The 228271-nt window shown below is 60.8% G+C and carries 225 protein-coding genes, 3 tRNA genes and 2 pseudogenes; 102 read left to right on the top strand and 128 right to left on the bottom strand.

What is annotated here, in order from left to right; all coding sequences use genetic code 11:
* Positions 1-149 precede the first annotated feature (149 nt).
* A tRNA-Met gene (locus QD409_RS04265) sits at positions 150-226 on the top strand.
* A 220-nt stretch (positions 227-446) separates the two neighbouring features.
* Here the strand turns inward: QD409_RS04265 and QD409_RS04270 are convergent.
* The 4 genes from QD409_RS04270 to QD409_RS04285 are packed head-to-tail and all read right to left on the bottom strand — an operon-like array spanning position 447 to position 4213.
* Complete coding sequence (locus tag QD409_RS04270) at positions 447-1505, bottom strand: ABC transporter ATP-binding protein (RefSeq protein ID WP_092855826.1); 1059 nt, start codon at positions 1503-1505, stop codon at positions 447-449.
* 6 nt (positions 1506-1511) lie between these two features.
* Positions 1512-2300, bottom strand: coding sequence for an ABC transporter permease (locus tag QD409_RS04275; RefSeq protein WP_430761903.1), 789 nt, complete (start codon positions 2298-2300; stop codon positions 1512-1514).
* A gap of 2 nt (positions 2301-2302) precedes the next feature.
* Positions 2303-3127, bottom strand: coding sequence for an ABC transporter permease (locus QD409_RS04280; RefSeq protein ID WP_092855824.1), 825 nt, complete (start codon positions 3125-3127; stop codon positions 2303-2305).
* A gap of 48 nt (positions 3128-3175) precedes the next feature.
* Positions 3176-4213, bottom strand: coding sequence for an ABC transporter substrate-binding protein (locus tag QD409_RS04285; RefSeq protein WP_092855822.1), 1038 nt, complete (start codon positions 4211-4213; stop codon positions 3176-3178).
* Positions 4214-4480: 267 nt separating this feature from the next.
* On the opposite strand from QD409_RS04285, the gene QD409_RS04290 reads away from it, so the two are divergent.
* The 5 genes from QD409_RS04290 (at position 4481) to QD409_RS04310 (ending at position 9889) form a co-directional block, all read left to right on the top strand.
* Positions 4481-6364 (top strand): adenine deaminase, encoded by a 1884-nt coding sequence (locus QD409_RS04290; protein WP_092855833.1) that lies wholly within the window; start codon positions 4481-4483, stop codon positions 6362-6364.
* A 228-nt stretch (positions 6365-6592) separates the two neighbouring features.
* On the top strand, positions 6593-7438 hold the full coding sequence (locus QD409_RS04295; RefSeq protein ID WP_245298179.1) for a sugar phosphate isomerase/epimerase family protein: 846 nt from the start codon (positions 6593-6595) through the stop codon (positions 7436-7438).
* A 336-nt stretch (positions 7439-7774) separates the two neighbouring features.
* On the top strand, positions 7775-8563 hold the full coding sequence (locus tag QD409_RS04300) for an EAL domain-containing protein (RefSeq protein ID WP_092855819.1): 789 nt from the start codon (positions 7775-7777) through the stop codon (positions 8561-8563).
* Between the two features lie 115 nt (positions 8564-8678).
* A complete protein-coding gene (locus tag QD409_RS04305) occupies positions 8679-9266 on the top strand; it encodes a helix-turn-helix domain-containing protein (protein WP_430761904.1) in 588 nt (195 codons plus the stop codon).
* A 236-nt stretch (positions 9267-9502) separates the two neighbouring features.
* Positions 9503-9889, top strand: a complete 387-nt coding sequence (locus QD409_RS04310; RefSeq protein WP_430761905.1) for a MucR family transcriptional regulator — start codon at positions 9503-9505, stop codon at positions 9887-9889.
* Positions 9890-10065: 176 nt separating this feature from the next.
* Here the strand turns inward: QD409_RS04310 and QD409_RS04315 are convergent, their stop codons facing one another.
* Positions 10066-11673, bottom strand: a complete 1608-nt coding sequence (locus QD409_RS04315; protein WP_430761906.1) for an inorganic phosphate transporter — start codon at positions 11671-11673, stop codon at positions 10066-10068.
* A 261-nt stretch (positions 11674-11934) separates the two neighbouring features.
* On the opposite strand from QD409_RS04315, the gene QD409_RS04320 reads away from it, so the two are divergent.
* Entirely contained in the window at positions 11935-12255 is a 321-nt protein-coding gene (locus tag QD409_RS04320) for a GCG_CRPN prefix-to-repeats domain-containing protein (protein ID WP_092855817.1), read from the top strand.
* Between the two features lie 53 nt (positions 12256-12308).
* Here QD409_RS04320 and QD409_RS04325 read toward each other — a convergent pair whose 3' ends face one another.
* From QD409_RS04325 to QD409_RS04335, 3 genes are read right to left on the bottom strand one after another with little or no spacing between them, the layout of a single operon-like run.
* Positions 12309-12968 (bottom strand): hypothetical protein, encoded by a 660-nt coding sequence (locus tag QD409_RS04325; protein ID WP_167668093.1) that lies wholly within the window; start codon positions 12966-12968, stop codon positions 12309-12311.
* A 1-nt stretch (position 12969) separates the two neighbouring features.
* Complete coding sequence (locus QD409_RS04330) at positions 12970-13713, bottom strand: CbtA family protein (RefSeq protein ID WP_092855816.1); 744 nt, start codon at positions 13711-13713, stop codon at positions 12970-12972.
* 12 nt (positions 13714-13725) lie between these two features.
* Positions 13726-13935, bottom strand: coding sequence for a CbtB domain-containing protein (locus tag QD409_RS04335; protein ID WP_092855815.1), 210 nt, complete (start codon positions 13933-13935; stop codon positions 13726-13728).
* Between the two features lie 322 nt (positions 13936-14257).
* Here QD409_RS04335 and QD409_RS04340 point away from each other — a divergent pair, with 322 nt between their 5' ends.
* Positions 14258-14818 (top strand): sugar O-acetyltransferase, encoded by a 561-nt coding sequence (locus QD409_RS04340; RefSeq protein WP_430761907.1) that lies wholly within the window; start codon positions 14258-14260, stop codon positions 14816-14818.
* A 96-nt stretch (positions 14819-14914) separates the two neighbouring features.
* The gene (locus QD409_RS04345; protein ID WP_430761908.1) at positions 14915-15481 is read left to right on the top strand and encodes a histidine phosphatase family protein; all 567 of its coding nucleotides are present in this window, start codon (positions 14915-14917) and stop codon (positions 15479-15481) included.
* Positions 15482-15536: 55 nt separating this feature from the next.
* On the opposite strand, the gene QD409_RS04350 is transcribed toward QD409_RS04345, so the two are convergent.
* The 5 genes from QD409_RS04350 to cyoA all read right to left on the bottom strand — a co-directional run bounded on the left by QD409_RS04350 (position 15537) and on the right by cyoA (position 20695).
* Positions 15537-16301, bottom strand: coding sequence for an SURF1 family protein (locus tag QD409_RS04350; RefSeq protein WP_430761909.1), 765 nt, complete (start codon positions 16299-16301; stop codon positions 15537-15539).
* A 190-nt stretch (positions 16302-16491) separates the two neighbouring features.
* A complete protein-coding gene (cyoD, locus tag QD409_RS04355; RefSeq protein WP_092855807.1) occupies positions 16492-16896 on the bottom strand; it encodes a cytochrome o ubiquinol oxidase subunit IV in 405 nt (134 codons plus the stop codon).
* The gene (cyoC, locus tag QD409_RS04360; protein WP_092855805.1) at positions 16893-17522 is read right to left on the bottom strand and encodes a cytochrome o ubiquinol oxidase subunit III; all 630 of its coding nucleotides are present in this window, start codon (positions 17520-17522) and stop codon (positions 16893-16895) included. The genes cyoD and cyoC overlap by 4 nt, the downstream gene beginning before the upstream one ends.
* A 4-nt stretch (positions 17523-17526) precedes the next feature.
* Positions 17527-19530 (bottom strand): cytochrome o ubiquinol oxidase subunit I, encoded by a 2004-nt coding sequence (gene cyoB, locus QD409_RS04365; protein WP_092855803.1) that lies wholly within the window; start codon positions 19528-19530, stop codon positions 17527-17529.
* Between the two features lie 46 nt (positions 19531-19576).
* Complete coding sequence (cyoA, locus tag QD409_RS04370) at positions 19577-20695, bottom strand: ubiquinol oxidase subunit II (RefSeq protein WP_430761910.1); 1119 nt, start codon at positions 20693-20695, stop codon at positions 19577-19579.
* A 391-nt stretch (positions 20696-21086) separates the two neighbouring features.
* Here cyoA and QD409_RS04375 point away from each other — a divergent pair, with 391 nt between their 5' ends.
* A complete protein-coding gene (locus tag QD409_RS04375) occupies positions 21087-22424 on the top strand; it encodes an MFS transporter (RefSeq protein WP_092855799.1) in 1338 nt (445 codons plus the stop codon).
* Between the two features lie 56 nt (positions 22425-22480).
* Here the strand turns inward: QD409_RS04375 and QD409_RS04380 are convergent.
* A pseudogene (locus tag QD409_RS04380) lies at positions 22481-22606 on the bottom strand (LrgB family protein); the annotation flags it as partial.
* 66 nt (positions 22607-22672) lie between these two features.
* On the opposite strand from QD409_RS04380, the pseudogene QD409_RS04385 reads away from it, so the two are divergent.
* The 5 genes and pseudogenes from QD409_RS04385 to QD409_RS04405 form a co-directional block, all read left to right on the top strand.
* Positions 22673-22774 (top strand): annotated as a pseudogene (locus QD409_RS04385) (LysR family transcriptional regulator); the annotation flags it as partial.
* 231 nt (positions 22775-23005) lie between these two features.
* Positions 23006-24022, top strand: a complete 1017-nt coding sequence (locus QD409_RS04390; protein WP_430761911.1) for an iron ABC transporter substrate-binding protein — start codon at positions 23006-23008, stop codon at positions 24020-24022.
* Positions 24023-24233: 211 nt separating this feature from the next.
* Positions 24234-25787, top strand: a complete 1554-nt coding sequence (locus QD409_RS04395; protein WP_245298178.1) for an ABC transporter permease — start codon at positions 24234-24236, stop codon at positions 25785-25787.
* Entirely contained in the window at positions 25784-26845 is a 1062-nt protein-coding gene (locus QD409_RS04400; RefSeq protein ID WP_430761912.1) for an ABC transporter ATP-binding protein, read from the top strand. Before QD409_RS04395 ends, QD409_RS04400 begins: the two co-directional genes overlap by 4 nt.
* Positions 26846-26925: 80 nt before the next feature.
* Positions 26926-28101: a M20 aminoacylase family protein gene (locus tag QD409_RS04405; protein WP_430761913.1), complete on the top strand. Its 1176-nt coding sequence runs from the start codon at positions 26926-26928 to the stop codon at positions 28099-28101.
* Positions 28102-28198: 97 nt separating this feature from the next.
* On the opposite strand, the gene QD409_RS04410 is transcribed toward QD409_RS04405, so the two are convergent.
* On the bottom strand, positions 28199-29122 hold the full coding sequence (locus QD409_RS04410; RefSeq protein ID WP_430761914.1) for a nucleoside hydrolase: 924 nt from the start codon (positions 29120-29122) through the stop codon (positions 28199-28201).
* A 122-nt stretch (positions 29123-29244) separates the two neighbouring features.
* Positions 29245-30633, bottom strand: coding sequence for a M20/M25/M40 family metallo-hydrolase (locus tag QD409_RS04415; protein WP_430761915.1), 1389 nt, complete (start codon positions 30631-30633; stop codon positions 29245-29247).
* A gap of 198 nt (positions 30634-30831) precedes the next feature.
* On the opposite strand from QD409_RS04415, the gene QD409_RS04420 reads away from it, so the two are divergent.
* Positions 30832-33168: a bifunctional diguanylate cyclase/phosphodiesterase gene (locus QD409_RS04420; protein WP_430761916.1), complete on the top strand. Its 2337-nt coding sequence runs from the start codon at positions 30832-30834 to the stop codon at positions 33166-33168.
* 96 nt (positions 33169-33264) lie between these two features.
* On the opposite strand, the gene QD409_RS04425 is transcribed toward QD409_RS04420, so the two are convergent.
* Positions 33265-33681, bottom strand: coding sequence for a MarR family winged helix-turn-helix transcriptional regulator (locus QD409_RS04425; RefSeq protein ID WP_092855788.1), 417 nt, complete (start codon positions 33679-33681; stop codon positions 33265-33267).
* Positions 33682-34119: 438 nt separating this feature from the next.
* On the opposite strand from QD409_RS04425, the gene polA reads away from it, so the two are divergent.
* Entirely contained in the window at positions 34120-37122 is a 3003-nt protein-coding gene (gene polA / locus QD409_RS04430) for a DNA polymerase I (RefSeq protein ID WP_430761917.1), read from the top strand.
* 177 nt (positions 37123-37299) lie between these two features.
* Here the strand turns inward: polA and phnN are convergent, their stop codons facing one another.
* The 15 genes from phnN to phnG all read right to left on the bottom strand — a co-directional run bounded on the left by phnN (position 37300) and on the right by phnG (position 50435).
* A complete protein-coding gene (gene phnN / locus QD409_RS04435) occupies positions 37300-37905 on the bottom strand; it encodes a phosphonate metabolism protein/1,5-bisphosphokinase (PRPP-forming) PhnN (protein ID WP_430761918.1) in 606 nt (201 codons plus the stop codon).
* Complete coding sequence (locus tag QD409_RS04440; RefSeq protein ID WP_430761919.1) at positions 37902-39041, bottom strand: alpha-D-ribose 1-methylphosphonate 5-triphosphate diphosphatase; 1140 nt, start codon at positions 39039-39041, stop codon at positions 37902-37904. Before QD409_RS04440 ends, phnN begins: the two co-directional genes overlap by 4 nt.
* A 117-nt stretch (positions 39042-39158) precedes the next feature.
* Positions 39159-39845, bottom strand: coding sequence for a DUF1045 domain-containing protein (locus QD409_RS04445; RefSeq protein ID WP_430761920.1), 687 nt, complete (start codon positions 39843-39845; stop codon positions 39159-39161).
* Positions 39846-40035: 190 nt separating this feature from the next.
* Positions 40036-41382 (bottom strand): phosphonate ABC transporter, permease protein PhnE, encoded by a 1347-nt coding sequence (gene phnE / locus QD409_RS04450; RefSeq protein ID WP_092843624.1) that lies wholly within the window; start codon positions 41380-41382, stop codon positions 40036-40038.
* An 8-nt stretch (positions 41383-41390) separates the two neighbouring features.
* A complete protein-coding gene (phnE, locus tag QD409_RS04455; RefSeq protein ID WP_430761921.1) occupies positions 41391-42371 on the bottom strand; it encodes a phosphonate ABC transporter, permease protein PhnE in 981 nt (326 codons plus the stop codon).
* A 66-nt stretch (positions 42372-42437) separates the two neighbouring features.
* Complete coding sequence (gene phnD, locus QD409_RS04460) at positions 42438-43343, bottom strand: phosphonate ABC transporter substrate-binding protein (protein WP_092843620.1); 906 nt, start codon at positions 43341-43343, stop codon at positions 42438-42440.
* A 93-nt stretch (positions 43344-43436) separates the two neighbouring features.
* On the bottom strand, positions 43437-44291 hold the full coding sequence (phnC, locus tag QD409_RS04465) for a phosphonate ABC transporter ATP-binding protein (RefSeq protein WP_430761922.1): 855 nt from the start codon (positions 44289-44291) through the stop codon (positions 43437-43439).
* Positions 44292-44512: 221 nt separating this feature from the next.
* Positions 44513-45067 carry a pyridoxamine 5'-phosphate oxidase family protein gene (locus QD409_RS04470; protein WP_430761923.1) on the bottom strand — a complete coding sequence of 185 codons (555 nt, stop codon included), beginning with the start codon at positions 45065-45067 and terminating at the stop codon, positions 44513-44515.
* Between the two features lie 155 nt (positions 45068-45222).
* The gene (locus tag QD409_RS04475; protein ID WP_092843614.1) at positions 45223-45840 is read right to left on the bottom strand and encodes a DapH/DapD/GlmU-related protein; all 618 of its coding nucleotides are present in this window, start codon (positions 45838-45840) and stop codon (positions 45223-45225) included.
* Positions 45837-46544: a phosphonate C-P lyase system protein PhnL gene (gene phnL, locus QD409_RS04480; protein WP_092843612.1), complete on the bottom strand. Its 708-nt coding sequence runs from the start codon at positions 46542-46544 to the stop codon at positions 45837-45839. The genes QD409_RS04475 and phnL overlap by 4 nt, the downstream gene beginning before the upstream one ends.
* A 9-nt stretch (positions 46545-46553) precedes the next feature.
* A complete protein-coding gene (gene phnK, locus QD409_RS04485) occupies positions 46554-47330 on the bottom strand; it encodes a phosphonate C-P lyase system protein PhnK (protein ID WP_092843610.1) in 777 nt (258 codons plus the stop codon).
* On the bottom strand, positions 47327-48223 hold the full coding sequence (locus tag QD409_RS04490; protein WP_430761924.1) for an alpha-D-ribose 1-methylphosphonate 5-phosphate C-P-lyase PhnJ: 897 nt from the start codon (positions 48221-48223) through the stop codon (positions 47327-47329). The genes phnK and QD409_RS04490 overlap by 4 nt, the downstream gene beginning before the upstream one ends.
* On the bottom strand, positions 48220-49329 hold the full coding sequence (locus QD409_RS04495) for a carbon-phosphorus lyase complex subunit PhnI (protein ID WP_092843606.1): 1110 nt from the start codon (positions 49327-49329) through the stop codon (positions 48220-48222). The genes QD409_RS04490 and QD409_RS04495 overlap by 4 nt, the downstream gene beginning before the upstream one ends.
* Positions 49330-49332: 3 nt before the next feature.
* Positions 49333-49959 (bottom strand): phosphonate C-P lyase system protein PhnH, encoded by a 627-nt coding sequence (phnH, locus tag QD409_RS04500; protein ID WP_092843604.1) that lies wholly within the window; start codon positions 49957-49959, stop codon positions 49333-49335.
* On the bottom strand, positions 49959-50435 hold the full coding sequence (phnG, locus tag QD409_RS04505) for a phosphonate C-P lyase system protein PhnG (RefSeq protein ID WP_092843602.1): 477 nt from the start codon (positions 50433-50435) through the stop codon (positions 49959-49961). The genes phnH and phnG overlap by 1 nt, the downstream gene beginning before the upstream one ends.
* 101 nt (positions 50436-50536) lie before the next feature.
* Between phnG and phnF the strand changes: the two genes are divergently transcribed.
* Positions 50537-51271 carry a phosphonate metabolism transcriptional regulator PhnF gene (phnF, locus tag QD409_RS04510; RefSeq protein WP_092843600.1) on the top strand — a complete coding sequence of 245 codons (735 nt, stop codon included), beginning with the start codon at positions 50537-50539 and terminating at the stop codon, positions 51269-51271.
* A gap of 82 nt (positions 51272-51353) precedes the next feature.
* On the opposite strand, the gene QD409_RS04515 is transcribed toward phnF, so the two are convergent.
* From QD409_RS04515 to QD409_RS04555, 9 genes are all read right to left on the bottom strand, one after another.
* A complete protein-coding gene (locus tag QD409_RS04515) occupies positions 51354-51590 on the bottom strand; it encodes a type II toxin-antitoxin system RelE/ParE family toxin (RefSeq protein ID WP_245297897.1) in 237 nt (78 codons plus the stop codon).
* Positions 51587-51877 (bottom strand): CopG family ribbon-helix-helix protein, encoded by a 291-nt coding sequence (locus tag QD409_RS04520; RefSeq protein WP_430761925.1) that lies wholly within the window; start codon positions 51875-51877, stop codon positions 51587-51589. Before QD409_RS04520 ends, QD409_RS04515 begins: the two co-directional genes overlap by 4 nt.
* A gap of 104 nt (positions 51878-51981) precedes the next feature.
* Positions 51982-52617, bottom strand: coding sequence for a 2,3-bisphosphoglycerate-dependent phosphoglycerate mutase (locus QD409_RS04525; RefSeq protein ID WP_430761926.1), 636 nt, complete (start codon positions 52615-52617; stop codon positions 51982-51984).
* A gap of 122 nt (positions 52618-52739) precedes the next feature.
* The gene (dapB, locus tag QD409_RS04530) at positions 52740-53564 is read right to left on the bottom strand and encodes a 4-hydroxy-tetrahydrodipicolinate reductase (RefSeq protein WP_430761927.1); all 825 of its coding nucleotides are present in this window, start codon (positions 53562-53564) and stop codon (positions 52740-52742) included.
* A gap of 15 nt (positions 53565-53579) precedes the next feature.
* Positions 53580-55319 (bottom strand): ABC transporter ATP-binding protein, encoded by a 1740-nt coding sequence (locus QD409_RS04535; RefSeq protein WP_430762081.1) that lies wholly within the window; start codon positions 55317-55319, stop codon positions 53580-53582.
* A gap of 331 nt (positions 55320-55650) precedes the next feature.
* Positions 55651-56673, bottom strand: coding sequence for a glucokinase (locus QD409_RS04540; protein ID WP_430761928.1), 1023 nt, complete (start codon positions 56671-56673; stop codon positions 55651-55653).
* 34 nt (positions 56674-56707) lie between these two features.
* Positions 56708-57088, bottom strand: coding sequence for a methylglyoxal synthase (locus tag QD409_RS04545; protein WP_430761929.1), 381 nt, complete (start codon positions 57086-57088; stop codon positions 56708-56710).
* A 100-nt stretch (positions 57089-57188) separates the two neighbouring features.
* Positions 57189-58223, bottom strand: a complete 1035-nt coding sequence (gene mepA, locus QD409_RS04550; protein WP_430761930.1) for a penicillin-insensitive murein endopeptidase — start codon at positions 58221-58223, stop codon at positions 57189-57191.
* A 143-nt stretch (positions 58224-58366) separates the two neighbouring features.
* Entirely contained in the window at positions 58367-58936 is a 570-nt protein-coding gene (locus tag QD409_RS04555; RefSeq protein WP_430761931.1) for an isochorismatase family protein, read from the bottom strand.
* 36 nt (positions 58937-58972) lie between these two features.
* Here QD409_RS04555 and QD409_RS04560 point away from each other — a divergent pair, with 36 nt between their 5' ends.
* From QD409_RS04560 to pncB, 7 genes are all read left to right on the top strand, one after another.
* Positions 58973-59608: a TetR/AcrR family transcriptional regulator gene (locus QD409_RS04560; RefSeq protein WP_430761932.1), complete on the top strand. Its 636-nt coding sequence runs from the start codon at positions 58973-58975 to the stop codon at positions 59606-59608.
* A 109-nt stretch (positions 59609-59717) separates the two neighbouring features.
* Positions 59718-61556 (top strand): extracellular solute-binding protein, encoded by a 1839-nt coding sequence (locus tag QD409_RS04565; RefSeq protein WP_430761933.1) that lies wholly within the window; start codon positions 59718-59720, stop codon positions 61554-61556.
* Between the two features lie 171 nt (positions 61557-61727).
* Positions 61728-62819, top strand: a complete 1092-nt coding sequence (locus QD409_RS04570; protein WP_430761934.1) for a microcin C ABC transporter permease YejB — start codon at positions 61728-61730, stop codon at positions 62817-62819.
* Positions 62819-63973: an ABC transporter permease gene (locus QD409_RS04575; protein WP_430761935.1), complete on the top strand. Its 1155-nt coding sequence runs from the start codon at positions 62819-62821 to the stop codon at positions 63971-63973. The genes QD409_RS04570 and QD409_RS04575 overlap by 1 nt, the downstream gene beginning before the upstream one ends.
* Complete coding sequence (locus tag QD409_RS04580; protein WP_430761936.1) at positions 63970-65607, top strand: ABC transporter ATP-binding protein; 1638 nt, start codon at positions 63970-63972, stop codon at positions 65605-65607. Before QD409_RS04575 ends, QD409_RS04580 begins: the two co-directional genes overlap by 4 nt.
* 11 nt (positions 65608-65618) lie before the next feature.
* Entirely contained in the window at positions 65619-66578 is a 960-nt protein-coding gene (locus QD409_RS04585) for a 2-hydroxyacid dehydrogenase (RefSeq protein ID WP_430761937.1), read from the top strand.
* A gap of 204 nt (positions 66579-66782) precedes the next feature.
* A complete protein-coding gene (pncB, locus tag QD409_RS04590) occupies positions 66783-68087 on the top strand; it encodes a nicotinate phosphoribosyltransferase (RefSeq protein ID WP_430761938.1) in 1305 nt (434 codons plus the stop codon).
* A 27-nt stretch (positions 68088-68114) separates the two neighbouring features.
* Here pncB and QD409_RS04595 read toward each other — a convergent pair whose 3' ends face one another.
* Complete coding sequence (locus QD409_RS04595) at positions 68115-69068, bottom strand: hypothetical protein (protein WP_430761939.1); 954 nt, start codon at positions 69066-69068, stop codon at positions 68115-68117.
* A 177-nt stretch (positions 69069-69245) separates the two neighbouring features.
* Here QD409_RS04595 and QD409_RS04600 point away from each other — a divergent pair, with 177 nt between their 5' ends.
* On the top strand, positions 69246-71411 hold the full coding sequence (locus QD409_RS04600) for a mechanosensitive ion channel family protein (protein ID WP_430761940.1): 2166 nt from the start codon (positions 69246-69248) through the stop codon (positions 71409-71411).
* A gap of 18 nt (positions 71412-71429) precedes the next feature.
* Here the strand turns inward: QD409_RS04600 and QD409_RS04605 are convergent, their stop codons facing one another.
* The gene (locus tag QD409_RS04605; protein ID WP_430761941.1) at positions 71430-72494 is read right to left on the bottom strand and encodes a LacI family DNA-binding transcriptional regulator; all 1065 of its coding nucleotides are present in this window, start codon (positions 72492-72494) and stop codon (positions 71430-71432) included.
* A gap of 150 nt (positions 72495-72644) precedes the next feature.
* Here QD409_RS04605 and QD409_RS04610 point away from each other — a divergent pair, with 150 nt between their 5' ends.
* Positions 72645-72938: a hypothetical protein gene (locus QD409_RS04610; RefSeq protein ID WP_430761942.1), complete on the top strand. Its 294-nt coding sequence runs from the start codon at positions 72645-72647 to the stop codon at positions 72936-72938.
* Between the two features lie 38 nt (positions 72939-72976).
* Here the strand turns inward: QD409_RS04610 and QD409_RS04615 are convergent, their stop codons facing one another.
* The 4 genes from QD409_RS04615 to QD409_RS04630 form a co-directional block, all read right to left on the bottom strand.
* Positions 72977-73705, bottom strand: a complete 729-nt coding sequence (locus QD409_RS04615) for an SDR family NAD(P)-dependent oxidoreductase (protein WP_430761943.1) — start codon at positions 73703-73705, stop codon at positions 72977-72979.
* Positions 73702-74826 (bottom strand): alkene reductase, encoded by a 1125-nt coding sequence (locus QD409_RS04620; RefSeq protein WP_430761944.1) that lies wholly within the window; start codon positions 74824-74826, stop codon positions 73702-73704. Before QD409_RS04620 ends, QD409_RS04615 begins: the two co-directional genes overlap by 4 nt.
* A 136-nt stretch (positions 74827-74962) precedes the next feature.
* Complete coding sequence (locus QD409_RS04625; protein ID WP_430761945.1) at positions 74963-75769, bottom strand: alpha/beta fold hydrolase; 807 nt, start codon at positions 75767-75769, stop codon at positions 74963-74965.
* A gap of 81 nt (positions 75770-75850) precedes the next feature.
* On the bottom strand, positions 75851-76738 hold the full coding sequence (locus tag QD409_RS04630; protein WP_430761946.1) for a LysR family transcriptional regulator: 888 nt from the start codon (positions 76736-76738) through the stop codon (positions 75851-75853).
* A gap of 97 nt (positions 76739-76835) precedes the next feature.
* Here QD409_RS04630 and QD409_RS04635 point away from each other — a divergent pair, with 97 nt between their 5' ends.
* The 4 genes from QD409_RS04635 to QD409_RS04650 all read left to right on the top strand — a co-directional run bounded on the left by QD409_RS04635 (position 76836) and on the right by QD409_RS04650 (position 79642).
* Positions 76836-77585 (top strand): sulfite exporter TauE/SafE family protein, encoded by a 750-nt coding sequence (locus QD409_RS04635; RefSeq protein ID WP_430761947.1) that lies wholly within the window; start codon positions 76836-76838, stop codon positions 77583-77585.
* A 78-nt stretch (positions 77586-77663) separates the two neighbouring features.
* Complete coding sequence (locus tag QD409_RS04640; RefSeq protein WP_430761948.1) at positions 77664-78248, top strand: isochorismatase family protein; 585 nt, start codon at positions 77664-77666, stop codon at positions 78246-78248.
* Between the two features lie 66 nt (positions 78249-78314).
* Entirely contained in the window at positions 78315-78764 is a 450-nt protein-coding gene (locus tag QD409_RS04645; RefSeq protein ID WP_430761949.1) for an RrF2 family transcriptional regulator, read from the top strand.
* Positions 78761-79642, top strand: a complete 882-nt coding sequence (locus tag QD409_RS04650) for an NAD(P)/FAD-dependent oxidoreductase (protein WP_430761950.1) — start codon at positions 78761-78763, stop codon at positions 79640-79642. Before QD409_RS04645 ends, QD409_RS04650 begins: the two co-directional genes overlap by 4 nt.
* 161 nt (positions 79643-79803) lie before the next feature.
* On the opposite strand, the gene QD409_RS04655 is transcribed toward QD409_RS04650, so the two are convergent.
* The 3 genes from QD409_RS04655 to QD409_RS04665 form a co-directional block, all read right to left on the bottom strand.
* Positions 79804-80436 (bottom strand): NmrA family NAD(P)-binding protein, encoded by a 633-nt coding sequence (locus QD409_RS04655; RefSeq protein WP_430761951.1) that lies wholly within the window; start codon positions 80434-80436, stop codon positions 79804-79806.
* 252 nt (positions 80437-80688) lie between these two features.
* A complete protein-coding gene (locus QD409_RS04660; RefSeq protein WP_430761952.1) occupies positions 80689-80856 on the bottom strand; it encodes a hypothetical protein in 168 nt (55 codons plus the stop codon).
* Positions 80857-80863: 7 nt separating this feature from the next.
* The gene (locus QD409_RS04665) at positions 80864-81736 is read right to left on the bottom strand and encodes a helix-turn-helix transcriptional regulator (RefSeq protein WP_430761953.1); all 873 of its coding nucleotides are present in this window, start codon (positions 81734-81736) and stop codon (positions 80864-80866) included.
* A 93-nt stretch (positions 81737-81829) separates the two neighbouring features.
* Here QD409_RS04665 and QD409_RS04670 point away from each other — a divergent pair, with 93 nt between their 5' ends.
* The 4 genes from QD409_RS04670 to QD409_RS04685 all read left to right on the top strand — a co-directional run bounded on the left by QD409_RS04670 (position 81830) and on the right by QD409_RS04685 (position 84486).
* Positions 81830-82726: an SDR family oxidoreductase gene (locus tag QD409_RS04670; protein WP_430761954.1), complete on the top strand. Its 897-nt coding sequence runs from the start codon at positions 81830-81832 to the stop codon at positions 82724-82726.
* A 401-nt stretch (positions 82727-83127) separates the two neighbouring features.
* Positions 83128-83715, top strand: coding sequence for a TetR/AcrR family transcriptional regulator (locus QD409_RS04675; protein WP_430761955.1), 588 nt, complete (start codon positions 83128-83130; stop codon positions 83713-83715).
* Positions 83705-84073, top strand: a complete 369-nt coding sequence (locus tag QD409_RS04680) for a nuclear transport factor 2 family protein (protein WP_430761956.1) — start codon at positions 83705-83707, stop codon at positions 84071-84073. Before QD409_RS04675 ends, QD409_RS04680 begins: the two co-directional genes overlap by 11 nt.
* Positions 84070-84486, top strand: a complete 417-nt coding sequence (locus tag QD409_RS04685; RefSeq protein ID WP_430761957.1) for a TfoX/Sxy family protein — start codon at positions 84070-84072, stop codon at positions 84484-84486. The genes QD409_RS04680 and QD409_RS04685 overlap by 4 nt, the downstream gene beginning before the upstream one ends.
* 279 nt (positions 84487-84765) lie before the next feature.
* Here the strand turns inward: QD409_RS04685 and QD409_RS04690 are convergent.
* Positions 84766-84855: transfer RNA gene (locus tag QD409_RS04690), tRNA-Ser, on the bottom strand.
* A gap of 232 nt (positions 84856-85087) precedes the next feature.
* Here QD409_RS04690 and QD409_RS04695 point away from each other — a divergent pair.
* The 9 genes from QD409_RS04695 (at position 85088) to deoA (ending at position 93739) form a co-directional block, all read left to right on the top strand.
* Entirely contained in the window at positions 85088-85405 is a 318-nt protein-coding gene (locus tag QD409_RS04695) for a hypothetical protein (RefSeq protein ID WP_430761958.1), read from the top strand.
* 372 nt (positions 85406-85777) lie between these two features.
* Positions 85778-86773, top strand: coding sequence for a BMP family lipoprotein (locus tag QD409_RS04700; RefSeq protein ID WP_092843547.1), 996 nt, complete (start codon positions 85778-85780; stop codon positions 86771-86773).
* Positions 86774-86854: 81 nt separating this feature from the next.
* Entirely contained in the window at positions 86855-88366 is a 1512-nt protein-coding gene (locus QD409_RS04705) for an ABC transporter ATP-binding protein (RefSeq protein ID WP_430761959.1), read from the top strand.
* Positions 88367-88373: 7 nt separating this feature from the next.
* The gene (locus QD409_RS04710; protein ID WP_430761960.1) at positions 88374-89477 is read left to right on the top strand and encodes an ABC transporter permease; all 1104 of its coding nucleotides are present in this window, start codon (positions 88374-88376) and stop codon (positions 89475-89477) included.
* Between the two features lie 10 nt (positions 89478-89487).
* Positions 89488-90459: an ABC transporter permease gene (locus QD409_RS04715; RefSeq protein WP_092843541.1), complete on the top strand. Its 972-nt coding sequence runs from the start codon at positions 89488-89490 to the stop codon at positions 90457-90459.
* A 3-nt stretch (positions 90460-90462) separates the two neighbouring features.
* The gene (locus QD409_RS04720; protein WP_092843539.1) at positions 90463-90855 is read left to right on the top strand and encodes a cytidine deaminase; all 393 of its coding nucleotides are present in this window, start codon (positions 90463-90465) and stop codon (positions 90853-90855) included.
* The gene (locus QD409_RS04725) at positions 90852-91658 is read left to right on the top strand and encodes a purine-nucleoside phosphorylase (RefSeq protein ID WP_430761961.1); all 807 of its coding nucleotides are present in this window, start codon (positions 90852-90854) and stop codon (positions 91656-91658) included. Before QD409_RS04720 ends, QD409_RS04725 begins: the two co-directional genes overlap by 4 nt.
* The gene (gene deoC / locus QD409_RS04730) at positions 91655-92428 is read left to right on the top strand and encodes a deoxyribose-phosphate aldolase (RefSeq protein WP_430761962.1); all 774 of its coding nucleotides are present in this window, start codon (positions 91655-91657) and stop codon (positions 92426-92428) included. Before QD409_RS04725 ends, deoC begins: the two co-directional genes overlap by 4 nt.
* Positions 92429-92431: 3 nt before the next feature.
* Positions 92432-93739: a thymidine phosphorylase gene (deoA, locus tag QD409_RS04735; protein ID WP_430761963.1), complete on the top strand. Its 1308-nt coding sequence runs from the start codon at positions 92432-92434 to the stop codon at positions 93737-93739.
* Positions 93740-93746: 7 nt separating this feature from the next.
* Here deoA and QD409_RS04740 read toward each other — a convergent pair whose 3' ends face one another.
* The 7 genes from QD409_RS04740 to QD409_RS04770 all read right to left on the bottom strand — a co-directional run bounded on the left by QD409_RS04740 (position 93747) and on the right by QD409_RS04770 (position 99292).
* On the bottom strand, positions 93747-94271 hold the full coding sequence (locus QD409_RS04740; RefSeq protein WP_430761964.1) for a TIGR02281 family clan AA aspartic protease: 525 nt from the start codon (positions 94269-94271) through the stop codon (positions 93747-93749).
* Positions 94272-94415: 144 nt separating this feature from the next.
* Entirely contained in the window at positions 94416-95045 is a 630-nt protein-coding gene (gene upp / locus QD409_RS04745) for a uracil phosphoribosyltransferase (RefSeq protein ID WP_092843528.1), read from the bottom strand.
* Between the two features lie 121 nt (positions 95046-95166).
* Positions 95167-96135: an adenosine deaminase gene (locus QD409_RS04750; protein ID WP_430761965.1), complete on the bottom strand. Its 969-nt coding sequence runs from the start codon at positions 96133-96135 to the stop codon at positions 95167-95169.
* Positions 96132-97352, bottom strand: a complete 1221-nt coding sequence (locus tag QD409_RS04755) for a phosphopentomutase (RefSeq protein ID WP_430761966.1) — start codon at positions 97350-97352, stop codon at positions 96132-96134. Before QD409_RS04755 ends, QD409_RS04750 begins: the two co-directional genes overlap by 4 nt.
* Before the next feature lie 137 nt (positions 97353-97489).
* Positions 97490-98062, bottom strand: coding sequence for a TadE/TadG family type IV pilus assembly protein (locus QD409_RS04760; protein ID WP_430761967.1), 573 nt, complete (start codon positions 98060-98062; stop codon positions 97490-97492).
* A gap of 14 nt (positions 98063-98076) precedes the next feature.
* On the bottom strand, positions 98077-98715 hold the full coding sequence (locus tag QD409_RS04765) for a TadE/TadG family type IV pilus assembly protein (RefSeq protein WP_430761968.1): 639 nt from the start codon (positions 98713-98715) through the stop codon (positions 98077-98079).
* Between the two features lie 154 nt (positions 98716-98869).
* Positions 98870-99292: a pilus assembly protein N-terminal domain-containing protein gene (locus QD409_RS04770; protein WP_092843516.1), complete on the bottom strand. Its 423-nt coding sequence runs from the start codon at positions 99290-99292 to the stop codon at positions 98870-98872.
* Between the two features lie 407 nt (positions 99293-99699).
* Here QD409_RS04770 and QD409_RS04775 point away from each other — a divergent pair, with 407 nt between their 5' ends.
* The 10 genes from QD409_RS04775 (at position 99700) to QD409_RS04820 (ending at position 109392) form a co-directional block, all read left to right on the top strand.
* Positions 99700-99891, top strand: coding sequence for a Flp family type IVb pilin (locus QD409_RS04775; protein ID WP_092843514.1), 192 nt, complete (start codon positions 99700-99702; stop codon positions 99889-99891).
* 85 nt (positions 99892-99976) lie between these two features.
* The gene (locus QD409_RS04780) at positions 99977-100489 is read left to right on the top strand and encodes an A24 family peptidase (protein WP_430761969.1); all 513 of its coding nucleotides are present in this window, start codon (positions 99977-99979) and stop codon (positions 100487-100489) included.
* A 161-nt stretch (positions 100490-100650) separates the two neighbouring features.
* Positions 100651-101466 carry a Flp pilus assembly protein CpaB gene (gene cpaB, locus QD409_RS04785; RefSeq protein WP_430761970.1) on the top strand — a complete coding sequence of 272 codons (816 nt, stop codon included), beginning with the start codon at positions 100651-100653 and terminating at the stop codon, positions 101464-101466.
* A 14-nt stretch (positions 101467-101480) separates the two neighbouring features.
* Entirely contained in the window at positions 101481-102980 is a 1500-nt protein-coding gene (locus tag QD409_RS04790; RefSeq protein ID WP_430762082.1) for a type II and III secretion system protein family protein, read from the top strand.
* Between the two features lie 56 nt (positions 102981-103036).
* On the top strand, positions 103037-103774 hold the full coding sequence (locus QD409_RS04795; protein WP_430761971.1) for a CpaD family pilus assembly protein: 738 nt from the start codon (positions 103037-103039) through the stop codon (positions 103772-103774).
* A 37-nt stretch (positions 103775-103811) separates the two neighbouring features.
* Entirely contained in the window at positions 103812-105083 is a 1272-nt protein-coding gene (locus QD409_RS04800; protein WP_430761972.1) for an AAA family ATPase, read from the top strand.
* A 27-nt stretch (positions 105084-105110) separates the two neighbouring features.
* Complete coding sequence (locus QD409_RS04805; protein WP_092843504.1) at positions 105111-106589, top strand: CpaF family protein; 1479 nt, start codon at positions 105111-105113, stop codon at positions 106587-106589.
* A gap of 8 nt (positions 106590-106597) precedes the next feature.
* Entirely contained in the window at positions 106598-107605 is a 1008-nt protein-coding gene (locus QD409_RS04810) for a type II secretion system F family protein (protein WP_430761973.1), read from the top strand.
* Positions 107606-107626: 21 nt separating this feature from the next.
* The gene (locus QD409_RS04815; protein ID WP_430761974.1) at positions 107627-108604 is read left to right on the top strand and encodes a type II secretion system F family protein; all 978 of its coding nucleotides are present in this window, start codon (positions 107627-107629) and stop codon (positions 108602-108604) included.
* Positions 108605-108747: 143 nt separating this feature from the next.
* A complete protein-coding gene (locus tag QD409_RS04820) occupies positions 108748-109392 on the top strand; it encodes a LysE family translocator (RefSeq protein ID WP_430761975.1) in 645 nt (214 codons plus the stop codon).
* A 47-nt stretch (positions 109393-109439) separates the two neighbouring features.
* On the opposite strand, the gene QD409_RS04825 is transcribed toward QD409_RS04820, so the two are convergent.
* Positions 109440-110270 carry a tetratricopeptide repeat protein gene (locus tag QD409_RS04825; protein ID WP_430761976.1) on the bottom strand — a complete coding sequence of 277 codons (831 nt, stop codon included), beginning with the start codon at positions 110268-110270 and terminating at the stop codon, positions 109440-109442.
* A 147-nt stretch (positions 110271-110417) separates the two neighbouring features.
* Between QD409_RS04825 and QD409_RS04830 the strand changes: the two genes are divergently transcribed.
* From QD409_RS04830 to QD409_RS04845, 4 genes are all read left to right on the top strand, one after another.
* Positions 110418-111809, top strand: a complete 1392-nt coding sequence (locus tag QD409_RS04830) for a leucyl aminopeptidase family protein (protein ID WP_430761977.1) — start codon at positions 110418-110420, stop codon at positions 111807-111809.
* A gap of 302 nt (positions 111810-112111) precedes the next feature.
* On the top strand, positions 112112-112456 hold the full coding sequence (locus QD409_RS04835) for a MarR family transcriptional regulator (protein ID WP_047634989.1): 345 nt from the start codon (positions 112112-112114) through the stop codon (positions 112454-112456).
* Between the two features lie 15 nt (positions 112457-112471).
* Positions 112472-113326, top strand: a complete 855-nt coding sequence (locus QD409_RS04840) for an NlpC/P60 family protein (RefSeq protein WP_430761978.1) — start codon at positions 112472-112474, stop codon at positions 113324-113326.
* A 76-nt stretch (positions 113327-113402) separates the two neighbouring features.
* The gene (locus QD409_RS04845; protein ID WP_430761979.1) at positions 113403-113642 is read left to right on the top strand and encodes a hypothetical protein; all 240 of its coding nucleotides are present in this window, start codon (positions 113403-113405) and stop codon (positions 113640-113642) included.
* A gap of 41 nt (positions 113643-113683) precedes the next feature.
* On the opposite strand, the gene QD409_RS04850 is transcribed toward QD409_RS04845, so the two are convergent.
* Positions 113684-114646 carry a DMT family transporter gene (locus QD409_RS04850; protein WP_430761980.1) on the bottom strand — a complete coding sequence of 321 codons (963 nt, stop codon included), beginning with the start codon at positions 114644-114646 and terminating at the stop codon, positions 113684-113686.
* Between the two features lie 124 nt (positions 114647-114770).
* Between QD409_RS04850 and QD409_RS04855 the strand changes: the two genes are divergently transcribed.
* Positions 114771-115250 (top strand): Lrp/AsnC family transcriptional regulator, encoded by a 480-nt coding sequence (locus QD409_RS04855; RefSeq protein ID WP_430761981.1) that lies wholly within the window; start codon positions 114771-114773, stop codon positions 115248-115250.
* A 22-nt stretch (positions 115251-115272) separates the two neighbouring features.
* Here the strand turns inward: QD409_RS04855 and QD409_RS04860 are convergent, their stop codons facing one another.
* From QD409_RS04860 to QD409_RS04915, 12 genes are all read right to left on the bottom strand, one after another.
* Positions 115273-116664, bottom strand: a complete 1392-nt coding sequence (locus QD409_RS04860) for an amidase (protein ID WP_430761982.1) — start codon at positions 116662-116664, stop codon at positions 115273-115275.
* A 23-nt stretch (positions 116665-116687) separates the two neighbouring features.
* Positions 116688-117554, bottom strand: coding sequence for an ABC transporter permease (locus QD409_RS04865; RefSeq protein WP_430761983.1), 867 nt, complete (start codon positions 117552-117554; stop codon positions 116688-116690).
* Positions 117551-118504: an ABC transporter permease gene (locus tag QD409_RS04870; protein ID WP_430761984.1), complete on the bottom strand. Its 954-nt coding sequence runs from the start codon at positions 118502-118504 to the stop codon at positions 117551-117553. Before QD409_RS04870 ends, QD409_RS04865 begins: the two co-directional genes overlap by 4 nt.
* A gap of 87 nt (positions 118505-118591) precedes the next feature.
* The gene (locus QD409_RS04875) at positions 118592-120121 is read right to left on the bottom strand and encodes an ABC transporter substrate-binding protein (RefSeq protein WP_430761985.1); all 1530 of its coding nucleotides are present in this window, start codon (positions 120119-120121) and stop codon (positions 118592-118594) included.
* A 113-nt stretch (positions 120122-120234) separates the two neighbouring features.
* Positions 120235-121236, bottom strand: coding sequence for a P1 family peptidase (locus QD409_RS04880; protein ID WP_430761986.1), 1002 nt, complete (start codon positions 121234-121236; stop codon positions 120235-120237).
* 309 nt (positions 121237-121545) lie between these two features.
* Entirely contained in the window at positions 121546-121740 is a 195-nt protein-coding gene (locus QD409_RS04885; RefSeq protein ID WP_037155432.1) for a hypothetical protein, read from the bottom strand.
* Positions 121741-122252: 512 nt separating this feature from the next.
* Positions 122253-125180: an aminotransferase gene (locus tag QD409_RS04890; RefSeq protein WP_430762083.1), complete on the bottom strand. Its 2928-nt coding sequence runs from the start codon at positions 125178-125180 to the stop codon at positions 122253-122255.
* A gap of 237 nt (positions 125181-125417) precedes the next feature.
* A complete protein-coding gene (locus QD409_RS04895; RefSeq protein WP_430761987.1) occupies positions 125418-125969 on the bottom strand; it encodes a hypothetical protein in 552 nt (183 codons plus the stop codon).
* A gap of 85 nt (positions 125970-126054) precedes the next feature.
* Positions 126055-126939, bottom strand: a complete 885-nt coding sequence (gene purU / locus QD409_RS04900; RefSeq protein WP_430761988.1) for a formyltetrahydrofolate deformylase — start codon at positions 126937-126939, stop codon at positions 126055-126057.
* 190 nt (positions 126940-127129) lie between these two features.
* Complete coding sequence (locus QD409_RS04905) at positions 127130-128155, bottom strand: acyltransferase family protein (protein WP_430761989.1); 1026 nt, start codon at positions 128153-128155, stop codon at positions 127130-127132.
* A gap of 38 nt (positions 128156-128193) precedes the next feature.
* The gene (locus QD409_RS04910) at positions 128194-129438 is read right to left on the bottom strand and encodes a hypothetical protein (RefSeq protein WP_430761990.1); all 1245 of its coding nucleotides are present in this window, start codon (positions 129436-129438) and stop codon (positions 128194-128196) included.
* A 117-nt stretch (positions 129439-129555) separates the two neighbouring features.
* Entirely contained in the window at positions 129556-130635 is a 1080-nt protein-coding gene (locus QD409_RS04915; RefSeq protein ID WP_430761991.1) for a glycoside hydrolase family 5 protein, read from the bottom strand.
* A 189-nt stretch (positions 130636-130824) separates the two neighbouring features.
* On the opposite strand from QD409_RS04915, the gene QD409_RS04920 reads away from it, so the two are divergent.
* Complete coding sequence (locus QD409_RS04920; RefSeq protein WP_430761992.1) at positions 130825-132507, top strand: GumC family protein; 1683 nt, start codon at positions 130825-130827, stop codon at positions 132505-132507.
* A 213-nt stretch (positions 132508-132720) separates the two neighbouring features.
* Positions 132721-134703 (top strand): polysaccharide biosynthesis protein, encoded by a 1983-nt coding sequence (locus QD409_RS04925; RefSeq protein ID WP_430761993.1) that lies wholly within the window; start codon positions 132721-132723, stop codon positions 134701-134703.
* A gap of 117 nt (positions 134704-134820) precedes the next feature.
* Here QD409_RS04925 and QD409_RS04930 read toward each other — a convergent pair whose 3' ends face one another.
* Positions 134821-135588, bottom strand: coding sequence for a glycosyltransferase family 25 protein (locus QD409_RS04930; RefSeq protein WP_430761994.1), 768 nt, complete (start codon positions 135586-135588; stop codon positions 134821-134823).
* 346 nt (positions 135589-135934) lie between these two features.
* On the opposite strand from QD409_RS04930, the gene QD409_RS04935 reads away from it, so the two are divergent.
* From QD409_RS04935 to QD409_RS04960, 6 genes are all read left to right on the top strand, one after another.
* Complete coding sequence (locus tag QD409_RS04935) at positions 135935-136267, top strand: hypothetical protein (protein ID WP_092843458.1); 333 nt, start codon at positions 135935-135937, stop codon at positions 136265-136267.
* Between the two features lie 199 nt (positions 136268-136466).
* Complete coding sequence (locus tag QD409_RS04940; protein ID WP_430761995.1) at positions 136467-137627, top strand: Gfo/Idh/MocA family protein; 1161 nt, start codon at positions 136467-136469, stop codon at positions 137625-137627.
* A gap of 13 nt (positions 137628-137640) precedes the next feature.
* Positions 137641-138528, top strand: coding sequence for a carbohydrate ABC transporter permease (locus tag QD409_RS04945; RefSeq protein WP_092843454.1), 888 nt, complete (start codon positions 137641-137643; stop codon positions 138526-138528).
* Positions 138525-139382: a carbohydrate ABC transporter permease gene (locus tag QD409_RS04950; protein WP_092843452.1), complete on the top strand. Its 858-nt coding sequence runs from the start codon at positions 138525-138527 to the stop codon at positions 139380-139382. The genes QD409_RS04945 and QD409_RS04950 overlap by 4 nt, the downstream gene beginning before the upstream one ends.
* Positions 139383-139416: 34 nt before the next feature.
* Positions 139417-140646, top strand: a complete 1230-nt coding sequence (locus QD409_RS04955) for an ABC transporter substrate-binding protein (RefSeq protein WP_430761996.1) — start codon at positions 139417-139419, stop codon at positions 140644-140646.
* An 84-nt stretch (positions 140647-140730) separates the two neighbouring features.
* Positions 140731-141864, top strand: a complete 1134-nt coding sequence (locus QD409_RS04960; protein WP_092843448.1) for an ABC transporter ATP-binding protein — start codon at positions 140731-140733, stop codon at positions 141862-141864.
* Positions 141865-142086: 222 nt separating this feature from the next.
* Here QD409_RS04960 and QD409_RS04965 read toward each other — a convergent pair whose 3' ends face one another.
* From QD409_RS04965 to QD409_RS04975, 3 genes are read right to left on the bottom strand one after another with little or no spacing between them, the layout of a single operon-like run.
* Positions 142087-143190, bottom strand: coding sequence for a D-TA family PLP-dependent enzyme (locus tag QD409_RS04965; protein ID WP_430761997.1), 1104 nt, complete (start codon positions 143188-143190; stop codon positions 142087-142089).
* Between the two features lies 1 nt (position 143191).
* Complete coding sequence (locus QD409_RS04970) at positions 143192-144667, bottom strand: M81 family metallopeptidase (RefSeq protein ID WP_430761998.1); 1476 nt, start codon at positions 144665-144667, stop codon at positions 143192-143194.
* Between the two features lie 11 nt (positions 144668-144678).
* A complete protein-coding gene (locus QD409_RS04975) occupies positions 144679-145164 on the bottom strand; it encodes a hypothetical protein (RefSeq protein ID WP_092843694.1) in 486 nt (161 codons plus the stop codon).
* Between the two features lie 279 nt (positions 145165-145443).
* Here QD409_RS04975 and QD409_RS04980 point away from each other — a divergent pair, with 279 nt between their 5' ends.
* The 4 genes from QD409_RS04980 (at position 145444) to QD409_RS04995 (ending at position 149766) form a co-directional block, all read left to right on the top strand.
* Positions 145444-146307 carry a MurR/RpiR family transcriptional regulator gene (locus tag QD409_RS04980; protein WP_430761999.1) on the top strand — a complete coding sequence of 288 codons (864 nt, stop codon included), beginning with the start codon at positions 145444-145446 and terminating at the stop codon, positions 146305-146307.
* Positions 146308-146417: 110 nt separating this feature from the next.
* Entirely contained in the window at positions 146418-147194 is a 777-nt protein-coding gene (locus QD409_RS04985) for an SDR family oxidoreductase (protein ID WP_430762000.1), read from the top strand.
* A gap of 25 nt (positions 147195-147219) precedes the next feature.
* Entirely contained in the window at positions 147220-149139 is a 1920-nt protein-coding gene (locus tag QD409_RS04990) for a beta-N-acetylhexosaminidase (protein ID WP_430762001.1), read from the top strand.
* A gap of 360 nt (positions 149140-149499) precedes the next feature.
* Positions 149500-149766, top strand: coding sequence for a DUF982 domain-containing protein (locus tag QD409_RS04995; RefSeq protein WP_430762002.1), 267 nt, complete (start codon positions 149500-149502; stop codon positions 149764-149766).
* Positions 149767-149825: 59 nt separating this feature from the next.
* On the opposite strand, the gene QD409_RS05000 is transcribed toward QD409_RS04995, so the two are convergent.
* From QD409_RS05000 to QD409_RS05010, 3 genes are all read right to left on the bottom strand, one after another.
* The gene (locus QD409_RS05000) at positions 149826-149954 is read right to left on the bottom strand and encodes a hypothetical protein (protein WP_280949786.1); all 129 of its coding nucleotides are present in this window, start codon (positions 149952-149954) and stop codon (positions 149826-149828) included.
* Positions 149955-150295: 341 nt separating this feature from the next.
* A tRNA-Leu gene (locus QD409_RS05005) sits at positions 150296-150382 on the bottom strand.
* Positions 150383-150474: 92 nt separating this feature from the next.
* Positions 150475-151905, bottom strand: coding sequence for a phosphomannomutase (locus tag QD409_RS05010; protein WP_430762003.1), 1431 nt, complete (start codon positions 151903-151905; stop codon positions 150475-150477).
* 168 nt (positions 151906-152073) lie between these two features.
* Between QD409_RS05010 and QD409_RS05015 the strand changes: the two genes are divergently transcribed.
* On the top strand, positions 152074-152502 hold the full coding sequence (locus tag QD409_RS05015) for a BA14K family protein (protein ID WP_430762004.1): 429 nt from the start codon (positions 152074-152076) through the stop codon (positions 152500-152502).
* 26 nt (positions 152503-152528) lie between these two features.
* Here QD409_RS05015 and QD409_RS05020 read toward each other — a convergent pair whose 3' ends face one another.
* The gene (locus QD409_RS05020; protein WP_430762005.1) at positions 152529-152822 is read right to left on the bottom strand and encodes a SelT/SelW/SelH family protein; all 294 of its coding nucleotides are present in this window, start codon (positions 152820-152822) and stop codon (positions 152529-152531) included.
* A gap of 186 nt (positions 152823-153008) precedes the next feature.
* Between QD409_RS05020 and QD409_RS05025 the strand changes: the two genes are divergently transcribed.
* Positions 153009-153743 (top strand): type 1 glutamine amidotransferase, encoded by a 735-nt coding sequence (locus QD409_RS05025; protein WP_430762006.1) that lies wholly within the window; start codon positions 153009-153011, stop codon positions 153741-153743.
* A gap of 198 nt (positions 153744-153941) precedes the next feature.
* A complete protein-coding gene (locus QD409_RS05030) occupies positions 153942-154397 on the top strand; it encodes a GFA family protein (RefSeq protein WP_430762007.1) in 456 nt (151 codons plus the stop codon).
* A gap of 2 nt (positions 154398-154399) precedes the next feature.
* On the opposite strand, the gene QD409_RS05035 is transcribed toward QD409_RS05030, so the two are convergent.
* Genes QD409_RS05035 through lepA form a run of 3 tightly spaced genes read right to left on the bottom strand, consistent with a single transcriptional unit; the run spans position 154400 to position 156821 of the window.
* Positions 154400-154699, bottom strand: coding sequence for a CcdB family protein (locus QD409_RS05035; protein ID WP_430762008.1), 300 nt, complete (start codon positions 154697-154699; stop codon positions 154400-154402).
* The gene (locus tag QD409_RS05040) at positions 154699-154929 is read right to left on the bottom strand and encodes a type II toxin-antitoxin system CcdA family antitoxin (RefSeq protein WP_430762009.1); all 231 of its coding nucleotides are present in this window, start codon (positions 154927-154929) and stop codon (positions 154699-154701) included. Before QD409_RS05040 ends, QD409_RS05035 begins: the two co-directional genes overlap by 1 nt.
* Before the next feature lie 59 nt (positions 154930-154988).
* On the bottom strand, positions 154989-156821 hold the full coding sequence (lepA, locus tag QD409_RS05045; protein WP_430762010.1) for a translation elongation factor 4: 1833 nt from the start codon (positions 156819-156821) through the stop codon (positions 154989-154991).
* Between the two features lie 170 nt (positions 156822-156991).
* On the opposite strand from lepA, the gene QD409_RS05050 reads away from it, so the two are divergent.
* Positions 156992-157564 (top strand): helix-turn-helix domain-containing protein, encoded by a 573-nt coding sequence (locus QD409_RS05050; protein ID WP_430762011.1) that lies wholly within the window; start codon positions 156992-156994, stop codon positions 157562-157564.
* Between the two features lie 17 nt (positions 157565-157581).
* Positions 157582-158103 carry a GNAT family N-acetyltransferase gene (locus QD409_RS05055; RefSeq protein WP_430762012.1) on the top strand — a complete coding sequence of 174 codons (522 nt, stop codon included), beginning with the start codon at positions 157582-157584 and terminating at the stop codon, positions 158101-158103.
* 10 nt (positions 158104-158113) lie between these two features.
* On the opposite strand, the gene QD409_RS05060 is transcribed toward QD409_RS05055, so the two are convergent.
* Positions 158114-158719 carry an HAD-IA family hydrolase gene (locus QD409_RS05060; RefSeq protein ID WP_430762013.1) on the bottom strand — a complete coding sequence of 202 codons (606 nt, stop codon included), beginning with the start codon at positions 158717-158719 and terminating at the stop codon, positions 158114-158116.
* Positions 158716-158880: a hypothetical protein gene (locus tag QD409_RS05065; protein ID WP_430762014.1), complete on the bottom strand. Its 165-nt coding sequence runs from the start codon at positions 158878-158880 to the stop codon at positions 158716-158718. The genes QD409_RS05060 and QD409_RS05065 overlap by 4 nt, the downstream gene beginning before the upstream one ends.
* Here QD409_RS05065 and QD409_RS05070 point away from each other — a divergent pair.
* Together QD409_RS05070 and QD409_RS05075 are read left to right on the top strand one after the other, a co-directional pair.
* A complete protein-coding gene (locus QD409_RS05070) occupies positions 158870-159895 on the top strand; it encodes a histone deacetylase family protein (protein ID WP_430762015.1) in 1026 nt (341 codons plus the stop codon). The two genes, QD409_RS05065 and QD409_RS05070, sit on opposite strands and share 11 nt — an antisense overlap.
* Positions 159896-159992: 97 nt before the next feature.
* Complete coding sequence (locus tag QD409_RS05075) at positions 159993-160913, top strand: EamA family transporter (RefSeq protein ID WP_430762016.1); 921 nt, start codon at positions 159993-159995, stop codon at positions 160911-160913.
* Positions 160914-161072: 159 nt separating this feature from the next.
* On the opposite strand, the gene QD409_RS05080 is transcribed toward QD409_RS05075, so the two are convergent.
* On the bottom strand, positions 161073-161483 hold the full coding sequence (locus QD409_RS05080; RefSeq protein ID WP_430762017.1) for a hypothetical protein: 411 nt from the start codon (positions 161481-161483) through the stop codon (positions 161073-161075).
* A 237-nt stretch (positions 161484-161720) separates the two neighbouring features.
* Entirely contained in the window at positions 161721-162188 is a 468-nt protein-coding gene (locus QD409_RS05085; protein ID WP_430762018.1) for a group III truncated hemoglobin, read from the bottom strand.
* 258 nt (positions 162189-162446) lie between these two features.
* Between QD409_RS05085 and mbfA the strand changes: the two genes are divergently transcribed.
* The gene (gene mbfA / locus QD409_RS05090; protein ID WP_092843407.1) at positions 162447-163430 is read left to right on the top strand and encodes an iron exporter MbfA; all 984 of its coding nucleotides are present in this window, start codon (positions 162447-162449) and stop codon (positions 163428-163430) included.
* A gap of 223 nt (positions 163431-163653) precedes the next feature.
* On the opposite strand, the gene QD409_RS05095 is transcribed toward mbfA, so the two are convergent.
* Positions 163654-164253, bottom strand: a complete 600-nt coding sequence (locus QD409_RS05095; RefSeq protein ID WP_430762019.1) for a transglutaminase-like cysteine peptidase — start codon at positions 164251-164253, stop codon at positions 163654-163656.
* Positions 164254-164489: 236 nt separating this feature from the next.
* Complete coding sequence (locus tag QD409_RS05100; RefSeq protein ID WP_430762020.1) at positions 164490-165302, bottom strand: alpha/beta hydrolase; 813 nt, start codon at positions 165300-165302, stop codon at positions 164490-164492.
* Between the two features lie 279 nt (positions 165303-165581).
* On the opposite strand from QD409_RS05100, the gene infC reads away from it, so the two are divergent.
* From infC to pheT, 5 genes are all read left to right on the top strand, one after another.
* Positions 165582-166118 (top strand): translation initiation factor IF-3, encoded by a 537-nt coding sequence (gene infC / locus QD409_RS05105; protein WP_028750883.1) that lies wholly within the window; start codon positions 165582-165584, stop codon positions 166116-166118.
* 318 nt (positions 166119-166436) lie between these two features.
* Positions 166437-166640 (top strand): 50S ribosomal protein L35, encoded by a 204-nt coding sequence (rpmI, locus tag QD409_RS05110; RefSeq protein WP_003570998.1) that lies wholly within the window; start codon positions 166437-166439, stop codon positions 166638-166640.
* Between the two features lie 37 nt (positions 166641-166677).
* A complete protein-coding gene (rplT, locus tag QD409_RS05115) occupies positions 166678-167082 on the top strand; it encodes a 50S ribosomal protein L20 (protein WP_430762021.1) in 405 nt (134 codons plus the stop codon).
* 327 nt (positions 167083-167409) lie between these two features.
* Complete coding sequence (gene pheS, locus QD409_RS05120) at positions 167410-168492, top strand: phenylalanine--tRNA ligase subunit alpha (protein ID WP_430762022.1); 1083 nt, start codon at positions 167410-167412, stop codon at positions 168490-168492.
* Positions 168493-168508: 16 nt separating this feature from the next.
* On the top strand, positions 168509-170932 hold the full coding sequence (gene pheT, locus QD409_RS05125) for a phenylalanine--tRNA ligase subunit beta (RefSeq protein ID WP_430762023.1): 2424 nt from the start codon (positions 168509-168511) through the stop codon (positions 170930-170932).
* 252 nt (positions 170933-171184) lie between these two features.
* Here pheT and QD409_RS05130 read toward each other — a convergent pair whose 3' ends face one another.
* The 4 genes from QD409_RS05130 to QD409_RS05145 form a co-directional block, all read right to left on the bottom strand.
* Positions 171185-171544 carry a nuclear transport factor 2 family protein gene (locus QD409_RS05130; protein ID WP_430762084.1) on the bottom strand — a complete coding sequence of 120 codons (360 nt, stop codon included), beginning with the start codon at positions 171542-171544 and terminating at the stop codon, positions 171185-171187.
* Positions 171545-171844: 300 nt separating this feature from the next.
* Positions 171845-173932, bottom strand: coding sequence for a penicillin-binding protein 1C (gene pbpC, locus QD409_RS05135; RefSeq protein WP_430762024.1), 2088 nt, complete (start codon positions 173930-173932; stop codon positions 171845-171847).
* Between the two features lie 8 nt (positions 173933-173940).
* Entirely contained in the window at positions 173941-179460 is a 5520-nt protein-coding gene (locus QD409_RS05140) for an MG2 domain-containing protein (RefSeq protein ID WP_430762025.1), read from the bottom strand.
* Positions 179461-179713: 253 nt separating this feature from the next.
* Positions 179714-180709, bottom strand: a complete 996-nt coding sequence (locus QD409_RS05145; RefSeq protein ID WP_430762026.1) for an aldo/keto reductase — start codon at positions 180707-180709, stop codon at positions 179714-179716.
* A 130-nt stretch (positions 180710-180839) separates the two neighbouring features.
* Between QD409_RS05145 and QD409_RS05150 the strand changes: the two genes are divergently transcribed.
* Together QD409_RS05150 and QD409_RS05155 are read left to right on the top strand one after the other, a co-directional pair.
* The gene (locus tag QD409_RS05150) at positions 180840-181733 is read left to right on the top strand and encodes a LysR family transcriptional regulator (protein ID WP_113215200.1); all 894 of its coding nucleotides are present in this window, start codon (positions 180840-180842) and stop codon (positions 181731-181733) included.
* Positions 181734-181846: 113 nt separating this feature from the next.
* Positions 181847-182464 carry a hypothetical protein gene (locus QD409_RS05155; RefSeq protein ID WP_430762027.1) on the top strand — a complete coding sequence of 206 codons (618 nt, stop codon included), beginning with the start codon at positions 181847-181849 and terminating at the stop codon, positions 182462-182464.
* Here the strand turns inward: QD409_RS05155 and QD409_RS05160 are convergent.
* From QD409_RS05160 to QD409_RS05175, 4 genes are all read right to left on the bottom strand, one after another.
* A complete protein-coding gene (locus tag QD409_RS05160; RefSeq protein ID WP_430762028.1) occupies positions 182454-182897 on the bottom strand; it encodes a GNAT family N-acetyltransferase in 444 nt (147 codons plus the stop codon). The genes QD409_RS05155 and QD409_RS05160 overlap by 11 nt on opposite strands.
* 14 nt (positions 182898-182911) lie before the next feature.
* Positions 182912-183862, bottom strand: a complete 951-nt coding sequence (locus QD409_RS05165; RefSeq protein ID WP_430762029.1) for an aldo/keto reductase — start codon at positions 183860-183862, stop codon at positions 182912-182914.
* Positions 183863-183968: 106 nt separating this feature from the next.
* Complete coding sequence (locus QD409_RS05170) at positions 183969-184967, bottom strand: GlxA family transcriptional regulator (RefSeq protein ID WP_430762030.1); 999 nt, start codon at positions 184965-184967, stop codon at positions 183969-183971.
* Positions 184964-185533, bottom strand: coding sequence for an isochorismatase family protein (locus QD409_RS05175; protein WP_430762031.1), 570 nt, complete (start codon positions 185531-185533; stop codon positions 184964-184966). The genes QD409_RS05170 and QD409_RS05175 overlap by 4 nt, the downstream gene beginning before the upstream one ends.
* Positions 185534-185850: 317 nt before the next feature.
* Between QD409_RS05175 and QD409_RS05180 the strand changes: the two genes are divergently transcribed.
* Positions 185851-186837: a Gfo/Idh/MocA family protein gene (locus QD409_RS05180; RefSeq protein WP_092843375.1), complete on the top strand. Its 987-nt coding sequence runs from the start codon at positions 185851-185853 to the stop codon at positions 186835-186837.
* A 66-nt stretch (positions 186838-186903) separates the two neighbouring features.
* On the opposite strand, the gene QD409_RS05185 is transcribed toward QD409_RS05180, so the two are convergent.
* Positions 186904-187290 (bottom strand): GtrA family protein, encoded by a 387-nt coding sequence (locus QD409_RS05185; protein ID WP_092843373.1) that lies wholly within the window; start codon positions 187288-187290, stop codon positions 186904-186906.
* The gene (locus QD409_RS05190) at positions 187287-188300 is read right to left on the bottom strand and encodes a glycosyltransferase (protein ID WP_430762032.1); all 1014 of its coding nucleotides are present in this window, start codon (positions 188298-188300) and stop codon (positions 187287-187289) included. The genes QD409_RS05185 and QD409_RS05190 overlap by 4 nt, the downstream gene beginning before the upstream one ends.
* Before the next feature lie 223 nt (positions 188301-188523).
* On the opposite strand from QD409_RS05190, the gene QD409_RS05195 reads away from it, so the two are divergent.
* Positions 188524-190353, top strand: coding sequence for a hypothetical protein (locus tag QD409_RS05195; protein WP_430762033.1), 1830 nt, complete (start codon positions 188524-188526; stop codon positions 190351-190353).
* Positions 190354-190360: 7 nt separating this feature from the next.
* On the opposite strand, the gene QD409_RS05200 is transcribed toward QD409_RS05195, so the two are convergent.
* The gene (locus QD409_RS05200) at positions 190361-190591 is read right to left on the bottom strand and encodes a homogentisate export protein (RefSeq protein WP_092843367.1); all 231 of its coding nucleotides are present in this window, start codon (positions 190589-190591) and stop codon (positions 190361-190363) included.
* 236 nt (positions 190592-190827) lie between these two features.
* Here QD409_RS05200 and xseA point away from each other — a divergent pair, with 236 nt between their 5' ends.
* From xseA to QD409_RS05215, 3 genes are all read left to right on the top strand, one after another.
* Entirely contained in the window at positions 190828-192444 is a 1617-nt protein-coding gene (xseA, locus tag QD409_RS05205; RefSeq protein ID WP_430762034.1) for an exodeoxyribonuclease VII large subunit, read from the top strand.
* Positions 192444-193034 (top strand): NAD(P)H-dependent oxidoreductase, encoded by a 591-nt coding sequence (locus tag QD409_RS05210; RefSeq protein ID WP_430762035.1) that lies wholly within the window; start codon positions 192444-192446, stop codon positions 193032-193034. The genes xseA and QD409_RS05210 overlap by 1 nt, the downstream gene beginning before the upstream one ends.
* Before the next feature lie 219 nt (positions 193035-193253).
* Entirely contained in the window at positions 193254-193676 is a 423-nt protein-coding gene (locus QD409_RS05215) for a VOC family protein (RefSeq protein ID WP_430762036.1), read from the top strand.
* Positions 193677-193736: 60 nt separating this feature from the next.
* On the opposite strand, the gene QD409_RS05220 is transcribed toward QD409_RS05215, so the two are convergent.
* The 3 genes from QD409_RS05220 to QD409_RS05230 all read right to left on the bottom strand — a co-directional run bounded on the left by QD409_RS05220 (position 193737) and on the right by QD409_RS05230 (position 195924).
* On the bottom strand, positions 193737-194990 hold the full coding sequence (locus QD409_RS05220; RefSeq protein WP_430762037.1) for an aminopeptidase: 1254 nt from the start codon (positions 194988-194990) through the stop codon (positions 193737-193739).
* Positions 194991-195084: 94 nt separating this feature from the next.
* Positions 195085-195558 (bottom strand): Cys-tRNA(Pro) deacylase, encoded by a 474-nt coding sequence (gene ybaK / locus QD409_RS05225; protein ID WP_430762038.1) that lies wholly within the window; start codon positions 195556-195558, stop codon positions 195085-195087.
* Between the two features lie 9 nt (positions 195559-195567).
* Positions 195568-195924: an ArsC family reductase gene (locus tag QD409_RS05230; protein WP_430762039.1), complete on the bottom strand. Its 357-nt coding sequence runs from the start codon at positions 195922-195924 to the stop codon at positions 195568-195570.
* A 152-nt stretch (positions 195925-196076) separates the two neighbouring features.
* Here QD409_RS05230 and QD409_RS05235 point away from each other — a divergent pair, with 152 nt between their 5' ends.
* Complete coding sequence (locus tag QD409_RS05235; RefSeq protein WP_430762040.1) at positions 196077-196598, top strand: MarR family winged helix-turn-helix transcriptional regulator; 522 nt, start codon at positions 196077-196079, stop codon at positions 196596-196598.
* Between the two features lie 131 nt (positions 196599-196729).
* The gene (locus QD409_RS05240) at positions 196730-196882 is read left to right on the top strand and encodes a hypothetical protein (protein WP_430762041.1); all 153 of its coding nucleotides are present in this window, start codon (positions 196730-196732) and stop codon (positions 196880-196882) included.
* 109 nt (positions 196883-196991) lie between these two features.
* Here QD409_RS05240 and QD409_RS05245 read toward each other — a convergent pair whose 3' ends face one another.
* Entirely contained in the window at positions 196992-198053 is a 1062-nt protein-coding gene (locus tag QD409_RS05245) for a M14 family zinc carboxypeptidase (protein ID WP_430762042.1), read from the bottom strand.
* Between the two features lie 95 nt (positions 198054-198148).
* Positions 198149-199330: an MFS transporter gene (locus QD409_RS05250; RefSeq protein ID WP_430762043.1), complete on the bottom strand. Its 1182-nt coding sequence runs from the start codon at positions 199328-199330 to the stop codon at positions 198149-198151.
* A 12-nt stretch (positions 199331-199342) separates the two neighbouring features.
* Here QD409_RS05250 and QD409_RS05255 point away from each other — a divergent pair, with 12 nt between their 5' ends.
* Entirely contained in the window at positions 199343-199513 is a 171-nt protein-coding gene (locus QD409_RS05255; RefSeq protein WP_430762044.1) for a hypothetical protein, read from the top strand.
* 81 nt (positions 199514-199594) lie between these two features.
* Here QD409_RS05255 and QD409_RS05260 read toward each other — a convergent pair whose 3' ends face one another.
* Entirely contained in the window at positions 199595-200569 is a 975-nt protein-coding gene (locus QD409_RS05260; RefSeq protein ID WP_430762045.1) for a quinone oxidoreductase family protein, read from the bottom strand.
* 58 nt (positions 200570-200627) lie between these two features.
* Between QD409_RS05260 and QD409_RS05265 the strand changes: the two genes are divergently transcribed.
* Positions 200628-201542, top strand: a complete 915-nt coding sequence (locus QD409_RS05265) for a LysR family transcriptional regulator (RefSeq protein WP_430762046.1) — start codon at positions 200628-200630, stop codon at positions 201540-201542.
* An 89-nt stretch (positions 201543-201631) separates the two neighbouring features.
* Complete coding sequence (locus QD409_RS05270; protein WP_430762047.1) at positions 201632-203272, top strand: SulP family inorganic anion transporter; 1641 nt, start codon at positions 201632-201634, stop codon at positions 203270-203272.
* 9 nt (positions 203273-203281) lie between these two features.
* Here QD409_RS05270 and QD409_RS05275 read toward each other — a convergent pair whose 3' ends face one another.
* Positions 203282-203905 carry a 2'-5' RNA ligase family protein gene (locus QD409_RS05275; protein ID WP_430762048.1) on the bottom strand — a complete coding sequence of 208 codons (624 nt, stop codon included), beginning with the start codon at positions 203903-203905 and terminating at the stop codon, positions 203282-203284.
* The gene (locus QD409_RS05280; protein WP_430762049.1) at positions 203832-204395 is read right to left on the bottom strand and encodes a hypothetical protein; all 564 of its coding nucleotides are present in this window, start codon (positions 204393-204395) and stop codon (positions 203832-203834) included. Before QD409_RS05280 ends, QD409_RS05275 begins: the two co-directional genes overlap by 74 nt.
* 13 nt (positions 204396-204408) lie before the next feature.
* Here QD409_RS05280 and QD409_RS05285 point away from each other — a divergent pair, with 13 nt between their 5' ends.
* Positions 204409-204972: a methylated-DNA--[protein]-cysteine S-methyltransferase gene (locus QD409_RS05285; protein ID WP_430762050.1), complete on the top strand. Its 564-nt coding sequence runs from the start codon at positions 204409-204411 to the stop codon at positions 204970-204972.
* A gap of 36 nt (positions 204973-205008) precedes the next feature.
* On the opposite strand, the gene QD409_RS05290 is transcribed toward QD409_RS05285, so the two are convergent.
* The 3 genes from QD409_RS05290 to QD409_RS05300 form a co-directional block, all read right to left on the bottom strand.
* Positions 205009-205560 (bottom strand): GNAT family N-acetyltransferase, encoded by a 552-nt coding sequence (locus QD409_RS05290; RefSeq protein ID WP_430762051.1) that lies wholly within the window; start codon positions 205558-205560, stop codon positions 205009-205011.
* Positions 205561-205695: 135 nt separating this feature from the next.
* Entirely contained in the window at positions 205696-206199 is a 504-nt protein-coding gene (locus QD409_RS05295; protein WP_430762052.1) for a hypothetical protein, read from the bottom strand.
* A 47-nt stretch (positions 206200-206246) separates the two neighbouring features.
* The gene (locus QD409_RS05300) at positions 206247-206588 is read right to left on the bottom strand and encodes a hypothetical protein (protein WP_430762053.1); all 342 of its coding nucleotides are present in this window, start codon (positions 206586-206588) and stop codon (positions 206247-206249) included.
* A 138-nt stretch (positions 206589-206726) separates the two neighbouring features.
* On the opposite strand from QD409_RS05300, the gene QD409_RS05305 reads away from it, so the two are divergent.
* Complete coding sequence (locus QD409_RS05305) at positions 206727-207665, top strand: LysR substrate-binding domain-containing protein (protein WP_430762054.1); 939 nt, start codon at positions 206727-206729, stop codon at positions 207663-207665.
* A gap of 439 nt (positions 207666-208104) precedes the next feature.
* Here the strand turns inward: QD409_RS05305 and QD409_RS05310 are convergent, their stop codons facing one another.
* On the bottom strand, positions 208105-208752 hold the full coding sequence (locus QD409_RS05310; protein ID WP_430762055.1) for a TetR/AcrR family transcriptional regulator: 648 nt from the start codon (positions 208750-208752) through the stop codon (positions 208105-208107).
* Positions 208753-208833: 81 nt separating this feature from the next.
* On the opposite strand from QD409_RS05310, the gene QD409_RS05315 reads away from it, so the two are divergent.
* Complete coding sequence (locus tag QD409_RS05315; RefSeq protein ID WP_430762056.1) at positions 208834-209199, top strand: VOC family protein; 366 nt, start codon at positions 208834-208836, stop codon at positions 209197-209199.
* 602 nt (positions 209200-209801) lie between these two features.
* Here QD409_RS05315 and QD409_RS05320 read toward each other — a convergent pair.
* A complete protein-coding gene (locus QD409_RS05320) occupies positions 209802-210716 on the bottom strand; it encodes a LysR substrate-binding domain-containing protein (protein ID WP_430762057.1) in 915 nt (304 codons plus the stop codon).
* Between the two features lie 115 nt (positions 210717-210831).
* On the opposite strand from QD409_RS05320, the gene QD409_RS05325 reads away from it, so the two are divergent.
* Positions 210832-211491 (top strand): FMN-dependent NADH-azoreductase, encoded by a 660-nt coding sequence (locus tag QD409_RS05325; protein WP_430762058.1) that lies wholly within the window; start codon positions 210832-210834, stop codon positions 211489-211491.
* 11 nt (positions 211492-211502) lie between these two features.
* On the opposite strand, the gene QD409_RS05330 is transcribed toward QD409_RS05325, so the two are convergent.
* From QD409_RS05330 to QD409_RS05350, 5 genes are all read right to left on the bottom strand, one after another.
* On the bottom strand, positions 211503-211721 hold the full coding sequence (locus QD409_RS05330) for a hypothetical protein (protein ID WP_430762059.1): 219 nt from the start codon (positions 211719-211721) through the stop codon (positions 211503-211505).
* A gap of 143 nt (positions 211722-211864) precedes the next feature.
* On the bottom strand, positions 211865-213427 hold the full coding sequence (gene guaA / locus QD409_RS05335) for a glutamine-hydrolyzing GMP synthase (protein ID WP_092843328.1): 1563 nt from the start codon (positions 213425-213427) through the stop codon (positions 211865-211867).
* Between the two features lie 104 nt (positions 213428-213531).
* The gene (locus tag QD409_RS05340; protein WP_430762060.1) at positions 213532-214173 is read right to left on the bottom strand and encodes a 5'-methylthioadenosine/S-adenosylhomocysteine nucleosidase; all 642 of its coding nucleotides are present in this window, start codon (positions 214171-214173) and stop codon (positions 213532-213534) included.
* Positions 214170-214619 carry a PaaI family thioesterase gene (locus tag QD409_RS05345; protein ID WP_092843324.1) on the bottom strand — a complete coding sequence of 150 codons (450 nt, stop codon included), beginning with the start codon at positions 214617-214619 and terminating at the stop codon, positions 214170-214172. Before QD409_RS05345 ends, QD409_RS05340 begins: the two co-directional genes overlap by 4 nt.
* Before the next feature lie 111 nt (positions 214620-214730).
* Entirely contained in the window at positions 214731-215141 is a 411-nt protein-coding gene (locus tag QD409_RS05350) for a nuclear transport factor 2 family protein (protein ID WP_430762061.1), read from the bottom strand.
* 82 nt (positions 215142-215223) lie between these two features.
* Between QD409_RS05350 and QD409_RS05355 the strand changes: the two genes are divergently transcribed.
* On the top strand, positions 215224-216297 hold the full coding sequence (locus QD409_RS05355; RefSeq protein WP_430762062.1) for a DUF2252 family protein: 1074 nt from the start codon (positions 215224-215226) through the stop codon (positions 216295-216297).
* 100 nt (positions 216298-216397) lie between these two features.
* Here the strand turns inward: QD409_RS05355 and QD409_RS05360 are convergent, their stop codons facing one another.
* From QD409_RS05360 to QD409_RS05400, 9 genes are all read right to left on the bottom strand, one after another.
* Entirely contained in the window at positions 216398-217489 is a 1092-nt protein-coding gene (locus QD409_RS05360) for a DUF1513 domain-containing protein (RefSeq protein ID WP_430762063.1), read from the bottom strand.
* Between the two features lie 5 nt (positions 217490-217494).
* Complete coding sequence (locus tag QD409_RS05365; RefSeq protein ID WP_430762064.1) at positions 217495-218604, bottom strand: imelysin family protein; 1110 nt, start codon at positions 218602-218604, stop codon at positions 217495-217497.
* Complete coding sequence (locus QD409_RS05370) at positions 218604-220163, bottom strand: di-heme oxidoredictase family protein (RefSeq protein ID WP_430762085.1); 1560 nt, start codon at positions 220161-220163, stop codon at positions 218604-218606. The genes QD409_RS05365 and QD409_RS05370 overlap by 1 nt, the downstream gene beginning before the upstream one ends.
* A gap of 44 nt (positions 220164-220207) precedes the next feature.
* Positions 220208-221494: an imelysin family protein gene (locus QD409_RS05375; protein ID WP_430762065.1), complete on the bottom strand. Its 1287-nt coding sequence runs from the start codon at positions 221492-221494 to the stop codon at positions 220208-220210.
* A gap of 323 nt (positions 221495-221817) precedes the next feature.
* Complete coding sequence (locus tag QD409_RS05380) at positions 221818-223107, bottom strand: RsmB/NOP family class I SAM-dependent RNA methyltransferase (protein ID WP_430762066.1); 1290 nt, start codon at positions 223105-223107, stop codon at positions 221818-221820.
* A 207-nt stretch (positions 223108-223314) separates the two neighbouring features.
* Positions 223315-223683 (bottom strand): septal ring lytic transglycosylase RlpA family protein, encoded by a 369-nt coding sequence (locus QD409_RS05385; RefSeq protein WP_092843313.1) that lies wholly within the window; start codon positions 223681-223683, stop codon positions 223315-223317.
* 396 nt (positions 223684-224079) lie between these two features.
* A complete protein-coding gene (locus QD409_RS05390) occupies positions 224080-224952 on the bottom strand; it encodes an SDR family oxidoreductase (RefSeq protein ID WP_092843311.1) in 873 nt (290 codons plus the stop codon).
* A complete protein-coding gene (gene queG / locus QD409_RS05395) occupies positions 224952-226109 on the bottom strand; it encodes a tRNA epoxyqueuosine(34) reductase QueG (RefSeq protein WP_092843309.1) in 1158 nt (385 codons plus the stop codon). Before queG ends, QD409_RS05390 begins: the two co-directional genes overlap by 1 nt.
* Before the next feature lie 12 nt (positions 226110-226121).
* Complete coding sequence (locus QD409_RS05400) at positions 226122-226814, bottom strand: glutathione S-transferase family protein (RefSeq protein WP_092843307.1); 693 nt, start codon at positions 226812-226814, stop codon at positions 226122-226124.
* Positions 226815-226964: 150 nt separating this feature from the next.
* Here QD409_RS05400 and QD409_RS05405 point away from each other — a divergent pair, with 150 nt between their 5' ends.
* On the top strand, positions 226965-227762 hold the full coding sequence (locus QD409_RS05405; RefSeq protein ID WP_004108247.1) for an undecaprenyl-diphosphate phosphatase: 798 nt from the start codon (positions 226965-226967) through the stop codon (positions 227760-227762).
* Positions 227763-227831: 69 nt separating this feature from the next.
* Here the strand turns inward: QD409_RS05405 and QD409_RS05410 are convergent, their stop codons facing one another.
* The gene (locus QD409_RS05410) at positions 227832-227996 is read right to left on the bottom strand and encodes a hypothetical protein (RefSeq protein WP_092843305.1); all 165 of its coding nucleotides are present in this window, start codon (positions 227994-227996) and stop codon (positions 227832-227834) included.
* Between the last annotated feature and the right edge of the window lie 275 nt (positions 227997-228271).

Consider the following 228271-nt stretch of genomic DNA (forward strand, 5'->3'; position numbering starts at 1 on the left):
CTTCTGGAAAGCAACCAATTCTCCCTCGGCGCACGCGAAATAACGTGCCAAGGGAACACACGACAAACCGCAAAGCGGTTTGCGTGGATGACGCAAGCCGAACACGGCTTGCTATTCGCGACAAATCGCTTCGCGATTTGCGCTGGTAACGCGGGGTGGAGCAGCCCGGTAGCTCGTCAGGCTCATAACCTGAAGGCCGCAGGTTCAAATCCTGCCCCCGCAACCAATATCCCATCCCTCATAACAACAATTATCACAGACGCGCGCGCCAAGACCGCAGCCGAAACCAACATCAAAATGCCCGCGTTCTGCGGGCTTTTTTATTTGGTTACGCGTCGAGGATTGAACGACTTCTCAGGCCCAGCAAGGAGGCAAAGCCGACAAAGCACACAATACTGCAAAGCCGGACAACAAAAGCAATCGCCTCTGCCTTGCAATCTTCATGGTCACTTCTCCGGAGCAAGAATGCAGCATTGCTCCGGCAAGGGCACGAGTACGGCCGCACCGCCGGCAGTCATCGGCTCAGACAAAGTGCCGTTGGCGACGATATCGCCGGCGGCCGTTTGGCATTGATATTGATAAGCGCGGCCGAGATAGGTTCGTGTGCCCAAAATAGCCGGCAAGCCGTTGCCATCGTATCGAACCGACAGTCCGTCGGCACGGCAGCCGAGGATGAAACTGTCCGGCAGAGGCCCGAAATCATCCTGCGAAAGCGTGATCTTCGCGCCGCCGGCACCCTCTGCCGTCACCAGGGCGCCCTCGCGCGCGACGGCCCGCAGCGGCAGCAGGTTCTCGAAGCCGACGAAACGCGCGACGAAAGCATTCGCCGGCTTGCGGTAAAGGACTTCGGGCGTATCGAGCTGCATGATCCGGCCGGCATTCATGATGGCGACACGATCCGAGATCGAGAAGGCTTCCTCCTGATCGTGCGTCACGTAGAGCGACGTCGTGCCGTTGGCGCGCTGCAGCTGGCGGATTTCCACGCGCATGTCGACCCTGAGCTTGGCGTCGAGATTGGAAAGCGGCTCGTCGAACATCAGAAGTGGCGGCCCGATGACGAGCGCGCGAGCCAACGCCACGCGTTGTTTCTGGCCGCCCGACAGTGCAGCAGGCAGGCGGTCGCCAAGGCCGGAAAGGCCGACGCGTTCCAACATGGCTGCAGCCTTCCGCTGGCGTTCCTGGGTCGCCATGCGGCGCTGTTTGAGGCCGAAGGCGACGTTTTCAAGCACGGTCAGATGCGGAAACAATGCATAGTTCTGGAACACCAGTCCGATATCCCTAGCATGCGCCGGCAGGGTCGTCAGGTCACGATCGCCCAGCTTGATGGTGCCGCTCGTCGGCTGCAGGAAGCCGGCGACGAGCCTCAGCGTCGTCGTCTTGCCGCAGCCGCTCGAACCGAGCAGCGAGACCAGGTCGCCGGCGCCGACAGAGAGCGAGAGATCCTGCAATACGGTTGTCTTGCCGTAATGAGCGCTGATGGAACTGATGGAGAGCGATACGGTCACGGGTGGCTACTTTGTCAGGAAGGTGAGGCCCAGGGTCGCTTCGACGATCGCCATGACGGCGACGGTCACGAGCATCAGCAGCACGGAGACCGAGGCGATGGTCGGGTCGAAGAACTGCTCCATATGGGCGAGGATCTGGATGGGAAGGGTGGAGATGCCAGGCCCGGTCAGGAAGACCGATACCGAGACATCGTTGATGGAGGTGATGAAGGCGAGAATGAAGGCGGCGATGACGCCGGCGCGGATATTCGGCAGCACCACCGTCAGAAAGGTCTTCAAGGGCGGGCAGCCGAGGCTGATGGCAGCTTCCTCGATCGAGAAGTCGAAGCTCGCGAGGCTGGCGCTGACGACGCGCACCGAATAGGGCAGCACTAGCAGCGCGTGACCGATCAAGAGGCTCGGGAAGATCGGAAGCTGAAGCCCGATGGTGATCAATTTCATCAGCGAAAAGCCGAAGACGATTTCCGGAACGAGGATCGGTAGGACGAAGAGCGTCGAAAGCCAGCGCGGCAGTTCGACCCTGTAGCGGCTGATGGCATAGGCCGCGGGAATGCCGATCAACAGCGAAAGCGCTGTTCCGAGGAAGGCGAGCTCTAAGCTGGTGATTGCCGTCGTGCGGAAGGCCTCGATCTGGAAGATGTTCGAGAACCAGCGCAGAGTCAGGCCCTGTGGCGGAAAGGTCAGATAGGTCGTGTTGCTAAAGGCGGCGCCGATGATGATGGCGAGTGGTGCCAACAGGAAGAGGAAGACGCAGCCCGTGAAAGCGATGAGTGCAGGGTGGATGGATTTTGTCATGATCACACCGCCATCGGGTTCAGCCGCCGCGCGATACGGCTCATGATCGCCACGATCCCGATCGTCACGACCACCATGATGGCGGCAATCGTCGAAGCGCCCACCCAGTCGAAGGTGACCATGGCGCGCTGGTAAAGGAAGGTGCCCATCATCATCTGCTTTTCGCCGCCGAGCAGCTGCGGCGTGGCATAGGAGGTGAAACTGCCGGTGAAGACCAGTACGGCGCCGACGATAAGGCCCGGCGTGGCAAGCGGTAGGATGACCTGCCGGAAGGTCGCGGCCGGTGTCGCGCCGAGGGAGGTCGCAGCCTGAATGAGATCCTGCGGTATGCCCTCGAGCACGCCGACGAGGGTCAGGATCATCAGTGGCACGAAAAGATAGACCATCGCGACGATCACCGAACCCTCGGTATACAGCATCGACAGCGGCTCGCTGATGACACCCATGGAAAGCAGGATGGTGTTGAGAATGCCGTTCTTGCCGAGAATGATCAGCCAGGCGAAGGAGCGCACGACGACGCCAGTCAACAGCGGGAACACGGCGGCGATGATCATTATGCTTTTGGCGCGGCCCGGCATCTGCGCGATCACATAGGCGGCGATGAAGCCGATGATCAGCGAGATTACCGTCGTAATCAGCGCAACCTCGATCGTCCTGAAGAGCACCGTGCGGCGAAAGCCACTGGTAAAGAAGGTGATGTAAGGGGAAAACAGCCCTTTTGGCTCACCGAATGTCGCCGCGATCGTGATGATGACCGGGACGAGTAGGAACAGTGTCACGGCGATGATTGCCGGCGCCGTCAAACCCCATTTTGCAAGATGCTTCATCAGAAGAATTCCGTAAGAGTGCCGCAGGCCGGCTGCGGCACGCCTTTATTACATGCCGAAGATCTCGTTCCAGCGATCGATCCAGTCCGATTGAGCTTCGTTCAGCTTCTGATAATCAATCCGGCTGAGCTTGGCGATCATTTCGGCGCCGTAAGTCCAGAGCTTGGCTTTCTCAGGCGTCAGCACCACCTTGGTCGAGACTGGTGCATCGACGCCCTGCTCGGCTTCGGCTTGCTGCACGTCCTTCGACAGGACGAAGTTGATGAACTGGTGGGCAAGCTCGACGTTTTCGGAGCCCTTGGGGATGTTGACCGTGTTGAGGGTGGCGATATCGCCCTCCTTAAGATCGGCCCAGGCCATTGTGGGAACGGCCGCGCGCATCGATGTCAGAACGAAGTCCTGTGCCAGAGCCACCTTGACCTCGCCCGTCGAGATCAGGTTCACCAGCTCGGAGCCGGTGTTGTAGTTCTTGACGACGTTCGGCTTCAGCGCCTCGATAGCTGCAAAGGCCTTGTCGGCATCTGTGTAAGGATCGACGCCGGCATGTTTGCCGGCTTCAAGCACCGTCAGCGGCCCGGCCGTTGTGGTGATGCCCGGAAGCGAAATGGCACTCTTCAGGTCGGCGCGCCAGAGATCGTTCCAGGAGGTGACCGGCGTGCCGACCTTGGCCGTATCGTAGACGATGCCCACGCGGCCGATCGTGTAAGCCGGGCCGTAATTGCCTTGCGGCGCCTTGGCGATGTCGTAGAGATCGGTGAGGTTCGGGAGCTTGCTGCGGTCGACTTCCTGGAAGAGACCTTGTTGAATGCCGATCTGCGAATAGCTGTCGGTCAGGTAGATGACATCGACACCCTTGCCGCCGCGCAGTTTCAGCTTGTTGAGACGGTCGGCATTGTTGCCGGTTTCGAAAACAACCTCACAGCCGCAGATTTTCTTGAACGGCTCGATGATATTGGCCTGCATCTTCTCGCCGTTATAGCCCCACCATGACACGGTCAGGGTCTTTGCCTGGGCGTAGGCCGGTAGGGCGGCAGTCGCTGCGATAATCGCAAAGCCCGCGACATGGGCAAGAGAGAGGCCCTTCATTATCGATCCTTTAATCCGTGAAATCCTGCAGATGCTTCAAGCTTGGAGGATACTATTTTTCGAGCATAGGCTTTACAAGCCCAACAATTGAGCACGCAGCGGTTTTTCAGGCTCGATATGGACGGATCAGTTATTTTGGCGCGCCGCAGGGCCAGGAATGCAACTCACTGAGATGGTTTGCTTTCCTGAAGGTCGGGTAAGCGGCTTTACACATCGGATCGCCATCTTTACCTTCAGCGGAACGAGTTTCCTGCTGGCATGCCAATCATGACATCTCCCACGACAAACCTTCCCGACGATCTGCTTGTGAATGCGGAAGACGAGGTGTTGATCCGCCAGGATCTGACCCTGACCGCGCTCGGTCGCCGCCCCGCCGCCCGCTCGCTGCGCGTCGGCCGGCTGCTCGACGTGCACAGCCGCACCTGGCTCGAAGATCAGGAGATCGTCATCAAGGGCAGGCGCATCGCCTATGTCGGCCCGGCCGGCAGCTATAAGGGCGAGGTCGGCGAGCGCATTCACGAGCCGCAACTGTCTGCCGTTCCCGGCTTCGGCGAGGCGCACAAGCATATCGAAAGTTCGCATCTGACGCCGGAATGGGAGGCCGCTTTGGTTATGCCGCACGGCGTGACCTGGACCTGCGAAGCGAGCCACGAGTTTTCCAATGTGAACGGCGCCCGCAATCTCGAATTCTGGCTGGAAGCGCGTCGCCGCGGATCGCCGATGAAGATATTCCCACTGCCGGGCTCGGCCGTGCCGCCGACCGCCTATGAATGGGGCGGCGGCCACTTCGGCTATGACGAGCAGAAGGCCTTTCTCAATGAAAGCCTGATGGTCGCCGGCCTCGACGAGGTGATGGATTGGCCTTCGGTCAGTAATCCGGAGAATCCGGCTTACGATCGCCTCTGGGGCATGATTCGCGCTACGTTCGAGCAACGCGGCGTTGTCGAAGGCCATGGCGCCGGCCTACGCGATCTCGCGTCGATCAATGCTTTCGCCGGGGCGGGTCTCGCTTCCGATCACGAAGGCTGGTTCCTCGACGAAATCTGGGAAAAGCTCACGCACGGCCTGTTCATCGAGCTTCGGCCGCATTCCCTGCCAGAGGTCATCCAGGGGCTGATCGACAAGGGCCTATCCGACTGGTCGCAGATTGCATTCGTCACCGACGATCGCAGCGCTTCCGACACATTGAAGATCGGCGCGACCGATCACAATGTCCGGCTTGCGATTGAGAACGGGCTGGCGCCTGAAATCGCTATTCAGTGCGTGACGATCAATCCGGCGCGGCATATGCGGCTCACGCCCTGGGTCGGCTCGATCGCTCCCGGTCGCTTTGCCGATATCGTGCTTTTGGACGATGTGGCGAAGTTGTCGATCGCCAAAGTCTGGGCAGATGGTAAGCCGGCTTCCGAAGGCGGGACCTTCGTCGGTGTCCGCCCCGAAATCGACTGGCCGGATTGGGCGACAAAGACGGTTCGGATCGATAGAATCGTCTCGGCCGAGGATTTTCGCATTGCTGCCCCATTGGAAGCTGCCACCGCAAAGGCGGCGCTATTGCGGCCGTTCCATTGGGCCGACGATTTCATCACGATGGATCTGCCCGTCACCAATGGCGCCGTCCAGCGCGATTCCGACCGCAACGTTACCAAGTTCGCCATCGTCGACCGGTTTTCCGGCGAAGCCAAAGTCGCCCGCATGTTCTGGCTCGGCACCGGGCCGCGCACGCCGGATACCGCGCTTGGCGCCACGCTCGGCCATGACAAGCACAATATCTGGGTCGTCGGTTCTTCCGATGAGGCCATGGCCATGGTCGTCAATGCGCTCAACGAGCAGCAGGGCGGCTGGGTGCTGGTTTCGGGCGGAGAAGTGATCGCTCGCGTCCACTACGAAGTTGGCGGCTTGATGACCGCGAGATCAGCCGAAGAGCTGGATGCCGAAATGCAGAAGCTGTATGAGGCTGGTGCCGGCATCGACTGGATGTATGAGCCGACATTTTCGCCGCGCTGGTGGCCAGGCTTTCCGGAACGCCTCTCCTTTGCGACGCTCACCTGCGCGCCCTGGCGTTGGGTTCTGGTGGCCCCGTCAGAAAGAGCTCCGGAAGGCTTCGTCAATGTCGCGACCGGAGAAACTCATCCCGTCGTCTGGCAGGGATAGCCTTAGGAGCGCCAACGGATATCCGATGGGATGCCGGTTCGGATGGACCAGCTGAGGGCGATTGGCATTCGTTTATCGCGGGCATTCCCGATGGCTCTTGACGATTGAGCCTGGTTCCATAATTATCCATTTGGTTACTTGTGTTGCGCGTCGGTCGCGGAAATTGGGTGGAGCCACTTGCTTCCGAGCTTGCCAGCGGACATTGGAAACCAGGCGGAGGAGGCCGCGGTGACTACCGTTGATAATGATATGCCAAGGATGACGTTGGCATTTTCCACGCTGGGATGTGCGGACCTCGAACTGGACCAAGCCCTTGCCTTGGCAGAGCATCATGGTCTCGACGCTATCGAAATTCGCGCTCTTGGTGGCACGATCGATCTGGCGACTTACTTCACCGAAAGGTTCGGCTCGCCGGCCGCACTTGCCCGTGCGCTAGAAGAGTCCACCGTAAGTGTCTGCGCCTTTAATACCTCGCTGCGCCTTGTCGGCGCGACATCTGAGGCGAAGGAGGAGTTCCTGCGCTATCTGCCTTGGGCGGAGGCGGCCGGTATCCGGTCGCTGCGGGTTTTCGACGGCGGCGGAACGGGCGATGAGAGAGAGTTGGACGAAGCGTTATCAACACTGCGGTGGTGGGACGAAACAGCCACGCGAGAGGGCTTTGCCGCCGAGATGGTCGTCGAGACCCATGATTGTCTGGTAACGTCGGACGCGATCGCTCGCATTCTCAGGGCCGCACCCGATTGCGCGCTGCTCTGGGATACGCATCACACCTGGCGCAAGGGCGGGCAGGATCCTGTCGAAACCTGGAGACAGGTTCGGGGCAATACCCGCCATCTTCATGTGAAGGACAGCATTTCCAAAGCGGGGCCGCGGCTACCATATAGCTATGTACTGCCGGGCAGCGGGGAATTTCCCATGGCGGCGTTGCGTTCCGCTCTTGCTGCCGATGGCTATGCCGGCGTCGTCAGCCTAGAGTGGGAGAAACTGTGGCATGCCGAACTGCCGTCATTGGATCTGGCTCTGCAGGCAGCGCAAGGAAACGGATGGTGGCCTCAAGAATTGGGCGGCGAATGACCGGAAAAGCCTGTTAATACTTTAGTTGAATTGTATATGACAAGAACGCGCAGCGATTGACTTTTGCAATGGGTTACTAGTTACTGTATTAGCAATAAATGAAGTAAGATCGTCGACGGCGTGGCGGCGTCCGGTTGACTATGGTCTTTGCTGCAATATTTCCAGCTCGGTAAAGGGGGGCCCTAATGATTAGGGTTTGAGGTGTCTGGAAGATGGATGAGGCAGATCTAAAGCACCAGAAATTTGACGATTCGGAGCCCATCGCACCGTTTCCAGCCCCCGCTGCTCGCCATCGGCGCTCTGCCCAAGATCTGCTCCCTGACGAGGGGAAGTTTGATGAACGGTAAGGCGAGCCGTAACGACGAAGGCCATAAGGACCTGATCTTAAGGGCGATTGCCGAGGGCGGCCTAGGATTCGCCACCCAATGGGTCCATGACGCCGTGAATATCGAAAGAGTATTTTATGCCGAAAGCCTCGCGCGTGTGACGGAGGCGGATGGAACAGTGCATGCGGCGGGCGCATTTGTCTCGCTCCTCGAGCGGCAGGATCGTTGGTTCGCGCTTGACCTGCACATTCTCGATATGGTGCTGTCAGCTCTTGTCGCGGATGAAACGCTTGTTCTCGGCTGTAATCTATCGGTGTCCGGCCTGTCCCAGCCGGATCGGTTTGCGGATATTTTCAGCCGAATCACCCGTCGGCCGGAGCTCGCTTCCCGGCTGATCGTCGAGGTCACGGAAAGCTACCCGCTTGTCGGCGCCGCCATCGAGCGGGTGAAGATCATCCGCTCGCTCGGCTGTCGCATCGCGATCGATGATTTCGGCTCAGGCTTCGCCACACCGGCATCGCTGCTGCAGGTGACCGCCGATATCGTCAAGATCGATGCAGCGTTCCTGCGGGATAACAGGCGAGGCCGCGATGGACACGATAGCCTCTTCCATCTCGTCGGCTTTGCCTCCTGTTTTGCGCCTTTCGTTGTCGTCGAAGGCATCGAGACTGACGCTCAGCTCGATGCGGCCCGCGCGGCGGGCGCGACCCATGTGCAGGGCTTTCTTTTGTCAAAGCCGGTGTCACTGCCGAAGCTGCGCCGACACAAAGGCAAGATCGGTCTGCAGGGGGGTGCATGAGCCATTCCGCCACTGTTGCGTCGAATAAGGTCGCAACCCCGGTGCCCGATGCAAGAGAGGCAGGCGCGGGCCGTTTGCCGAAACAGCCCGCGTCGCCGGCATGGGTGTCGCGGTGATGCGGCAGCCGCTCTTTGCTTCGGACTATCGGGCGTCCGCCGCGCAGGCGACGCGGGAATTGAAGGTCAAAACGCTGCTGCGCGCCCTGGTGCGCCGGCTGCACGATGCGCTCTCCACCGGCGATAACGCCCTATCAGCCGCATTCTCCGGTGGGGAAGCGCCGCAAATTCTCATTCGTGATGCATCGGCAGAGTTGGTCGGGCGGATTACGATAGATGCCGAAAGCGACCTCTATGTCTTTTGTGAATTGGGGGATGGTGCCACGGACATCGTCATCGCAACGGCCAGCGAGGATAGATTGCTGGAGGAGATCGTCCTTCATCTTCGGGAAGGGCATCCGGTAGGCCAGGCCGTCGACGCGGCAATCGACATGCTCGTCGGCCAGACCATCGAGGATGTCGAGCGCAAGCTCATTTTGCAGACGCTTCGCCACTGCAAGGGAGATCCGACACACACGGCATTCATGCTCGGCATGCCACTTGCCACTCTCTGCAACAAGCTGTCGGCCTATTTTGCAGAATCAGCCAGCGAGCTGCCGCAGGCTGGGGTGGTCGCGGGGTTTGCGATGGGAGCCTACCGACTTTGATCGCGGCCGCACCTGGTGCGGACGCATTCTGCCCCGGCAACTGTGCAGGGGATTACGCGCCTTGAATATGGCGCAATTTGAAACGGTGAGACATCCGGCAGCGGACGCCCCACTTGATGCAATCGAGCGGGGCGGCGCACGAGGAACCTAAGGAGATCTGGGAAACGATCATGGATTCTTTCAGCGAGAGAAAAATGCCCGCTCGACCGCGGATGCAATCATTGTTCGAAGGCTGCGTGAAAATCGTTTCGGCCTATGTCAGCCACAATACAATACCAGTCGCCAGCCTGCCGAAGCTGATCAAGAACACCTACGAGGCGCTGCACGCCTTGGATGGATTTGCTCCCGCCGTCGAACGGAGTGTTTTGGTGCCGGCCGTGGATTTGAAGAAATCGGTGACGAACGACTACATCGTCTGCCTGGAGGACGGCAAACGCTTCAAAACGCTGAAGCGTCATCTGCGCGTGCATTATGGCCTGACGCCTGAGGAGTATCGGCAAAAATGGGGGCTCGCTCCCAGCTATCCGATGGTCGCACAAAACTACGCAAACCGACGCTCGGAGCTGGCGAAACTTTCCGGCCTCGGTGCCAATGGCAGCCGGAAGGAAACCGTTGGTTCGTGAACCTGACCGAGAAATCCCTTGGGTTCTGAAGAAGGAGGCCGTGCATGTTTCGCCATGCGCAGGCAGCGGCAGCATGTGCCTGTCTCACTCGGTAAAAAAACGGCGCCCTGCAAGGGGGCGCCGTAAATCTCATGAAATATTGCCGGGCTCAGCCAAAGGCCGATTGAATCCGCCGATCAGAAGACCTGACGAAGTGCGGTGAACAGCACGAAAGCGAGTGCGATGGAAGCCGGCAGCGTCAAGATCCAGGCCATCAGCATGTTGCGCACGGTAGACCATTGCAGCCCCGAACCATTCGCCGCCATGGTGCCGGCGACACCGGAGGACAGGACGTGCGTGGTCGAGACCGGCAGGCCGAGATGGTCGGCAGCACCGATCGTCAGCATGGCAACCACTTCGGCGGCGGCACCTTGGCCATAGGTCAGGTGCGTCTTGCCGATCTTTTCGCCGACAGTTACGACGATACGCTTCCAGCCGACCATGGTGCCGAGGCCCAGTGCCAGTGCGACGGCGACCTTCACCCAGAGCGGAATGAACTTGGTCGTGTGATCGACGGCGGCGTGATAGCTGGTGACGGCCTTCAGGTCGTCGGCGCTCATCGGCAGCAGCTTCTGCTTGTCGATCAGCTTCAGCGATTCACCGATGAGGTAGATGTCGTTGCGGACGTTACTGACGAGCCCGTTCGGCAGCTTCTCGACGCTCGGATAGGCGGCAATCGAGGCGCTCGTTGCGTGAATATAGGCCTGCAGCGCCGGAGTTGTAACATCCGTCCAGGTCTTGCTCTTCACGGCCGCGCTGACGGCAGCCTTCGGATCGGCAGGAGCGGCGACGCCGGGCTTTACATACTTGCCCAGTACCGTCTCGACCTGCACGGAGGCTGCCTTGTAGGCATCGAGATAGTTGATGTCGGGCGTCCGGTTCAGCGCGAAGGCAGTCGGCACGAGACCGATGAGAATAAGCATGATCAGACCCATGCCCTTCTGGCCGTCGTTCGAGCCGTGAGCAAAGCTGACGCCGGTGCAGGTGAAGATCAGCAGACCGCGGATCCACATCGGCGGCGGTGCATTGCCCTTCGGTGCTTCATAAAGTGCCTTGTTGCGGATCAGCACCTTGGCGACCAAAAGCAGTATCGCGGCCGCGCCGAAGCCGATGATCGGCGACAGCAGCAGTGACATGCCGACGCTGCTTGCCTGCGACCAGTCGACACCGCTTGTGGCGGAACCGGCAGGCGCCAGGAACTGGTTGGCCAGACCGACGCCGATGATGGAGCCGACAAGCGTGTGTGAACTCGATGCCGGCAGACCCAGATACCATGTGCCAAGGTTCCATATGATGGCAGCGGTCAACAGGGCGAAGACCATGGCAAGACCGGAGCCGGAGCCGACCTGAAGGATCAGTTCAACGGGCAAAAGCGCCAGAATGCCGAAGGCGACGGCGCCGGAAGAAGTCAGCACGCCGAGAAAGTTGAAGAAGCCGGACCAGATGACGGCGAACTCAGCCGGCAAGGAGCGGGTATAGATCACGGTTGCGACCGCATTGGCCGTATCGTGGAATCCGTTGACGAACTCGAAGCCGAGCGCGATCAACAGGGCAAGACCTAGCAAAATCCACGGAACCGCCGCAGCTTCGGCGAGATCGCTGCCGAGAGCATAGCCGACATAGGCGAGACCGCCGAGGACGATGATGCCGAAGAGCGGCAGGAACCATTTTGCTGAGCCGGAGGCACCATGAATTGGGTGATTGGCGTTGCCACTCTCTAAACTGCTTGCAGCGAGGTCGACCATCTCAAACTCCTTTATGGCAATTGATATTTCTGGTGTAGGCTTCCTTCGTGAAACTCTCGTGACGCGCGAGCGAAGCCGAATATCCCGTGCGCGCCGGCGGTCATGCTTATCCGATTTCTCCGACGGGCAACCTTCGGCCGGTTGCCGGCTTAGAGCCGGTCACGATTTTGCCGTCAAAACGCCTTTTTCGGTTCAGCCGGCGTTCATACCTTCGAGGTTTAAATCCAGCGTGCAAGGGACTTGGATAGAGGACCATCAAAGATGAAATCGACTGTGTTTGCCATCGCTGCGTTGCTCGGCGGATTGGCTGTATCGTCGGCAGAAGCAATGCCCGTTCCTGCTATCGGGACAGCGGCCGGAGTGACAACACCCGGAGCGCCGATTGTGAATGTTGACTATGCCTGCGGCCGCGGCTGGCACCTCACCCGCTGGGGTGAATGCCGCCCGAATCGCTGGGCCCCGCCGCCGCGCCGCTGGGGGTACTACAGACCGCCACCGCCGCCACCATGGGGTTGGCACCATCGCCATCATCGCGATGACTGGCGTGAGGACGGTTGGCGTGGACGCCCGCGCGACTGGTAAGCCAGTTTGACACGTAAGACGAAAACACCGCCGCGTTCAGCGGCGGTGTTTCTTTAAGAGCGGTAGCCGTTGCGCAATGCGCACGCCGCCAGCCATAGGCCGGCCCCGGCCGCCATCAAGGCCGATAGGACCGTCATGAGGCTTTTGCCGTGCACGACGATGTCTGCCGGCCTCGGCCTGACCAGATCGGCCGTATTGAAGCTCTCCCCGCTGAACTTGCAGAGAACGAGCGACAGATTGTTGCGCACGAGGATGGCGTCGATATCGGAAACGAGATCTTCGACCGAAGCCCTGTCGCCATTCATCATCCGCATCTGCAGCAATACGGCCTTGGCTGCCGCGAGATAGGCATGCGAACATTCGTTGAAGGGGCTTTCCTCGTCGTTGACGCTGCCCGGCATGATGCCCCAGAGACAATAGGCTCGCTGGATCTGAGCGAAATTCAGAAGCCGGCGAAAGGTCTCATCGGTGTTCGGCACATCTTCCGCGACCGCGACGATCCGCCTGTAGTAGGGCGCAATCAGAGCCATTTCGCCATGGGTGAGGCTTGGTATCGGAATGCCGGCATGGCTTCCCGATGCCCTGTCGCCATGGGCTGCAAGCACTGTCGGCCAGATGGATAAAACGAGGCAGATGGCGGCGAGCAGCGCGCCGCTTCCGGATCGGCGTTTCCCGCGCACGACGGAGCGCGCGGGAGGCGATGGCTGTATCATTTCAGGCCTGGCGCAGCGCTGCGTTACCGCGGTAGCGCGTCTGCGGCAGCATGCGTTCGGCCCATGCACCGAAGGCAAGCCCGAGCGTAGCCCACAGGATGGCATGCATCCCGAGTGAGGTGATGCGGAAGTGCCAGAGCACCACGGCCGAGAATTGTTCCGGTACTTCGTTGATCGATGGGAGCAGATACTGGATCAGCGCGACGAAGACGATGTAGCCGACGCCGGCAATGATCGCTCCGTTCCAGGATCCATAGCGTGCCGCCAGGCGGCGGCCGAAGCCTACGGCGACGATCATGCCGACGATGGAGGCGACGATCATGATGAAGAACAGTTCGGTTCTGGCGCCGATCGTGTCGGCATTGCCGACCGCCGGCGGATTTGCCGGATACTTGATGTCCGGAACGAGCGAAATCGTCACGAAGGCCGCGACAGCAAGCAGCGCCGCCGTACCGCGCGCGCCGAGCGGGCTGATGCGGCCGTAGACGAAGGCGAAGACCAGCGCGAACAACCCGCCGATCGCCGTCGAGAAGATCATGCTGCCGATGAAGAGGCCGATGCCTGCCTGCGTGGCGCGGCTGACGATTTCCGGTTCCGGCGCTTCGCCTGCCGCTTGCGCGGCCTTTTCTTCAAAGCCGATGGCCCAGTCGACCAGCGGCTCGCCGAAGGTGTGGGCGAAGGCAAAAACGAGAACACCAGCAAGTGCCCCGACGATCATGCCGCGGAGCAAAAGACGTCCAACCATGCGCTTGTCCCCTTAGTGGCAGGGGAAGCCGAGAAGGTGACGGGCGTCATGCACGAACTCGTGCACATAGCTGCCTGACAAGAGGGAGGCTGCGCCTTCCTCTGCGCCGACGAAATAGATCGCCAGCAGCATCAGCAGGCCGGCGAACACGGCCCACGGCAGGATTTGGCCGAGCGGTATCGGCTGCGGTATCGCGGACGGTGCGAAAGCGGTATCAGACATTGTAATCCCTCTTGAAGAAAAGCGCGTTCCATTAGCGGAAGGGTTTTTACGGGAAGGGTCTGGCTCTCGAGGGCGAAGTTTCCGTCATCGATTACAGTGGCGCGACCGCGCCGGGATTTCACCGGCTTCCACACCCGTAAGTACAAGTTTATATCTGCCTGCGAAGATGGTTGTCAATCAAGCGCGTTCGTGGGGTGTACCTCGGCTGAACTCGGGCCGGGTGGATTCCGGCTCGTTCGCTTTGCCGCTATGCTCATCGAATCTCGACGCGATCCCGGCGCACCGAAAAACACGCTCAACTGCAGCTCAAGGAAAACAACGAATGTCGAATGAGAATGGCACCAAGGTCATTCACGGCAGAACGCCGGAATCGGCGGTTATGTTGGCAAACGTCAAGCGAGCAATGGCGCTTACCGCTGCGCTTAACCGCTTGACCTTTGACGATGCAGGCGAGGTTCGAGCCTTGTTCAGCGAACTCATCGGCAAAGAGGTGGACGAGAGCTTTGTCCTGATCCCGCCGTTCTACACTGCCGGCGGGAATGAAATCCGCGTCGGGCATAATGTCTTCGTCAATCAGAACTGCACTTTCTATGACCTTGGTGGATTGGATATCGGCGACGATGTGATGATCGGACCAAACGTGAGCATCATCACGATAGGCCATCCACTTGAACCTTCGCAGCGCCGAGCCATCACAATTGGAAAGCCCATCGTGATTAAAAGAAACGTCTGGATCGCAACCGGCGCAACAATTGTCGGCGGAGTGACTGTGGGCGAAAACTCCGTTGTGGCTGCCGGTTCAGTCGTCACCAAAAACGTTCCTCCGAATAGCCTTGTCGGAGGAAATCCGGCGCGTGTCATCCGCATGATCGGCGACAATTGAAGGAACACCGACAACGGCTCGCGAGCTGAGATTCGAACCGGGACACGACCGAAGCGCGATGCAAAATCGCGCCGACATATGGAGATATGAAGTGTCATGAAAGCGCGCCTGAGCTGGATTTGCCACGGCCCGACGGAGGCCAATCGGAAGGGCTGCTTCCCGGATGACGAACCGCTGGAGGATAAAGCGACGCTTCGAGCTGGGTTCTCCCTCGATCGGCTCGGGACGATCGATCGCATTTGGACGAGCCCGGCTTTGCGGGCACGTCAGACGGCGGCGCTGCTCCGCCTCGACGCCATCCCGGAACCTGCCATGTGCGAATGCGACTATGGCGATTGGCGCGGACGGTCGCTCGCAGAACTTCATGGCAGCGATCGGGACTCTCTCGCCCTATGGATGACCGATCTAGAGGCCGCGCCGCATGGCGGCGAATCCCTGTCGTCGGTCATGCGACGCATCGACGAATGGATGGGACGTCATTTTCAGGAAGCCGGGCATACCGTCGTCGTCACCCATGCCAGTGTCATCCGCGCCGCGATCCTGCATGTGCTGCAGGCGCCGGCTTCGGCATTCTGGACGATCGACGTCGAGCCGTTCGGCCTCGTCGAAATGACAAGCGACGGCCGGCGCTGGCAGCTTCGCTTCCCACAGATGGTGAAATAGTGCTCGGAGCAATTCGAGGAAAAGCGTGGCGAATGCCACAACGCGCTGTACGGCATTAGCGGCCTGCCTTTGCCCGCTGCCGCTCGAAATAGACGAGGAATATCGCAAGGCCGAGCGTCATGACCGCCAGCCCGTACCAGGTGATGGCATAGACAAGATGGCTGTTATGGAAGGTGATCTGCGTGAGCCCCCCCACAGGTAGGTCGCCAGGATTTTTCGTGTCGTCTGCATCGATGAAGTAGGGCGCCACGTTCTGCAGGCTGCGGGCCTCGGCAATGGCCGATACGTCGCGCGAATACCAGCGTTCTTCCGCCGGCACGTTGGAGCGCAGCAGCGTGCCCGTGGGCTCGTTGATCCGCAGCAGGCCTGCAATGGTGGTTTCCGCGCCGATCTGGCCGGCTGGGCGAGTCACTGGATTGCGCTTGTCGGTCGGCACGAAACCGCGATTGATGATGACGAGCGTGCCATCGGCCTGCTTCAATGGCGTCAGCACCCAATAGCCGGGGCCGAGCACCGTCGAGGCGTAGACCTGCGTTTCCTTGTCGTTGAGGAAGGTGCCGCTCGCCTGCACATGCTTGTATTCGGAGCTTTCCGCGGTGACACCAGCCCATTGCGCCGGGCCGGGCGCCGGAACCGCCGGCGCACGCACACGCGCATCGACCCGGGCGATCAGATCCAGCTTCCAGTGCAGACGCTCCACCTGCCAGGTGCCGAGACCTATGAGAAGGGTCGTCAGAAGCAGAAGCAGAAACACCCATATGGCAAGCTCAAATGTCGAGCGCGGCTTGCCGTCAGATGTGTTCGGGGACGTGTCGGTCATGGCGCTGGTCTCCGGGGACGCGCTGCCGCATGATTTCGGGAGGTGTTTAAGTCTCTTCGCTGAAGATCACGCGTGGTCTTGAAAAATTTGGCCGCGAGTTCAGGCATTCTCAGCAATGCGCCGCGCAGCGTCCGGCGGAAATCTCGCGCCGGGGAGGGCGGGCCTTCGGCTGAAGGCCCGCCGCTCGATCTTATGGCATGTTGCGCATCATCTCGGGCGACATGGGCATCATGTTCGCGTTGAGGTGATGCATGACCCAGAGCGAGCCGGACAGCGCGATGATGACGAGGACGATGGTGAAGATCAGTGCCATCATGTTCCAGCCGCCTTCCGAGCGGGTGTTCATGTGCAGGAAGTAGATCATGTGCACGATGATCTGGATCGCGCCGAGGATCATGACGATCGCGCCGGTGACGGCCGGATCGGAGAAGACCTTACCCATGACCAACCAGAAGGGGATGGCCGTCAGAATGACGGAGAGGATGAACCCCGTCATGTAGCTCTTGAAGGTGCCGTGTGCCGCTTCGTGGCCGCCATGGTGGTCATGGCCGTGAGCGTCGCCGGAATGATGCGAATGGTTTGCGTTCGAGCTCATCCGAGAACTCCCATGAGGTAGACGAGAGAAAACACGCCGATCCAGACGACGTCGAGGAAGTGCCAGAACATCGAAAGGCACATCAGGCGACGCTTGTTTTCTACGATCAGGCCGTGCCGGCCGACCTGTACCATCAGCGTGATCAGCCAGACGATACCGGTGGTGACGTGCAGACCGTGCGTGCCGACCAGCGTGAAGAAGGCCGACAGGAAGGCGCTGCGCTGCGGGCCGGCGCCGTCGAGGATCAGGTGATAGAACTCGTAGAGTTCGAAGAAGATGAAGAGCGCGCCGAAGATGCCGGTGATCGTCAGCCACATCAGCGTGCCCGACTTGTTGTCCTTCTCCATCGCCAGCATGGCGAAGCCATAGGTGATGGAGGAGAAGAGCAGCATCGCCGTGTTGACGGCGACGAGCGGCAGCTCGAACAGGTCGGCCGGAGACGGGCCGGCCGCATAGCTGTGGCCGAGCACGGCGAAGGTGGCGAAGAGGACTGCGAAGATCAGGCAGTCGCTCATGATGTAGATCCAGAAGCCCAGCATGGTGCTGCCTTCCGGGTGATGCTCCTCCGTCATGTAGAAGGCGGGTGTTTCGCCATCCATGGGAGCCTTTGCGGTATGGGTCGTCATGGGTTTACACCTGTTCTGCGAGCTGCTTCGTACGCTCGTTCTCGGTCTTAACGACCTCGTCGGCGGGGATGTGGTAGTCGCGCTTGTAATTGAAGGTATGGCCGATCGTAATGACGATCATCGCGACGAAGGTGATGGCGGCGAGCCACCACATGTACCAGATCATCCCGAATGCGAAGCCGATCGAGAGAGCGCCGAGGATGATGCCCGTGCCCGTGTTCTTCGGCATGTGGATCGGAATGAAGCCTTCGGTCGGCCTGACGTAGCCACGGTTCTTCATGTCCCACCACGCGTCATGATCATAGACGATCGGCGTGAAGGCGAAGTTGTAGGCCGGCGGCGGCGACGAGGTGGACCATTCGAGCGTACGGCCGTTCCAGGGGTCGCCGGTGTGGTCGCGAAGCTCTTCGCGCTTCATGAAGCTGACGGCGAGCTGGATGAGGAAGCAGGCGATGCCGATAGCGATCAGTCCGGCGCCGAGGGCTGCGATCACGAACCAGATCTGCAGCGACGGATCGTCGAACTGGCTCACGCGGCGGGTGACGCCCATCAGGCCGAGGATGTAGAGCGGCATGAAGGCGAACCAGAAACCGATCTGCCAGAACCAGAAGCTCATCTTGCCCCAGAAAGGATCGAGCTTGAAGCCGAAGGCCTTCGGGAACCAGTAGTTGACACCTGCGAACATGCCGAAGAGCACGCCGCCGATAATCACGTTATGGAAGTGGGCGATCAGGAACAGCGAGTTGTGCAGCACGAAGTCGGCCGGCGGAACCGCGAGCATGACGCCGGTCATGCCGCCGATGGTGAAGGTCACCATGAAGCCGACGGTCCAAAGCATCGGCACTTCGTAGCGGATGCGCCCGTGGTACATCGTAAACAGCCAATTGAATAGCTTCGCACCCGTCGGGATCGAGATGATCATCGTCGTGATTCCGAAGAAGGAATTGACGCTGGCGCCCGAGCCCATCGTGAAGAAGTGGTGCAGCCAGACGAGGTACGAAAGGATCATGATCACGCAAGTGGCGTAAACCATAGAAGCGTAACCGAACAGACGCTTGCCGCAGAAGGTGGCCACGACTTCCGAGAACACGCCGAAGGCCGGCAGGACCAGGATGTAGACTTCCGGGTGACCCCAGATCCAGATGAGGTTGATATACATCATCGGATTGCCGCCGAGGTCATTCGTAAAGAAGTTCGTGCCGGCGTAGCGATCGAGCGTGAGCAGCACGAGCGTGGCGGTCAGGATCGGGAAGCTCGCGACGATCAGGATGTTGGTGCAGAGCGACGTCCAGGTGAAAACCGGCATTTTCATGAAGGTCATGCCGGGCGCCCGCATCTTGACGATGGTGGCGATCAGGTTGATGCCCGAAAGCGTCGTTCCGATACCCGCGACCTGCAGGCCCCAGATGTAATAGTCGACGCCGACATCGGGGCTGTAGGCGATGCCGGAAAGCGGCGGATAGGCCAGCCAGCCGGTCTTGGCGAATTCGCCGATGAAGAGCGAGATCATGACGACAATCGCGCCTGCCGTCGTCATCCAGAACGAGAAGTTGTTGAGGAACGGGAAGGAGACGTCGCGTGCGCCGATCTGCAACGGCACGACGAGGTTCATCAGGCCGGTGACGAAGGGCATCGCCACAAAGAAGATCATGATAACGCCGTGGGCGGTGAAGATCTGGTCGTAGTGATGCGGCGGCAGGTAGCCCTCGGAACCGTTGAAGGCGAGCGCCTGCTGCAGACGCATCAGCAACGCGTCGGAAAAGCCGCGCAGCAGCATGATCAGCGCCAGCACCACATACATGATGCCGATCTTCTTGTGGTCGATGCTCGTGAACCATTCCTTCCAGAGATAGCCCCAGAGACGGAAATAGGTCAGCAGGCCGAGAAGGGCGATACCGCCGACGGCGACGCCGAGGAACGTCACGACCAGGATAGGTTCGTGATACGGAATGGAGTCGAGCGTCAGCCGGCCGAAGATGAATTTATAGAGGTCCGGGTTGGAAAACATGGATTGCCTCTGTCCTTATAAATGTCTTGTTATTGAGCGCACCGGATCAATGACCCTGATGCTGAGCCGAACCGGTCGACGAATCGGAAGAAGAGCCCTTGCCCATATCCATGCCCGGCATCGAGTTGTCTCCATGCTGCATGGTGTGGCCGGCACCGCCTTCAGCCTTGACAGGCGTGATTTCGGCCGAGCTGGTGTTCTGATTGTCGTAGATCAGGCGCTCGCGGTTTTCGTGGCTTTCCTTGCCGGCACCGCCCTTGGCGTCGATATGCATCATCTCGCTCATGCACATCTTGCTCGGATCGGCGCACATGTTGAGGATGGCGTTGTAGAGACCATCGTCGACTGCATTGAAGTAGCGCACAGGTTCGCGTTCGCTCGGCTTGGCAAGCGCCAGATATTCCGGACGGCCGAGCTTCGTGCCCTGGCTCTTGGCCTTCTGAACCCACTGGTCGAAATCGGCCTGGTTCACGCCATGGAATTTGAAGCGCATGTGCGAGAAGCCAGCGCCGCTGTAGTTGGCCGACAGGCCCTGGAATTCGCCCGGATGATTGATGACGGCGTGCAGCTTTGTCTCCATGCCAGGCATGGCGTAGATCTGGCCAGCCAGTGCCGGAATGAAGAAGGAGTTCATGACAGCCGAAGCCGTGATCTTGAAGTTGATCGGGCGGTCGACCGGAGCAGCCATCTCATTGACGGTGGCGATGTCGTATTCCGGATAGAAGAAGAGCCATTTCCAGTCGAGTGCGACCACTTCGACTGTCAGTGGCTTCACGTCGGCACTGAGTGGCTTGTCTGCTGCGATGCGGTCGAGCGGACGGTAGGGGTCAAGCTGATGGGTGCTGATCCAGGTCACTGCGCCGAGCGCGATGATGATGGCAAGCGGAGCGGACCAGATGATCAGCTCCAGACGCGTCGAATGATGCCATTCCGGCTCGTAGGTCGCTTCCTTGTTCGACTGGCGATATTTCCAGGCGAAGTACAGCGTCAGGAAGATCACCGGGATGATGATGATCAGCATCAGCGCGACCGAGACGATGATGAGGTCCCGCTGCTGCATGGCGATATCGCCGGAGGGGTCCATCACCACCAAATTGCAGCCTGATAGCAGCAAAAACAATGGGATGACGGATAAACGGCTGAAAATCTTCGATAGTCTTAGCACGTCTTAAAGCTCTTTTTGTTTCGACCCTACCGCGACTAAAGGACGGCGGTCATGAACGATATGAGGTGTTTCGTCGCACCGCAGCAAGCGCGAGTGCAATGCGGTATGGAATGCGGCCCCACCTATCGGGAAAACCCTGCAAAATCCAGAAGGTTTTCCGCCGATCATTCGCTTTTATGTGAGCTAATATATCCGGATCGGAACAAATGACCACGGGTGGTCTTTCCTGATATGCAGGCGGTGCAGCGACAAAGGCCGGAAAGGCCGGCTTTGATGGCTAATTTGCGAATTATTTCATGCCCGACACTTGATATGTTCGCACGTTTGATAAACATCTTGATTATGCACGAATTCGTGGAGGAACTCGTGCTCGGAGAGGGAGGCTCCCTACATGGTCAGCGTGACGCATGAATCACTGAACCCTACATCTTCAACGCTTGAGAGCGATGCCCGCAGCATGCATGCCGGCGGCTCCGTCGCTCCGGGCAATATCGCCATCGGCGTGATCATTGGTCGCACGTCCGAATTTTTCGATTTCTTCGTTTATGCCATCGCATCGGTCCTGGTCTTCCCGAAGCTGATGTTCCCTTTTGCTGACCCCCTGCATGGAACACTCCTTTCCTTCCTGGTGTTCGCCCTTGCCTTCATCGCCCGTCCGATCGGTTCGTTCATCTTCATGGCGATCGACCGCCGCTATGGGCGCGGCGTCAAACTTACCATCGCGCTGTTCCTGCTCGGCGGCTCAACCGCGGCGATGAGCTTCCTGCCCGGCTACTCCGAAGTCGGTGCCTATGCGATCATCCTGCTCGCCCTCTTCCGCATCGGCCAGGGCCTTGCGCTCGGCGGTGCCTGGGACGGTCTGGCTTCGCTCTTGGCGCTCAATGCCCCGACGAACCATCGCGGCTGGTATGCGATGATCCCGCAGCTCGGCGCACCGATCGGCTTCATGCTGGCAAGCGCCCTGTTTGCCTATTTCGTCACGAGCCTCACGACGGTGGACTTCCTGGATTGGGGCTGGCGCTATCCGTTCTTCTGCGCCTTTGCCGTCAACGTCGTCGCACTCTTTGCCCGACTGCGCCTGGTGGCGACCGAGGAATTCGGCACGCTGCTGGAGCGCCACGAGCTCGAGCCGGTGAAGATGACGGAATTGCTGCGCGTCCATGGCCGCGACGTGCTGATCGGCGCATTCGTGCCGCTCGCCAGCTTTGCGACCTTCCATCTGGTCACGGTCTTCCCGCTCGGCTGGGTAACGCTCTATAGCGAACAGACCCCCGGTTCGTTCCTGCTGATGGAATTCCTGGGCGCGATCTGCGGCATTCTCGCCATCATCTGTTCAGGCATGCTCGCTGACCGGATCGGCCGCCGCAATCAGCTCGCGATTGGTGCGGTGCTGATCGCCTGCTTCGCCTTCGTCGCCCCTTGGCTGCTCGACGGCGGTGCGACCGGTCGCCACATCTACGTGGTTGTCGGCTTTACGCTGCTCGGCCTTTCCTTCGGCCAGGCGGCTGGCGCCAGCGCTTCGCGCTTCAGCCTGAACTATCGCTACAGCGGTTCGGCTCTCGTGTCGGACCTTTCCTGGCTGATCGGTGCCGGCTTCGCACCGTTCGTGGCGCTCGCCCTCTCCAGCCAGTTCGGCCTCGTCTATACCAGCCTCTATCTGCTGTCCGGCGTCGTCTGCACGCTCGTCGCCATCTTCTTCAGCAAGACGCTGGAAACGCGCGACAACTGAGACGGAATGTCGAATTGAAGAAGGCCGCGGCGTGAAAGTGCCGCGGCCTTTTTCGTTCAGGCAGCATGCATGAGCCAGGCGATCAGCCGTGCCGCCAGCACATTCGTCAATCCCAGCAGCACCATGACCAGACCGGCGATCGATCCCTCTTCGCGGCCGATCTCATGTGCCTTGGCTACGCCGATGCATGTGTTGCTACCAGCCCGCTTGCCGGGCGTGAGACGGTGCCGTTCGCGGCGCTGCAGGGCAATCCCTTCATTCTGTTCGAAACCGGCTTTGTCCTCAATGGCATCATTCTCGATGCCTGCCGCTCCGCCGGCTTCGCGCCCGATATCGCCGCGCGCTCGTCATCGAGCCGGAAATGGAGTGGCTGATGGCGTGAATATGGCGGCCAGGCGGCTATCTCTCACATGCTGGCAAAGCCTGGCTCGATCTCGCCGCCGAGATAGCGACGAAATCTTGACTCCTTTTTCAAACTTTTTTGATAGCAAACCACCAATGTAAACTTGAAAATAATTGTCAGGAAAAATATAGGGTATCCCATTGCCGCCGAGGCGGCGACTTTTAAGCGAGAGGACTTAATGACTTTTTCCTTTACTCATCTCACCAGTGCGCTGGCGCTTGCCGCAGGCCTTGCGGTTGCTCCGATGATGGCGAACGCCGCCGAATCCGAAGGCATCGTCGTCTACAACGCCCAGCACGAGGCATTGACGCAGGCTTGGGCGGATGGCTTCACCAAGGAAACGGGCATCAAGGTCACGATCCGCAACGGTAGCGACATGCAGTTCGCCAACCAGATCGTCCAGGAAGGTGCTGCTTCCCCGGCTGACGTCTATTTGACGGAAAACTCGCCGGGCATGGCGCTGGTCGATGCCAACAAGCTTTTTGCCCCGGTCAATGCCGATACGCTGGCTCAGGTGCCGGAAACCTTTAAGGCAGCCGATGGCAATTGGGTCGGCGTTGCCGCCCGCTCCACGGTTTTTGCCTATGACAAGACCAAGCTGAAGGAAGCCGATCTGCCGAAGTCGATGCTTGACCTTGCCGATGCCAAGTGGAAGGGCCGCTGGGGCGTTTCGCCGGCCGGCGCCGATTTCCAGGCGATCGTCAGCGCGTTCCTCGAGCTGAAGGGCGAAGATGCGACCCGCGCCTGGCTGAAGGCGATGAAGCAAAATGCCAGCCCCTATAAGGGCAACAGCGTCGCCATGAAGGCCGTCAACGCCGGCGAGGTCGAAGGCGCTGTGATCTATCACTATTACTGGTTCGGCGATCAGGCCAAGACCGGTGAAAACAGCAAGAACGTGGCGTTGCACTACTTCAAGAACCAGGATCCGGGCGCCTTCGTCAGCATCTCCGGCGGCGGCGTTCTCGCATCCAGCCAGCACCAGAAGGAAGCTCAGGCTTTCCTCAAGTGGATCACCGGCAAGGGTGGCCAGGCCGTTCTGCGCGATGGCAGCTCCTATGAATATGCCGTCGGCAATGGCGAGGCTTCCAATCCGAAGCTCGTGCCGCTGGCAGACCTGCAGGCACCCAAGGTCGAACCTTCGAAGCTGAACAGCAAGAAGGTCACCGATCTGATGACGGAAGCCGGCCTCATCTAAGGCCAAAGCCCGCGCCGCGGCGCCTTTAGAGTGCGTTCGGGCGGGCTTGGCTATTGCATCACTGTCCTATGCCCTGCTAGGGGCATAGGGATGGCCTTGGGGCCGATCGATCTGGCAATCGCCGTCAGCGGCGATTGCCTTCCTATTTCAGGGCGTGAAAGGCAGCTCGGATTTGCTGCAGAAGAACACATATGCCGGCGAGCCTGCTGCCATGCGAGTGCCCCAGTTGACGGCTGCGCCTCGCAGCCGCGTTCGGCATGCTTCCGTCGTCGCCCTTGCTTCCGTCGTCGCACTTCTAAGCCTCGTGCCGCTCGGTTTCATCGTCTGGATCACGATCGATACCGGCTGGGCCGAAGTCGCAGCCCTGATCTTCCGCAATCGCGTCGGCGAGCTGCTCGTCAATACCGTCCTGCTCGAAATCTGCACCATCCCGCTGTGCATCCTGCTCGCGGTGACGCTCGCGTGGTTGACGGAGCGCACCGATATTCCCGGCGCCCGCCTCTGGTCCTGGCTCGCCGCAGCGCCGCTCGCCGTGCCCGCTTTCGTGCACAGCTATGCCTGGGTCAGCCTCGTGCCCGGCATGCGCGGGCTCTGGAGCGGCGTGCTGGTATCGGTACTAGCCTATTTTCCTTTTCTCTATCTACCTGTTGCTGCTGCCTTGCGCCGGCTCGATCCGGCGATCGAGGATGCCGCCGCCTCGCTCGGCCTTAGCCCCTGGCGTGTCTTCTTCCGCGCGATCCTGCCGCAGCTTCGCCTCGCCATCTGCGGCGGCTCGCTGCTGATCGGCCTGCATCTCCTGGCGGAATACGGTCTCTACGTGATGATCCGCTTCGACACGTTCTCGACCGCCATCGTCGATCAATTCCAGTCGGCCTATAACAGCCCGGCCGCGAACATGCTCGGCGGCGTCCTCGTCCTCTGCTGCCTGCTGCTGCTCGGCTTCGAGGTGCTGGTGCGCGGCAACGAGCGCTACGCGCGCATCGGCTCCGGTGCTGCTCGCCCGGCGGACCGCCGTCGTCTCGGCTGGTTCGTCGGTCCCGCCATCGCACTGCCGGTCGTGACCGCCGTGCTGACGCTCGGCATTCCCTTCGTCACTCTGGCACGCTGGCTCTATCTCGGCGGCATGGATATCTGGCGGATCGATACCGTCGGTTCAGCCCTGCTGCAGACCATTGCCCTGGCGATAACCGGCGGCCTCCTCGCCACCATTGCAGCGGCTCCCATGGCCTGGCTGTCGGTGCGCGCGCCTGGCCGGCTGCAGCGCGTTCTCGAAGCTTGCCACTATTATGTCGGCTCGCTGCCTGGCGTCGTCGTCGCGCTGGCCCTGGTCTCCATCACCGTCCGGTTGATCCTGCCGCTCTATCAGACCTTTGCGACGCTGCTGCTCGCCTATGTGCTGCTCTTCCTGCCGCGCGCCATGGTCGGCCTGCGCGCCAGCATCGCCCAGGCGCCTGTCGAGCTCGAGCGCGCCGCCATGGCGCTCGGCCGCACGCCGGCGCAGGCGGTGCGGCAGATCACAATGCGGCTTGCCGCTCCTGGCTTTGCCGCCAGCGTGGCGCTCGTCGCGCTCGGCATCACCAATGAGCTGACGGCAACGCTGATGCTCTCTCCCAACGGCACGGAAACACTAGCGACGCAGTTCTGGTCCCTGACCAGCGAGATCGACTATGTTTCCGCGGCACCCTACGCCTTCATGATGGTCGTTCTGTCGCTGCCGCTCACCCTTCTCCTTTACGTGCAATCCAAGCGAACGGCCGGACAATGACCTTTCTGGCAATCAAGAACATTAGCAAGCGCTATGGCCCCGTGCATGCGTTGAGCAACATCGACCTCACGGTCGCTGCCGGCAGCCGTACGGCTATCGTCGGCCCGTCCGGTTCCGGCAAGACGACGCTGCTGCGCATCATCGCAGGCTTCGAGATCCCCGATGCGGGACAGGTCGTGCTGGAAGGCGACATCCTGGCGGATGGCGAGGCCATCGTGCCCGCGCATCGCCGCGGCATCGGCATCGTCTCGCAGGACGGTGCCTTGTTTCCGCATCTGAGCGTGTCAGAGAATATCGGCTTCGGCATGGAGCGCGGCGCGCGCGACCGCGACCAGCGCATCAATGCTCTCATCGACATGGTCGAACTCGACCGCGGCATGCTCGATCGCCGGCCGCATCAGCTTTCCGGCGGACAGCAGCAGCGCGTAGCCCTTGCACGCGCGCTCGGCCGCAAACCGAGATTGATGCTGCTCGACGAGCCCTTTTCCGCACTCGATACAGGCCTTCGCGCGAATATGCGTAAGGCCGTTGCCCGCGTGCTGCAGATTGCCGGCATCACGGCGGTTCTGGTGACGCATGATCAGACGGAAGCCCTGTCCTTTGCGGATCAGGTTGCCGTTTTGCGCGAGGGCGCGCTCATCCAGGCGGGAACGCCGCAAGCCCTCTATCTCAACCCGCGAGACCGCGAGACCGCGCTCTTCCTCGGCGATGCCATCGTGTTGCAGGCCGATCTGAACAACGGATCCGCCAAATGTGTCCTCGGGCATATCGCGGTCGATGCCGAGAGCAGGCAAGGCCGCTTCGACATCATGTTGCGGCCTGAGCAATTGCGTCTGGGCTCCATGGATGAGGCCAGTGCGAATGCAACGTGCATCGGCAAGGTGACGGAAATCGAATTCGGCGGCGCCGTCTGCACGGTGACCGTCGTGCTCTCCGATGCCAACGGCTCGGAGACATTGAACATCAAGAGCTCCGGCGTCGGCTTGCCCGAGGTCGACAGCATGGTTTCAGTGACCGTTATCGGAAAGGCTCATGTTTTCACCAAGCTCGATGTCTGAGCGTCATTTGGGTTGAAGCAGGCCACGCTTTGGGGAAGATAAGACACGCCGTCATCGTGCTCCATATCGAAGGAATGTCCATGTCGTTGCCTGAAGAGATCGCTCAGGATCTCCCTTTCCTCACGTCGCTTCGCCGCAACCTCCATGCTCATCCGGAACTTGGCTTCGAAGAGGAGCGCACCAGCGGTATCGTCGCCACCTTGCTGGAAGAGGCGGGGCTGACGGTGCATCGCGGCCTCGGCAAGACCGGCGTCGTCGGCACGCTGCAGGTTGGCAACGGCACGCGCAGCATCGGCCTTCGCGCCGACATGGATGCGCTGGCCATGCCGGAGAAGGCCAACCGTCCCTATAAATCCACCATTCCCGGCAAGATGCATGCCTGTGGGCACGATGGCCACACGACCATGCTGATCGGCGCCGCCCGCCATCTGGCCGCCAAGCGCGGTTTTTCGGGAACGGTACACTTCATCTTCCAGCCGGCCGAAGAAGGCCGCGGCGGCGCGCAGCGCATGGTGGAAGAAGGTCTTTTCGATCTTTTCCCTTGTGATGCTGTCTATGGTCTGCACAACATGCCGGGTCTCGATATCGACGAGATGGCCGTGGTCGAAGGGCCGCAGCTCGCCTCGTCGGACACCTGGCGCGTCACCTTTCGCGGCATCGGCACGCATGGCGCCAAGCCGCATCTCGGCAAAGACCCGATCACCGCGACGGCGACATTCCTGTCCTCGCTGCAAACCATTGTCGGCCGCGTCGTCGATCCGCTTCAGCCAGCCGTCGTCAGCGCCTGTTCGCTGCAGGCGGGTGACCCCAATGCGCTGAACGTTATTCCCGACACCGTCGAGATCGGCGGCACGGCGCGTGCCTATGCGCCCGAGGTTCGCGATCAGCTTGAACAGGAAATCGGCCGCCTGGCGCAGGGCACGGCGGCCATGTACGGGATTGCGGCCGACTACCGGTTCGAGCGCCGCATTCCGCCTGTCGTCAACGATCCGGATGCCACCGCGCGGGCATTGAAAGCCGCCACTGCCGTTTTCGGCGAGAAAGTGCTGACCCGTTTCCCGCCTTCGACGGCAGGCGACGACTTCGCGTTCTTCGGTCAGAACGCTCCGGGCTGCTACGTCTGGCTCGGCAACGGCCCGGCCGTCGATGGCGCGCTGCATCACAACACGGCTTATGATTTCGCCGATGATGCCATCGGCTCCGGCGTGGCCTTCTGCACGACCTTGGTAGAACAGGAGCTGAGGGAGGAAGGCTGAGGCCACTCTGAATATGCCTCTCAGAGGTAGGGGGTGCACTCTTCGCGGATGCAGCTCCATAGCGCCCGCGTCCATACGCCAACGGGAGCCCCTTTTTTCAGCGACCGGTCTCTCGCAGAAGCGCATCGAATATGATCGCACGCGCCTTCTCCACATCGATCTCGGCGGCGAAATGGGCATTGAACTCACCATGCGAGGCGCGTGTCTCGACGACGGTGCGGCCGCGCGTGTGCCGGCCTTGCAGCTCGGCGTCGATGCGCGCGTGCCGAAGCACGGCAATCTCCGGGGCGACGAAAATGGCCGCTGCCGTCGGGTCGTACAGGGCCATGGCCGGTCGACCGCGGCTGATGGCGATGTTGACGTAGCCTTCCAGAAGATCGGCGAGCAATTGTGCCTTTTCGCCCGCCGCCTGACGGAGACGAGCCACATCCTCGGGCCAGGCCAGTACTTTTCGGCAAATGTCGAGATCGATCATGCGCAGCGGCAGGCCATGTGCCAGCACGATCGCCAGCGCCTCGGGATCGGCAAAGGCGTTGAACTCGGCAGACGCCGTATGATTGCCTGACGTGACGCCGCCGCCCATCCATGTCAGTTCATCGATACGGGCGGCAAGGTCCGGACGCGCCAGCGCCAGGGCGGCAATATTCGTCAACGGGCCGAGCGCGAGGATGCGCTTCGGCCCTTTGCCGTCGCCAAGCCAGTCGCAGAGCGCCGCAAAGGCGTCGCTGAATGGAAGCGGATCGGCCGACGGCAGGCTCCTGCCTGTCGTCGGAATGCCGTTCTGGCCGAGGATGCTCTGCGCCGTTTCCAGCTTGCACAGAACAGGCAGCTCGCGGCCGGTATGGATGGGAAACGTCCAGCCGAAGACGGCGGCGGCGCTCGCCGCATTGTCGCGGACATGGGACAGCGGCGCATTGCCGCTCACCAGCGAGACGCCGTCGATGACGAGATTCGAATGCGCGACCACCAGAATGGCGGCGATATCATCGAATCCCATATCGGTGTCGACCCAGATTCCCATGTTCTATCTCATAGATTTGGTCAGACGGCCTGCGATCGCTCTGGCAGGAGACGGAGCAAAGACCGTCGAGGCGGGGTAGGTGCGGGGGCGCGCAAAGCGATCTGCGCGCCCCGGTCCATCAATTAAACGGCGAGCGCGTCGAGCACGCGGATCCAGGAACGGATGCCCTTGTGGTAGGAGCGCAGCTCGTATTTCTCGTTCGGCGAATGGATGCGGTCATCGGAGAGACCGAAGCCGATGAGGAGCGACTCCATGCCGAGCATCTTCTGGAAGTCGCCGACGATCGGGATCGAGCCGCCCATGCCGATGACGATGGCGGGCTTCGGCCATTCGTTGGAGAGCGCGTTCTTCGCCTTAGTCAGGGCCGGCGAATCGTAGGAAAGCTGGATGGCCGGCGAGCCGCCGTGCTCGTGGAACTCCACCGAGCAATCCGCGGGGATCTTCGAGCGCACATAGGCGCGGAAGCTCTCGCGGACTGCTGCCGGGTTCTGCTGGCCGACGAGACGGAAGGAGACCTTGGCCGACGCCTTGGCCGCAATCACGGTCTTGAAGCCGGCGCCCGTATAGCCGCCCCAGATGCCGTTGACCTCGGCCGTCGGCCGCGCCCAGGTGAGCTCCATCACCGAACGGCCCTTTTCGCCCGATGGGATCGACAGCCCGACTTCACCGAGGAATTTCTCGGCTGTCATGCCGAGTGTTTCCCAGGAAGCCTTGATATTGGAAGGCGTTTCCTCGACGCCCTCATAGAAGCCGGGAAGCGTCACGCGCCCGGTCTCGTCATGCAGGCCGGCGAGGATATCGGTGAGGATGTGGATCGGATTGGCAGCAGCGCCGCCGAAGACGCCTGAGTGCAGATCGCGATCGGCTGCGGTGATGACGATTTCCTCGCCCACCAGCCCGCGCAGGCCCGCCGAGATCGCCGGCGTATCGCCGTCCCACATGCCGGTATCGCAGACGAGGGCAAAATCAGCCTTAAGCTCAGCGGCATTGGCTTCGAGGAAGGGCTTGAGCGAGGGCGAACCAGATTCTTCTTCACCTTCGAACAGGATGGTGACGCGCACCGGAAGCGCGCCCTTGGTTTCCTTATAGGCGCGCACGGCTTCGACGAAGGTCATCAGCTGGCCCTTGTCGTCGGAGGTGCCGCGGCCGGTCAGGACCTTGCGGCCGTTACCCATGTCCTTGACCTCAGGTGCGAAGGGGTCGCTGTCCCAGAGTTCGATGGGGTCGACCGGCTGCACGTCGTAGTGACCGTAGAAAAGCACATGTGGCGCGTTGGCGCTGCCGGCATCGTGATGGGCGACCACCATGGGATGGCCGGGCGTGTCGCGCACGGATGCGGTGAAACCGATGGAATTCAGATAGACGACCAGCCATTCCGCCGCTTTGCGGCATTCCGCCTTGAAGGCTGGATCCGTCGAAATCGATTTGATGCGCAGCAGCTCGAAGAGATTGTCGAGGCTGGACGGGAGGTTCTGATCGGCGCGATCGAGAACGGGCGATAAATCGGTCATATCCGACTCCTTACGTGAGATTTGGAGGGACGATAGACCAAAGCCTGGCGGGTTTCGAGGCGTCAAAACTGAAAATTTATCGTGCCTGTTTCGTGGTAGGGAGGCACTCAATTACGTGCGTAGTTGCTCATGTAATTTACAAGTTTTTTAGAGTATTTGAAATAACATCAATCTAGAAGCGTATTCTGGGGACGCGAAATGTTTTCAGTGATTGCATGTATTCGCGACGAACATGACATCAGGTTAACCCTTGTTGCCGCATTTATTTGCCTGATTGGCAGTCTTGCTACCATGTTGCTTTTTTCGCGTGCACAGGAGTGCCGGTCATATCAGCGCCGCTATTGGATCGCCGCCGCGGCCTTTGCCAGCGGTGTCGGCATATGGGCAACGCATTTCATCGCCGTGCTGGCATATCAGGGCAGCATCCCCATTTCCTACGGTCTTTCGCTGACCGTGCTTTCGGTGGTCTTCTCGATCCTTGGTTCGTGGCTTGCCATCGCCGTGGCCTTTGAGTGGGATAACATAATCTCCTTTGCCTTTGGTGGGGTGTTCATGGGGCTTGGCATAGCCGCCATGCATTTCACCGGCATGCAGGCGATCGAGGCTTCGGTAGCGCTCTCCTACGATATGCAGCGCGTCGCTATTGCCATCTTCATCGGCGCGTGCATTGCCTCGTTGGCCTTCATTGCCTTCCGCGGCCTCCGTCGCATCCGGCGCATCGTTGCCGGCACTCTTCTCCTGGTGCTGGCGATATGCACGCTGCACTTCACCGCGATGAGCGGCGTCAAGCTGACCCCCGTGGCAGACATGCCCGCAGCAGTCCTTTCCATCGACCGCAGTATCCTCGCCAGTATCGTGATGGCTGCCGCCACCGGCCTGATCCTTCTTGCCCTCGGCGCCATCTTCGTCGACCGTCATCTCACCGATCTCCGCGGCTTCGCAAACGCGTCGCTGGAGGGGCTGCTTGTTCTTCGCGACGGCCAGATTATCGATGCGAACGAGCGCTTCTTCTCCATTTCCGGATGGTCGGCACAGCAGGTGATCGGCGCTGAGCCCGAAGCCTTTCTGACGCTCGATTTGGATGCTTGTGCCGAAGCTGCCGTCCCGCTTGAGACCACCTTGTCGGGACGCGACGGCAAGGCGATCCCCGTGGAAACCGTGATTCGCTCCATCACCTATCGCGGGCACGAATGCAGCGTTCTGGTCCTGCGCGACCTGACGGAGCGCCGCCAGGCCCAGCAGATGATCGAGCACCTCGCTCACCACGATATATTGACGGATCTTCCCAATCGTTCGCTGTTTGACCAGCGCATCCACCAGGCATTGCAGATGGCAAATCGCAAGCGTGGCGAAGTCGCCGTCTTCTGCCTGGACCTCGACCGCTTCAAGGCGATCAACGATGTCTTCGGCCACGCCGAAGGTGATCGTCTTCTTTGCAAGGTCGCCGGCATCCTGCGGCGGGTCGCCGAGGAGGGCGATACGGTGGCAAGGCTCGGCGGCGATGAATTCGCCATCATTCAGCCCATGCGGCAGCAGCCCGAAGCGGCTACCCGTCTTGCCGAGCGCATTCTGGCGGAATTTGCCGCGGAAATGGATACGGCACGCGATCCCACCGCGGTTGGCGTCAGCTTCGGCATCGCCATCTACCCACGCGACGGTGCCAGCGCCGAGCAGCTCTATACGAATGCGGATACCGCGCTCTATCGCGCCAAGCGCGAAGGCAGGGGCAACGCCTGCTTCTTCGATGCGGAAATGGACAAGGCCGCGCGCCTGCGCCGCCAGCTTGAGAACGACCTGCGTCAGGCCATTCTCCGCAAACAGCTCTATCTTGACTACCAGCCGATCTATGATGTCGGCAGCGATAGCGTCAGCGGTTACGAAGCCCTGCTGCGCTGGCGGCATCCGGATCGGGGGGTAATCGAACCCGAGACTTTCATTCCGATCGCAGAGGAGAGCGGATCGATTGTGGCCATCGGCGAATGGGTGCTGGAACAGGCGTGCCAGGAGGCGGTTCGCTGGCGCGAGCCCGCGAGCGTTGCCGTAAACCTGTCGCCGCTGGAATTCATGATCCCGACGCTCTATGACCAGATCGAGCGCATCTTGTGGAAAACCGGCCTCAATCCGCGGCGGCTGGAGTTGGAAATCACCGAGGCGGCGCTGATGCGGGAGCGCACGGCCGTCATCGCCACATTGCAGCGGCTGCACCGCCTCGGCGTCCGGGTGGTCATGGACGATTTCGGAACGGGCTTCTCCTCGCTGAGCAATCTGCGCGCCTTTCCCTTCGACAAGATCAAGGTCGACCGCAGCTTCACCGGTGCGCTCGAACATGATCCGGCGGCACGCTCGATCGTCCGCGCGATCATCGGCCTCGGGCATAGCTTGAACATGCCTGTGGTGACTGAAGGCGTGGAAACGGAACTCCAGCGTCGCATCGTCATCGAAGAGGGCTGTGCTCAGCTTCAGGGGATCTTCTTCGGCAAGCCGGATGTCGGACCGAGCCAACTGTTCGCCGACATGGACAGGGCGGCGGGATAATCCCGAGGCGTTTCCGTTTCAAGCGCGCCACGAGAACGCTCCATCCTTCCGCTCTGGGGTGATTCCCTATGGAAAACTGCCCCGTCGCAAATGCATCTAGAGAGGCTTGGCGTTGTTCAGGATGCGCCGGATATATTCCAGCAGCAGCTCGCGTTCGAAATTGCGAAAATCCCTCAGAACATCCGAATCGACCGCCGTTGCGGCCTCGATGGCCTCTGCCTCCATGGCGGCTGCCTTCTCCGTCAGGAAGATCAGCTGCGCCCGCTTGTCAGTTGGATGCGGGCGGCGTTCCACCAGTCCGTCACGCTCCATACGCGACAGCGTGTTGGCCATCGTCGCCTGCTCGATGTCGACCCGCTCCAGCAATTGCTTCTGAGTCAGGCCGTCTTCGGACCACAGTTCCAGGAGGATTGGGAACTGACCCGGCGAAAAGCCGAGCCTGTTCGCGCGTTGCAGCAACGAGCGAGCAAATACCCTCGCCAGCTGACTGGCAAGGTAGGCTGCGGAGTCCATCCGATTAAATCCCATGATTGCAAGTATGCCGATGATTTCAAATCAAGACAATCAGCAAATCTTGGGTAGAGACAGGTAGGAAATCATCAGCTTCATTCGATCATGCGCACGCAATACGTGCGCTATTCTTCATGAAAAAGCCGCCATGGCCTGGAGGGGACGCCATGGCGGCTCAAAAAAGGGGGACAAAGGCCCGGAGAGGGGATAGGCCTTTGTCCGAGTCTGACGTGGCGGGGGACAGGCCGGTTGTCAGACCCTCGGCGTATCAATCGCCGGTGAGTATGATTTGTGATCCCAAATGTGGTTTTTCAAGGGAATCCGCAGATTAGATTGATTAAAAATTAGTAACGTTTCGGTGAGAGATCTGGTGCTCTTGGCGGGCTGCAAAACCAGAACTTTATATGGACGTTGGAGGTGCGTCACGCTATCCATGTCTCCATGAAAAAAGGTGATCATCTCTTCCTCGTCGACGGCTCCGGTTTCATTTTCCGGGCCTTTCACGCCCTGCCGCCGCTGACCCGGAAGTCCGATGGATTGCCTGTGGGCGCCGTTTCCGGTTTCTGCAACATGCTGTGGAAGCTCCTGACCTCGGCGCGCGACACTTCGGTCGGGGTGACGCCTACCCATTTCGCCGTCATTTTCGATTATTCCTCGAAGACCTTCCGCAAGGAGATTTTCCCGGACTACAAGGCAAACCGTTCGGCACCGCCGGAGGAGCTGATCCCGCAATTCGGCCTCATCCGCGAGGCGACGCGCGCCTTCAACCTGCCTTGCATCGAAACTGACGGTTTCGAGGCCGATGACATCATCGCCACCTATGCCCGCCAGGCCGAGGCCGCCGGTTCCGATGTGACGATCATCTCGTCCGACAAGGATCTGATGCAGCTCGTCACCCCAATGGTCCACATGTATGACAGCATGAAGGACAAGCAGATCGGCATTCCCGATGTTATCGAGAAATGGGGCGTGCCGCCGGAGAAGATGATTGATCTGCAGGCCATGACCGGCGATTCGGTCGACAACGTGCCCGGCATCCCCGGCATTGGCCCGAAGACGGCAGCGCAGCTGCTGGAGGAATTCGGCGATCTCGATACGCTCCTTGCCCGCGCCGAGGAAATCAAGCAGCAGAAGCGCCGCGAAAACATCATCGCCAATGCCGAACTCGCCCGCATTTCCCGTCAGCTTGTGACGCTCAGGACAGATGTGCCGGTGAACATGCCGCTCGAGGCGCTGGTTCTGGAACCGCAAAACGGCCCGAAGCTGATCGGCTTCCTGAAGGCGATGGAATTCACGACGCTGACACGACGTGTCGCGGAGGCCTGCGATTGCGATGCGGCGGCGATCGAGCCGGCCGAAATCAAGGTCGAGTTGAGCGATGCCGCGCATGGCCCGGATCTCGATGTAGACGGCAAGGCAGAACTCGTTGCCGGCAGCGCGGTTACGGCCGAGGGGGCCTCCGTTCCGGCGCCGGCAGTAAAATCGCGCCAGGCCGTTGAGGGGCTGACCGAGCCAGCGGCGCTCGCAACCGCGCGTGCGGCAAGCTTCGCTACGGCACCGATCGATCATTCGAAATATGTGACCATCCGCGATATCGCCACGCTCGATCAGTGGATCGCCGATGCGCGTGAAACCGGCATCGTCGCCTTCGACACAGAAACGACGTCGCTCGATGTGATGCAGGCCGAAATCGTCGGCTTCTCGCTGGCGATTGCCGACAACCGCAACGATCCCACAGGCGCCTCCATCCGCGCCGCCTATGTGCCCCTCAGCCACAAGACCGGCGTCGGCGATCTGCTCGGCGGCGGCATGGCGGAAAATCAGATTCCGCTTCGGGATGCCCTGGCGAGATTGAAGGTGCTGCTTGAGGATGCCTCCATCCTCAAGATCGCGCAGAACCTGAAATACGACTACCTGCTGATGAAGCGCTACGGCATCGAGACCAAGTCGTTCGACGATACGATGCTGCTGTCCTATGTGCTCGATGGCGGCTCCAATGCCACGCACGGCATGGACAGTCTGTCTGAGCGCTGGCTCGGCCACAAGCCGATCGCCTACAAGGACGTTGCCGGCAGCGGTAAGTCCAACGTCACTTTCGATCTCGTCGATATCGACCGCGCCACGGCCTATGCTGCGGAAGATGCCGACGTGACGCTGCGTCTCTGGCTGGTGCTGAAGCCGCGGCTTGCGGCAGAAAAACTCTCCGCCGTCTACGAGCGGCTGGAGCGGCCTCTGGTGCCCGTACTTGCCCATATGGAAGAGCGCGGCATCACCATCGACCGTCAGATCCTGTCACGCCTCTCCGGCGAACTGGCACAGGGCGCGGCGCGGTTGGAGGATGAAGTCTATACGCTGGCGGGCGAACGCTTCAATATCGGCTCTCCCAAGCAGCTGGGTGACATCCTCTTCGGCAAGATGGGATTATCAGGCGGCAGCAAGACCAAGACGGGCCAATGGTCGACTTCGGCGCAGGTGCTGGAGGATCTGGCGGCGGCCGGCTTCGAGCTGCCGCGCAAGATCGTCGACTGGCGTCAGCTCACCAAGCTGAAATCGACCTATACCGATGCGCTGCCGACCTATGTGCATCCGCAGACGAAGCGCGTGCATACGTCCTATTCGCTGGCCTCGACCACAACCGGGCGCCTGTCCTCCTCGGAGCCGAACCTCCAGAATATTCCGGTGCGCACGGCGGAGGGCCGCAAGATCCGTACGGCCTTCATCTCGACCCCCGGCCACAAGCTGGTTTCGGCCGACTATAGCCAGATCGAACTGCGCGTGCTGGCGCATGTCGCCAATATCCCGCAGCTGAAGCAGGCCTTCGAAGACGGCATCGACATTCACGCGATGACTGCCTCCGAGATGTTCGGCGTGCCGGTGGAAGGCATGCCCAGTGAGGTGCGTCGCCGCGCCAAGGCGATCAACTTCGGCATCATCTATGGCATCTCCGCCTTCGGCCTCGCCAATCAGCTCTCCATCGAGCGCTCGGAAGCGGGCGATTACATCAAGAAGTATTTCGAGCGCTTCCCCGGCATTCGCGACTATATGGACAGCACCAAGCAGGCCGCGCGCGACAAGGGTTATGTCGAGACGATCTTCGGTCGCCGTATCCACTTCCCCGAGATCCGCTCTTCCAATCCGTCCGTCCGCGCCTTCAACGAGCGCGCCTCGATCAATGCGCCGATCCAGGGTTCGGCCGCAGACGTCATCCGCCGCGCCATGATCAAGATGGAACCGGCGCTGGCTTCGGCCGGGCTTGGCGATCGCGTGCGCATGCTGCTGCAGGTGCACGACGAACTGATCTTCGAAGTCGAGGATGCCGACGTCGAGCGCACAACGCCGATCGTCGTCTCGGTCATGGAAAATGCCGCTATGCCGGCGGTCGACATGGCCGTACCTCTGAAGGTCGATGCGCGCGCCGCCAACAATTGGGATGAGGCGCACTGAGGCGCTATCAGACGCAGCGGGGAGATCAGTCCTCTTGGTGAAGTGCGGAGGCCTGAAAGGCCGGAGCCTCGAACCACGAGGGCCGGTGGAGGTATTGCCACCGGGCCACTTCAGCATGAGGCGGTGAGAGATCCGCGATTTGGCGTGAATAGATGATCCGGGCGGAGTACCGGACGCTCACTTCCGGATTAGCGCTTCGAGTTCGACAATGACGGCGCGTTGGGCTTCTTCGAGCGTACCGCTATTGTCGATATCTACGACATCATAGCCGGCCTGGACGGCAAGCGTGCTGCGCTCCAGGCGCTTCAGCACATCCTCGCGGCTTTCGCGGCCACGCGCCATCAGCCGCTCGGCAAGCACTTCGCGCCGCGCCGTGATGTTGATGACTTTCAGCCGCGGAAATGCAGTCTGGAAGTGCGGCAGCGCCGAGCGCGAGCCGTTGGCGATGACCAGATTGCCGCGCGTCAGTTCGTCAGCGACTTCGGCAGGAATGCCGTATTTCAGACCATGCGCTTCCCAGGAGACGGCGAACGCGCCGGCCTGCTTCATGGCGTCGAAATCCGCTTCGGAAACGCTTCTGTGATCTTCGTTGCCGGCATCTCCGTCACGCGTGATGACCCGGCGGACGAAATGGACATCAGTCCGGCCGGCGAAATGCCGGGCGGCGAGGTTCATCAGCGTATCCTTGCCGGCGCCGCTCGGGCCGACGACGACAGCGAGTGTGCCTGCTGTCGCATCCGAAAGGCGGCCATTAGCCGGCTCGAGATTGGCGTCCGTGCTCATGCGACCCGACGTCCTTCTCGCCAGACGGAGCGGGTGACCGGCACGCCATGATCGCGACGAACGCGCACGAGATCGGCGCGCAGGCCTTCCGCGATGCGTCCACGGTCATTGAGGCTGACGGTCTTTGCCGGCGTTGCGGTGACCATGGCAATCGCCTGCGACAGCGAAATGCCCTCAACTTCATCTGCGAGGATGAAGGGCGCGTGGAGCAGGCTGAGCGGCACGTAGTCGGAGGAAAGCACATCCAGTACACCGAGTTCGGCCAGATCGCGAGCGGCGATATTGCCCGAATGCGACTTGCCACGCACGATGTTCGGCGCGCCCATCAGCACGCTCATGCCGGCACCATGCGAAGCCTTCGCCGCATCGATGCTGGTCGGGAATTCCGCCAGGCGAACACCGTAGTTGATGGCTTCGTCGACATGGGCGAGCGTCGCGTCGTCATGGCTTGCAACGGTGATACCGCGCTCGGCGCAGACCTTCGAGATCGCATCGCGATGCGGCGTTGCATACTTGGCCGACTCTTCCTGGCGCTTGGCGACGAAGCGGGCAAAGGCCTCGTCGCTCAGGCCGCGCTTCTTCTGATAGTAGAAGATATATTGATCCATGGTCTGGAACTGGCGCTGGCCGGGTGCATGATCCATCAGCGAGACGAGGCGGACGTAGGGATCTTTCTCGAAATCCTGGAAGTGATCGAGAACGTTGTCGGAGGAAACCTCGCAGCGCAGGTGGATGAGGTGATCGGCGCGCAGACGATCTTCGCGTTGGGCCGCCTGGATGGCATCGGCCATATCGCGCATCTCGCCCTTTTCGAAGCCGCCGTCCTCGTCCGAACCCATGCGCAGGCAGTCGAATACGGTCGTGATGCCTGACGTGACGATCTGGGCGTCATGCGCCTGGATGGCTGCCGTCTTGTTCCAGCGCACGCCCGGACGCGGGGAATAATGCGCTTCCAGATGGTCGGTATGCAGCTCGACCAGACCAGGGATGAGATAGTCTCCCTCGAAATCTTCGCCGATCGCGGACTTGCCTTCGGAAATGGCGGTGATGCGACCGTCACGGATCAGCACCGAGCCTTCGACGATCTTGTCTTCGAGAACGATGCGGGCGTTGGAAAGGACGGTTTCTTTGGTCATGTCAGGTCTTTCATCATTGGAGCAATTCCAGCAAAAGTGCGAAGCGGTTTTGCGTCCGGAATTGCGTGAAAACAAAAAGATAGAGCATTCCCGCGACTGCGTTTAAAGCGGAAATGCCTAGGCGCCAGCAAGCGGCAGCCAGGAGCGGACGGTAAAGGGCCCCCCACGCTCTTCTTCGACGAAGATGGCGAGGCTGGAAATGGCGAGCGGCTTGCCGGAATGGTCGGCAAAGCGCTCGCGCAGGGTTTCATGCATGTCGGCCTGACGTTCTGCCGGCACAGGTCCGGTCAGCGTCATATGGAAACGAAACTCGTCGTTGACGTAAGGGTAGCCCCAGCGCAGCAGATTGGCACGCTGCGGCTCGGTCAGGCCCTCCGGCTTGCGCCGTGCGATATCATGGTCCGAAAGCGGCGCACGAAACGGCTCGAAACTCCTTACGACGCGCGAGGCGAAATCCTGCAGCGGCTGGCAGAGCGAGCCGGGCACGAGCGCGAAGAAAGGACCGAGCTGGCCAAGCACCAGCTCCGGAACGACGAATGCCTTGGTGCGCGAGGCGAAATCGGACGCGACCTCGAGCAGATCGCGCTCGTTCACTGAGGCTGCAAGCTCGAAAGGCGCCTTCAGCGTGGCATGGAAGCCGTAGCGGCGCGGATCGGCGGTGAGTTCGGCATGGGCTTCCGGCAACGGACCCATGGCCTTGTCGGAAAAAATCTCATTGGAAAAGGCATCGCGACCCAGCCAGCGGGAGGCAAGCGACGTCAACGGATCGTCTTTGGGTGGCGTGAAATAGAGAGCATAGCGCAAGGCTGTATTCCTTGGAAAAATCGGCTGCGCGGGACACTGTTGGGTGATTTGCGACAAACCGCAAGTGCAACAAGGTGGCAGCGAATCGAATCCGGCTAAGCCCGACTCGGCAGATGCAGCCTTGCCGGGCCTGCGCTACCGGATTCCCGTGACAGAATGATGATGCGCTACGATTTTTCTTCAGGACTTCTTATCTGACACGGGTTCCCATCAGGCGCGAACGCAGCGCATTGGATGCGGCGTCGAAGAGGAAGACGACGATCAGGATCAGCAGCACCATGTAGGCCACATTTGCCCAGTTGGCGTTGGTGCGCATCGCTTCCCAAAGCTTCAGGCCGATACCACCCGCGCCGACAGCGCCGATGATGGTGGCGCCGCGCACGTTGGATTCCCACTGGTAGAGCGTCTGGCTGACGATGACCGGAACGATCTGCGGCACGATGCCGTAGCGATGCACGAGGATGGTCGAGGAGCCCGTGGATTTCACCCCTTCGCGCGGCTTGTTGTCGATGTTTTCGAGGCCTTCGGAATAGAGCTTGCCGAGCGTGCCTGTTTCCGTGAGGAAGATCGCGCCGCTGCCGGCGAGCGGGCCGGGGCCGAATGCCCGCGTCAGGAACAGTGCCCAGATCAGCATGTCGACTGAGCGCAGGAAATCGAAGAAGCGCTTCAGCACCTGATTGAGCAACCGGTTCGGCGTGATGTTGCGGGCTGCCATGAAAGCGAGCGGAAAGGCGGCGAGCGAACCCAGCAGCGTGCCGAGGAAAGCCATCACGATGGTCTGGAACAGCTTGGTCCAGACATCGCCATGCTGCCAGGCGCCATTGTTCCAGATATTGTCGAATGCGAGCGAGAGATTGGACTGGGCTGGATCGAGCCGCGGCCCGGAGACGATCAGGCTGACGACCTCGCTCGCCGGCTTGTCGAAGAAGGGCGAGTGCGTGTCGAAGACGAAGTTGGCCCAGCCGAGGAAGCGCTTGCGGATCTTCACGCGATCGGTGGAAATGCTGACATCGCCGGCAAAGCCCAAATTGGCGAGAATATTGTCGTCGTAGACGGTCATCCAGCTGGGAACGGGCTGCGAGCCGGCGATCTTCGGGGTGCTGCCGGTGACATCGATCGGGATGGTCAGGCCGTGCGCCGTCAGGATCGCCTGCGTCTTGGTGATCGTTACCATCTGGCTGGTGCCGCTGACCGAAACGGCGATGCTGCCATCCGGAGCAGTCTTGACCCAGTCCGGGTTGGGATTGTCGCCCAGCGGCGAGAAGCGCGGATATTTGATGCTGATCTTGTCGCCGGAGATGCGGAATTCCGGCTGGACGTCATAGCTGATCCACTGGCTGAGATAGATGCCGACACGCTCCCAGCGCGCGTCCGAAAGGACCTTCGGCAGGTCGAAGAACCACACGGCGTAGAAACCATAGAGGATGACGCCGAGGAAGATCATCAGTGCGCCATAGCGCTGGCGAAAGGACCGATGAAAGACTTCCGGATAACGCGCTTCGATTTCCTGCATACGGCTGGCGTCGATGACGGACATGGGGAACCTCAATGCTGCAGAAGGAAAGCGTGCTCGCCGATGAGACGACGGCGGAGCCATGCGGAAAACTGGTCGACGACGATGATCGTTGCGAAGAGCAGCAGCATCAGCGCCATGGTCTTGGCACCGAAGCCGCGCGAAATCGCAAGCTTCAGTTCCTCGCCGATACCGCCGCCGCCGACGGCGCCGATGATGGTGGAGGCGCGAACGTTGATTTCCAGGCGCAACAACGCATAGGACATGAAGTTCGGCAGCACCTGCGGCAGAGCGGCGAAGCGCACGCGCTCGGTCCAGCTTGCGCCGACGGCGCGCATGCCCTCATCCGGCTTCATGTCGATATTCTCGATGACTTCGTAAAACAGCTTGCCGAGCGCGCCGATCGTGTGAAGGCCGACGGCGATGATCGCAGCGATCGGGCCGATCGACAGGATCGCGGAGAACAGGCCGGCAATGACGATTTCCGGGAAGGCGCGCAGCAGTTCCATGATGCGCTTGGCGATCAGGCGGACAGGGTGGGACGGCGACAGGTTGCGCGCGGCGAAGAAAGCGAGAGGGACGGCGAAGACGAAGCCGACGATGGTCGAGACCAGCGCGATGTTGATCGTGACGATCATCAGCTCGAAATATTCGGGGATATAGAAATCGCCCCAGACATAGACTCGGCCGAGCGGGAAATTGAATTCCTCGCCACCGGCGCCGTTTGCGCCGTTGGGGCTCGGCAGATCGAACAGTGCGCGGTAGACGTCGGCCCAGTCCTTGGGAATGAGCCAGCTGACGAAGTCGAAGAGATGCGGCAGGCGCTCGAAGAAATGGCCGGCATTGCTTTCATCGGCGAAGCGGACGGAACTGACGAAGGCCGCAAGCAGGATGACGAGGCCGATCCCGGTGTAAAGACGGCGGCGGGCCACCATCTTGCTCCAGGCGTCGCCGATCTCCTTGGCGCTTTGAGGTGCGCTCTGCATGTTCGGGTGCGTATCGGCAATCGTCATGAAATCCTGCCTTTGTGAACAGCAAAAGGGCGGCCGTCGCCGGCCGCCCAGTTATCGCAATGCGGATCAGCCGCCGATGGCAGCCTTACGAACTTCGATAACGGCGTTATAGAAGTCCGGGGTAACCTTGACGTAGCCCTTGAAGTCGCCGCCTTCGACGGCGTTGAAGCACTTGGCGTCCGTGGTCGGCAGCTTCATGAAGAAGTCGGCCAGCTTGGCCTGCCATTCGGTGCCGAGCGCGTTACGAACGACGAGCGGGCCGTTCGGGATCAGCGGCGAGCGCCAAACTTCGACGAGCTTGTTCGGGTCAACGGTGCCCTTGTCGACAGCCTTGCGGAAGGTGCCGGAGGTGAAACCGTCCTTGAAATCGCCGATGCCCGAGGAGTCATCGACAGCAACGTCGACCTTGCCGTCGTAGGCAGCGAGCAGGTTGTTCTCATGACCGCCGTTGAACTGGGTCGAGGCGAAGAACTTGTCGTTCGGGGCGCCGGTGGTCTTCGGAATCTGCGTCAGCGGAACGAGGTAACCCGAGGTGGAGTCCGGATCGGCGTAACCGAGCTTCTTGCCCTTGGCGTCGGCAATCGTCTTGATGCCGGAGGACTTGAGAGCGAGGCCGATCGAGTAGTAGCCGGTTGCGCCGTCGGTCTGCTGCGTGGTCAGGATCGGGGTAACGGCCTTCGGGTCCTTGATGGCGACGGCAGCGTAGCCGGAAGCGCCGAGTTCTGCGAAGTCGAGCGTGCCGCCGAGCAGACCCTGGATAACGCCGTTATAGTCGGCAGCCGGGAACAGCGAAACCTTCTCGAAACCGAATTCCTTCTTCAGGTGATCGGAAAGGCAGGCGTAGTTGCGCAGGCGGTCGGCTTCGTTTTCGCCGCCGAGAATACCGACGCGGAATTCTTTGAGATCTGCAGCGTTTGCGCCGCCAGCGAGCGCGAGAAGCGCCGTAGCCGCAAGAAGAGTCTTCTTCAACATTGGGTTCGTCTCCTGATTAACCGGTGTCCCCGGATGCCTTCGGTCTAGAAGAAATGTGCCCTTGACGCGGGCTCTCGATCCCGGCCGTCTCTCTCAGAGACCGGCCAGTGCCAGCGGTTGCGGGCCGGCAGATTCAGTTGCCGCGGTCTGCGCGGCCGGATCGGCGATGTTGATAGAGGTCGACGTCATGGTCTCGTCGATGCCGGCGCCGTCCTTGTCGGTGCCGTAGATTTCCTTGACAGCTGCAGCCGTCAGTTCGGAGGCCTTGCCGTCGAAGACGACGCGGCCGGCCGCCATGCCGATGATGCGTTCGCAATAATTGCGAGCCGTATCCAGCGTATGCAGGTTGGTGATGACGGTGATGCCTTCGCGCTCGTTGATATCTCGCAGCGCGTCCATGACGATCTTGGCGTTCAGCGGGTCGAGCGAGGCGATCGGCTCGTCGGCCAGCATCATCTTCGGCTGCTGCATCAAAGCGCGGCAGATGGCGACGCGCTGCTGCTGGCCGCCGGAAAGCGTGCCGGCCATCTGCAGGGCCGCCTGCTCGATGCCGAGGCGCTCCAGAGCGGCAATGGCTTCGATGCGCTCTTCGCGGGTGAAGACGGAGAGGAGGCTCAGCATGGTAGAACGCTGATTGAGGCGGCCGAGCATGACATTGGTGAGCACGTCGAGTCGCGGAACGAGGTTGAACTGCTGGAAGATCATGGCGCAGTCGCGCTGCCAGCTGCGCAGAGCACGGCCTCTCAGCCCGGAGACCTCGACGCCGGAAAAATGGATGGAGCCGGAGCTCGGATCGGCCAGGCGGTTGATCATGCGCAGCAGCGTCGACTTGCCGGCGCCGGAACGGCCGATAACGCCGACCATCTGTCCCTGCGGTATGTTCAAAGTCACGGAATCGACGGCGAGCTTGTTGCCAAACCGGCGTGAGACATTCCTGAGTTCGAACATGAAGCTTCCCTTTCGCGGCTGCCGGGCTGCAAAAAATCAGCGGTACCGGTGCTAAGAATGGGCGCATGCCCCTGCCTCGAAGGGAGTTTCGAGGGGGGCGGCGCCAACCACAAGGCAATCGATTAGTCCCGCTTCATGAAGCTCCAATGTCAGTTTTATGTAAGTGCTGTTACAATCCGTCCCGATTTGACATGATTAACGACTGAATGCTTTGGTTGTGCTCAATCGTCAAATAAACCGGTAGGTAAGCCATCCATGCTGAGGACGTTCTTCTCGCGCCAATACTCTTCAATACCATTCGCTCCCTTTGCCTCGGCCCAATTGTCGAGACTCGGTCTTTCGCCTTCATAGTTAAAGAGCGGCACGCCGAAGCCGCAGGAGGTCTGTACCAGATCGATGTCCAGCCACACGATCTGCCGTGCACCTAGCGGCTCGTCGCCATCATAGTGCGTGTGCAGCAATTCCCGATATTCCGGCGACGGTCGATGGATAATCCTGCCGCGGCCATAGAGGCGCAGAATCATCGGCGGGCCTTCCATCGCGCAGAACATGATGGTCAGCCGACCGTCGGCCTTCATATGGGCTGAGGTCTCGTTGCCGCTGCCGGTTCGGTCGAGATAGATGGCCGTGTTCGGGGAGATGATGCGCAGGCATAGCGTTTCGCGCGGCGAAACGTTGACCCGCGAAGCGGCGGTAGCCGACGCCGTGAAGAAGATGTGTTGCCGCGCGATGAAATCGCGCAGCCGGTCGTCGATGCTCGAAAACTGCTTTGCCATGAAAAACTCCTCCCGATCCCGAACTACAAGGACCGCCTGAAAGCTGGATCGCTCGTTGGTGCCTCGCAAGCCCGGTTCGAGCGGAAAGCGTCTCGGCTTTCTGTTTTGGCGCAATTTCGGACGGAAAACCGCTACACACTTTTCCTGAAATTGCGCTAGGCGGCGTAGCGATCCAGAAAGTCTTCTGCCGAAAGGGCACGGAAGTCTGCGAGCGCCGTGCGCAGACGGTCGTGATCCCAATCCCACCAGGCAAGCCTGTCCATGCGTGCGCCGACCTCTGCGGTGAAGCGTTCGCGGATGAGCTTGGCCGGCACGCCCCCGACGATCGTGTAGGGGGCGACGTCTTTGGAGACGACGGCGCCGGCACCGATGACCGCACCATTACCGACCGTGACACCAGGCAGGATGGTGGCGCCGTGGCCGATCCAGACGTCATGGCCGATGACGACGCGATGGTCGCGCCGCCAGGTGAAGAAATCCGTCTCCATATCGGCATCCGGCCAATAGTCGGCGGCGCGATAGGTGAAATGGTGCAGCGTGGCGCGCCATGTCGGATGGTTCGTGGCGTTGATGCGCACGGCGGCGGCGATGTTGACGAACTTGCCGATCGTCGCGCACCAGACCGCACCATCCTGCATGATGTAGGAATAGTCACCGATCTCGACCTCGTCGATACGGCAGCGGTCCGAGACTTCCGTGTAGCGGCCGAGCGTCGATTTGTTGACGCTGGCCGAAGGGCTGATGAAGGGCGTTTCGCCCAATTTGCGGCTCATGCAGCTGCCTTTCTCGGCGAGAACTGCGAGACGTCGAGAATGCGGCTGCCGACGGCTTCGCGCACCTCTTCGTCATGGAAGATGCCGAGAAGGGCGACGCCCGCCTGCTTCTTCTGCTCGATCATGTCGACGACGACGGCCCGGTTCCTGGCATCGAGCGAAGCCGTTGGCTCGTCGAGCAGCAGGATGGCGTGGTCGGTGATGAAGCCGCGCGCGATGTTGACGCGCTGCTGCTCGCCACCCGAGAAGGTGGCGGGAGGCAGCTGCCAGAGCTCCCGCGGCAGGTTCAGCTGTGCGAGCAGACCGGCCGCCTTTTCGCGCGCATCGGCCGCCGTCACGCCACGGGCCAGCAGCGGCTCGGCGACGACATCGATGGCAGCGACGCGCGGCACGGTGCGCAGGAACTGGCTGACATAGCCCATCGTCTGCCGGCGTACTTCGAGCACGGTGCGTGGGTCGGCGGTGGCGAGATCGACGATCTTGCCCTTGTGCGTGACGAGGATCTGGCCGTTATCGACGGCGTAATTGCCGTAGATCATTTTCAGGAGCGAGCTCTTGCCGATGCCGGAGGGACCGCCGAGCACGACGCATTCGCCGGCGGCGACCGAGAAGGAGACGTCGGCGACGACAGGTAGGCGCAGGCCGTCGCGCAGATGCATGGTGAAGCTTTTGAAGACTTCGGAAACGACGAGTGGGGTTGCCATGATACTTCCTCAGACCTGCAGGATCGAAGAGACGAGCAGTTGCGTATAGGGTTCGCGCGGATCGTCGAGCACGCGGTCGGTCAGACCGTGTTCGATGACGTATCCGTCCTTCATCACCATCATACGATGTGACAGGAGCCGCGCGACGGCGAGATCGTGTGTGACGATGATGGCCGACAGGCCGAGATCGTTGACGAGGCCGCGTACGAGGTCGAGCAGACGTGCCTGTACCGAAACGTCGAGACCGCCGGTCGGCTCGTCCATGAAGACGAGGCGCGGCCCGGTCACAAGATTGCGGGCGATCTGCAGGCGCTGGCGCATGCCGCCGGAGAAGGCGCGCGGCTGATCGTCGATACGGTCGGCGTCGATTTCCACCCGCTCCAGCCAGTCGATGGCCGTGTTGCGGATGTTGCCATAGTGGCGATTGCCGATGGCCATCAGCCGCTCGCCGACATTGGCGCCGGCCGAAACCGTCATGCGCAACCCGTCGGCCGGGTTCTGATGCACGAATCCCCAGTCGGTGCGCATTAGGAAGCGGCGCTCGGCCTCGTTCATGCGGAACAGGTCGCGATAGGTCTCGTCGCGCATGTGATATTCGACACTGCCTGTCGTCGGCAGCAGCCGGGTCGAGATGCAGTTGAGCAGCGTCGTCTTGCCGGAGCCGGATTCACCGACAATCGCCAGCACTTCGCCCGGCCACAGTTCGAAGGACACATCCCGGCAGCCGATGCGGCTGCCGTAGAATTTCGAGATGTCCTTGACTTTCAGAAGCGGGGTGTCGCTCATTCTGCAGCCTCCTTGCTGTCGGGCAATCCATCGGGCGCAAGCATCGCGCCGGCATGGCCGTGGGCGCGACGGTCTTCGCAGAAGTCGGTGTCGGAGCAGACGAACATGCGCCCGCCCTTGTCGTCGAGGATCACCTCGTCGAGATAGACCTGCTCGGCGCCGCAAAGAGCGCAGGGCTTGTCGAAACGCTGGACCTCGAAAGGATGGTCCTCGAAGTCGAGGCTGACGACTTCGGTGTAAGGCGGCACCGCATAGATGCGCTTTTCACGTCCGGCGCCGAAGAGCTGCAGCGCATCCGACAGATGCATTTTCGGATTGTCGAACTTCGGCGTTGGCGACGGATCCATCACGTAACGGCCGGCAACCTTGACCGGATAGGCATAGGTCGTGGCGATGCGGCCGTTGCGGGCGATGTCCTCGTAGAGCTTCACATGCATGAGGCCGTATTCCTCAAGCGCGTGCATCTTGCGGGTCTCGGTCTCGCGCGGTTCCAGATAACGCAGCGGCTCGGGGATCGGCACCTGGTAGACGAGCACCTGGTTCGGGCCGAGCTTGGCTTCCGGGATACGGTGACGCGTCTGGATGATGGTCGCCTCTTCCGTGCGGGTGGTGACCGCGACATTGGCGACCTTCTGGAAGAAGGCGCGGATGGAGACGGCGTTGGTCGTGTCGTCGGCGCCCTGGTCGATGACCTTCAGCACGTCTTGCGGGCCGATGATCGCCGCCGTCAGCTGCACGCCGCCGGTGCCCCAGCCATAAGGCATCGGCATTTCGCGCGAGGCGAAGGGCACCTGATAGCCGGGAATGGCGATCGCTTTCAGGATGGCGCGGCGGATCATCCGCTTGGTCTGCTCGTCGAGATAGGCGAAGTTGTAGGTGGCGAGTTCGGTCATTCGGCTGCCTCCGTTATGGAATCCATGCCGCGTTCGCGAGCGGCCTCGAAATCGCGGCGCATGCGCCGCACCAGGTCGAGCTCGGCCTGGAAGTCGACATAGTGTGGCAGCTTCAGATGTTCGACGAAGCCGGTCGCCTGCACGTTGTCGGAGTGGGAGATGACGAATTCCTCGTCCTGAGCCGGCGCAACAATGTCTTCTCCCAGCTCTTCGGCGCGCAGCGCGCGGTCGACCAGCGACATCGCCATGGCCTTGCGCTCGCTCTGGCCGAAGACCAGACCGTAGCCGCGGGTGAACTGCGGCGGCGCCTTGGCCGAACCCTTGAACTGGTTGACCATCTGGCATTCTGTCACCTGGATGCGGCCGAGCGAGACGGCAAAGCCGAGTTCCGGCACGTCGAATTCGACCTCCACTTCGCCGATGCGGATTTCGCCGGTAAAGGGATGGTTGCGGCCGTAGCCGCGCTGGGTCGAATAGCCCAGCGCCAGCAGGAAGCCTTCGTCGCCGCGGGCGAGCGCCTGCAGGCGAAGATCGCGGCTCATCGGGAATTCCATCGGCTCGCGCGTGAGGTCGCCGATTTCGTGATCGATCGGTAGGGTGCCGTCGCCTTCGATCAGACCTTCCTGGCTGAGGATTTCGGAAACGCGCATGACGCGACCTTCTTCAGCTGGCCGCTGCATCGGCTCGTCCACTTCCTCGTCGGTCAAAAGGCTCGGGTCGAGCAGGCGGTGTGTATAGTCGAAGGTCGGGCCGAGAAGCTGGCCGCCCGGCAGATCCTTGTAGGTCGCCGAGATGCGGCGCTCAATCTTCATCGCCGCCGTGTCGAGCGGCTGGGAATAGCCGAAGCGCGGCAGCGTTGTGCGATAGGCGCGCAGCAGGAAGATCGCTTCGATCATGTCGCCGCGCGCCTGGCGAACGGCAAGCGCCGCCAGCGTGCGGTCATAAAGCGAGGCTTCGGCCATGACGCGGTCGACGCCGAGCGCGAGCTGCGCGACGATCTGGTCGATGCCGAGCGCCGGCAGCGAACGGTCGCCGCGGCGACGGTCGGCCAGCAGCCGGTGAGCATTGGCGATGGCGGCTTCGCCACCCTTTACGGCAACATACATATGTCACACCTCCGTCGCGGTGATCTTGGTGGTGCGCGGCAGGCAGAGGAATTGCCGGCCCGCTGTCAGGATGAGATCGACGCCGCGCGGAAAGAGCGCGCGATTGTCGTTCCAGATGCGCAGCAGCGCATCCGGCAGCCCGATCGGGGCGATCATGGTGACGTCCTTGATGCCCGGGCCGGAAAGCGCCAGTTCCTTGCCGTCTTCCAGGCCTTGGATTTCCAGCACGATGGTCGTCGAGCGGTCGGGATATTCCTGGGTGCCGATGCCGAACTGGCTGAAGGAGGACAGCGCCATGCCGGCTTCGACGAAGGCGAAGTGCGCTTCCAGCCGTTCCGAGATGACCGGGGCTCCGCTGTGGAAGGCCAGCCATTCCGGCAGGCTCGATCTTGAAAGGCTGTTTGAAAGCCAGACCGGCGTGTCGTGGTCGCACAGGGTCAGGCCGATAGCACCGGCCGCAATGCCGAGCGGGGCCGGCGGAGTAATGTCGGCGGTGACGGTCTGCACAGTGCCTGGGCGCGCCATGCCGTCCATCGTCATCTTGAAGACGTTCTGCCCGTCGAAGACAGGATCGCTGAAGCCGCCGGTCAGGGCTTCGTTGCCGAAAGTTGGTGTGTTGAACAGGCTCATCAATCTTCTCCGCGGACCATGGTGAAGAAATCAACGCGGGTCGCCGCAGTCTCTTCGGCGCGCTTGCGATCATAGTCGGCGATGCGTTCGGTGACCGGCTGCAGGATTGCCTTCTCGACGAAGCCTTTCGTCGCCGATTGCTGCCAAAGGGCATCGAAGATGGCGGAAAGCCGGGCTTTTTCCCGATCCGTGCCAAGCGAATGCGAATGACCGATGGTGCCGGAAGCCAGTCGGACGGTGGCGCGCGTCACCGTCACTTCGCCGAGGTTGAAGGGGGAGCCGCCGCCGCCGATGCGGCCGCGCACCATGACGAGCCCGGTTTCCGGCCCGCGCACCGGCCGAACCGCCGGCTTGCTCGGCAATGCTTCCCAGGCCGCCTCTAGCTCGTCGCGCTCGGCCTGCGCCAGAAGATCGGCAACGCGCTTGCGTTCCCGGCGCTCCTGTGCGGCCGCTTCCTGCCTTTGTGCTGAATTCATCGCGTCTTCCTCTAAATGTCTATTGATATAGACAACCATACAATGTAGATGTATATCTATTAGTGAGTCGTGACAAGCGTGTGACAGGGCGAGTGGGCGAAATGGCAGGGCAGAAGATACAGAGACAGACTGGCGTGGCGCTCTGGCGGCAAATCGCCGACCGGATTCGCACGTCGATCAATCACGGTGATTTCGACGAAACCGGCATGGTGCCGCCGGAGACGACGCTGGCGCTGCAGTTCGGCGTCAACCGGCATACGATCCGGAGCGCGCTGGCGGCGCTGGCGCAAGAAGGCATCGTCCGGGCCGTGCAGGGGCGCGGCACGCTGATTGAGCGCAAGGAGCGGCTGAGCTTCCCGATTTCGAAGCGGACGCGCTTCTCGCAGGGGATCGGCGATCAGGTGCGCGAGACCCGCAGCATGCTGCTTGCCGCAAGCGAGGAGCCGGCAAATGTCGAGCTTGCTCGGCAGCTCAAGATCAACGCCGGCACGCAGCTTGTGCGGCTCGAAACGCTCGGCCAGGCGGACCATCGCCCGGTATCGCGCGCCACCAGCTGGTTCCCGGCAGATCGTTTCGGCGACATCGCGGAGATCTATCGGGCGACCGGATCGATCACCAAGGCATTCAAGGAGCTTGGCGTGCCGGATTACGTGCGCGTCGTCACCGAAATCACCGCGACGCATGCCGACGAAAGCGATCTGTCTGATCTGCAACTATCCCCGGGCGCCATCGTTCTGGTCGCCCAAGCGCTCAATGCGGATCTCGACAATGTCCCGGTGCAATATTCGATTTCACGCTTCGCCGCCGACAGGGTGCGGTTCACGATCGAGAATTGAGATCGAAGCTCTTTGGATCAAAGCAAAGAGACTGGTTATGCATCGCTCGGTGGCCATTGCTGTGCGGCATGAAGAATGCGGATTACTCGCACGTTCCTCCTGCGAGATCGTAAACCGGCAAATAGTTTTTGTGTACGACGAGTTCACACGTCCCAGATACACGGCCCGGTCGGCCCGTCATCGGATGTGTAATAAGCTGTGTTGATCGCTTGGCAACGAGTTCATCAAGCGCGAGTGCCGCAGAGGCATTATCCGCCTCGATGTAGGTATAGATCGCGCGCCGGTCGGCTCTAGCTTCGGGAGTCCAAGCAAGCTTCACGAAGGCTTTCCGCTTAGCCTGCGACGAGTTTCATCTCGCAAGGCAGCGAACTCTGCTTCGACATCGTCGGCGGGAGTAAGATTGCCAGCATTGGCGGACGCAAGACCGGCTTGAATCTGCTGACGAAACCATGCGTCATATTCGGCAGCGTCTTGCTGACGTTTCACATAGTCACGCATGAAACCTCGAAGCAATTGCGCTCCGGTTTGATCATGCGCTTTTGCGGCCTCGCTGAAGGCGGACTTCAAGTCTCCCTCAACCCGAAAAGTAAATGTGGCGTCCGTCATATCTAGTCCATGTGTTGCATGCGTAGTGCAATGTAACACATACTGCCATATTTTCCACCCCTCATCCATTCGGGAAGGCGAGGGGTGGTTTGCCTTTCAGCCGCTCAATGCGCGCCGGACATGTCGCCGAGGACTTCCTTCGAGGCGACGGTGGAATCGGCCTTGAGCTTGTAGACCATGGGCACGCCGGTCGCGAGGTTCAGCTCCAGGATCTGTGCCTTGCTCAGGCGGTCGAGAACCATCACGAGCGAGCGCAGCGAGTTGCCATGGGCAGCGACGAGCACGTTCTGACCGGCGAGAACGCGCGGCAGGATTTCCGTCAGGTAATAGGGCCAGACGCGAGCGCCGGTGTCGCGCAGGCTTTCGCCGCCGGGCGGCGGAACGTCGTACGAGCGGCGCCAGATGTGAACCTGCTCCTCGCCCCACTTGGCGCGGGCGTCGTCTTTGTTGAGGCCCGAGAGATCGCCATAGTCGCGCTCGTTCAGCGCTTGGTCCTTGATCGTCTCGAGGCCGGTCTGGCCGATTTCATCGAGGATGATGTCAAGCGTGTGCTGGGCGCGGGTGAGATCCGAGGTGAAGGCGATATCGTATTTGATGCCGTAGGCGGCCAGAGCCTTGCCGCCCGTCTTGGCTTCTTCGACGCCAAGCGCGGTCAGATCGGGATCCTTCCAGCCGGTAAAGAGATTCTTCAAATTCCAGTCGCTCTGCCCATGGCGAACGAGGACGAGAGTACCGCTCATAATGTCACTCCTTGATAGAGCAATTCCAGGAAAAATGCGTAGCGGTTTTCCGTCCGGAATTGCGAGACAATAAAAGGCTGGAGCGGTTCAGCAGTTCCGTGCCGACCCTCTCCGGGATCGGATCAATGTGTGGCAAGCCCGAGAACGTCGAGCATGGAATAGAGGCCGGGTTTCTTGTCGCGCGCCCAGAGCGCGGCCTGCAGCGCGCCCCGCGCAAAGAGAGAGCGGTCGCCGGCATTGTGCGACAGCGTCAGCCGCTCGCTCTCGCTGGCGAAGATGACCGAGTGATCACCGACCACGCCGCCGCCGCGCAGGGTCGCAAAGCCGATCGCGCCGGCCGGGCGCGGGCCTGTATGGCCGTCGCGTACGCGTACGGAATTGTCGTTGAGATCGATGCCGCGGCCCTTGGCAGCCGCTTGGCCAAGCAGAAGTGCTGTGCCCGAGGGCGCATCGACCTTGTGGCGATGATGCATCTCCAGGACCTCGATATCCCAGTCGTTCGAAGGCAGCGCACGCGCCGCCTGCTCGACAAGCACGCTCAACAGGTTGATGCCGAGGCCCATATTGCCCGATTTGACGATGCGGGCATGGCGCGCGGCCGCCTTGAACTTGGCTTCATCCTCATCCGAGCATCCGGTCGTGCCGATGATATGGATGATACGCGCCTGTGCTGCGAGGCCGGCAAAGGTGACGCTGGTTGCCGGCGTCGTAAAGTCGATGACGCCTTCGGCATGGAGGAAGGCGGAAAGCGGATCGTCGGTCACGGGAACGCCGATCGGCCCCAGCCCGGCAATCTCGCCGGCATCCTTGCCGATGAAGGCGGAGCCGGGACGCGCGACCGCGGCATGCAGGGTTACGCCGCCGGTAGCGTGGATGAGGCTGATGAGAGCCTGTCCCATGCGGCCCGCCGCGCCAACCACCACCAGCTTCATCGCATCGTCGCTCATATCGTCTCTATCGTTTTATTTGCGGGAATTGCCGGAAGCGACCGGCCGCTGAAGGTTGTTGAGGCGAGCGTAAAGGCCATTGTCCGCCTCCGCAAGCGTCTCGTGGTTGCCCTCTTCGACCACGCGTCCGTTCTGCATGACGACAATCTTCTCGGCCCGGACGACCGTCGACAGCCGGTGGGCGATGACAACGACCGTGCGGCCGCTCATTGCTTCGTCCAGCGCCTTCTGCACGGCTGCTTCCGATTCCGTATCGAGCGCCGAGGTCGCTTCGTCGAGCAGGAGGATCGGCGCGTTGCGCACCAGTGCGCGGGCGATCGACAGGCGTTGCCGCTGACCGCCGGAAAGCGTCACGCCGTTTTCGCCGACCGGCGTATCGTAGCCCTGCGGCTGCGCCATGATGAAATCATGAGCGTAGGCATGACGTGCGGCTTCTTCGATTTCGGCGTTCGTCGCGTCCGGACGGCCGTAGCGGATGTTGTCGCGGATCGTGCCTTCGAAGAGATAGGGCTGCTGCGAGACATAAGCGAGATGCTGGCGCAGCGACTGCTTGGTGATCTGGCGGATGTCCTGCCCGTCGATGAAGATGCTGCCTTCTTTCGGGTCGTGGAAGCGCGGAATGAGATTGATGACGGTGGACTTGCCGGCGCCGGAAGGGCCGACGAGCGCCGTCGTCTGTCCGCCTTCGGCAACGAAGCTCACATCGTCCAGAACGGCGTCGTTGCCATAGGCGAAGCCGACGCCGCGGAATTCGATGCGGGCCTGCGTGACGACGAGCGGCTTGGCATCGGGCAGATCGCGCTGGCGCGGCTCCATGTCGAGCAGCTCGTAAATCATCCGCGCATTGACGACGGCGCGCTCCATCTGCACCTGCAGCTTAGCGAGACGGCGTGCCGGATCATAGGCGAGCAGCAGCGAGGTGGCGAAGGAGAAGAACACACCTGGAGATACGTTGTCGTAGATCGATCGATAGGCGGCGTAGGCAAAGAGGCTGGCAATTAACAAACCAGCGACGCTTTCCATAAGCGGACCGTTGCGCTCCGATAGGCGGGCGATACGATTCTGCCGGTTTTCGGCTGACGTGATGAGCTTGTTGACCTTGCCTTCCAGTTCGTTTTCCATCGTGAAAGCCTTGACGATGGAGATGCCCTGCATGGTTTCCTGCATGGCACCTAACACATGGCTGTTCAGGACGATCGCCTCCCGCGTGGCGGAGCGCAGCCGCTTGGAAATATAACGGAGCGTGAGGAACAGGGGTGGCGCGATGACGAAGAAGGCAATGCTCAACACCGGATCCTGGAAGATCATGACCCCAATCAAGGTTAGGAAGGTCAAGAGGTCGCGCATGGTGGAGGTGATGGTCAAGTTCATCACGTCTCGGATGCCGGAGACGTTCTGACTAACTTGGGCAGCAAGTTGCGCCGAACGGGCTTCGTTGAAGAAGCCGACCGATAACGACATCAGATGGGTATAGAGCCGCCGCTGATAGCGAGCGATAGTATTGTTGCCAATCTTGTTGAGAATAACCGACTGAAAATACCCAGCAAAACCGCGGGCCACGAAAACGACGAATATGCTCGCGCAAATCAGCCACGCAGCGATGAGATCGCGATCGACAAACGCCTTGTCGATGACCCATTTCATAATGTAGGCGATGTAACCGGTTGACGCTGACACCATCACCAAACAAAAGATGGCGACAATGTAATCCCAACGATAATCACGACCATTTTCAGCGATGATACGCTTCAGCATGCCGGTGACGGTTTCACTGTCGATGTTGTTTTTTTTGGTATCGGGCGATTTCAAAAATCGGCTTCCTGTCTCAAACCAAGCGAGCCGCACATGGCATATGCTTTCGCGGCTCTATAAAGAGTTAGGGCGGCTTTGGCTAGAGATGGCTTGCCGCGCTGGTTAAGAGCCATGCCTGGAGCCAAGTTCATTATAGGCGAGGGATGTCCGTTCTCAAAGACGCCGGACTTTCCCTTCTTGTCCTGAACGGCCTTGAAAAACCAATCCCAAGACCGCCATTCGGCGAACCGGTCGGCAGCCTTTCCTCGAAGGGCTGCCTGCCATTCCGGTTGGGTCAACGCCGCCAGCGGCGGCCCTCTGTTGCAAGACCAAAGCTTGCCGGTTTGCGGGCATAGCTGGCAAGGCCGGACAAGGCGGCCAGCGGATGCGTCACCACATGCGTCGGAATGGTCTTCATCATTTCGGTATGCGGCGCCTTGTCTTCGAAGGCAGCGCGGAATTCCGGCTTCTGCAATGCCGGCAGGATCTTCTGAGAAATGCCGCCGGAAAGATAGACGCCGCCGCGCGCCATGAAGATCATGGCGATATCGCCGGCGACGCGGCCGAGATAGGTGACGAAAAGCGTCAGCGTCTCTTCGGCCTGCTTATTGGTGCCGGCAAGCGCGTGGGTGGTGATGTCGGCCGGTTCCTTGAGGCTCGGCTCGACACCGTCTGCCTTGCAGATGGCGTGATAGAGGTTCTGCAGACCGCGGCCGCAAATGACTTGTTCGGCCGAGATCCGGCCCTCGATGGCTTCCAGATACGGCCAGATCTGCAGGTCGCGCTCGCTGCGCGGTCCAAGATCGATATGGCCGCCTTCGCCCGGCACCGGTATCCACTGGTGCTGGGTATGGATCAGGCCAGCCACGCCAAGCCCGGTGCCAGGCCCAAGCACGGCGCGCGAGGCGGCGTTGTTTTCCGAAGTTTCGCCGATGCTTTCGCGATGGTCGTCGGCAACTTCGGCGATCGCCAGCGCCTGTGCCTCGAAGTCGTTGATGATAAGCACATCTTCGATGCCGAGATTGGCGATCATCGTCTTCGGGCGGATCACCCAGTCGCAATTGGTCAGCGGAATTTCATCGCCCTGCACCGGACCGGCCATGGCGAGGATCGCCGAGCGCGGCTGCACCTTGCTCTTTTCGAGCGTCAGCTTGATAGCGTCGTCGATCGTCTCGAAATTCGCCGTCTGCACGACGGGAAAATGCTCCTGCTCGGAATTCGCATCGGCAAGGATCGAGAAGCGTGCATTGGTGCCGCCGATATCGCCGATCAGGATGGGAAAAGGCTGTGGGGCATCGCTGTGATTGAGCTCGGGCATGGCCAGGTCCGTGGTCTGCCGCCGGCAAGGCGGATTAATGGTTCAGTGTTTTGATCAGCCGCTCGGCAGTGGATTCGTTGAGCGCCATCGGAATGTCGTAGAGAACGGCAAGCCGCGTCAATGCCTTCACGTCGACATCGTGCGGCATGGGGGTGAGCGGATCGATAAAGAAGACCAGCATGTCGATCTCGGCGGTGGCGATGAGTGCGCCGATCTGCTGGTCGCCGCCGAGCGGCCCGCTTTTCAATCGGGTAACCTTGAGATCGGGGCAGGCATCGAGCACGCGGCCGCCGGTCGTGCCGGTTGCAACGATATGCCAGTCAGCAAGCGCTGTCTGATTGCGCCGGGCAAATTCCGCCATCGCATCCTTTTTCTGATCATGCGCGATCAGCGCGATGCATTTGCTGTCGGCCATGAAATTCTTGCTCCAGCCAGTGCTTTCAATCGATTTATTCGCCTTCTATACCAACGAGGCGCCTTTTGAAAGACTACCCCTGGCAGGGATAGTCCTGGCCTCATTGCTGCGGGATCTGCCCCGGCGGCGTATTGCCGGAGACGGGCATTGCGTTCGTTTCCGCCGTCACATCGGCAGTCTTGGCACCGAAGGTGGCGGCGCGAGCGGAAGCAACCGGCGGTGCCGCCAGCACTGCCTGGCAGGCCTTCGGCAAATCGGAAACCATGACCTCGCGCGGCTTTTGGGGCGGCTTCGTGCTGGGCTTCGGCTTGGCCCAGGGCTCGGGACCGAACCACCAGGCGAGCGTCTTGTCGCAGCCGTCGCCGGCGGTGACTGGCGCCTGCCCCGTGCAGCCGGACGAACCGGCGGGGCAGCGGATGCGGATGTGAAAATGCGAGTCGTGCCCATATTCCGGCCGCAGCTTGCCGAGATTGGCGCGGTCGCCTGTCCATGTCTCGCACATCTTCTTCTTGATCGCCGGGTTGACGAAGATGCGCTCGACCTCCGGATAGCTGGCCGCGCGCATCAGCAGGCGGGCATGCGCCGGCGTCCAGACCTTGTCGTTGATCGTCAGGAACTTGTCCTTGGCCAGCATCGTCGTGAAGGGCAGGGCTTCACGCTCTTCGGCCGTCATCTTGTGCCGGGGCATCGGCGTCAGCCAGACGTCGGCGTCGAGGCCGATCTGATGCGAAGCGTGGCCGTTGATCATCGGGCCGCCACGTGGCTGCGAGATATCGCCGACGAGCAGGCCCGGCCAGCCGTCATTTTTCGCCGCATCGCGCGACAGGCGCTCCAGCAGGCCGATTATCTCCGGCCTTCCCCAGCGGCGATTGCGCGAGAGGCGCATGGCCTGCCATGTCGGGCCGTCGGCGGGCAGCGCAACCGCGCCGGCAAGGCAGCCCTTGGCATAGAAACCCAGCGATTGCGGCGATCCCTGCGACGGCAGCGCCACTGCCCCGAAGACCGCCTTGGCGCTTCCGGGTGAAGGAGTGGCCTGCTGCGCCAGCACGTCGCCGGCGACAAGACCCATCCCGATCACCGTCGCGAGAGAGAATTTGCCGATTGTTCGAAGGGAGCGAACCAGAAGTGAAGCCATGCTTATCCTTGAAAAGCGGTCGGCATCAGCCGAAGTGATTTGCGGCGAGATTATCCTGAAAAAAGATGGAAGTTAATCCGCGGCAATCACTTGCGGCCGACGAGCGACCGCCTTTTCCTGGATCGATCGTGGCTCCGGGCAGGTCAGTTGGCTAAAATTTCCGCCGTCTTGCGGATGCGCGACAGGCGCGGCAGCACTTTCGTGCAGGCGAAATCCTGCATCTCCTGCGAGAGCGTCGTCACGGCATCTTCGGCGACAATGACGGCATAATTTGCCGCATAGGCATCGCGCACCGTCGATTCCACGCCGAAATTGGTGGCGACACCGGTCAGGATCAACGTGTTGATGCCGCGGCGGCGAAGCTGCAGGTCGAGCGCCGTGCCGTAGAATGCGCTCCACTGCTGCTTGACGATAGCGACATCCGGTGTCAGCGCCGCTATCTCGGCCGGAGCTTCGAGCGCGGCCGGCGGCAAACCTCCTGGGGGAAGCGGGAAGCTTTCGTCTGTCGGCTGATTGACAGCGTCGGCATAGTCTGCGGAAAATCCGAACGTGACAAACACGGTCGTTCCGCCATCGGCTTTCAGCTTGTTTGCGATGGCGACCGTATTGGCGATGATCTGTGGGGCAGAGTAAGGCGCGAGCGGCCGGCTGAGAACGAGGCCTTGCAAGTCGATGGAAACAAGAGCGGTAGTCTTGGGATCGTAAAGTGACATTTGGGGCTCCGAGAAAAATATGAGGGTATCCTCACAATGGAAAATATGAGGGAATCCTCACAAAAATCAAGTGAAGAATTGAAGACGCGCACGCCGAAGCGGCAGCGCGGCCATGATCGCGTCGTCATTCTTCTGGAGGCGGCGGCAAAGGTCTTCGCGCGCAAGGGCTACGACGCCGCAACGATGACCGAGATTGCAGCCGAGGCGCATTCATCGATCGGCTCGCTCTATCAATTCTTCCCGACCAAGCCCTTGCTCGCCGAAGCCTTGCATATCGATCGCCTGGACCGGTTGAAGGCGGGGCTTCGTGATCTGGTGGAACGGAGCGCCAGCCTTTCCGCCGCCGATAGTGGCGAGGCGATTTTCGATGCGCTCGCTGCCGTCATCGAGGAATATCCGGAGCTTCCAGTGCTTGCCGGGCGCCGCGATATCCCGAAGGAGCGCAAGGCGCGCTCGCGTGCCGAGCTGAAGGAGCTGATTGCGAACGTCCTTCGACAGGCACGGCCGCCTATATCGGACGATATCGCGCTGATGTCGGGCATCGTGCTCGAACTGCTGCGTATCGCCGTCGTCGTTGCCAGCGAGCCGGATGCCGCCGAGGACCGCCGCGTCGTCGGCGAATTGCGGCTGATGCTGCGCAAGCGACTGGAAGAAGCCGCGACAGCAGGCTGATTTCCGAAATCGTTCTTCGACGTCTTTGCGAAGAGGCGAGCTATTGCGTCCTGCTTTTTGCCCTCATTTGCCTTATGCTGATTCTCCAGAAATCATCGGGAGATCATGAATGGCATTGTCGCGGTTGAAAGCAGGCTTGGTCGCTTCTCTTTTTTGCCTGCTGGCAATGCCGGTAATCTCGAAAGCCGAGGAGCCGCAATTCCGCATCGGCACAGCCATTCTCGGTGATCTCAAATACCAGCCCGGCTTCAAGCATTTCGACTACGTCAATCCGGATGCGCCCAAGGGCGGTGAGGTGAAGCTGTCGAGCAACGGCACCTTCGATACCCTCAATCCGGTGCTCTACAAGGGCAATCCCGCCGAAGGGACAACGCTGATCTACGATACGCTGTTGAAGAAGGCCGATGACGAGGCCAATTCCTCCTATGGTTTGCTTGCCGAGGGCGTTTCCTATCCCGATGACGTTTCGAGCGCCGTTTTCCGGTTGCGCGCCGAGGCGAAGTGGGCCGACGGAACGCCGGTGACGCCCGAGGACGTTATCTTCAGCTTCGAGAAAACCAAAGAGCTCAATCCGCTGGCGACAAGCTACTACGCCCACGTCGTGAAGGCCGAAAAGACCGGCGATCGGGACGTTACCTTCCATTTCGATGAAAAAGGCAATCGCGAGCTGCCCTCGATCCTTGGTCAGCTTACCATCCTGCCGAAACACTGGTGGGAGGCAAACGGGCCCGACGGCAAGCCGCGAGATATCTCGCGCACGACGCTCGAGCCGCTCATGGGGTCTGGTCCTTACAAGATTGCATCCGTCCAGCCGGGTGCTTCGATCCGCTACGAGCTGCGTGGCGATTATTGGGGCAAGAACCTGCCGGTCAATGTCGGCCAGAATAATTTCGGCGCGATGAACTATGTCTATTTTTCCGACAACGACGTCGCGTTCGAGGCGTTTCGCGGCGGCGCCGTCGATTACTGGCAGGATAATTCCACCAGCCACTGGGTGACCGGCTACGATTTTCCGGCTGCCAAGGATGGCCGTATCAAGCGCGAGGAGCTTCCCAACTCGTTGCGCTCGGTCGGCATCATGCAGGCGCTCGTCCCCAATATGCGGCGCGAACGGTTCAAGGATCAGCGCGTCCGCGAGGCGCTGAGCTACGTCTATGATTTCGAGGAGCTGAACCGGACCCTCGCCTTCGGGAAATTGACGCGTGTCGACAGCTTCTTCTTCGGCACGAAATTCGCCTCTTCCGGCCTGCCGCAAGGCCAGGAGCTCGATGTTCTGAACAGCGTCAAGGACAAGGTGCCCGCCGAGGTGTTCACCACCCCCTTTGCCAATCCCGTCGGCGGCGACCCGCAGAAGGCGCGCGACAATTTTCGCAAGGCGATCGCCCTGTTCAAGGACGCGGGCTGGGTCCTCAAGGGCAACAAGATGGTGAACGCGCAGACCGGCCAGCCGTTTACGGTGGAGCTCCTGCTTGGCAGCGCCTCGCAGGAACGGTCGGTGCTGCCCTACATCCAGAACCTGAAGCGCATCGGCATCGATGCCAGCATCAGGACGGTCGATACCTCGCAATACATCAACCGCATTCGCAGCTTCGACTATGACATGATCTGGGTCGTCTGGGGTGAGACGCTCAATCCCGGCAACGAGCAGGCCGACTATTGGGGCTCCGCCTCCGCCGACCGTCAGGGATCTCGCAACTATGCGGGCATAACCGACCCCGGCATCGACTCCCTCATCGAGAAGGTTATCTTCGCGAAGGACGTGGCGGAGAAGGAGGCGACGGTCAAGGCTCTCGACCGCGTGCTGCTCGCTCACCATTATGTCCTGCCGATGTTCTACGGGACGACGACCAGGATAGCCTATTGGGACAAGTTCGAACATCTGGCCGAGTTGCCCTATTACTCCATCGGCTTCCCCGAGGTCTGGTGGTCGAAAAGCGCCGGAAAGTGAGCCTCTCTTGCAATAAGGGCTTCGCTGCCTCCAAATGCTCAAGGCTGATTCGGATAGTTTGAAGCCGAAATAACTGCGCCGGTTTCAATTCGGCGGAAGGGACTGTGAATTGATCGACAGATGGATTGAGGCGAGGCGGGATATATTCCTCTTCGAGGGGGCAGCCGGCTGATGGGCGCCTATATTCTGCGACGCCTGCTGCTGATGATCCCGACCATCGTCGGCATCATGGCCATTTCCTTCACCATCGTGCAGTTTGCGCCGGGCGGCCCGGTCGAGCAGGTCATCGCGCAGCTGACCGGGCAGGGCGACAACGCCAGCGGCCGCCTGTCCGGCGGCACCGATATGCTGGCTCAGCAGGCCGTCGACGACAGCAACTCGAAATATCGCGGCGCGCAGGGGCTCGATCCCGAGCTGATCGCCAAGCTCGACAAGCAGTTCGGTTTCGATAAGCCGCCGCTCGAGCGCTTCGGCCGAATGATGTGGAACTATATCCGCTTCGATTTCGGCGAGAGCTTCTTCCGCAACACGACGGTCATCGACCTTATCGGTCAGAAGCTGCCGGTGTCGATCTCGCTCGGCGTCTGGATCCTGATCTTCTCCTATGCCATTTCCATCCCGCTCGGCATCCGTAAGGCGGTGCAGGACGGATCGACCTTCGACGTCTGGACGTCCGGCATCATCATCATCGGCTATGCCGTCCCGAGCTTCCTGTTCGGCATCATGCTGATCGTGCTGTTTGCCGGCGGTTCCTTCTTCGACTGGTTCCCGCTGCGCGGCCTCGTCTCAGATAATTTCGCTGACCTCAGCTGGTGGCAGAAGGTCCTCGATTATCTCTGGCATCTGGTGCTGCCGCTGATCTCGCTGTCGCTCGCAGCCTTCGCCACGACGACGCTGCTCACCAAGAATTCCTTCATCGAAGAGATCAAGAAACAATATGTCATCACCGCCCGCGCCAAGGGTCTTTCCGAACGGCGCGTGCTCTATGGCCATGTCTTCCGCAACGCCATGCTCATCGTCATCGCCGGCTTCCCCGGTGCCTTCATCTCCGCCTTTTTCACCGGCTCGCTGCTGATCGAGAATATCTTCTCGCTCGATGGCCTTGGCCGCTTGAGCTATCTCTCCGTCGTCCAGCGTGATTATCCGGTGGTGTTTGCGACGCTGTTCATCTTCTCGCTGCTCGGCCTCGTCGTCAGCCTCGTTTCCGACCTGATCTACACCTGGATCGATCCGCGCATCGACTTCGAGCGGAGGGACGTGTGATGGACGCTGCCAGCCATCCGGCTTCCCAACCGGTCGTAAAGCCGCCGCGCAAGGGTTTGTTCTCGCCAACCAATGTGCGCCGCTGGGAGAATTTCAAGGCAAACCGCCGGGGATTTTGGTCTCTCTGGATCTTCCTTGTCCTGTTCGTCCTTAGCCTTGGCGCTGAGTTTATCGTCAACGATCGGCCGATCCTCATCTCCTACAAGGGCGAGATCCTGACGCCGATCTTCGTCGACTACCCGGAAGAGAAGTTCGGCGGCTTCCTGGCGCAGACGGATTATCGCGCCCAGGATATCCAGGACGAGATCAGCGCCAATGGCTGGATGATCTGGCCGCCGATCCACTATTCCTATCAAACCGCCAATTCCAACCTTCCCATCGGAATGTCGGCGCCCACCCCGCCCTTCTGGGCAATGAGCAAGGAAAAGCGCTGCGCGGGCTATGCGACCGGCACTGCCGACCCGAACTGCAACTGGAGCAATTTCAACTGGCTCGGCACCGATGACCAGGCGCGAGACGTGCTCGCCCGCCTGATCTACGGCTTTCGTATCTCGGTGCTGTTCGGCTTGGCGCTCACCATCTGCTCGGCCGTCGTCGGCGTCTGCGCCGGTGCGATACAGGGCTATTTCGGCGGATGGACGGACCTGCTGATGCAGCGCTTCATCGAAATCTGGTCGTCCATGCCGGTCCTCTATATCTTGCTGATCATCGCCTCGGTCCTGCCGCCCGGCTTCTTCATCCTGCTCGGCATATTGCTCTTGTTTTCCTGGGTGGGTCTCGTCGGCGTGGTGCGCGCCGAATTCCTGCGGGCGCGCAATTTCGAATATGTGCGCGCTGCCCGCGCACTCGGCGTCAACAATCGCACCATCATGTATCGCCACCTGCTGCCGAATGCGATGGTCGCGACCTTGACCTTCGTTCCTTTCATCCTGTCGGGCTCGATCTCTACGCTGACCTCGCTCGATTTCCTGGGCTTTGGCATGCCGCCCGGCTCGCCGTCACTGGGGGAAATGATCGCCCAGGGCAAATCCAACCTGCAGGCGCCCTGGCTGGGGCTTTCGGCCTTCTTCACCATGTCGATCATGCTGTCGCTGCTGATTTTCATCGGTGAAGCCGTGCGCGACGCCTTCGATCCGAGGAAGACGTTCCGATGAGCGAAAACTCCACTCCGCTACTGTCTGTCCGCAATCTTTCGGTCGCCTTTCATCAGGGCGGGCAAACCTCGATCGCCGTCGACGGTGTTTCCTTCGATATCCATAGGGGCGAGGTCGTGGCGCTGGTCGGCGAATCCGGCTCCGGCAAGTCGGTCTCGGCCAATTCGATCCTGAAGCTTTTGCCCTATCCGGCCGCGAGCCACCCTTCCGGCGAAATCCTGTTCAAGGGGAAGGATATGTTGAAGGCATCGGATAGCGAGCTGCGCGCCGTGCGCGGCAACGACATTACGATGATCTTCCAGGAGCCGATGACTTCGCTCAATCCGCTCCATTCGATTGAGCGGCAGATCAGCGAAATCCTCGCGCTGCATCAGGGCATGACCGGCGAGGCTGCCCGCAACCGAACGCTGGAGCTTTTGAACCAGGTCGGCATCCGCGAACCGGAGAAGCGTCTCAAGGCCTATCCGCATGAACTGTCAGGCGGCCAGCGCCAGCGCGTGATGATCGCCATGGCGCTCGCCAACCGCCCCGAGCTCCTCATCGCCGACGAACCGACGACGGCACTCGACGTGACCGTGCAGGCGCAGATCCTCGAGCTGCTGCGCGAACTCAAGGGTGTGCACGGCATGTCGATGCTGTTCATCACCCACGATCTCGGCATCGTCCGCAAGTTCGCCGACCGTGTCTGCGTGATGACCAAGGGCCGCATCGTCGAGACCGGCACGGTGGAAGACGTCTTCACCCGGCCGCAGCATGACTATACCCGCCATTTGCTGGCCGCCGAGCCGCGCGGCGAGCCGCCGGTAAGCGATGCCGGCAAGCCTGTCGTCATGGAAGGCAACGACATTCGCGTCTGGTTCCCGATCAAGGCCGGCTTCATGCGCAAGGTCGTCGATCATGTGAAGGCGGTCGACGGCATCGATCTGAAACTCAGGGCCGGCCAGACGCTTGGCGTCGTCGGCGAATCCGGCTCGGGCAAGACGACGCTCGGTTTGGCGCTCGCCCGGCTCATTTCATCCCGTGGACGCATCAGCTTCGTCGGCAAGGATATAGCCGGCTATTCGTTCCGCGAGATGCGGCCGCTCCGTAACCAATTGCAGGTGGTCTTCCAGGATCCTTACGGGTCGCTCAGCCCGCGCATGTCGGTCGGCGAGATCATCGCCGAAGGGCTCAAGGTGCATGAGCGGTCGCTTTCGGCCGATGAGCGCGACAAGCGCGTCTGCTGGGCGCTGGAGGAGGTCGGCCTCGATCCGTCCACCCGTTGGCGTTTTCCGCATGAGTTCTCCGGCGGTCAGCGTCAGCGCATCGCGATCGCACGCGCCATGGTGCTGAAGCCGCGTTTCGTTATGCTGGACGAGCCGACCTCGGCGCTCGACATGAGCGTGCAGGCGCAGGTGGTCGATCTGCTGCGCGATCTGCAGAAGAAGCACGATCTCGCCTACCTGTTCATTAGCCATGACCTGAAGGTGGTGAAGGCACTCGCCAACGAGCTGATCGTCATGCGGTTCGGCAAGGTGGTCGAACAAGGTGCCTCGGCCGATATTTTCCGTGCGCCGCAGGAAGATTACACCAAGGCGCTTCTTGCCGCCGCATTCAACATCGAAGCGGTCCCAACCGCCGCCATCAAACAGTGAAGACTTCCGCCATGCCGGCCAAAAGCCCCATTCTCGTCGACCTGAAATTCGATCCTGCATCCGTTGCCAAGGCGCTCGAGACGGCCTTTGCCGATCGCGACATCATCAATCTCGCCGATCCCGCCAACAAGGGCGCGGATCTCACCCATGTCGACTATGCGCTTCTGTGGAAGCCGGATGCCGATCTTTTTCAGCGCGCACCCAATCTGAAGGTCATCTTCTCCGGCGGAGCCGGTGTCGATTCGATGATGTCCATCGCCGGCCTGCCCGACATTCCGATCGTTCGCTTCGTCGATCGCAGCCTCACGACACGCATGAGCGAATGGGTCGTGATGCAGTGCCTGATGCATCTGCGAGATGTTCAGGGGCATTTCAGGAACCAACGCCAGCATCTATGGGCGCCACAACATGGCCCTGAGGCGGCTGACGTCACCGTCGGCGTCATGGGCCTCGGCGTTCTCGGCTGCGATGCCGCCGCCAAGCTGAAGGTGATGGGCTTCGATGTCATCGGCTGGTCCCGCAACAAGAAGCAGATCGACGGCATGGAAACTTTCGATGCCGCCGGGCTGGATGCATTTCTGGCGCGTACCGATATCCTGGTCGGCTTGTTGCCGCTGACGCCGGAGACGACAGGCATCTACAATGCGTCGCTCTTTTCCAAGCTCCGCCGTAATGGAGCTTTGGGCAAGCCGGCCTTCATCAATGCCGGCCGCGGCAAGAGCCAGGTTCAGGCCGATATCGCCTCGGCGGTCCGAACAGGTGTTCTGGGTGGCGCTTCGCTCGATGTCTTCGCCGTCGAACCCCTGGCGGCGGACGACCCGCTCTGGGATCTGGACAATGTCATCATCACGCCCCATGATTCCGCGGTATCGGAAGAAAAGGCGCTCATGCGCCATGTCGAGGAGCAGATCGCCCGCTTCGAACGGGGCGAACCGCTGCAGCATCTGGTGGATCGCAGCCGGGGTTACTAAGTCTGTATCAGATGGCGGTGATCGGGGCCCTTCGCCTCGGTTGTTGCCGGCGAAGGGCGGCCCATCTACTCTGGTATCAATTTTCTTTCAGCGACTGGACTTTCGCTCAACATTTTTTGATAACAGAGTGCGACATACGCGTGCCGGCATGCCCGCTGGCGAGAAATGGGACGTCGGCAGGGCAGGAGACGGGGCAGGAACGACATGACGAAGACGGATATCGCCACCCGCGTCTATAACCATACCTGGAAGCTCGATCCGATCGTCCGCAGTCTGATCGATACGGATTTCTATAAGCTTCTGATGCTCCAGATGATCTGGAAGCTCTATCCGGACGTCGACGCTACGTTCTCGCTCATCAATCGCACCAAGAGCGTGCGCCTGGCCGACGTGATCGACGAGAAGGAATTGCGCGAGCAGCTCGATCATGCCCGTACGCTCAGCCTCTCCAAAAAGGAGATGATCTGGCTTGCGGGTAACAGCTTTTACGGCCGCGCCCAGATCTTCGAGCCGGAATTCCTCGCATGGCTGTCGAATTTCCAGCTGCCGGAATACGAGCTTTCGAAGCGCGACGGCCAGTATATTCTTGACTTCCACGGCTCGTGGAAGGAAACGACGATGTGGGAGATCCCCGCACTCGCCATCATCAACGAGCTTCGTTCGCGCACGGCGCTGAAGGCGCTCGGCCCCTTCACGCTCGATGTGCTCTATGCCCGCGCCAAGGCGAAGATGTGGGAAAAGGTGGAGCGGCTGAGAGAGCTGCCCGGCCTGCGCATTTCCGATTTCGGCACCCGCCGCCGCCACAGTTTCCTCTGGCAGCGCTGGTGCGTCGAGGCGCTGAAGGAAGGTGTGCCCCACGCTTTCACCGGCACGAGCAACGTGCTGCTCGCCATGGATTCCGATCTCGAAGCCGTCGGCACCAATGCGCACGAGTTGCCGATGGTCGCTGCAGCGCTGGCCCGGAACGACGAAGAGCTCGGCAAGGCACCCTATAAGGTGCTTCGGGACTGGAACCGTCTCTACGGCGGCAATCTTCTCGTGGTCCTGCCCGATGCCTTCGGCACGGCCTCGTTCCTGCGCCATGCGCCGGAATGGGTGGCTGATTGGACCGGTTTCCGTCCAGACAGCGCGCCGCCCATCGAAGGTGGCGAAAAAATCATCGACTGGTGGAAGAAGATGGGCCGCGATCCGCGCCAGAAGCTGCTGATCTTCTCCGACGGCCTCGATGTCGATGCGATCATCGACACCTACAAGCATTTCGACGGCCGCGTGCGCATGAGCTTCGGCTGGGGGACCAACCTGACCAACGATTTTGCCGGCTGCGCGCCGACCGAACTCAAGGGGTTGAGCCCCATCTCCATCGTCTGCAAGGTCATTGAGGCCAACGGCCGCCCGGCCGTCAAGCTCTCGGACAATCCCCAGAAGGCGACGGGGGAACCGGCGGAAGTCGAACGCTATCTGAAGTTCTTCGGCGCGGAAGATCGCGTCGATCAGGAGGTTCTGGTGTAGCACCTTCAAGCGACTGCGCAAAATGCCTTAGTGGCGGCTGATGGTTTCTAACCTCGCCACCCGGTTGAACAGCGTCCACTTGCCATTCTCCCAGCGATATTGATCCGGCGAAATAACGTAGGGCACGTCGCTCAGATCGGCGCTGATCAGCTCCAGAAGCTGCAGGCCCTCAATGTCGTTCTCATGGGTGAAGAACACCTTGTCGCGCGACAGGAACGCCGCGATCGGCGCGGCGCCGCCGGACTGTTCTTGGATCTGTGCCCAGAAATTTGGCAGGAAGGCGACGCTGGATTCGAACTGGCCGTCCACCTCGACATATTGGAACCGGCTGCGCTTGGCGATGTGCAGGCCGGTTTTGGTGAGAAACGTCTGTAGATTGCCTTGCGCCAATTCCGCCAACTCCCGCGTGTCGATACCCCAGTCTTCCAGCGCCGTGGACATGACATAGCTGACGCTGGTCTCGCCATTGACCACGAAGAGCTTGATCAGGCCCTCGGCCTCGTCGAGATAGACGAATTGCGGCGGATCGGGCTCGTCCTTGACGGCCCGGATCATCTGTTGCCGCGCCACGTCGACGAAATCGCGCGCCTTCAGAACCGGCAGGACCTTGGCGAGTTCCTCGCCGCCATTCATGGCTTCCGTCATATTGAGATAGTTGAGCAACGCTTGCGCGCGAGCCGGGCCGCGCTTTTCCCGTAGCGCCAGCAGCGCGTTGCTGAGGAATTTCGTCATGGCATCGCCGTTGCGGCTGTGCAGTGTCAGGCTGCCGGCTCGGGCATCGTAATCGATCCTGATCAGGTCGCCGAAAAACGGCAGCCGTTCCTGCAGATAGGCTGCAAAACGCGCTTCATCCTGCAAGGCTTCGTCGGGGATATTCAGATCGAGCATCTTGATCGGCGGAGCGTCCGTTGGCTCGGGCGTCGGGAGCCTCTGCTCGGCCAGCTTGCCTTTACCGAAGAGCTTCTTCAGGAAATTGAACACGCGCGTCCCCAAGCGTCGAACGGTACCGCTGAAGAACCTAGCGCGGCAGTTGCTCGTCGGCAATGCCGAGGCGAGCATGGAAAGGGAAGGCGGTAAGTGCCTGCTTGCCCGCGGGAAAAAGGCGTATAGTCTGCCGAAGGCGGACTGGTCGGTCCGATTGAGGGAAGGGCGGTACGCATGAAGAATGTCAGGGGTGGCAGGCTGTCGATCGGGGCGCTGCTTTTCTGTCTCTTTGCATTCACCGCTCCTCTCTCGGCTTTCGCCCAGAGTACCGCTGCCGCTCAATCGGCTGCACCGCCGCCAGACAAGGTTCGCGAACTCATTCAGCTGATGAACGAGCCGGATGTCCGGCAATGGCTGGCATCTCAATTGAGCAATCCGCCGACCTCTTCCACCAGTCCCGCACCGGCCGGCGGCGACCAGATGTCCGTGTTATCGGGCCTGCTTGGTCACACGCGGCGCCACTTTGAAATCCTGTCGGGCTCGGCGATGACGTTGCCCTATCAGGTCATGATGGCATCCGAAAAGCTTGAGGATGAAGGCAAGGCGGTCGGTCTGCTGCGCATTATCATCCAGATCGTCATTCTTTTCTTCCTGGGGCAGGTGGCGGAGCTTGTCGTTGCCCGCTTCATCAATTCCAAGCGCATGCGACGCCAAGAAAGGGCTACCGATGCAGAGACCGAGCTGCAGGCCGCGCGATCCCAGTTTTTGGGCGGCGTCGTGCCCGCCATCATCCATGGCCTGGTGACCCTAATTCCGCTTCTCGCCTTCGACTGGCCGCCGGCGATCGAAAGCTTCGCCATTGCCTGTGTCATTGCGCTGGTCTCCATCCGACTGGCGATTTCCATCGGCAAACTGGTGATGGAGCTGATCGCCATGCGCCGGGCGAACGATATTCTGGACGAGGATGGCGGCACTGCGCGCATTGCCGAACGGCGGCGCGTGGCGAGATACTGGTATCGGCGAGGCACCCTCTTCGCCATTTATTTCGCTTGCGGTTGGGCCGTCATACAGGCCGTCATCTCGCTCGGCTTTTCCGCCGGTGCGCGCGATCTCATCGGCTATACCCTCGGTATCGGCCTCTTTCTGATTGCCGTGACCGCCGTCTGGTCGAGACCCGTTGCGCCGGAAAATCGTGGGGCGAAGACGGTTTCCTGGCTGTTGACCATTTTCTTCGCGGCGCTCTGGTGCCTCTGGGTAGCCGGTTTCGATGGCCTTCTGTGGCTTGGCATCTACGCGATCTTGCTGCCGCGTATTCTCTCGGTCGCGACGCAGGCGATCGAGGCGCTGCATGACGCGGCCGACGGTATCTTCGGCGCCGGCAAGTTGGCGGCCGTGCTTCTCGACCGCGGCTTGAGGGCGCTGATCATCACGCTCGCAGCCCTATGGCTGGGGTGGATGCTGGGGGTCGAGGCGCATGCAATGATGAGCGGCAGTGAATCGAATGTCGGTCGCATAGCGCGCGGCATTCTGGGCGGGATCGTCATCCTTCTCGTCGCCGATCTCGTCTGGCACCTGGCGAAAACTTATATCGACGGCAAGCTGATGCAATCCCTGCCTGCCCTCAGCGATTCCGAAGAGATGAGGGCCAATCGCGCTCGGCTGCAGACGCTGCTGCCGATCTTCCGCAACATTCTTGCCGTCGTCATCGGCATCATCGCGATCATGATGGTTCTGTCGGGCCTCGGCGTCCAGATCGGACCGTTGATCGCCGGCGCCGGCGTTGTCGGCGTCGCGGTCGGCTTCGGTGCACAGACCATCGTCAAGGATGTCATCAGCGGTATCTTCTATCTGTGGGACGATGCCTTCCGCATCGGCGAATACATCGAAAGCGGCAGCCACAAGGGGGTGGTGGAGTCCTTCAGCCTGCGCTCGGTAAAACTGCGCCACCAGCGCGGCCCGCTGGCGACGATCCCCTTCGGTTCGCTCGGCGCGGTCAACAACATGAACCGCGACTGGGCCATCGATAAGATCATCGTCAAGGTCACCTATGATACCGATCTGGTGAAGTTGAAGCGGATCATCAAGGATATCGGCCAGCGCCTGCTCGAAGATGCAGATCTGAAGCCGAGCATCATCCAGACGCTGAAGATGAAGGGCGTCGAGCAGTTCGGCGATTTCGCGATCGAGATCAGGCTGGCGATCACTGCCAAACCCAACGAACTCTCCGTCATCCGCCGCAGCGCACTGGCTCTGATCAAGCAGGCCTTCGACGAGAACGGCATCCAGTTCGCGGTCCCGACCGTGCAGGTGGCAAGCGACAAGGATGCAGCCGCCGCCGCGGCCCGGCAGCTTGTCCAGATGCGTGCGGCTGACGTCGATGGCGGACAGCAAGCCGGTTAACAAGCAGGGTCGCGCCGGTCACCTGTCGTCTTTCGGCACTGCAGTGCTCCCGCGTACCACCAGCGTGACGTCGATCATCTCACGCTCCACCTGCACGGCATCGTGGAGAACCGCCTTTACCGCACGTTGCGCGATTTCTGCAAAGGGTTGCGCCATCGTCGTCAGGCCGGGCTCCACCATGCCGCCTTCCGGCACGCCGTCGAAGCCGATGACGGAGACATCTTGCGGAACCGAAAGGCCTCGCGCTCGCAGCCAGTTGATCGCCAGCAATGCGATATTGTCGGACATGGCGAGGATCGCCGTCGGCGGCTCAGGCGCGGAAAACAGGAAGTCGAGCCCGGCCTCGACGCTTGGCTTGTCGTTGATCGTCTCATAGATCGGCACGTCCTCGCGCCGAATGCCGAACGCTTCCAGCGCTTGCCAGTAACCGAGCGCACGATCGCGCGAGGTCGAATAGATCGCCCGCTCGATCTCGGCGATACCGACCGGCCCGACATGGTCGTCCGAGAGTTCGGTCGCAAGCACGCCAAAACGCTTGTGACCCAGCTCCGCCAGATGCCGGGCTGCGACAGCAGCACCTCCCAGATTGTTGACGCTGATAGAAGCGATCGACGGATCGTCGTCGTTCAAGGCCAGAGCGATGAAGGGCAATTGCCGTTCGCGTGTCAGCTGAACCAGCTTTTCGCCGCCTTCGACACAGAGCAGGATGAAACCGTCCACCAGCGCACTCTTGATGTTCCAGTCCAGCTTCTGCCGGTCCTTGGCCGAGACCAGCGCAAGACCAGTGCCACTGGCATCGCAGACTTGGGAAACGGCGGCCAAGAGCGCTCGTGCCCAGGGATCATCGAAGAAATAGGCAAGCGGCTCCACGGCCGCGACGCCGATGGCATTGACCTTTCCGGCCCGCAGAAGCCGTCCCGTCAGGCTCGGCCCGGCATAGCCGAGCCGTTTGGCCGTTTCCAGCACGTGTTCGCGCACTTCCTCGCGCACCACGTCGGGCCGGCTGAAGACATTGGAGGCGGTTCCCTGCGATACGCCCGCCGCCTTGGCGACGTCCGCGAGCCTGATGGTGCCCTTGGCCAATGCAATCTCCCTTGTTTCCGGCGCATCCTAGCAATGAAGTTGTATCGGTTCAATTCCGCTTGACGTCAGATTCTTGAAGTGTAGGATTGAACCGATTCAATAAGGAAGTGCATATCGATTTTGGATCGATTCAAAGCGAAAGAAGAACCGATGCTGACCAACCATCTCTTCAAGGATCTCTACTATGATCGCTGGGGCGATCCCGCCAATCCGAACGCTGTCGATCCACCAGCACCTGAAGACAAGGGCGGCGCCGGCAGGCAAGGCATTCTTGCCCGATTGGCGAGACTTTTCTGCCGCCGTCGAAATCGCCCGTCGGCCTGGTCCTTCACGATTTCGAGCAAGACGCCCGACACGGAGAGCGAAACCAACATGCGGAGCCGCACCGGGCTTGAAGATCCGAAGTTCCTCGCGATCGCCAAGGCCCTGTCGCGGAATTGCTAGGGCAACACCATGATGCGCTCCAATGCCCTGCGCCGGCTTTAGAAGTTTTCCTTGTAGGGCCGCAGATCGAGCTCTTGAGTCCAAGCCGATGGATGCTGGCGATGGATATGCCAGTAGCTCTCGGCAATGGCATCGATGTTCAGAAGCCCATCGGCATCCATATCCGGCCGTCGCGAGCGCAGCCGCTCACCGTCGATGCCGCCATCGATGATGGTGTGGGCGACATGCAGGCCGAGCGGACCGAACTCTCTCGCCATACTCTGGCTGATCATTCGAAGGCCCGCCTTGGCGGCGGCGAATTGGGCAAAGCCCGCCTTGCCGCGCAAGCTGGCGGAGGCGCCGGTGAAGATCACCGTACCGCGGCCGAGCGGTGCCAGGTGACGCGCCGCCTCGCGCCCGACGAGGAAGCCGCCGAAGCAGCAGATGCGCCAGAACTCTTCGAACTGGGCGGCAGTCAGATCGCGAAAGCCGATCGGGCGGTTGATGCCGGCATTGAAGACGACCAAATCAGGCGCGGCGATGCCATTCCGTGGCGTAAAGGCATGCTCGAACAGCCGCACGACGGCGGCTTCGTCCGTAGCGTCCGTTTCGATAGCCTCGGCGCTGCCGCCGGATGCATTGATGGTCGCGGCGACCTTGTCGATCTTCGCCGGTGTCCGCCCGGCAATGACGACATGATAGCCCTTGCCGGCGAGAAGCCGACAGAGCGCAGCGCCCAGCCCTTGTTCCGCTCCCACTCCGACGATGACGGCGTTTGGTGTGCTCATTCTGCTGCCTCCATGGCATCATTTAATGATGGATAGTCGGTATAGCCCTCGGCTCCGCCGCCATAGAAGGTCGGGCGATGATAGGGGTTGAGGGGTGCGCCGCGCCGAATGCGCTCCGGCAGATCGGGATTGGCGATGAACAGGCGGCCAAAGGCGATCGCATCGGCATGGCCGGCGGCGAGCGCGGCCTCGGCAGTGTCCGGCCGAAAGTTTCCAGCCACGATCAGCTTGCCCGACCATGCGGGCCTAAACAGTTCCGCAGCCGAGGGCACGTTCTTGTGGTCGACTTCGGCTTGACCTGCGCCGCTGGCACGCGGCTCGATCAGGTGCAGATAGGCAAGATGCAGCCGGTCTAGTTCGCGAATGACATGGCCGTAAAGGCGCAGCGGATCGTCCTCGCCGCTGTCATTGGCAATGCCGAAAGGCGAGAGGCGGACGCCGACGCGCTGCGAACCCCAGACCTTGGAAACGGCCTCAACCACCTCGAGCAGAAGCCGCGTACGGTTCTCGATCGAGCCGCCATATTGATCGGTCCGCTGGTTTGTCCGTGCCTGCAGAAATTGTTCGATCAGGTAGCCATTGGCGCCGTGGATCTCGACCCCGTCGAAGCCGGCTTGCTTGGCGTTGGCGGCGGCCTGTGCGTAGATGTCGATCAGCAACGGTATCAGATCGATGTCGATCGCCTGCGGCGTCTCGAAAGGCGCGCGTTCGAAGGAAGCCGTAACGGCCTGTCCCTTGGCGGCGATTGCCGAAGGAGCGATGGGGGCTGCACCATCGGGCTGATGCGAGGAATGGGAAATGCGGCCGACATGCCAGAGCTGCAGGAAGATCTTGCCACCCTTGCCATGGACCGCATCCGTGACCGCCTGCCAGCCGGCGATCTGCTCGGGCGTGTGGATGCCGGGTGTTGCCGGCATGCCTTGCCCGACGAGAGAAACCTGCGATCCCTCAGAAATGATCAGGCCGCCCTTGGTCGCGCGCTGCCCATAATATTCGGCATTCAGCGCAGTGGGGACATTGCCCGGCTGGCTTGCCCGCATGCGCGTCAGCGGCGCCATGATGACGCGATGCGCCAGCTCATGGGGGCCGACAGCAAGCGGCGAAAATAAATTGATCGTCATGAAATTCTCCTGCCTGGAGCCAAAATTGCTCCCCGGGGCGGAAGGGCCTGTCAGTGGCGATTCGGTCTCGGGAGTTTGAATAAGATGATGGTCATCATTTATTCCAACAATCGGAAGTGCGCAACTGAATCTGATGTCAGGCCGGAATCCGAGCGAGGAATGCGAGCAGGGCGGCGTTGAATTGAGCCGGTCGCTGCAAGGGTGCGAAGTGACTGACGCCGGGTAGAAGGATCATCTCCGCGCCCGGAATGTGCCGCACGAGATAGTCGGCATGTTCGTGCTTGATGAACTCGTCATGCTCGCTGTGCACGATGACGACGGGCACGTGGATGTCGGCGAGATCGGCGATGGTGTAATTCGGCTCCGTCCGCTGCATCAGGCCGACGGCCTCGATGAAGGCATCGAACTCATCAGGCGCGGCCGATAGGGCGGCATAATCCTTCGTGTGCCGGGAAAAGCAGCGTTCGATGATCGGCGTTGCCACGAATTCTTTCGTGCCGCTGGGGTCCATGTTGCAGGCGAAGAAGAACACCCCGGAAATCCGCTCCGGATGGGTTCGTCCGAGGATCATGCCGACGCAGGCACCGTCGCTCCATCCGGCAACGGCTGCCTTCCCGATCTTCAGCCTGTCCATCACGGCCAATACGTCGGAGGCCAACAGCTCGTAAGTATAGGGCCGCTCGTCGCGCGTGCTGCGGCCGTGACCGCGGCTGTCAATGACGATGACACGATGGCCGGCTTCGATCAGTGCCGGCACCTGATAGCCCCAGTTACCGCTGTTTCCGAGCCCGCCATGAAGGAGGATTACCGGAGTGCCGCTGCCGTAGGATGCATACCATATGCGGGCGCCATCGTGATCGACCTGGCCGCGTGTTTCCGTGTCCGGCAAGGGTGCTGCCCCTTCTGCCTCGAATCGATCGAGATTATCGTCTCGAAGTTCCATGCTGACCTCCCAACAGGCTGCCTCCTCCAGACAGCAATGCGAGCGAACCTATTCGATCCGCGGTGGTTTTTCCAACACAGCTTACGGTTTCGTCGCCGCCAGATGCTCGAAAAGATCGCGGGCTTGCGGCGGCAGATCTTCCAGTGAACGTGTGCAGACCGAAAGCTTGCGCGTCGCCCAGCTGTCGGTAAGGCGCAAGGCGGCTATCCCCATCGAGCGGCTGCAACGCCGCGCGGCCGATACCGGTACGATGCCGAGACCGATGCCGCAGGCGGCCATCGCGCAGATGGCCTCGAAGGTCCGCAACCGTACGCGTATCTTCAGCCTTGTGCCGAGCCTGGCGGCCTGCGCGTCGATGTGGTCCTGCAGTGCCCCGCCTGCAAGTCCGATGAAATGCTCATGCAGAATATCGGCGAAAGCGATCCGTTTCTCTGTCGCAAGTGCATGATCGCGAGGCAGGACCACCACGAGCCGGTCGATGGCGAAGGGGCGTAGCACGAGACCCGATGTGTCGACGGCGTCGGAGAGAATGCCGATCTCCGCCAGTCCTGCAGAAACGGCCCTTGCGATTTCCATGCTTTGGCGCTCCTTGAGCTCGATGTCGATGCGCGGGTGCCGCGCCATCCAATCGCCGAGGCGTTGCGGCAGGAACTCGGTGATGGAGGCAGTATTGGCGACAAGCCGGATCGTCGCCCGTAGACCGCTGGCATGCTCGCCGAGTTCGCCGTGTATCTGCGCCAATTGCCGCTGGATCAGGCGCGCATGATGCGCCAGCGCTTCCCCGGCCGCCGTAGGACTGATGCCGCGCCGCCCGCGCTCCAGAAGCTGCACGCCGCCATTGGCCTCCATGTCGCGCAGCCGCTCGCTGGCGGCCGGCAGCGAAAGTCCGACATCGGCAGCCCCGTGGGTAATGCTGCCGGCATCCACGACGGCAAGGAAGAGACGAAGGTCGGTCAGATCGAAGCGCATGCTCGAAGATTATCGCATATTCAGCCTTCGGCATAGCCGAAGCCTGCCTTCGCATGATCCGCATTGTCGGACCCTCCGGATTTGCTAGGGAAGGGACATGACGGATCATTCGACATGGCTTGTTGCCGCGATCTTCGCGACCTTCTTCGCTGCCGGCATCGTCAAGGGCGTGACCGGCATGGGGCTGCCGACCGTGGCGATGGGCGTGCTCGGCGCATTGATCTCGCCGCTCACTGCGGCAGGCCTGCTGATCGCGCCGTCCTTCGTGACGAATGCCTGGCAGCTGCTGGCGGGTCCGAGTTTCGGCAGGCTTGCGCGCCGGTTCTGGCTGCTGGTCGTCATGGTCGTAGCCGGCACCTTCGCCGGCTCATCTTTGCTCGCGAGCGGCAATTCGTTGTTGACGACAGGTGCCTTGGGCGCGGCACTCGCCCTTTATGCCGCTCATGCGCTGCTCGCCCGCCAGCTTCGTGTGCCTGCGAAACTGGAGCCGTTGATGTCGCCCGCCATTGGCCTGGCGACCGGCCTTCTGACCGGAGCCACGGGTGTCTTCGTCGTGCCCGCAGTTCCCTATCTCCAGGCGCTCGGCCTCGAGAAGGATGATCTGGTTCAGGCCCTCGGCCTTTCCTTCACGGTTTCGACGGTGGCGCTGGCCGGCGCGCTTGCATGGCACGGCGCCTTTCGCATGGACAATCTGGCGATGTCGGCCCTTGCGATCATTCCGGCGCTCGCCGGCATGTGGACGGGCCAGATCGTCCGCAATCGCGTCAGTCCGGCAACCTTACGCCGATGGTTTCTGGTGTGCCTTCTTATGCTTGGCGCCGAAATGATCTCCAGGGCATTTTTGTAGTTGAGATCGACCTTGTCACTTCGTCGGGTGCGCCTCCATATGATGTGAAGTTTTCTTCAAACGCTGGATCGAGCGACCATGAAAAAGGAGCAGTACGAGATCGGCGATCATCAAACCCCCGTGGATGGGCTGCTTGTCGTCGATGTCCAGAGCGCTTTCGTGCAGGGGCCGGAAGCCGTGCCTGGTCATGGTGAGCTGATATCGATGATCGCCGTGCTGCTGGCTCAAGCCCGCAGCGCCGGTGCGCCGGTGATATTCCTGCAGAACGATAGCCAACCTGGCGCCGTGGACGAGCCGTTTCAGCCTGGATGGGAACTGCATTTTCCGCCTCGCCCCGGCGAGAGGGTGGTCAGAAAGGCCGAGGATGACGGGTTCGAAGGCACCGATCTCGATGGCATTCTTGCAGCTTCTGGAGTGCATGATCTCGCAATCTGCGGCGTACTTTCGGAAATGTGCGTTGCCGCGACGGCACGGGCAGCGCTGGAGCGCGGCTATGGCGTGCTGCTGCCGCACGATGCGCACGCCACTTATGACGTCCCTGCCGGACCGGGGTCACAGGGCGTTCCGGCAGTGATGGCGGCCAGAGCCGCGGAATGGTCGCTTGGTCATGAGGTGCGCATTTGTGCCTCGGCGCGCGATGTCCGTTTCAAAGTGCGCATCTAGCTCGGCGGCTTCTCTCGTTCGGGAAGCCCCTTGATCGTCGCTTCGAATCGTAATAATTGAAGTTACATGAAAAGAGACAGCCGCCTTTCCTCCGTTTTGCACGCCTTGCTCCATATGGCCGGGCAGGATGGTCCCGTCACATCCGAGACTTTGGCGCAGTGCATGAACACCAATCCGGTCGTCGTGCGACGCACCATGGGGCTTCTGCGAGAGGTCGGCATCGTCAGTTCCGCCAAGGGGCATACCGGCGGCTGGACGATTGCCGCCGATCTCGGCGCGGTAACCCTGCGCCAGTTGCACGAGGCCCTCGGCGAACCTGCGGTCTTTGCCATCGGTAATCGCAACGAAACGCCCGAATGCCTCGTCGAACAAGCGGTCAATTCCGTGCTCGACGACGCTTTCGCCGAAGCCGAGGCACTGCTGCTCAAGCGTTTTGAAACCGTCACCCTCGCCGATCTCGCCGTCGACTTCGCGCGGCGCCATGCAGAGTGGCGTGAAAGAAGGACTATATCATGAGCCACGACGTCATCGTCATTGGGGGCAGTTACGCCGGAATGGCGGCCGCCCTCCAGCTTCTCCGTGCCCGCCGAAAGGTGCTGGTCATCGACGCCGGCAAGCGCCGCAATCGCTTCGCCGGGGAGTCTCACGGCTTTCTCGGGCAGGATGGTGTCGATCCCGCTGAGATTGCAAGCAAGGCGCGCGAGCAGCTTTTGGCCTATCCGACATTGACCTGGGTCGAGGGCAATGCCGAGCGAGCCGAGGGCGAGAAGGATGCCTTCGTCGTGACGACTACCGACGGTGCGCGCCATGATGGCCGCCGGCTTCTCTTTGCGACTGGCGTGTCCGACACGTTGCCCGCCATCGAAGGCCTCGGCGAACGCTGGGGTAGAAACGTCTTCCACTGCCCCTATTGCCATGGTTACGAGCTTGAGCAGGGCCGCATCGGCTGCATCGCCACAGGGCCGATGTCGCTGCATCAGGCGCAGCTCCTGCCGGAATGGGGCGATGTGACGCTCTTTCTCAATGGCGCATTCGTCCCGGATGAGGCGCAGCGCGCCGATCTCACCGCTCGTGGCGTAACGATCGAGGAAGCGCCGGTCGCGAGATTGGAAGGGAAGGCCGACGTGCGTCTGGCCGATGGTCGCCTGCTGCAATTTGCCGGGCTCTTCACTGCATCGCGCAATGCGCCCTCGAGCCCGATTGCCGAGCGGCTCGGCTGCACGCTAGAGGAAACGCCTTTCGGCACGCAGATCCAGACCGACGCCGTGAAGGAAACCACCGTTCCCGGCGCTTTCGCCTGTGGCGATGTCTCGCGCATACCGCATTCGGTGTCGCTGGCTGTGGGCGACGGCGCCTGGGCCGGCGCGCAGCTGCACCGCTCGCTCGTGTTTTAAGGCCGGCTTAGGAGGGTGTTTGTGTCCTCCTATTTTTCTTCTGGTATTCTCACGATAACCGTTTCATCCGGGCCGATGGGCCGGCCGTCCTGCGCCCGGATGTCAGGCTGCACCGGCTGTCCCGTGGCCCGCGCCAATCCGCGCCGCGAGCTCGCCACCGCCTATGCTTTCCGGCCCGGCGATCCGATGATCGCCGGCATCGATACCGCGCTCCAGCAGAGTGACGGCGGCGCGGGCGCCGTCATCGGTCGAGGTCCACGCGATGCGCTGGGATTCGGCATCGGCGGGGCGAATACCCGCTGCTGAACGATTTCCGTTCGCGCCGAAGGCTTCAGAAGATTGTCAAGATACATGGTGGGCCAGACAGTGGCGAAGGGCAGGCCTGACCGGCGAGCCACGTCCTCGATCATCGCGTTGGCGACGAAGCTCGGTTCTTCGCAAGGTGCCGGACGGCTGGCGCTGGCGAGTGTCAGGACAACGGATTTCAGACCGCAGGCGAGGGACGCCGAGACTGCATTCTCGGCTTGGATACGCATATCCTCTTGCGACCCGATCGGGAGTTGCAGCACGGCATGGGCAATGCCGGTGCTGGCGGCGCGAAGCGATGCCGGATCGCGGAGGTCGCCTTCCGCAAGCTCGATGCCGAGCGCCACCAGTGCCGGAACGCGTTTCCGGTTACGGACAAGCGCCCTGGCCTTGAAGCCGTGTCGAAGCGCGGCGCGGACGACGGCACTGCCCTGCGCGCCGCTGGCGAGATAAGCGAGGATCGGTTGGGATTTATCGATGACGAACATGAAATGGCTCCTTCGAATACGGTCTGCCGAAGGAGCATCGTCGGATGGCCGCCGGGCAGACCCAGAACGCGCTCGAGGCGCCGGGACTGTCGGGGAATCTCACGCTGGGCGTGGAATAGAGTCACTCCGTTTGTGGAGAGGGGCTTGGGCCTGCCGAGAGCAAGCCAGCCATTTTCGATGAGCGGAATTTAGGTCGGACTCATCGCCAGCGTCAATCGAAAGATGAGCAAGATGCGACGCCGGCCTGTCCTCCTATCTCTTGCGGGCCACGATGTAGGGGCGGTTGTCGTCGCCCTTCGTTGCATAATTTTCCGTCGTCACGCTGATCGCATATGAAGAGGTCCGCCACCTGAGCAGCCGCAGGAAAACCCCGTCGACACTCTCCTTGATAACTTCGTCCGACAAGGGTTCGACGATCATCGGTTTCTCATGGCGTGCGGGGCTCGTCGGAAGCGGCGCCATCCGAGGGTAAAGTCGGGAGCAATGATTTGATCCGCTCGGCATCATCGGGCGTTGCCGGATTGTAGACGACCATGCTGAGATCCGTGCGGCCGTCGACTGAAAAGGCCGAATATTCGAATGCGAGCGGGCCGAGAACCGGATGGCGTATATGCTTGATGGCTTCAGTATGGGTGCCGGGAACGTCGTTATCGCGCCACATGGCCCTGAATTCTGGGCTGACGCGGCAAAGTTCCGTCACGAAAGGCTCTACTTCGGTTGCCGCGCCAGCGCGGGCCGCGTCGACACGGAATGCACCCAAAGCGAAACGAGCCACGCTTTCCCAGTCATATTGCATGGCACGGGCGCGCGGATCGAGGAAGATGTAGCGCAGGATATTGCGCTCTTCCGGCGGCAGCGATCCGTAGTCTGTCAGCATCACGGGGGCCGCCCGGTTCCATGCGATGACGTCCCAGGTGGCGGTCCTGATAAGGGCAGGGCAAGGCTCCAGGGCGTCGAGCACGCGCTGCAGCCGCGGCGTCACGCCGTCATTCCTGCGGTAACGGGCTTCGGGCGGGCGGCCGAGGCCGAGCAGGAACAGATGCTCCCGCTCCACTTCCGTCAGCATGAGTGCGCGTGCGATCCGGTCGAGCACGTCGGCGGAGGGCGCACCGCCGCGCCCCTGTTCCAGCCATGTGTACCATGTCGGGCTGATATTGGCGCGCTGCGCCACTTCCTCGCGGCGCAGCCCCGGTGTCCGGCGCCGTTCCGAGGCAAAGCCGAGGACGGATGGGTCGAGTTTGGCGCGCCTGTCCCTCAGATAGGTCCCGAGCAAGTTCTCCCTTTCGAGAAGATCGGTCATCCTGTTAGTTCTTTTACTAGGATAAGGTCACTACTTTACCAGAATAACCGATGGGCACAGATTTGTCTCCGACGAAATAAGGAGACTATGCCTATGCGTATTTTTGTGACTGGCGCGACCGGAAACATCGGCTCGAATGTCGTGAGGGAATTGATCGCGGCCGGCCATCAGGTGCTCGGCCTTTGCCGCTCGAAGGAGAAGGCGGTGGCGCTTGCCGCCGCTGGCGCCGAGGTCCTTCATGGAACGATCGAGGATATCGGAATCCTGAAAAGCGGCGCCTCCCAATCCGACGGGGTCATCCATCTTGCCTTCAACCACGACTTCTCGAGATTCGTTGAAAATTGCGAGGATGATCGCCGCGTCATCGCAACGTTCGCCTCGGCTCTCGCCGGCTCGGCCCGCCCGCTGGTCGTCACATCAGGCACGCCCATCGCCAACACGGTTCCAGGCGAGCCTGCCAGGGAAGACAATGCGATCGTCGGTTCAGACACGCATCCGCGTGCGGCCTCGGAGGAGGCGGCGATCCTGGCCAGCGAGATCGGCGTCAATGTCTCGGTCGTGCGGCTGCCGCAGGTGCATGATCCGGTCAGCCAGGGGCTTATCACCCCCTTGATCGAGATATTCAGGCAAAAGGGCGTTTGCGCCTATATTGGCGACGGGCTCAATCGCTGGCCGGCTGCGCATTTTTCCGATGTCGCACGTCTTTATCGCCTTGTTGTCGAACGCGCCGAGCCGAATGCCAGATATCATGCGGTTGCCGAGGAAGGCGTGCCGATGCGCGATATCGCCGAAGTCATCGGCCGCCGCCTGAACCTGCCGGTAAAATCCGTCGGCAAGGAAGAGGCTCAGGAATACTTCGGTTGGCTCTCGATGTTCGCTACGCGCGACATGCCGGCCTCCAGCGCCAAGACGCGCCAGAAGCTTGGCTGGGAGCCGACCGGCCCGAAGCTGCTCGACGATCTCGCCGAGCTTCGGGTTTCCTCGTCGTGATGCTGGCCGTGAAGATCTGATCCGCCGTCGGATTGGAGTTTATTGAAGCGCTTAGTTCCAGGCCTGGCCGGCTTCGTCGGCCGCGTCTTTGACAGTTTCAGGTCGTGCGCATGTATTCCCTCGCAAATGGCGGACGGGACTGCCAACCGCTATTGGAATTCGAAGAGAGCGGTGATCGGGGCAGGGCATAAATGGCGGGCCGAGAGCGGTGAAGGTGGGCACTATGCCTATGTCATAGCCACCAGAGGTGCGTCGCGGTTCTCCTTTGCCATAAGCGAGTCCGCTCAAAATGGATGGAATTGGATAAATAACTGGGTGCCGACCTCAATCCGGCAGCCGAGAATAGCTTGACATGCTTTTTTGAACGATTATTCTAGAATGGCCGTTCAAAAGGAGCGCCTATGGGCCGAACCCGATCCTACGATGAGGATGCTGTATTGAGCGGCGCGATGCACGCCTTTCGCCGCAAGGGCTATCAGGCCGTGTCCGTTCGCGATCTGGAAGATGCGACCGGACTCAAGGTTGGCAGCATCTACCACAGCTTCGGCGACAAGGCAGGACTCTTCGACGCTGCCTTCGCTCACTACAATCGTGTCGTCCTGCGCGGGCGAATCGAGCGTTTTGCCCCCGTCGAGGCGGGGATGGACGGGCTTTTGGCGCTCTTCGTCTCGCTGCTTCACGAGCCGGATGATGAAAGCTTCGGCTGCCTGATCACCAATTCCGCCATCGAATTCGGCGGCGAAGCGCGTCCGCATCGCTGTACCGTCGAGGGACTTCGCGTGCTGACGGAGACGTTCATGGAGCGGCTTTCGTCAGTACAACAGCGGGGGGGGCTTCGCGCCGATATCAGTCCCGAGTCCGCGGCTCTGAGGCTGCTGGCTCTTTATCAGGGCATCCTCGTCCTGATCCGAGCCGGTCACGACAAGCAGGCACTCGCGGCTCTCATACAAAACGAGTTCAACAACCTGGAGGCCCGACATGACCCCTGACGACCTTTGGAATCGCTATTCCGCAATCTGGTCGATCTCCGACACTGCCGAGCGAGGCAACGAGCTTTCTGTTTGTCTCGCTGACGAAGCCACCTATTGCGATCCGAACGGTCTGCTGGTCGGCCACGACGCCATATCAAGGTATATGACGCAGTTCCAGTCGAGCGTGCCTGGCGGACGGTTTCGTATCAGCTCGGTACTTCATCACCACGACCGCTCTCTCGCCCAATGGTTCCTGACCGGCGCTGACGGGTCCGTTCTCCAGACGGGAACCAGCTTTGGTGCGATCAACGATAACGGAAGGCTGCTCGCGATCAGCGGTTTCTACCATCCAGCGAGAAGCACCGCCACAGCATGAGCAAGATGGGAACTTGCGATTTGGCCCTGGATCTTGCCACACGCATTGAAGGCTTGGGTGCGATCAGTGTCAGGCGCTTCTTCGGCGGGACGGCCTTGGTCGCGGATGGCATTCAGTTTGGATTCGTCATGAAGGGATCATTCTATCTTCGGGTCGATGACGCGAGCCGCATCAGGTTCGAAGCGTTGGGAATGACTCCGTTCACCTACCCCGGCAAGGGAAAGACAGTAACTGTATTCAGCTACTACGCGGCCCCTGACGATATTTTTGACGATGACGAACAGCTTCGGGATTGGGTGGCCGACGCTTACCAGGCGGCTTTGGGCGCCATCCACAAAAGCTCAGGAGCGACTGAAACGAGAAAGCTGGCCTATGAAGCAGGCTCAACTCCACCACCCAGGCGTTCCGGCTGATGTTGTAACTTGCGTTGACGTTCCGGAGCCGGTTGCCACGGCTCTGGATGATGTCCTGGTCGCTATCGATGTCTCTCCGATGAACTCGGCCGATCTTCTGACGTTGCAGGTTACTATCCGCGAAGCGAGCCTGGTGCTGCGAACTGCCTTAAAAAACCCTGAGCCTCCGGCAAACCTGGGACGGTTCAGTTCAAGAGCGACCTGCTCCGAAGCTTGACGGCGATCTCTAGCATTCGCGTAAAATGGGATACCCTGGGAGTACCCAGTTTTGTTCAGAAATGGCGGACAAGGTGGGATTCGAACCCACGGTACGCTTTCACGCACACACGCGTTCCAGGCGTGCGCCTTAAACCACTCGGCCACCTGTCCATCTGCACTTTCGCGTCCGATAAAGGAGCTATTGTGGGAACGGCGCGATATATACCGATGAATTTTCTAGGATCAACCCGAATCTGACAGTTTTTTGACTTCTGGACAAAAAACTCTGTTTCTCATCCCCATTGCGCTTATTTCGCGCCCAACATATCTAAGGGTATGGATGAGGCGGCGTTAGACGGATCGGCCCTTTTGGGCCGGCTGTAATGAGTATGCGGAGGGAGTCATGCGTTTCCTGTTGCGTTTTGCCAGCCTCGTTGCGCTGGTGGTTGCGGTCATTGCCGGAACCATCGATTCCATCCAGTCCGTCGCCGCTTCGGCAGTGGTGCTGACCCCGATGGGCGATGCCTGGAATGATGTCAGCCCGTCATCGCTGGCGACGGTTCGCTCGGCGATCTCCTATTATGTTCATCCGCGCTTTTATGACATGGCAATGCAGTGGCTGCTGTTTCAGCCGGCCTTTGCCGTGTTCCTGATCATCTCGCTGCTGCTGTGGATGGTCGCCTACAAGCGGCCTCAGCTTGCAGGTCGGCTAGGCGCCTGACAGGTCTGTTACCAGCCCTTTTGTCCTGCGTCATTCGGGGAATTCGGCGCCCCATAAAGCTGCATGGCGATGGGTTTGCAGGAGCGATACCAGGGGTCTGATCACCGGTTGCAGACTATCGAATGACCGTCCAATTGGCCGATTAAATTGCAATTTGAGGCCGAAATTGTTTAAAAAATGGGTCATTTGGGCAGGTTTTCACCAGTTCCCACAAATCTTTACCAACTGAAAAATTTCTCGTGAATTTTTCGTGCAGCCATGCAAGGATGCACGCCAGCTTGGCCTCGGGGGAGGTCAGCGGTTCCGCAGACATGCCCGGTCAACGGGCTTGCGGGAGGACCCAACAAGATAGCAACAACAGGGCTGCGACACATGAAAAAATCCCTTCTGACCCTTTTTGCCTTGGCTGCCATGTCGGCGACGGCGCTTGCGGCCGACATCAAGCCGGCAATCGTCTACGGAACCGGTGGCAAGTTCGACAAGTCCTTCAATGAAGCAGCCTATAACGGCGCCGAAAAGTTCAAGAAGGAAACCGGCGTCGCTTACCGCGACTTCGAGCCGACGGGCGACACCCAGGGCGAGCAGGCGCTGCGCAACTTCGCCAGCAAGGGCTTCAATCCGGTCATCGCCGTCTCGTTCGCCTGGACCTCGGCTCTCCAGAAGGTTGCCGCTGAATATCCGAAGACCGAATTCGTGCTGATCGATGACAGCCTCGATCTGCCGAACGTTCGCTCAGTCAAGTTCAAGGAAAATGAAGGCTCCTATCTCGCCGGCGTCATGGCTGCCCTCGCATCGAAGACCGGCAAGGTCGGCTTCGTCGGCGGCATGGACATCCCGCTGATCCGCAAGTTCGAGTGTGGCTACGAGCTGGGTGCACGCGCCGCCAATCCGAAGATCGAAGTCCTCCAGAACATGACCGGCACGACCGGCGCTGCCTGGAACGACCCGGTTCGCGGCGGCGAGCTCACCAAGAACCAGATCGACCAGGGTGCCGACGTCGTTTACGCGGCTGCCGGTGCTACCGGCCTCGGCGTGCTGCAGACGGCTGCCGACAACAAGAAGCTGTCGATCGGCGTCGATAGCAACCAAAACTACCTGCATCCGGGTTCCGTTCTGACCTCGGTCGTCAAGCGCGTCGACCTCGCCGTCTACAATGCCTTCACCGATGCCAAGAACGGCAAGTTCACGCCCGGCACCCAGGAACTCGGCCTGAAGGAAGAGGGCGTCGGCGTCGCCATGGATGACAACAACAAGCCGCTCGTGACACCGGAAATCAAGGCTGCGGTCGACAAGGCAAAGGCTGATATCGTCGCTGGCACCGTCAAGGTCCACGACTATACGGCCGACAACGCCTGCCCGAAGAGCTGATAATGAAACAAGGGCGTATGACGAAGCAAACCGTCATACGCCCTTTTCTTATCCGGAATCCGGTTTCTGGAGCCTCTCATAGTGAGCCAAATCCCTGCCATTGAGCTCGTGGGCATCGACAAGAAGTTCGGTGCTGTCCACGCCAATAAAGATATCAACCTGACCGTCGCCAAGGGCTCGATTCACGGGATCATCGGCGAAAACGGTGCCGGGAAATCGACCCTGATGTCGATCATTTACGGCTTCTATCATGCCGACAGCGGCGAGATCCGCATCAATGGCAACCCCATCGCCATCCGTGACAGCCAGACGGCGATATCAGCCGGCATCGGCATGGTACATCAGCACTTCATGCTGGTCGACAATTTCACCGTCCTTGAAAATGTGATGCTGGGCGCCGAAGGCGGCGCGCTTCTCGCCAAGGGCGTCACTGCCACGCGCGCCGAGCTTACGCGTTTGGAGAAGGATTACGGCTTGGAAGTCGATCCGGATGCGTTGATCGAAGAGCTTCCCGTCGGTCAGCAGCAGCGCGTCGAAATTCTGAAGGCGATGTATCGCGGCGCTGAGATCCTCATCCTCGATGAACCCACAGGTGTTCTGACGCCGGCCGAAGCCGACAATCTCTTCCGCATTCTCCGCGTGCTGCGCGACCAGGGCAAGACGATCATCCTCATCACCCACAAGCTGCGCGAAATCATGGCAATCACTGATACGGTATCCGTCATGCGCCGCGGCGAGATGGTTGCCACCCGCGAGACGGCGGAAACCACTGTCGAGGAACTGGCAGAATTGATGGTCGGCCGCCGCGTGCTGCTGCGCGTGGAAAAGGGCGCTCCCAATCCAGGCGAAGTCCTGCTCTCGGTGCGCAACCTCACCGTCAAGGACGGCCGTGGCGTTACCATGGTCGACAATGTCTCCTTCGATGTCCGCGCCGGCGAGATCGTCGGCATTGCCGGCGTTGCCGGCAACGGCCAGTCCGAGCTGCTTGAGGCCATCGCCGGTATCCGCAAGCCGGCGTCCGGCGAAATCCTTCTGCATGGCAAGCCGATCGGCAATGCCGATCCCGCAGCGCTCCGCGAACTCGGCCTTGCCCACATTCCGGAAGATCGCCACCATATGGGCCTCGTCCTCAAATTCGAGGAGTACGAGAATTCCATGCTCGGCTATCACCGCGACCGCAAATACGGGCGCGGCGGCATGCTCGATCTCGATGCCATGCGCAAGGATGCCATCGAGAAGATCGAGAAATACGATATCCGCCCGCCGAATGCGCGGTTGAAAACCGCCAATTTCTCCGGCGGCAACCAGCAGAAGATCGTGGTCGCCCGCGAAATCGAGCGCGATCCGCAGGCTCTGCTGATCGGTCAGCCGACGCGCGGCGTCGATATCGGTGCCATCGAATTCATCCATCGCCGCATCATCGAGATGCGCGACGCCGGCAAGGCCATCCTGCTGGTGTCAGTGGAGCTGGATGAGATCCGTGCGCTTTCGGACCGTATCCTCGTCATGTTCGCCGGCCATATCGTCGGTGAAAAGTCGGCTGAGGCCGGTGAACAAACACTCGGCCTGATGATGGCCGGCATTGCCGCATGAGGCGTTTATGAGCACGGCTTCCGTACCGCTCCCCAATTGGATCAACTACGGTCTGATCCCCATCCTCAATCTGATCGTTGCCTTCCTGATATCGGGCCTTGTCGTCTGGTTCATCGGCGAAAGCCCGCTCGATGCGCTCGTCCTGCTGCTGCAGGGCGCTCTCGGCAGCGGCGAGGGCATCGGCTTTACCCTCTATTATGCCACGAGCTTCATTTTCACCGGCCTTTCGGTCGCCGTCGCCATCCATGCCGGTCTGTTCAACATCGGCTCGGAAGGCCAGGCCTATGTCGGCGGCCTCGGCTGTGCGCTGGTGGCGCTGGCGCTGGACAGATACGTGCCCTGGTACGTGACCATGCCGTTCGCGGTCATCGGTGCTGCGATTTTCGGTGCGCTCTGGGCCCTCATTCCGGCCTGGCTGCAGGCCAAGCGCGGCAGCCACGTCGTCATCACCACGATCATGTTCAACTTCATCGCATCGGCGATGATGAACTTCCTGCTGGTGCATGTGCTGATCGTGCCGGGCAAGATGGCGCCTGAGACCCGCACCTTCCTGGCGGGTGGTCAGCTGCCCAAGCTCGATTGGCTGATGAGCACTTTCGGCTCGACCATCGGTGCGGCGCCGCTCAACGTGTCCTTCCTGATCGCGCTGGTCATGTGCTTCCTCGTCTGGGTGCTCGTCTGGCGCACCAAGCTCGGCTATGAAATGCGCACCCTCGGCCTCAGCCCGACGGCTGCCGTCTATGCCGGCATTCCCTATGCCCGCACGGTCGTCATCGCCATGCTGATCTCAGGCGGTCTCGCCGGCATGATGTCGCTCAATCCGGTCATGGGCGCCTCCGCGCGCCTGCAGGTCGAATTCGTGCTCGGCGCAGGTTTCGTCGGCATCGCCGTGTCGCTGATGGGCCGCAATCATCCCTTCGGCATCATCCTGGCGGCGATCCTGTTCGGCATCCTTTATCAGGGTGGCGATGCGCTCTCCTTCGATATGCCGAACATCACTCGCGATATGATCGTGGTGATCCAGGGCCTTGTGATCCTGTTTGCCGGGGCGCTGGAATACATGTTCCGACCCGCGCTTGGGCGCATCTACCAGTCATTCGCCAGGACGTGAGGATCGGACGATGGAATATTATGAGCTCCTCATCAGCATACTTGGCTCGACGATCCGCCTGTCGATTCCGCTGATCTTTACCGCGCTGGCGGGCCTGTTTTCCGAGCGTGCCGGTATTTTCGACATCGGTCTCGAAGGCAAGATGCTGGCCTCGGCCTTCGCTGCCGCCTGCGTCGCCTCGATTAGCGGCTCGGCCTGGGCCGGGCTTGGCGCCGGGATCGTCGTCTCCGTCATGCTTGGTCTGCTGCATGGCTTCGCGTCGATTACCAATCGCGGTAACCAGATCGTCTCGGGCGTTGCCATCAACTTCCTGACCGCCGGTTTGACCATCGTTTTGGGTCAGGCCTGGTTCGGGCAGGGCGGCCGCACGCCGACGCTGCCGGGCACCGCGCGTTTTTCCGCCATCACCCTGCCGGGTGCCGATGCGATCCGTAGCGTGCCCATCATCGGGCCGCTCTACGCCAATGTCATCTCCGGCAACAATGTCCTGACGTACCTTGCCTTCATAGCGGTACCGATTTCCTGGTGGATCCTTTATCGCACCCGTTTCGGTCTGCGGCTGCGTGCTGTCGGTGAAAATCCCGGTGCCGTCGATACCGCCGGCATCTCGGTCGAGTGGCTGCGCTATCGGTCGCTGATCGTCGCCGGTATTCTCTGCGGCTTCTCCGGCACCTATCTCTCGATCGCCCAGTCGGCCGCCTTCATCAACAATATGTCGGCGGGCAAGGGTTATATCGCTCTGGCCGCGCTGATCTTCGCCAAGTGGAAGCCGGTGCCGGTCATGTTCACCTGCCTCCTGTTCGGCTTCCTCGATGCCTTCGCCAATTTCATGCAGGGCAAGGCGGTTCCGGGCATCGGCGAGGTGCCGGTACAGATTTTCCAGGCGCTGCCCTATATCCTAACCTGCATCCTGCTTGCAGGCTTTATCGGCGTCGCCAAACCTCCGAAGGCCGGTGGCGTACCCTATACGAAGGAGCGCTAAACCATGTCGCATGATCTGTTCGAAGCCGCTCGCGGAGCGATGGCCTTCGCTCATGCCCCCTATTCGAAATTTCCCGTCGGCGCGGCCATCCGCGCCGAGGACGGCAAGATTTATGCCGGCGCCAACATCGAGAACCTGTCCTTTCCGCAGGGCTGGTGCGCCGAACCCACAGCGATCAGCCATATGATCATGGCCGGCGCCAAGAAGATCGTCGAGATGGCCGTCATCGCCGAAAAGCTGCCGCTCTGCCCGCCTTGCGGCGGCTGCCGGCAGAAGATCGCCGAATTTGCCAGCAAGGAGACACGGATCTATCTTTGCGACGAAACCGGCGTGAAGAAGACCATGACCATGGAAGAGATGCTCCCCTTCAGCTTCGAAACCGAGATACTCGGATGAGCGAAGCCGTCGATATCCTCAAGGAAAAGCTCGGCGACCTGAAGCCGCGCTACGGCATCATCCTCGGCTCCGGCCTCGGCTCGCTGGTCGATCAGGTCGTGGATGCCCTGCGCATCCCCTATGCCGATCTGCCCGGCTTCCCCGTCAGTGCCGTGTCCGGCCATGCCGGCACGCTGGTTGCGGGCAAACTCGGCGACGTCCCGGTCATCATGATGTCGGGCCGTGTGCACTATTACGAAAAGGGCGATGCCAATGCCATGCGCACGCCGATCGAGACGCTGAAGGCCCTCGGCGTCGATACGCTGATCCTGACGAACTCGGCCGGATCGCTGCGCGAGGAGATGCCGCCGGGATCGGTGATGCAGATCACCGACCATATCAACTATTCCGGCATGAACCCGCTGATCGGCGAGGAGAGCGACAAGCGCTTCGTCGGCATGACCAGCGCCTATGATATCGACCTGATCATGCGCATGCGCAAAGCCGCGGAAAAGGCTGAGATCAAGCTGTCACACGGCGTCTATATGTGGTTTTCCGGACCGAGCTTCGAAACGCCGGCGGAGATCCGCATGGCGCGTGTCCTCGGCGCCGATGCCGTCGGCATGTCGACCGTGCCGGAAGTCATTCTGGCACGTCTTTTCGGCCTGAGGGTTGCCGCTGCCTCCGTCATCACTAACTATGGTGCTGGCATGACCGGTGGCGAACTCTCGCATGACGAGACGAAAGACATGGCTCCGGTCGGTGGCGCACGTCTCGCCGCCATTCTGAAAGAGATGATTGCGGACGAAGGAGATCCACAATGACAAGCCATTCCCTGAGAGAAACGGCGGCCGTTGCGCTTTCCCTTCTCGACCTGACCAATCTCAAGGACGACTGCACGCCTGCTCAGATCGAGGCGCTGTGCGCCCGCGCGCAATCGCCCTATGGCAATGCCGCCGCCATCTGCATCTGGCCGCGCTTCGTCGCCCAGGCGCGCAGCATTCTCGGAACCGATCACGCCGTTAAGATCGCGACCGTGGTGAACTTTCCGGCTGGCGACATGGAAGTGGCCGACGTATCAGCCGAAGCCCGTGAAGCCATCGCCGATGGCGCCGACGAGATCGATCTGGTCATTCCCTATCGCGCATTTCTGGCCGGCAATGAGCAAGCCGTCACCGATATGGTCGCCGCCGTCAAGGCCGAGTGCACGGGGCCGGTCCTCCTGAAGACCATTCTCGAAACCGGCGAACTCAAGGACGCAGCGCTGATCCGGCGTGCGTCTGAACTCGCGATCGAGGCGGGCTCGGATTTCATCAAGACCTCCACCGGCAAGGTTGCCGTCAATGCGACGCTCGAGGCTGCCGACATCATGCTGCGGGCAATCCGCGCCAGCGGCCGTAAGGTCGGTTTCAAGCCGGCTGGCGGCATCGGCTCCGTCGCCGACGCGGCTTTGTACCTCAGCCTTGCCGAGACCATCATGGCGCCCGATTGGGCGATGCCGTCGACCTTCCGCTTCGGTGCATCGAGCCTGCTCGACGATATTCTGAACGTGCTGGCCGGCGGCGAATCCAAGGCGGCGGCTTCAGGCTATTGATCCATGATCCCGCAGGAAATCATCCGGCAGAAGCGTAACGGCGCGATCCTTTCGGCCGCCGATATCGATGGCTTCATCGGCGCACTTGCGCGCGGCGAACTGGCCGAAAGCCAGATCGGTGCCTTCGCCATGGCCGTGTGGTTTCGCGGCATGACGCGCGATGAGACCGTGGCCCTGACGCTCGCCATGGCCCGCTCCGGCGACACTCTGTCCTGGCAAGGCATCGGCAGGCCGATCGCCGATAAGCATTCGACCGGCGGCGTCGGCGACAACGTCTCGCTGATGCTCGCTCCCATTGCCGCCGCCTGCGGTCTCGCCGTGCCGATGATCTCGGGCCGCGGCCTCGGTCACACCGGCGGCACGCTCGACAAGCTGGAATCCATTCCCGGCTATGGCATCACGCCGGATGCAGCCCGTTTCCGCAAGGTGGTCGATGAGGTGGGCTGCGCCATCATCGGCCAGACCGGCGCTTTGGCGCCCGCCGACGGCAAGCTCTATGCAGTGCGTGACGTCACCGCGACGGTCGATTCCGTGCCGTTGATCACGGCGTCTATCCTGTCGAAGAAGCTGGCGGCCGGGCTGGAAACGTTGGTACTCGACGTCAAGATCGGCAGCGGCGCCTTCATGACCTCGCTTGAGGAAGCCGAGACGCTGGCGCGCTCGTTGGTGGAGGTGGCAAACGGCGCGGGGGTCAAGACTTCCGCCCTCATCACCGATATGAACCAGCCCCTGGCCGATGCGGCCGGCAATGTTGTCGAGCTTCGCAATTGCCTGGATTTCCTGAAGGGGAACAAGGCAGGCACGAGGCTTGAGACGATCATCCTCGCCTTCGCATCCGAAATGCTGGTTCAGGCTGGCATTGCCGCGAGCACGGCAGAGGCCGAGGGCAGGGCGCGCGAGGCATTGGCGTCCGGCAAGGCGGCGGAGGTCTTCGGCCGCATGGTATATGGTCTCGGTGGCCCGGTGGATCTGCTCGGAAATCCTGATCGCTATCTGGTGAGCGCGCCGGTGCAAACGCCGGTTCTCGCGGCAGCAGATGGCTGGCTCGGCGCCTGTGACGCGCGTGCGATCGGCGTGAGCGTGATCGATCTCGGCGGTGGGCGCCGCCGTCCGCAGGATAAGATCGATCACCGCGTCGGCTTCAGCGACATCCTGCCGCTCGGCACGAAGGTCAGCAAGGGCGATCGTATCGCTGTCGTTCACGCTGCCGACGAGGCGAGCGGGGAACGGGCGGCGGCCGATTTGTCGGCTAACTATCGCATCGTCGAAACAGCGCCCGATCTGCCGCCTGTCATCGTCACGAGGATCTGACGGGCCGCTATTGCGTCAGGCGCATCGTGCCGTTCTGAACAGCATAGGAGTTCAGCTTCTTCAGGAAGCTCATGCCGATCAGCGTGGTCGACAATGCGCTGTCTTTGGCGACGATCGCATCTATGTCGCGGATCCGGATTCCGCCGATCTCAAGGCGATCCAATCTGACAAGTGCGGCCTTGGACGTGCCGTTCGCTGTCTGGATCGGGTAACGATAATCCAGATCGACGCTGCTGAACCCGATGCTGCGCGCCGTGCTTTCATTGATGGCGACATAGGTCGCACCCGTATCGATCATCCCATGCACCGACCGGCCATTGATCGCGAAGTCGCCCTGATAGTGGCCACCGGCGTCGGCGTGCAGCGATACGCTGCCATAGGGGCTGGGCGGTTCAGCTTTCTGCGGCGGGAGCGATACGGCTTCTACGGGCGCAGGCTTCGGCCTGCTCACGATATCGCTGTTCAAGAACATCGGCACCTGCGTGGCTGCCGCTGCAATAATGCCTGCAAAAACAAGAACGCGAACGAGCATTGGCAAGGCCCCTCCTGCGGGCATTGCCATATCTAAGCCAAGTTTGCTGAAATGCCGCTAAAGCAATCAATAAAAAGCCCGGTAGTTGAATACTGCCGGGCTTTAACCTGAGTATAGTCTTTAACCTGAGTATAGTAATGTAATTTACTTCGTGCCGTACATGCGGTCGCCGGCATCGCCGAGGCCCGGCACGATGTAGCCCAGCTCGTTGAGATGGCTGTCGATCGCGGCGGTGAAGACCGGCACATCCGGATGCGCCGCACGGAAATTGGCGAGGCCTTCCGGGGCAGCCAACAGGCACAGGAAGCGAATATTGTGCGCGCCGCGCTCCTTCAGCTTGTCGATGGCGGCGATCGAGGAATTGCCGGTTGCCAGCATCGGATCGACAACGATGATCAGGCGCTCGGAAATATCCTCCGGCGCCTTGAAGTAATATTCGACCGGCTGCAGCGTCTCGTGATCGCGGTAGACGCCGATATGTGAGACGCGCGCCGAAGGCACGAGATCGAGCATGCCTTCGAGCAGGCCGTTGCCGGCACGCAGGATCGAGGCAAAGACCAACTTCTTGCCCTCGAGGATCGGCGCGTCCATGGACTGCAGCGGCGTTTCGATCGTCTCGATCGTCAATTCCAAGTCGCGCGTCACTTCGTAACAGAGCAGCGTCGAAATCTCGCGCAGCAGCCGGCGGAAGCTCCCTGTCGACGTCTCCTTCTTGCGCATGATTGTGAGCTTGTGTTGCACAAGCGGGTGATCGATGACAGTGACGCCGTCCATGGTTTCAGCCTTCCAGTAATTCCGTGATATGAGATATTTCTTTCACTGAAATCGTCTCTGGTGCAAGAAAATAGGCCGCTTTTCGAGATTTCATCCCCAATCTGCGGCCCAAACCTTGTTTTTACAGCCTTGCGAGCAATGCCGCCCGTGTCGTCTCGTCCACAAAGGCCGCTTCGATCGCCGTGCGCGTCATCACATCGATCTCGTCGTCACGGAAGCCGAAGGCTGACGATGCCAACTCGTATTCGCGCTTCAGCGAGGTGTGGAAGAAGGGCGGGTCGTCGGAATTGATCGTTACCCGCACGCCGGCATCGCGCAGCTTGCGCAGCGGATGCGACTGGAAATCCGGGAAGACGTTGAGCGCGATATTGGAGCCGGGGCAGACCTCCAGCACCGTGCCGAAATCGGCAAGGCGCTTGACGAGATCCATATCCTCGATGGCGCGCACGCCATGGCCGATACGCTGCGGGCGCACCAGCTCGACGGCATCGGCGACGGAAAAGGCGCCGCAGACCTCGCCGGCATGGATGGTAATGCCGAGGCCGGCTTCGCGAGCGATGTCGAAAGCCCGGGCATAATCGGCGACGCGGCCCATGCGCTCTTCGCCAGCCATGTTGAAGCCGGTGATTAGCGGATTATCGCTTTTGGCGGCATATTCCGCCGCCTTCACCACCCGCTCGGGGCCGAAGTGGCGTTCGCCTGTTACGATCAGCCGCGCCTCGATGCCGGTCTTTGCCTTGGCGGCGCGGATGCCGGCGGAAACGCCCGCCATATAGGCATCGGCGCCGAGACCGATACGGTCGCCGTGGTCGGGCGAGACGATGAGTTCGCTATAGATCGTGCCGATGCCGGCAAGTTCTTCCAGATAAGTTTCCGTCAGCAGCGCATAGTCTTCCTCGGTGCGGTAGACCTCGGAGACCTTGTCGTAGCAGACGAGGAACTCGGCAAAATCCTTCCAGAGGTAGGTGCCGTCCTTCAGGAAGGCGTTCGTGTCGACGCCGTATTTCTGCGCCTGTGCGAGTGTCAATGCTGGCGGAGCCGCGCCTTCCAGATGGCAATGCAGCTCCACTTTCTTCAAATGCGATGTCAAAGGAAACTCCTCCCGTGCGGCCCGGCCGCAATACCCAGATGTCGTGCGACCGTCTCGCCGATATCGGCATAGGTCTGGCGAATGCCGATGGAGCGCGAGCGGATACCCGGCCCGTAAGCCATGACCGGCACGCGCTCGCGCGTGTGATCCGTGCCGCGCCAGGTGGGGTCGCAACCATGATCGGCCGTCAGTATGACGAGATCGCCAGCTTTCAGCTCTTTATGCACTTCCGGCAGCCGCGTGTCGAAGGCTTCGAGCGCTGCGGCATAGCCCGGCACGTCGCGGCGATGGCCGTAGAGCATGTCGAAATCGACGAAATTGGTGAAAACCAGATCGCCGTCGGCAGCTTCGTCCATGGCCTTCAGCGTCGCATCCATCAACGCCATGTTGCCATTGGCCTTGATGACCTTGGAAACGCCCTGATGGGCAAAGATATCGCCGATCTTCCCCACCGCATGCACCGTGCGCTCAGCCTTGACCAGACGGTCGAGCAGCGTCGGTTCCGGCGGCAGCACGGAGAAATCGCGGCGGTTGCCGGTTCGCTCGAATGTCGCCACGGTCTCGCCGACAAAGGGGCGGGCAATGACGCGGCCGATATTGTAGGGATCGAGCAGGGTACGCACGATCGTGCAGAGGGCGATCAGCCGGTCGAGACCGAAATGCCGCTCATGCGCCGCAATCTGGAAGACGGAGTCGGAAGAGGTGTAGCAGATAGGCTTACCGCTGCGGATATGCTCTTCTCCGAACTTGGCAATGATATCCGTTCCCGAGGCATGGCAATTGCCGAGAATGCCGGGCAGGTCCGCTGCCTCGCAGATGGCGTTCACCAGCTCCGGCGGAAAGGCGTCACCCTCGGCCGGAAAGTAGCCCCAATCGAACATGACGGGTGTTCCGGCAATTTCCCAATGACCTGATGGCGTGTCCTTGCCGCGGGAGACTTCGCTGGCACAGCCATAAAGGCCGTAAAGCCTCTCCGGCTGCGGCATGCCGGCGGGATAGCTGCCCGATGCCGCCTTGGCGATCTCGAGTAGGCCGAGGCCGGACATGTTCGGCAGCGCCAAGGGTCCTTGGCGCAGGCCGTCGCGATCGGCTGCACCCGCGGCACAGAATTCAGCAATATGGCCGAGTGTATCGGCACCTTCGTCGCCATAGCTTGTGGCGTCAGGGGCGCCACCGACGCCAAAAGAGTCCAAAACGAAGAGAAAGGCGCGCGCCATGGATCACCCGATAAAAATCATCGCACGCGTCGGCAGGTTCGGCCGCGTGCTCTGGCTGTCACCCATATAACGGAGGCATCGACTTGGCAATTTTCCGTTTTGGAGGGTCTCACCGAGCCTCGACTTCGCGATGATCGTCAGCAGTCGCTGCAGGTGATCGAGGTGCCGGCGCGCTGACGGTAGAAAAATTGCCGGCTGATCGTAATCTGACTGGTGCCGTTCGGCAGGAAGTTGGTCCCGAAATTCATGAGCTGATAGGGGACGGCAAGTTCGCTGCGCACAAGAAAGGTACTTGCCTGGTTCATATTGCTCGGCACGGTGACAGCGGTGCCTGATGGATAGGGGGTTGTCCCATCCTGCGCCCAGGACCATGCCACGGTGGCTTTGCCGCTGGCATCGACCGCGATGCCCGTAATCTTCAAGGTCAGGCCGGTCGTGACATAGGGTGCGAAAATGGCGCCCGCGACCGAGGGCATGGTGGCAAGCATCGATTTGTTAACGCCTGACTGCTGCGAGACGATATCCGCGATCGACCCGGCCGAGCGGCTGGCGCGCTTGGAGACGTTGAGGCCGATGGTAAGCTGGAACGCACCTAGATAAAGCAGCAGTAGCACGGGGAAAAGAATGGCGAATTCGATTGCGCCGACGCCGCGCTGGTCCCGAGCAAAACGCCGCAAGATGCCGAGGAACGGAGCTTCCTTCCTGATCATGCCCCGTCGCCCGCTCACGGATAGTTCTCATTCTGGAAGGCGGCGGTGGCGACGATGAGATAGGTCGTGGGCATCGATCCGTCGGAGGGGTGGATGTTGGAAAGATACGGGCGCATCAGATCGGTAATGATCTGCCAGCGATAATAGGCGCGCACCATGTTCAAGGTCTTCGCGCCGCCTGGTGCGAAGGCAAAGCCTGTTGTGCTGAGGTCGGAATAAGGGTTTGTCGACGACTGGCGCGGGATCGTCGTCGGCATGGAGGCGAAGCTCGTATAGCTCTCGACGTCGAGATAAAGGCTGGATGGCGTTGCGACTTCGGTCGAAGAACAGGTGATCAGCACGGCAATCTGGTTGCAGAATGCCTGCCGGAACTGTTGCTGCGTCATATATGAAGACTTGGTGGAATCGCCGCTGATCTGCCCGGTCCTGATCTGACGTGACAGGGTATCGACAGCGTTCGAAATGACCTGCTCTGCCGTGAAGGCGACAAAAGTCTCGATGACCGCGAAGATGATCAGGAAATAGGGAATGGCGAGCAAAGCGAATTCGATGGCCGCCGCTCCGTCCCGCGACCTTACGAATTCGCGCAAACTCCCCCGGAGACGCCGTTGCGCCGGGTCTTTGTTCGCGAAAAGATCGTCGTTCGGTATCATTGAACATCCGCAGCGATTTACACGCGGATGAAACTAAAGACGCTTTCTTGATAATCCGTTTCTCTTCCCTCTTCATATTTAAGGGAAGGTGTGATTATCAGCGTCAAGGCAATTCTTGTGTAGTACTTTAGAATATTTGCGATAATAAATAAAACTACGGGCCGGTTGTTGTGGTTGCCGTAGTATTGTTCTGCTGCGCATGCTGCTCGCAATTGGGCGTGCATGACAATACTGCCCGATCCGTCTGGCGAAACACGCGAACCGTGTTGCCTTCATCGATCGAAACAAGAATCTGTTCGTCGACGATGGCGTTGCCGTCAGCGTCGAGCAGGATGATGTTTGTCGTTCCGAAAGCGCGGCCGGTCAGCACGATGGTCTTCGGATCCGCGACGGTCGCATCGGCGACCTGGGCGTTGCCGACGATGACCTTGCTGACGGGGCGATCAAGCTTCAATACGCGCGCGTGATCCATATAAACGCGCAGCAGATTTTCTCCGGCAGCATGGCAAAGCTGCGGTGTCAGGCCGGCCATGGCGAGGATGCCGGCGAGGAATGCGGTTTTGCCGCCGATGGGCATGGCTTGGCCTCTTGGAATGCGTATGGCGAAAAGAATTGTCGGACAGAATGAGAAAGAATGGTGAATGAAGGATTAAGGCCACCTCAGGCGGTGCGGATATGGTGCAAATGTCCCATATGTGGCTTCTGTCTTCATTTTTTGCTGCAGATATGCTTTGGTTTAAGACAAATTACATGCAACGCTAATATTCACACATCTAATAATTTCTATTTCATTGAAGATTTTCTTTAAAAATGCGCGGGAAGACACGCATTCGACATTAACTATTCTTTTTTTGCTTCTGTATTTACAGGTGATTAACCCACTTCCTTAAAGCGATGGAAACGGCGAACAGCTACCGTGCAGCTCATCCGATCAACGGCAACAGTTGGCGGACGTGCTGTCAACAAATTGTGTGGAGTAAATTCATGTCCAAGCTTTTTTCGCGCTTCCTGAAGGATGAATCGGGTGCGACCGCAATCGAATACGGCCTGATCGCAGCTCTGATCTCGGTCGCCATCATCACTGGCGCAACTACCCTGGGTGGTGCATTGAACAACACGTTCACCAACATTGCCACCCAGATGAACCATTCCGGCAACGGCATTGGTACCAAGTAAAATATTTGCCTCAAGGGCATAATATTTTCCGGAAACCGCTCATTGGTGAGCGGTTTCCGATATTTATGTTTGGAAGAGGGAAAGCATGCTCGAAGCAGCAGCGTTGCTCATATTTCCGCTCTGCATGTCGATTGCGGCGATCTCCGATCTGCTGACGATGACGATTCCTAACCGCGTATCCCTGGCGCTCGCGATATCGTTTCTTGTCTTGGCGCCGATTTTCGGGCTGTCCTTTACAGAGATTGGCATGCACTTAGCCGGTGCAAGCGCCGTGTTTTTTGTCTGCTTCGCACTATTCGCGCTGAACGTCATGGGCGGTGGCGACGCAAAACTACTGGCGGCGGCCGCGCTTTGGTTCGGCTTCGATTCATCCCTTGTAGTGTTCCTGATCTATGTCGCGCTTATCGGCGGCGCCGTCACATTTCTGATCGTATTGCTCCGGTCACAGTCCAGCACCATCATGGCCATCGGCCTTCCCCTGCCGAATTCATTGATCACGGCGAAGAAGATCCCTTACGGCATTGCTATCGCCATCGGGGGAATTCTTGCATTCCCAGGCTCGTCTCTGGTTATCGCTGCCACGCAACGGGCGATCTAGGTTGAAATCTGCGAAAGCAACGTATTTTTACGTGAATACTATCTAATATTGCTCAAGTAATCATGGTTAAGTAATAATAAATGTAACGTACCATTAACCATAATTACACCAATTGCCGGTCATTCTGCGGGGCGAAGAATTCTGTTCCCCAAGGAATGTCCATGAAACCCGCTCGCATAATGATACTCGCAGTGGCAGCCGTCGCAGCCGGTATGGCCGGCCTGCTGGCGATGCGTCTTGCCGGCAAGCGCGATATCGTGCCGCAGCAGATTGCAGCGGTGGTGGAAAAGGAAGCGACGATCAATGTGCTCGTTGCGGGCGCCAATCTGCCCGTCGGCTCGCGTTTGGACGAAAAATCGATCCATTGGCTGGCCTGGCCGGAAAGCGGTGTGGTCAAAGGCCTCATCACCCAGAGTGACCGTCCCGATGCCGTGAAGGACCTGAAGGGCGCGGTCGTCCGCTTGCCGATGTTCGAAGGCGAACCGATTCGCGAGGAGAAGGTCGCCGATTCCAGCAGTCGTATCCTTTCCTCGCTTTTGCCGTCCGGTAAGCGCGCCGTCGCCACCGAGATCTCCGTCGCGACCGGCGCCGGCGGCTTCATTCTCCCGAACGACCGTGTTGACGTCATTATGGTCCGCAAAAGCGCGCAGCAGCAGCTCATCACCGAGACGGTGCTCAGCAACGTGCGGGTCTTGGCGGTCGATCAGCAGATCGAAGAAAAGCAGGATGGAAGCAAGGCCGCGGTCGGCGCAACCGCAACGCTGGAGCTGACGCCGGACCAGGCGAAGGTCCTGGCCGTCGCGCATCAGATGGCCGACCGGTTGACGCTGGCATTGCGCTCCGTTGCCGACGCGCAGCAACCCGATACGACGGCAGCCGATTATCTGCTGGCCGGCGATAATGGCGGCGGCCTCGTGCAAGTCATCAAGTCGGGAGCGATCGTGACCGATGGCCCAACGGGGCCGAAACCACAATGAGAAGGGGCGGGATGATGTTCAAGACAAGCAAGAAGGCCAGCCTCTCCCTCGCTGCAACGCTTTCCTTCTCCGTTGCCTTTGCGGGCCTGCCTTTGGCGGATGCTCCGTCTTTTCTGCAAACCCAAAGGGCTCATGCCGGTGGCTCCGACAGCATCGTCACCATCGCGGGTCTCGGCACGAAACGCACTTTGAAGCTTGGTCTCAACAAGGCGCTGGTAGTCGATTTGCCGGCCGATGCCCATGACATCCTCGTTTCCGACCCCAAAATGGCAGATGCGGTGACGCGCACCTCGCGCCGCATCTACCTGTTCGGCAAGACCGTAGGCCAGACCAACATCTTCATTTTCGGTGCCGACGGCAGGGAAATCGTCAGCCTCGACCTGCAGATCGAGCGCGATATTGCGGGTCTGCAGGCCAATCTCAAACGCTTCATTCCGGACTCCGACATCAACGTCGAGATCGTTTCCGACAACATCGTCATGACCGGAACGGTGCGTACGCCGCAGGATGCGACACGGGCCGAGCAGCTTGCACAGGCTTTCCTCAAGGGCGGCGAAGCGACGACACGCTTTGCAACGGCCTCAGGCTCCGGCGACAACAACGCGGTCGCACTCTTCGCCGAAGGACGCCAGACCTCGCAGATCGTCAACATGCTGCAGATCGAAGGTGAGGATCAGGTGACGCTCAAGGTGACCGTCGCTGAAATCAAGCGCAGCGTGCTGAAGCAGATCGGCTTCGACAACCTCGTCCGCGGTTCCTCTGGTCTGACGGTAGCCCAGCTCGGCAATATTTCGCCCGACGCCACTGCGGCTGCCGGCGGCGGCGGCCTTGCCAGCTTGTTCAAGACTGCCATCGGCAAGTACAACATCAATACTTATCTCAACGCTCTCGAGCAGGCAGGCGCCGTCCGTACGCTGGCGGAGCCGACATTGACGGCGATCTCCGGCCAGGCCGCGACCTTCAATTCGGGCGGTCAGACCCTTTATGCTACGACGAACAAGGACGGGAGCGTCACAGTCACGCCCTTCACCTACGGTATCAGCCTGGCCTTCACGCCGGTCGTCCTGTCGGCCGGGCGCATCAGCCTGCATGTCCAGACGCAGGTGTCCAATCCGGTCGGCACGGCAAACACGGCAACGTATAACCAGCGCGCTGCCGATACCTCGGTTGAATTGCCGTCCGGCGGCTCGATCGCTCTGGCCGGTCTCCTGAGCGACACCATTCAGCAGACCACCAACGGCACGCCCGGCGCCTCGAAGATTCCAATCCTTGGCGCACTGTTTCGCCAGAAGAGCTTCCAGCGCGACGAAAGCGAGCTGGTCATCATCGCGACACCCTATCTGGTGCGTCCGGTCGCCCGCAATAAGCTTGCTCGTCCCGACGACAATTTCTCGCCGAGCAACGATATCAGCGGCGTCTTCATGAATCGTGTCAACAAGATCTACGGCCGCAGGGATGGGCCGCCGGTCGCCGATGCCGATTTCCACGGCACCGTCGGCTTCATCTACAAGTGAGGGGACGGGGGACCATGACGCGCGCCTTTTCAACCGGATTAACGAGGGATCAAAAGATGGCCAGCCTCGAACGCACCGCGCCTCGCACCGGCCGGCCACGTTCCTTCACGCTGGCTCTGATTGCGCCGGCCTTGATCTTGACGGCAATCATCAGTGGCTGTGCCGCATCCCAGGATCGCATGACGACCAGCGCCATCAACGATGACTATCGCCAGCGCCATCCGATCGTGTTGACGGAGAAAGAACACCATCTCGACATACCGATTGCCGCCAGCGATCGCCGTCTGACCACGGGAATGCGCGACACCATTCGCGGCTTTGTGCAGGATTACCGCGGGCATGCAAGCGGCACGGTCGAAATTCTGGTGCCGCGGGGATCGATCAATTCGACAGCCGCTTCGACGCTGCGTCAGCAGATCCGAAAGGAACTGGTAGGGAATGGCATTCCATCGGCCCGCATCGTCGACAGCTATTATGCGGCCGGCGACCCCGGCGACGCAGCCCCGGTTCGCTTGCGCTTTACCGCCACGACAGCCCTCACCAATACGTGCGGTCAATGGCCGGACGACCTGAGCGACAACGCCTTCGACAACCAGAATTACTACAATTTCGGCTGTGCGACGCAGCACAATCTGGCGGCGCAGGTCGCCAATCCGACGGATTTGATCTCGCCCCGTGCCGTGTCGCCGATCGATACCGATCAGCGCAGCAAGGTGATCGACAACTATCGCAAGGGCTCCGTGCCGATGAGTACGGCCACCCTGGGTGGCTTCGGCGGCGGGAGCGGCCAATGAGCATGAGAACTACCCGCCGGCGGAACAGGATGAAATCATGAACGCCATCGATTACGAAATCGAATCGACTGCCGAAGACACCGGGGACGCCCCGCACCCCGGCAACCTCGAGAACTTGCGGCCGCTGCCGCGCATTTCGGTGCACGCCTTCTGCGAAAGCGATCAGTTGCAGCGCGTGATGGACCAATGCGCCAACGATCGGCGCATGTCCAAGGTCAGCCTGCGCATCACCAGCGGCAGCACGGCGGCGGCGGCAAACATGTTCGCTTCGACGCCGACACCGAACCTGATCATCCTCGAAACACGCGCCAATCCACGCAATCTGCTGACGGAACTTGCGCCGCTCGCCGCAGTCTGCGATCCGAGCACCAAGGTGATCATCGTCGGCTATCACAACGATATCGGCCTCTACCGCGAGCTCATCCGCAACGGCATCTCCGAATACGTAGTTCAGCCCACGGATATGGCCGACCTTATGACGGCGATAGCGGGGATTTTCATCGATCCCGATGCTGAGCCGCTCGGCCGCAGCATTGCTTTCATCGGTGCGAAGGGCGGGGTGGGCGCGTCCACCATCGCTCACAATTGCGCCTTCGGCATATCGAACCTGTTCTCCACCGAAACCATTCTGGCCGATCTCGATCTGCCCTATGGCACCGCCAATATTGATTTCGATCAGGATCCCGCACAGGGGATTGCCGAAGCCGTCTATGCGCCGGAGCGCCTGGACGAAGTCTTTCTCGATCGATTGCTGACCAAATGCTCGCAGCATCTCTCGCTGCTGGCGGCGCCCTCCATGCTGGATCGCGCCTATGATTTCGATGCGCATGCATTCCTGCCGGTGCTCGATGTTCTTCAGCGCAGCGCGCCGGTGGCGGTGCTCGACGTACCGCATCTCTGGACGGAATGGACGCGCTCGGTGCTTGGGGCTGTCGACGAGGTCGTCATTTGTGCAGCACCCGATCTCGCCAACCTGCGAAATGCCAAGAACCTGATCGACGCGCTGCGCAAGCTGCGGCCTAATGACAAGCCGCCGCATCTCGTCCTCAACCAGGTGGGCATGCCGAAGCGCCCGGAGATCAACCCGTCGGAATTCTGCGCGCCGCTGGAGCTTGAGCCGATCGCCATCATTCCGTTCGACATCAATCTCTTCGGCAATGCTGCCAACAGCGGCCAGATGATCTCGGAAACCGATCCGAAGTCGCCGGTCGCCGAGGTCTTCTCGCAGATATCACACATCGTCACGGGGCGCGTCGCTTTGAAGAAGGCGAGAAAGGGCGGTCTGCTTGGCCTCCTGAAACGGAAGTAACTGCAGCAGTAGAATTGGATTGAAAGCATGTTTGGCAAGCGTGGAAATGATGGTCCTGCAAAAAGCGGCAGCGTGGCGCCTCAGCCGGCGCGTGCGCCTGCCGCAGCCAGCACGCCTGCCGCACCGGCAGTATTGATCGAGCCGTCTCGCGACCAGTCGCAGCCGCGTCAGCAGGTGACGCCGCCGCCGATGCAGACACCCAGCCGCCGCCGGACGGCGCGCACCGAGGAATATTACGACACAAAATCGCAGGTCTTTTCCGCGCTCATCGACACGATCGACCTGTCGCAGCTTTCCAAGCTCGGCAATGAAGCCGCGCGCGAGGAAATCCGCGATATCGTCAACGACATCATCACGATCAAGAATTTTGCGATGTCGATTTCCGAGCAGGAGGAACTGCTCGAGGACATCTGCAACGACGTACTCGGTTACGGTCCGCTGGAGCCGCTGCTCGCCCGCGACGACATCGCCGACATCATGGTCAACGGCGCCGGCCAGACCTTCATCGAAGTCGGCGGCAAGACAGTCGAATCGGAAATCCGCTTCCGGGACAATTCGCAGCTTCTCTCCATCTGCCAGCGCATCGTCAGCCAGGTCGGCCGCCGCGTCGACGAATCGAGCCCGATCTGCGACGCGCGCCTGCCTGACGGCTCGCGTGTCAACGTCATCGCGCCGCCGCTTGCGATCGACGGGCCGGCGCTGACCATTCGTAAGTTCAAGAAGGACAAGCTGACGCTCGATCAGCTCGTGCGCTTCGGGGCCATCACGCCCGAAGGTGCGACGCTCCTGCAGATCATCGGCCGCGTGCGCTGCAATGTCGTCATTTCAGGCGGCACCGGCTCGGGCAAGACGACGCTTCTGAATTGCCTGACCAACTACATCGACCGCGACGAACGCGTTATCACTTGCGAAGACACCGCCGAACTGCAATTGCAGCAGCCGCATGTCGTGCGTCTCGAAACACGTCCGCCGAATATCGAAGGCGAGGGCGAGATCACCATGCGCGATCTCGTCAAGAACTGCCTGCGTATGCGCCCCGAACGCATCATCGTCGGCGAAGTGCGCGGTCCAGAGGTCTTCGACCTGCTGCAGGCGATGAACACGGGTCACGACGGCTCCATGGGTACGATCCACGCCAACACGCCGCGCGAATGCCTGAGCCGTATCGAATCGATGATCGCGATGGGCGGATTCAGCCTGCCGGCCAAGACCGTGCGTGAGATCGTTTCCAGCTCCGTCGATGTGATCATCCAGGCGGCGCGCTTGCGCGACGGTTCGCGCCGCATCACGCAGATTACAGAGGTGATCGGCATGGAAGGCGATGTGATCATCACGCAGGATCTGATGCGCTACGAGATCGAAGGTGAGGACGCAAACGGTCGAATTATCGGCCGGCATCTCTCCGCCGGCATCGGCAAGCCGCATTTCTGGGATCGCGCCCGCTACTACAACGAAGAAAGACGCCTTGCCGCCGCCCTCGACGAGATGGAGCAGAAGGGTCAATAGGATTTCCCATGTTCGGTGTCGATCCAGTCGTACTCCTGATTGTCCTGCTCTCGGCCGTCTCAGCCGCGGCGATCTGCTATGGCGTGCTCTATTCGCGCATCGAGTCGCAGAAGAAGGCAGAGAGCCGCGTCAACCGGGTGAAGCAGGCCGAGACCGATCGTGTGAAGGTCAAGGCCGCGCGCGATCGCGTCCAGGAAATGTCCAAGCGCCGCAAATCGGTTCAGGAAACGCTCAAGGATCTGGAAAAGCGGCAGTCGGAAAGCACGAAGAGGAAGCAGTCGTTGAAGGCGCGCTTGGCGCAGGCCGGCTTGTCGCTGACGCCCTCTCGCTTCTATCTCTTCAGCGTGCTGTTCGGCCTCTTCGTGATGTTGATCTTTTTCATCGTCGGCGCACCGCGTCTCGCCGTTCTCGGGTTACCTTTTGCCGCAATGTTCGGCTTGCCGCGGTGGATCGTCAGTTTCCTCATCAAGCGCCGGCAGAACAAGTTTCTCGAAGAATTCCCCAACGCGCTTGATCTCATCACGCGCTCGCTGCGCTCCGGCCTGCCGTTGAACGATTCCGTGCGGCTTGTGGCAAGCGAGGCGCGCGACCCCGTCAAAACGGAATTCCGCCGGGTGGTTGAGGCGCAGCAGGTGGGCCTCAGCATGTCGGATGCCTGTGCACGCATGCTGAACCATATGCCGCTTCAGGAAGTTAATTTCTTCTCGATCGTCATCGCCGTCCAGGCGCAGGCCGGTGGCAACCTGTCGGAAGCGCTGGGCAATCTGTCGCGGGTGCTGCGTGAGCGCAAGAAGATGAAGGCGAAAGTCCAGGCATTGTCGATGGAGGCAAAGGCCTCCGCCGTCATCATCGGCGCTTTGCCCTTCATCGTCATGACGCTCGTCTCCCTGACGTCGCCACAATATATGACGGTCCTCTTTGTCGATCCGCGCGGCCACCTGATCCTGATGTGCGCAGGCGTTTGGATGTCTATCGGCATTTTCATCATGCGCAACATGATCAATTTCGAGATCTGAGCGGGGGGAGCCGCCAAGCCTATGTCCGATCTGGCTGCCAACCTGACCGATCCCGGCACCATTCTGGCCGTTGTCGTGGCCATCGTGGTTTTTGCTACCTTCTATACGATTGCCTTGCCGATACTGGAGCGTGGCGACCTCAACAAGCGCATGAAGGCGGTGTCGACGGAGCGCGAGCAGATCCGGGCCCGCGAGCGGGCGCGTTTGAATGCCGACGGCGGCAAGACAACGCTGCGCAATCAGAACAATCACAATGTCAGGCAGATCGTTGAGCGTTTCAACCTGCGCAACGCGCTCGTCGACGCCAATACCGTCAATCGTCTGCGTGCCGCTGGCTTACGCTCTGAAAATGCGTTGAACATGTTTCTGGTGGCGCGGTTTCTGCTGCCATTCCTGTTCCTTGCTGTTGCTATCCTACTGGTCTTCGTTCTCGGCTATTTCGCCAGCAGGCCGTTGCCGATCCGTCTGCTCGGCGTCATCGGCATGGCCTATCTCGGTTTCTACGCGCCGAACATCTATATCTCCAATCTGGTCACCAAGCGCCAGAAGTCGATCAAGCGGGCCTGGCCCGATGCACTCGACCTGATGCTGATCTGTGTGGAGTCGGGCATATCGATCGAAGCCGGCATGCGTCGTGTCGCCGAGGAGATGGGGGAGCAATCCCCGGCGCTCGCGGAAGAAATGATCCTGACCACGGCCGAGCTTTCCTTCCTGCAGGATCGCCGCACCGCCTTCGACAATCTCGCGGCCCGCACGCAGATCGAGCTCGTCAAATCGGTAACGCAGGCGCTCATCCAGGCCGAGCGCTACGGAACGCCGCTCTCGCAGGCGCTGCGCGTCATGGCCCAGGAAGGCCGTGACGAACGCATGAACGAGGCGGAAAAGAAGGCCGCAGCGCTGCCGCCGAAGTTGACGGTGCCGATGATCGTCTTCTTCCTGCCGGTGCTGATGGCGGTCATTCTCGGGCCGGCGATCATCCGCGCTCTCGACAAGTTTTGAATGTTCCGGCTTGCTCGCGGCGCGGGAGGGTGATTAAGCTCCCCATCGATGTCGCCGGCAACGCGATCGGATGATTTCCGGAATGCGTGAAGCATCCAGGCTCGGCGACCAAGCGGATATCCAGCCGGATCGGGAGGCCTCGCATGTCATCCATAGCCGTGTTTTTCAGTGTCATTGCCGCAGTCTTCATCGGTGCCGTTAGCCCCGGGCCGAGCTTCGTCCTCGTTTCCAGAATTGCCGTCTCGCGCTCCCGCCAGGCAGGCCTGGCCGCAGCGTTGGGTATGGGGACGGGCAGCGTCATCTTCGCGACATTGGCGCTTTTCGGTTTGAGCGCGTTGCTGATGAAGGTCGAATGGCTGTATCTCGCGCTGAAGGTCGCCGGCGGGCTCTATCTGATCTATGTCGGCATCCGCATTTGGCGCAACGCGGCGCTTGATCTTCCTCTCGACGCCGCTGCCACCCCGGCCGCCGGCGGCATGGGGCGTAATTTCTTATTTGCGCTCGGAACTCAGCTCAGCAATCCGAAGACGGCCATTTTCTATGGCAGTATTTTTGCTGCACTTCTTCCGGCGTCTCCGGCGCCGTGGCTGCTGCTAACGGTTCCGCCGGCTGTCTTCCTGGTCGAGGCGGGCTGGTACACGGTGGTCACCATCGCGTTCTCGTCCAATCGCCCGCGTGCGCTCTATGTCGGTTCGAAATTATGGATCGACAGGGTAGCCGGTGCCGTCATCGGCGCGCTCGGCGTGCGGCTGGTGGCGGACGGCCTGCCGCGGCATATCTGGCGCTGAGCGTTTGGCGCGATACGCAAAGCTAAACGGAAGGCACCGCAAATTTCTTATTGGACGGCTTTCTTGGTGCCGCTGCTGGCGGCAAGCCGCTGCCAGGAGTTCCGCTGCACCAGCATGCCGCGCAGATAGGCGACATTGGCGTTCGCCTGTTGCGGGGTCAGCTCGTGGCGGGCGATCTGCTCTGCTTCGGCAAACCGGCCCTGCAGGCCGACGACGAGCGCCAAATTCTGCCGTACGCGGCTGTCGGTTGCCGGCTGGGCGGCGGCCGAGCGAAGGTAGGTTTCCGCATTCTTGAGATCGCCCGTCAGCACATAGGACATGCCGAGATTGGAAAGGATCGTCGGCTCGTTGGGCGCCAGCACCAGCGCGTCGCGGTATTTGCCGCGTGCATCGGTGGAGCGGCCGAGCTGATCGAGAATGGCGCCCTCTGCGGAAACCAGGCGCCAGTCGGGACGATCGGGGGTCTGGGCGCGGTCGATCGTGGCGAGCGCCTGTTCCAGCTGACCTGCCGCCGCCTGTGCCTTGCCATAGGCCGCCAGCACGCCGCGGTCGCTCGGATTGTTGATCGCGACCTGCTGCATGACGGCGAGCGCCTGATCGTTGCGGCCGCTCATGCGCAGCGCATTGGCATAGTTGACGCCGGCATCGCGATCTTTGGGATTGGCGTCATAGGCCTTGCCGAAGGTAGCGGTGGCTTGCGCCAGGTCGCCGCTGTTCATCGTGTCCATCGGCCTCGAAGACTTCGGGATCGAGCCGGTCGTGATCTGGTCTTTGCCTGCCGTCGTCGAGCAGCTTGCCAGTACCAGTGCCAGAAGTGCGGCCGAAGCGCCTCGAAAAAGGAAGGTTCCGAGCAAAGATGTGGTTGAACCGGCGGACATGACGCTATTCCCTGAATCCTTAAATCTTGCGTCAGGCCTAGAATCGGAACAGGGAAGGTTCGGCGCAATGTTCGCTCCAGCAATAATCTGTTAACCCTAACAGACGGTTAACTCTCGATTCTCCAAAGTCATTGTCAAAGGATGGTCATGGCCCCCTATCAATTCATCGAGCGCGCGACGCCTTTTAATTCGAAGGGTGGTTCGACGCTGCCGATCTTTGCCGTCACGCCGGCGCATATCGAGACCGGCACCATCGATCCCATCGCGCTCGATTGGGCCCGCAAGGCCGGCTACAAGGCGGAAAGCGGCTCCCTGCTCCTGATCCCGACGGCCGAGGGGCATCTCGGCGGCGCGCTGTTCGGCCTTGGCGCCAATCCCTCCGAGCAGCCTTTCCTCACGGGCAAACTCGCACGCAGCCTGCCGGCGGGCGATTGGCACATCGAGACGGCGCCGCTGACAGCCAATCGCCTCGCGCTCGGCTTTGGCCTCGGCAGCTACCGTTTTGACCGTTACAAGTCCGAAAAGGCGCCAGCACCGACGTTGATGATCCCGCGCGATGCCGATGCCGCCGATATCAAGCGTCAGCTTGCCGGCGTCTTCCTCGCCCGCGATCTCATCAACACGCCGACCAACGACATGGGGCCTGAGCAGCTGGAAGCTGCCTTTCGGGCGCTTGCTCAACACTACAAGGCGGAAATGTCCGTCATCATCGGCGACGATCTTCTGAAGGAGAACTTCCCGCTCGTGCACACCGTGGGACGCGCCAGTGCCGATGCGCCGCGTCTCCTCGAAATGCGCTGGGGCAAGAAGGGCCATCGCCGCATCACGCTCGTCGGCAAGGGCGTGTGCTTCGACACCGGCGGTCTCGACATCAAGCCGGCATCCTCGATGCTGCTGATGAAGAAGGACATGGGTGGAGCTGCCAATGTCATGGGCCTGGCGCTGATGATCATGGACGCCAAGCTCAAGGTCGACCTTCGCGTCATCATTCCGGTTGTTGAAAACTCGATTTCGGCCAATGCGTTCCGCCCGGGGGACATCTACAAGAGCCGCAAGGGCCTGACCGTGCAGATCGACAATACCGATGCCGAGGGCCGGCTGATCCTCGCCGATGCGCTGGCCTATGCCGATGAAGATGCGCCGGACCTGATGATCGACATGGCGACGTTGACGGGCGCTGCCCGTGTCGCGCTCGGCCCCGATTTGCCGCCGTTCTTCACTGATGATAGCGAGCTTGCCAGTGATCTGACCGAAGCGAGCCTGGAGACGGACGACCCGCTGTGGCGCATGCCGCTCTATATGGGCTACGACAAGGATATCCGTACCAAATTCGCCGATATTACCAATGCGCCGGCCGGCGGCATGGCCGGCTCTATTACCGCGGCGCTGTTCCTCAAGCGCTTCGTCACGAAGACGCCGAGTTGGGCGCATTTCGATATCTTCGGATGGGCGCCGAGCGAGCGTCCGCATTCGCCCGGCGGCGGCGAGGCGCAGGCGATCCGCGCGCTGTATCACCACATCAGGCAGAGCGTACGGTAAGGGCAAAGTCCCCTCTCCCCGATTGCGGGGAGAGGGTTAGGTGAGGGGCCAGGCACATAAGCGCGACAAAGTCGGGCTGACCTGACCAGCGGCAATAACCGGATCGAGAGGATGGCAATCTTTTTCGCGTCGGCAGTCCAGAGAAAGCCCCTCATCCAGGCCCTCTACCTTTCGCTCCGCTCAATGTCTCGGTCCCACCTTCTCCCCGCATCGCGGGGAGAGGGGGTCGTTGAATTCCCCTTGAATCCGCCACGATCTTGACCGAAACTGGAACGGTAGCGTAACGATTTTCGGGGTTGTCCGTGCCGCTAGATCTCTCCGCCTCGCAGGCTCTTGGCCTCTGGCATGGCGTGACGCTCGCTCAGGTGCGCCGCGAAGATCATGATTTGACTTTGCGGCAGACAGCGATCCTGCTGCAGATCTATCTCGTGCCTCCGCCGCACACCGTGCGCGGCCTTGCCGCGACGCTCGGCGTCACCAAGCCGGTCATCACCAGGGCGCTTGACACCATGGGTGAGATGGGGTTGGTCGACCGCGTGCGCGACGACCGGGATCGCCGCAATGTCATCATCAAGCGCACCGTCACCGGCGCGCTTTATCTGGAAAAACTCGGCGATCTCGTCATCGAGCACGGCCGCAAACTGTAATTCGGGAATTGCTTCATGACGCTCGACCGTCGTCTCAATGCTTTCAGACCTGACCTCGCCGAAGCTTCCCTTAGAGGCAAGGTCGAAGCCGAACGCTTCGTCGAGGGCAGCAAGGCTCAGGTTTCCGTGCCTGTCATAGCACTTCGGTCGAAGCCGGATCTCGCCGCCGGCATCGATACCGAATTGCTGATGGGCGAAGAGGTGGCCGTTTTTGAGCGCAACAACGGCTGGTGCTGGGTCAAGGCGATTGCGGACGGCTATGTCGGCTATCTCCCTGAAGCGGCGATCAGGGAAGGGGTGCCGGCGGCGACCCATATCGTCGTCCCGCAGCGCACTTTCATCTATCCCGAGCCGGAATTGCGCAAGCCGCATGTTACGGTGCTTTCGATGGGTAGCCGCGTGCACGTCACCGGCACCACCGAGGCGCGGGGCAACCACTATGCCGCCCTCGAGGATGGCACTGCCATCTTTGCCAAGCATGTGCAGCCGATCGGCTTTGATGATGGCGGCGATTACGTCGACGTCGCCCTGCGCTTTCTCGAGACGCCCTACCTCTGGGGTGGCCGCTCCGGTCTCGGCATCGATTGCTCTGGGCTGGTGCAACTGGCGCTGTCGATGACCGGACGCGCCGCTCCCCGCGATACCGATATGCAGGCCGCTGGCCTCGGCGAGCCGATTGCTCGCGAGGAGCTGAAGCGCGGCGATTTCGTCTTCTGGAAGGGCCATGTCGCGATCATGGAGGACGCGGAGACCATCGTTCATGCCAATGGCAATACGATGACCGTGGCACGCGAAAATTTCGCTGCCGCCGTGGAGCGTATCGGCTGGCTCTACGAGTACCCGACCGGCTACCGGCGTCTTGCCGGCTGATCCTCGCTCGGAACAGTCTTTCCGCTCGTTCGTTGTTCCCTCTGATCGATATGTTTTATCGAGAGGAGGAAGAGACATGCCCATCACCGCTATGGAAAAGACGGTTCGGGATATTCTGCACGACGGCCAGTTGCGCAAGAGCGGCAAGATCGACCGGCTGCGCGAGCTGCAGAGCGAAGCTCGGGGCATCCAGCGTGCCGGCAGCGAGAGCTCGATGAGCGCCGATGACGGCCTTCAGGACGATCTGCGCGTTATCGAAAAAGCGCTGCTCGACCTGCATGCCGATACCGAACAGAAGGGCGCCGCCACGCTTTGAGGCGACCTGGCGCCGGCTCCTTCTTGGTGCGGGCGCCTCCATTAGCTACGCGGCCGGGAAATCCAGATGCCGGCGATGATGATGACGCCGCCCAGCGCCTGTATCAGCGTGACGTTCTCGCCAAACAGGATCCAGGCAAAAACGGCTGCTGCGATCGTTTCCAGGAAAATGACGAGTGACGAGAAGACCGTTGGCAGCCTCCCCAGCGCCACCGAGACCAGTCCCTGGCCGCCTGCATGGCTGATAAGGCCGAGCGCCAGCAGGACACCCCATCCGGAGGCCGATTGCGGCAATATGCGCGGCTCGAAGAAGATGGCGACGAGGAACAGAAGCACCGATGTAATGACGCTGAGCTCGAAGGTGACGCGGGCGGCATTCGTCCCGCCGCGCGCGGCGCCGACGGCCAGGAAATAGAGGCCGAAGAAGGCGCCGGTGACAACCGCGAGGCCATCGCCGACGGCGCGGCTCGGATTGAACGCAAGGCTCTGCACCACCAGCGCCGTGCCGCCCGCCAGGCAGACGAGAAGCCCGACGAGCGTTGCGCGACTGACCCTTTGCCGCAAGAGCAGCCAGCCGAAGATGACGACCCATAGCGGCGCCATGGTCGCGAAGAAGGTCGCGTTGGCGATGGTGGTCCGCAGGATGGCGATGTGCCAGAAAAACAGGTCTCCGGTGAAGGCGATTCCGGCAAGGATAGTGGCCATAGTGAAACTGGCGCGAGGTGCAGCGGGCTCTGCCGCCTCGGCATAGCGCATCCATACCCAAAGGATCGGCAGGGCAAGGAAGACACGCCAGAATGCGCTGGCATAGGGACCGACATCGGCGAGGCGCACGAGACTGGGCGAGATGCTCATCGCCAGCGCCGCCAACACCATCGCCACCAGCCCGAAAAGAAACCCTTTTGAATCGTCGGAGCCGGCCTTGCCGGCGACAGGACTATTTGCACCCACCCTTTCGCCGAGGTCTGGAGAAAGCGTATCGTAGTCGATATCGGGCCGTGACATTCTTTTGCCTTTGCAAATCAGGTGATGTGTGGCGCAAACCTAGTACACAGGGAACGAGTATTTGGCTCCATTTTGCCAGCTTCCGTGCAATTTTGTTTCCTCTTTGCGGTGAGGATGTTTTGAAATGCGCAAACCTGCCGATCTCGATGAATTCGACCTGGCGATTCTCGAAATCCTCCAAAAGGACAGTACCGTTCCACAGCGCCAGATAGGCGAACTGGTCCATCTGTCGGCGCCGGCCGTGCAGCGGCGCATTAAGCGGATGCAGTCAAGCGGCGTCATTCAGGCGAATATTGCGGTCGTCGATCCCGCGGCGGTGGCCTTGCCGATCACCATCGTCGTCGAAGTGCAGGTCGCCGACGAGCGCTATGAGCTTATCAATGCAATAAAGCGCAGCTTCCTCGAGGCGCCCGAAGTTCAGCAATGCTATCAGGTGACCGGCGAGGCGGATTTCGTTCTCGTCATCGTGGTGGCCAGCATGTCCGAATACCAGGCGCTCACCCGCCGCCTCTTCCACGGCAATCCGAACGTGACGAAGTTCAAATCGCTCGTTGCTATGGACCGCGTGAAGATCGGTCTTTCCTTGCCACTTACGCAGGATTAGCCGGCTTTCCCGGGTGCCTTGCTTATGCCGGACGCTTCGGCCAGTTCGTCACGCCGCCGCTCCAGTCCTCGAAAGCCTTGGAAAGACGCAGCACGAGCATGTCGCCGAAGCGTGGGCCGACGATCTGCAGGCCTATCGGCATGCCCGAGCGGGAGAAGCCGCAATTGATCGACGCGGCCGGCTGCTCCGACATGTTCCACGGAACGGTGAAGCCGATATGCTCGAAAGGCCGGGCAGGATCGTTGGTCGGGGAGGCCCATTCGGCGGGATAGGAGACGATCGGATTGGTCGGTGAAAGCACGGCGTCCACCGCTGCGAAGAGTTTTCCACAGCTCTTGCGCATTTCGATCGTCTGGTTAAAGCCGCGAACCGCATCGACGCCGCTGATGTCGGCGCCGCTCTTCGCCCAGCTATGGATATAGGGCAGGATCGAGTTGCGGCGCTCCTCGCTCAGCCCCATGATGTCGCCCCAGAAGCGCGCACGCCAGAAGACATCGAGGCCATCCAGCATCTGCCTACTTAGCACTGGCGCGACGTCGACGATGACGGCGCCCGCTTCCTCGAAGCGCTTGGCGGCGGCAACGACCGCATCGCACACCTCATCATCTACGGGCAAGCCGCAGCCTGCATCCAGCATCAGACCGATCTTCATACCGCTGACGTCGATACCGAGATCCATCCAGTCGATTTCGTTTGGCGGCAGGCTGGTGCCATCGCGCCAGTCGGGGCGCGAGAGCGTCGCCATCGAGAAGGCGGCGTCCTCGACCGTGCGGGTCATTGGTCCGGCGCATCGCCCGACATAATAGGGATCGACTGGAATGCGGCCGTGGCTCGGCTTGAAGCCGAAAATACCCGTCCAGCCTGCCGGTAGGCGCACCGAGCCGCCGATATCGGTGCCGATATGCAGCGGTCCATAGCCGGCTGCGGCCGCAGCCGATGCACCGGCGCTGGAGCCGCCCGGATTCTGGCTCGGGTCCCAAGGATTGCGGCTGAGCTTGTGAAAGCTGGAGAGGCCGGAGGAGAGCATGCCGTAGTCAGGGCAGGTGGTCTTGGCGAAAATCACCGCCCCATCCTCGCGCAGGCGGGCGGCGATCGGCGCGTCCTCAGCGGCGGGAACAAGCTCGACAGCCGCCGTGCCAAGCGGCACCGGCTGCCCCTTGGTGGCGATCAGTTCCTTTAGCGTCACCGGAATGCCATCCAGAGCCCCGAGCGGCGCGCCCTTTGCCCAGCGCTCCGTGGAGGCGGCCGCCTGCCTGCGGGCGTCCTCAGGATCATAGGCATAAAGCGCCGATATCGTCGGCTCCCATGCCTCTATATGCTGTTCGAGCGCCAGCCAGTATTCGCTGGGAGACAGGCTCTTCTTAGTGAATTTGCGTCTTAATTCACGGATGGAAAGATCGGTCGGTTCGGTCATGGTCTATACTCTTTATGTCCTAGTCAGCGCGTCGCCTCGCGGGGGTCAAGGAGATCGCGCAGCCCGTCGCCGAGCAGGTTGAAGCCGAGCACGGAGAGCGCGATGGCAAGGCCCGGCAGAAGAGCCAGCCACGGCGCGACGTGGAAATAGGTCTGCGCTTCTGCCAGCATGCGGCCCCAGGTCGGTGCCGGCGGTGGCACGCTGAGGCCTAGGAATGCAAGCCCGGCCTCGGTCAGAATCGCGAGACCTAGCTGGATCGTCGCCTGGACGATGATGTTGCCCATGATGTTTGGCAGGACGTGGCGGAGCGTGATGGCAAGCTGCGTATTGCCGATGGCGCGTGCCGCCAGCACATAGTCACGGCTCCAGGCCTGCAGGGCCGAGCCGAGTGCGACACGGGCGAACACCGGCACCATGAAAACCGCAATGGCTATAATGGCCGTCATGCGCCCGGTCCCGAGAAACGCGCCGAGGATCATGGCCGAAAGGATCGGCGGCAGTGCGAAGATGACATCGCAAGCCCGCATGACGAGTGCCTCGAACAGTCCTCGTTGGGCGGCGGCGGAAACGCCGATGATTGTCCCGAGCGTCCCGCCGATCGCGACGGCCGACACGGAGATCGACAGCGAATTCCAGCAGCCGGCCATCAGCATCGACAAAACGTCGCGGCCGAGCTGATCGGTGCCGAGAAGCCCGAAGCCGAAGGGCGGATGCAGCTTATGGATGATCTGCACCTTCGCCGGCGGAACCGGCGTCCAGAATAGCGAGACGATGGCGACGCATACGAGGGCGAGGATGATCAAGGCGCCAGCGACGAGGTTCGCGCGCCGCAATGCGCAAAACCGCGAACGAGAGGGCCGGGCAGCGGGTCTGGTTTCGGCTGCAATCATCGTGCCCCTCCGGCGCGCAGTCGCGGATCTATGGCGAGATAGAAAAGATCCACCAGGAAGTTTACGACGATCACGAGGCCGGCAAAGAACAGCACGACATCCTGAAGCACGATGACGTCACGCTGGCTGAGTGCCTGATAGGCGAGGCGGCCAAGGCCGGGCAGCGTGAAGACGTTTTCGATCAGCACGGCGCCGGCGACCAGAAAGGTGAACTGCAGCCCGAGGATGGTCAGTATCGGCACCAGCGCGTTCGGCACCACATGTCCCCAGAGCACGCGGCCGCGCGACAGGCCCTTGGCGACCGCCGTGCGGGCAAAATCCTCGTGCAGCGTGTCGAGCACGGCCGAGCGGGTGACCCGGGTCAACACCGCCGCTTGTGGCAGCGCCAGCGCGATAGCCGCCAGCACCAGCGATTTCAAGGCCGGCCACACTCCGTTGCTCCAGCCAGGAAAGCCGCCAGCCGGCATCCAGCCGAGCGAAGTGGCAAACACCAGCACCAGCAGCAGGCCAACCCAGAAGCCCGGCACGGCAATACCCATCTGCGAAAACAGTGTGGCGAGGATATCGAAGAAGCCGCCGCGCTTGGCGGCCGCAGCCACGCCGAGCGGCACCGCGATAAGGACGGATAGTAGGATGGCAAGGGCCGCAAGCGGCAGTGTGACGGCGAGCCGCTCGGAGATGAGGCCGGCGACCGGAACGCCGTAGGTGTAGGACGTGCCGAGATCACCCGTCAGCGCGCCGGCAAGCCATTGCCCGTAGCGGACGATCAACGGCTGGTCGAGGCCCATCTCATGCCTGAGCGCTGCAAGCGTCTCCGGTGTCGCCGAGGTGCCGAGCGTGATGGCGGCCGGATCGCCCGGCAGCAGCGCCATGACGGCAAAGATCAGCAGCGAGACGGCGATCAGCGTCAGGACGAGTCCGAAGATGCGGCGGGTAAGCAGTGCGATCATAGCATGTCCGTGGCCGATCGTGCCGGCGTCGTGAACCTCGACGGCGGGCGGCGCGATCCGCCCGTCGGCATCGTCGCGCAGAAGCGATCAATCGTCCCAGGATACCTTGGTCAGCACGTTCGAGGGAATGGGCTCATTCTCCCAAAGGCCCTTCAACTTTTTATCCCAAATGCCAAGCTTCGGCATGACGAAGAGATAGAGGGCCGGAACATCCTCGGCAAGAATGCTTTGTGCCTCTCCATAGAGCTTGTTCTGTTCGGCTACATCGGCGGTGAGCTGGATCTTCTTCATCAGCTGGTTGAAGGCCGGGTTCTTGTAATTGAAGTAATAGGGGTCGCGCGAATAGATATCGATGTCCAGCGGCTCGGCATGGGCGACGATGGTCATGTCATAGTTGCGGCCGCTGAAGACGTCCTGCACCCATTTCGCCGGGAATTCCGTCGGCTCGATATTCATCGTCACGCCGATATCGGCAAGCATCGCCTGCATCACCTGCGCGCTGCGCGGCGCATAGGCCATTTGCGGCGTCTTGATGGTGAAGGTGAAACCATTTGGATAGCCGGCTTCGGAAAGCAGTGCCCTGGCCTTGGCGGGATCATAGGGCAGCGTGCCGGTCAGATCCTTGTAGCCGGGGTCGTTCGGTGTGTAGTGGCTGCCGATTGCCGTGCCGAAGCCGGACCAGGCACCTTCGATGATCGTCTTGCGGTCGAGCGCCATCATCAGGGCCTGGCGCACGCGCTTGTCGTCGAAGGGCTTGCGCGTGTTGTTCATGCCGGCCACGACCTTCAGCTCGGTATTGCCGATCTTGGTCGTGAGCCTGGAGTTGCCCTCGAAGGAATTTACGAGCTCGGGGGCTGCGAATTCCGGAAAGGCATCGACGTCGCCGGCCTTCAGCGCAGCGGCCTCCGCCTGCGGATCGGAAATGAAGCGGAAGGTCACTTTTTCGAGCTTCACGTCGATCGACTTGTTCCAGTAGTCCGGGTTCTTCACGAGGTCGACATGGTCGCCCTTGGCCCAGGCGGAGAATTTGAACGGGCCGGTGCCGACGGGGGCCGTCTTGTCGTTGGCGGAGGATTTTGGGCCAACCATGACCGAGGAGGGCCAGCCGAGCCAATAGAGCAGGCTGCCGGTCGGCGAGGAGAGATGGAGGACCAGCGTTTCCGGATCCGGCGTGTCGATCGAGGCGACGGTCGCAAAGAAGCGCTTCTGCGGATTGACGGAATCGGTGCCGCGGGCGCGATCGAGCGTGAATTTGGCTGCGGCTGAATCGAAGGCCTCGCCGTCATGGAATTTCACGCCGGTCTGGAGCTTGAACGTATAGGTCAGCCCATCCGGCGAAATCTCCCAGCTCTTTGCGAGCTGCGGAACGATTTTGCCGTTTTCGTCGATGGCAACCAGCCCCTCGAAAATATTCTGCCAGGTGACCTGACCGATCGCGACGGGTGCGGCGATCGTCGGATCGAGGCCCGTCGGCTCGACGCTCATGCCGAGATTGAGCGTCGTCTTCGCGGCTTCGGCGGGCGTCAGGCCCATCATTAGCAGGCCGGCGGAAAGCGCCGCGCCACAGGCAAGCCTGCGCGCGATATCGCCAAGGCTCTGGCGTGAAAACTTGGTCATCTCAGCTTCCTTGCTTTTGTCCGCAAAGCCGGCTTCCCTCCGACATGCGGTCTTTTCAAGATAGTGTCATCTCGCAGGTGCGCACACAATTCCAAAAGTTTGTGCATGTGCGGTCAGATGTTCCGCGGTCCGGTGAAGCTGTCCCGCCAGGTCTGTTGTCCGCCCTCGACCGGCAGTGCCGTCGCCTCGTAGACGCCGCGGGCAATTGCGCGCGCCATGACGATGGCGGCGAGGTGGCAGAGTTCCATGAAGCTCGGCATGTCGTCGCGAGCGTGCTTGCCGGTGGATGCGGCAAACACGGTGTCGCCGTCGAGCGGCAGGTGCGTCGGCAGCAGGGCGCGGGCAAAGCCGTCATGCGCTGAGATCGACAGGCGATGCGCTTCGGCTTTGGTCAGCTGGGCATCGGTAACTATGGCACCGATGGTCGTGGCGGTGATGTTGGTGCCCTTCAGCCGCAGACGCGAATCGATGATCTCAGGCACGCCGAGGCTGCCGAATTCGCCATTTTCCTCGAAAGGAGCCGCCCAGAAATGCGGGCCGTCGCCGATGGTGGCCGAGCCTAGCGCATTGACGGCGACGATGGCGGCGATCTTGTATCCCCTGCTGCTGACGGCACTGGCCGAACCTAGCCCGCCCTTGACCGTTGCCGTCGTGGCGCCGGTGCCCGCGCCGACCGTGCCGAGTGCGAACGGCCCTTTGCCTGCCGCCTTGAAGGCGGCATAGCCGAGGTCGCGATAGGGCGATTGCAGCCCCCAATCCTTGTTGCCGCCGTTGATGAGATCGAAAAGGATCGCCTGCGGCACGATCGGCACTCGCACATCGCCGACCTGCAAGCCGCGGCCGATCTCCCTCAAGCCCGCCTGCACTCCGCCTGCGGCATCGAGCCCGAAGGCCGAGCCGCCGGAGAGAACGAAGCCATCCACCACGCCGACCGTCATTGCCGGCTCCAGCAGCGCCGTATCCCGACCGCCCGGCGCGCCGCCAAGAACCGTGCCGGATGCGACGGCCGGCTCATCGAAGATGATGGCAGTGACACCGGAGCCAAGCGCAAGATCGGTAGAATGTCCGACGGCGACGCCCTCGATATCGGTCAGGAGATTGAGATGATCAGGCAACAAAAAATCCTTCGCCGTTCGCAACGCAAGGTCGTCATGGCGATAGGACCGTAAAGAGGGTGAAAAGACAAGATGGGTTTGTGGGCGTTGAGGCCGACCCTCGCGGTTCGAGGCTACAGCCCTTTGGGCTTTCGCACCTCATCACGAGGGCGGAATAGCTCTCGCTCGAATGCAATAAAGTTTGATTTCAAAAGCCGAGGCGGGATTCGATCCGCCAATCGGAGTGAAAAAGACTAGCCCTCACCCTAAGCTTGTCGAAGGGCGAGGGCGGATGATTTTGTGATGCAAGAGTAAAGGCGAGCCGATCCATCAAACATGGATCGGCTGCGCCGGCTGCCGGGAAAGAAGGTCGCGGATCGCAAGCTTCACTTCGTCTGCGTTTCTGAAATGCTGCTCGTCCAGATCATGGACATGGTACTTCACAGCAATGAACTTGAGCCGATCCTGATCAGGAACGACGATGCCGACGGGAACGCCGGCGTATTCGATAACTTGCTTCTTCATACATAGACTCCCTCTGCGCGCTCAAGGCGCAGACATGGCGAATTGACTGTTTGAATCCGATAAGAGGACGAACGTCACATTCGACAGCGCGGGCGGGAGAGCGTGCCCGAGCGGTCATTGCCAAGCACGGACCGCCCAAGGATCGAAGCGATGACTTTAATATTCAGCATGTCACTCCCTCAATTGGCGTTGTACTTGCTAAAGGCTCCGACAACGGAGCGCGGCGATCCGGTGCACTATTATCTACTCTATTAGTAGATAATAGCAATTTCATCTTCAGAACCATATTCCGAAAGATGTCAAAAAATCGGCGATCAGGAAAATAAAATTCCGCACCTGGCGAGTAGTGAGGAAGGTTGTGTTAAATGCCTTCACATTGCTACCCGTGTCGGGACGGCTTGCCGATCACCGACAGACAGATAGGAACTGGCGGGAGATTCGACAATGCCCCAACGGCATTTAAATTCGCTCGCCGCCAAATCACCTCAATGGTTAACGGCGCAAACACGGCATCAAAATCCGTCCTGAAGCACCTTTTCCAAGGCCTTTACGAAGAAATCGGCGCTCTCCGGCGCCAGACACAGCGGCGGCTTGATCTTCAGCACGTTCAGGTGATCGCCGGTCGGCTGCATGATGACCCCGAGATCGAGCAGCCGCTCGCAGATCGCTGCTGTCTCCTCGGTGGCTGGCGTCAGCGCCTCCCGGTCGCGGACGAATTCCACACCGAGATAAAGCCCTGTGCCGTGCACGGCGCCGATCAGCGGGAAGCGATCCATCAGCTCGATCAGCCCCGCCTTCAGACGATCGCCGACGACGCTGGCGTTTTCCTGCAGATTCTCGTCCCTGAGGATGTCGAGAACCGTGAGCCCGACCACGCAGCTGACCGGGCTGCCGCCGGCGGAGGAGAAGAAATAGCCTTCCCGTTCCAGCGATTCGGCGATTTCGCGGCGGGTGATGACTGCACCCAGCGGATGGCCGTTGCCCATGCCCTTGGCAATGGTGATGATGTCGGGCACCACGCCCTGACTTTCGAAGCCCCAGAAGTGTTCGCCGAGGCGGCCATAGCCCACCTGCACCTCATCGGCGATGCAGAGGCCGCCGCGCTGCCGTACGGCATCATATGCGCCGGCAAGATAGCCATGGGGAAGGGCTATACCGCCGGCATTGCCGTAGACGGGCTCGGCGATGAAGCCGGCGACGCCGTCGCCCTTCTCATCGATCGCCTGCAACTTATCGGTGAGGTCAACAAGGTAGTCTGATGCCGAATCGGGGCCTCGGAACGGGCCGCGATAGGTATTGGGCGAAGTGACCGGGTGGACCCAGTCGGGACGCGTCGTCAGTGCCTGCGGGTTGTCCGCAATCGAGGTGGAGACCGCATCGCTCGCGACCGTCCAGCCATGATAGGCCTCCAGCAGGCAGAGCATGTTCTTCTTGCCCGTATGCGCCCAAGCAAGGCGGATGGCGAGATCATTGGCCTCGGAGCCGCTATTGACGAGGAAGACGCTGTCGAGCCCCTCCGGCGCCAGCATCGCCAGCCGTTCCGAAAACTCCGCGACGGCCAAATAGTGGAAGCGGGAGTTGGTATTGAGCAGCGACAATTGCTGCGCAACGGCAGCCGTCAGCCGCGGATGGGCGTGGCCGAGCGTAGTGACGTTGTTGACCATGTCGAGATAGCACCGGCCCTGCATGTCGAACAGGAATTCGCGCCGTCCGCGCTCGATCTGCGGCGGGGTCTCGTAATAGTGTTTCTGCGGCTTGGCGAAGTGCGCGTTGCGCAGGGAAAGCAGCGCGGAAGCATCCGGTCGCGGCGCTTCGCAGGCGGCGTTGAGAAGTGCGACGGGGGAGGGGCAGATTGCTGACCATCCGTCCGCCTGGTCCGCTGCCGCAAAGAGCGGCGGCACGAGGCTTGGCACGCGGCAGAGCTGGATGCGCAGCCCGCCGATCGCCGATCCTTCGCTGCCGATGGTCCCGATCGTCGCGCCCTGTTCTATCGCTGCGCCATCTTCGAGTGCGCTCTCGAGGCCATCGAGATGCAGGCTGACTTCTTCGCCGACAAGGACCAAATGTTGCCCTTGCCGCTGCAGGAGACCTGGGAAAGGTGCGGCAACCGTCGAGCCGGACGGCAGGCACACGTCGTTATGCAGGGCGAAATTCTGCGGCGCTGCCATGCTGAGCGGCGAGGCTAGCGATAGGCGGAATTCGCCGTAACGGGTCGCCGCCGCACCGGAAGAGATGGCCGCCTGCGCGAGCAGCCGCCAATCCATGTCGGGCTTCTGCCAATTGGCATCGATGAAATCGGGTCCGGTCACGGAAAGATCGATGGCGGCGATCTGCTGCTGATCGACATCAGGCAGAAGCGCCGACCAGCCCTCCGTCGCGATCGGGGCGACATCGAAGCCGATCGTCCGCAGAATTGCCGCTTCCATCACATCCGGCTGCGCGCCGGTGGCGACATCGAAGATCTGGCGCTCGAAGTCGAGATTGCCGCGCACATATTCGTTATCGGGGTCGATGGCGAGCTGCTGCTCGCTGCTTGCGGCCAGGATGACGGCACGCGCGACGATCAACGGCCACAATGCCTTGGCTTCGGTCTCTTCCAGCGGATAGACGGCATGATAGGCCTTGATCGCCGGAAGGATATAGAAGGGGTTGCCATCGGCATGATGCAGCAGCGAGGCGCAGGTGACGGCAAGATCGCCCACCAGCCAGCCCTGGATGATATCGCCGAAATCGATCACGCCGTCGGGCACCTGCTGCCCGTGCGCATCGGGATGGCTGACGACATTGTCGTCGGTGACGTCGTGGTGCACCGGCTGAACGCGCAAGGCGCCTGCGAGCGGCTGGATGCGCTTGACGGCGGCCACCATCGCCTTGGCGATGCGGTCGCGCGCCTCATGGTCCGTTATGGTCGATAGCAGCTGCACGGCGACCGGCCCGGCTCTGCGCAGGTCCCACTGCAGGTTCCGATGCAGGCCGGGATGGTCGAAATCGGCAAGGTCGCGGGCAAGTCTGGCGGAAAGCGCGCCAAGGCCGGCGGCCGCAGCCGGCGGCAAATATTTGCGCTGCGTCAGCGTCCGGCCGGGGAGAAAGCCGAGCAGCCGGATCAGATAGTCCTGTTCGCGGATGGTGATGGTGAGAATGTCGCGGCCGTTCAGGGATGGCACCACCTCGGGTATGCGCGGCGCATCCGGCTTTGCATGCAGATGGCGAATGGCGGCGTTCTGCGCCTCAAGCTCGATCAGCTCATACTCCGCCCGGCAGATCTTCAGCACATAGGCGTTGTCGCCGGCATCGATGCGATAGTTGCGGTCCTGTTGGCTGCCGAGCTCGGTCAATGTCCCGCTCAGGCCGTAATGCGTCTGCAAAATCTCGACCGCGTCTTCCGGCGTAATGTCGGGTCTCGGCAATTGCATACGATTTACGAGCGCGGCGTCGGCCATGGCATCCCCCGGATGGTTCACTTGTGTCGACACTAAACCATTCCACTCTAAAGAAAATTACCCAAAACAGATAGAGCGGTCGAGCAATTGGGAGAAGATAGGCCGCAGATCATGCCCGGCTAGATCGGGCTGATTCTACATCCGGCGGACCTGAAATCCGAATCCCGATCTAAACCAGAGGATGAGAACGGGATTTTCGGCGAAAACCGAACTGCCTTTTCACGATCCCGTTCCCAACTATTCGACCTCGATCGAATAGCTGCAACCGGCCAGCGTCTTGCCGGGGTGGCTGTCGTCTGTCGAGACGTTGAGGGAGATGACCGTATGGAGCACGGTATCGGAATTTTCGAGCTGCTCCCGGTTCGACATGATTTCCTTCGCACCGAGGAATTTGTTCGGCTGGTCGACTGCCGCCGTCACGCCGAGTGTCTTGGCAAGCGGGTGCGGATCAGGCTCGTCGAGCACGGCCAAGGGTCCGGAGGAGGCAAAAGCGATCCTGCTCGTCTGCCGCCCGAAGACGCTTACCGGGGCCGCCAGCTGAAATTCTCTCAGAAGAGGATTGTCTGATGGCAGCTCGCTGATGCCGAATAGCTTCATGGCGGCTGCACTCTCCGGTCCGGTCAGCCACATGGCGAAATCGTTGTAGCTCGGCACGTCGTAGGTCGCACATTCGATCAGCTTGGCAAAATCGATCTTCGTGGGATCGTGCTCGGCAGTCGCGGCGTGCACCGCTGGAGCACCCAAAAGAAACGCCGTCAGCAGCAGCGTTCCGTCACGATAGAATGACATGTCTTTTCCTTGCCTTGGCCCGATTCGATATCAGCAATATCAAATCGGGCTTGAAGCGAAAAGAAAAGGGATGGAAGCCCGTGCCTCAGCCCATGCGCTCGGATGCGTAGCTTCCCGGGCTTGCCGGGAAGACGACGGTGCGGTTGCCGTTGAGGAAGGTGCGGAAGTGGATATGTGCATGGATGGCACGCGCCAGCACCTGGCTCTCCACATCGCGGCCGATCGACACATAGTCGTCCGCTGATTGTGCATGTGTGATGCGCGCCGTGTCCTGCTCGATGATCGGACCTTCGTCGAGATCAGCGGTGACGTAATGCGCCGTCGCCCCGATCAGCTTCACCCCGCGCTCATAGGCCTGCTTGTAGGGATTGGCGCCCTTGAACGACGGCAGGAAGGAGTGGTGGATGTTGATGATGCGGCCGGACATCTTGCGGCACAGCGCATCCGACAGCACCTGCATGTAGCGGGCCAGCACGATCAGCTCGGTGCCGGTCTGCTCGACCAGATCCAGAAGCTGCGCTTCCGCCTGCGGCTTGTTCTCCTTCGTCACCTTGATGTGGTGGAAGGGGATGTCGTGATTGACGACGACCTTCTGATATTCGAAGTGGTTGGAGACGACGCCGACGATGTCGATCGGCAGCGCGCCGATCTTCCAGCGGTAGAGCAGGTCGTTGAGGCAATGGCCGAAACGCGAGACCATCAAGAGCACCTTCATGCGCTTCTTGCTGTCATGAATGTCGGCAACCATGGCAAACTTGTCGGCGATCGGCTTGAAGCCCTCGACCAGTGCCGCCTCACCGACACCCTCTTCGGAAATGAAGGAGACGCGCATGAAGAACATGCCGGTATCGAGATCGTCGAACTGGCTGGAGTCGACGATGTTGCAGCCCTGTTCGGCGAGATAGTTCGATATCGCCGCCACAATCCCGCGCGTCGACTTGCACGCCACTGTCAGTACATAGCTCTTCATATCTCTTACCTCGTAAAGCGGCTCACTGTGGCCGCTCGCTTATCGCAATCAACCGGCAGGGAAAAGCTCCCGACCCAAATCTGAGGCAGAGCTTAGGGCAGGCGGGGGAAAATTCCGTTCCCATTGCGTCTTCCAGCCGCGCATCCCCGTCGTCGTGAGAGAAGACGGCAAGAATCTGATGCCAGAGCGGTCAGACAGCGACTGCGGGCTTCCTTTTCCACTTCCGCCACCGGCTGGGTGTCGTCAGCTCATGGACGATAGCGCCGCCGAGCGCCGAGAAGAGGATGCAGCAGCTGACGAAGATCGGAGCATTCGCCAGAATGTCGATATTCAGGTGGACGCAGACCACACGAAGGACGGCGAGCGTGAAGGCGTGGGTGATATAGATGCTGTAGGAGGCGTCGCCGAGATAATTCAGCGAGCCGATCACCGGGAGCTTCGAAAAGTCTATCGATACCGCCGAATAGACGATGACGATAGCGGGAATCCCCCACATGTATGAGCGCATGCTGGCGTCGCACAGCGTCTCGTTGATCAGCAGGAAAGAAAATCCCATCACCAGGGTCGGCCAGGCAACCGTCTGCGGCAACAGGATCTTGTCGAGATAGAGCTTGGCGAGGAGAACGCCGGCCAGGAATTCATAGATGATCGGATCGCCGTAGAATTTGGCGGCCGTCAGCTCACCCGGCAGGATCCGGCAGAAAAGGATGATGGCCGTCATGGTGCCGAAGAGCGCGGCCATGCGCCATTTCTCGCGCACGAGCAGCAGCAGGCCGAATACGAAATAGAAGAACATTTCGTAGTTCAGCGTCCAGCCGGGGACGACCACGGGGACGGTCAGTGTCGGGTCGGCCGGGTTTTTCCAGGGAAGGAAGAACAGCGAGGCAAAGACATGCGGAAACTCGAAGACCGTCGACTTCAGCAGCGTCGGCGCCACGAGCGCGACACAGGCCGCAAACAGGGTCGCCAGCCAGTAGAGCGGCACGATACGCTGGATGCGGCGGCGGTAGAAATCCAGCGGGCGCACTTCCCGCCCCGTCGTGGTCAGCCACATGACGAAGCCGCTGAGCACGAAGAATATGTCGACGCCAGTCTCGCCGAAGAGGTGGAACACGGTCTGGAAGCCGGGATCGACCTTCGGCACCTGCAGCACCGAATGAAAATAGACGACCATCAGCGCAGCGATGGCACGCAGATACTGCAACTGGACAAGCATCCCGATCCTCACGCGGCCGTAGCCGACGCGAATTGCGGTCAGCCCGGCACCCGGCTTCCATTTAAAGTTTCCGACCGCGCTCGCAGGGTACGCGGCTCCTCAGAAGCGCGCATGTAACCGACAAGCAGCCAGAGCAGCCCGGCGATCTTGATGGAAAAGATCGCCGTGCCGCCAATCATCATATTCAGAAAAATGAAAAGAGAGAGTGAATGGGCGCAGCGTCTCTGTGCCGGCGACTTTCCGGCAGGATAAAGGCAGACGAAGAGCCAGAAGACGATCAGGCCGAAGATCGTCGAGCCGTAGATGAGGTAGACGTAGCCGCTGTCGGCGAATTCGCCGATGCGTGAGATCGACAGGCCGAGCATGGACTGGATGTCCAGGTCGAGCATCTTCTTGACCGTGACGCCGATGCGCCCGGTGAAATTGTCGCCGACCTCGTCCGGCTTCATGAAATGCACGAAGAAGCCGATCAGGATGATGAGCGGCATCAGGATGAGGTTGAATACCTTCGGGATCTTCGGAAACAGGAAGTAGCCGACGATGCTGACGCAGGAAAAGATCAGCATGGTGCGGGTGTCGTTGGTGAGCAGGATCAGCAGTATCGTCGATATGAACAGCATCTTCTCGATCTTGCCGAGCTTCGGCCAGAAGGAGAGCAGATAGATGACGCTGACGCCGCAGAAATTGGCAAGCGACACCTGCTCCAGGAAGATCGACGAGGAACGGTGATCGATGAGGCCGAAGGAGAAGCGCCCCTGGAAGCCGAGCGCATTGGCGAAGAGGCCGGTCGTGTTGAAGCTCACTTGCTTGATGCCGCGCGTGCTCTCGAAATATTCGGCGGGATGGAAGATCGTGACGTAAAACGGCGTGCTGACGACTTCGCAGACGAGGAACAAGAGCACCATAAAGCAGGCGATGCGGAAGATGAGCCTCACCGTGCGTTCGCTCGCCCAGCTGCCGATGCCTGCAAAGGCGAAAATGATCAGCACGTTGCGGAACTGATCGATGAAGGTCAGGCGATTGAAAACGGTAATATAGATCGTCACGATTAACGTGAAGACGAGAAAAAGGACAAGCGGCAGATCCTCCTCGTAGATGCCCTTCTTGAATATAAAGGCCACGCTCGAGATCATCATCAGCCCCTCGCAGAGCACGACATGCGAGACCGAAAGCTGCATGATGTTGTGATTGATATAGGCGAGGATGCAGTTGTAGAGCACCGAAAACAGCGTGATTGCCAGGATCGGATAATCGACGCGTTCTTTGTCGGGGAGGCTCTTCATCTGTTGTCCGGGGCTGCGGCGACCTTTCAAGGCCGACATTACGATGCCGGCGCAAAGATAGCAGCCTCGTGATTCGCGACAAAGCGCTATCCGCCCGGCCATCGGCCGCGCTATCGATCAGCCGGCCGGTTTGACGGCGGTGCAGCTTGCAGCAAGCGGCGTCTTCTTGCCGATCGCGGTGGTGATCGTCTTCATCTGCGGCCGGTCTTTGCCGTTTCGTGGTTGGACATTCAGAGGCTCCTGTGGCGGCCACCACTCGCCCGCCGCCCAATAGGTCCAGCCGAGCCACACATCGCTATTGTCGGCCATGATGCCGAAGACCGCCTTCAGGCCGTCAAGGCAGGGCTCGCTTCCGGGCACGCCGAATTCGCCGAGAAAGCCGCGCTTGCCGTTCTGGCGCAGCCAGTTCGTGACATCGCTCAATCCCTTTTGCGCGGCGTCGCTGCCGTCGCAGACCGGATGCGTCCCGGAACTGTCGGCGTCAAGATATTGATGAAACTCGAAGGCGTAGAAATCGAGCGGATCCTTGACGCCGAGCATGACCGTGCCATTGGCACCGCCACCCAGCCGATCGACCTCCCAGCTCGCAGCGCCAGTCCAGTTCGTGCCGGGCACGAGGATGAGATTGCGCGCACCGACCGTACGGATGCTGCGGATGGCCGTATTGGCCGCCTCCAGCCAGTCGGGCGCCTTGATATCGTGCGGCTCGTTCATCAGGCCGAACAGGACACCCTTGCGATTGGCGAATTCGATGGCAAGCCGCGCCCAGAAATCGCCGAATGCGAGATCCGTCGCCGGTGCCTGCGTCACCTGCACCTTGTCGTAATAGCCGAAATTATGCGGATCGAGGACGACGGCCATGCCGTGCTTTTGAATGAGATCGACGGCATCCTTCAGCCTCTGCAGTTCCGCCCCGTCGAAAGGCTGGCCGAGCACCGGTTGCAAGCGCTCCCAGCGGAAGGGCAGACGCACGACATTCGTGCCCTTGCCAGCGAAGTAACGCACGGTCTCTTCCGAGGGATAGGTGTAGTTGACGCCGAGCGCGCCGTCGCGGTCGCCATATTCGGCGCCGGAGAGATTGATGCCGCGATAGCAGAGCTGCGATGCGGCAAACCCGTTGCCGGCCGGCAAGGCGGAAGCAAAAGCCACCGTCGCGGCAAGCAGGCAACGCAACAGTCTCGTTTTCGGTCCGGCCATGGCACGCTCCTGCTTTGAAGGCGTCATTTTCATAGGGACCATCCTGTTGAGCAATGGTGAATGCAAACGGCTCACCGGTTCCCGATTCGTTACTTCCTGTGAGCGTCCTTAATGTTCCGTTAGCCAAACATTTCTAAACTTGCGGCATCTGCCGGGCGCGACTTGCCCGCAGAGCGTTGAAAGCCTGACATGAGCTCAATGGAACGAAGCAAACGATCGGACCGACTTCCGGGTTGGCGTGGCATTGAGCCGTCTGACGAGCAGCGTCAGGGCTTGCGTCCGCGCAGCCCGCTGCTGCGCCCGCGCGACTTCGTTACCGAGGCGGAGCCGGATGTGGCTGCTCGGCCGGCTGAGGAGCCGGCAAGTAGAGCAGCCGCCCGCGCACCGGAGCAAACAAAACGCGAATTCCAGGCGGAAACAATCCAGTCGCCCGCAGCCAAGGCGCCCATAGCCAAGCCGATTGCAGCGCCCATGCCGGAGCCCGTGGCCGTTGCCGTGCCGCCGGCCGATATGCAGCCGGTGCCTGCTGCAAGTGCCGATACGCCCTTGCTCGACCTGCGCAGTGCGGTTCGCGCGATTTGGGGCAAGAAACGTGTGGTTCTCGTACTGGCGCTGGTCGGCGCCGTACTGGGCGCGGGCGCCATTCGGTTGGTACCGCAGAAATTCTCCGCCGCAACCAGTCTTTATTTCGATCCTCGACCTGCCGGCAACGCCGATTCCTCGCAGCAGGCGCCGACGGCACCCGAGTTGATCCTGACGATGATCGACAGCCAGACGCAGATCCTGTCTTCGGGCCGGGTGCTTGGCCATGTCGTCGACGCTTTGAAGCTCGATCGTGATCCGCAGTTCAACGGAGGCACGACGGGCGACACCGCCAAATATGTTGCGACGGCAACGCTGGCGAAGGCCGTGCAGATCGCCCGCGAGGCGAGCACCTATGTCGTGACGTTGAAGGTGACGACGCGCGATCCGCAAAAATCGGCCACGATTGCCAACCAGCTCGTCTCTTCCTTCATGCAGGAAGAGAGCAAGGCGGCTGCCAGCAGCTACAAGACCAGCAACACCGCATTGGACAGCCGGCTCGACGATCTGCGTCAGCAGGTGCTTGCAGCTGAAAAATCAGTCGAAACCTATCGCGCCGACAACGATATCGTCGCCGTCGAGGGCAATCTGATTTCCGACAAGCGCCTGACTGCGCTCAACGACATGCTGGTGACCGCGCAGCAGAAGACGATCGAGGCGAAGGCGCGCGCCGACGCAGCCGGCAAGCTGAGCTTCGAGGATGTCGTCTCCAACAATCCGGCGGCCAGCGCTACATCAACGGCCTTGAGCAGTCTGCGCCAGCAATATGCGGCGCTTGCCGCTAATGTCGGCAGCCTGCAAAGCCTGCTCGGCGCCCGCCATCCCCGCCTGCTCGCCGCCAAGTCCTCACTGGACAGCCTGGGAGCTGAAATCCGCAACGAATTGCAGCGGCAGATGACCTCGGCGCGCTCCGACTACGAGCAGGCGCAGAGGGCCGAACAGGACATCGGCAAGGAATTGACGGTGCAGAAGGCATCCCAGGTCAATACGTCGGGCAAGCTCGTCGGCCTCAACGAGCTGCAGCGCAAGGCCACTGCCGCCCGCGATCTCTACGAATCTCTTCTGAAGCGCTCCGGCCAGACCAGCGATGCGCAGGATCTGTCGCGCAGTAATATTCGCGTCATCTCCGAAGCGGAGCCACCGCTGACGGCGGATGGGCCGAGCCGCAAGGTGATGATGGTGGCGGGGTTCATTGCCGGCGCGATCTTCGGCGCCGGGATCGGCATGGCCTTTGCCATCCTCCTTGGCCTATTTCGGCACCCCATTGTCCGCAGCTATCTCGGCAAGTGACCTTTTCTCAATTTTCTGCACTGGCAGCGTCTTCAACATCGAGGATGCAATTGTGCGCCGGCTGTTCTACATGTAAGTCGGCGCTGGAATGAATTGAGACCCGCTAATGAAAGTGCGATACGATCATTGTACGTCATGCGGCGCATCGTGAGACAATCTATGCGAGAGAAGCAGCGTACCGCTTTGATGACCGGCACCAAGGGGAACTGACCGATGGTGCCCGCGGATAAGCTCGTTCTGCCGTTTCTGGCATTGCCGCGCCCAACCAAGCGCGCGCTCGCCTTGCTTGTTGATGCCAGCCTCTGCGTGCTGACGGTCTGGTTCGCCTACTGCTTGCGCCTCGACGATTGGGTCATCCTGGAAGGCATCGAGTGGCTGCCCGCCATTGTCTCGCTTCTTGTCGCCATCCCCATCTTCATCGTGCTGGGCCTCTATCGTGCCATCTTCCGATACGCCGGTCTGTCGGCCTTTGTGACCGTCGTCAAGGCGGTGGCGATCTACGCGCTCGCCTTCATGACGATTTTCACGGCGATCAGCGTGCCGGGCGTGCCGCGCACGGTCGGCATATTGCAGCCCTTGCTGCTGCTGATCGCAATCGGCCTGTCTCGCATGTGGACGCGCTATTGGCTCGGCAATGCCTATCAGCGGCTCCTGAACCGCAATCAGCTCGCCAAGGTATTGATCTACGGCGCCGGTGCTTCGGGCCGGCAGCTTGCGGGCGCTCTTGCCAACAGCGCCGAACTGAATGTGGTCGGCTATCTCGACGATGATCGAAACATGCACGGCAGCATCATGGGCGGCCTGCCCATCTACAACCCGGCCGACCTTCCGGCGCTTGCCGCTTCGGGTGACATCAAGGACGTGCTTTTGGCCTTGCCGAATGCGACGCGGCAGCGACGCAATGAAATTCTCGAAAACATGCGCAAGGCGCGCGTCACCGTACGCACCATGCCGGATCTGACGGCGCTCGCGCAGGGGCGCGTCGCCGTCTCCGACCTGCGCGAACTCGATATCGAGGATCTGCTCGGCCGCAACGTCATCGCTCCCGACCGGGCTCTGATCGAGAAAAACATCCGCGGCAAGGTGGTCATGGTGACCGGCGCGGGCGGATCGATCGGCAGCGAGCTTTGCCGCCAGATCCTGAAGAATGGGCCATCTTCCCTGCTGCTGGTGGAGCAGAGCGAATTCGGCCTCTATGCCATTCACGGCGAGCTGGAGAAGTCGGCGGCCTCCGCTGGACAAGCCGACATTCGCATCATCCCCTTCCTCGCCTCCGTCCGAGACGGCCAGCGGATCAGGCAGATCATGGAGGCATGGCGGCCGAAGACCGTCTATCACGCCGCCGCCTACAAGCACGTGCCGCTCGTCGAATACAATCCCGTCGAAGGCGTCCGCAACAACGTGCTCGGGACGCTGATTACGGCGGAAGCAGCCCGCAAGCATGGGGTGGAGAACTTCGTCCTCATCAGCACCGACAAGGCGGTGCGGCCGACCAACATCATGGGCGCCAGCAAGCGGCTGGCGGAAATGGTGCTGCAGGCGATGGATGCCGATCGGAAGCCGGGCACGGACGGCACGAATTTCGCCATGGTCCGCTTCGGCAACGTCCTTGGTTCCTCCGGCTCCGTCGTACCGCTCTTCCGCCAGCAGATCCGCGATGGCGGTCCGATCACGCTGACACATCCGGAAATAACCCGCTATTTCATGACCATCCCCGAAGCATCGCAGCTGGTGATCCAGGCAGGCGCGATGTCGGGAGGCGGCGACGTCTTTCTGCTTGATATGGGTGAGCCGGTGCGTATTGCCGATCTCGCCCGTCGCATGGTGGAACTATCCGGCCTGACCGTGCGGGATGCGGATGAGCCCGATGGCGACATCGAGCTGGAAATCACCGGGCTGCGGCCGGGCGAGAAGCTCTACGAGGAATTGCTGATCGGCGACAACCCGCAGCCGACGAGCCATCCGCGCATCATGCAGGCCAAGGAGGATTTCCTGCCCTGGCTGGAGCTTTCAAAGCGGCTTTCCGCACTCGAGGCGGCGTTGAACGAAAACGACATACCCTTGGCGAGAGCCTTGCTGGAGAAGCTCGTCTCCGGCTACGCGCCAAGCAGTGAAGTGGTGGATCTGGTCTATCGCGAACGCGAAACGGACCTGGCGGTCGACCGGCCGGACCTCGACAACGTCGTGCCGCTATAGAGCATGTTCGACCGCATGCTGCGGTTTTCATCCAGATCGATGGCAGATGGCGAAACGGAACGGTCGAACGCTTCTGTGCGGCGCCGATCGTCTGATCTCAGCGTCAGGTGAGTTCGTTTATCGCTTGACGCCGATGGCGTAACGCCAGCGGCGCAGCTGGTCGCAGGTGCGGAACCAGTGCGCCGTCAGCCTTAACAGGAAATGCCGCTTTACGGCGCGATAGTGCACGCGCTTGCCGATTGTTGTATCGGCGCGATGCGGGCTGAATTCCACGAGATTTTCCTGGGTCGTAAACGTCTCGACACCGGTGGACCAGCCGCGCTCGAGGGCGACGTCGTAGGGAAGCAGCAGGGGCTTCAGCGTCACCAGCAGGTTCATCGCGGCTTTGCGGTTGACGATATAGCAGGCGGCCGAGCCTTGAGGACCGTGCATGCAGCGGCCGACGACATCCTTTTCGGTGGTCTCGCCTACCGGTTTGAAGCCCACCAGGCGATGATTGACGAGCTTGACGAGGCGTGCGCCGCTGACACTCTCCATTGCAGCGATAGCCCGCGGGATCAGCCTCTCGTTGAGATCGACGTCGTCTTCCATGATGATGGCCATCTTGTCGCCGGTGGCGACGAATTGCTCAAGAGCGAGCAGATGGCTGCGATAACAGCCATATTCGCCCGGCAGAAGCTGGCGGCCATTATAGTAGATGAACGAGCTGGGCTGAAAATCGACGCGATCCTTCTCCTCAATTGCCCGACCGTCGATTCCCGGAACCCGCGTGACGTCCAGATCGTATTCCGCCGCCTGGCTGCTCAAACGCTCCCACCGATCGCGGGAGCGATCGAGGTTGATGATATAGATGCGCACCTGCTGGGCGCTGTCGTCAGCAAGCATGGGGTTGATCATGTGAGGGGGGCGATCAATCTGTTCGAGAATGACTTTTACTCCTGCAAACAGAAATCGTGTCGACAGTTACTGGAATGACGGTTTTGCTACTATATAACATGCTTACGAATTGTCGCAAATTCCGATTGCTCGCCTGCGTTGCATTTGGGGATAAAAGCATTTCGTTTGGTGTAACGAAGCGTGAATACCGCTGTCCCGCCCCAGGAGCCTGCGCCTGCCGACGTCTTTGAAAGGGTGTCCGGTTGGCGGTTGGCGCGTGGCGCTGGCCTTACTATATTGGAAACATGCGGCGTGCGGTTCTTGCGCTTGCATGGGTAAAGGAGCCTAGCAATTCATGTGGAACAAATCGAAGATTGCCATTGCTGCTCTGTTCCTTGCTGGAGCCATGCCGGTAGCGGCACTGGCAGACAATCCGCTTCTCCCCAAGCCGTATGTCGCTCCCGTCTATCCCTACAGGAATCTGCCAGGGGTGACAGCGCCCAAAATGGCGGCCGATGAGCAATTCGAATGCCGCACGACGACAGTGCATTCGGATGAGTTCTATAGAGGTTTTTACTATCGGGGCCTGCCGCGCCTGGGCTATGTCTGTGAGCAAAACGGCGTCATCTCCACCAGCACCAGGAAGCCGAACTATCAATATTGGCAGTATAACAGCCAGGACCGATAAGACGGCGCGGACGGACCTGCTGAAATAAGCGGCAATGTAGTCGAACCAGGCGCAGCTTCATGCTTGAAGGCTGCGCTTTTTTAGACTGTGATCTGAAAATAAATTTCATGTTTCCGTGTAAATGCGCGAACGTCGTTGACGAATGCGAAAAATTGCCCCAAGATTACGAAAATAAATTACGTAATGGGAACTCAAAAGCATGCGAGTTGGAATCATTGGGCTGGGATTCCGCCTGGGCTATCTGGGCTATGTGTTCAAGGCGATCGATGAGAGCTTCGAGATTGCCGGTTGTGTCGATCCGGAACCCGCGGGCCTGCCTGGTTTGATCGAGCAGGGCATTTCCGCCGGAAAGGCCTATGCCACTCCCCAAGAGCTGATTGCGAATGAAAAGATGGATTTGTTGATGATCGGTTCGCCGAACCATCTGCATCTCGAGCATATCCGCATCGGCCTCGAAGCCGGCCTCAAGATTTTCTGCGAAAAGCCGATTGTTACGACCATCCAGGATAGCATCGAGCTTGCTCGGCTGATGGCCAAGTTCGGCCATGAACGGCTGATGGTCGGTCTCGTCCTGCGCTACTCGCCCATGTATCGCGATCTGCTGGTCGCCCAGGCCGAAGGAAAGCTTGGCCATGTCGTTTCCATCGAAGCGTCCGAACATATCGAGCCCTATCATGGCGCCTTCTTCATGCGCGACTGGCGCCGCTACCAGCATTATTCCGGCAGCTTCATGCTGGAGAAGTGCTGCCACGATCTCGACCTTTACAATGGCGTCGTCGGCGCGCGGCCGGAGCGGGTTGCAAGCTTCGGCGGCCGCAAGAGCTTCATTCCGGAAAACGATCCGGCACGGGAAGGCATCAACGACCTCGAACTTTTCCATCGCAAGCCGAGCGGCTGGATGGGATCGGACAAGGTCTTCGACAGCGATGGCGACATCATCGACTATCAGGTCGCGATCGTCGAATACGCCAACGGCGTCGGCATGAATTTCCACACCAATCTGAACGTGCCCGACCAGTTCCGCCGCTTTGCCATCATGGGCTCGCGTGGTATGGCAGAAGGCGACTTCATTCGCGGTTATTTCAACGTTCACGAGATGCTGACCGGCAAAAAGGTGATCGAAAAGACCTATGCGACGCGCACGACGCTTTCGCAGCACTACGGAGCCGATGAACAGATGGCTGCCGATATCATCGCGCACGTCAAGACGGGCCTGCACCTGCCGGTGTCGACCCAGAATGCGCTTGAGGCGGGCATTCTGGCGCTCTCGATGGACGAGGCGCGCATGAAGAGGACTGTCGTCGATCTCCGACCGATCTGGGACGAGTTCGACGAAGCGCTCTATTCAAAAGTAGCCTAGGGAGGGGCGCAAGATGGGTGTTCAACGCAGCACAGTCATCTTCGCTTGGATCCTTCTCTTTCCAGCCCTTCTTTATGTCATCGTCATCGTCGCCTATCCGCTAGTCGACACTGTTGTCCTGTCCTTCACCGACGCGTCGTTGAAGAAGGTGACGAATTGGGTCGGCTTCGAGAATTATGCGAAGATTTTCAACGACACTTTCGCGGGCGTCATCGTCCGCACCTTCATCTGGACGTTCTTCTCCGTGTCGATCAAGATGATCATCGGCACGTTGGGGGCGGCGCTTTTGAATTCGGCAGTTCCGGGTCGGTCGCTTTTCCGGGTGCTGACCATGCCTCCCTGGGTTGTGCCGATGGCGATCGGCATCTTCATGTGGGGCTGGATGTATAATGGCCAGTTCGGCATGATTTCAGGCCTGCTGCAGCGTTTCGGCATCGTCGGCAGTCCGGTGGCGTTCCTTGCTTACGGTAGCTCGGCCTTCTGGGCGACGATCGTCACCGACGTCTGGATCGGCGTGCCGATGGTCACTCTTTATATGCTGGCGGCTATGCAGGCGATCCCGCATGATCTCTATGAGGCCGCCTGGACGGATGGCGCCGGTCGCTTCTATCGCTTCCGCCGCATCACCCTGCCGCTGCTGGTGCCCTCGCTGGTCACCATGTCGATGCTGTCGCTGATCGCCACCTTCAACTCCTTCGACATCATCTGGATTTTGACCCGCGGCGGCCCGAACGGCGAAACGACGACGATGATCATTGACACCTATCGCACCGCGATCGGCTCCTACAAATATGGTGAGGGTGCCGCCCGCGCAGTGTTGATCTGCATCTTCCTGTCGATCTTCTGCCTTGCCTATTTCCGCCTGACCAGCCGCTTTTCCACGGGAGCCAAGCAGCGATGAGCCAGCCTTCGATGATCAATCGCTACAAGTGGTACGAGCTCATCGGCATTTATGCCGGAATCCTGCTGTTCCTGACTTTCGTGCTGGCACCCTTCGTCGAAGGGTTCTTGGTCTCGCTGAAGCCGCTCAGCCAGCTCTTCTCGTCGCCCTACCGCTTCATTCCCGAGAACGGCTCGTTCGCAGCCTATCGCACGATGTGGACCAGCGTGCCCGGCTTCGGCTGGTATATCTTCAACTCGTTCCTGATTTCCGGCGTGAGCACTATTATCGTGCTGATCCTCGTCGTGCCGGCGGCCTATGCCTTCGCGCGTTTCGAGTTCAGAGGCTCCGGCCTACTGCTCGGTGCCTTCCTGGCGGTCAACATGTTTTCCGGCGCCGTGCTGTTGATCCCGCTGTTCCGGCTCATGCGCTCCTTCGGCGTGCTGAACACCTATTTTGCAATGATCATACCGGGTGTCGCTTTCCTCATTCCCTCCGGGATCTGGTTGCTGCGCACCTATATGATGCGCATTCCGAAGGAGCTCGACGAGGCGGCCTTTGTTGATGGTGCCAGCCATTTCTATACGCTGCGTCGCGTCATCCTGCCGATCGCCATGCCAGGCATCACCGTCGTCGCCATTACCACTTTCATCGGTTCCTACGCACAACAGTTCATCTACGCTCTTACTTTCAATTCGAAGACGGAATACATGCCGCTGCCGGTTGGGCTCTTTGCCTATTTCGGCCGGCAGGAGGTCGTCTGGAACGAACTCATGGCCGCAAGCTTCGTCGGCATCGCGCCGGCGCTGGTCGTGATCTTCTTCCTGCAACGGTATCTCGTCAGCGGTCTGACCGCTGGCGCGGTGAAGCAATAAAATCAATCAACCACCAGAGAACGGGAGCTTAAACGTGACATTCCATTTCAAAACGGGGCTGCTTGCGCTGGCCTTGCTCGGCTCCACAGCGCTTGGCGCCGTGACGGCCCATGCCGCCGACAAGGAGATCAGCTGGATCTATTGCGGCGACAGCATCGACCCGATCCATGTGAAATATATCAAGCAATGGGAAGACAAGAATCCGGGTTGGGCAGTCAAGCCTGAAGTCGTTGGCTGGGAGCAGTGCCAGGACAAGGCAACGACGCTCGCTGCCGCCGGCACGCCGGTCTCCATGGCCTATGTCGGTTCGCGTACGCTCAAGCAGTTCGCCGAGAACGATCTCATCGTTCCGGTCCCGATGACGGATGCGGAAAAGAAGACTTACTATCCGAACATCGTCGATACCGTCACCTATGACGGTCAGCAGTGGGGCGTGCCGATCGCGTTCTCGACCAAGGCGCTCTACTGGAACAAGGACCTCTTCAAGAAGGCGGGCCTCGATCCGGAAAAGCCGCCGACCACCTGGGCTGAGGAAATCGCCGACGCCAAGGCGATCAAGGAAAAGACCGGCGTTCCCGGCTACGGCCTGTCGGCCAAGACCTTCGACAACACCATGCACCAGTTCCTGCACTGGATTTACAGCAACAACGGCAAGGTGATCGACGGCAACAAGGTCGTCCTCAACAGCCCTGAAGTGCTGGCCGCGCTTCAGGCCTACAAGGACATCACGCCTTACTCCGTCGAAGGACCGACGGCTTACGAGCAGAACGAAATGCGCGCCATCTTCCTGGATGGCAAGGTCGGCATGATTCAGGCTGGTTCGGGTGCTGCCTATCGCCTGAAGGAAACGAAGATCAACTGGGGCGTCGCTCCGCTGCCGCTCGGCCCGTCGGCCAAGGGTCAGGGCACGCTGCTCATCACCGATAGCCTTGCCGTCTTCAAGGGCAGCGGCGTCGAGGACAAGGCGATCGAATTCGCGAAGTTCATCACCTCTCCTGGTCCGCAGGGCGAATACGAGCTGCAGGGCGGCGCTGGCCTCACGCCTCTGCGTCCGTCTCCGCAGGTCGACGAGTTCCAGAAGAAGGATCCCTTCTGGAAGCCGTTCATCGACGGTATTAGCTACGGTGGTCCCGAGCCTCTGTTCAAGGACTACAAGGGCTTCCAGAACGTCATGATCGAGATGGTCCAGTCGGTCGTAACGAGCAAGGCCCAGCCTACGGATGCCCTGAAGAAGGCAGCTGCGGATCTCGAGCAGTACAAGTAAGCCTGCAAGTAACCGGGCCGCGCGCATCGCGCGCGGCCTTTGGAGCCCTGCCCGCCTAGTAGCGGCGCCGCGCGGAGACAGAGTTTGGGAAAGCTGCACCTTAATCAGGTCAAGAAATTCTACGGTCATTTCGAGGTCATCAAGGGCGTCGAGCTTGACGTTACGGACGGTGAATTCATCGTCTTTGTCGGTCCGTCCGGCTGCGGCAAGTCGACCCTGCTGCGTATGATCGCCGGCCTCGACGAGGTGACCAGCGGCGACATCATGATCGATGGCAACCGCGTCAACGATTTGCCGCCGGTCAAGCGCGGCATCGCCATGGTCTTCCAGTCCTATGCTCTCTATCCGCATATGTCGGTGTTCGAGAACATTGCCTTCCCGTTGCGGGTCGAGAAGATGCCGGAAGACAAGCTCAAGGCCAAGGTCGAGCATGCTGCCCGCATTCTGCATCTCGAGCAGCGCTTGCAGCAGAAGCCGGGCATGTTGTCGGGTGGCCAGCGCCAGCGCGTCGCCATCGGCCGCGCCATCGTTCGCGAACCGAAGATCTTTCTTTTCGACGAGCCGTTGTCGAACCTCGATGCCGCTCTGCGCGCCGATATGCGCATCGAGCTGGCGAAGCTGCATCATCAGCTGCAGGCGACCATGATCTATGTGACCCATGATCAGGTCGAAGCCATGACCATGGCCGACCGGATCGTCGTTCTCAATGCCGGCGAAATATCGCAGGTCGGCGCGCCGCTGGAGCTTTATCACAAGCCTGCGAATACGTTCGTCGCCCAGTTTATCGGCAATCCGAAGATGAACTTCCTGCCCGTGACGTGCACGAATGTCAGCGATGCCGGCGTCGAGATAGACTACAAGGGCCAGAAGGTGGTGCTGCCCGTGGCACCACGCCAGGGTGCGGTCGGCAAGACGCTGACGCTGGGTATCCGGCCGGAGCATGTCCAGCTCGGTGAGGGCGATCTGACATTGACGATTGTGCCGACCGTAGTCGAGCATCTGGGGGCCCAGACGGTTGCCTATGCATCCGCCGAGGGCATCGATGAGAATTTCTGCGCCACGCTGCCCGGCAGCGCTGCCATCCGCCTGGAGGCGCCGCTGAAGACCGGCATCCGCATTGCCGATTGCCACCTCTTCGATGAGAACGGCCAGGCTTTCGAGCGTCGCGTCGAACTCACCGAGATCGACATGGAGCTCTTGAGCTCTACCGCCTCCTAAAGCAATTCCAGGAAAAGTGCACAGCGGCTTTCCGTCCGGAATTGCATCAAACAGACGGTTAGAGTGGGTTGGCGATTCCATGAAGCGCCGACCCATTCTACCGGAGGCGGTCGTCTGCCGATGCAAAACCGCGCCGACCGCGCAATCTTGGCGGGAACTATAAGACAAAAGAAAACGGCGGCCCGCGGGCCGCCGTTTTCTGTTTAAGGAGAGTGTCTGCGCCTACCAGACCAGGCCGCGAGCCGCCACGTCCTCGACGCGCGTCACCACGCCGCCGCGGTGGAACACCATCTGATCGAACAGATTGGAAACCACGCAGGTGTGATTGGGAATGATGCGGATCTTGTCTCCGATCTGCGGGCGTGCGCCCGTGCAGTTCGACAGATCAATCACGCCATGCTCTTCCGAGAGGCCCTTGATGATGGCTTCCGGGTACTCCACCACCTGGCCGAAATCCGCAAAGCCGAGGAGATCGGAGGTAAGGGCCTTCGAACCGGCATCGATGACGGCGCGGTCTTCGGTCGGTCGCGAGACGACGGTGGCGAGGATGTGCATCGCGCAATCCTCCTCGCGGCAATGGCCGGCGCGCACCATGGATCTGTCATTATAGATATAGGTTCCGGCACGGTGTTCGGTGGCGGCCGTGACGAGATGGGCTTCGAACAGGCTCGGTGTGCCGCCGTTGCTGACGATCGGGCACTCGATGCCCTGGTTTTTCAGCAGCGCGACGGATTCGGCCAGAAAGGCCTGTGTCGCTGCAGCATTGTTCGGCTTCGGATAGCTCATCAAGCCGCCGAAGACGAGGCCTGGCTTACCGGCAATATGCTTGCCGAGCGCGGCTGCCTGTTCCGGCGTCTGCACGCCGCATCGGGCACCGCCGGTGTCGCACTCCACCAGCACGGTGAGCGGCTTGCGTTCGGCAAACCAGGCGGAAAGCCCATCGACGGTGACGGTGCTGTCGGCCACAACCTTCAAGCCGGAAATGCGATCGTTCAAGGCCGAGAGGCGAACAAGCTTTTCAGCACCGAGGATGTTGAAGGTGATCAGGATGTCTTCGAAGCCCGCGTCGGCGAAGGCTTCGGCCTCGGTGATCTTCTGGCAGTTGATCCCCTTGGCGCCGGCGGCGACCTGGGCGCGCGCGAGCGCCGGAATCTTGTGCGTCTTGATGTGCGGCCGAAAGTTCAGGCCGTGTGCATCCATATAGGATTGCACGCGGGCGATGTTCCCAGCCAGCCGGTCTTCGTCAATGATCGGGCGAGGCGTCGAGAGCCCTTCGATGCGGTCGCCGGTCTTGGGGCTGATTTCCGAGGCGATATCATGTGCCATATCAGGCGTCTTTCCGTTCTGCCGCATGCGGATCGGCCACCATCGGCCAGATGTCTTTCCGCGCACGGCGATAGGGGGTACGGGCTGGATTGTTTGGATAGGGCGTTCCGGCCGAGCAGTAAAGGATCTCCGAGGCGATCTTGGAGAAGGATGCGTAGAAGTGATTGGTCGATTTGATGACCAGGATCTTCTTAGTCGTGGGGTCGATGCCCATGACCGAGAAAAGGCTCGGGTCGAAGCTTTGCGCGCGCGTCGAATTCAGGATGATGTCGATACCATCGAGCTGAATATGTGCAGCGTCGCCGAAGGGCGCAAAGCTCTCGCCGAAACGCATCTCGGCATTGGTGACGAGGCGCACGATCTTGACGTGGCCGTCGATGGGGTTGCCGGTGCCCGGCGCCGATTTCGCGCCGAAGCGCAGCGGAATTTCAGCACCTTCGCCGGCTGCCATACAGATCTGCACGGCCATCGGATCCCAGATCGTGCCGATCGCCGTGTCGGTGGCGCCGCGGTCGAGCAGTTCCTGAAGGACGACGGTGGCGTCTCCCGCCGTGCCGCCGCCCGGATTGTCCCAGAGGTCGGCAACGACGACCGGGCCTGATGTCGCGGCCATGGCCTGGCTGACGGCCTGCTTCTCGTCGATCTGCGGCATGATGAACGTGCCGCGCTTGGAGAAGAGTTCCAGCCCGAGATCGCGGGCGATCGCAGATCCCTTATCCGGCTTATTATCGGTGACGACAAGCAGCTTGGTGCCCATCTCCGGCACATCGCCGGCCATGAAGCCGTGAATGACAGATATCGACAGGATATCGGCATCGCTCTTTTCCATCGCCATGATCTTGTCGACGAAGGAGCGCATCGGCTCGCGCGATGTCGGAAAGACGTCGATCATACGGCAATCGAACACCGACGTCACCGGATTGACGCGGCCTTCGAGCGCATCGATGGCGATGCGCCAGAGATCCTCGGCGCGATCGACGAAATCCGTGTGCGGGAATTCCTTGAAATAGACGAAGAAGTTCGCAGCGGCGAGGCGCTTCTCTGTCAGATGGCTGTGCGGATCGAGTTCGGCGCAAACGAGGATATCCGGCCCGACGATCTCGCGGACACGCGACAGGAAATCGCCCTCGGTGTCTTCGTAACCATCGGCGACCATGGCGCCGTGCAACCCGAGCACGACGGCATCGACGGGCATTGCCGCCCGCAACTGGCCGAGGATTTCGTCCCTGAGCTCTTCATAGGTCAGGCGATTCACCAGTCCGGCCGGATCCGCCCAAGTGGCGGTGCCTTCGATCACTTCCCAGCCCTTTTGCACAGCGATCCGCCGTCCCACAGTGATCGGGGCGGAGCAGAGCGTCGGCGTTTCCGGGTGCATGCCCGGCGGCGCATAAAGAGACGCCTCGAACGCGCGTCGGTCGATGCAGATGGGGGAGAAGGTGTTCGTCTCGGTCGCTAGGGCCGCGGTGAAAATGCGCAATGATGTCGCCTCTATTCCATGGGATTCGGCAGATAGCCGGTAAAGCCGCTGATCTTCCAGCGTCCCTCATGCAGGCGGCAATAATAGAGCGTCTGCCATTTCAGCACGTCGATGCTGCCATCCGACTTCTTCAGGCTGCCGTTGAACTTCTTGCGCACCAGCGCCATATCGCCTTCGATCTCGATATCCTCGAGCGTCGTCGTGGTGAAAATGGCCGTGCGTGGATCTTCGGCGAAGGATTGCGTGGCGAAGTCGCGCGCCTGGCGCAGCCACTCGTCGCGATAGGCCGTCAGGGTCGGGAAGGCGAGCCGCCATTTGTCGGGGCTGACTTCACGCCGGCCGTCGATGCCGATGAAGCCCTCTTCGACGAAATCGCCTGCAACGCTCGACCAGTCTGCGGCGAGGAAGGCATCGATATCACGCGTTACGAGCATCTCCCAGATCGCGTGCCTGGCGGCATCGCTGGCAGGGAAGGGATTCTTGAAGGGATCACGCATTGTATCCGCCGTCATTTAAATTCTTTTCATAATTTCCGATTTTCACTGGTCAAATTCTGCTTTCTATGGTCATTTGTCAACGTATCAAGAAAATAATTTGCAGGAATCATATGATGTTTGTCACATGCATGGTTCCCGTCAGATAGGCGCGAAAGGCAAACCGCGCCCCTCGCACACTCGTAAGTAGGCATTGGTGACGAAGTGCGAGATTGAGATGGTTTGCGTCGCCTATTAAATATCGGACGTTTAGAACCCAGCGACAGAATAAAGGGGGAGCTGATGGATATCTTCACGACCATGCAGGATGAAAGAGGCCGGCTTTCGCAATCGGAAATCCGCATCGCCGACATCGTCCTCAACGACTTCGAATTCGCCGTCAACGCCTCCATCATCGAGCTGGCCGGCAAGGCGGACGTCTCTCCGCCGACTGTGACGCGGTTCTGCCGCCGTCTCGGCTGTGAAAGCTTCTCCGATTTCAAGGTGCAGCTGGCCCGCACCGCCTATGTCGGCATGCGCTACCTCAAGCCCGAGCCGAAGAGCATAGCGCCCGCCGACGTCGCGCAGGACATTATTACCAAGGCGCAGAATGCGCTCTTTCTGCTGCATCGCGGGCTGGACGTGGCTGCCATCGAGCAGGCGGCAAACCGGCTTGCCGACGCGGAGATGATCTACGCCTTCGGCTCCGGCGGCAATTCGTCGATGATCGCCAGCGAGATACAGAACCGCCTGTTCCGGCTCGGCCTGCGCATTACCTCGAGTTCCGACCACAGCATGCAGCTGATGATGGCCGCTGCTGCCAAGCCGGCGGATGTGTTGATCGGCTCTTCCTTTTCCGGTCGCAATGCCGAGCTGGTGCGCGCCTTCACGCTGGCGCGCGAGGCCAAGGTGCCGACCATCGCACTGACGCAGAGCGGAAGCCCCGTGGCGCATGTCGCCGATATCACCGTGCCGATCGATCTGCCGGAAGGCGACAATATCTATAGGCCGACATCGACGCGCATCGCCTATTTGGCCGTGCTCGACATCCTCGCCAGCCTCGTCGCCTATCGCCTTCGTCCGCAAGCCACGGTGATATTGCGCCGTATCAAGCAGCAACTCGTCACCCATCGCGACGGCGACGACCGTCAGCTTCTTGGGGACTAGAGCAATTCCAGCAAAAGTGCGCAGCGGTTTTGCGTCCGGAATTGCACAGAGAATAACAATAGACAGCGGCGGACGCCCGCCGCTCGGGAACTTAGTCAGAGGAAAGCCATATGAGTAAATCCGTTGCCATCGTTACCGGGGCCGCAGGCGATATCGGTCGCGCCATCGCTAAACGCCTGGCCGATGATCACGATGTCATCCTGCTTGTCGATATCGACGAAGCTGCCGCGCAGAAGGCGGCGCAGACGCTAGGCCCCGCAGAGCGTTTCGTCGCGTTCAAGGCGGATATAACAAGTGAGATCGACACGGCCGAAATGGCGAAAGCCGCGTCAGGACTGGGCACGCTCAGGACATTGGTCAACAATGCCGGAGCGGCCCGCGCGGTCAGCTTGCACGACACGACGCCGGAGATATGGCGGGCCGACAATGCCCTCAACCTAGAAGCCGCTTTCCTCTGCTTCCGCGCCGTCGAGGACATGCTGAAGGCGTCGAAGGGATCGGTCATCAACATCGCCTCCGTCAACGGCATGGCAGTTTTCGGTCATCCCGCTTACAGCGCCGCCAAGGCCGGGCTGCTGCATTTCACCCGGTTGGTGGCAGTGGAGTACGGCAAGTTCGGCATCCGCTCGAATGCCGTTGCACCGGGCACAGTGCGCACCCAGGCCTGGGAGGTGCGTGCCGCCGCAAATCCGAATGTTTTCGAGGAGGCCAAGCGCTGGTATGCGCTGCGTCGCGTCGTCGATCCCGTCGATGTCGCCAATGCGGTGTCGTTTCTCGCAAGTCCGCTCGCCTCGGCCATTACGGGCGTCTGCCTGCCGGTCGATTGCGGCTTGACGGCAGGGCAGGCGGAACTCGCCCACACCTTCACACAGTCCGATCATTATTGATGCTCGTTGCCAAAGGGGAATTTAGATGCAGCCGGCCTCCTATCATCTCGAAAACACCTGGTCTCCGGAGGGAGGAAAGCATGGTCGCCTGACCCTGACGCTTTTCAATTTCTCGGATGCGCCTCTTTCGAATTTCCGCCTTGCCTACACGACGCTGACGCGCTTCATCGATCCGAAGATCTGTGAGAATGCCGTCTTCGTGCGCCGCAACGCCAATTTTCATGAGTTCGCGCCGCCGGCCGGCCTGTCCATAGCTCCCGGCGAGAGCTGGACATTCACGGTTTCCAGCCTCCACCGCGTCGCGAAGCATTGCACCGATGGCGCCAAGTCCGCTTATGTCACACTGGAAGACGGAAACCATATCACGGTGTTTACGTCGGATCTCCTGCTCGAGGGCCGCACCAGCGAGCCGCCGCCGGTGCTGCTGCCGGAAGGCAGGCTGGAACTTCCCTTCGCCATTCAGCCCTGGCCTGCATCCATCGATGTCAAGCCGGGCGAAGGCTTTCCGGTTGCGCTCTATCCGGCAAAGGGGACCGACGCTGCAAGCGTGAAGGCGCTTGCCACGGCACAGGCACTGTTCCGCCGGCTGTTTCCTTCCAATCATATTCCCTTCAGCCTGATTGCCGCGCCGCAGGGCAGGGTGCTGCGCTTCGTCGAACGGCCGGCCCTTGCCGTCGAGGCCTATGAGCTGACCTTCGGCGCGGATGAAATCACGCTGGCCTTCTCGGCCGCTTCAGGCCGCCTCTATGGCCTGACGACGCTGTCGCAGCTACTCGATGGCGCTCGTCGCGAACCCGGCAAGTTCCGCTTCCCGGTTTCGGGGTCGATCTCCGATCATCCGCGTTACGGCTGGCGCGGCTGCCATCTCGATGTCTCCAGGCAATTCACGCCCAAGGCCGACGTGCTGCGCCTGCTCGACATTCTCGCCTGGCTGAAGCTCAACATCTTCCATTGGCACCTGACGGATGATGAGGCGTGGCGGCTGGAGATCCGTGCCTATCCGCAGCTGACGTCAACCGGCGTTCTGCGCGGGCCGGACGAGCCTTTGCTGCCGCAGCTCGGCAATGGCGCCGAACCCGTCGGCGGCTTCTACTCGCAGGATGACGCCCGCGAGATCGTCGCTCATGCTTCCGCACTCGGCATCGAGGTCGTGCCGGAGATCGATATCCCCGGCCACAGCACTGCGACCCTCGTTGCGCTGCCTGAACTGACGGACGGGCAGGAAGCGCCTGATAGCTATCATTCCGTCCAGGGCTATCCGAACAATGCTCTGAACCCGGCCATCGAGCCGACCTACGAATTTCTCGCCAAGGTCTTCGACGAAATGGTCGAACTCTTCCCCTCGCAATATCTCCACATCGGCGGGGATGAGGTCGCCAACGGTTCCTGGCTCGCTTCGCCGCTGGCGCGCCAGCTCATGGAGAAGGAAGGCATATCGGGCACATTCGCCCTGCAATCCTATTTCCTGAAGCGGATCAAGGCGATGCTCAACGAGCGCGGCCGCAAGCTTGCCGGCTGGAACGAAGTCGCCCATGGCGGCGGCGTCGATCCGGAGAGCACGCTGCTGATGGCCTGGGAAAAGCCGGAGGTCGGCATCGAGCTGGCGCGCGAAGGCTACGAGGTCGTCATGACGCCGGGCCAGGCCTATTATCTCGACATGGTGCAGGCCGATGCCTGGCAGGAGCCGGGCGCGAGCTGGGCCGGCACCGTGCCGCCCGCTCATACCTATGCCTATGAGGCGGAAGGCGATTTCCCGGAAGAGTTGAAGCATCTGATGAAGGGCGTGCAGGCCTGCATCTGGCAGGAGAACTTCACCTCGCGCGATTATTTCAACCGCCTGGTCTTCCCGCGCCTGCCGGCCATTGCCGAGGCTGCCTGGACACCGAGGGCACAGAAGGACTGGCTGCGCTTTGCCGCCATCGTCCTGCTGAGCCCGAAGCTCTAGCTCTGCCCGCAATCACGCGATGCCCGGCAGCGGCATAGCTGATAGGACGCCGCGCTGTCATATTCTGGATTGCCTGCAGGCCGCCGAGAGAAGTCTTGGCGGCCTTTTCATACCTGCGATGAGGAGCCGGAAAGCTATGCGGACGATGCCAAGCGCCCGCCGCCTAGATCGCATCGGAAAAAATCCCGATGGAGCGTCTTCGCCCCAGGAACATCCACCCTTGCGCGACGTTATCGAAGCGTCGTCCGAGGCAAGGAGTGAGACTCAACGGATTATCATGTGACCATGGCCGCGTACGCCGGCACCGGTTCATTTTTGATCGCAGCGCTGATGGCGCTCCATGGGTGAGGGAGGTTCAACATGGACAATAGTGATTGGAGAAGCCCCGTCATAGTCGAGCTTGGTGGGATCGGCCGTTTTGCGATCATTACCAACGCGCTCGATGCGGCAAACTGCATGAGCGAGAAATGGCCCGCTGAAGGTGGACCGGTGGCGGACGAGGCCGTCTTGGTGTGCCTGGATGCCGTCCTCGGCAAAGTCTCTGCCGAAGAGTCGAGAGAGGCTTTTCTTGAAGCGGCGCGCGAGGCCGGGCTCTACGTCAAGCCGGATGCGGAGAGCATCCACTAGACCTACCTGACATCAGGGACTGAATGAACGCCCTGGGCCACGGGAGGCAACGCGATCGGTCAGATCAACCAGAAAATCACGCCGAAGACCACGATGAACGCGAGGATGGAACCCATCATCCTCGCCAGCCCCTGGTTGACGTTGCCGTCGCCAACAATCAGATCGTACCAGTCGCTCTTGTGGTGCATCGAAAATCCCTCAAGGTTTCCCCTATTAGGTCGCGGTTTTCTCCACAGTCAACGATTTAAAGATGATCCAAAATCTGAGTTCTCACCGTGACGTGTGCGCAGATCCGCGACCTCCATGAGGTGGCGCGCTGCCTCATCGGGCGCCGAGAGATGGCCGCCATGGGGAGGATTCCGCGGGCCGCTGCAGGGTATCCGCTCAAGGTATCGGCAAGTGGAAATTCTTGTCGTCTTCGCCCATTTCAAGACAAGTCCCATCGTACACATTCGGTGAACCGAATGTGTTCCAAAGGAACTCGTTAGTCTTGAAATAATTGAGAAATCTACGTTTCTCAAAAATGGAATGGTGCCCAGAAGAGGACTCGAACCTCCACACCCTTTCGGGTACCAGCACCTGAAGCTGGCGCGTCTACCAATTCCGCCATCTGGGCGACGGACACGCATGTAAGGGGGTGGCCGTCCGGTGTCAACAGGGTTTTTGAAGTTTTCGTGTCAATCGTGAAAAAAGCGGTTGAAGCCCGGGTTAGACCTGGGCTGCAGCCCATGCCCTGATCAGGCCAAGTCCCTGTTCCAGCAAGGCCTTTGCCTCGCTTTCGCTTCCTGCTTCCACGTAGCAGCGCATTTCCGGCGCATTGCCGGAGGGACGGAAATGGATGATTCGGTTATCCACAAGCGTGACCCGCAGCCCGTCTATGTCGCTCTTCGATGCCACCCCGGCCACAGGGGCAAGAAAGTCCGCAAGATTGGCATCGGAGGCGCGCAGGTGAGCCATCAGCGCTGTGCTGGTTTCGACCGGGAAGTTCTCCAGGCGGTCGGCGGCGGCAAAGGGCAGGCGGTAGCTGTCGGCAACAGCTGAAAGCGGCGTCTTCGCCCTCGCGGCTGCATAGAGCGTCGCCAGAACCGGCAGGAAGCTGTCGCGCGTCGGCAGCGGATCGAAAGGCTTGCCCGCGACGGTGAAGCGGCTCGTCGTCAGCGTGCCGCCATTGGCTTCGAAGCCCATGACATTGGTCTTGCCCGCGGCCACGGCCTCGTCCATGCCGGCGATCACGTAGGGCGAGCCGACGCGAGTGCGGGTAACGCTATAGGAGCCAACTGCCTCGATGCCGGAATTGGAGGTGACCGGTGTCACCACCACGTCGGCGCCGAGGAAGTTTGCGGCGATGAGGCCGAGCAGATCGCCGCGCAGCGGCTCGCCGGTTTCATCCGCCACCAGCGGCCGGTCGCCATCGCCGTCGGCCGAAACGATCGCGTCCAGCCCGTGCTCCGGTGCCCAGCCTTTCATGAGGCGGATCGTCTCGGGAGAGACTGCTTCGGTATCGACCGGAATGAAGTTCTCGGAGCGGCCAAGCGGTACGACACGGGCGCCGTAATGAGCAAGCACCTGGCCGAAGAGATCGCGCGCCACGGTGCTATGCTGGTAGACGCCGATGGTGAGGCTGGCGAGGCTGCCGGCAGGCAGCAGACCCTTGTTGCGCTCCAGGAACAGCGCCTCGGTCTCGGCCGTCCGATTTTCGGCGTGGTCAGGCGTTTCGTCGAGAAGAGTATCGACCATCGCATTTGCTTCGGCGCTGATCGCCAGTTCGTCCTGCTTGTCGATCTCACCATCCGGCCGGTAGAACTTGATGCCGTTGCGGTCGGCGGGAATATGCGAACCGGTGATCATCAGCGAGGCCGCTTTCTGTTGCAGCCCGTAGAGCGCCAGCGCCGGCGTCGGCAGTGTGCCACAGTCGATCGGCGTCAGGCCCGCCCGCTTCAGCGCGCCGATGCAGGTCGCCGAGATCGCTGGGCTCGATTCGCGGAAATCGCGGCCGACAAGGACGAGATCGCCGGGTTTAGCGTGGCCGCTCTTCAGCAGATGGTGGGCGAACGCCGTCGCATAGAGAGCGGATGCCCGCCCGGTGAGGTCGACCGACAGGCCACGGAGGCCGCTGGTACCGAATTTCAAGCTGCTCACAGGCAATCTCCCCGAAATGATTGCGCTGTTATGGCGCAAGCGCTGGGTGGGATCAACTCGTCGTGGGTCGCCGCTTTCACACTGGTTTTGCCACCATATGACCCCAAATAAGGATGGAGGCGCCACAGCGGCAACATTGGTTCGTGACGTACGGCACAGGAGCTTGTCATGGCTGTTTTTCACAGGATCGGGCTTGGTTGCGCTCTTGGGTTTGCCCTGCTGGGGCAAGCGGGTCTTGCCGTCGCGGCTTCAGATCCTCCGAGGATCGTCATTTCGCCGCCCAGTACCAATTCCGTCATCTGCGATTCTCGCGGCTGTTTCGGTTTCGGCGAGCGGCAATTCTACACCCGGCCCGGCCAACCGCTTCCCATCACGCCGCCCTATAATGGAGGCGTGAACAATTACGACAGCCCGCGCATTGTGATCCAGCCGCGCGAAACCTACACGCCGCCGCGGGAGGTCTATCCTTCGCCAGCCCAGCAGCGCACGCGGCATGAGATGTGGTGTGCCGAGCGCTACCGGACGTACAATGCGGGCACCAACCTCTATTCCACGATCAATCACGGCTTCAAGGAATGCCACTCGCCTTTCGACTGACGACCGTGGCGGGTGGAAGGACCGGCTCAGCTTTCCAGCGATGCGCGATCGGTATGGCCGAGATTACGTTCCGGGTCGATGATGTCTCGCACGCGTTGCTTCAGCTCCTTCGGTCCGGGGAAGCCGCCGTCGCGCTTGCGCTCCCACAGCAGCTCGCCGTCGATGCGGATTTCGAAGACGCCGCCGGTTCCGGGTATCAGCGCCACTTCGCCGAGACTGTCGGTAAAGGTCTGCAGCAGCTCCTGCGCCATCCAGCCGGAGCGCAACAGCCAGTTGCATTGAGTGCAGTAGAGAATGGTGATCCGGGGCTTGTCGCTCATTGCATGATCCTCGTTGTTTGCTGACATTTATGCTCAACTTTATCCGCCTGCAAGCCGGAGCAATTGCCGGAAAAGTGCTGAGCGGTTTTCCGTCCGGAATTGCGTAAAGCGAACCGCTCTGACCCCTTGCCTGTCGTCTCTCCGCATGCTCATCTCCGATTGGACTGTCAGTTGGGGATTATCGGAATGCGCGTCGCCATCATCGAGAATATGAAGAACACACCGCTCGGCGCTCTCGGTATCGCGCTCGAAGAGGCTGGAGCGCAGATCGAATGGTTCCGCCCCTGGAGCGGCGAAGCGCTGCCCAAGGATACGAAGTCCTACGATGCGCTTGTCGTGCTCGGCGGCGAGCAGAGTGCGCGCGATGATGACACCCACCCTTATCTGCCTGAGCTGGTGCGGCTCATGCGCCGTTTCGAGAGCGAGGACAAGGCCGTGCTCGGCATCTGTCTCGGCAGCCAGATCCTGGCGCGCGCCTACGAAGGGGAGAACCTCCTTGGCGCCGCCCACGAATTCGGCTGGAAGTCGATCGGCCTGACTGACGAAGGCAGGGCGGATCCGTTGCTGGCCGATGTCGGCGACGAATTCACCATCTTCCAATGGCATTCCGATACGTTTTCCTTGCCGCCGGGCGCTACCCGCCTCGCGGCCAACGGCGTGACGCGGAACCAGGCCTTTCGCATCGGTCGCGCCACCTATGGCACGCAGTTCCATTTTGAGGCCAATGCCGCCGTGGTCGACCGCTGGCGCGGCGAGTTCAAGGAAACGATCGAGCGCAAGGAGCCGGGCTGGCTGGAGAAATATCCCGAGCTCGTGACCCGGCACGCAGCCGCGGCGGAAACGGCCGGCCTTGCCATCGCACGGGCCTGGGTAAAGACAATAAGGACACAGGCGGAGCTTCCTCAGGCGGCAGAGGCTTGAGAAACGCATAAGCTTCTAAACAGGCAAAAGCTGGCGGAGCTTGATGGCGAGATGCTGCGCGTCGCTGGTCTTAGGGCATTTCCAGGAAAAGTGCGCAGCGGTTTTCCGTCCGGAATGCGTAAAAAAGCAAGAAGATAGAGCGTTTCCGCGATTCAAAGAAAAGCGGAAACGCTTTAGAACATGAGAGGAGATGAGATTATGGGCACGCTGGAATTACCCTGCGAAGGCAGCTGCCGCTGCGGGCAAGTGCGGCTGAAGATCAACGCCAAGCCGTTGCTGACCATGGCTTGCCACTGCACCGGCTGCCAGCGCATGACGAGCGGCCCCTATTCGCTGAGCGTCGCAATTCCCTCGGAGGGTTTCGAGGTGACGGAGGGCGAGCCGGTTATCGGCGGCCTGCATGGGGACGCCATCCATCACTATTTCTGCCCGCATTGCATGAGCTGGCTCTTCACGCGGCTGGAGGGTGTCGACTGGTTTGTCAATGTCCGCGCCACCATGCTCGACGATATCAGCTGGTTCACGCCCTTCATGGAGACCTGGACGAGCGAAAAGCTGCCATGGGTCACGATACCCGCCAAGCACAGCTATACCGCGCTGCCGGCCATGGACGAATATGAGGGCTTGATCAAAGAGTATATGGCCGGGAATTAAGGTCAGAAGCCCTGGAAAAGAAAGTCGGTCGCGGCGGTAATCCGATCGCCGTGCGCACCGAGATCGGTGATCAATTCCCCGATTTCGATGAGTGGGATTGCCGCCATCAATTGGGTTGCCATAATGTATAGCTTGCCGTTGATCGTAAATTGCGGATTGAGTCTTGCCATTGGCTTCGACACATCCTCTGCGAGAAGCAGCGGCGCCATCATTCGTGTGCTGAGTCTCTCCAACAAGTCGGACTGAAGATCCAGTGCGAGAATTTGGCTCTGCTTAAGACCATAGACATGGAACCTTGCCATTAGAACTGCCGATATTTTCCAAACGGCAAGCCATGTTTTTCAACATAGGCATTGGCTTGTTCGATGGCTTCAGTATTTTCCAGAAGCCATAGGCGCTCGCGTTCAGCCTTGATGGCGCGCGCTATGCCATCTTCGGCGGCACGCGAGATGTTAATTTTCAAGTCGCGTGCGTCTGAAACGAGCCTCTCGTCGAGAGACAAATTTGCGGCTTTTCTTGTCGATTGAGTCATGAGGTGTTTCTCAAATTATGCGCAAACTATATGCGCATAATTCGTTATTGAGAAGCGCCTCACTCATCCCCCATCTTCAGCGCGGCGATAAACGCTTCCTGCGGGATTTCGACCTTGCCGAACTGCCGCATGCGCTTCTTGCCCTCCTTCTGCTTGTCGAGCAGCTTGCGCTTGCGGGTGGCGTCGCCGCCGTAGCACTTGGCGGTCACATCCTTGCGCAGCGCCTTCACCGTCTCGCGGGCGATGATGCGCCCGCCGATCGCGGCCTGGATCGGGATCTGGAACATGTGCTGCGGGATCAGGTCCTTCAGCTTCTCGCACATCACGCGGCCGCGCTTTTCGGCGGCCGAGCGGTGCACCAGCATGGAGAGCGCATCCACCGGCTCGGCATTGACGAGGATCGACATCTTGACGAGATCGCTCTCGCGATAGTCGGTCAGGCTGTAGTCGAAGGAGGCATAGCCCTTGGAGATCGACTTCAGGCGGTCGTAGAAGTCGAAGACGACTTCGTTGAGCGGCAGGTCGTAGGTGATCATGGCGCGGTTGCCGACATAGGTCAGCTCGGTCTGGATGCCGCGGCGGTCCTGGCAGAGCTTCAGGATCGAGCCGAGATAATCGTCCGGGGTCAGGATCGTCGCCTTGATCCACGGCTCGCGGAATTCGGAAATCTTCACGACGTCGGGCATGTCGGCCGGGTTGTGCAGCTCGATCTCGGTGCCGTCTGTCATGGTGAGCTGATAGACGACGGAGGGAGCCGTCGCGATCAGGTCGAGATTGAATTCGCGTTCCAGGCGCTCCTGGATGATTTCCAGGTGCAGCAGGCCGAGGAAGCCGCAGCGGAAGCCGAAGCCGAGGGCGGCCGAGGATTCCATTTCGAAGGAGAAGCTGGCGTCGTTGAGGCGCAGCTTGCCCATGGCCGAGCGCAGATCCTCGAATTCGGCGGCATCGACCGGGAAGAGGCCGCAGAACACCACAGGCTGGGCAGGCTTGAAGCCCGGCAGGGCTGAGGCGGTCGGGCGCTTGTCCTCGGTGATGGTATCGCCGACGCGGGTGTCGGCCACTTCCTTGATCGAGGCGGTGATGAAGCCGATCTCACCGGGGCCGAGGCTCTCGACTGTCAGCATCTTCGGCGTGAGCACACCGACGCGCTCGACCTGGTATTTTACGTCAGTGCCCATCATGCGGATGGTCTGACCCTTGGTCATGACGCCGTCGATGATGCGCACGAGAACCATGACGCCGAGATAGGTGTCGTACCAGCTGTCGACCAGCAGCGCCTTCAATGGCGCCTTTTCGCCGCCGGGGCTCTTCGGCGCCGGCAGCTTGTGGACGATAGCCTCGAGAACGTCGGGGATGCCAAGACCGGTTTTGGCGGAGATCAGCACGGCCTCGGAGGCATCGATGCCGATGACTTCCTCGATCTGGGCCTTGATGCGGTCCGGTTCGGCCGCAGGCAGGTCGATCTTGTTGAGGACGGTGACGAGCTCGTGATTGTTGTCGATCGCCTGATAGACGTTGGCGAGCGTCTGCGCTTCCACGCCCTGCGAAGCATCGACCACCAGCAACGATCCCTCGCAGGCCGACAGCGAGCGCGAGACTTCATAGGCGAAGTCGACGTGGCCGGGCGTGTCGATCAGGTTGAGGATGTAGGTCTCGCCATTGTTGGCCTTGTAGTGCAGGCGCACCGTCTGGGCCTTGATGGTGATGCCGCGCTCGCGCTCGATCTCCATATTGTCCAACACCTGCTCCGACATCTCGCGTTCGGCAAGACCGCCCGTCGTCTGGATAAGACGATCGGCCAGTGTCGATTTGCCGTGGTCGATATGGGCCACGATCGAGAAGTTGCGGATATGGGAAAGCGGAGTGGTGGAATTGGTGCTCATGCGCGCCATATAGCAGCGCCGCCTCGCGCCGCAAAGCGGAAAAGCGGGGTTTTGGCGGCTATCTTCACGTTGCGTTAGCCTTTTCCGGCCGGCGGCGATGAACATCGAATGGCTCTTGATTCCGTTATAAGAACATGTATTTCTCTTATAGTAGAATTTTGAGATGCGAGACATAGATAATGGCGGATGATGATCTGGAACTGGCGATCGGCGCGCGTATCAAAGAGCTGCGGATCGCCCGCGGCCTGACGCTGGATGAACTCGCCAATGCCTCGGCCGTCAGCCGCGCCATGATCTCACGCATCGAGCGGGCAGAGGCGAGCCCGACGGCCTCGCTGCTGTCGCGGCTCTGCGCGGCGCTCGGCCTTTCGCTTTCGGCCTTCTTTGCCGAGGAGGATGAGGAGGTGTCGCCGCTTGCCCGCCGCGATCAGCAGGCGATCTGGCGCGACCCGGGAACCGGCTATGTCAGACGCGCCGTCTCGCCGCCGGGAACGGGCTCGAAGGTCGACGTTGTCGAGGTCATCTTCCCCGCCGGCGCGCGCGTGATCTTCCCGCCGAATACGGCAAGTCTCGGCATGACCCAGCATGTCTGGCTGTTCGAGGGCGAGATGGAGGTAACGCACCGCGACGTCGCCCATCGCCTCTTGCCCGGCGACTGTCTCTTCATGGGCGTCGGCGACGGCCACGCCTTTCATAATCCGGGCGAGGGGCCGGCGCGCTACAGCGTCATCCTCGATCGCGGCCGTTCATAAAACCCAAGGATCTTTTCATGCCTGATATTCGTCTTCTTTCCGCTGCCGAGGCTCGCGCCGTCCTGCCGGATCTCTGCGACGTGCTTGCCGATTGCGTCAATGGCGGCGCATCCGTCGGCTTCATGCAGCCTTACGGATTGGCTGATGCGATGCCCTATTGGCAAGGCGTTGCTGATAGCGTCGAAAGCGGCGCGACGTTGCTTTTCGTCGCGTCGATCGAGGGCAGGTTCGTCGGAACGGTGCAGATCGGCGCAGCGCAGATGCCGAACCAGCCCCATCGCGGCGATCTGAAGAAGCTGCTGGTGCACAGGTCCGCACGGGGCAAGGGTCTGGCCCGTCTTTTGATGGAGGCGGCGGAGCGCGAAGCTGCCCGCATCGGCAAGACCTTGCTGGTGCTGGATACGGCGACCGGCAGCGATGCGGAGGCGATCTATCCGCGCCTCGGCTGGCTACGCGCCGGCATCATCCCGGATTATGCCATGTGGCCTGAGGGCGGTCTTTGCGACACGACGTTGTTCTATAAGCGCATCGTGGCCTGAAACGGACGGATCAGGCTGAGAAGGCAGCAATGGCGTCCCGCAATATCGAGCCTGCTGTCCATTGCATCGCCTTCCAGCCGAATTGCCGTGCAGCCGCGATATTCGCCTCAACGTCATCGATGAAGCCGATCTCGCTCGTGGCCAGCCCCACGCGTTCGGTCGCAAGCCGGAAGAATTCGGCTGCGGGCTTCTGATGACCGAGGGCGGCGGAATAGAAAATGCCGTCGAAACGAGAGGAAAGCCCGAGTTCGTTCATGAGATAGGTGGCTCGCATGTGCTCCTGGTTGGTCGCAAGGAACATCTTCGTTCCCTGAGCGCGCAGCGCGGAGAGGTCTTCAAGCAGACCGTGGTCGAGGCGGGAGTCGTTTTCGAACCAGTAGTCGATCAGCGTTTTCGCATGAAGCTGTGGCGCAATCCTGCCAAGAACCTCCGCAAGCCTTGGTTCGAGCGCGTCGCGACCGGTAACGATATCCAGCCAATAGGGCTTGAAGAACGTTTCCTGAAGCACATCCAGTTTCAGCCCGAGATCACGCTCGAGATAGGTGAAAAGCGGGAGCCCGTCGCTCGGCTGGCCATGGATCAGGACGCCGTCGACATCGACCATCAGGATTTTCACGGCAGGTGCTCCCAATTCCTCAAATGCAGGCGGAAGGTGTCGTCGTTCGCAATGGCTTGCAAGACCGCATCCCGCTCTTTTTTCTCCTGCGCGATGCATGTAAGCCTTTGCGTCAGCAAGATAACGAAGTCTGCAAGGGAGGAGGCGACGATGCGGGTCATTTACTCGGAAGATCACAAGCTTAGGGATGCTAAGACCGAGCTGCATGATGGCCAGCTCGTCACGCCCTTCGAAGCGCCATTCCGCGCCGAATGGATCCTCGCCGCTGTCAAGGAGGCCGGCTTTACTGATGTCGTTGCGCCCGAAGCCTATGGATTGGAGACGGCGCGCAAGGTGCATGATCCGGCCTATCTCGATTTTCTGGGCGTGGTCTGGGAGCGCTGGGTCGCCGCAGGCTACAAGGGCGAGGCGATCTCCAATTCATTTCCGGTGCGGCGCACCAGCCAACGCGTGCCGGAGAACATTGTCGGCATGATCGGCCATTATGCCAATGCCGCCGATACCTCGATCACCAAGGGATCTTATGAGGCGGCGCTTGCTTCCATGCGCTGCGCCCTGACCGGCGCCGATTGGCTCCATGCCGGCAATCGCTTCGCCTTCGCGCTCTGCCGCCCGCCCGGCCATCATGCCGGCTTCGATCTCTTCGGCGGCTATTGCTTCATTAACAACGCCGGCGTTGCGGCGCAGCGGCTGCGCGACCATGGCGCGGCCAAGGTTGCCGTGCTCGATGTCGATTTCCATCACGGCAACGGCACGCAGGACATATTCTATAGACGGGGCGATGTCTTCACCGCCTCGCTGCATGGCGATCCGATCCATGCCTTTCCCTATTTCCTCGGCCATGCCGACGAGGAAGGCGAGGGCGATGGCCTGGGTGCCAACCGCAATTACCCCATGCCGCGCGGCACGCCATGGGATGTATGGGCGGCGGCGCTGGACGATGCGCTGGCCCGCATCAAGGCGTTCGGCGCAGAGGCGATCGTGCTCTCGCTCGGCGTCGATACGTTCGAGCGCGATCCGATCTCCTTCTTCACATTGACCTCGCAGGATTTCATCCGCATGGGCGAGCGCATCGCGGCCGCAGGCCTGCCCGTCCTCGTCTGCATGGAGGGCGGCTATGGTGTGCCCGAGATCGGCCTCAACGTCGCCAATGTGCTGAGAGGCCTCGAAGCTTGAGCAGCTCTTGCATCAAAGCACCTTATCGCAGGATGAAAAGTTTGAATTTGTCACTGTAAGGCCAGGCCTCTAAAACCCTCGCCCAATAGGAGAGGTCATGGATCAGAAGCTTATCGAGAGTGGCACGGATGGCGGCGCGGTGCTGATGCCGCATCCGGATGTTGCACCATCGACCAGTGGCATTGCCGCCGGCGTGCTCATGTGCGTCATGTCGATGTCCTGCATCCAGTTCGGCTCGGCCTTGTCGGCTCCGATCATCAACACCTATGGACCGGCTGGCGCGACATGGCTGCGACTCGTCTTCGCCTCAGTCGCCCTTGCGATCATCGTCCGTCCGAAGATCATGAGCTACAGCCGCTCGCAATGGATCGGCGTGCTGGCGCTCGGCTCCATATCGGCGCTGATGACGACCTCCTTCTTTTCGGCGATTGCGCGCATTCCCTTGGGTCTTGCCGTCGCCATCGAATTTCTCGGGCCTCTGCTGGTCGCGACCCTCGGCTTCGGATTGAGTCGCCAACTTCTCTGGCCTGCCTTCGCCGCGATCGGCGTTCTGCTGTTGGCCTATGACGGCGAGGCGTGGGTCGGCAATCTGCCGGGCATCCTCTTTGCCATCGGTGCCGGGGCGGGCTGGGCCTGCTACATCCTGCTGACGAAGAAGGTCGGCAACGCCTTCCGGGGTCTCGAAGGCCTTTCCATGTCGCTGCTGGTCGCAGCGGTGGTTTCGACCCCTTTCGGCTTCGCTTCCGCCGTCCCGCATCTGACGGGTTTCGGCCTTCTCGAAATAGCTGGCCTGGCGCTGCTCGTTCCGCTGCTGCCCTATGTGCTGGAAATGGTGGCGCTGAGGCGCATGCCCACTTCGTCCTTCGGCATTCTCATGAGCCTGGAGCCCGCCATCGGCGCCTTTGCCGGCTTCGTCATCCTGTCGCAGCCGATGACGCCATCGCAGATGTTCGGCACGGCGCTCGTCGTTTCCGCCAGCATCGGGGCCACGATTTTCGCGACGAAAGGCCGAGTCTAGACGCATCGCGTTCTTCCTCGTTCTGACGTGGCAAACGCCGTGGCAGCTGCCACCCGCCCATTGCTGGCATTGGCATAACCGCATCACCCGATGTAGATTGCAGGATCGGCAGAGAGAGGACGATCGAGTGTCAGACACCTTTGATCGGATGATGACTGGCTAGCGAGGCCAAATGGTGTAGGAGCGCGGGTTTGCCAAGGGTGCTTTCGCCCCTGCCAGAAACAAGCCTCGTATGCACCGTATGGCAAGCCAGGCCAACGGCACGTAGCCCGCAAAGGTGATAAAACCCATAGAAGTCCTAAGGCTCGTTACCTCGGCGACATTTCTTGCCGGAGTTAAACGTAGCGCCACTGCGCCGATAATGAACAAAGCAAGTTCTATCGCCAGATAGGCTGCCGCACTTCGATACTGCATTTCATAATGGGACCTTTCCCAGTCGTCGCCGTCGTAACGCCTCTTCTTGGCAAAGAAAATAGCGACTATCTGGATCGGAAAGAAGAATAAGCCGAACAACATGATGGCGTAATTCGACGGGACACCGCCCGTTTTCTTGACCACTGCTTCAGTCATATGCGGGGAGCCTTTTTGGTTTTCAGTCGAGCAATGCAGTTCAGCGACAACTTCGAGAGTAGATATCGATATCCAATTTCGGCGAGTTTGTCCTCGCCAAGAGCCGACTGCTTTGAAGTGGCTCGTTCCATGATGTCCAGCTTTCCACGCGCCCTCCAATGACGCAAAGCTGCGGTGAATGCCCCGCCATTGTTGGTGGCATCTGCTGCCGAACTCAGTATGTCCGCGCGATATGCGTTAGACCGTCTTCCTCGCGGGATCATCCAATGCCGGATTATAGAAAAGCGAGAGCGTCAGGCTTTTGGCGATGCGTTCGGCCGTGGCCATAAACCAGGCCTTCGCCTGCTCGGAAGGTGCGATATCGGAAAGCGTCTGCGAGAAAAGCGCCAGCCATTCCGGAAAGAGGTCGGCCGCCATGCCTTCGACGCCGAGATGCGCCTGTACGGGTTTGCCGCCATAGGCGCCGTTCTTGAAGGCGACCGACGACCAGAAGCGCTTCATCTTTTCCATATGGTCGGGCCAGCGCCCGGTGAGGCGTCCGTCAAACACCGGGCCGAGCCGGGGATGCGCCTGCACGCGCCCATAGAAAGTGTCGACCAGCCGATCGATGAAGGCGGCATCGATGCCTATGCTCGCCATTTCCGCTTCAGCTTTCTCGCGAATGCCGGCGAGATGAGCCGCGCGGGCCTGTAGTTCATGTTCCATAGTGTTCTCCGGGCGCTCGGGCGAGAGATCGCTGCGGCCAGCTTCCGTTTCCCGATATCTAAGCAATTTGCCGGTATAGCCAAGACGTCATGGAGGTGTTGCGGCAATCTGTCAAAAGCCCCTTTCAATTTGCGGACGTCTTTCCCGATGCCCGCGAATTATCCAGCGCGATTTCTCTTTGTGATAGCGCTTCCGCGCTTGACCCGCGCGATGACCCCTTTTAAAATTAGAATAATTCTAAAATATGAGGTTGCCCCGATGTTGCTTGGCCTGTTCCGTCCGTCGAAACGTCCCTTTACCTCCCTCTCCGAGCAGGAGATTCTGGCAATTGCCATCGCGGCGGAGGAGGACGATTCGCGCATCTACCTCGCCTATGCCGATATCCTGCGCTCGAACTATCCCGAGTCCGCCAAGGTTTTCGAGGACATGGCCGAAGTCGAGGACACCCATCGCAAGACGCTGATCGACATGCATCAGCGCCGCTTCGGCGATCGTATCCCGCTGATCCGGCGCGAGCATGTGCGTGGCTTCTACGAGCGCAAGCCCGATTGGCTGCGCAAGAACCTCTCGCTCGACTCGATTCGCGAGGAGGCCGAGGCGATGGAGCAGCAGGCCTATCATTTCTATGTCGAAGCGGCCAAGCAGGTTTCCGATGCATCGACGCGCCAGCTTCTCGGCGATCTGGCGCTGGCCGAACAGGGCCACGAAGACATTGCCCGGCTGCTGGGAGACAAGCACACGCCGGAGACGGTCAAGCACGAGGAGGATGCGCAGGCGCGTCGTCAGTTCGTGCTGACCTATGTGCAGCCTGGCCTCGCCGGCCTGATGGATGGTTCCGTCTCCACTCTGGCGCCGATCTTCGCTGCTGCCTTCGCCACGCAGCAGACCTGGCAGACCTTTCTCGTGGGTCTCTCGGCGTCGGTCGGCGCCGGCATCTCGATGGGCTTCACCGAGGCGGCACATGACGACGGCAAGATTTCCGGTCGCGGCTCGCCGATCAAGCGCGGCCTTGCCTGCGGCATCATGACCGCGCTCGGCGGTCTCGGCCATGCGCTGCCTTATCTCATCCCGCATTTCTGGACGGCGACGATCACGGCAGCCGTCGTCGTCTTCTTCGAGCTTTGGGCGATCGCCTTCATCCAGAACAAATATATGGAGACGCCGTTCCTGCGCGCTGCCTTCCAGGTCGTTCTCGGCGGTTCGCTGGTGCTTGGCGCCGGCATTCTGATCGGCAACGTCTGATGCCCGGCTGCGGCCTCCCGTTCACGAAATGTTAAAATTGGGAACGCCCGTCGGAGCCATCGGTTAGCACGAGGCGGCTCTTGGCTTCGTCAAGAACCATTGACGTTCGTGGTGAAGACCAATTCGTCCTCATCCGCGTGTGAGGGCCGTTGTTACCACATGAGGAAAAGCGAAAGGCCGGTCCGTTGGGCCGGCCTTCTTGCATCAAGCGAATGGTTCTTGCTTACTTGACGGAGCCAACCAGAACGTCGTTGCCGTTTTCGATGGTGACCCAACGCCCCGTGTTGAAGCTCGCCTGGCGCTTCAGGTAGGAGTAGGGGGTCTTCGACCAGAGCTTTATCTCGTCTTCGAGGTTGTCGAGGATATAGTCGCCTTGCTTGGTGCGCAGCGTCAGCACCGCATGTCCCTCGCCATCAGGCTTGCGCACGACCGTCATCAAGAGGTTGGAGGCGGAAATGCCGCTCTGCATCAGCAGCCTGCGCTTCAACAGGGCGAAATCCTCGCAGTCGCCGGCGGTCTTCGGATATTCCCAATATTCTTCCTGGCCGTAAACTTCCATGTCCGTTGCCGGTCTGATGGTCTTGTTGACGCGTAGATTGACCTGGTTGATCAGCGCCCAGGAGGCGGCGTTCATATCGACGGGGCCGACATTGCGGACCGGACCGCATTCGTCGGTATGTCTCTGGCAGAAATCATAGTGCCCGATCGGCTGGGAAGTGACGTTGCCGACCGTCATCGATACGCTCTGTTGAGACGCCGGCATAGCCGCCGAAGACATCGCAATCATAGCAGCGAAGGCAACCAATACGCCCTTAATACGCACGCCCACTATTCCTTGTATCGTCCCTGCATTTGTTAACAAATTGTTAATGTAGCGAGGCCTGACAAGTCAATCGTTACTTAAGTGTTAACGACGGAACCGGCGCGTATGGTTAATTTCGGCACAATCGAGGAGGTCGTTGCCATAATTCTATACCTCCCTGAATTAGGGAGGCGCGCGAAAGCGATACCCGGCGCGGAGGTTTCACGGCGGGCGACTTCAAGTATATCAGATTGTTTTCACTGACTATTATGAAGCGCCAGGGTCTCTGCAGCGGTGAGCATGCGCTCCAGATCCTGCGGTCGCGACAGGCGGTGATCGCCATCGCGCACAAGTGTTAACACCACGTCGTCGGCTGGCAGGTGCTCGACCAGCTTTAACGAATGCGAGAAAGGCACGTCCGCGTCTTCCATGCCCTGCAGGATGTGCACGGGGCAGCCGGTCTCGATGATGCCGGTGAGCACGCGATTGGCGCGGCCGTCCTCGATCAGGGCGCGGGTAAAGATGTTCGGCTCGGGGCTGTATTCCGACGGTTCCTCGAAATAGCCGCGCTCCGCCAGCGAGCGTCGCTCGACATCCGAGAGGTTCGGTTCGATGAGATCGACGGTGAAATCGGGGGCGGGCGCGATCAGGACGAGGCCGGCGATTGCAGGGGCCTTCTTGCGCTTGCGCAGTTCCTGAATGACCCTGAGCGCGATCCAGCCGCCCATCGACGAGCCGACGAGGACGATCCTCTTCGGCTTGGTATGGTCGATGACGGCGAGTGCCTCTTCCAGCCAGCGCGAGATTGTGCCGTTGGTGAACTTGCCGCCGGATTGGCCGTGGCCGGAATAGTCGAAGCGGATGCAGCCGAGACCAAGTCGTTCCGCCAGCGCGTCCAGTTCCACCGCCTTGGTGCCGCTCATGTCGGATCGATAGCCGGATAGCCATACGAAGCTGACATTCTTCGCGCCGTTGCCGGCGGCGCGCTCAAGGATCGCGATCTGGCGTTCGCTGTCGCCCGTGCCAACGAAAAGGAAGGTCGGCTGGGTGGCTGTGGCTGCTTCGGACATCAAGAAACTCCCGGATTTTTTGCTCTATAGAACAGATTCGCGCGGGCGTGACCCGAAAAATCCTCGGCTCTTTGCCGCGAGCTTTGGTGTCATTTGGCAATAATACTGTGTCCTTCGCGCATCTCGCGTCTCTATGACACCCTGTTGACACGCGGGAGGTGCTTTTTTCCTGATGTCATGCTATTGACTTCAACATAGCTTTTACGACATTTCCGTCAGTTGCGCTGACGGGGAGCGAGAGGCTGCAGCTATCCGAAACAATTCGTGGAGAATACGACCATTCGCAGACCCTTTAAAACCGATGCGCCCGTAAAGGACGGGCCACGTTCCAACAGGGAAATTCGCATTCCCAAAGTACAGCTCATCGCTGCTGACGGCGCGAATATGGGCATCGTCCCGACCGACCAGGCATTGAGAATGGCAGAGGAGGCCGGTCTCGATCTGGTAGAGATTTCCCCTAATGCTGAACCGCCTGTGTGCAAGATCCTCGATCTGGGCAAGCTGAAATACGCCAACCAGAAGAAGGCCGCCGAGGCGCGCAAGAAGCAGAAGATCGTCGAAGTCAAAGAAATCAAGATGCGCCCCAACATCGACACCCATGACTATGAGGTGAAGATGAAGGCGATCGGTCGCTTCTTTGAAGAAGGTGACAAGGTGAAGGTGACCTTGAAGTTCCGTGGCCGCGAAATGGCCCACCAGGAACTCGGCATGAAGCTTCTTCAGCAGGTCAAGGAAGACACGCTCGAGATCGCCAAGGTGGAAGCCGAGCCGAAGCTCGAAGGCCGCCAGATGATGATGGTGCTTGCGCCGAAGTGAGGCGCAGGTCGATGTAAGAGAGGCCGGAGCCGTCCCATGGGCGGCTTTTTCCTTTTGTCCGCAATATAGTTCTGTCATCGATCTGCAAAGAATCGCGCATCCGGCCCGTTGCACTTGCGGGCAACTGCGGTTATAAGCGCGCGTCCGAACTGACCGGCAGGGCATGCCGTGGCAGTTTAGAATGCTGGCGGGGCGGTTCGTCACCGGATCCGCCGTTCAACAACAAACGCTCCGGCACCTTTTGCAGCCCGGCCTGTCCGGACCTGTAGGAAGGGCTTTTCAGAAAAGCACGCCAGGAAGCATCGAAGGAGTAGCAAAATGCCCAAGATGAAGACGAAGTCCTCTGCCAAGAAGCGGTTCAAGATCACCGCAACCGGCAAGGTCAAGGCCGCCGCTGCTGGCAAGCGCCACGGCATGATCAAGCGTACCAACAAGTTCATTCGCGATGCCCGCGGCACCATGGTTCTCGCAGAACCGGATGGCCGTAAGGTAATCAAGAACTACTTGCCGAACGGTCTCTAAGACTATTCGTAACGCTATAGACTAAGGAGATCATGAAATGGCACGCGTAAAAAGAGGCGTTACCGCCCACGCCAAGCATAAGAAGGTTCTGAAGGCAGCCAAGGGCTTCTACGGCCGCCGCAAGAACACCATTCGCACAGCCAAGGCCGCTGTCGATCGTTCCAAGCAGTACGCTTATCGCGACCGCAAGGTTAACAAGCGCAACTTCCGCGCTCTCTGGATCCAGCGCATCAACGCTGCCGTCCGCGAACACGGCCTGACCTACGGCCGCTTCATCGACGGCCTGACCAAGGCTGGCATCGAAGTTGACCGTAAGGTTCTTTCCGACATGGCAATCCATGAGCAGGAAGCTTTCGGTGCGCTCGTTGCTGCTTCGAAGAAGGCACTTGAGTACCTCAAGGAAGCCGGCACGAAGAACGAGTTCGAAGCAGCCGTTAACTAACGCTGCCTCGCACGTCTTTCGTAAATTCATTATGAAACCCGCGCTGGCGAAACCGGCGCGGGTTTTGTGTTTTGCAGCATACGCTTTCCATCGTGTCAGGCTGTCTTGTTGGGCGAGGCTCGAAAAATGGGTCGCGCATCGGGCGACAAGTGCCAAGGGCCGCATTCTTGGCGTGTTTTTGTCATTTGCCCGGTTGATTGGCCGCTTGCACATGGATAGTGATCTGCAGCGCCTCATCGTTGCCACAAGCTGTCTGATGCGGGCGTTCATCCATTATTCCGCGGAATGAGCGGCGTTCCAAGCCCGCCGCCCGCAAGGCAGGATCAGATGACGGAACTCGTAACACTTGAAACCCAACTCATGGCCGACGTGGCCGCGGCGACCGACGAGCAGTCGATCGAAGCCGTCAGGGTCGCCGCGCTTGGCAAGAAGGGCTCGGTCTCCGAACTGTTGAAGACGCTGGGCTCGATGTCGCCGGAAGAGCGGCAGACACGCGGCGCGGCCATCAACGCGCTGAAGAATTCCGTCACTGACGCGATCAACGAGCGTAAGGGCGCACTGCGCGATGCCGCGATCGACGCGAAGCTGAAGGCCGAGACCGTCGATGTCAGCCTGCCTGTGCGCTCGTCGCCTGCCGAACGAGGCCGCATCCATCCGATCAGCCAGATCGTCGACGAAATTACCGCCATTTTCGGAGACATGGGCTTCTCGATCGCCGAAGGCCCCGATGTCGAGACCGACTACTATAACTTCACGGCCTTGAATTTCCCGGAAGGGCACCCGGCCCGCGAAATGCACGACACCTTCTTCTTCCAGCCGGATGAAAAGGGTGAGCGCAAGGTGCTGCGCACGCACACCTCGCCGGTGCAGGTGCGCACCATGGAAGCGCAGAAGCCGCCGATCCGCATCATCATCCCCGGCAAGACCTACCGCCAGGATAGCGACGCCACCCATTCGCCGATGTTCCATCAGGTCGAAGGCCTGGTCATCGACAAGACGGCCAATGTCGGCAACATCCGCTGGGTGCTGGAAGAATTCTGCAAGACCTTCTTCGAGGTCGACAACGTGACGATGCGCTTCCGCCCGTCGTTCTTCCCGTTCACGGAGCCGTCCTTCGAGGTCGATATCCAGTGCGATCGTTCCGGCCCGATCGTGAAGTTCGGCGAAGGCACCGACTGGATGGAAATCCTCGGCTGCGGCATGGTGCATCCGAACGTGCTGCGCCATGGCGGCCTCGATCCGGACGAATATCAGGGTTTTGCCTGGGGCATGGGCCTCGACCGCATTGCCATGCTGAAATACGGCATGCCTGACCTGCGCGACTTCTTCAACGCCGATGTCCGCTGGATGAACCACTATGGCTTCCGCCCGCTCGATATGCCGACCCTGTTCGGCGGCCTGAGCGCGTAAGGAAGGGATAAAGCACATGAAATTCACACTCTCCTGGCTGAAAGAACACCTGCAAACCGACGCCACGCTCGATGAGATCTGCGCCCGCCTGACGATGATCGGGCTGGAAGTGGAGGAAGTCGACGACAAGGCGGCGTTCAAGCCCTTCGTCATCGCCAAGGTTCTGTCAGCAGAAAAGCACCCGCAGGCTGATCGTCTGAAGGTGTTGATGGTCGACACCGGCAGCGGCGCGCCTGTTCAGGTCGTCTGCGGTGCACCGAATGCACGCGCTGGTCTTGTCGGCGCCTTTGCGGCTCCTGGCACTTATGTTCCCGGCATCGACGTGACGCTCGCCATCGGCAACATTCGCGGTGTCGAGAGCCGCGGCATGATGTGCTCGGAAAAGGAACTGGAAATCTCCGACAGCCATGACGGCATCATCGATCTTCCGGAAGATGCGCGCGTCGGCACGAGCTTTGCCGCCTATGCCGGCCTCGACGATCCGATGATCGAGATCAATCTGACGCCGAACCGCCCGGACTGCACCGGCGTCTACGGCATCGCCCGCGATCTCGCCGCCTCTGGCCTCGGGACGCTGAAGCCGCGCGCGACACCGTCCTTCGCCGTCGCAGGCGAGACGACGACCGAGCTCAAGATCGATCTGGATGACACGCGCCTTTGCCCCGGCTTCACCCTTCGCCTCGTGCGCGGCGTTAAGAACGGCCCGAGCCCGAAGTGGATGCAGCAGCGTCTGCTCGCTATCGGCCTGCGCCCGATCAGCGCGCTTGTCGATATCACCAACTACATGACCTTCGACCAGGGCCGGCCGATGCACGTCTTCGACGCCGCCAAGGTCAAGGGCAATCTCGTCGTGCGCCGCGCCAGCGACGGCGAGACCGTGCTGGCGCTCGACGAGCGCGAATACAAGCTCACCCCGAGCAACGTCGTCATCGCCGACGACAACGGCGTCGAGTCAATCGGCGGCATCATGGGCGGCGAACATTCCGGCTGCGACGAGAACACCACGGATGTGCTGATCGAGTCGGCGCTCTGGGATCCGATGAACATCGCCAAGAGCGGCCGCAGCCTCGGCATCATCACCGATGCGCGCTATCGTTTCGAGCGCGGCGTCGATCCGGAATATATGGTGCCCGGCCTTGAGCGCACGACCGAGCTGGTGCTTGCCAGCTGCGGCGGCACGGCCGCCAAGGCACGCGTCGAAGGCTATAAGGGCTATGAGGCCAAGGTCGTCGAATTTCCGCTGTCGGAAGTCAAGCGCCTGACCGGCCTTGAAGTCTCCGCCGATGAGAGCAAATCCATCCTGACGAAGCTCGGCTTCTCCGTTTCCGGTTCGGGCGAGCGCATTTCAGTCGCCGTTCCCTCCTGGCGCCCGGATGTCGACGGCAAGGCCGATCTCGTCGAGGAGATCATGCGCATCCACGGCGTCGACAATATCAAGCCGCAGCCGCTTAGCAGCCATGCCGCCGTCAACGGCAAGATCCTGACGACGCTGCAGATCCGCACGCGGACTGCCAAGCGCGCGCTCGCATCGCGCGGCATGCTGGAAGCCGTTACCTGGTCCTTCATCTCCGAAGATCAGGCCAGGCTCTTCGGTGGCGGCTCCAATGCCCTGAAGCTCGCCAATCCGATCGCGTCAGACATGTCCGACATGCGTCCTTCGCTGCTGCCAGGGCTCCTGTCGGCTGCGCAGCGCAATGCCGACAAGGGCTACGGCGACGTCGCGATCTTCGAAGTCTCCGGCACCTATGAGAACGACACGCCCGAGGGCCAGCGTCGCGTGGCCGGCGGCATCCGCCGCGGCACGGCAACGCTTGCCGGCGTCGGCCGCATGTGGTCGAACGCTGCCAAGGGCGGCGGCAAGCCGGTCGACGTCTTTGACGCCAAGGCCGATGCGCTGGCAGTGCTCGAAGCCTGCGGCCTGCCGATGGGCAATATCCAGATCGAGCAGGGCGGTCCGGCCTGGTATCATCCCGGCCGTTCCGGCACCATCAAGATGGGCCCGAAGGTCGTGCTCGGCTATTTCGGCGAATTCCATCCGAAGACGCTGGAAGCGCTCGATGTCTCCGGCGCGCTTGCCGGCTTCGAAGTCTATGTCGATGCCATGCCCGAACCGAAGAAGAAGGCGACCCGCACCAAGCCGGCGCTGGAGCTGTCTCCGTTCCAGGCAGTCAAGCGCGACTTCGCTTTCGTTGTCGACAAGTCGGTGGAAGCTGGCGCCGTCGTCCGCGCTGCTGCCGGTGCCGACCGCAAGCTGGTAACCGGCGTCAACGTTTTTGACATTTTCGAAGGTGCGTCGCTCGGCGAAGACAAGAAGTCCATCGCCATCGAGGTGCAGATCCAGCCGGCCGAGCGGACGCTCACCGACGAGGATTTCGAAGTGCTGACACAGAAGATTGTGTCGAACGTGACGAAGTCGACGGGTGGGGTGCTGAGAGGGTAATCGGCTGCTGCCGAGTTCGCGGAGAGCTCGGCACCCCCCTCTGTCCCTTCGGGACATCTCCCCACAAGGGGGGAGATTGGTAACCTTCGGCACTCTTTCGCCTCAAGCTGACATCGCATCTGTTGAAACCGAGGTTTCTGCTTTAACGAGGATAAGCAGCAAACTCCCACTGATCTCCCCCCTTGTGGGGGAGATGTCGCGACAGCGACAGAGGGGGGTATCAGAGGCTCGGCATATTCGGTGTCGCATCATCTACCGATGCAGATGATAGACCTTGTTCACGATGCTCCACCGCCCGTCGATCTTCAGCAGTGACAGATAATCCGAAAACTTCATGCCGGCGAATTCGTCGACGACCTTGACGCTTGCGGCATCGCCTTCGATGTCGATCAGCTCGATCTCCATGAGGGGTATAGTGCCGGGCGGCGCGCTGCCTTCTTCCACGATCGCGCTGATGAATTCATCTCGCGTCATCCATTCGACCACACCCTGATAATTGCCGATGATATCAGCGCGCGGATGCAGTGCCTTGCGCAGCGCCGGCTCATTCGCGAATGCCATGCCATCGACATAGAGGTGAACAACCGCACGGATTGCCTGCTCTTCCGACATCTCGCCATTCCTCGTTTGAGTCATGTCTGACGCATGTCGCGCAAAAGTGTGCAGCGGTTTTGCGATAACGACATGCGAAACATCAAAACTTAAAGCGCACATAGCGAATCTGAAAGATCGCGACGCGCTTTAAGATACCATAGGCTATGCAGGCTGGCAAAAATACGACAGTGCGGTCACGAGGATTTGCTACTGCATAATTCCCTAAATCGAAATCGATTTAAGGATAAAATTATGCAGCAGATCTAAAGTGCTACAGCGACCTTTGCGCGTCACATGTGACGCGCGGGGCTGTAGGCTCTATTCGACAAAAACCCGCACGCTTGCGGCTCGGCCGGTGGCGTCGATGACCGTCAGCGTCGAATAGCCGGCGCCATCGGGCGTCCATTGGTTGGTGCGGCGGCGCGAAAGTTCGGGCAGTGGCTTGCCGTTGGCGAGCCATCGAAACGGTGCCCGTCCGCCCTGCAGCTTCAGCGCTAGCGGCGCGATCTGATCGACACCGCTGCTCGCCCCGAGATCGACGCGCGCGCCTTCGGGCGGATAGACGATCTGTGGCGCCGGCTCGCGGCTCGAAGCGGCCAGCAGCCCGGCGGCCGTAACGGAAAAGCGCCGCTGGCTGATAGGCAGTTCGGTCGCTGAGATGCGCACCGCCCCCGTGGGCGTCGGGGGGAAAGGCGTGATGGCGACGCCTGACTTGGCGAAGGCCTCGAACAGGATGGGTGCCGCCGATACATAGCCTGCCAACCCTGGAACCGCGCCATTGTCCGGCCGGCCGACCCAGACGCCGAGCACATGCGCGCCGTCATAGCCGATCGACCATGCGTCGCGATTGCCGTAGCTGGTGCCAGTCTTGTAGGCGATGCCGAGCTGCTTGCTGCCGCGCGGTGCGATGATATCCGAGAGAATGTCGGTGATGTTCCAGACTGCGATCGGCTCCATCAGCGGCTCGCCGTCGATCGGTCCCGGCTGGTCCTGAACGCCATCGCCGATCCGCATGGGTTTGCCGCGATTGGCAAGCCCTGCATAGAGCTGCACGAGGTCCTTAAGGGTGACGCCGACGCCGCCGAGGCCGATGGCAAGGCCGGGCGCTTCGTTCGGCGGCAGTTTCGGCTTCACCTCGGCGCGGCGGAAGCGCACCAGCAGCCGGGTCGGCCCGACAGCATCGAGCAGCCGCACGGCCGGCACGTTGAGCGACAGCTGCAGCGCCTGGCGCACGCTCACATCACCCTGGTAGGTCATATCGAAATTACGGGGGCGGTAGCCGTAGAAATCGGCCGGGCGATCCTCGATGATCGTCTCCTGGGCCACATAGCCCTGCTCGAAAGCAAGGCCGTAGATGAAAGGCTTCAAGGTCGAGCCGGGCGAGCGCAGCACGCGGGTCATGTCGACCCATCCCGAGCGGCTGGAATCGAAATAGTTGGCCGAGCCAACTTCGCCGATGATCTCGCCCGTCTTGGCATCGGCCATGATCATGGCCACCGATACTTTTGGCCCGAGCCGCTTTGCCGCCGCGTCTGCGACGGCTTCCAGCCCCTGCTGCACACTGCGGCGCAGGGTCGTCCGATGCTGGATGACGCCGGGCTGCTTCTTGAGAGCGAGTTCGGCGAGATGCGCCGCAAAGGCAGGCAGCTGCCGCCGGTCGGCCGGGATGGGTGTCAGCGCAGCGCGCTCGGCTTCCCCTTCGCCAATGATGGTGGCGACGGCAGCGCGCTCGAGCACGCGGTGGCGGGCAGCCTGTGCGGTCGCAAGATTGCGGTCCGGCCGGCGCTTTTCCGGCAGCTGCGGCAGGGCGACGAGTAGGGCGGATTGCGCCACGCTCAGATGGCGCGGCTCCTTGCCGAAATAAGCAAGGCTTGCCGCCCGAACGCCCTCCAGATTGCCGCCGTAGGGCGCATGCGTCAGGTAGAGATCGAGGATCTGCTCCTTGCTGAGCCGCTGCTCGATCTGGATGGCACGGACGATCTGCAGAAGCTTCGCCGTTACCGACCGCTCGCTGCGCGGCTCGATCAGACGCGCCACCTGCATGGAAAGCGTCGAGCCGCCCGAGACGATGCGGCCATGCGTGACGAGCTGCATGAAGGCGCGGCCGATCGCTATGGGGTCGACGCCGTGATGATCGTAGAAGCGCCGATCCTCATAGGCGACGAGCATGCGCAGATATTGCGGATCGACATCGGCAAACCCTGTCTTCAGCCGCCAGCGCCCCTCTGGCGTGGCGAAGGCGCGCAGGAGATCGCCATTGGCATCGAGTACCTCGGCCGAGACCAGGCGGGCATTGTCCAGTGGCGGCGGAAAGGCGCGGTCCGCGGCCTTAAGGCCGAAGACCAGAGCCACCGCCGTCAAGGCAGTGGCTCCAAGGCCGATCGCAATCTTCCATCGTGCTTTCATGGCTGCACTTACTGCTGGGCGGCCAGCACCTCCATGCGGCCCATCGCTGTACGGGCCGAGAACTGCGGACGATACATGTCCTCGACGCTCGCGGCCGGATGGTCGTAGACGCCGGGTGTAACGGCGCGCACGACATAGGCGAAGCTCAGGTCGCGGTTAGCGCCGTAGGTCTGGTCGAAGGCGGCAACGAAGCGATCGTAGCGGAACTCGACATGGGCCGGCTGCACATCGCTCAGCCAGTCGAAATTCGAAAGCTGGGCGCTGCTGACAATGCTCGGATTGTCGATTTCGAAGCCCGCAGGCAGGAGATCGGTCACGAGAAGGCGCTGCGGCCAGTCATTGTCGCCTATGACGTGCAGCACGACGACATAGCGCTCGTTCTGCTGTGCCTGGCTGACGTTCGCCTCTTCGCCATCGAGCGTGTAGTACTTGCGCTCGATCTTGAAGCCATTACCACCGGCGGGTAATGGTGCAGCCGGAGCGGCGACCGTGGTGACGGCCGCAGACAGCGGCTGGCGCGTCGTGTTGGTGACAGTCAGCGGATGGCCCGTCAGGGCATCGCCCGACATTTGCGCCATGTAGGTGCCGGTATGGGCAGCGCCGTTGACGTCGAGCGTCAGGCCGTCATCGCCATTCTGCAGGGCACGGGCGGCAAGCAGCATCCAGGTCTGTTCCTGCGTGCTGGTATACTTCCGGCTCTGCCAATCCTTGGCAACGACGCTTGCGAGATCCGGAATGATCGGCGGGACAGGACGGCTTTCGGCAGCAAGCGCCAGCACGGCGGCACCGTCGCGCAGCGACGAACCGTAATCCGAACGGGCGAAACTGACCTTGGTGACGGCCGCCTTCTGCGACATCTGCAAGGCATCGACGAAGATGTTGCGCGAGCGCTGTGCGTCACCATAGAGCGCCAGAGCCGCAGCCAGATGCGCCTTGGACAGCGGCGTCGGGAAGTCGTTCAGCATCGTGTCGGCATAGTAGCGCAGATCGCTGATCGAGGCCTTCTTGTTGCGTGCCAGCACGTAGAGCGCATAGGCGATCTCGTTGCCGTTATCCTTGACGTTGGTGTTGGCGCTCAGCGCGTTCTGGAGATTTTCCAGGGCCTGCACCATGGCCTGATCCGGCACGCTGTATTTCTGCTCGCGTGCACGGGTCAGGAAGTCGGTCACATAGGCGTCGAGCCAGAGATCGCCCGAGCCGGGGCCCCAGAGGCCGAAGCTGCCGGTCGAGGACTGGTAGGACATTTCGCGATAGACGGCGTCCTGCACGCGCTTGCGGATTTCGGTATCGTCAGCAAGGCCGTTCTTGATCGCCATGTCGCTGAAATAGAGCAGCGGCAGCGCGCTGCTCGCCGTCTGTTCGGCGCAGCCATAGGGATAGCGGCTGAGACTCATCAGCAACGCCGGCACGTCGAAGGCGCTGGAGCGGCTGACATTAACGCTGACCGAGGCGCCCGGCAGCACGCTGTCGGCAAGAAGGTCTGAGTTGACGGTCAGGCTCTTGCCGGGTGCCAGCGCGATGAGGCGCCGTTCGGTGACCGGCAGCTGTGCAGGGCGAACGGGGATGTCGACCGATTGATCGAGCGAGAGTCCCGAAGCATTCGACAGCTTGATCGAGACCGTGCCGTCGCCGGGCTTCCCGCCGGTGAGCGGCAGGGTGATGTTGTATTTGCCGCCGGCCTGCAGGTTGATCTTCTGCTGCGTGGCACTTTCATCCACGCTCACGGCACTGTTGCCCGTGACCGCGAGCGTATACTCGCCGGCGGGGGCGTCGGTGTTGGCAACATCGAGACGCAGGTTCGCCTTGTCCCCGGGTGCGAGGAATTTCGGCAGGCTGGCCGTGACCACGACCGGATCGCGGATGATCACGTCCTGCGTCGCATGCCCAACGCCTGCCTTCGACCATGCCACAGCCATCAGCCGTGCCGTGCCGTTGAACTGAGGGATGTCGAAGCTGACATTGGCCTTGCCGCTGGCGTCGAGCTTGACCGGGCCTGAGAAAAAGGCGACCAGCTTTTCCGTCGGCGGGCTCGCCGACAGGGCGGCTTGTCCGCCGTCACCGCCGGTGCGCAGCTTGCCGGTCGCGCCGAGCGAGCCGTCGATGAGGCGCCCATAGATGTCGCGGATTTCAAGGCCGAGCTGGCGCTGGCCGTAATACCACTCATCCGGTGCCGGCGGCTGGTAGCGCGTCAGGTTGAGGATGCCGACATCGACGGCGGCGACCGTGACGTAAGCGTCTTCATTGGCGCCGGCGCCCGATACCTGCACGCCGATGGTCAGCGGCTGGCGAGGCAAGGTCTTCTGCGGCGCGTCGAGCTTGATCTGCAGTTTGCGCTCGCCGGGATCGACCGGCGCCCATTTGATGCCGATGGCGCGCATCGGCATGCGGCTTTCCTGCGCTTCGCCGGGGCGGAAGAGGGTGGCGGTCAGATAGGTGCCGGCACCCCAATCGGCTGTTACCGGGACGTCGACTTCGCCGCCCGTGGCGCCGATATCGGCACTGGTGACCGAAATCAGCGTTTCGGAGCCGGCTGTCACCATCAACTGGCCGGCATAACGCGACGTCACCTTCAGCTTGGCGGTGTCACCGACATGATAGCTTGCCTTGTCGAGCGCGATTTCCAGCGCATCCGGCGTTTCCGTCGAGGTGGAGGCGACGTACCAGCCGGCATTGAATTCGATGCTCGTTTCAGGGCCGTTGGCATCGGCGGTGGAAACTTCCAGCCGGTAGCGGCCCCAGGTGACGGGCATGGAAATTGCCGCGCCATCGGTCGTGGTGTTCACCGTGCCGACCGCCACCTGCTTGGTGGACATGATCGGCTCGTATTTCCAGCTATTGCCGTCGCGATACCATTGATAATTGCGCTCGACGCTGAGCAGTTTCCAGGTCAGGCCCTGCATGGCTTGCTTCTGGCCGTTGGCATCGACGGCGATGACGTGGAAGTTGCCGATGGCATTCTCGCCGAGATCGCCGTCGAATTCCGGCTTGATGCCGATGCGCGGACCATCGGCTTTGACGGGCAGTGTCAGCGAGCGTTCTACGGCGCGGCCACCGGCTTCCTGCATGCGAACGGTGATGTTGGCGTTCAGCAGCTGCGTGGTCGAAGGCGTGTCGTTGATGGTGACATTGAAGGTGGTCTTGCCGTTTTCGTCCAGCGCCTGCAGGTCTTCGAGCGGCACCTGCGTGCTCTCGGCCTTGCTGTCGCCGCCGCTGCTGTCGCCGTCGTCATTGTTTGCATTTGCCTTGCCGGCGCCTTCGTCGGCGAGGCCGAACTGATAGCCCTTGTAGGCATCGCTCTGGCGCGTCGGCTTTAGCGTCACTTCGCCTTCCAGATTGAGGCCGGCTGCCGGAGCGCCATAAAGGTAGCGTCCGTCGACATTGATCGGCGTCGGCTGGCCGACTTCGATTTCCTTGGCATCGCTCTTCATATCGAATTCGATGCGATCCGGCACGAAGTCGTCGACGAGGAAGGTCTGCGAGCCGATGGAAGAGCCCTTCGGATCGGTATAGATATTCATCGTCCAGGTGCCGCGCATTGAGGTCTGCTGCAGCGGCAGGTCGACATTGTAGCCGCCGAGCTTGCCGCCGTCCGTGACGATACGGCGGTCCTCGACGCCATCGGGGCGGAGGAAGACGAAGGTAAGCGGCAGCTTTTCGACCGCCGTCGAGCTGACGTCGCGGGCAAGAGCCGAGGCATACACCGTTTCGCCGGCGCGGTAGATGCCGCGTTCCGTCCATGTCAGCAGGTCGATCGCGCCGGGCGCGGTTCTGCCGGCAACGCCGCGGTCGGAAAGATCGAAGCCGGCGCGCGTCATGTCGAGGAAGACATAATCCTGATCGCCGTTCTGGGCAGTGACGACAGCCGGCGTCATGCCCGCCGTGCCGCGCATCAGGCCGGCGCTGAAGGTGGCGCGGCCCTTGTCATCGGTCTTTGCGGTGCCGAGGATTTCATTGTTCTTGGCAAGCAGCTGCAGCTGCACGCCGGCAAGCGGCTTGGCGCTGCCGAGCGAGCGGGCAAAAACATTCAGCCCGTCGGTGCCGGCATAGGTGGTGACGCCGATATCGGAAACCACGAACCATTGTGTAGCCTGCGGATCCMATTCATGGCCGCTGTTGGGCGCAACCGCCGTCAGCACATAGACGCCGGGCTTGCGCTTCGGCAGCGCCTCGTCGACCGGGAAGCTGGTCGCGACATCCTTGTTGAGCTCCTGCTTGATCTCGATGGAGCCTTGCCAGACCAGTTCGCCATTGGTGTCCTGAATGGTCTGGGCACTGTAGTTGTCCATCTGTGTCAGGAACTGCGATCCGTTGAGGAGCTGCGCAATGTTGCGATCGCCGATGCGATAGAGCTTGAGATTGGCTGTCGTGGCGTTGACGGAGACGATCGGAATGCCGCGCCGGGCGGTGGAAGGCAGCACGAAATTGTCGCCTGTGAAGCGCAGCGAGGCCGTGCGATCCTTGACGTAGACGTCGACATTGACCTGGGAGGCAAGGTTTTCATCCACGGAGGAGGGCAGGCCGGCGCGCAGCGAAATGCGGTAATGTTGTCCGAATTCCAGGCCCTCGACGCAGATCTGGTTGTCCTTGGCATCGACGCCCTTCGGTGCCGCGCCGTTGAGGGTGACGAAAGGCGTGTAGTCGACGCCGCTCTTCACCAGCTTTTCGGAGAACTGCACGCACGCGCGTGGCGAAGCGTTGTCGTTGTCGAGCGTGTTGCCGGTGACGCGGAAGCCCTGGCGGGCCAGAAGATCGTTATAGGCCGCCTGGACCGCGGCGGAGCTGACGAGATTGAGGCTCGCCTTGTAGGCGCCGAGCGCCGGGCGATAGTTCTGCGCGTTCTTCAGCGCCTCAGCGAGAACGGCGAGCGCATCCGCGCGGCTACTCGTCGTGCGGGTCAGCTGGTAGCCGTTGAGCGCCGCATAGGCCGCCCTGGTGGCGAGGGACGTGTCATTCGTAACGGTATTGGCGGCGCGCGCCATTTCGACCCAGAGGTCGCCATTGTCCGGGCTGAGGGAGAGCGCCCCCTGGAATGCGTTGAGAGCATTGTTGACGTTGCCGGAGGTCAGCTCGATGCGGCCGAGCGCGATCAGGCTTTCGACGCCTTGGCCTTTCAACTCGCTGCCGAGCGTCAGCGTGCTTTTGGCATCGCGCGCGCTTTTGACGAAATCGTCCGACAGGAAGGAAAGGGCGGGGGCCGCGCCAATGTCCGGTTCTGTGACGGCAGCCGTCTCGACGATCTTGCCCGCGATCGCGCCAGGGAAGCTGTTGAGCTGGTTGAAGTCGGACTTCATGAAGCACCATTTCACCTTGGGATTGTAGGTGAAGGCCTTGCAGGATTTGTCGCCGATGCAGGACGCGGAGCATTGGTCCAGCGTCACGTTCTGCTCGGTGCGCAGATCGAAACCGAAGTAATCGCCATCCTTTGTGGTGACCACCTGGCGCTTGACGTCAGCCGCGGCCGAAGGGCTCAGAGATGCGAATGTGGCGAGAAGAAAAGCAGAGAAGCCGATAAACGCGCGCTTAGACATAAGTCCTCCCAACGCTGCCCCGTTTTTGATGGCGCAATCTTCAAATTTCAGACCCGTTTGTCAACCGAGCGTGGAGAGATGATAAAGATTTACGCCTATGACGATCTTTCTAGGAGCTTGAAAGAACCTGCAAATCAGACGATCCGCATATTCCGCTACCCCTTGGGAGCACTTCACTTTTCTTTTCAGTCCCAAAATGACACCGGCCTTGATGGCCGGTGTCTTCGTTCAGCCGATGGCAGCGCCTCAATTGTCATATATTCGTCATGGCAAGGGAGGCATCACTATACCGCTTTCCGGCGACGTTCTCGGGCGCGATGATGTCGCAGAGTTCCTTCACTTCCTGCGGCGAAAGCACGATATCGGCAGCTGCAGCATTCTGCTCGAGGTGATGCAGCTTGCGGGCGCCAGGGATGGGTACGATGTCGTCTCCCTGGTGCAGCACCCATGCGAGCGCCAGTTGTGCCGCCGTGACGCCCTTTTCCTCGGCAAGTGATTGCAACCTGGCGACCAGAGCCGCGTTGGCATCGAAATTCTCGCTCTGGAAGCGCGGCAGCGATCGGCGGAAATCGTCGGTGGCCAGATCATCCGCCTTTTGGATCGCACCGGTCAGAAAGCCGCGGCCGAGTGGGCTGTAGGGCACGAAGCCGATGCCGAGTTCGCGACAGGTGGCGAGCACGTCCTCCTCCGGATCGCGGGTCCAGAGCGAATATTCGCTCTGGACTGCGGCGATCGGATGCACCGCATGGGCGCGGCGGATGGTAGCCGAACCGGCCTCGGAAAGGCCGAGCGCCCGCACCTTGCCCTCTCTCACCAGCTCCGCCATGGCGCCGACCGTGTCTTCGATCGGCACGTTCGGATCGACGCGATGCTGGTAGAAGAGGTCGATGACATCGGTGCCGAGCCGCTTCAGCGAAGCCTCGGCGACTTCCTTGACGTGTTCGGGCCGGCTGTCGACGCCGATCATCGCGGCCGGACCGGTTTTGGTATGGTCGAGCTTGAAGCCGAATTTGGTGGCGATAACCACGCGATCACGAACCGGCTTCAGCGTGCGGCCGAGCAGCTCCTCGTTAGCGAAGGGGCCATAGGTTTCGGCGGTGTCGAAAAAGGTGACGCCGAGATCAACGGCGCGAAGGAGCGTCTTCACGGATTCCGCCTCGTCGGCCGAGCCATAGGCAAAGCTCATGCCCATGCAGCCGAGTCCAACGGCGGAAACGGTGAGATCCTTACCAAGCCTGCGGGTTTTCATGGTCTATTCCTCTTGAGCCTTATGGGAGTGGCAGGGGCTTATGTCCGCTGCCTACGAGCTCAAGGTAGGGTTCCGCATAATGAATGAAAACCCATGCAAATCCTTACAGGCTGTTCTATAATATAGATCAATGAACCGAACCCAGCTCTCCCAACTCGCGGTTTTTGCCGCTGTCGCCGCACATCGCAGCTTCCGCGCTGCCGGCAAGGAACTGTCGATCGCTCCGTCCGCGGTCAGCCATGCCGTTTCCAGCCTTGAAGAAAGTCTTGGCGTGCGGCTGCTTGCCCGCACCACGCGCAGCGTGCTCCCGACCGAGGAAGGCCAGGCGCTGCTCCAGCGGCTGGCGCCGGCTCTGGAGGAGATCGACATCGCGCTGGAGGACACCCTTGCGACCCGTGGCCGCCCGGCCGGTACGTTGCGCATCACCGCCCCGCGCTTTGCCTCGGATCTCCTGATGGCGCCGCGGCTCGGCGATTTCCTCAATACCTACCCGGACATCACGCTGGAAATCGCCAATGAGGACGGTTTCAGCAATATCGTCAAGGAAGGCTACGATGCCGGAATCCGGCTGGCGGAGAGCATCGAGGGCGACATGATCGCGGTGAAGGTCTCGCCTGATATACGCACCGTCATCGCCGGCTCCCCGGCCTATTTCGAGAAACATCCGAAGCCTCTGCATCCGCGCGATCTCGTTCATCACCGCTGCATCAAGCGGCGATTTACCGATGGCTCGCTCTATCGCTGGGAGTTCGAGAAGGATGGCCGCGAGCTGGTCGTCGCCGTCGATGGCCCCCTGATCGTGATCGAGGATCGGCTCGGGGTTTTGGCAGCCGTTAATGGCGCCGGCCTCGCCTATCTCTTCGACATACGCGTGCAGCAGGAGCTGGCCGAAGGCAAGCTCATCCGCGTGCTCGAGGATTGGTGTCCGCCCTATCCGGGCTTCTGCATCTATTATCCGAGCCGCCGCCAGATGCGCCCGGCGCTCCGAGCCTTCATCGATTTCTTCAAATATACCGGGCCTTAGAGTGTTCGGAGTTGCGTTGAAACAAGCGACGAGCGACTGCTGACAGAAATCGGGCATCGGCAATGCCATAACTCGTCTTGACTGATCGATGGTTTGAGAAAGGGATTGCAGCGATGAGAAAACCGGGGTCGATGAAGGGGCTTGAGGATCTCGGCCGTGTCAGGCTTTCGAAGAGTTTCTTCTTCCGCGATTTCCTGCATTCGGAAATATCAGATTTCCATCGCATCCCCAATATTCCGGAGGATCCCGATCTCGCGATCGAGACCGGCCGCAGGCTCTGCGAGGAATTGCTGGAGCCGCTGGAGGCGACGTTTGGCCGGCTACATATCCGCTCGGGCTACCGCTCGCCCGAGGTCAATGCCTTCGGCAACAAGAATGGGCTGAATTGCTCGACCAACCCTCACACCGCCGCGCACCACATCTGGGATATGCGCGATCTCGACGGCTGCATGGGCTCGGCCGTCTGCATCGTCGTGCCGTGGCTGATCGATCACCACGTCCAGGAGGGTGATTGGCAGAAGCTCGCCTGGTGGATCCACGATCACCTCCCATATGCGTCGCTCTGTTTCTTCCCGAAGCTGTGGGCCTTCAACATCCAGTGGCACGAGCGGCCGATGCGGACCATCCAAAGCTATGTCAGCCCGCGCGGCATGCTGACCAAGCCGGGCATGGCCAATTGGGAAGGCGATCATTCCGCCTACTACGAGGGCTTTCCCAAACTCAGAAGTTGATGCGATAACGGATATGCCCGTCGCTCTTCACGTAGGTGTCGTAGAGCTTGCGGGCGGTCGCATTGCCTTCTTCGGTATGCCAGTAAAGGCGACCCCAGCCGTTCTCCTTGCAGAGCGCGACGAGATCGTCCAGAAGCGCCCGGCCGACGCCGTGGCCCCTGGCGCTTTCATCGACGAACAGGTCTTCCAGATAGCAGTCGGGAGCGAGCGTCCATGTGCCCTCATGGGTGATGCAGAGCGTGAAACCCTTCACCTCGCCGTCGACCTCGGCCACCCGCATGAAGATTGCCGACGCCGGATCGAAGACCCGGCGCCAGGTTGCATCGGTGATATCAGGCGCGATCGTGACGCGGTAGAAGGCCAGGTAGCCGTCCCATAGACTACGCCAGCGCGCTTCGTCTTCGGGTCTGGCATCTCGGATCGTCACTGTCATCGGCCGTCCTCTGTCTACCTGCCGGCTTCGTCGAGCAGGCGCATGGCTTCGTCGGAAAGCGAAAGCTTCGCCGAATTGATTAGCGCGTCGAGCTGGCCGAGGCTAGTGGCGCTGGCGATCGGGGCGGTGACGCCGCGCTTGCGCAGCAGCCAGGCAAGCGCGATCTCCGCGGGCTTCGCGCTGGTTTCGGCCGCGACCTTGTCGAGCGCTGCGAGGATCCGCAGACCCTTGTCGTCGAGATAGGCGGCAACCCGGTTCTCGCGTGCCCGTCCCTCGGTGTCCGCCTTGCTGCGGTATTTGCCGGTCAGGAAGCCGGCGGCGAGGCTGAAATAGGTGATGACGCCGATCTCTTGCCTGACGCAGAGATCCGCCAGCGGCCCCTCGAAGCTGTCGCGGGCATAGAGATTGTATTCGGGCTGCAGCACATCGTAGCGCGGCAGGCCGGCCTTGGCGGCGGCATCGAGCGAAGCCTGGAGCTGCGTTGCATCGAGGTTCGAGCAGCCGACATGGCGGATCTTGCCCTGTTCCTTCAGCTTGGCATAGGCGGCGAGCGATTCCTCATGCGGCGTCTCGGGATCCGGCCAGTGCGAGAGATAGAGATCGATATGATCGGTCTGCAGCCGCTTCAGCGAGGCTTCTGCGGCCTCGATGATATAGTCGGCCTTCAGGCCCTTCTTGCCCGGCCCCATGTCCGATCCGACCTTGGTGATGATAACAGCTTTGTCACGCTGAACGCGGCCCTGCTTCAGCCACTTCCCGATGATCTCCTCGGAATCGCCGCCCTTGTTGCCGGGAACCCAGCTGGAATAGACATCGGCCGTGTCGATCGTGTTGAAGCCGGCGTCGAAGAAGGCATCGAGCAGGGCGTAGGAGGTTTTCTCATCGGCCGTCCAGCCGAAGACATTGCCGCCGAAAACGATGGGGGCGATAGACAAATCGGTTCGTCCAAGCTTGCGCATGTCCATGATATTTCTCCAGATCACTTCAGCAGGAAGCCGGCGTCAGAGGCGCCAGCAGGGAGGGACAAGGCAGGCTAGCGCCGCAAGCCGTGAAATTCCACTAACGATTTCTTTATTCCGCCGTCGAGCGTCGATAGTGGCTGGGTGGCAGCGTGTTGTATTTCGACCAGACGCGCCGCATGTGCCGCGGCGATGCAAAGCCGGATTTCTCCGCCACGCGCTCCATGTCCAGCCGCGAATTGGCGAGCACGTCGCGGGCCAGGGTGACGCGCATCAGATTGACATAGGCCGTCACGGACAGGCCGGCATGCTCCTGAAACAGCCGCGAAATGTGGCGCGCGCTCATTACGCCGATGCCGGCAAGCTCGGAAAGCGACCAACTGTAGGCCGGATCGGCCATTATCGCATCCTGAACGCGATGGATGGCCGGATGCACATGGTTTCTGCCGCTGAGCCAGGGCGAAAGCTGCGGCTCGGCGCCGGTCCTTCGCATGTAGACGACCATGTGCCGGGCAATGGTCAGCGCCGTCACCGGCGAGGTCAGCTTGGAGGCGAGGTGCAGCATCAGGTCGGTGCCCGTCGTGATACCGGCGCTCGAATAGCGCTCCCGGTCTTCGACATAGAGCCGGTTGTCGAGAACCCTTGCCGTCGGTGCGTGTTCCCTGACCTCGTCGAGGCAGGCGGCATGCGTGGTGCAGGCATAGCCGTCCATAAGGCCGGCCCGGGCTGCAAGCACCGCTCCGGAGCAGATGGTGACGAGAGTGATGCCCGGACGGATCGCGCCCTTCAACCAGGCGGCAAGCGCGGTTAGTTCGGGCTCGATATCTTCGGCATCGTCAGGTGGCGTCACGCTGCCGGACAGGATGACATAAGCCCCATCGGGAATGTGATCCGGCAAGGGCTTGAGATCGGCAAGCATCAGCCCGACCGAGGTTGTTTGCGATGGTTGGGCGGCGATGAAACGATAATCGAACAGAACGTCGTCCTGTTCGATATTGACGCGGCGCAACACCTCCACCGGGCCGGCTACGTCCATCAGCAGCGTATAGGGCGGCAGAAGCACGTAGACGGGAATGATCCGCCGATGGATGTGTCGGTCGCTTTGGGTCATGCGGCACTCCGGATCGATGTGTCGGCAAGCGCTTCTTCGACCGTCGCGATCCGGGCGAAACGGCCCGACAGCACCAGTTCGCTGCGCTTCTTGATATCGTCGACGCTGAAGACCGTGCCCGAGGCGTGCGTCATCGGGAAGGTCAGCGTCGCCTCGGTGACATAGTCGACCTCATAGCCGAGATCGGATGCGTGCCGCGTCGTGGTCTCGCAGCACTGCTCGGTGCGGATGCCGGAGACGATCACCTTGCGAATGCCGTTTGCCACCAGCCAGACATCGAGGCCGGAGCCGACGAGCGCCGAATGGCGGCGCTTGTGAAACACGGCATCGGCCTCCAGCGAGATTTCGTCGAGCTTGCGGACATAGCCGCTCTTCAGGCTGAAATGCGCGTCCTCATCTTCGACATGGAAAATCTGGACGACGGGAATGCCTTTCGCCTTGGCTCCGTCGATCAGCGCCTGCAGGCGGTTGGTGAAAGCAGGCAGGTCGTCGGCACGCCAATAAGGGCGCTGGCGAAACGATTCCTGGACGTCAATGACGAGCAGTGCGGTATCGGCTTGGGACATTTTCGTATCTCCTGTGCTTGAAGGATAGCCGAGATTAGGCGCCGCATGAAAGCTCAGAAAGCCATCTGGCAGACAGAAAGAGGACAAATACGGACATGATGCGATGAGCGTCACGCCTCAGCGTTCGCGCGCACGGGCCGTCTCGGGCGTTGCGCCTTGGGAAATGGCCGAATAAGGTTGGCGTCGGTTTCGTCCGGAGCGGAATGACCCTCGTTTCGCTCTACACACCGTGTTCACAAAGGATCCCGCCGGAAGGGCCATGTCGCGATCGTCGCCATGCTGCCGTCTGCTTCGGGATGATGCTTCAGGAGAGAGAGATGCTGCGTTTCGGAATTCTGTCGACGGCGAAGATTGGCCGCGATCTGGTGGTGCCCGCCATTCAGGATGCGGAAAATTGCGTTGTGACTGCCATCGCCAGCCGCGATCTTGATCGCGCCCGGCAGATGGCGGACCGCTTCTCCGTGCCGCATGCCTTCGGCTCCTATGAGGAGATGCTGGCTTCCGACACCATCGACGCCGTCTACATTCCTTTGCCGACCTCGCAGCATGTCGAATGGACGATCAAGGCCGCCGATGCCGGCAAGCATGTGCTCTGCGAAAAGCCGATCGCGCTCAAGGCGGATGAAATCGACAGCCTGATTGCCGCCCGCGATCGCAACAAGGTACTGGTGATGGAAGCCTATATGGTCGCCTATGCGCCGGTCTGGCGGAAGGTCCGCTCGTTGCTTGCCGATGGCGCCATCGGCCGCCTGCGCCATATCCAGGGCGCCTTCACCTATTTCAACCGCGATGCCGGCAACATGCGCAATATCCCTGCGCTTGGCGGCGGCGGCCTGCCCGATATCGGCATCTATCCGACGATCAGCACTCGTTTCGTCACCGGCCGCGAACCACTGCGCATTCAAGCGGTGACGGAGCGCGATCCAGAATTCGGCACCGACATCTATTCCAGCATCAAGGCCGATTTCGGCGACTTCGAGCTTAGCTTCTACATCTCGACGCAGATGGCCAATCGTCAGGTCATGGTCTTCCACGGCACGGAAGGCTTCATCGAGGTGAAGTCGCCCTTCAATGCCGATCGCTATGGCGCGGAAGAGCTGGAACTGACCAATCGCAGCCACTCGGAATCGCAGATCTTCCGCTTCCCCGACAGCCGCCAGTACAGACGCGAGGCGGAAGCTTTTGCGTCTGCCGCACTCGGCAAGGGCGCGGAAATTGTGCCTCTGGAAAGCTCGAAGCTCAACCAGAAGGTCATCGACGCCATCTACCGCGCCAGCGAAAAGGATGGCTGGGAGCCGGTCTGACCGGCTTTCTTACTCATTTAAGCAATTCCGGGCGGAAAACCGCTGAACACTTTTCCTGGAATTGCTTTAGGGATTTTGCCGGTGGCGGAAGACGAAGCGTGAATAGCCGAAGAAGCTGAACGCCGTCGCCGCCGCCGAAGCAAGGGTCAGCGCGATGATCGGCCGCAACGACGGTTCCGTCATCAGAAGCGAGCTGAACAGAGTATAGTTCAACAGCGCCGAGGTCAGGCCCACGGACCCGTAACGGAAGCCTTCCGCTGCCAGCGAGCGGTCGGACCGGCCGAAGGTGAAGTTGCGGTTGAGTACCCAGGTGGCGAGCAGCGCGCTCGGTATCGAGATAGCCCGGCCAATGAAGGGGCCGAAAGGCGTGAACCACAGCAACAGATGCAACACGCCGGCATCGACCACGAAGCCGACGCCGCCGGCGATCAGGAAGCGAAAGAGCTTCTTCATGCAGCCTTCGCCCTTTTCTTCCGGCTTGCGGGTTTTTCGAGTTCCGCCATGTAGACCGTGCGGTCATCACCAATCTCACGCGACGACGGCTTGGCCAGGCTCATATAATGGATGCGCAGCTGCTCGGCGCGGGCGCGTGCGACCGAGTCGAGGATCATGCCGGCTGTGAACAGCATGCAGGCAATCATCGTCAGTGCCACGGAGAGGATCCAGCTCGGCAGGCGTGTCACCATCCCGGTTTCGAAATATTCGACAAACACCGGGATCGAGAAGCCGATGCTCATTTCCATAGCAATGATGCCCAGAATGCCGAAGAAGGCGAAAGGCTTCGTTTCCTTCATCAGCATCGCGAACATCCGGAGGATCTTCCAGCCGTCGCGGAAAGTGGAAAGCTTCGAATGCGAGCCTTCCGGCCGCCGGCCATAGTCGAGCTCCAGCTCGCTGACGGGCAGTTTCAGCCGCGAAGCGTGAACAGACATTTCCGTCTCGATCTCGAAGCCGCCTGACACGGCCGGGAAACTCTTGACGAAACGGCGCGAGAAGGCACGGTAGCCGGAGAAGATGTCGGTGAAATCCGCACCGAAAATCGAGCGATAGAGCCAGTTGAAGATGCGGTTGCCGAAGGCATGGCCCTGGCGGCCGGCGTCGTTGTGCACGTTGCGGCGGGTACCGACGACCATGTCGGAGCCTTCGGTCAGGAGCGTGCGGATCAGCTCTTCTCCATCCTCCGGCGCATAGGTGCCGTCGCCATCGGCCATAAGATAGATATCGGCTTCGATGTCGGCGAACATGCGCCGGACCACATGCCCCTTGCCCTGGCGGCGCTCGCGCACGACCGTCGCGCCAGCGAGCATGGCGTGCAGCGCCGTGCCGTCGGTGGAATTGTTGTCGTAGACATAGATGCTGGCTTGCGGGATGGCGCGCCGGAAGCCGCGAACGACATCTCCGATCGTGGCAGCTTCGTTGTAGCAAGGCAGCAGGACGGCGATGCTCAGCTTCTCATTCCACATGGTCTTGGCCGCTTCCTATGCGTGATATCAGACGATCCGGGCGAGAGCTTATCGCGCTGGCTGTTAATAAGACGCTATGGTTGCGAAGGAAAATTGGCGGGAAATCGTGTCTGAGAAAAACATTATCGTGATGAATATCGCGGCCGGCGCGCGCTTTACTTTTTTTTGATGGGCAGGCGTTAGTGTTGCCCCGGAATATCCTTCAAATACGGGGTTTATCTGTATGACGCAGACGCTGGCAATGTCGCCCGAAGCCGCTCCGGCAACGGGCAGGAAAGCGTCGTCGCGCTGGTCTCATCCCGTTCTCGTGCCGTTGATCTACTGCATCCTGGTCATCGTCGCGCAGCTCGTCATCCATCGCCACGTCACGGATTATGTCGGCCCCGACAATGACGACGTCATGCGTCTTGTCGAGGTGCGCGACTTGCTCGCCGGTCAGGGCTGGTTCGACATGATCCAATACCGCCTCGGTCTCGATGGCGGGACGTTGATGCACTGGTCGCGCTTCATCGACTTGCCGATTGCAAGCCTCATCCTGTTTTTCCGCATGTTTTTCTCGCCGGAGGGCGCCGAGGCGGCGGCGCTGACCGTCTGGCCGCTGATGCTCATCCTGCCGTTGATGTTTTTCATGGCTCTTGCCGGCCGTCGCATGGCCGCCGTCGAGGGCATGCATTTCTCACTTCTGTTTACGGCGCTGTTCGTTTTGCTCTCGCCGCGTTTCGTGCCTGGATCCATCGATCACGACAACGTCCAGCTCTGCCTTGTCGCATTGACCGTCGCCATGCTGGTCGATGAAAGCTACAGGCCCCGCAATTTTGCCATCGCCGCCGTCGCTCTTGCAATCCAGCTCGGCATCGGCGCGGAGACGACGCCCTTCGTCGCCGTCGTCTGCGTCGCTGTCGCCTGCCTATGGGCCTGGGACGGCGCGCTGTTCGCGCCTGCCGCAAAAGCTTTCGCGCTGACGCTGACGATTGCCGTCAGTGCGGCGTTCTTCTCTCTGGTGTCACCGCGCTTCTACTCGATGGTCACCTGCGACAATCTTTCTCTCGGCTTCTACGCCATCACCAGCGCCGGCGGCGTCGGACTTTTGTTGTCGGCAATCTTCGCCAGCCACCTGTCCCGACCGGGGCGTATGGCTGTGTTGGCTGCCAACGGCGCATTCGTCTTTGCCACCACCATCGCGATCGCGCCGCAATGCCTGCACAATCCGCTTTCCGATCTGGACCCGATGCTGGTAGACCTTTGGCTGAGCAGAGTGACGGAAGCGCAATCGATCTTCTCGGTCGCGCACAGGCAGCCGGACATGCTCGGCACATTCTACGCGACAAGCTTCATCGCAATGCTTGTCTGCGCGTTCCGTATGCTGCGAGGCGATCGGGCCCGCATGCACGCGGTCCTCATGGCCCTGATCGCCATTAATTGGATCATCACGCTTGTGCAGGTCCGCGGTGCGGAATTCGCCAATCTGCTGGCTATTCCGCCGCTCGCGCTCCTTGTCGCCGAGCTGCGTCGCGTTTCGGCGGCCGACACGAAGAATGTGAGGGCATCCTTCTTCTACGTGGTCACTGTATTGATCTCTGTGCCGACGGTATGGGCGGTCGGCGGCGCCTTTGCACATGAGGTCATCGTCAATCGCTTTATGGCTTCGCCTGCCAAAGCCGAGGAAACGACAGACTGCATATCGAAGGAGGCGCTGGCGCCGATCGCCGGCCTCGAGCCCGGCGTCGTGGTTGCGGCGTCCAACATGGGAGCGCCGATTTTGCGCTTCACGCCGCACCGAGTTCTCTCCGGGCCCTATCATCGCGACCCGGACGGGATGCGAGCCGAACTGAATATCGGCCTTGCCCAGCCGCAGCAGGCGGAAGCGCTTCTGCGTGATGCGCATGTAACGCTAGTCGCCTTCTGCAAGGGCGATCCGCAGATGCAACTATTGTCCGAGCGGAGCCCTCAGGGACTCTATGCCCAACTCAGCGCCGGTCGTGTGCCCACCTATCTGGCGCCCTTTGCCGCATCGGCCAAGTCTGAGGTTCAATTCTTCCGGTTCAAGCCGTAGGAACGATCTAGGCGCGTCGGCCGGGCTCCATCATATCGGCAGTCACAAGATAGCCGATGAAGCCGAGGTTATAGCCGCCAAGCGCGATGAACAATGTCATCAGCGGCGGGGGAGAGACGGATAGGACGACTGCGGCCATGAAGGCGATGCTCACCAGAGCCACGCCGAGCAGCGCGCCGATGGTCGAGCGCTGCAGGCCTGCGGCAATCCCGATGATCGTGGCGGTCGCGAATATCATCGCTCCATATCCTCTTTACCAAGAACCAGTTTGCACAGATTTACGCGCCGATGGCTAAAAAAGGCTTTGTTGACAGGGTTAACGCTTGATGAAGCTCCGCCGCGCGCCGTCTTATGGGACGCATCGGGACTCAGTCGCAGTTTAAATCTGCACATAATCCTCTGCGTCCATCGATTCCGATTGAAGGGCCATGCGCTAGGCTCCGCATTTTCCGCGACATGGGCTAGAAAGAAGCCATGAGCAGCTTTTTTGAGAATGATTCGCCTTCGAACCTGACGGAATATTCCGTCTCGGAATTGTCCGGGTCGATCAAGCGCACGGTCGAGAATGCGTTCGATCAGGTGCGCGTGCGCGGGGAAATCTCCGGCTATCGTGGCCCGCATTCCTCGGGCCATGCCTATTTCTCACTGAAGGACGACCGGTCCCGCATCGACGCGGTGATCTGGAAAGGCACGTTTTCCAAACTGAAATTCCGCCCGGAAGAGGGGATGGAAGTCATCGCGACCGGCAAGGTGACGACCTTCCCGGGTTCGTCAAAATACCAGATCGTCATCGAGAGCCTGGAACCGGCGGGCGCGGGCGCCTTGATGGCGCTCCTGGAGGAGCGTAAGCGCAAGCTCGGAGCCGAAGGCCTGTTCGATGCAGAGCGCAAGCGCAGGCTCCCCTTTATGCCGAAAGTGATCGGCGTCGTGACCTCGCCGACCGGCGCTGTCATTCGCGATATCCTGCATCGCATCTCTGATCGCTTTCCGGTGCATGTGCTGGTCTGGCCGGTAAAGGTGCAGGGAGAGGGCTCGGGCGATGAGGTGGCGAACGCCATTCGCGGCTTCAATGAATTCGCACCCGGCGGCCCGATCCCGCGCCCTGATGTACTGATCGTCGCGCGCGGCGGTGGCAGTCTGGAGGATCTCTGGAGCTTCAACGACGAGGCCGTCGTCCGTGCTGCTGCCGCGAGCGACATCCCGCTGATTTCGGCCGTAGGTCACGAGACCGATTGGACCTTGATCGACTATGCCGCCGATGTGCGGGCTCCAACGCCGACGGGTGCAGCCGAAATGGCCGTGCCGGTCAGGGCTGAACTTGAGGCACAGCTCGCAAGCCTTGCCGCCCGGCTGCAGGGCGGAGTGGGCAGGCAGATGGATCAGCGGCGGCAGGCGGTGCGCGCACTGTTGCGTGCCCTGCCTTCGCTCGATCAGATCCTGGCCCTGCCGCGCCGCCGCTTCGATGAGGCGGCCGCCGGTCTCGGCCGCGGGCTCGAGCTGAACACGCTGAACAAGCGCCGATCGTTCGAGCGCACGGCCTCACAGCTGCGCCCGGATATCCTGTCGAACCGGATCGCCGAGCGCCGCCAGCAGTTGAGCGAGCGAATGACCCGGGCGGAGCGGACCATCGAGCGCTTGCTCGACCGTTCGCGCGCCCGCATCGAACGTGCCGACGCCGTCTTCGCCACGCTGCCATCGCGCCTTGAAACGCAGACGGGCCGCGCCCGTGATCGTCTCGGCAATCTCGTACGCCACGCCGATACCGCCATCCGGCATCAGCTGACCCGCGCCCGCAGCGAACTCGTGGCGCAGGAGCGCATTCTGCAGTCGCTCTCCTACAAGAACGTCTTGAAGCGCGGATACGCCGTGGTTCGTGACGAGGATGACCGCCCTGTTTCGCTGGCAGCGGCGCTCTCCACTGGCGCGGCTATCTCGATCGAATTCGCCGACGGCCGCATCGGTGCTGTCACCGGTGATGGCGAGGTGCCGCCATCACCGGCTATTCCCCCATCAGGCGCCGCGCCTTCGAAGAAGCGCGCCACCAAGGCAGCTGAGCCCGCTGCTACGCCAAAGCAAGGGAGCCTCTTCTGATGCGCATCCTGCTGATCCTGGCCCACCCGCTTGAGGATAGCTTCGCCGCGGCTGTGGCAAAGGTCGCGCAGGAGACGCTTGTCGCCGGAGGGCATCAGGTCGATCTGCTCGATCTCTACCGCGAAGGCTTCGATCCGCGCCTGTCGCAAGCCGAGCGAGGCGGCTATTTCGACCAGCCCTACGATACCTCTGGCGTCGACGATATCGTCGCCCGGCTGCGGGCGGCCGAAGGGCTGATACTCGTCTTTCCGCAATGGTGGTTCAATTTTCCGGCCATTCTCAAGGGCTTCTTCGATCGCGCCTTCGCGCCCGGCGTGGCCTTCACCCACGATCCCGCCGGCGGGCGCATCGTGCCGCAGCTCACCAATATCCGCCTGTTCTGGGCGTTGACCACCACCGGCTCGCCCTGGTGGATCGTGCATCTCTACATGGGCAATCCCGTGCGGCGACTGCTGAAGCGCGGTATCGCCGCTTTTTGCGCCAAGCGGCTGAATTTCCGCATGCTGGCGCTGCACGACATGGATCGCGTCACCGATGCCGGACGCAAGGCGCATCTTGCCCGCATCAGGAAAGCCTTGGCAGCTCTTTAGAGCCGAGCTCAGGCAGGGGCTGAACCTGCCGCGCTTACTACTTCAATAGCGGCCATCTTGATTCCGTTTTTCGAATCTGAGAGGATTATATCGTCTGAAACAGGTTAGGTTGGTGCGGTTGGCCCAACCCCCGCTCAATGCGGGTCCTTCCATTACTTCGGTAGCGGCCCAAGACCTTCAACGTCTCGCAATCCCGCGGGCGAACGAAAGGGCTTGGTTATGCAGCAGCAGATTTCCGTCGTCACCATTGGTGTTCTAGATCTCGATCGATCCAAACACTTCTATGTGGAAGGGTTCGGATGGAGACCCGTCTTCGAGAATGAAGAGATCGTCTTCTACCAGATGAACGGCTTCGTATTCGGCACCTTCAAGCTCCTGTCGCTTGAGCAGGACATGGGCCGATCGGGCCTGAAATCACCCGGCGCCTTTTCGCTGGCGCATAATGTTGCGAGCCGAGAGGATGTCGACACCGTCATGGATCAATTGGTGCTGGCGGGCGGGAGCATGCTTCGCAAGGCCGATGCACCGCCGCATGGCGGCTTCCGCGGCTATGTGGCAGATCCCGACGATCACGCCTGGGAAATCGCCTGGAATCCCTTCTGGCCGATTGATGAAAACGGCCTGGTGACGTTCGGCATCTAAATGCAAGAAAGCGGGCTCGTCGCCCGCTTTCCCTTCTCTGCGATTGCTGCCAGTTAAGGCTTAAGCCCACTCGCCCTTGCGCATGACGGCTACGCGCGAGCCATCGGCATTGATGCCGTCGATATCCACCTTGTCGGAGCCGATCATCCAGTCGATGTGGATCAGGCTGGAATTGCCGCCCTGCGCCTTGATCTGCTCCTGGCTGAGCGACGCGCCATCGATGAAGCACTTGGAGTAGCACTGGCCGAGCGCGATGTGGCAGGAGGCGTTTTCGTCGAAGAGTGTGTTGTAGAACAGGATGCCGCTCGCCGAAATCGGCGAGGAATGCGGCACCAGCGCCACTTCGCCGAGCCGGCGGGCGCCTTCATCGGTGTCGAGCACCTTGTTCAGCACTTCCTCGCCACGTGTCGCTTTAGCTTCGATGATGCGACCGCCCTCGAAACGCACCTGGATATTGTCGATCAGCGTGCCCTGATGCGAGAGCGGCTTGGTGGAGGAGACATGGCCTTCGACGCGCAGCGCATGCGGCGTGGTGAAGACCTCTTCCGTCGGGATGTTCGGGTTGCAGGTGATGCCATTCTTGGCCGTCGAGGAGCCGCCATGCCATTCATGGCCATCGGCCAGGCCGACCGTCAGGTCGGTGCCCGGTCCCTGGAAATGCAGGGCAGCGAAGCGCTGGCCGTTCATCCATGCGGAACGCTTGTGCAGATTGGCATTGTGCTCGGCCCACGCCGCGATCGGATCTTCGACATCGACGCGCGAGGCCGAGAAGATCGCCTTGGCAAGTTTGGCAACAGCGATCGCTTCCGGATCGTTCGGGAAGACCAGCTTCGCCCAGGAGGGGTTCGGATAGGAGACGATGTTCCAGTTGGTATCGAAATTCGAGATCTTTTCGAGAGCCGGCTTGTAGGCAGCCGAATTGGCGCGGTTGGCGCGCGCCACCTTGTTCGGGTCCTGATTGGACAGCAGCATCGGATTGTCGCCGGAAATCGCGAGGCGCGCCGTATTGCTGGAGAAGGCCTTGGCCATGCCCTCGTAGAGCCAGTTTGCTGCGCGGTCGAAGCTCGCGTCGTGGCCGTATTCGTAGCGGGCGAGCGTCGTCTCTTCGTCCGAGTAGAAGGTGGAAACAAGGCCGGCGCCGGCCTTGTAGGCTTCGCGCGTGATCAGCCGCACCAGCGGCATCGCCGCGACCGGCGCCGTCATGAGCAGATCCTGGCCGGCCTGCAGCTGCAACCCGACCTTTACGGCCACTTCCGCAAGCTTTTCCAGCTTGGCGTGATCGACGGGATGATGGTTGGGGGAGGCGGATGTCATGGCAAAACCTGCTTGGCTGATATCGAAAGATGGACTGAAGACTTAGACCGGTTTGCGGCGAAATTGAAGGCGGTTTGTCCGATGTTGCAGATAGTCAGGCAATCAGCGGCGCGGCCTTGGCCTTGAGAGCGGTCAAGGCGTCCTGTGGGCTGAGCCTCACCTGCAGGCCGCGCTGGCCGCCGTTGATATAGACATAGGCTTCGGTCATCGCTTGCGCCTCGATCGCTGTGGGAACGAGCTTCTTCTGGCCGAAGGGACTGATGCCGCCGACATGGTACCCCGTCAGGCGCTCTGCATCGGCTGGCTTCATCATGGCAGCCGATTTGCCGCCGAAGGCTGCGGCGAGCTTTTTCATGCTGACCTCGTGATCGGAGGGTACGACGACGCAAACCGGCTTGCCATCCACCTCCGCCATCAAGGTCTTCAGTACCCGATGCGGCTCCTCGCCGAGGGCCTCCGCCGCCTGCAGGCCGACGCGCTCCGCATTCGGATCGTAGTCATAGGCATGCACGGTGAAGGCGACTTTCGTCTGGCTCAGCACTTGCGTGGCGCGGGTGGTTTTTGACATGACTTGTCTCTAGGCTGTCTTGCCGAATGCAGCCGCATAGATATCGGGCTTGAATCCGATGAGCAATTTACCATCCGCTTCCAGCACCGGGCGCTTGATCATCGAAGGCTGCGACAGCATCAGCGCAATGGCTTTGCCCTTCGAAAGGTCGGTGCGATCCGCTTCCGGCAGGGCCTTGAAGGTGGTGCCGGCGCGGTTGAGCACGACTTCCCAGCCTGCTTCCTTGGTCCAGAGCTCCAGATGATCCCGATCGATGCCAACGGCCTTGTAATCGTGGAAATCATAGGCGATGCCGTGGCCCTCGAGCCAGGTTCGGGCCTTCTTCATCGTGTCGCAGTTCTTAATGCCGTAAATGGTGATCGTCATGGCGAATCCGTCTCTTGCTGTCTGATAGCGCATAGCATGCGAATAAAGCCGGGTAAAAGGCGGCCGGACGGCGAAGCGGTTCTCTCATCCGTTGCAGTTGCCGCCAATAATCCTGTAAATATGCAGCGTGCATATTTATGGCGCGAGTGAGCATGGCGACGGACAAGGAAACACTACGGCTGGAGAACCTCTTTGGCGCCATGAGCCTTGCTCTGGTGGACAAGATGGAGAAGGCCTTTGCCGATGAGACCGGCTTCGGTCCGAGCGCCATCGCCGCCGTCATCCAGATCGGCTCCGAGCCGGGTCTGACGATCGAGACGTTGCGCAGAATGATCGCACTCTCCCATTCGGCCACCGTGCGCCTCGTCGACCAGCTGGTGGCATCCGATCTCGTGTTGCGCGCCGGCGTCGTCGAGGGGGACAAGCGCGCCCGCTCGCTGCAACTGACGGAGGCCGGGCAGGTGTTGTTTAACAAAAGCCTGGCCGCTCGCCGTGCCGTCATCGAGCGGGCTTTCAAAGGGCTGAAACCTGAAGAGACCGAGCAGCTCGGACGTCTGGTGGAGAAATTGCTGCCGGCTTTGGTCGATATCGGCGACGATCAGGATGTGGTCTGCCGCGTTTGCGATCAGGGAGTCTGCGATCAGGATCGCTGCCCCATTGCTTTCATGTCCTAGCCCCAGGATGCTGTCCTTGACATCGCCCTTAGATATATGCACTATGCATGCATATATCTAAGGGCACGTAACCTGCTTCCTTTGATGCTCTGAACATCGCCTGCATCAATTAGATCTGAGGCATGATCGTGATGGGAAATCGCTCAATTCTTGCCTGGCTAAGGGGCAGACGGCGCGCGGCACTTGCCGGTGCGCCGGATCATATCCGTCGCCTCGGCACTCTTCTCCGGGAGGCGGCGGCGATCGCCTTCACCCTGCGCTGCAGGATGATCGATCGCCGTTAGATCGGTTCAGCTTTTCGCTGGAGCGCTGAACCGATCCAGCTCTTTGTTTTCACGCAATTCCGGACGGAAAACCGCTGCGCACTTTTCCTGGAATTGCTCCAAAGGCAAGTTAGTTTTCCAGCGTGCCCGGTTTGCGGACGACGGAACTTGGCTTGTCGGAACCGATCTTCATCAGATCGCCGCGCCGGCGCACCAGTCGGTCCGAGACGCGGGTGACGATGAGGCCGTCTTGCGGCGCGCGAACCTCGATGGTCCCATCCGGCATGCCGGGTGCGGTGATAATCGTCGCCAGCCGCTCCCCTTCCACGACACGTTCGCCGATATTGCGATGGAAAAGCACCGTGCCGGCCTGGGGAGCGCGGATCATCTCGACATTGTCGAGTGGCACCGCCGGCCCGGCGAAGGCGGCGAGATGAACGCCGTCGTCACGTACTCCGCCGCGCACAGCCAGGAAGCGCCAGAGCCCTTCCGCATCTTGCTTGGCCATTTCGGGATAGACATCGCGGGTGCCCCGCAATTCGACCGTCACGGATAGCTTGCCCGGCAGTCTTGCCTTCTTTTCGCCCGGCACTTCGTATTTCCAGGCGAAGCTGACCGCCTCCTCGAAAGCCGAGCTTTCGCCGTCAGAAAGCAGCACGGCATCCATCTTCAGGGCAGCAGCAAGATCCGAGGCCTCGGGCCAGAATGCCTCGTCGATATAGGCATATTGCAGGGATTCATCGTCGCAATGGAGATCGATCACCAGATCTGCGCCGAGCGCCATATGGATCAGCTGACGCTTCAGCCGGTCGACGGCGGGATAGCGTTCGAGGTTCTCGATCAGGAGATCCCGGTCGCGTAGCGAGATCAATGGGAAGTCGCGATTGAAGTTGGTGCGTGATCCCAGGTCGAAGCGACCCTGCATCTCGCCGAAGTGCGATTGCGCAGCACCGATCGGATTGGCATGCGGCACCACGATGATATCGCTAAGGATGGCGCTCTCCGCTTCCGCCTGTCGCAGTCGCTCGCAGAGGAAATGAACCAGCGCAGTTCCTGGCAGTTCGCCGGCATGCAGAGCGGCCTGGATATAGATCTTCGGTGCATCGGCTTTTTTCCCGGCGAAGCGCAGAATCGGCAGGCGCCATGCAATGCCCGCAGTATCGCCCTCGATGACGATTTCGGTGATATCCATGTAAGGGCCTCCTCCTGATTATGATCGGAGAGCCATATCAAGCCATCGCAGTCTTCGGCAACCGTTGCGGCTGTGTCGCCGCATGAGGCCGTTGGTCAGGAGCCGCGATGTCTGCGCAAGCCGAGACTGAGCAAGAGGCTGAGTAGCACTGCGCCGACCCCGAGTGAGAAAGGGGCGGCATAGCCGAGATGATCGGCGGCGATGCCGGCAATCGGGCCCGTTGCGCCGAGCGAGACATCGAGAAAGATCGAATAGAGCCCAAGTGCGACGCCGCGGTTCTGCGGCGGGATGCGTTCCATGGCCTCGTTGCCGAGCGCCGGGAAGACAGGCGCGAAACCGGCGCCGGCAAGGGCTGCGCCGATGATAGCGATCGTCGGCGAGGGCGCAAGCGCGAGTGCGGCGAGGCCGATCACCTCGACGACGAGTGAAATGCGTACCAGCGGCAGGCCGCCGAACCGGGCAACGGCCTGCGCAAGGCCGAGACGAACGCCCATGAAGGCAAGACCGAAGGCGCTGAGCGCGAAGGAGGCGCCCACCCAGCCGCGGCTATGGAAGAAAAGGGCGACAAAGGCCATGACCACGCCGAAACCACTGGAGGCGAGAGCGAGTGCGACGCCGAAAGGCGCGACACGGCTTAGCACCTGGCCGGTGCCGATACCCTTTTCCTTCACGCCCGGCACGGGCGGCCGGCTTTGCGCCAGCATCAGCCCGGCGATGGCGAGGAGTACCGTGACTACGCCTATGGAAAGGAAGCCATATTGCCCCTGCAGCCAGGCACCGAAGGGAGCGGCGAGCGCGATGCCGCCGTAAGTGGCGATGCCGTTCCAGGAAATGATCCGCACAGTCTCGCGCGATCCCATCAGGCCGATCGCCCAGGTGATCGCCGCGGTGCTGACCCAGCTTTCGCCGATCCCGAGCGCCAGCCGTCCCGCAAGAAGGAGGGCAAGGCTTGCCGTCGGGACTTGGACCGTAAAGGTGGAGGCGATCGTCAGAATGCCCGAAAGTCCATAGGCAAGGAAACCGAGAAGGACAGAGCGGCGCGGCCCATACTGATCACAGAGACGACCCACATGCGCGCGGCTGATGATCGTTGCCACATATTGCGTGCTGACGGCGATGCCCGCCCAGACGACACCGAAGCCGAGGCCGCTGTCGACGTAGGTCGGCAATACCGCAAGCGGAAGGCCGATGGCGATGTAGCCGAAGAATGTCAGTGCGACGATGGAAACGAGGGCCAGGGTCGAGTTGAACCTGATGGTCTGGGAGGCTGTGTTCACGGGATATCGCCTGTGGACACCGGCAAGAGCGATGCCCAAAACTTTTTGCCACGAAGGATCGAGATTTCGTATCGGATAGAGATGGCAGCGATGGCCGAATGGCCGCGCGCCGCCATGGACAACGCGTATCAGGCAAAAGCAGGCGGGGTCAATGAATTGCTGCTTTGCAGCAAAATCCATTGACGACATGATGATTATGTGCGTGCGGCTTTGAAAATCCCGCGGTGCGAGCGGAGCCGGCGGATGGCCCCGCTCGCATGAGGTTTACATCGTCAAGACGACGCTGGCCGTCGTGCGTCCGGCTTCGAGGTCCGCATGCGCTCGAGCAGCGTCCTTGAGCTCGTACTCGGCGCCGATCGGATTGATCAGTCCGGCCTGCAGGTGCTCCATCAGGGCCGTTGTCCCCTGCCGATAGAGCTCGGGATCGTTGGCATAGGTCAGTACGCTCGGGCGCGAGAGCCCGATGGCGCGGGGTGCGGTCAATTCCTCGATTTCGATCGGTGGAATGGGACCGGCCGCCTGGCCGAGGCTGGCGACCATGCCGAAGGGACGTACGGCGGCGAGCGTCTGCGACAGCATCGTTCCACCGATCCCATCGACAGCAAGATGTACGCCGCGACGATCGGCGATGCGGCGGGTTTCCTCCACCCAGTCTTCGGATGTGTGCAGGAGAACGATGTCCGCACCGGCCTCATAGGCGAAACCGGCCTTGGCTTCGGATCCGACCGTGGCGATGACGTTGGCGCCGAGGCGCTTTGCAAGGCGCGTGACAAGCTGGCCGACGCCGCCGGCTGCCGCGTGCACCAGAACCCATTCGCCTGATTTCAGCGGATAGACCTTTTGCAGCACCATATGAGCCGTAAGCCCGCGCAGCATCGTGCTGCCGGCCACCCGCTCGCTGACGCCATCGGGCAATTTCACCAGCCGTGCCGCCGATAGCGTGCGCACCTCCGCATAGCTGCCGAGCGGATGGCCAACATAGGCAACACGGTCGCCGACCTTCAGCTCGCCGACACCGGGGCCGAGAGCCTCGATGACGCCGGCACCCTCGAAGCCAAGCACGCTCTGGCCCGGCGGCAGCGGGTAGAGGCCGGAACGAATATATATGTCGACGAAATTGACGCCCGAGATGCTTTGGCGGATCCGGGCTTGGCCGGGGCCTGGTTCGGTGGCGGGGACATCGACGGCTTTCATAGCCTCGGGTCCGCCTGGGCCGGTAGTGGTAATCGCTAGGGGCATGCTGAAGTCTCCTTTCGGGAGATCTTTGACCATAAACCCCGACTTGAATAAATTCGGTATGAACTCACCATATCTGTGCAATAATGCACCGATGATCGACTGGCAGGACCTCCTTCATTTCGCCGCCCTGGCACGAACGGGTTCGCTCTCGGCAGCAGCTCGGGAGCTTGGCGTCGACCACGCAACGGTCGGACGCCGCATTGCCTCATTGGAACGGTCCCTGGATTTGCGGCTGATCGACCGGCGGCCGCGCACCTCGCCGCTGACGGTCGATGGCCGCGCCATCGCCGAACTGGTGGCCGGCATGGAAGAAAACGTCGAGGCGATCAGACGCTATTCGAAAAGTGCCGTCGCCGGGCTTTCTGCCGCGGTCAAAATCAGCGCGCCGCCATCGATCGCTGCCCATCTTCTCGCTCCGAAGGCGACCCTCTTCCGCGCGGAGCACCCGGATATCACCCTGACCATTGCAGGCGTCACTCGCCGTGCTGCGCTTAATTACGGTGAGGCCGATATCGCCGTGCGTATGACGCGGCCGGAGGAGAGCGATCTATTGGTGCGCCGTATCGGCGTCATGCGCTTCGGCCTTTATGCCATCCCGACTGTGGCGCAGATGCCCGAGAAGGATTGGGCCTTCATCGGCTATGATGCGGCGATGGAGCATCTGACGCAGCAGACCTGGCTGCGCAGCCTGTTGGAGGGACGGCCGATCGTGTTCCGCGCCACCGATGTCTTCGGTCAGCTCGAGGCCGCACGCGCCGGTCTTGGCGTCGTGGCGCTTCCGGCCTTTCTGGGCGATGGCGAGGCGGGGCTGTCACGCCTGCCGGTGGCGATCCCGTCCCCCACGCGCGACCTTTGGCTCGTGACCTATCCGGATCTGCGCCGCTCGCCGGCCATCCGCGCAGTGATGGATTTCGTTACCGAGATCATCGGCCGAAGCTGCCCCTTGCGCGACGGTGCGGATACCGCCTCTTAAGGCGCGGTTTTCAGGGCTTATTTTCTTGTTGCAGCTTGGTGGCGAATCTCTATCCATAGATGGATGAGCCTCCTTATGGTCGGTGATCGATGACGAAGCTGAGCAGTTGGTTCGTGGTGGACAAGGCAGATCTGGTCGCGGGCATATCGGTTGCCGGCCTGATGCTGCCGGAAGCGGTCGCTTACGCCGGCATTGCCGGGCTGCCGCCGCATCGGGCCATCCTTGCCGGCATTGCCGGATGTCTCGTCTATGCCATATTCGGCCGCAGCCGCTTCGCCATCATCTCACCGACTTCGTCGTCTGCAGCCATTCTCGCCGCAACGCTGGCAGTGGTGCCGGGCGATGCCACAATCAAGGCCGGGCTGGCGACGGTCGCGGTGGCGCTCGCCGGCATTCTTTTCGTTGTCGCCGGCGTGCTGCGCCTCGGCGGCATCACCGGCTTCATCTCGCGGCCCGTGCTCCGCGGCTTCGCGCTGGGGCTGGCGATTACCATCATCCTGCATCAGCTGCCGATCCTGGTGGGCGTGCCGGTGCAAGGCTCGAATATCTTGACCTACGCGGCCGCATTGTTCGGCGCGGTTCTGCAATGGAACCCGATCAGCGTCGCCGTCGGCATCGTGGCATTGGCGGCGTTGCTGCTGCTCAAGCGCGTGCCGAGTCTTCCCGGTGCCTTCCTCGTGCTGGTTGCCGGCATCCTCGCATCTTACCTGTTCGGCCTCGAGGCTCATGGCGTCAAGTTGGTCGGCAGCATAAAAATCCTGCCGCAATGGCCGTCGCTGCCGGATGCCGACTGGACGGCCTATTCGCGGCTGGTGCAGTTTACCGTGCCTCTGGTGCTCATCCTCTTTGCCGAATCCTGGGGCACGATGCGGGCCTTGGCGTTGCGCTATGGCGAGACGCTGAAGGTCAATCGCGAGCTCGGCGCGCTCGGGGCTGCCAATATTGCCAGCGCCCTTGTCCAGGGCATGCCGGTCGGCGCGGGCTTTTCCGCCGGCTTCGCCAGCGAGGCGGCCGGCGCGAAGACGCGGGCAACCACCGTGTTCGCCGCCATCGGCCTTGCGATCCTGATTGCCTGTGCCGGGCCACTGGTGGCACTTCTGCCGGAGCCGGTGCTGGCAGCCGTTGTCATCGCAGCCCTTACCCATGCGCTCGATCCCAGCCCGATCCTGCGCCTGCGCCGCCTGCATCGCGATTTCTACGTGGCGCTGGGTGCTGCTGTCGGCGTGCTGGCGCTCGGCGTGCTCAACGGCATGCTGCTGGCGATCGCCCTCTCGCTCGCCGCCATGATGCATCGTTTGGCATCGCCCTATGTCGCCCGCCTTGGGCGGCTTGGCGACAGCCACAATTTCGTTGATGTCAGCCGCCATGGCGATGCGTCCGAGATGCCGGGCATTGCCATCTGGCGCCCCGGCGAAACCCTGTTTTTCGGCAATGCCGACACGATCTTCAGTGAGATAATGTCGGGCAGCCGAAGCGAAGCCGGATTGCGGGCCATCATTCTCAGCCTGGAAGAGAGCTCCGATATCGACAGCACCGCCATGGACGCCTTGATGGAATTCGACAGGGCCATGCAACGCACCGGTCTGCGCGTCCAGTTCGCCCGCGTGCATGACCGCGTCCGCGATCTCATGGCCCTCGCCGGCGTTGCCGACACCACCAGCCGCTGCAGCTTCAGCGTCGATGACGCTGTGGCGGCGGTGATGGCGGACGGCAACCAGCCGAAGGCTTGAGCGAGGCGTTCAGTCGCGAAGCGTCCAATAGCAAAGGTGATCGTGCGTTGCTTTGCCGTACAAACTATTGATCAGCACGAAATCTCTTGCGGTCCACGAAACGGGTTCTTCAAGCAAGATATCTGGAATGAGGTGCCCTTGATAAAGCAGGGTCATGTGCGGCTCGACCTGCTTTTCACGGCCTCTCTTGAAGCCTGTAAGCTCGATGGCTTCATCCAGTTCGCGATGGAGCGCTTTCAGCTCCGTGTTTCCATCTTTATTCCATAAGACAAGGGGCCGGTTGTCAGTATTGCCAAAGCTCACAGCCCGATCGAACGAGACCTGAAACGACTGTCGTCTAATCATCGAAGCGGCCTCCATTGCCGCAAATGCTACGTCTTCGGGCAAGTCGCGGGCCGGATCGATCTTCATTTGATAGAGCGTGATATGGAATAGATCCTTACGCCGCGGCCTTGTTGAAAAGCCGTATTGGCGGTGAAAGATCCCAGCAAGCTCCAAACTCCGCGCGGCAATCTGCGGATCGGGCAGGATCGCAAAATAGAGTCCGTTAACGGGTTGCTTATCCCGGAGCGGCGGTGTTCGGCTGCGCGATCCGCCTCCGAGATTGAGCGAGAGTTGCCCATTGTTCTTCATGGGATAGCTCAAAGCTGTGCCGCCTTGCCTCCTCCTGTTTTTCGACCGCAAGATGATAGGATGAAGCAATTGCTAAATCAAGAACAAAACAAGAACATTTGAAGTCGATGGGGCTCTTCGCCCCGTGAATCTCATTTAGAAAAGCGATCGAATAAAATACCTGCTTGGCCTGTTCATTCCAGGTTCGGGCTTTCGAGCCCACTCTCACCAACAAGGAATGACAGCCATGTTCATCAGATCTGTCTTTGCGGTGCTCTTTCTCGCTCTTATCGGCTTTGCTCTTGCGTCTTGCACCACCTCCGGCGAGCGCAATTCCGGCGGTGGCATGACGCAGAATGCCCCTCCGACCGGCGGTGGATATTGATATCCGTGTTTGCGGTTGTCTCAGCATCGCTCCGGTGTCGTCAAAACGGTGGCAATTCTCGATCTTCGCAAGAAACGGGTTGAATTCGACGCTCTCGAGGACGATTTTCATGACAAGTGGAAACACGGGAGCGTTCGTCATGAATGAGACAAGGCAGAATTACCTGATCTTCGAAACCGCCGGCGGCTTCTGCGGCATCGCGTGGAGCGATATCGGTGTCATTCGCTTTCAATTGCCGACGAAGGATGCAGCAGCGACCGAGCGTCTGCTTCTGCGTCGCCTGTCGAACGCACAAGCCGGCACGCCGACGCCGGACGTCGCTGACGTCGTCTCCAAGGTGAAGCGTTATTTCGCAGGCGAGGAAATCGACTTCTCGGGCGTCACGCTCGATCTCGATGAACAGGATGCGTTCTTCAAGCAGATCTACGATGCCGCCCGGCAGGTCGGCTGGGGCCGCACCACCACCTATGGAACCCTGGCCAAGCAGCTTGGCGCGGGGCCGGAAGCCGCCCGCGATGTCGGGCAGGCCATGGCGAAGAACCCGGTGGCACTGATCATCCCCTGCCATCGCGTTCTGGCAGCAGGCGGCAAGATCGGCGGCTTTTCCGCACCCGGTGGTTCCAATGCCAAAGCGCATATGCTCGAGCTGGAGGGCGTCCAGTTGGCCCTACCGAAGCCCGTCCAGCAGTCGCTGGCGTTCTAGGCGATCGAGCCGGGCGAGGGGTTTCGTCCGCTCGCTCTATTTTTCCGTTGCCCGGCACGCGCGCGAAAACAACAGCGTATCCTTGTCGTTCAAGCGGATCGGCTTCGGATCGCGATAGCCCGCCTTTTCGGCGACACGGATCGATGCCGGATTATCGGGCGAGATCAGGCAGACGCTCCGGTCATATCGCGGCTGTTCGTCGAGCCAGGCGGTGGCCGCGGCCAGAGCTTCCGTAGCAAAACCCTTGCCGTGCGCCCAAGCCGCCAATGCCCATCCGGCCTCCGGAATGCCCTTGATCGGTGGCTCCATGACACGATGAAAATCGGCAAAGCCGAGATCGCCGGCATAGCGACCGGAAGACTTCTCGCGGACTGCCCAGTAGCCGTGCCCGAGAAGCGGCCAAAGCCCACGATAGGACAGCATCCGCATCCATGACTCCCTGGAGGTAGAGACGACATTGCCGAAAATATGCTTCACGACCAGGGGGTCGCTCCACATGCCGGCGAGCGGTTCGAAGTCATCGACCGTGTGCCCCGTCAGGATAAGCCGTTCGGTTTCCAGTCGCGGCGGCGAGAGCGTCGGTTCCATGAAGGTCACTTTTTGGGTCTGGCGCCGGGAAATCTGCTGCAGGCGTCCATCTAGACTTCGCGCCCTTTCGGTTATTTTTATTCATACACGAAATCCCGCAAGGTGAAGCGGCTGGATCGCGATCCTGACGCCGCGTCATGCCGCTTGTTCCAATGCTCTCTTCCGCCATAGAATTCTGAAGGCGAGACCATGGTTGACGAGCAGCAATGGCACGTAAAGCGCAGGTATATAAATGCCGGCGCCAAGGAGGCCGGGATTTCCGATCCTCGTTATGCCCATGTAATAGGCGTTCAGAAGATCCATGGTTCCCCAGATATTGAATATCCAGACAATCGGAACCGCGATCGGCCACCGCCAAGAAAGTGCGGCCATTGAAGCAAGCGCGAGGACGGCTGCGATGAGATCACCCCATCCGACCTGATAGGCGAAATCTGAAATCAACTCCGAAGATACGAATCCGGATACCAGAAAGTTCATCCCCAGGAACCTGAACGCGTGGAAAGCCGCGAGAAGTCTCAGCGCCTCATAACGCGGCATTTCACGAACCGCTGGCCAGACATAGACGTAAGCCACCACCGAACTTGTCAAGAAGGCGCCGGCAACGCTGAGAACGAATGGAAGACTGAAGTCCGGTGGCATGCTCGGATTCCTTTATGTTGTAGATATGTTTCGATATCTGAAGATGCTCAGGGATTGGCCATGAGCAAGCGGAGCGGCAAAAGCGGGCCGATTGTGATGTATTCGTGGTCCATGAGATTTTGCCTGGCTAAGGGCAGATCTTCCATGATTGCCTGCGCCTCGGCGACATCCCTGGAATCCAGCAGGAAGATGGCTCCGCGCCCGTCGCCTCGCGAATACCATTCTCGAATCTTCCCGCTGAGATAGAGCAGTACCGTCTGCTGGATTTCAGCGGGCATGACGGTCATGACTTGTTCGCGTGTGACGCCCGCCTTCACGGTAAGGATGATCATTACCCCGGTGGTTGCGGGCGAGACGGCCTGTGCCTGGGCAGGGGTTGGATGGCTCATGGAAGCAGCTCCTGTGAGAGTGGGCCAGGAAGAGGCTACAGATCGTCTTCACGGTCTCGTTTCGGCGACGTCCTGATTGACAACTCAAATATATGGCCGCTTCCCGCGATGGACTATTCGCTATAATGTTGTCGAGCTATGAAGCGGAACTTCACAATCAGGCAAGGTGCGCTGGATGGCGTGGAGGCGTTCCTGAGCGTCGCGCAGCATCGCAGCTTTCGCAAAGCGGCCGCGGAACTCGGGGTGACGCCATCGGCGATCAGCCAAGCCGTGCGCACACTTGAGGCGCGCGTCGGCTCCGCGCTTTTCATTCGCACCACACGCAGCGTCAGCCTTAGCGAAGCCGGCGAACGATTTCACGCACGCGCAAAACCCGCTTTCGAGGAGCTTGTCGCCGCAAGCGAAGTCGCGCGTGACCTTGGGCAGCGGCCCGCCGGGCTGCTGCGTCTCACGGTGCCGCCATCGGTCGTGCCGATCCTGCTCGAGCCGCTGATCGCATCCTTCTGCCAAGCCTATCCCGACGTCGAGGTGGAGATCGCCGCAAGCGCGGATTTGGTCGATATTGCCGCCGAAGGATTTGACGCCGGCATCCGGCTCGGCCAGTTCATCGAAGCCGATATGATTGCGGTGCGTTTAACGCCGTCACTGCCGCTGGCCGTGGTCGGCAGCCCCGATTATCTGCGCCGGCGACCGCGTCCGGAAGTCATCGACGATCTGCGCGGGCATGCTTGCCTGCGCCTGCGCCGCTCGAACGGGTCGATCGCGCCGTGGTCCTTCGTCAGCAGCAAAGAGGCAGTCGAAGTCGTCGTTTCGGGACCTCTCATCGCCAACGACATTCCCACGGTGCTGAGGGCGGCCGTCGAGGGAGTGGGTCTTGCGCAAGTGCCCGAGCCGATCGCTGCCGATGCGGTGAAGGCGGGGAAACTCATACCTATGCTGGAACCGTTTGCACCCATGGCGCCCGGCGTATTTCTCTACTATCCCGGCTACCGGCAAATGATGCCGAAACTGCGCGCCTTCATCGATCACGCCAAGAGCCATCTCGGACACAGCCAACAAGGCCCAAATTCACAGTGATGATGGACGTGCTTTCGGCGTGAAGATGCCCCGTTCCGGGCCGCGCCGACCGCAATGGATCGAGATCACTCGGGCTCGCATATCCCGATGCAAAATCGATCGGCTGCTATCGATCATACCACATGGCCTGTCGTACGCTGTGGTATCCCCTTTTTACTCCGCGGCACGTCCGATCACTCCCGCTCGATGGTTCTCATCGACGGCAATCTGTTGATTTTCTTGCGTAAGAATTTTCTCTACCCCAGGGACTCCCGTCAACCGAACCGTTCGTTGTCCGGGCCTTTTGATTCTAAAGGGGAATTTTCCGTTCGGGGAAAACCCTCGCTTTCGGGGACTATCGGCGTCGACCGCACGATTTCTCGTATCCATCGCCGGAATGGCTCCTACCGACGTGACGGGAAACTACCGTCAGCATCATCCGCTCATCCTGCAATATGCTTCACTTGCCGCATGACGCGAGGAACGTGCGCACTCCGGCTGCGACATGATGTCGAAGCTCCGCCGGTTTCGGAATAGCATCGTCGCCCAAGAGCATGGCACGGTTCAACGGTTCGCCCATGATTAACCAATTGAATTGCGAAGCTGCAACGCCTGGGTCATCAATCGTCAACAAACCGCGATCGGCCAGGCGTTCGAGCGTCGCAGCGAACGCCGCCATTGCCCGTTTGGGTCCGCCGTCAAAGAGAGCCTTCGCCAATTCAGGGAAGCGGTCGACCTCGCCAATGACCAGACGCCGCAGTTGCATCACGCGCGGCGTCAGCACGATGGCAAGCTGTCGGTTCGCATAGCGCCGGAGATAATCGGCAACGTCTTCGCCCTCAGCTAGATCAGGCGTTTCATTGTGGACGCCGTCGCTAGCTTGGTTGGTCACGCTACTCACGATCTCTACGAACAACGTCTCCTTGCTTGGAAAGTTCTTGTAGACGGTCTGTTTCGATACTGCTGCAAGCGCCGCGATCTCGTCCATGTTGGTGGCCAGGTAGCCTTTGTGCAGAAACACCTCTGTGGCTGCATTGAGGATGGCTTGCCGCTTCCGCGCTGACTGTTTGAGCCCTTCCGAAGCAATTGCCGAAGACGCCGTGGTCATAAGCTTGTCCTCCCATCTGTTGACTCATAGTACTGGACGGTCTAGTTTAATTCAAGTGCAGATCCAACAGGAGCATTAACCGTGTACGTCCAGTTTGCCGAGCTTCCGGTGTTCGACCAAGATCGAGCCAAGGCATTTTACACAGATACCTTCGACTGCCAGGTGGCCGCCGATCAGCCCATGGGCAAGGATGGCTGGAGGTGGATCGAACTCCGGTTCGGTGGCGCGGAAACGACGTTGCACTTCCTCAGACGCGGGGATGAGGCCCCTTCCACCGAGCCCGTCCTTGTCTTTGTGGACGACGATGTCGAAGCCACCGTCAAGAGACTCAAATCGCGAGGTGTCGAGATCGTGTCAGAGCCACAAAGGGCGCCCTGGCAACCGGGACGCACGGTTGCGGAATTTCGGGACAGTGAAGGCAACCGCATCATGATCGGCAACCGATGATGCCCACTCCTCACATGACCGCGTCTTGTTCATGTGGCAGTGTCGAACTCAAACTGTTCGGCGCGCCTATAGTCAGCAACATCTGTTACTGCGACGATTGTCAGAGGGGCTCGCGACAAATCGAGGAATTGCCCGATGCAGGCCTCGTACGTGATCCTGATGGTGGGACAGCCTATATCCTCTACCGAAAAGACCGCATCGAATGCTCGAATGGGAGCGCACTCCTAAAAAACTACAAGCTCAAGGAGAACTCGGTCACCAACAGAGTTGTCGCAACCTGCTGCAATTCGGCAATGTTCATGAGTTTCGACAAGGGCCCGTTCTGGGTTTCGGCATACAGAGCCCGGTTCCGGGGAGATCTGCCACCCTTGCAGATGCGAATCTGCACAAAGTTCAAGCCCGAAGACGTCATTCTTCCGAATGACCTACCCAGCTATCGAGGCTACCCCTTACGGTTCATGGCAAAGCTTTTGGTGTCAGGGGCCGCAATGCTATTGCGTCGATGAACTTCGGCTGCCTGCCTCAATAACGGTGAGCTGCACCCCGTTTCTGGACCACCTGGCTGGGGTCGGTTCATCACCATGATCACCTGGCGGTGCGCCTTACCGGGTTAGAGCCGCTGAAGCTCTCAGTGCCAGGCTGCTGACGAGCCAACGATGCAAGGCGACCACGGCAGGCGTGGATTCGGCGTGGGTTGGAAAAACCAGATCATAACGTCGGCCGTCGAGGGAAGGTCCGAATGGCTGCACGAGAGCGCCCGAGGCTAACTCTGCCTCGACGAGCGTCAAGCTCAACAAGCCGACGCCTTGTCCCGCAACGGTGGCTTGAATCGCTGCGCTTTCGTCGTTGAAAGCGATCCCGCTCTCGGGGTCTATTGAGCTTACCCCTGCGCGCGCAACCCACAGCCGCCATGTCGGCAACGTCCGCTTCTTCGACGCGAACCGCCAGTCAAAATGAATGAGCGATGCTCGCGCAAGGTCTTCCGGTCTCCGCAGATCCAGCTTTGGGCTGCACACCGGCGCATATTGGTCCGCCAAGAGAGGAAGCGATGTGAGCTCCGAGGAGGATTCCGCGCCGTATCGGATGGCGGCATCAGCTTCGCGAGCCTCCAAATTAACGGGCTCGTCGCTCGCGAGCAGGCGAAGATCCCAGCCTTCATTGAGATCGCGGAACGCTGAAACGTGCGGTAGAAGCAGCCGCGCTGTAAATGCTGACGTGGCGGACAGCGTCGCAATTTTACGGGCCGGACGCCGTCGCACGGCGGCTACAGCTTCCCCCATGGACCTGAAGGCTTCGGTCAACGGCCGGAAAAGATTGTCGCCATCAGCCGTCAATGTGACGGTCCTCGCCTGGCGCAAGAACAATTGCTTGCCGACATCCGCCTCCAGCAACCGAATGTGATGACTGATTGCCGTCGGAGTGACGCCAAGCTCCGCGGCGGCGCGCTTGAAACTGCTGTGGCGTGCCGCAGCTTCAAAGGCGCGAAGCGCGCTCAATGGCGGTAGTCGACCTGTCATTCATCTCACCTTTTAAGGATGAGTATAACTCATCTCTAACGTGATGTATTCGACTTTGTGAGCCATTTGAAAGGCAGGCATAGTTGGTTGTAGCCAACATGGATGATATAAACTCATGCCTTCAATCTTACACCTCGACGCGAGTGCGCGCCGCAGCCGTTCCATCAGCCGTACCCTCTCGCAAACCTTCATCGACACATGGCTTGCCGCAAGACCGGATGACCAAGTCATCCGCCGAGACTTGGCAATCGATCCTCCACCGCATGTAACCGAGGAATGGATCGCTGCGGCGTTCACTCCCACAGAACAGCGAGACATGGCCATGCGCGACAGGCTTTCATGGTCGGATGCTGCGATTGACGAGCTGTCGGCGGCGGATATCCTCGTCTTCGGGACGCCAATGTACAATTACGGCATGCCCAGCGCTCTCAAGGCATGGTTCGATCAGGTCGTGCGCGTGGGGCGGACATTTTCATTCGATCTGAGTCGCGGTGACTGGCCGTTAGAGCCCGTTCTGTCGGGCAAGAGACTTGTCGTATTGAGCGCACGCGGCGAGTTCGGCTTTGCCGCGGAGGGCTTACGAGGCGGCTGGAATCATCTGGACCCCCACATCGCGACATGCGCGCGCTATTTAGGCGTTGCCCAGGACGCGATCGAAACTGTCGCCGTTGAGTATCAGGAATTTGGCGACGAACGGCACGCCCGGTCTCGCGATCTCGCGGCGACGCAGGTGAAGGAGCTCGTAGTCTCCCTCGCTGCAGCATTCTCACAGTAGCTTGCGCACCGCTAGGTGAAAAGACAATCTGTCTGACGATGGCCGCTAACCGCAACAGACCACCTCAGGAATTCTATTGCGAATGAATGCGCACGGTCCGTGACCTTATAGGGCTTCTCCTCAGGCTTGAGCGCCTTGAGTGCCGCATCCGTGAGCACGACAACCTCCATCGAAATACCGTCACGATCTCTGCTGACCGTGGCGGTAATCGTGATTTCGGCCTTGTACAATATCCCCCCATACCGTCAGCCGATCCGCCGATCAGGAGCAGTGCCCCCGATAGACGGCGACAGATCGCGGAAGGAAAATTTATCTATTTCAGTGTGTTAGATCGTACAGAATCGTCGTTTCGGATACGGCCGGAGGGGCAAAATTATTCCCACTCGATCGTGCCGGGCGGCTTCGACGTGACGTCGTAGACCACGCGGTTGATGCCGCGGACTTCGTTGATGATGCGGGTCGCGGCGCGGCCGAGGAATTCCATGTCGTAGTGATAGAAATCCGCAGTCATGCCATCGACGGAGGTGACGGCGCGGAGTGCACAGACGAATTCGTAGGTGCGGCCGTCGCCCATGACGCCGACGGTCTGGACCGGCAGCAGCACGGCGAATGCCTGCCAGATGGCATCGTAGAGGCCGGCCTTGTGGATTTCGTCGAGATAGATGGCATCGGCTTCGCGCAGGATCTCCAGCTTCTCGCGGGTGATGCCGCCGGGGCAGCGAATGGCGAGGCCGGGGCCAGGGAAGGGATGGCGGCCGATGAAGCTGTCGGGCAGGCCGAGCTCCTTGCCGAGCGCGCGCACTTCGTCCTTGAATAGTTCGCGCAGCGGCTCCACGAGCTGCATCTTCATGCGCTCCGGCAGGCCGCCGACATTGTGGTGCGACTTGATGGTGACCGAGGGGCCGCCGGTGAAGGAAACGCTCTCGATGACGTCTGGATAGAGCGTGCCCTGGCCGAGGAAGTCGGCGCCCCCGAGCTTCTTGGCCTCTTCCTCGAAGGTCTCGATGAAGAGCCGGCCGATGATCTTGCGCTTGGTCTCAGGGTCGCTGACGCCCTCGAGCTCGCCGATAAAGCGGTCGGAAGCGTCGACATGCAGGAGATGCAGATTGTAGTGTTCGCGGAACATGGCGACGACATTGGCCGCCTCGTCCTTGCGCATCAGGCCGTGGTCGACAAGGATGCAGGTCAGCTGGTCGCCGACGGCTTCGTGGATCAGCAACGCCGCGACAGAGGAATCGACGCCGCCGGAGAGTGCGCAGATGACGCGCTTGTCGCCAACCTGATCGCGGATTGCCTGAACCGCTTTGGCGCGATAGGCCGACATCGACCAGTCACCCTTGATGCCGGCGATGTTATGGATGAAGTTGCCGATCAGCTTGGCGCCGTCGGGCGTATGCACCACTTCCGGATGGAACTGCACGCCGTAATATTTACGCTTCTCGTCGGCGATGAAGGCGTAAGGCGCGTTCGAGGAGGTGGCGACCACTTCGAAGCCCTCGGGCAGGGCGGTGACGCGGTCACCATGGCTCATCCACACCTGATGGCGCGAACCGTTCGACCAGAGGCCTTCGAAGAGGGGGCAATCCTTGTCGACTTCGAGGAAGGCGCGGCCGAATTCGCGATGGTGGCCGCTCTCGACCTTGCCGCCGAGCTGCATGCACATGGTCTGCTGGCCGTAGCAGATGCCGAAGACAGGGATACCGCTGTCGAAGATGATCTGCGGCGCCCGCGGCGAGCCTTCGTCCACGGTCGAGGCCGGGCTGCCGGACAGGATCACGGCTTTCGGCTGCAGCCGCTTGAAGCCGGCTTCGGCGGATTGGAAGGGAACGATTTCGCAGTAAACGCCCGCTTCGCGCACGCGCCGTGCGATGAGCTGCGTCACCTGGCTGCCAAAATCGACGATGAGAACGGTGTCTGGATGTGCTGTCTGGGTCATGGCGAGCCTTTAATGAAAAGCGCTTTCCCTGGCAATCGGGCAAATCACGCGAGGGCCGATTTTATTGTCCCGATTGTCCTTACTAATGCTTGGTTTCCAGCCTGTCAGAACCAGAATACGCCGTCTTCCAGCGCCGTAAACAGGCCGTCCACGGCGTAGGACAGTTTGCGATCGATCACATGCAGATATTCCGTCCAGTCGGAAATGCGCTGCAGCTCGACCTGACCGTCGGAAATCCCGCGCAGGCCGATCAGCGGCAGGCTATAGGTCTGGCAGGCGCGCAGCACTGCAAAGGTTTCCATATCCACCATATCGGTGCCGATGCGCTCGTAAGCCTCCGTGCCGGACACGATATTGCCGCCGGTCGAAAGGCTGGCTTCGGCAATGGTGGGAATGCGTAGCGGCAGTTCGATCGTCGCCGGCAGGTCGAGAAAAGGCGTGCGGCCCTTTTCAAAGCCTAGCGGCGAGGCATCCATATCGCGATAGGAAACGGACGCGACCTGATAGACTTCCGTCTGCTCCAGTCTGGCGGAGCCGGCCGAGCCGAGCGAAACCACGAGGTCGGGCAGGTCGTCCTGGGCTTCGAGCTGGGCGAAGGTGCGGGTGAGCGCAATCGCGGCCTCGACAGGGCCGACGCCCGTCATCAGCGGGTCGATGCGTGAGCGCAGGAAGGGCCCGTATTCGGCCTCGGCCGCCATCACGAACAGGATCGTTTTGCCCGAGACGCGCTTCAATTCGAATTTCATCCGCTAATTCCCTCTCTGCCCCGGATGACCATCATGGTTCCCGTCATCGAGGCAATCAGCTTGGCCGGTCCGTCGCCGATCGCATAGCCACGGCCGTCGGCGACGATGATCGTCGTGCCTGGCTTGGTGACATCGCCCCGAAAGAGGAAGCGCTCGCCGCGTCCCGGCGACATCAGATTGATTTTGAATTCTATGGTCAGGATGGATGCGGAGGGATCGATGACGCTGTAGGCGGCAAAGCCGCAGGCCGAATCCAGGGCGGCGGCGATGATGCCGGCGTGTAGGATGCCATGTTGCTGCGTCAGTTTCATATCGAACGGCAGCTCGATCTCCACCGTGCCGTGCTCCACGCGTGTCAGTTCCGCGCCGATCGTCGCCATTGCCGCCTGCCGATCGAAACTCGTTCTGATGCGGGTCCGGAAATCGCCGTTGTCTGCCACTGTCATGTCGTCCCCTTTCGCAGGTGCGAAACTCGCACGGGGAGGCCGTTTGGACAAGGGTTATCCGATGGAAATCGACGTTGCCGCCGCGGGCTTTGCAACCCATTTCTCTCTCGGCTAATCCAGACGCGGCGTCCCCATCTTGAACCAGGCTTTGGCGATCTTGCCGTTTTCGATCTCGTAGATGCAGATCACGTCCACTTCGCCGCGTCCCTCGGGGAAATTGCGAATGACGATTTCCTGATCGATGACCAGATTTCCGACCGCCATGCGCGAGACCAGCTTGCCGAAGAGATTCGGTTCGCGGAAGCGGGCGACATGACGCTCCCGGATTTCCAGGGCTCCCTTGGCGAGCAGAGTGGAGGGAAATTGATAATATTCGCAGTCGTCCGCCCACCATTGCATGAAGGCGTCGATATCCTTGGCATTATAGGCCTCCAGCTGCATTTGCACGGGCAATGTCACGTCGGCGTTCGGTTGGTTCATATTGTTTGCAAGGTCCGGATTGGCGGTGGAAAATAAGCCCATCAAGCTTCTATTGCTCGCCTCGAATTTTCTCAACGGCCGCGCCATGCTATTCGAGTGAGAGAGTTCATGACGAGGCGCGCGAATGACGACGATCCTGCAATCGGTAGCGGCCTATGAGACCTGGCTGCGGGCGCAGCTTGGCGCCGATCTGGTAGAGGCTGGTCTGGAGAAGAAGCACAAGCTGATGAGGGTTGACAGCTTCTCCTTCCTGCGCGGAACCTATTGGCGCTGGGCCGAGACGATCCTCGACATCTGCCCCGATCTCAAGAACGCGCCACGGATATTGGCGATCGGCGATACGCATCTGGAGAATTTCGGCACATGGCGTGACGAGGAAGGGCGACTGGTCTGGGGCGCGAATGACTTCGACGAGGCGGCCGTCATGCCCTATGCGCTCGATCTGGTGCGCCTTGCTGTGAGCGCCATCCTGGCGCGCAGCGAGGATGGCCCGACGCCGCGCGTCGTTGCCGACAGCATCCTCGCGGGCTATCGCCGCGGCTTGCGCGCGCCGTCTCCCGTCATTCTCGAACGCGATTACAAATGGCTGCGCAAGGCCGTGCTGCTGCCGAATGCCGAACGCAAGGCTTTCTGGCAAAAATATTGCAGCCTGCTGCAGGCAAACGGCCCGATTGCAAATCGCTATCTTGACGCGCTGAGCAATGCTTTGCCGGGTCCTGCGACCGTATTCGAACCCAAGCCGCGCCTCGCTGGCACCGGCAGCCTGGGTCGGCCACGCTTCGTTGCCTATGCCGAATGGCGCGGCGGGCCTGTACTGCGCGAGGTCAAGGCCTTGCTGCAATCCGGCTGGTCATTGAAGCACGATCCGTCGGACAAGACGATCCGCACGGGCATTATCGCCGGCGGACGGGCACGTTCACCTGACCCGCGGTATCAGGTGGACGGAGGCTTGCTGGTGCGCCGCCTGTCACCCAACAGCCGCAAGATCGAGGTCGAAGGCGATGCGCAGGTATTGCTGTCGCCGAATATGCTCGATCTGATGGGCTTCGAAATCGCCAATTGCCATGCCAACGATGCTTCGCTCGTTCCCGGCATTCTGGCCGATCTCGATGCGCGCGGCACCGATTGGCTGCGCACGGCCGCCAAGGCGGCGGCTGTAGCGGTCACGGCGGAGCAGGCGGAATTTGCTCGGCGGTGATGAGGTGTTCAGACAAAATCTAAGTTGCGAGTTCGCGGAGGGGTGACGGAAGTAGAGCAAACTTAGTTCACTTCCGTGCTTGGTAGAATTCCCACGCCCATCAAGCCGCAGGCCGCTTGATCCGCACGATATGCTGGTCCCAGGCGACATCGTTGTGCTCGCCCAGAAAATTCCCATCATAGGACGATACGGCAAACCCGTGACTGGTCGGCGCAATGCCGGCCGCATCGGCGATGCTTTCTACCTTCAGCACCTTACCGGTCCTCGCATCCAGCGTCACGGAGGTCCCTTCGATCGGCGACGTGACGCCGACAAGATTTTCGGCGCGGTTGACGGCGATGGCGCCGACATAGTTGCCGAGTGCCCGGGTCGTATCGTCGGGCAGGGTGACGAAGGTCAGGTCCTCGCCCCTCGCGAAGTGGCCGACAAGCGGCGGCAGGTCGCGACGATGACCCTCATACTGGCAGGCAAACCAGATTCTGCCGTTTGCATCGATATCAACGTGACGGGTCGATACCCGGGCGTATTGCGGCGGTAGCGTATGCTTCTCGATCAGCCGGCCGCTTGCCGCGTCGATCAGCGTCAGCGACGGCTCCATGTGGTCGAGATTGAGCTTGGTGCGGCCGAAATCCGGATGCGTTTCGATGCCGCCATTGGCGACGATCAGGAGCCTGCCATCGTTCGAGACCGTCATGTCGTGCGGCCCGACGCCATAGGTCTCGTATTCGCCGATTCGGGCAAAGCGGTTACTGCTATCATAGAGCCCGATAATGCCGCGATTGTTGTCGAAGTCGTTCTCGCTGGCATAGAGCAGTCTGCCATCGGGCGAAAACGTGCCGTGCCCGTAGAAATGCCGCCCCTCTTTGGCGGAAATGACGATCGGCTCGGCCTTGTTCCAAGGGTCGAAGATCATCGCATAGGTGCCCGGCCGCCGCGCGAAGGCGACGGTCTTGCCGGTCGCCTTCGAAAAAGCCATGCCATGGGCGCGAGCGGGCAAAGCGACCTGATCGACGATACGGCCCTGTTCGGTCACCGTCGCCAGGGCAAAGGAGCCGTCGGCGGCGCGGATGCCCGAGGCGTAGACCGCATCCGCCCGCTCCAGCGCGATCAATGCGCCGGGCTTGAGCGCCGCAAGGAAGGTCAGTCCTGCCGCCTTGACGAAGGCTCTCCGATCAATGAAGCCGCTGCGCATCGCGCTCAGTCTCCGTCCGCGAAGGAGAAGCCTGCCGAGAGCCCGATGGCGCCACCATATTCGTCGCTGAAGCCGGTGGCGAGATCGCGGCTGACGGAAAGCAGCTTGTCGATCTTGGCGCGTTCCGCATCATTGCCGATAGCTGCTTCGATATCGGGATCGATCGTCGGTGCCATGGTCGCAAGTTCGTTCAGCAGCTTGCCGATCTTGGCGGCGACATCACGCTTGTCTGATGGCAGTAAGCTCGCCATGTCGGCCTTTTCCCAGAGCGTCTTCAAGCCCTCGATATTGCCGGAAAAAGAGGTCCAGGTGTTGGCGGAGCGCCAGTAGACCGCCATTTTCGGCCGCGCTGATGCCGGATCGCCCTTGTAGAAGGTTTCCAGTCGCTGGTCGCGGATTTTGACCGCACCATGCACGAGGACGCCGAGCAGTGCCGTGACCGCTTCCCTGTTGTCCGTGAAATCACTGCTATCCTTGCTAGGGAATTTCCAGGATTTCTGCACTCCGTCCGGGGCGTCCCATTCGTCGGCGATCTCCTTGGCCGTGCTTTCGATATTGCCGGCGACGGCCGCACCATAGCGGCAACGGAAGTTCTGCTTTTCGGTGGCGAGCGCCTCCGAGCCGTTGCCGTCGAGCACGTATTCCAGCGCCGTCAGGCTGATCAGCGCCACGCTCTTGCCGGCAACGGCTTCGACGGTCGTGTCCTGCTCATCCGCCTTGGCGATCAATGCCTGCACCTGCTTGAGGCCGACACCTTTGCGGTCGGGATAGAACAGGATGTGCTCGAAGCGGTTCTTCTCGATGATAGGCCCCGTGTCGACGATCTCAATGCGAGACCAGCTCTTCACAGTGTCGCCGAAGGCCGACTTGGCGCTTGCCAGCGTGGCAGTGGAGGGATCGGCGCAAAGTGCCTTCATCGCCACCGTCAATTTCAAGGCGGAGTCATGCATGGCGCGGTAGCCGGGGCGGATGACGTCGTCTACCGCCTTCTGCAGAGCCGCCGGCACCGCCGCCTCGTTCAGGCCGGCGCCAGTGGTCGCCGTATCCTCAGCATGGACAGGCAGAGCCGCAGCGGTGAGGAGAAGGCTGGCAGCGAGACGTTTCCAGTGGCGCATCAGAGAGACTCCAGAAAGTTGATGAGGGCTTGCCGATTGTCCTTGGAAAGCTCGGCGAACGCATTGCGGGCTTTTTCAGCCTCTCCTCCGTGCCAGAGGATGGCTTCGGTCAATGTGCGGGCGCGGCCGTCATGCAGATAGGCCTGCTGTCCGCTGACAGTTTGCGTGAGGCCTATACCCCAGAGCGGCGTCGTACGCCAATCGCGTCCCGATGCCACGCCCACCTGCTGTCCATCGGCAAGGCCTTCGCCCATGTCGTGCAGCAGGAAATCGGAATAGGGCCAGATCAGCTGGAAGGCCTGTGGGGAGTCTTTGCCGTCGCTGCCCCTGATGCCGTCGCGGGTCACGAATTTCGGCGTGTGGCAGGAAGCGCAGCCGGAACGATAGAACATTTCCTTGCCGTGCAGCACATCGGGAAAGCTTGCCTTGCGGCGGGCGGGCACCGCGAGATTTTCGGAATAGTAGGTCACAAGCGGAAGGACGGGATCGGGCGCTTCCGTGTCGCCGAGGCGCTTTTGCACGCCGTTCGGCATGGCTAGGCAGCGCGGCTCCTTCGCCGTGCAGTCGCCATAGGGGTTCGGGCGGTCGGGCGTCGAGATGCCGATATCGACGGAGAAGGCGTCGGCGGCCTGATCGCGCACCGTCGCATTCTGAGCCTTCCAGCCGAAACGGCCAAGCGCGATCTGCCCTGTGCGATGATCGTGGACGATGGCCGCCTTGCCGTGAATGCCGTCGCTGTTTTTGCCCTCCGGGTCGGCATTGGCAAGAATATCGGCTTCCGGAATGGCCTCGATCAGGCCGAGGCCGATCATCGGCGGCGCGATGCGCGGCGAAAACGTGGTGTTGAGATCCATCGGCCCGTAGGCAAGATCGGTCACGCCGTAGTGCGGTTTGCGCAGCGTCACGGTCTCGCCGCCGGCAAGCGTCACCGTTTCCTCGGTATAGGTAACCGTCACCTTGCCTTCGGCTGCAAGGCCGGGCACGGCAAGATCTTGCAGCTGCGCGCCGTAGGTGGAATCCGGAAAGTTGAGCGCGCGAAAGTCCTCGGCCGCCTGCTCCTCCTCCGGAGTTGCGGCCGGTCGTGCCAGCCTCAGCACCAGGGATGTGGCATCAACGCCGGTCTTTTCGAGCCCATGTCCGCGGCCGTCGCGGAGGTGGCAACTCTGGCAGGAGCGGGCGTTGAACAGCGGCCCGAGCCCGTCGGAGGCCTGCGTGGAGGAGGGGGAGGAGACCCAGAGCTTGCGGAAGAGGGCATTGCCGAGATGGAAATTCTGCCCTTGCTCCAGGCTAAGATTGGCGGAGGGCTGCGAGAAGATATCGCGAGTGACCGGATCAACCGACGTGAGCGCGCCGCCCTGCATCGCTTCATAGGCCTCGGCCTTGGAAAAATCCGTGGTCGCGCGGGTCACGTCACGCACCCGCTTCAGCTGTTCGGGGGAAATGTCTGTCCGCGTGGCCGGAAAGTCGAGGAGGCCGGCTGCAGCCAGGGTGATGGAGAAAACCAAAAAAACCGCAGCTAGGGCGGGTAGGAGGGCGCGATTAGCCTGGATGCTTGTCATGGGCGTCGAGGTGGCAGCGCCTTGCCGCGCTGCCACCTCCCTCATTACTTCTTGAAGACGGTGTTAGGATTGTCCAGGCTCGCCGAACCTTCAAGCTTGATGGTGCCGAGATCGAGAGCGGCGATGACGCGCTGGATGCTCTTCGTCTGGTCGAGCAAGCCATCTATCGCCTTCTGCACGGTGGCGTTGCCTTCCTTGTTGCCCTCGCCGATCATCTGGTCGTATTTCTCGACCGTCTCGCCGCGATGCACCAGCGCCTTCATGGCTTCGAGGGTGGCGTCGAGCTTGGCTTCCATTTCCTTGTCGAGCGCCGGATCCTTGGCCTTGACCAGGTCGTGCAACGACGGGCCCTTCATCTTGGTGCCGTCGACGCGCGTATAATTGCCGTTATAGGCAGAAGCGATGCCGATGGCGTCGCCATTGTGCTCGTTATAGGTATTGTCGGAGAAGCAATCCTGCTCTTCTTCCGGATCGTGCAGCAGCAGACCGAGCTTCATGCGCTCGCCGGCGAGTTCGCCATAGGAGAGCGAACCCATGCCGGTCAGGATGGTGGTGAGGCCAGCCTTCGGATCGGCCTGGACATTCTTGGTGGCGTCGCCGTCCGGCGCCCACTTCTCCGCCATGTCCTTGAAGTTGGCGACGAGCAGCGTCGAAGCGGAGCGCAGATACTCGGCACGACGATCGCAATTGCCATGCGTGCAATTCTTCAGATCATAGTCGGTGGCCGGGCGTTCGCCGGCGCCCGGTCCGGTGCCGTGCAGGTCCTGGCCCCAGAGCAGGAATTCAATGGCGTGATAGCCGACCGCGACATTGGCCTCGACGCCGCCGGCCTTGTGCAGCGTGCCCGACAGGAATTCTGGCGTCAGATGCGAAGCGTCGACATCCTTGCCGTTGATCTTGATCGTCTTGTTGGCGATGACGTTCGCGACATAGAGCGAGTTTTCGTCACTTTCGGTGCCGTAGGAAGCATCGACGTAATCGATCAGGCCTTCGTCCAGCGGCCAGGAATTCACTTGGCCTTCCCAATCATCGACGATCGGATTGCCAAAACGATAGACTTCCGTCTGCGCATAGGGAACGCGAGCCTTGATCCAGGCGGCGCGCGCTGCCTTCAGCGTCTTGTCGCTGGGGTCGGCAAGCAAGGCGTCGATCGCCTTGTCGAGCGCCTGCGCCGTGGTCAGCGCGTCCTGATATTTGGCATGCGCCAGTTCCGTATAATGCTTGAGGACGGCAGCGGGCTCCGGAGCGGCTGCGAAGGCCGGCAGGCCGGATGCGGCAGTCGTGGCGAGGGCCACCGCAAGCGCGGCGCCAATATTGATCTTCAGTTTCATATTCCTCTCCTGTGACAGCGGGGGACACCGTCAAAACTTGGTAATTTGTGTCATGTATGAAAAATAAACTTGTGTCAAACACTCTAGTTTGGAATTGTTTTAAGGCTGGTCTTCATTGGTTCAGGCGCTGTCAATGAATGGATTTGCGGGGAAAAAAGCGGCGCCTGCCGACCAGCCATGCCGGCTGCAACATTCGGATAGCATCCGTAGGCTTGAACGCTGGCCACGATGGTCGTGCTCGGCAGCGCAAAGGTCATCGCCGCCGCGCCGTCTCATCTCATTCCGCCTCGGCTGCAATTCATCGAGCGCGGATGGATTTCAACTCATCCCTTGCGCTGCAAACGGCAGAAAAAGAAGCCGTCGGTATCTGTGGAGGCGGGCGTCAGCGTGATGGTCTTTCCGTCCGAGGAGAGCGGCTGCGGCGCTTCCTTGCCGAACAGTTTTTCCCACGAGCTCAAGGTTTCCACCACCTCGAAGTCCGGATTCTGCGCAGCAAAGCGGTTCACCTGCGCTTCGTTTTCATCCGGCAGGACCGAGCAGGTCACATAGAGCAGCGAGCCGCCTGGGCGGACGAACTCGCCGGCTTGTGCCAGGGCTTCCTGCTGCTGGCTGGTGCGCTCGTCGAGATTCTTCTGCGTCAGCCGCCACTTGGTATCGGGCCGGCGCCGCCAGGTGCCCGTGCCGGTGCATGGCGCATCGACGAGCACCTTATCGAACTTGCCGCGCAGGGCCAGCAAGGCGTTGCGCTCGTCATGGACTTGGACATTACGGGTTCCAGCCCGCTTCAGCCGCTCGATGATCGGTGCGAGCCGCCGCCGGTCGCTATCATAGGCGTGGACCTGGCCCTTATTATGCATGGCAGCCGACATGGCGAGCGTCTTGCCGCCGCCGCCGGCGCAATAGTCGAGCACCTGATCGCCCTCTTCGGGCAAGACGAGATCGGCAACGATCTGCGAGCCTTCGTCCTGAACCTCGAACCAGCCCTTCTGGAAGGAGAGTTCGGCGGTGACGTTCGGCAAGCGGGATGCGCCTTCGCCGGCTGGAATGCGGATGCCGAAACGGGCAATCTTCGATGCCTGCGCGCCTGCACGCTCCAGCGCCCTCACGACTTTGGGGCGGTCAGCCTTCAGCGAGTTTGCGCGAAGGTCGAGCGTCGGACGTTCGGAAAGAGCCTGCGCTTCGGAAAGCCAGCTCTCACCGAATGCGCGAAGGAAGGAGGGTTCGACCCATTCGGGAATGTCGCCCTGAATGTGGAGGGGGGCATCTTCAAGCTTGCGGGCGGCAAAGGCCGCCAGGGTCTCGGCGCCTGGCGCTTCGGGCGCAAACTTGTCGCCGTCGAGTTCGGCGGCGAGAGCCTCGGGCGTCAGGCCCCATTGGCGAAAGAGTACGGCATGGGCAAGTGCCGAGGGGCTGTCGTCTTCCATCAGCCAGGCATGGGAAAGCCGCATACGCAAGGCGTCGTAGACGATATTGCCGATCGCGGCCCTGTCGCCGGAACCGGCGAAGCGATGGGCAAGGCCCCAATCCTTCAGGGCATCGGCCACCGGTCGCTTGCGCGTTTCGATATCGGCAAGAACTTCGATGGCCCCCTGCAATCGGCCGCCCAGACGCATTCATCGCTCTCCTGCTTGCGCATGATCCGGAGCCCATTCGGCCCGCCGGAAGATCTGCGCCCTGCCAAAACTGCTGACACCCTACCAATCCGCTCGAATATTGCACCTGGCAGCGGATTGTTGAGGCGTCTCAACCGCGTGGTAGCCGCGATTGACCGAGAGAGCAAGCGTCATGCCGATTTACCGGGTCGTTGCAGAGGCCGGCGATTACTTGGAGGCGACGACTTCGTAGCAGATCTTGGCCGTTCCGGAGGCGACCATGCCGATATTCTGAGCGGCGGCGCGGGAGAGATCGAGAACGCGGCCGTGAATGAAAGGTCCGCGGTCGTTGATGCGGACGACGACGCTGCGGCCATTATGCTTGTTGGTGACCCGCAGACGCGTGCCGAAAGCAAGCGAGCGATGGGCGGCAGTAAGATTTCTGGAACTCATACGTTCCCCGGAAGCAGTTCGGGAGCTTCCTCCGTACCATGAAGCGCCTCCGCAGCCAGCGGATGCAAATGCCGGTGTCGAAACGACAGCAAAGGAGGCAGATATAGTTGCAGCGATCGCCAAAGAACGTGCGATTTTCTTCAAACCGTTTTTCCCTCAAGCTATTGAACTTGCGCCTTGCGCAGGCGGTGGGGCTTAAATCCGGCCAAAAATGGCGAAAAAGTGCCACTCTTGATCACGGAATGTTACGGTCTGTAACATTTGTGAATCGCAACAAATACTGTGACTATTCAGTGGATTTGCTCGGTTATGGAAAAAACCTAATAAAATCAGTTAAAAGTGGAACGATTTTTCTCGCGAGCATGCCGTAATGCCTGGGATCACGAATTTTGGAAAAATAATTTTGCGGCCTTGCCATAATTACTGCCGCATTTGTGCAATTTTAGAGGTCGTTAACCATAATTGCGGGGAAAATTGAACTAGGCCGGGTCGCGAAGTAGGAATTTTCATGCGATTTCGCTTGCTGGCGGAACCCGTTTTTCAGCCTCGCCAGCGCCCGGAAGACCATAGTTCCGCAAGTGACATGCGATATTCTGGGTAGTGGAAGGCAAAGCCGAGCGCGCGCAATTTCGCGTTCGAAACACGCTTGTTCTCACCATAGAAGGAGCGCGCCATCGGCGTCAGTTCCGCCGTTTCGAAGGACTGTTCGGGCGGCGGCTCGGCACCCATGAGGCGGGCCGCTTCCACGATCACGTCCTGCGGCGGCGCGGGCTCGTCGTCTGTCACATTATATATGCCGCCAAGACCGCGGTCGGACAGGAAGCGAGCACAGGCGCCGATATCTTCGACGCGGATGCGATTGAAAACCTGGTTTGCCTTGATGAGGCGCCGCGCCGTGCCCTTTTCCAGATTGCAGAAGGCGTTTCGCCCCGGACCGTAGATGCCGGCGAGCCTGAGGACGGCGACGGGAAGATCGAGCCTGATGCCGGCGCGCAGCCAACCGTCTTCCGCCTCGACGCGCTCGACGGAGCGATCCGCGACTGGGTGCAGCACGGTCTGCTCGCTGACCCAGGCGCCCTTGTGGTCACCATAGACGCCGACGGTCGAGAGGTAGCAGATCCATTGCAGCTTCGGCATCAGCGCCTGCAGATTGAGCTGGGCCAGCCGTAACAGCGGATCCCCCGCTTTCCCCGGCGCGATCGATTGCACCAGATGCGTTGCGGACTGCATTGCCTCGGCCAGATCGGGATCGAGCGTCTCGCCGTCGAAGACGAAGGCTTCGATGCCTTCTTTGGTCAATAATTCCGCCTTGTCGGCGGAGCGGGTCGTGCCGGTGATGCGAATGCCGGAGCCGGCGAAAGCCTTGGCGATGGCCGTTCCCGAATAACCGCAGCCGAAAATCATCACATGCATCATAGAACTCCCGCCAATGTCCATTCGGCGCGAACCTCTTCGTCCGCTTCATCATGCCTTTGTGCCGCAAATGCGCGGAACTCGCCAGACGTCATCAGTCGCGACAACGCCCACACCGCCATGCCGCGCACGACAGGCGAAGGATCTTCAGCCAATTCGCAACATCTTCCTATAAGCGACGGCTCGCCGGAATTACCAGCCGCGATGAGCACGTTGCGGATGAACCGATCCCGGCCAACGCGCTTCACCGGCGAGCCGCTGAAGAAAGCGCGAAACGCCGCGTCGTCCAAAGTCAGCAGAAAGGCGATCGAAGGCTCCTTGAGATCGTCCCGCGCAACCAGCTTCATTTCCGAGGCGGCGCTTGCGAACTTGTTCCAGGGGCAGGCGGCAAGACAGTCGTCGCAGCCGTAGATGCGATTGCCGATCATCGGACGAAGCTCCGGATCGATCGGTCCCTTGTGCTCGATAGTCAGATAGGAGATGCAGCGGCGGGCATCCAGCTGATAGGGGGCAGGGAAGGCGTTGGTCGGGCAGACGTCGAGACAGGCCCGGCAGGAGCCGCAATGGTCGATCTCGGGCTCGTCCGGCTCGATATCGGCCGTGGTGAACATCGAGCCGAGAAATAGCCAGGATCCGAAGGCGCGGCTGACGAGATTGGTATGCTTGCCCTGCCAGCCAAGGCCGGCCGCGCCGGCCAGCGGCTTCTCCATGACCGGTGCGGTATCGACGAAGACCTTGACGTCTTCCTTCGAGCGTGCGGCAAAGCGAGTGGCGATCTCCTTCAACCGTCCCTTGATGATGTCGTGATAATCGCGGTTTCGCGCATAGACGGAGATTGCCGCCTTGTCCTTCTTCTCCAGAACGCCACGCGGATCTTCGTCGGGGCCGTAGTTGAGGCCGAAGACGACGATGGAACGCGTCTCGCTCCAGAGAACGCGCGGATCGCCGCGCCGTTCGCGCGTTTCTGCCATCCAGCCCATGGTGCCGTGATGGCCCTTGTCCAGAAACTGGCCGAGCCTGACGGCCGCCTGCGGGATAGCGTCCGGTCGTGTGATGCGGCAGAGATCGAAGCCTTGGGCGCGCGCCTCTTCGCGCAGAAAGGCGGTCAGCGCGCTCCGTCGCTTGCCGGCTTTTTCCGCTTCACGATCCTCGGGCATGACGAGCCCTCGTTAGAAATCCAGATCGGCGTAGTGCGAAACGGGAGTGACACCGCGCACGCGTTCCGCCAGGATCGGCCGGAAGGACGGGCGCGACTTCAGCCGCTGATACCATTCCTTGGCGATCGGGGATTCCGTCCAGTCGATCTCTCCGAGATAGTCTAGCACGGAAATCGAGGCCGCTGCGGCAAGATCGGCATAGCTCAGCCGGTCGCCGGCGAGCCATTGTCTGGAACCGGCAAGCCAGGACAGATACTTCATATGCTGGCGGATATTGCCGCGCGCCATCCGCATGACCTTGGAATCGGGCGCGCCGCCGCCCTGTTCGGCGGTCATCTGCAGCTTGAAGACGCGCTCGCGCGCCAGCGGCCGCGTGACGTCCTGCTCCATCTTCTGCATGAACCATTCCGTCAGCCGGCGAATTTCGGCGCGCTGGAACGGATCTTCGGCCAGAAGCCGGCGATCCCGCTTCAGGACGCCGTGCGTCTCGTCGAGATATTCGGAAATGACGGCTGCGCCACAGAGCGCCCGCATGCTGTCATCGACATAGACAGGCAAGGTTCCGGCGGGGTTCAGCGCCAGGAAGTCGCGGCGCTTTTCCCATGTCTGTTCGTCGATCAATTCCGTCTGATAACCATATTCGGTCAGGATCAGCCGGACGAACCGTGATGAAGATGACATTGGGTGATGATAAAGCGTCGGCATTGCTACTCGGGTGTTTCTAATTGGTGCTACGGAGTCTTTCGGGTCGCGATTCTGCGGCCCTAGTCATTTGTCATCGGTTGAAGCTATAGGATCTTGGCCTAGTTTGCACAAGCGAATCGGGCCGCCCTGCCGTTTGACAAAGGACACGATATGGCTGAACAAATTATTATCGCGCTGGTTTTAGGCCTTGTGGAGGGGCTTACGGAGTTCATTCCGGTCTCCTCCACCGGACATTTGATATTGCTCGGACATTTTCTCGGCTTCAAGGAAGCCGCTACTTTCGACGTTCTCATCCAGCTCGGTGCGATTCTCGCGATCCTGCTCGTCTATTTCAATCGGCTCGTTCAGATCGCCAAGGCGCTGCCTGTCAGCGTCAAGGCCCGCCATTTCGTTCTGGCCGTCCTTTTCAGCTTTCTGCCGGCAGCCGTCATCGGCGCGCTTGCCCATGATTTCATCAAGACCGTGCTGTTCGACTCGCCGAAGGTCGTCTGTATTTCACTAATCCTCGGCGGCATCGTTCTGCTCGTTGTCGACAGGATCAAGTTCAAGCCCAAATACAACAGCGCCTACGAGTTCTCCTGGCCGATGGCGATCAAGATCGGTTTCTTCCAGTGCCTGGCCATGATTCCGGGAACGTCCCGTTCCGGCTCCACCATCGTCGGAGCGCTGCTGCTCGGTGCCGACAAGCGTTCGGCCGCCGAATTCTCTTTCTTCCTCGCCATGCCGACCATGGCGGGCGCCTTTGCGCTGGATCTCTGGAAGAGCCGTCACGATCTGAGCACGGACCAAGGCCTGCTGATCGTTATCGGTTTCGTCACCGCCTTCATATCGGCGCTGTTCGTCGTCCGGGCATTGCTCGATTTCGTCTCCCGCCGCGGCTACGCTCCCTTTGCATGGTGGCGTATTGCCGTCGGCACGGTCGGATTGATCGGACTCTACTTCGGCTGACGCAGCCCGTCCGCTACCGCAATCCCAGAGACAGCTAAGGCCGGTGGGAGCCGGCCTTTTTCATGCCTATCAATTCGAGGAGGAGGCGTTGATAGAGCCTGTCGTGCAGGGGTCGACGCCGTAGGCCGGCGCACATTCGCCCTTCACCGAGGCGATGCTGCCGCGGGCGACGAAAGAGCCTGCGAGAATCACCAGTGCCGCGCACGCAAACAAAAGCGCGATAGACTTGCCCATCGAAAAATGCCTTTCCGCAGAAGTGTGAAGCGCGCCACGATCGGTTCGTTGTGCAAGCTCGTGACGCGCGGCTGTGTTAGTCAGTGAAGTGAGCAATAGCAATAAATGTTCATATTAAATTTGACGTTAATGGCACTATTTCCGCACTGCGTCTTTTAGGCAACGCTAAGCTGTGTATCACGGGGCTCTGACAGGCCTGAAGCGCCCGATTTCCGCCTTTCCAGACAATAAAAAACGCCGCTCGGCGAGGCCGGCGGCGCTTGAATTTCACGAAT

The organism is Rhizobium sp. BR 315 (genome assembly GCF_050577975.1).
Taxonomy (GTDB): Bacteria; Pseudomonadota; Alphaproteobacteria; order Rhizobiales; family Rhizobiaceae; genus Rhizobium; species Rhizobium miluonense.

Coding starts and splice junctions, on each gene's coding strand:
- QD409_RS04305 (WP_430761904.1), top strand. CDS start 8,679: ATGCGGCAGCCGCTCTTTGCTTCGGACTATCGGGCGTCCGCCGCGCAG.
- QD409_RS04535 (WP_430762081.1), bottom strand. CDS start 55,319: ATGCTGAAGCGTATCATCGCTGAAAATGGTCGTGATTATCGTTGGGAT.
- QD409_RS04820 (WP_430761975.1), top strand. CDS start 108,748: ATGTCATCCATAGCCGTGTTTTTCAGTGTCATTGCCGCAGTCTTCATC.
- QD409_RS04575 (WP_430761935.1), top strand. CDS start 62,819: ATGGACGCTGCCAGCCATCCGGCTTCCCAACCGGTCGTAAAGCCGCCG.
- QD409_RS05270 (WP_430762047.1), top strand. CDS start 201,632: ATGACGAAGCTGAGCAGTTGGTTCGTGGTGGACAAGGCAGATCTGGTC.
- QD409_RS04845 (WP_430761979.1), top strand. CDS start 113,403: ATGCCCATCACCGCTATGGAAAAGACGGTTCGGGATATTCTGCACGAC.
- QD409_RS04285 (WP_092855822.1), bottom strand. CDS start 4,213: ATGAAGGGCCTCTCTCTTGCCCATGTCGCGGGCTTTGCGATTATCGCA.
- QD409_RS04890 (WP_430762083.1), bottom strand. CDS start 125,180: ATGGCCGACGCCGCGCTCGTAAATCGTATGCAATTGCCGAGACCCGAC.
- QD409_RS05285 (WP_430762050.1), top strand. CDS start 204,409: ATGAATGAGACAAGGCAGAATTACCTGATCTTCGAAACCGCCGGCGGC.
- QD409_RS05260 (WP_430762045.1), bottom strand. CDS start 200,569: ATGCCCCTAGCGATTACCACTACCGGCCCAGGCGGACCCGAGGCTATG.
- QD409_RS04660 (WP_430761952.1), bottom strand. CDS start 80,856: ATGATCGTCGAACCCTTGTCGGACGAAGTTATCAAGGAGAGTGTCGAC.
- QD409_RS04995 (WP_430762002.1), top strand. CDS start 149,500: ATGGACAATAGTGATTGGAGAAGCCCCGTCATAGTCGAGCTTGGTGGG.
- QD409_RS05370 (WP_430762085.1), bottom strand. CDS start 220,163: ATGACAAGCATCCAGGCTAATCGCGCCCTCCTACCCGCCCTAGCTGCG.
- QD409_RS05130 (WP_430762084.1), bottom strand. CDS start 171,544: ATGTCGGAAGAGCAGGCAATCCGTGCGGTTGTTCACCTCTATGTCGAT.
- QD409_RS05145 (WP_430762026.1), bottom strand. CDS start 180,709: ATGAAAACCCGCAGGCTTGGTAAGGATCTCACCGTTTCCGCCGTTGGA.
- phnC (WP_430761922.1), bottom strand. CDS start 44,291: ATGTTCGAACTCAGGAATGTCTCACGCCGGTTTGGCAACAAGCTCGCC.
- QD409_RS04925 (WP_430761993.1), top strand. CDS start 132,721: ATGGTGCCCGCGGATAAGCTCGTTCTGCCGTTTCTGGCATTGCCGCGC.
- QD409_RS05240 (WP_430762041.1), top strand. CDS start 196,730: ATGGGAAATCGCTCAATTCTTGCCTGGCTAAGGGGCAGACGGCGCGCG.
- QD409_RS05320 (WP_430762057.1), bottom strand. CDS start 210,716: ATGACAGGTCGACTACCGCCATTGAGCGCGCTTCGCGCCTTTGAAGCT.
- guaA (WP_092843328.1), bottom strand. CDS start 213,427: ATGACCCAGACAGCACATCCAGACACCGTTCTCATCGTCGATTTTGGC.
- QD409_RS04855 (WP_430761981.1), top strand. CDS start 114,771: ATGCGCAAACCTGCCGATCTCGATGAATTCGACCTGGCGATTCTCGAA.
- QD409_RS05235 (WP_430762040.1), top strand. CDS start 196,077: ATGGCGACGGACAAGGAAACACTACGGCTGGAGAACCTCTTTGGCGCC.
- phnH (WP_092843604.1), bottom strand. CDS start 49,959: ATGAGCCTGTTCAACACACCAACTTTCGGCAACGAAGCCCTGACCGGC.
- QD409_RS04470 (WP_430761923.1), bottom strand. CDS start 45,067: ATGGCAAAGCAGTTTTCGAGCATCGACGACCGGCTGCGCGATTTCATC.
- QD409_RS04765 (WP_430761968.1), bottom strand. CDS start 98,715: ATGATACCGAACGACGATCTTTTCGCGAACAAAGACCCGGCGCAACGG.
- rpmI (WP_003570998.1), top strand. CDS start 166,437: ATGCCCAAGATGAAGACGAAGTCCTCTGCCAAGAAGCGGTTCAAGATC.
- QD409_RS05360 (WP_430762063.1), bottom strand. CDS start 217,489: ATGCGCAGCGGCTTCATTGATCGGAGAGCCTTCGTCAAGGCGGCAGGA.
- QD409_RS04830 (WP_430761977.1), top strand. CDS start 110,418: ATGGCCCCCTATCAATTCATCGAGCGCGCGACGCCTTTTAATTCGAAG.
- QD409_RS05170 (WP_430762030.1), bottom strand. CDS start 184,967: ATGACCCAAAGCGACCGACACATCCATCGGCGGATCATTCCCGTCTAC.
- QD409_RS05300 (WP_430762053.1), bottom strand. CDS start 206,588: ATGAGCCATCCAACCCCTGCCCAGGCACAGGCCGTCTCGCCCGCAACC.
- QD409_RS04615 (WP_430761943.1), bottom strand. CDS start 73,705: ATGAGCACACCAAACGCCGTCATCGTCGGAGTGGGAGCGGAACAAGGG.
- QD409_RS05165 (WP_430762029.1), bottom strand. CDS start 183,862: ATGGACATGCGCAAGCTTGGACGAACCGATTTGTCTATCGCCCCCATC.
- QD409_RS05080 (WP_430762017.1), bottom strand. CDS start 161,483: ATGACTGAAGCAGTGGTCAAGAAAACGGGCGGTGTCCCGTCGAATTAC.
- rplT (WP_430762021.1), top strand. CDS start 166,678: ATGGCACGCGTAAAAAGAGGCGTTACCGCCCACGCCAAGCATAAGAAG.
- QD409_RS04740 (WP_430761964.1), bottom strand. CDS start 94,271: ATGCTCGTTCGCGTTCTTGTTTTTGCAGGCATTATTGCAGCGGCAGCC.
- QD409_RS04390 (WP_430761911.1), top strand. CDS start 23,006: ATGACTTTTTCCTTTACTCATCTCACCAGTGCGCTGGCGCTTGCCGCA.
- deoC (WP_430761962.1), top strand. CDS start 91,655: ATGACAAGCCATTCCCTGAGAGAAACGGCGGCCGTTGCGCTTTCCCTT.
- QD409_RS05155 (WP_430762027.1), top strand. CDS start 181,847: ATGAGAAAACCGGGGTCGATGAAGGGGCTTGAGGATCTCGGCCGTGTC.
- deoA (WP_430761963.1), top strand. CDS start 92,432: ATGATCCCGCAGGAAATCATCCGGCAGAAGCGTAACGGCGCGATCCTT.
- QD409_RS05265 (WP_430762046.1), top strand. CDS start 200,628: ATGAACTCACCATATCTGTGCAATAATGCACCGATGATCGACTGGCAG.
- cyoB (WP_092855803.1), bottom strand. CDS start 19,530: ATGTTTTCCAACCCGGACCTCTATAAATTCATCTTCGGCCGGCTGACG.
- QD409_RS05070 (WP_430762015.1), top strand. CDS start 158,870: ATGCGGGTCATTTACTCGGAAGATCACAAGCTTAGGGATGCTAAGACC.
- QD409_RS04720 (WP_092843539.1), top strand. CDS start 90,463: ATGTCGCATGATCTGTTCGAAGCCGCTCGCGGAGCGATGGCCTTCGCT.
- QD409_RS04780 (WP_430761969.1), top strand. CDS start 99,977: ATGCTCGAAGCAGCAGCGTTGCTCATATTTCCGCTCTGCATGTCGATT.
- QD409_RS04315 (WP_430761906.1), bottom strand. CDS start 11,673: ATGGTCGACCTCGCTGCAAGCAGTTTAGAGAGTGGCAACGCCAATCAC.
- cpaB (WP_430761970.1), top strand. CDS start 100,651: ATGAAACCCGCTCGCATAATGATACTCGCAGTGGCAGCCGTCGCAGCC.
- QD409_RS04630 (WP_430761946.1), bottom strand. CDS start 76,738: ATGCGCTTCGATCTGACCGACCTTCGTCTCTTCCTTGCCGTCGTGGAT.
- QD409_RS04790 (WP_430762082.1), top strand. CDS start 101,481: ATGTTCAAGACAAGCAAGAAGGCCAGCCTCTCCCTCGCTGCAACGCTT.
- QD409_RS04990 (WP_430762001.1), top strand. CDS start 147,220: ATGCAGCCGGCCTCCTATCATCTCGAAAACACCTGGTCTCCGGAGGGA.
- QD409_RS04760 (WP_430761967.1), bottom strand. CDS start 98,062: ATGATCAGGAAGGAAGCTCCGTTCCTCGGCATCTTGCGGCGTTTTGCT.
- QD409_RS04850 (WP_430761980.1), bottom strand. CDS start 114,646: ATGTCACGGCCCGATATCGACTACGATACGCTTTCTCCAGACCTCGGC.
- QD409_RS05340 (WP_430762060.1), bottom strand. CDS start 214,173: ATGAAATTCGAATTGAAGCGCGTCTCGGGCAAAACGATCCTGTTCGTG.
- QD409_RS04345 (WP_430761908.1), top strand. CDS start 14,915: ATGAAAGCGCGCCTGAGCTGGATTTGCCACGGCCCGACGGAGGCCAAT.
- QD409_RS05050 (WP_430762011.1), top strand. CDS start 156,992: ATGGCGGATGATGATCTGGAACTGGCGATCGGCGCGCGTATCAAAGAG.
- QD409_RS05325 (WP_430762058.1), top strand. CDS start 210,832: ATGCCTTCAATCTTACACCTCGACGCGAGTGCGCGCCGCAGCCGTTCC.
- QD409_RS05410 (WP_092843305.1), bottom strand. CDS start 227,996: ATGGGCAAGTCTATCGCGCTTTTGTTTGCGTGCGCGGCACTGGTGATT.
- QD409_RS04330 (WP_092855816.1), bottom strand. CDS start 13,713: ATGGTTGGACGTCTTTTGCTCCGCGGCATGATCGTCGGGGCACTTGCT.
- polA (WP_430761917.1), top strand. CDS start 34,120: ATGAAAAAAGGTGATCATCTCTTCCTCGTCGACGGCTCCGGTTTCATT.
- phnN (WP_430761918.1), bottom strand. CDS start 37,905: ATGAGCACGGACGCCAATCTCGAGCCGGCTAATGGCCGCCTTTCGGAT.
- QD409_RS05215 (WP_430762036.1), top strand. CDS start 193,254: ATGCAGCAGCAGATTTCCGTCGTCACCATTGGTGTTCTAGATCTCGAT.
- purU (WP_430761988.1), bottom strand. CDS start 126,939: ATGAAGAGCTATGTACTGACAGTGGCGTGCAAGTCGACGCGCGGGATT.
- QD409_RS04665 (WP_430761953.1), bottom strand. CDS start 81,736: ATGACCGATCTTCTCGAAAGGGAGAACTTGCTCGGGACCTATCTGAGG.
- QD409_RS04620 (WP_430761944.1), bottom strand. CDS start 74,826: ATGACGATCAATTTATTTTCGCCGCTTGCTGTCGGCCCCCATGAGCTG.
- QD409_RS04610 (WP_430761942.1), top strand. CDS start 72,645: ATGCTGACCAACCATCTCTTCAAGGATCTCTACTATGATCGCTGGGGC.
- QD409_RS04545 (WP_430761929.1), bottom strand. CDS start 57,088: ATGGCCGACAGCAAATGCATCGCGCTGATCGCGCATGATCAGAAAAAG.
- QD409_RS05220 (WP_430762037.1), bottom strand. CDS start 194,990: ATGACATCCGCCTCCCCCAACCATCATCCCGTCGATCACGCCAAGCTG.
- QD409_RS05040 (WP_430762009.1), bottom strand. CDS start 154,929: ATGACTCAATCGACAAGAAAAGCCGCAAATTTGTCTCTCGACGAGAGG.
- phnE (WP_430761921.1), bottom strand. CDS start 42,371: ATGACGATTGCCGATACGCACCCGAACATGCAGAGCGCACCTCAAAGC.
- QD409_RS04915 (WP_430761991.1), bottom strand. CDS start 130,635: ATGGCCGGACCGAAAACGAGACTGTTGCGTTGCCTGCTTGCCGCGACG.
- QD409_RS04715 (WP_092843541.1), top strand. CDS start 89,488: ATGGAATATTATGAGCTCCTCATCAGCATACTTGGCTCGACGATCCGC.
- mbfA (WP_092843407.1), top strand. CDS start 162,447: ATGTTGCTTGGCCTGTTCCGTCCGTCGAAACGTCCCTTTACCTCCCTC.
- QD409_RS04655 (WP_430761951.1), bottom strand. CDS start 80,436: ATGTTCGTCATCGATAAATCCCAACCGATCCTCGCTTATCTCGCCAGC.
- QD409_RS04950 (WP_092843452.1), top strand. CDS start 138,525: ATGAGCCAGCCTTCGATGATCAATCGCTACAAGTGGTACGAGCTCATC.
- QD409_RS04375 (WP_092855799.1), top strand. CDS start 21,087: ATGGTCAGCGTGACGCATGAATCACTGAACCCTACATCTTCAACGCTT.
- QD409_RS04320 (WP_092855817.1), top strand. CDS start 11,935: ATGAAATCGACTGTGTTTGCCATCGCTGCGTTGCTCGGCGGATTGGCT.
- QD409_RS04870 (WP_430761984.1), bottom strand. CDS start 118,504: ATGATCGCACTGCTTACCCGCCGCATCTTCGGACTCGTCCTGACGCTG.
- QD409_RS04905 (WP_430761989.1), bottom strand. CDS start 128,155: ATGCTTGTCCAGTTGCAGTATCTGCGTGCCATCGCTGCGCTGATGGTC.
- QD409_RS05185 (WP_092843373.1), bottom strand. CDS start 187,290: ATGAAGAAGCTCTTTCGCTTCCTGATCGCCGGCGGCGTCGGCTTCGTG.
- QD409_RS04975 (WP_092843694.1), bottom strand. CDS start 145,164: ATGCGTGATCCCTTCAAGAATCCCTTCCCTGCCAGCGATGCCGCCAGG.
- QD409_RS05160 (WP_430762028.1), bottom strand. CDS start 182,897: ATGACAGTGACGATCCGAGATGCCAGACCCGAAGACGAAGCGCGCTGG.
- QD409_RS05025 (WP_430762006.1), top strand. CDS start 153,009: ATGCGCGTCGCCATCATCGAGAATATGAAGAACACACCGCTCGGCGCT.
- QD409_RS05175 (WP_430762031.1), bottom strand. CDS start 185,533: ATGTCCCAAGCCGATACCGCACTGCTCGTCATTGACGTCCAGGAATCG.
- dapB (WP_430761927.1), bottom strand. CDS start 53,564: ATGAGCGACGATGCGATGAAGCTGGTGGTGGTTGGCGCGGCGGGCCGC.
- QD409_RS04335 (WP_092855815.1), bottom strand. CDS start 13,935: ATGTCTGATACCGCTTTCGCACCGTCCGCGATACCGCAGCCGATACCG.
- QD409_RS05020 (WP_430762005.1), bottom strand. CDS start 152,822: ATGAGCGACAAGCCCCGGATCACCATTCTCTACTGCACTCAATGCAAC.
- QD409_RS05210 (WP_430762035.1), top strand. CDS start 192,444: ATGCGCATCCTGCTGATCCTGGCCCACCCGCTTGAGGATAGCTTCGCC.
- QD409_RS05380 (WP_430762066.1), bottom strand. CDS start 223,107: ATGCGTCTGGGCGGCCGATTGCAGGGGGCCATCGAAGTTCTTGCCGAT.
- QD409_RS04895 (WP_430761987.1), bottom strand. CDS start 125,969: ATGTCATTCTATCGTGACGGAACGCTGCTGCTGACGGCGTTTCTTTTG.
- QD409_RS04520 (WP_430761925.1), bottom strand. CDS start 51,877: ATGACGGACGCCACATTTACTTTTCGGGTTGAGGGAGACTTGAAGTCC.
- QD409_RS05180 (WP_092843375.1), top strand. CDS start 185,851: ATGCTGCGTTTCGGAATTCTGTCGACGGCGAAGATTGGCCGCGATCTG.
- QD409_RS04560 (WP_430761932.1), top strand. CDS start 58,973: ATGGAAAATATGAGGGAATCCTCACAAAAATCAAGTGAAGAATTGAAG.
- QD409_RS04775 (WP_092843514.1), top strand. CDS start 99,700: ATGTCCAAGCTTTTTTCGCGCTTCCTGAAGGATGAATCGGGTGCGACC.
- QD409_RS05150 (WP_113215200.1), top strand. CDS start 180,840: ATGAACCGAACCCAGCTCTCCCAACTCGCGGTTTTTGCCGCTGTCGCC.
- QD409_RS04770 (WP_092843516.1), bottom strand. CDS start 99,292: ATGCCCATCGGCGGCAAAACCGCATTCCTCGCCGGCATCCTCGCCATG.
- QD409_RS04275 (WP_430761903.1), bottom strand. CDS start 2,300: ATGACAAAATCCATCCACCCTGCACTCATCGCTTTCACGGGCTGCGTC.
- QD409_RS04860 (WP_430761982.1), bottom strand. CDS start 116,664: ATGACCGAACCGACCGATCTTTCCATCCGTGAATTAAGACGCAAATTC.
- QD409_RS05035 (WP_430762008.1), bottom strand. CDS start 154,699: ATGGCAAGGTTCCATGTCTATGGTCTTAAGCAGAGCCAAATTCTCGCA.
- QD409_RS05245 (WP_430762042.1), bottom strand. CDS start 198,053: ATGGATATCACCGAAATCGTCATCGAGGGCGATACTGCGGGCATTGCA.
- QD409_RS05195 (WP_430762033.1), top strand. CDS start 188,524: ATGACGCAGACGCTGGCAATGTCGCCCGAAGCCGCTCCGGCAACGGGC.
- QD409_RS04290 (WP_092855833.1), top strand. CDS start 4,481: ATGACATCTCCCACGACAAACCTTCCCGACGATCTGCTTGTGAATGCG.
- phnD (WP_092843620.1), bottom strand. CDS start 43,343: ATGTTGAAGAAGACTCTTCTTGCGGCTACGGCGCTTCTCGCGCTCGCT.
- QD409_RS04710 (WP_430761960.1), top strand. CDS start 88,374: ATGAGCACGGCTTCCGTACCGCTCCCCAATTGGATCAACTACGGTCTG.
- QD409_RS04495 (WP_092843606.1), bottom strand. CDS start 49,329: ATGTATGTTGCCGTAAAGGGTGGCGAAGCCGCCATCGCCAATGCTCAC.
- QD409_RS04865 (WP_430761983.1), bottom strand. CDS start 117,554: ATGATTGCAGCCGAAACCAGACCCGCTGCCCGGCCCTCTCGTTCGCGG.
- QD409_RS04650 (WP_430761950.1), top strand. CDS start 78,761: ATGAGCCACGACGTCATCGTCATTGGGGGCAGTTACGCCGGAATGGCG.
- QD409_RS05355 (WP_430762062.1), top strand. CDS start 215,224: ATGACGACGATCCTGCAATCGGTAGCGGCCTATGAGACCTGGCTGCGG.
- QD409_RS04935 (WP_092843458.1), top strand. CDS start 135,935: ATGTGGAACAAATCGAAGATTGCCATTGCTGCTCTGTTCCTTGCTGGA.
- QD409_RS04815 (WP_430761974.1), top strand. CDS start 107,627: ATGTCCGATCTGGCTGCCAACCTGACCGATCCCGGCACCATTCTGGCC.
- QD409_RS04425 (WP_092855788.1), bottom strand. CDS start 33,681: ATGGACTCCGCAGCCTACCTTGCCAGTCAGCTGGCGAGGGTATTTGCT.
- QD409_RS04945 (WP_092843454.1), top strand. CDS start 137,641: ATGGGTGTTCAACGCAGCACAGTCATCTTCGCTTGGATCCTTCTCTTT.
- lepA (WP_430762010.1), bottom strand. CDS start 156,821: ATGGCGCGCATGAGCACCAATTCCACCACTCCGCTTTCCCATATCCGC.
- QD409_RS04930 (WP_430761994.1), bottom strand. CDS start 135,588: ATGCTTGCTGACGACAGCGCCCAGCAGGTGCGCATCTATATCATCAAC.
- QD409_RS04300 (WP_092855819.1), top strand. CDS start 7,775: ATGAACGGTAAGGCGAGCCGTAACGACGAAGGCCATAAGGACCTGATC.
- QD409_RS05065 (WP_430762014.1), bottom strand. CDS start 158,880: ATGACCCGCATCGTCGCCTCCTCCCTTGCAGACTTCGTTATCTTGCTG.
- pncB (WP_430761938.1), top strand. CDS start 66,783: ATGACGAAGACGGATATCGCCACCCGCGTCTATAACCATACCTGGAAG.
- QD409_RS04400 (WP_430761912.1), top strand. CDS start 25,784: ATGACCTTTCTGGCAATCAAGAACATTAGCAAGCGCTATGGCCCCGTG.
- QD409_RS04570 (WP_430761934.1), top strand. CDS start 61,728: ATGGGCGCCTATATTCTGCGACGCCTGCTGCTGATGATCCCGACCATC.
- QD409_RS04920 (WP_430761992.1), top strand. CDS start 130,825: ATGAGCTCAATGGAACGAAGCAAACGATCGGACCGACTTCCGGGTTGG.
- QD409_RS04725 (WP_430761961.1), top strand. CDS start 90,852: ATGAGCGAAGCCGTCGATATCCTCAAGGAAAAGCTCGGCGACCTGAAG.
- pheT (WP_430762023.1), top strand. CDS start 168,509: ATGAAATTCACACTCTCCTGGCTGAAAGAACACCTGCAAACCGACGCC.
- QD409_RS05305 (WP_430762054.1), top strand. CDS start 206,727: ATGAAGCGGAACTTCACAATCAGGCAAGGTGCGCTGGATGGCGTGGAG.
- phnE (WP_092843624.1), bottom strand. CDS start 41,382: ATGTCCGTCATCGACGCCAGCCGTATGCAGGAAATCGAAGCGCGTTAT.
- QD409_RS04420 (WP_430761916.1), top strand. CDS start 30,832: ATGTTTTCAGTGATTGCATGTATTCGCGACGAACATGACATCAGGTTA.
- pheS (WP_430762022.1), top strand. CDS start 167,410: ATGACGGAACTCGTAACACTTGAAACCCAACTCATGGCCGACGTGGCC.
- QD409_RS05190 (WP_430762032.1), bottom strand. CDS start 188,300: ATGTGGAATGAGAAGCTGAGCATCGCCGTCCTGCTGCCTTGCTACAAC.
- QD409_RS05015 (WP_430762004.1), top strand. CDS start 152,074: ATGGCTGTTTTTCACAGGATCGGGCTTGGTTGCGCTCTTGGGTTTGCC.
- QD409_RS04635 (WP_430761947.1), top strand. CDS start 76,836: ATGACGGATCATTCGACATGGCTTGTTGCCGCGATCTTCGCGACCTTC.
- QD409_RS05075 (WP_430762016.1), top strand. CDS start 159,993: ATGGATCAGAAGCTTATCGAGAGTGGCACGGATGGCGGCGCGGTGCTG.
- QD409_RS04810 (WP_430761973.1), top strand. CDS start 106,598: ATGTTCGGTGTCGATCCAGTCGTACTCCTGATTGTCCTGCTCTCGGCC.
- QD409_RS04645 (WP_430761949.1), top strand. CDS start 78,315: ATGAAAAGAGACAGCCGCCTTTCCTCCGTTTTGCACGCCTTGCTCCAT.
- QD409_RS05345 (WP_092843324.1), bottom strand. CDS start 214,619: ATGACAGTGGCAGACAACGGCGATTTCCGGACCCGCATCAGAACGAGT.
- cyoC (WP_092855805.1), bottom strand. CDS start 17,522: ATGACGACCCATACCGCAAAGGCTCCCATGGATGGCGAAACACCCGCC.
- QD409_RS04910 (WP_430761990.1), bottom strand. CDS start 129,438: ATGAAGAGCCTCCCCGACAAAGAACGCGTCGATTATCCGATCCTGGCA.
- QD409_RS04540 (WP_430761928.1), bottom strand. CDS start 56,673: ATGCCCGAGCTCAATCACAGCGATGCCCCACAGCCTTTTCCCATCCTG.
- QD409_RS05055 (WP_430762012.1), top strand. CDS start 157,582: ATGCCTGATATTCGTCTTCTTTCCGCTGCCGAGGCTCGCGCCGTCCTG.
- QD409_RS04280 (WP_092855824.1), bottom strand. CDS start 3,127: ATGAAGCATCTTGCAAAATGGGGTTTGACGGCGCCGGCAATCATCGCC.
- QD409_RS04625 (WP_430761945.1), bottom strand. CDS start 75,769: ATGGAACTTCGAGACGATAATCTCGATCGATTCGAGGCAGAAGGGGCA.
- upp (WP_092843528.1), bottom strand. CDS start 95,045: ATGGACGGCGTCACTGTCATCGATCACCCGCTTGTGCAACACAAGCTC.
- phnF (WP_092843600.1), top strand. CDS start 50,537: ATGGCAGGGCAGAAGATACAGAGACAGACTGGCGTGGCGCTCTGGCGG.
- QD409_RS04680 (WP_430761956.1), top strand. CDS start 83,705: ATGACCCCTGACGACCTTTGGAATCGCTATTCCGCAATCTGGTCGATC.
- QD409_RS04565 (WP_430761933.1), top strand. CDS start 59,718: ATGGCATTGTCGCGGTTGAAAGCAGGCTTGGTCGCTTCTCTTTTTTGC.
- QD409_RS05405 (WP_004108247.1), top strand. CDS start 226,965: ATGGCTGAACAAATTATTATCGCGCTGGTTTTAGGCCTTGTGGAGGGG.
- QD409_RS04415 (WP_430761915.1), bottom strand. CDS start 30,633: ATGACCGATTTATCGCCCGTTCTCGATCGCGCCGATCAGAACCTCCCG.
- QD409_RS05275 (WP_430762048.1), bottom strand. CDS start 203,905: ATGAAGAACAATGGGCAACTCTCGCTCAATCTCGGAGGCGGATCGCGC.
- QD409_RS04340 (WP_430761907.1), top strand. CDS start 14,258: ATGTCGAATGAGAATGGCACCAAGGTCATTCACGGCAGAACGCCGGAA.
- QD409_RS04585 (WP_430761937.1), top strand. CDS start 65,619: ATGCCGGCCAAAAGCCCCATTCTCGTCGACCTGAAATTCGATCCTGCA.
- QD409_RS04440 (WP_430761919.1), bottom strand. CDS start 39,041: ATGACCAAAGAAACCGTCCTTTCCAACGCCCGCATCGTTCTCGAAGAC.
- QD409_RS05030 (WP_430762007.1), top strand. CDS start 153,942: ATGGGCACGCTGGAATTACCCTGCGAAGGCAGCTGCCGCTGCGGGCAA.
- QD409_RS04965 (WP_430761997.1), bottom strand. CDS start 143,190: ATGGCACATGATATCGCCTCGGAAATCAGCCCCAAGACCGGCGACCGC.
- QD409_RS04800 (WP_430761972.1), top strand. CDS start 103,812: ATGAACGCCATCGATTACGAAATCGAATCGACTGCCGAAGACACCGGG.
- phnL (WP_092843612.1), bottom strand. CDS start 46,544: ATGGCAACCCCACTCGTCGTTTCCGAAGTCTTCAAAAGCTTCACCATG.
- pbpC (WP_430762024.1), bottom strand. CDS start 173,932: ATGAAAGCACGATGGAAGATTGCGATCGGCCTTGGAGCCACTGCCTTG.
- QD409_RS04410 (WP_430761914.1), bottom strand. CDS start 29,122: ATGGGAATCTGGGTCGACACCGATATGGGATTCGATGATATCGCCGCC.
- QD409_RS04840 (WP_430761978.1), top strand. CDS start 112,472: ATGACGCTCGACCGTCGTCTCAATGCTTTCAGACCTGACCTCGCCGAA.
- QD409_RS05085 (WP_430762018.1), bottom strand. CDS start 162,188: ATGGAACATGAACTACAGGCCCGCGCGGCTCATCTCGCCGGCATTCGC.
- QD409_RS04580 (WP_430761936.1), top strand. CDS start 63,970: ATGAGCGAAAACTCCACTCCGCTACTGTCTGTCCGCAATCTTTCGGTC.
- QD409_RS05200 (WP_092843367.1), bottom strand. CDS start 190,591: ATGATATTCGCGACCGCCACGATCATCGGGATTGCCGCAGGCCTGCAG.
- QD409_RS05350 (WP_430762061.1), bottom strand. CDS start 215,141: ATGGGCTTATTTTCCACCGCCAATCCGGACCTTGCAAACAATATGAAC.
- QD409_RS04405 (WP_430761913.1), top strand. CDS start 26,926: ATGTCGTTGCCTGAAGAGATCGCTCAGGATCTCCCTTTCCTCACGTCG.
- QD409_RS04755 (WP_430761966.1), bottom strand. CDS start 97,352: ATGGCGCGCGCCTTTCTCTTCGTTTTGGACTCTTTTGGCGTCGGTGGC.
- QD409_RS04640 (WP_430761948.1), top strand. CDS start 77,664: ATGAAAAAGGAGCAGTACGAGATCGGCGATCATCAAACCCCCGTGGAT.
- QD409_RS04475 (WP_092843614.1), bottom strand. CDS start 45,840: ATGAGCCGCAAATTGGGCGAAACGCCCTTCATCAGCCCTTCGGCCAGC.
- QD409_RS05365 (WP_430762064.1), bottom strand. CDS start 218,604: ATGCGCCACTGGAAACGTCTCGCTGCCAGCCTTCTCCTCACCGCTGCG.
- mepA (WP_430761930.1), bottom strand. CDS start 58,223: ATGGCTTCACTTCTGGTTCGCTCCCTTCGAACAATCGGCAAATTCTCT.
- phnK (WP_092843610.1), bottom strand. CDS start 47,330: ATGAGCGACACCCCGCTTCTGAAAGTCAAGGACATCTCGAAATTCTAC.
- QD409_RS04795 (WP_430761971.1), top strand. CDS start 103,037: ATGGCCAGCCTCGAACGCACCGCGCCTCGCACCGGCCGGCCACGTTCC.
- QD409_RS04885 (WP_037155432.1), bottom strand. CDS start 121,740: ATGAAGAAGCAAGTTATCGAATACGCCGGCGTTCCCGTCGGCATCGTC.
- QD409_RS05290 (WP_430762051.1), bottom strand. CDS start 205,560: ATGGAACCGACGCTCTCGCCGCCGCGACTGGAAACCGAACGGCTTATC.
- QD409_RS04980 (WP_430761999.1), top strand. CDS start 145,444: ATGGATATCTTCACGACCATGCAGGATGAAAGAGGCCGGCTTTCGCAA.
- QD409_RS04985 (WP_430762000.1), top strand. CDS start 146,418: ATGAGTAAATCCGTTGCCATCGTTACCGGGGCCGCAGGCGATATCGGT.
- QD409_RS04525 (WP_430761926.1), bottom strand. CDS start 52,617: ATGAGCGGTACTCTCGTCCTCGTTCGCCATGGGCAGAGCGACTGGAAT.
- QD409_RS04325 (WP_167668093.1), bottom strand. CDS start 12,968: ATGATACAGCCATCGCCTCCCGCGCGCTCCGTCGTGCGCGGGAAACGC.
- QD409_RS04825 (WP_430761976.1), bottom strand. CDS start 110,270: ATGTCCGCCGGTTCAACCACATCTTTGCTCGGAACCTTCCTTTTTCGA.
- QD409_RS04695 (WP_430761958.1), top strand. CDS start 85,088: ATGCGTTTCCTGTTGCGTTTTGCCAGCCTCGTTGCGCTGGTGGTTGCG.
- QD409_RS04940 (WP_430761995.1), top strand. CDS start 136,467: ATGCGAGTTGGAATCATTGGGCTGGGATTCCGCCTGGGCTATCTGGGC.
- QD409_RS05390 (WP_092843311.1), bottom strand. CDS start 224,952: ATGCATGTGATGATTTTCGGCTGCGGTTATTCGGGAACGGCCATCGCC.
- phnG (WP_092843602.1), bottom strand. CDS start 50,435: ATGAATTCAGCACAAAGGCAGGAAGCGGCCGCACAGGAGCGCCGGGAA.
- QD409_RS05100 (WP_430762020.1), bottom strand. CDS start 165,302: ATGTCCGAAGCAGCCACAGCCACCCAGCCGACCTTCCTTTTCGTTGGC.
- QD409_RS05375 (WP_430762065.1), bottom strand. CDS start 221,494: ATGAAACTGAAGATCAATATTGGCGCCGCGCTTGCGGTGGCCCTCGCC.
- QD409_RS05310 (WP_430762055.1), bottom strand. CDS start 208,752: ATGACCACGGCGTCTTCGGCAATTGCTTCGGAAGGGCTCAAACAGTCA.
- QD409_RS05400 (WP_092843307.1), bottom strand. CDS start 226,814: ATGCCGACGCTTTATCATCACCCAATGTCATCTTCATCACGGTTCGTC.
- cyoD (WP_092855807.1), bottom strand. CDS start 16,896: ATGAGCTCGAACGCAAACCATTCGCATCATTCCGGCGACGCTCACGGC.
- QD409_RS05230 (WP_430762039.1), bottom strand. CDS start 195,924: ATGACGATCACCATTTACGGCATTAAGAACTGCGACACGATGAAGAAG.
- QD409_RS04875 (WP_430761985.1), bottom strand. CDS start 120,121: ATGACCAAGTTTTCACGCCAGAGCCTTGGCGATATCGCGCGCAGGCTT.
- QD409_RS04395 (WP_245298178.1), top strand. CDS start 24,234: ATGCGAGTGCCCCAGTTGACGGCTGCGCCTCGCAGCCGCGTTCGGCAT.
- QD409_RS04490 (WP_430761924.1), bottom strand. CDS start 48,223: ATGACCGAACTCGCCACCTACAACTTCGCCTATCTCGACGAGCAGACC.
- queG (WP_092843309.1), bottom strand. CDS start 226,109: ATGCCCGAGGATCGTGAAGCGGAAAAAGCCGGCAAGCGACGGAGCGCG.
- QD409_RS04555 (WP_430761931.1), bottom strand. CDS start 58,936: ATGTCACTTTACGATCCCAAGACTACCGCTCTTGTTTCCATCGACTTG.
- xseA (WP_430762034.1), top strand. CDS start 190,828: ATGAGCAGCTTTTTTGAGAATGATTCGCCTTCGAACCTGACGGAATAT.
- QD409_RS04600 (WP_430761940.1), top strand. CDS start 69,246: ATGAAGAATGTCAGGGGTGGCAGGCTGTCGATCGGGGCGCTGCTTTTC.
- QD409_RS04350 (WP_430761909.1), bottom strand. CDS start 16,301: ATGACCGACACGTCCCCGAACACATCTGACGGCAAGCCGCGCTCGACA.
- QD409_RS05000 (WP_280949786.1), bottom strand. CDS start 149,954: ATGCACCACAAGAGCGACTGGTACGATCTGATTGTTGGCGACGGCAAC.
- QD409_RS04685 (WP_430761957.1), top strand. CDS start 84,070: ATGAGCAAGATGGGAACTTGCGATTTGGCCCTGGATCTTGCCACACGC.
- QD409_RS04700 (WP_092843547.1), top strand. CDS start 85,778: ATGAAAAAATCCCTTCTGACCCTTTTTGCCTTGGCTGCCATGTCGGCG.
- QD409_RS04805 (WP_092843504.1), top strand. CDS start 105,111: ATGTTTGGCAAGCGTGGAAATGATGGTCCTGCAAAAAGCGGCAGCGTG.
- QD409_RS04670 (WP_430761954.1), top strand. CDS start 81,830: ATGCGTATTTTTGTGACTGGCGCGACCGGAAACATCGGCTCGAATGTC.
- QD409_RS05295 (WP_430762052.1), bottom strand. CDS start 206,199: ATGCCACCGGACTTCAGTCTTCCATTCGTTCTCAGCGTTGCCGGCGCC.
- QD409_RS04675 (WP_430761955.1), top strand. CDS start 83,128: ATGGGCCGAACCCGATCCTACGATGAGGATGCTGTATTGAGCGGCGCG.
- ybaK (WP_430762038.1), bottom strand. CDS start 195,558: ATGTCAAAAACCACCCGCGCCACGCAAGTGCTGAGCCAGACGAAAGTC.